This window comes from Acanthopleuribacter pedis (assembly GCF_017377855.1).
In the GTDB taxonomy this organism is placed as follows: domain Bacteria; phylum Acidobacteriota; class Holophagae; order Acanthopleuribacterales; family Acanthopleuribacteraceae; genus Acanthopleuribacter; species Acanthopleuribacter pedis.
Genome location: NZ_JAFREP010000021.1, coordinates 1 through 200194, shown reverse-complemented (window position 1 = coordinate 200194; position 200194 = coordinate 1). Strand labels below are relative to the sequence as shown.

Here is a 200194-nt window from a genome sequence, read left to right as displayed (position 1 = left end):
GGGCACTCGGAACGGCTTGGACGTGGGTTGGCCGGGTGACGGAAACGAAATGGGTGGGGGCTGACCGGGCAACCGGAACGGATTGGACGTGGGTTGGCCGGGTGACGGAAACGAAATGGGTGGGGGCTGACCGGGCAACCGGAACGGATTGGACGTGGGTTGGCCGGGTGACGGAAACGAAATGGGTGGGGGCTGACCGGGCAATCGGAACGGATTGGACGCGGGTTGACCGGGTGATGGAAACGAAATGGGTGGGGGCTGACCGGGCAACCGGAACGGATTGGACGTGGGTTGACCGGGTGACGGAAACGAAATGGGTGGGGGCTGACCGGGTGACCGAAACGGATTGGACGTGGATTGACCCGGCGAACCCCGACGTGGGTTCGCACACCGCCATGTGGGGACCACCACTAATTTTAAACGTGAGCCAGAGGCGAACATCGACTGGTTTGGCTGAAGGCCTTACGGATTTCAGCCCAGGGTAAATGGTTGTGAAACAACCGTTTACCCTGGGTCCCCGGGGGTTCCCGTAGTGTAGGCCGCTGAAGGCGCCGGCACAACACCAAAAAACCGAAACGACCGGCGGCACCAAAAAACCGAAACGACCGGCGGCACCAAAAAACCAAACGACCGGCGGCACAAAAAACCAAACGACCGGCGGCACAAAAAACCAAACGGCCGGCGGCACAAAAACCCGAAACGACCGGCGGCACAAAAAACCAAACGACCGGCGGCACAAAAAAACCAAACGGCCGGCGGAATCAAAAACCCGAAACGGCCGGCGGCACAAAAAAACCAAACGGCCGGCGGAATCAAAAACCCGAAACGGCCGGCGGCACAAAAAAACCAAACGACCGGCGGCACCAAAAACCGAAACGGCCGGCGGCATCGAAAAACCGATAAATCGAACCCGGATTGGCAATCCCCACGGGGGTTGTGGGTTGCCACGTTTCCGGCGTCAACGCCTTCAGCGTTTTCCCCTCCGTGAACTCCCAGCACCTAGGGTGCGTCCATTTCCAATGGACGCACCCTAGGCTAACCTATGGCACGCCTCCAGCGTGCGTCCAGGGAGGCGAGACGTTGTCTCGCGTTTAATCAAAGCATGGTCCCTAGATGGGGTGGTGCGGCCCGCTCCGGGGCGCGCCGGATCAACGCCTATCCCCGCGGGTCGCGTCGGGCGACCAGAAGCACGCCGGTGTGTTCGTGGTCGCTGCCGTCGTAGCTTACCTTTTTCTTTTGCTGCTCGCTACAGATCGCCGTCAGGGTCGGGGGTAGGTCGGCGACGACTTCACTTAATGGGGCGAAGAGGTCGGCGGGTACCTCGTCGATGGGTGGTTCCATGTCGGTGATGCCGACGTAAATCATCGTGCCGCCGGGGCTGAGCATGGCCGCGGCCTGTTGCAGCATCCGCGCGCGCTGCTCGGCGGGCAAGTGGATGTAGCCGAAAAAAACCAGGTCCACCGGTTGTTCCGGTTGGAAAGCGAGCAGGTCGCCCACGCAAATACGGAGATCCAGGCCGTTGGCCGCGGCGCGTTCACCGGCCGCGTTTAAGGCTTGGCTCGCATAATCGACGGCCGTTACCTGCCATCCCTGTTGTGCCAGCCAGAGGGCGTTGGCGCCGTCACCCGCGCCGAGATCAACCGCGCGGCCAGGGCTGAGGGGCGCGACCCATTCTATTAACAGGGGTTCGGGGTCGGCGATGGTGCCGTCGGCTTGTTGGTAATAGGATTCCCAAATGTCTTGGAGGTAAGGTTTTTGTTCGTTCATAATGTGCTCCTTTGTTTAATCGGGTGTATGGGTAAAAACGCCGCCGCTGAAGGTTTCCCAAGCTAAGCGCGGCACGTCGCGCGGGGCGACGGTGCCCCGTTGCAGGCATTCCCAGGCGACATAAATTACGCCGTCAAAGCTGTGGAAGACCCAGTCCACCGGCAAGTCGGGGCGGATGTCGCCGCGCGCTTGCAGGGTTTCGATCAGGGTGAGAATACGGCGGTTCATCTCGGCGAAAGGACAGGTGTCGCGGTCGTGGTCCTCGTGGCTGCCGGCGCCTTGCATTAATAAATGAAAGCCGTTTTGACGGCGCACGCAGGCTTCAATGATGTGGCGCAATTGGTCGCGGGGATCGGCGTCACCGGCGGCCGCCTCGGCCACGATGGCGAGGGTTTTGGTGACCAGGTGATGCTGGACCGCTTCCAACAGCAGCTCGCGCGTTTTGAAGTGGCGGTGCAAGGTCATGCGGCTGACGCCCGCGCTTTCGGCCAGTTCGGTTAGGGTTGCCTTTGGGTTGTGGGCCAAACAGGTGACAGCTGCTTGGACGATGCGATCTGCCGTGTTGGCCAGGGGACACCTCCCGCGTTCGATGCGTGAATGTACCATGTGTTACATCTGTGTAACAAGAGGTGAATTGCGTGTCGTGGCTGAATTCATTCCCCCGGCTCCGGCGTATGTAAGGTTTTCCCCGCGCTGTCCGATAGACGAAGGGATGATATTTAAAGCGTTAGCTCGCTTCTCAGCACGCGGGTTCTTGGGGTGGAATGAATGAATAACGCGCATCGACTGCAAGCCAAAACCAAGTGGGCGATCTAAGTGATGGCGAAGTCAGGCCGTTCGCCCGACCGCGCCAAACGCCGTCCGGCTTGGTTGGACCGCGCGCGTCTTCAACGGCTCGAGGCGACCTTTACGCTCGGCATGTTGTCCCATTGGCAACGGGTCGAGCGGCGGCGTATCCGGCAAACGGTGCGCGCTTTTCTCAATTGGGTGGTGGACAACGCCTTACCGCTCGACGACGGCGACGGTTGGTCGGTCGCCCGCGAGATGTGTCGTTTTTTGACGCGGGAACTGCGTCGCCGGCGGCAGTTGGTCCAGCAATACCATCAGGATTACCAAGCCTTTCAGAACCGAAACTCGCGGGCGGCGAGCCGGAGCGAGCGCCGCGACTATTTGCTGACCTTCGCCAGGCAACTGGGTGCGCGGGGTTGGCGCTTGATTGGGGACCGGCGCGCCTTGCGCCGTCATTTGGACGCGGACGCCTTGGCCGACCGGTACATGCTGCGGGTGCGCGAGCAGGAACGCGCCATGGTGTTTTGCCTGGAACGGTACGGCGTGCTGGCCGCGGCGGTTCTGGCCAAGGCGCCGGACAAGGCCGATGCACTGTGGGCGCAGCTTGAAATAGAAGGCTCCTGTCGCGAGTTGTGGGATTACGCGGGCAACCCGATGCTGCGCAAGGAGGCTTTTACGGCGCTCACCCGCTCGCTGGCGGTGTTGTCGCCGGCGCAAATTGACCGGGTGGTGAGTGACCAAACCGTGCACGCGGTGTACCGCGCCTCGATGGAGAAACGCGAGCAGGTGTGGTACCACCTGGAGGCGATTAAGTTGCTGGCCCGATTGGCGCCGGATTCGTTCGACAAGGTGTTGGTTCGTTGGTTTGACGAGAACGAGGCGGGCGATGCCATTTTCTTCCGCGCGCGCACCGCCAAATTATGGGGCGAGTTGTTGCCGGACCGGCCGGAACTGAGCGAACGGGCGATGGTGATCGCCGGTGACCGCAGTCCCCATGTGCGCCAAGCTTTTGCCGAGGCGGTGTGCGGGGGGGAACCCGAATTCGCGCGCATGTGGCTGGCGCAGTTGGCGTGTTGTGATCCAAGTGAGCCGGTGCGGGCGGCGGCGTTGCTGCAGATGGGCCGCAACGCGAACAAGCTTGGCTTGGCGTCGGTGTGTGATTTGGTTGAGGAAGCCTTGCTGAACAACGACGATCCCTTTGTGCTGCGCGTCGCCTGTCAGGTGGCGCGGATGTTGGCGACCGCGCATCGTGAGGCGGATCGGCCCGCGTTTTACCAACGTCTGTGCGGTTGGTTTGCCGGGTTGCGCACGCGTTTGGGCGATGCCTGCCCGGACCAGGTCGACCGCGAACTGTCGCAAACCCTGGAGCACGTGTGGTTACAGCAGGAGCAAGGATACCAAGCGGATGTGGCGCTGCTGCGCGCGCGCTTGCGGCTGACCCGGCCGGGACGCACCGCCGTCCTGCCGCCGGGGCTGCGGCGTTTGGAACCGGCGGTGCTCGGCCGCGTGCTGGCGGTGTTGGCCATGGAAGGGTTTGGGCTGGATGTGGAAGTCGGACGCCGCGTGCGCCGCGGCCCGGTGTTTGGGTTTCGCTGGTGGCGTTTTTTGCACGAACTCCGCCATCCCGATCCCGCCAAACGCACCACGACCTCGCATCTCGTCGGCCGGGTCACGCCGAGTTTGTTGCGCGCGCCCTCGCCCCTGCTGGGTGAGTTGGCGCCGGCGAATGTGCCGGGCGAACCCTTGGTCAATGGTCGCGAGGGTGGCTGGCGGCCTTTTTTGCCGTTGGTTGACGATGTGCTCTCGCTGTTGGATGGTCATCTGTTCCGCCGCGCGATGCGGTTTTACACCAGTGAAGGGGTGACGGTGGTGACGGCGCCGCGCGGTTTTTGGCGGCGGTTGCGCGCCTTCGCCACCTTGACGCGTCGGTTTCCCCATTACGCGGGCCTGCGCAACAGCGTGGGCGACGGCGGCACCTCGGAAGCGGCCTACGTGGTTTCGCTGCGCAAACTCGGCTTTGAGGTTTCCCTGGAAGCGACCGATCCGCAACGGCCGGTGCGGCCGGGCGTGGCCAAGTACTTCCAGCTCCCCGCGCCGGTCCTGGAACCCGGCTTGTTTCGCCGCTTGCAGGATTATTTGGTGAGCGTCTACGGCAACACCCTGCACGAACTGATCGTGTTTTTGGTGCTGGCGAGCGCGGCCTTCCTGACGCGGCACTGCTACAACAACGGTCGCATCCGTTGGGCGCGTCGGCGCCTGCCGCTGGTGATCGGTGGTTGGGGCACGCGCGGCAAGTCGGGTACGGAACGGCTCAAGGCGGCGCTGTTTTCGGCGATGGGTTTTAGCGTGTTTTCGAAAACCACGGGCTGTGAGGCGATGTTTGTCTACGGTGCGCCTTTTGAGAAACTGCTGGAAATGCCGCTCTTCCGGCCGTTCGACAAAGCTTCGATTTGGGAACAAGGCGACGTGGTGCGCCTGGCGGCAGGGTTTGGCTGCGAGGTCTTTTTGTGGGAATGCATGGCGCTGCGCGATACCTACGTGTCGATTTTACAGCGCCAGTGGATGCGCGACGACTTCGCCACCATCACCAACACCTACCCCGACCACGAGGACATCCAGGGACCGGCGGGCTACAACATTCCCCGGGTGATGACCGAGTTTATCCCCAAAAAAGCGACCCTGTTCACCTCGGAAGAGTCGATGCTGCCGATCCTTGAAGATGCGGCGGGCCGGCTCGGGACCGATCTGCACGCGGTGGGTTGGCTGGAGGCGGGCCTGTTGACGCCGGACGTGCTGGCGCGTTTTCCCTACGAGGAACACCCCTACAACATCGCGCTGGTGCTGGCCATGGCCGCGCATCTGGGCATCGAACGCGATTTCGCCCTGCGCGAAATGGCGGACCACGTGGTGCCGGACCTGGGCGTGCTCAAAACCTTTGCGCCCGCGCCGATTCAAGGGCGCCGCTTGGTGTTTGCCAACGGCATGTCGGCCAACGAGCGCCACGGCTGTCTGTCCAACTGGCGGCGCTTGGGCTGGCTGGAGGTTTCGCTTGACGACCACCCCGATACGCTGATCGGCGGGGTGGTAAACAACCGCGCCGACCGCATTTCGCGCTCGCAAATTTTTGCGGGGTTGATGGTCAAGGATTTGGCGGTCGACCGCCTCTTCCTGATCGGCTCCAACCTCGCGGGCCTGCAAGGGTATTTGGCCGATAGCTGGGCCGCTTTTGCCGAGGATTTGCGCCTCGTCGGCACCGCACGCACGCCGCGTGAACGCTTCGCCGGCGTGGCCCTGCGTTTGCGCATCCCCCACACCGAGCAGCAGGTCCGGGCGCGTTTGGCGTGCATGCTGGCGGCGGTGTTGCCGGAAAGCACCGACGATGCCCAACGGGCCGCGCTCGCCGCGCACTGGGCGCAACCGACGGCGCTGGCCGAGGCGTTGGCGGCGCTTGACGATGTCGCGGTGGATTGGGTTGATCGTTTCTACGCGCCGCTGCTCGACCAATACCAGCGTTACCAGAAACTCCTGGCGGCGGCCGAGGCGGGCGACGAAGCTTGGGAGAGCGCGGCCAAAAAGCAGTTGGAACAATGGTTTTTTGCCAAAATCGTGGTGATCGAGGATTTTTACGCGACCGGCGATCAAATCATCCAAACCATCATTGATCACACCCCACCCGGTATGACCCACCGCGTCATGGGCCTGCAGAACATCAAAGGCACCGGGCTCGATTTCGTGTACCGCTTTCAGGATTGGGCCAAAACCCACGATGCGGTGGTCCAACTCACCGACGGGGACGTCGACGCCTTCGGCGAAGGCCTGAAACACCTCCTGACCAAACGCGGTTACGGTTTGCTGGAAATCGAACAGGCCGCGGCGGGCATCGAGGCGGCCAAGCACCGTTCGATTGCCCAGAATGAACGGTTTCAAGCACAACTCGCGGTGATCGAAACCCGGTTCCGTCAAGCGCGCGCCGACCTGGCGCGGCGGTTACAGGTGACGGTGCAGCAAGAGGCGTTGCTGCCGCGGTTGGTTCACGCGATTGAAACCTTTGTTGATTTGGGCGATGCGGTACGGCGCCGCAAGCAAGCACACGCGCTCTACCGCGATTTGGTGAACGGGCGCATCTCGCGCGCGGCGGCGCTGAATGAACTCGCTGAACTGAATCGGCGCCAAAAAGGTGGTTGGTTATGGAAACGGTTGACGGCCTTGCGCAAAGGACGCGGCGGGGGCGGCGATGATGCGGTGTAAGCTTTGCGCCGAAGGAGGGGCTCGTGGCTGAGACGTTCGCCACCTCCCCAGAGCGCGATCTGGGCCGCGGGCTGGCGGTGATCGGCGCCGCGTTGCTGGTGTCCCTGCTCGCGGGTTGGTTCGGCATGACCGCCGGCCTCGACCGCTTTTTGTTCCACCTGCTGGCTACCTGGCGCCCGCAAGCGCCGCTCAGCGAGGCGCGCGTGGTCGGTCTCAGCGCGCAACCCGCTGATTTGGGCGATCCCGCCTTTTGGCAAACCCTGAACGCCGCCGGCCCGGCACGGGTGGTGCTGCTGTTTGTACCCGAGGACGACGCGGTGACGGCGCTCCTAGCGCAACAGGAAAACCTGCTGTTGGGTCGCGCCCTGTTGCCGCGCGAGGACGGTGTTTACCAGGTGCAATCCGTTCCGGCCGCGCTCGCAAACCTGCCGTGGGCGCTGAGCGCTTTTGGGGCGGGCGGCGTTCACTTCCAACAAACGAGTTACGCGGTGGACGGCACCTGGTTGCCGACCCTGGAATACAAACTGGCGCGACCGGATCAGCCGGTTGGCCAAGCGCGGCGTTTCCGCTTGCGCTACCCGGCGCGCGGCCGTTATCCGGCGGTGCTGGGCACGGCGCGGGCGCTGGCCGCCGGTGAATTTCCCGCCGCGACGCTCGCCGACAAAACGGTCCTGATCGCGCGGCGTCTCCCGCCGGAGGACGCGGAATTTGCGCGCTTACCCGCGAGCGGCGGTCAACTGGTCTCGCGCCTGGCTTACCACATGACGGGATTAACCACGCTGCAAAACAGGGCCGAACCCCTGGAGGCCGCCCCCTGGTTGGTTTGGCCGGCGCTGCTCATCGCCGCCTTGGCGCTCACCGCGCTCTACCAGCGTTTGCCCACCCGCGCCACCTTCCGCGCGGCGCTCCTCATTGCCTTGGGCCTGCCGCTCCTCGCCTGGCTGCTGCTCTTTGCCAACCTGTGGTTGTTCGTGGCCGACTTGATGCTGCTCAACCTCTGGGTCGTCTTCTTTTTGGTGCTCCAGGAAAACACCATTCTGGCCGCCACCCTCAACCGCCAGATTCTCGATACCTCCGGGTTCATGCAACGACGGTACACGCCCAAATCCTTTTACGCCACCGAGGAACACTGGTCGCAAGTGGCCAACATGATCAAACAAATGCTGCACATCCGCCGCACCATTTTTCTGGACCGGGTCGTTGGCGACCACCGCTGCCGCGAGGTGATCGCGGTCAACTGCTCCTTGGAGGACATTTACGAAATGCGGCGTGATTACGAACGCACGCCCTACACCCTGGCGCTCGACGCCAACGGCCCGATTCGCATGCAACGCACCTACCTCAAGGATCAACCCGAAAACGAGGCCCAGTATTTGATTCCCCTGGTGTTCGCCGGTGAGGTCAATGGTTTTTGGGCGCTGGGCATTGAGGAAGAGGACATCGGCGACGTGGCCCAATTCGAAGCGGCCCTGGGTGAAACGGCCGTGGAAATTGCCGAAATGTTGTACCACCGGCGGCGCTTCATGGAGGCCGAGTCCGAAAAAAGCTTGCTCCCCGAGCTGCTCGCGTTTAACCAGGATCGCGCGTTGGCGCAACTGCTGCGCGAATCCACCGCGCTCATGGAACGCCACGTGTTGCGGTTCGAAAGTATTTTCCACGGGCAACATACCGGCGTGCTGATTTACGACATGTTCGGCCAAGTGCTGATGATCAACGACGGCATGGCCGAGGCGCTGAGCGGGGTGGATTTCGCGCCCTACGACAATTCGCTCGCCGATCTTTTGCAATTACTCGGCGGTTACGACGACGTGCAGGCCAAACGGCTGGTGCTCGACATTTTGCGGCGCGACCAACAGTTTAGTTTCCCACTCAACCTCTCCAACCAGCGCAGCGTGCTGCTGGTGCTGCGCCCCCTGCGGTCCCTGAGCGAGGAGGTCGAGGCCTCGCCGTTCAGCAAGCTGGGCGTGCTCTGTGAAATGGTCGACATCACCGATTTGGCCAGGCTCAGTCAGGTCAAGGAGAAGATGATTCGGCAGACCACCATGGTGCTGCGCAACGACATCATGGGGCTGTCCATGGCCCACGAGTTGATCACCCAGCCCGACGTGCCGGAGGCCGACAAACAACAGATGATGGCGATTGCCAACGAGAAAATGGCCTCGCTGAAACAGTTGCTGGAAGAGGGCAGTGGTTACCTGAAAACCTCGTCTTTTGATACGAGCAGTCCGTTTTTCCCCATCGAATTCGCCGGTTTGTTGCAGCAGGTCGTGGGTGAGGCCGAGAAGCTGTTGGCCCAGCGTGACCTGACGCTGGATCTGGAGAAACCGGAACTGATGAACTTCGTGTTGGCGTCGCCGAACCAACTCAAAGATCTGCTTCTGGCGGTTTTTCGTTTGATGGCTGAAGATGCTGAGAAAAAGAGTGTTCTGTCACTGCGCATCGGCGAAAAAGATGGTTTGTTATCCCTGCGTTTTGTGAACCAGGGTTACGGTATTCCCGAACGGCAATTGGCCAAAATTCGCGGTACAGACCGGGACCTCGACCACAAAACCGGCCGTGACCTCCAGCGGAACTTGCGTTATTTAGCCGATTGGCAGGGCGATTACCAGCTTTCTTCGGAGATTGGGAAAGGAACCTCATGTACGATCAGATTGAAGGTGTTCGGATGAGCGAGAAGCCGGAGCAGGGGGCGCAAACCCCACGTGCGTCGCGCATTTTATTGGTGGACGACGACGATACCATCCGCCACATGTTGGCCTACGGCTTAAAAGCCGCGGGTTTCGAGGTTCGTGCTTGCGCCAATGGGTTGCAGGGCATGAGCGCCTTGGCTACCTTTACCCCCGATGTCATCGTGCTTGATTTGTACATGCCGGAAATGGACGGTTTGGCTTTTTTGCAACACTACGCCGGGGCGGCGCCGATTATAGTTTGTTCCGGTTCTGACGAAGAGCATGATATCCAGCGTACGCTCGAGAAAGGTGCCGCGCGGTTCCTGCAGAAACCGGTGGCGCTTAGCGTGCTACGGGAGGCGATTGACGACGCCTTAAGATAGCCCGCATTTCTCACGAGGAATTCTGCTATGAAGCCGAAAACCATGCGATTACGAGGGGGCGGCCTTCCGCGGGGCGGCCTTCCGCGGGGCGGCCATCCGCTTTACTCGGTCGAGCCGCCTTCGCCTCAGCTGCTACGCCGAATGGTCGGACCCGCGAAAGGTCGGACCCCTGTGCAGTCTCTCGGTCGTAACCTTCGTACTCACAAGGCTTTCAGCTTCTCGCGACGAATCCTTGTGAGAAATGCGGGCTAGGTGAAACGGTGGGGTGAGGTTTGGATTTTGTGCTCAATCTTTTTCCGCCGGGTAGCCTCTCCCAGTCGGTCATCACCACCGTTTGGCTGGGCATTTGGGTGATTGTGTTTTTTAACCTGCGGCTGGGCTGGTCCTTGTCCGGGTTGATTATTCCCGGTTACCTGGTACCCCTGATGGTGCTTAAGCCGGTCTCCGCCACGGTGATTTTGCTCGAGGGCGTCGTCACCTATGTTCTTGGTGCCTTTTTGTTTAAGGTTCTGCCGCGTTGGGGGATCGGTTGGTCCGTCTTCGGCCGCGACCGCTTTTTTATGTTGGTGTTGCTGAGTGTGATCGTGCGGGTGCTCGGTGACGGTTTTGTGTTGCCCTGGGTGTTAACCGAGTTGGATCGCTGGTACAGCATTCCGTTTGAGGTACGCGGTCAACTGCACAGTTTTGGGTTAATCATCGTCGCTTTGATCGCTAACTACTTTTGGGGCCAGGGGGTTCGCCGCGGCTTCGTCCCCTTTGGCGTCGTGTTGACCGTGACCTACTTGCTGGTGCGTTTTGTGTTGTTGCCCTACACCAACTTTTCGATTTCCAACGTGGAATACCTGTACGAGGATGTGGCCGGCGATATTTTGGCCGCGCCCAAGGCCTACATTATCTTAATCACCGCCGCCTTCATCGCCTCGCGCATGAACCTGTTGTATGGCTGGGAGTTCAACGGGATTTTGGTGCCCTCGCTGATGGCGCTGTTGTGGTACCAACCCGCCAAGCTGGTGATTTCCCTGTTGGAAGCGGCGCTGGTTTTGGGCATGGGTACCTTGCTTTTGCGCAGCCGTTTGTTTGCCGGGGTAACCGTTGAGGGCGCGCGCAAGCTGCTGTTGTTTTTTAACATCGGGTTCCTTTACAAAATGGGGTTGGGCTTTTTGCTCGCCGCCGTCGCGCCCGATCTCAAAACCACGGATTTTTTCGGGATCGGTTATTTAATTACCACCTTGCTCGCCGTCAAGATGCACGACAAGGATTTGTTGTTGCCGATGACGCGCGCCACGCTTCAGGTTTCTTTTACCGCCGCCTTAATCGCCAACGGCATCGGATTTCTGCTGACCTATGTGCCCCACGCGCTTGCGGTGGAAGCGCCGGAGCAGGAACGCGGTTTGCCCGAACCCGCGGGGCGTTTTACCGACTTGAACCGGCACATGCCGTTGATGCTTTACCGCGGCAACGCCGTCACCCAAAGCCGCCGTCCCGACGGTTGGGAACTGGTGCGCTTTGGCGAGGCGCTCACCCTGCTGTTGGATGCGCCCGCCGACAGCGCCGATGCGACCGTGGCAAAGGCGCGCGAACGCCTGCGCGGCCTCGGCTACGGTTTAAGCATTTTGGAGGATCGCTGGTTTTACCTGCACGAAACCGAACCCGTGCGGGGTTGGGGCCTGTACCTGATTGATAGCCGGCCGCAACGGGACCTGTTGTTGCAGGTGAACGCGCCGCTGGAAGAATCGCTGACCTTGCCCGCGGGGCTCAACCTTTTCCGTCGTTTGGGTGCACGGGTTCTGGCCGTGAATGGGACCTCGACCCAAACCGCGCAAGCCGTGGCCGTCGACCCGCTAGGCAGCCCTTTTTCCTTTTATTCCGTGTGCCGTCGCCTGACCGGCGCGGGCCGGACCCTGCAATTGCGCGAGCAAACCTTGGCCAATCGCCGGATTTTGGCCGCGAATGTGGCCGACTACGACCGCCGCCGACCCGAGGCCTTGTTGTTCGTGAAACGCGCCGTGCCGGAACCCTTGCCGTTGCAGGTGTTGGCAACGGTGGTCGGGGAGTTTCAGACCTATTTCAGCCACGGTCCCTTCGACAATTACCAGCGGGATCAGGTGGATCGTGGTTTTGTTGAGCTCTTTCTCGACCGTTCCGGCTTGCGTCGCCTCTTGGCGGCACCGGTCTCGGAACAACCCGAGGCCGTTGTTTCCGAACAGCTCGGCGAACCCCTCGAGCTATGGGCGGCGAGGCAACAAGATGGGTTTGCCGCCGCCGGTGGCGAGGCCTATCAGGCGCCGGATCGACCCGCGTTGCTCCTGATGAACGACATGCTATTGAACCCGCTCCATACCTTGGTTTTTGACTACGAAACCCTTGCGCCGGAACAATTTGAGGAGGATTTGCGTTTTATCGCCGGGCGTGCCGCGGCCTTGGGTTGGTCGCTCCAACGGGCCGAAACCGCCGACGGCGCCCCTTGTTTGCTGTTGCACGAGGGCGCGGATCGGCCGCGCCGCCACCAGGGTTTTTACGTGTTTCGTTTGGGTGCTTCAGCGCCCTACAGTCTGACCGTTGCGCGGCCGGTGTTCGAACGGCACACGCTTGACCTGGGGTTGTCCTTGTTTGCCGCGCTGCGGGCGCGCGCCTTGCTGGTGCACGGCGCCCATTTCGCCGCCAGGCGTGACGGGGCCGCCGATGCGCTCGCCCCGGATAACCGTTTCACCGTGCTCAACCAGGTCTACCAAAGTTTGCACAAAGCGGCTTTTGACGAAGCCTTCCTGGCGGTGCAGGTGCGCGGCTGGGCGCCCGATCCGGCGCTGCACGGGGACACCACCGTGGTGGCTGCTTTTGACCGCGGTGTCGCGGCGATGACCGCGGCCGACGGCCTGGCGCGTCAGTTGGTTGATCGGCTCCGTGCCGACGGCGAACGGGTGGCGCTGGTGGACGGCGGCGCGGCCACGGCGGGTTACGGTTTGGGCGGCAGTCCTCAGCGCCGTTACCTGGCCCACCTGCCCAACCACCACATGGCCGCGCTGCGGTTTTCCGACACCCGGCGCAACCGCTTTCGCGATTTGAGTGACACGGCGCTGACCGGCGCCTTGGCGGCCCTGGCGATTCCGACCCTGCCGCTCGAACAACTGCCGCTTTTTGGGAACGCGGGTGGCGCCTTGCCCGCCGAGCAGGTGGCCACCTTGCGGCGGTTCACCGCATACGGCGACGTTACCGCGCTGGCCGCCCTCCAGGCGGATTCGCGCCTCAACCTGTTTCACGGTTTTGCCGAAAAAACCGGCGCGCGTTTTCTGCTGGTGACCGGTGCCGACGGCCGTCCCAAGGCGCTGGCCAACTTGGCCGTGCGCGAGCCGGACACCCCGATCCAATTGGATGCCGGTCGCGATCCATCCGCACAAATTACCCGCTTCATCCAACGGCGTGAGGGTTTGCTCCTGTTTGGGGCGACACCATGAGGCGTCTGTGGCTCGCGGCCGTCGCCGCGTTGGTTTCGGCCGCGTTGTTGTGGGTCGGCCACGGGTTGTGGCAGCGTCTTTCGGTGCCCTTGCTGCGCCTGGAGGCGCCCGCCGATTTTGCCGATCACGAGGTCGGCTTGGGTTATGTTGTTGCCGAGGATACCCAGCCCGGCTTTCGCCTGCCGCCCGGTGCCGACCGCTTGCGCGTCCTCGTCAATGGTGCCTGGAACGGGCCGCAACCGGTTCCCGAGACCCGTTTTTCGCTGATCGGTACCTACCGCGACGAATCGGGGCTTGTGCTCGGCCGGGAGTCTGTTTTTTTCCGCGCCGGTCGTACCTTGTACCCGCGGGACGCGGCGCCACCGCTTGCCGCCGTCTCCTTCGAGGAACCCGACCGCGTCGCCCTGGATCTGCGCATCGCGCTGCTTTACCCGCCGTCCGGTACCGCCTCCGTGCAGTTTGAGCCAGGAGAAGGACCGCCCGGCCTGGTGGATGTGGTGCTGCGCCTTTATGGGCCGAACACCTTAACGCCGGGAACGGAGCAGGTGGCTTGGCAACGCTTGCGCCGCGTCGAAAAACAACGTATCGCCGGGGCCACCATTGAGGATTACCGTTTTTTGCCGGCACGGGAAATCGCCGCGCTGGTGCGTACGATTTGGCGGCCCATCGGCCCCGTCGGCATTAAAGACCGCGATTACCGCATGCGGCGGGTGTTCATCCCTCGGCATGTGCCGCCTGCCGCGCCCGAGGTGCTTATCGCCCAACCCGAGGTGCCCGTGCTCGGCCCCGGCCGGGCCGTTACCGTGCCCCTTCCCGAAAGCGGCGGCTGCCTGTCCATGACCCTCACACCGCTGAGCGTGCCTCTGCCCGCGACCATCACCCCCACCGCCGCGCCCCGTTTGTTTTGGACCCTGCACCGGCGCGGCGACACCCCGCTGACGCGGGTTGTCCCGCTGCAAATCGGCGTGGAAAATGGGGTTCAACTGGATGTGCAGCCCGGCGACCGCATGATCGAACTGCGCTCCGAAGAGCCCGCCTTGTTGCGGGTGACGCTGAATCGCCCACCGCCCGCGTCGCCGGGTGAGGATCGCGAGCGCGCCGCCGAATGGGACATTACGCCGCCCTTAACCCGCATCGAAACCTGGCGGGCGCGGCCGCAAACGCCGTTGCAATTTGGCTTCCACGGATCACCCAACGAGGCGACCGCGTTGCGGCTGAACCTGATCGCTTTGCCCGCCGATTTTGCCGCCGTCGACCAGGCCGGCCCCGTGCTGCCGACCCAGAGCCGCGCCGAGGTGCGCTTCAAAAATGCCGACGGCCGCATTTTGGACCAACAAACCCTGGTGTGGCGCCCGGCGCCCGATCCTTACACCAGCCTCGCGCCGCTCGCGCTTGGCGTGCCGCTCGGCATCCCCCTGGTGCGGGTGTTCACCTGTCCGCCCGGCACACGGCTGGTGGAAGTGGACACCGCCGCGCTGGTCCAGGTCGCGCTGCGTCCCGCCGATCTCCCTTTGGTCCGCGCGGTGCCCGGCGATTATGCCGACTACCAGGGCGAAAGCCGGCCGATTCCGCTGTGGTTCAGCTTGGCGCCGCGGCAAGCGGCAGCCCTGCGCCGCGCGGATCACGCCTTTTGGCTCGTGCGGCAGCAGCGGCCGCCGGAGCTCGCGCCTGAACTGCTGACCGGTACCGCTTGGAACGAGGCGTTGGATCTGGAACCGGCCGGGGCGGGTCGTGTCCTGTGGCTGCCGCGCGCCCGCGATGGATTTTTTGAAACGCGCGCCGCCGCCGCAACCTACCTGGCCTTGCCTGTCGGCCAAGCCGTTTCCGTGGACTTTATCGCGGACGGCCGCGCCGCGTTGGCGCCCGCGCTCTTGTTTGTGCGTCCGCCTGAACCGGGTTCACTCAAAATTTTTCTGGAAGGAAAACACCAACAAAGCCTGACCACTTCCGCGCCTTTTGGCGTGCTTTCCCTGCCGCCGGTTAGCGCCGGTACCCATGTGTTGCGGGTTGAGGCGGATCCCGCGACCCGTTTGTTCCTCAACCACCGTTTGCCCGAAGACAACTACCTGTTGCGGGTTTTCGCCAGGACCTTGGACCAACCGCTGTGGGTGGATGTGGAGAAGGAGGCGGACAGCGCTGTTTCGCTGGTCGTTACCTTGTTCACGCCGCGGCCCGCCACGGAAAACACCCTGGTGGTGACGCGCCTGGAGGGCGTCGATCCGCGTCGGGGCGGTACCGCCTTCACCCCACGCGAGGGTCGCTTCACCGTACAACCCGCCGAGGACGACGCCCTTGGGCAGGGTGAGCCGCGCTACGACGCGGGGCAACGGTTTTTTGTGCCGCTCGGTGACGACTTACCCGCCGGCACCTATCGCCTGTGGTTGGAGAAGGTCGAAGGTCCCGCGCGTTTGGTGCGGGTGACGCGACAGCAATCGCTGACGCGGCGTCCCACAAGCCTTCGCCCCGCCCCCGCCGCGCCGACCCCAAAATTTTTTCAGGAATAATCCCCGGATTGGTCACTAGTTCCACCTTTTGCAAAACCAAAACCCAACGCTTTTTGCCTTCATTGCCGCGATGAACAACGGCGGTGCCTGTACCTAATTTTTGTAAAAAAGGACCTGTTTCGCGTACTTAACCCGCCTTTCTCACAAGGCCTCCTGCTTCTCGCGACGAATCCTTGTGAGAAATCGGGTTAACCCTGCTAGAATAGGCCCGTTTTGATAACCACCCCGCCGCCATGTCGGCGGGACTTTTGGTTGCTTATTCATATCAAATCACCCGTTTGTCCAGCGGGTTTTCAGCCGATCCAATGCTGCTTCTCCCTTGTCGTCTCGCGCCTCATTGATCCGTTGCGGTTCCCGAATCGCGATGCGGATTGATGCGAACCTTTTTTTGGAGAACCGTATCATGCTGAAAAATATTTGGTTTGGCGTGGCCTGCCTCGTTATAGCCACGCTGCAAGCGCAAGTGCCTTTGTTTGAGGAGATCGCCTCTTTTTCTCGGCAACACTATAGCGGCTGGACCACCAATGATCACCTACTCGTCGGCGAGCTGCCCTGTGAGGGTTTGGTGTTTTACGACACCACCGATGTGACGACCCTTGACGTGGTGGGGGAATTCCCAATTAATGAACGCTCCGTGGTAACCCTTTTCTGGGGCGACGCGATGGTGTTTCTGAGCGAAAGCCACCTGTCCGTGATTGATGCGAGCACACCGGCCCAACCTCGGCTCGCCCGCAAACAAGCCTTACCGGAAGGCTTTGTGCCCTACCAAATGCGTCTGGCCGGGAACCAGGTGATCGTTGGCGGAGTCCATCGCGACAACCTCGTCCCACCCGCGCTGCTGGTTCTGTTCCGTTTGGACTTGTCTGATGGTCGCGCCCAATTTGAACCGCTTCATCTGCCCGAACCTTTTCCGCGATTCACCGACCACTGGTTGTTCAACGAACAGGCTTTGTACGTGGTTGTCAGTGGCGAAATGTGGCGCTACGATCTCGATCCAGCGGGGATGCCTGAGAATCGGCGCACCCATCTGATGGAAGGCATGTACGACCCCCATGCACCCGTCTTCTACAACGGTGGGGTGCTGGTGAATTCGCAGGACGGTCTCTATTTCGTGGATGGCACCGACCTTTCGGCATCCCGGCGATTGACCTTCTTCAGTTATCCCACCCATTCGCTCACCGTCCATGGGGATCGGGCGATTCTCTTGGATCAATGGCAGATTCACCTGATCGATTTAAGTAATTTCAACAATGTCACCTTTGAACCCCAGTATGGTTATGTCGCCCAGAGTATCCATGCCCACTATGATGGCAACCGCGATCTTTTGCTGACGGCGAATCAGGATCGCGTGAACCTGGTGAGCCCGCTACTGGAAGGCACCCTCGCCCATCGTGAAGTCGTGTTGCGCGATTTCATCAGTAACTTTGAAGGTTTCGCGCGGCGCGATGATTTGATTGCCGCCACCGCCTCGCGTCGGCTGGTGCTGGCGCGGCCGGAAGGAAAGGGCGCTTTGTCCGTTCTCGCCGAGATTGCCATTCCCTTCTACGACGCGCACCTCGAATTGGTGGGTGACATCCTTTACGTGCAAAATGCAAGCGGATTTTCAGATCGGCTGCGTTTGTACCGGGTGACCGATCCGACCGATCCGGTTTTTCTCGGGGAGTTTAGCAACCATGATTTCGCCGTGGACGGCAATCGTTTGGTCTTTTTGAATGACGGTCCTTCCCCAACCATTACCGTGCAAGATGCTTCCGATCCGGCCAACCTCCAAACCATCGGCGTGATCCGTTTACCCAAATACGAAACCTATGAGCGGCGGTACTACCGAGGCCTGCTTTTGCAAGAGGACCTGGTTGTTGTTGGGAATGCCTCCTGGATTCTGGTGTACCAGTTTCAGGAGGGGGCGTACCGGTTTGTCTCGGAATTTGAAGTGAGTGCATTTGCTTCGGTTGAACAACTTGAAAAGCAAAACGATCACCTGATTGTGGGTTTGTATTCGTCCTTGGCCCTTTACGATATCAGTGATCCTGGTACGCCGCGGCCGCTGGATAGGGTTGACCCGCAACAGGTGACGACCTCGCGAAGGCCCCTGGCCGGTGTTGCCGATTCCTTTGTGTATTACCATCAGTTGAATGAAATGTTGGTTTATCGGATCAGCGACCAAAACCGTTTTGAAGCCGTTCCTTTGGTGGGGAGCAAAGGTTACTCGGGATTTCGGCTGGTGGACGGCCGGCTCTTGGCCGGCCTAAATTGCCCCAACCGTTTGGCGGTGCTGGAAGCATCCTTGTGTCAACCGCCGCAACTCACGGCGGTACCAACCGGCCCGCGTTTCTTGTGTGATCGGATGATCACGGATTTAATCGTCGAGGCCGAGGGCCAAAACCTGAATTACCAGTGGTATGCGGACGGTGAACCGGTGAGCAACGGTGCCTTCGCGCGCTTAACCGTGGAAGTCACGGAACAGGACGTGATGTACCATTGCGAGGTGCGCGGTGATTGCGGGGTTCAGGTAACCGAACCCGTGATGGTGGCGCCGACCGTTTGCGATTTGGTGCAAGGTTACGCGTTGTGGCAAAGCGACGGTCGGTTTTGCGATACCCGAAACCCCAGTGTGCTGCGTTTCGTCGCCGCGATGAACAACGGCGGCGACTGCCAACTTTAGCCATGGGCCGGCCCGCATTTCTCACAAGGCCTTCTGCTTCTCGCGACGAATCCTTGTGAGAATCGCGGGCTAACCGGGTTCCGTGGAGGCGGAATCCGGTCGGTTCTTTTTAGCCCATGGTTCAGGGAGTGCTGAGTGCTTCGAGGAACTTTTGGCGGCGGGCCGGGTCCGTGGTTAGGATTTTGCGGGTTTCGCTGGACAGTTCGATGTGGAGGAAGGGGCGACCGCGCTTGAGCGCCGATTGGGCTTGGAGGTTGGTGGTGCCGCCGAGTTCGAAGACGCCGTCGCCGAACACCATGACGCCGTCGAAGCCGGCTTTTTGCAGGGCTTGGGCGCCGTCGCGGACAAAAGCCAAGGGAAATTGGGCGCCGCTGCTGAGGATGATGTGGGCTTTTCTGCCCGCGGCGCTTTTGCGCTTGCCGCGCGCGTAGCCGTGGATTTGTATGATGCGGCCCGCGTCGCGGTTCAACCAGGCCTCGTGGAATGCTTGGAAAAAGGCGCCGGGGAAGCGGGCCAGGTCCGCTTTGGTGGTGGTTCCATGGGCGTGGACCTTGCGCGAGCTGGTGTTCCAAGCTGCCGCGCGGAAGGGGCCGGCGCGGAACAGTTCCAGCCCAATGACGCCCGTGTGACGGTCGAAAAACCGATGGGGGATTTGCATGCAGAGGTGGCCTTGTTTTCGGAACAGGTACAACCCGCCGCCGCGCTTACGCGTGTCGCGCACGGCCCAAATTTGGCCCGCTACCGCTTCCTCCATGGCGAAACCCAGGGCCGACCAGGCTTGCGGCAAGTCGCCCGCCGCGGGATTGCTTAGGCTTTGCGCGAACAGGGTCACCGCCTGTTGGTATTCCGTTCTGTCGGGCGTGATGAAGGCCGTGTCGCGCGGCTGATCGAGCAATTGGTCCAGGCGGTCGGCGGGGGAGAGGGACATGAGCAGGCATCCTAGCAGCAGGTTCATCATAAGGGCAGTACCTCGAAGGTCAGGACGATGGGGGTGGTGCCGTTGTTGCGCACCCGTTCGTAGCGGCCGAAGCGGTCCGGCATGGCGCCGGCGCGGCGCCATTCGATAAAGGCCAAGTCGTCGATTTCCAGGCGGGCCTGGGCTGTTTGTGCCGGGCCGAGCACCGCGTAGAAGTTGAGTGCGTTGGCGCGGACCGATTCGCTGGTGACGTCGGCGGCGCTGAGCGCGACCGTCTGGGCGTGCCAGGCGCCGTCCGCGGGAAGCGACAGCGCGCGTTCAATCGTGCGGAGCAGGGTCGATTCCGGTTCGGCAGTGGGGTCGGTATCGATAAATTCATACAGATCAAAACGGGTCCAGACGACGGCCTCGCCCGTGCGGCGCGCAAAAAAGCGCAGGCTGTAGGCGGCGGGAGGATCCAGCGGCCAGGCCACCCCGTTCTCGCCTTCCCGGTAAAGTCGATGTTCGGGGAGCGGGACCCTGGCCAAGGGTCGGATCAGGCGCGCTTCGCTCTCGTTGGACTGGGTTTGGATGCGCAGGAAGCCGTTGCCGGAACGCGCGTCGCCGTTGATCACCGCGCTGTTAACGCCGTCCAGATTCCAGTGGGTATCGCCGCGCGCGGCACCGTCGGCGATGTCGTCCTCAAAGCGGCCCCAGCCGTAGAGATCGCGCCCGATTTCCACCCCCGTATCTTCGGCGCCGAGGCCGAGCCGCGCGTGGACCAGGACGTTGTCGGGGAGCGCCGCGTTTTCGCCCGGCCCAAGCGTGATTTGCCGGGTTTGCGGGGCGACCGAGCGGGTCACGATCCCTGCTTGGTTGCCGATGCGGATCAGGTCGGCCGCGACGGTTTCGTCGTCGGGTTCGATGGCGACGGGACGCACCGTGCCGCCGGCGTCGCGCAGGGATTGGGCGTTGTTGCGGTTCATTTCCCACAGGTTGAGTAAGGTACGTGTTGCGGCGGGTCCGGCCACGCCCGCGGGTTGGTAGCGCTGGATTTCAAAGGGAACCAGGCGCGCTTCCAGGAGTTGGTTGCCTTCCCAGACCGTGCGCAGGAAGGCGGATGGGAAGGTGACCAAAAAGTCCTGATCAAACACGAAGTTACCCAGGCTGTAGGCGATGAGTTTGCCGCGGTACCATTCCACGCTTTGCAGCACGTGGGGATGGTGGCAGATGACGATGTCGGCGCCCGCGTCGATGGCGCGTCGTGCGTTGCGGCGCAGGCTCTCGGAGGGGACTTCTTGGTACTGGAAACCGGCGTGGAGTTGGATTATTACCAGGTCGGTGCGGGCGGCCAGCGTTTCAATCGCCGTGCGTACGTCGGCGGTGCGCCAAAAGGCCGCGCCGCCGTGACCGCGACGGGCGACCCAATCTTGGAGTTCGGGGTAAACCCTTTCCAGCGAGGCCCAGGCCGCGTCGCGTTCGGCCTGCTCGAGATCGGATTCGGCTTCGCTGAAGAGGCGCCAGGCCACGCCGATGCGTCGTTGTGCCGCCGGCACCTGCCAGCCGGGCGCGTCGAATTGCCAGGAGCGCGCCTCGTATTGCCAAGCCTCCGTGGGGGGCAGGTCGTCGGGGATCGGGTCGTCGGCGCCGGGGTAGTTGTCGTTGACGAAACTGCCCGTGACCGTGGTGTAGGAGAGGGTGCCGATGCGGGTGCCGGCCACGGTTTGGATGGTCGGGGTGGTGGCGGTTGTTTCGTCCATGCCCGCGCCTTGGGTGGTGAGGCCGGCGCGGTCGAGTGCTTGAAGGGTGGCGGCCACACCGGTATCGCCATAGTCGCGCACGTGGTTGTTGGCGAGGATGACGAGGTCGGTCCCCAAGGCGATCAGTGCCGCCATCGTTTGGGTTGGGGCGTTGAGAATAAAGCGTTTGCCAGGATATGCGAAGGTTTCGTCGAGGTCGCTGACACTGGTTTCCAGGTTGACCGTGCGGAAGTCCGCCGCCACAAAAAGCGGTTGTAACGCTTGGATCACCGCCGCCGCATCGGCCGCTTGTTGGTCCTCGCGAATGAGGGGTTCGCCAAAGGCCGGGTTTAGGTAACGGCGCCCGAACATGGCGTCGCCGCCCGCGTGCATGCTCCAGCGGGTGCCGCCGGCGCGGCGCCACAGACGACGGGTCTGTTGTGTTTCCGCCCAAGTCGGGTCGGCCACCATGGGTTCGTCGAGGATGTCGGGCGCGGTGACCACCAGCGCCGTGGGGCCGTTGAGGTTGTCAACCGTGACCCGACCGGAGGCGTCGCCGCGATAGGAGCGGGTGCCGTCGAAAGCCACCGCGTTGGCAACCGGATCGCCGTTTTCGTCTTGGAACAGGAAATGCACCGAATAACCCGCCTGGTTGGTCGGTGGCGGTGGCTCGGTGACAACCGGCGTTTCGCCGTCGTAGGAACCGGAACAACCCAAGATTGTGGAGGCAATTAGGATCGCGGTGATCAGGGGGATTAGGCCCGTGATCTTCATGGGCACCTCGTGCTGAGAGCGGTGTGGGGGATCGTGTCCTTATTGTAGCTGGAAACGGGCGAAATCGTGCGGAGAACCCGCGAGTCGTCCGGGTGAGCAGTATTCGGCCGTTTTTTCCAAGCCGTGTATTTCAAGTTTTTTGCCCGTTTTCCGATGGTGTGGGTGTTGTGTCGGTGCCAGGCGTCGACGGACCCGCCGGCCTCCTCAGCGCGGGCGACGCGAATGGGTTGATGCGGGGAAAGGATAGGTGGGCATGCGGGATGCTTGGAAAAGATGGCGACGGCTGAAGCGGCCGGAAGGGTTGCTCGCCGTTGCGTGCCTGCCGCGCCGGCTGCTCGGCCTGGTGCTGGTTCTCGGGTGTTGGGCGGGGTTGTTCGGATTGGCTTCCGAGCATCAGCCACCGCCCCAACGCGAGCGCCTCGAATCCTTGCCACTGCTGTCGGTGACCGAGCATGGCGCGTTGCGTGTCCGGGACGCGCGCCGCCCGTTTTCCGCCGATGAATCCCTATATATAAGGTATGAAGGCGAGGCGGATTGGCTGACGTTGGTGGGCGCTGCCGAGACCTTGGCCAACCTGCGACTATCTTTTTCCCAGGACGGTCGGCTGTTTCGTGCGCTGACGGCGCGTGCGGATGCCGACGGCACGCGGTCCTATGTGTGGGTCGATGGACCGGGTTTGCTGCGGTTGCGTGGTTTCCTGTCCGAGGGCGATGTGGCGCCGCCCCGTGTCTTCCGCCGTGTCCCTTTTCCGGCGGCACCCTTGTGGCCGCCGCGTGATTTGGGCCACGCCGGTCGACGGGTTGCCGTGGTTTTTGATGATGCACACCACCGGCGTGATTTCCTTCATTTAGCGGCCGGTGTGCCGGTTCGCGTTGATGGGCCGGGTGGGGACGGCACCTTTTGGCTGCAATGTCGGGCGTTGTTCGACGCCGAGGACGGTCGGCCCCGTCGCCACGTTGCGGTTCAGGTTCAGCAAGGCGCTTTTCAACGTGGGTTCTCCTTTTCGAGCGGGCCGGCCAACGCAACCGCAACCTTTGACAACCGAACCGCCTTGATCGGGTTTGCCCGCGATGTTGTTGCCGAACTGCCCGAGCCCGGTGATGCTTGGTTGCTGACCGCCGATGCGCCCTTGTTGGTGCGGCTTTCCGCGCCGCGGTTGGGTTACGGGTGGGCGCGGCCTGATCCGGTTCAGCCGGACCCACGCTTCACCCGGCTGGGCGATTTCGAGGCGCCGCGTCGCCCGCTATTCTTGCCCGCGCCTTACGATGCGTACCCGGATGGACCGCATCCCGTTCCCGAGCGGCACGACACCTGGTTGCTGGGTCCCCGTGAGGAAGGGCTTGTCTGGCGCGAGCACCTGGCCAACCGTCGTGACGCCCACGGCCGCCCGCTTTTGACACCGCGCCTCGTGGATCGGGTCGCCGACGGCATGGCCGCGTTTTCGCCGGTCGCGCTTGCCGGCGCGCGGCCGCTAGCATGGCGCCTGTTGCATTTTTTCGAGAACCGTTTGCCGGATCCCGATGCGAACGGGCCTCGTTTCACCACCACCCAATTTCTGGCCCAGGAACAACCGGCCCTGCAACAGGCCTCGTTTGCGCGGTTAACCGAAGATCATCCGATGGCGGTGTCCTTGGCCGAGGTTCCGGGCAGGCCGCGTTTGCGGTTGCGGGTGTCCCCGACACAGCCGGATGCAGCCTTCCGCCTTCAATTGAACAAAACGTTAGGGGAGGCGATGGTGTTCAGCGGCGCCGCGGAGGGATCGACCTTTGCTCACGAAGACGGCTTCCCGGCGACATGGGCTTATGAACCTGACTTGGGCCGTTTCCTGCCGCGCGGCTTGCCGCCCCTCGCCGAGGTGGGCACCATCGAATTTGAGGTGCCCGCGGGTACCCGTCGTTTGACCCTGACAGTGGACGGCGGCCCGGTTTGGGTCGCGCTTGACCAGCTTCGCGGCGTGCCACGGCGGTTGGAAGCCAATCGATTGCAATCGATTGCGGCAGCCTTTCCCAAGACCGCGTTGCAGACTTTTCACGAATTCCTGCAAAAACGGTTCGAGGGAAAGGCTGCGCCGGAAACCGACCCGGCGCGCGCCGCTTGGCTGTTGCATTACGAACCCTTGGCCAGACTGCTGTTGGCGCGCGCCCACGCCTACGGCGGGGATCCCGATTGTTACCCGATTTCGCCGGTGGAACCCGCGCCCTTGTCGGGTGAGCAGGTTCATACTTACCTGGCCGAGGCCGAACGGCTGCTCGCCGAGGATGTCCCGTTGGCGGCGCTGACCCGGTTGGGTGCCCTGGTCACGCGCAACGGATTGGACGAAGCACGGTTGGCGCGGGGCGTCCTGTTGTGGGAATTGGGGGAAGCTTATTTGGGTGAGCAAGACTTGCGTGCCCTCTTTTTCGAAACGCGCGATCCCGTTATTCGCCGCGACGCTTACCATCTTTTGCGGGATTGGTACCAGGCGGCCAACGAACCCAACAACCTTGCCGGGCTTACCGCGAGCATGTTTCTGTTCGACGGTGATCCGGTTTACCTGGAAGCCGCGGCGCGGGATTTGGAACAGCGTGGTTTGTGGCGTGACGCCTTGGATTCTTGGCGGCTGTGCCCGCGTGCGGATATCGGTCACACGGCGATTCTGGCGGTGCGTGCGGAATCTGACCCGGCGGCGATCCCGACCGCGATCCCGTCGCGGGAGGATTTGTTACAGCAAGGCCTGCGTGCCGCGCTGCGCCACGATCCCGCCGCTGCCGCCGCGGCCTGGCGCGCTGCCGGCGAGGAAGGCGCCGCGCTGCTTCGCCACGCGGACCGGGGTTGGCAAATCCGCCGCGCGCTGGTTGACCCGGACCCACAAGCACGTTGGGACGCCTACCTTGCCTTGGAGGATTGGTGGCAAGCCGCGTCCGGGCCGTGGGGTTTTGAGCCCGCCTGGTTCGGCCTTACCGCCGCGGCGGAACGGGTGCGTGTACACCGGCAGGCCTTGGATCGCGAAAACTTATTTGTGCGGACAACCACCGCCGAACCCGCCGCCTGGACCCTTTGCGGCCCGGCCACCGTCCGCTTTTCCGTGCGACCGCTGCACCGGCGCGAGGATCGCGGCGCACTCGTTGACGGCGTGGTGACCCTCTCCCAAAACGGCTTGCCTTTCCGCGAGCGTTACCGCGACAACCCGATCTCCGCCAACTTCTTCATCGTGGGTGAGGAAGAAACCCGGGTGGGCGGGCTCATCCAGCGCACTTTCCAACTCGGGCCCGGCCTGCATCAGTTCGCGGTGCAAGGGGATCGGGATTTGCTCGTCCGCGCCGAAATCCTCCGCCCCGCGCTGGTGGTACCCGAACTGCCGCCGCCCTCTGCCGAATTGCTAGAGGCCGTGCTCGCCGGTCCAGAAACGCCCCAACCCTTTCCCGCGCGCCAATGGGTGTTGGTGGACAAGGAGAACGCGCAACGCCGGTTTTCATGCGATTGGTTTCCGGGTGCGCGTAGGGTCGCTCCCGAAAACCAGGGTCAACGTGCGCGAATCACAGCCTGGCTGCAACCGAGGGCCGACGAGGAAGCACCCGACGGCTGGTGCGCCTTGCCGGTGGTCAAAAGGCGCGCTTGGCAACCCGATGCGTCGGAACAAACGCGAATCGCCTTGCGTTTGAACCAACCCGCACCGCCCTCCGCTTTGGAATTGCCGCTCCCACCCGCCGAACGAGACACCTTGCTGCAACAATTCGCGGCCCGTGAGCCGACGAAATACGGCGCACAACGGGCGGCCCAATCACCGTCCGCGCAAAGAGCTTGGCTGCTTGCCCAACAGCGTGGGTGGGAAGCGGCGATGGTCCCGGTTGCCGATGAAACCGAGGCGGTGCGCGCGCTGACCGCGCTGGGCGATCTGATCGGCGAAACGCGGCCCTTGCCTGAACACCATCGCCGCGCCTACCGTTTGGCCGCGCGCTTTCCGGCGAGTGGCTGGGTACGTCGGTTGGCCGCGCCCATCCTCCGTGGGTTCACCTGGGAAAACGTCCAGCATTTTGACCGCGGACAACAGGTCCAACCGGTGGAAGCCGAAGCTGTCAGTCCCGCTGCCGCGGTTCGCGCCGCCTTGGTCGCGCCCGACCCGCAATCCATCCTCCTCATCGGCCGCCAACGGCAAATGGTGGTCTTCGAACACGAACAACCGCGGACCTTGCGGGTGCGGGCCTCGGTGGAGCGCCCGCAACGCCTGCGACCCGTCGCCATCGAGCTCCAATGGCAGTGGGACGACGAAAGCCCACAAAGCCGGCGCCTGTCGGCCGACACGGCATGGCACGAATGGGTGCTGACCCCGCCGCCGCAAGCCAAACGGCTGACCATCGGCATGGTGAACCCGCCGGCCAACCAACTACTGCGCCTCCAGATCAGCGAGTTACAAGGTGACCGATTCACGGCACCCGAGGGCCCGCCGCCGACGCGGTATTATCGGGTCGTAGACCAGGCCGAGCCCTTGGAACTCGTGCTGTACGAACCGAGCCTGCTGCGCCTGGAACAGGTCCTGCGCGACGGCGTGCGGTTCACCGAACTGGATGTAGAAGCAACCCCGTTTCGCTTCCGGCTTGAAGCCGGCGATGAACCCGCGCTCTATCGCCTCGCCAAGTTGGTGCCGCGTTTTCATCCCATTCCCGAGCCCCCGGTCACCGCCGCAAAACCTTGGTTAGGCGGGCCTTACCCCACGACCCCGACGGCGGGGCGGCGAACACCGCCACCGCCGCCGACCCATCTACAGCCGGCCGCGGGAGGCCCCTGGTCGGGGTTTCTCGAGGCAAGCCTGGTCCAACGCGAATTGTCCGACGACGAGAGCGCGGAAAACGCGGGCCGTGACCGTTATTTCCAGGTGGGTTACAGCTTGAGAAGGCATTGGCAGGCTCATGATTTATTCAGCCGAAGCCGCGCCGCTTTGCGTTTGCGCGAGGCGGTCGGTCATTCGTTGAACCTGTCCCAGACGTTTCTGCTGCGCCGACCTCGCTACGATCTGTCCCTCACGCTTGGCGGCACGGTTCAGTTCTTGGAAAGCGTACGCTTGGACGGCGCGGTTCCGGTTCGGCGCAATTTCGACGATCCCTACGCGACGCGGATGTTCTTGGGCTGGAATTCGCGTCGGCACCACCAAAATCGGTGGTCCTACCAAACCGAGGTGACCGCCTTTTACCACTACCTGGGTTTTGACGTCTTGCCGCCGGGGTCGCTGGATTGGGATGTGGTCACCGCTTACCGCGTCGACCACCAGCACGGTTTAAGGGTCGGCCAAAACCTGCGCTACCAACCGGTTCTCGACGGCCGCCTCGATCTGGACGCGTTGCTGGTGACCAACGAAACCCTTGCCGCGTCCCCGGTTGATTTTTACCGAATCGGCGCGGCCTGGTCACAACACCTCGGCCGCTGGGAAGCCGCGCTCGGCGCCCGCTTCCGTTACCTAACCGCGGACGGCGACCGCGGCGAAGCCCGCCGCCAATGGCAGCCCAGCCTCCAAATCGGCTGGTGGCACGGCGACACCGACGGACGCCACCACTTCACCGGCCTACGCCTCTCCTTCGACCCCGACGACCAAGCCACCAACCTAAACCTATCCTGGCGCACCAACCATAGGGGACGCGGCGGCGTCGCAAGTTACCTACCGCGCGAATTGCGCTTTCCCCGACTGCTTGAGCGTTGGTAGCATCGCGCCAACTCGATGCAATTGGTTCGGGTGCGCCAAACCATCGGGCCGGTGGCGTGCCTGAATGATTTCCGACGCCGGCAAGGAACCCTGTTCCGAGGATTGCGCCGCGGGTCGCCTGCTTGTTAGATTGGGGGCACTTTTGGTGGAGGGTATCTGTTTGGCGCCAAGTGTTTGTGACTATGCCGGTATTTGTGGGGGATGTCCCTGGATTCTTGAACCCTACCCGTGGCAAATCAATGAGAAAACCGATCGGTTCCGCGCGCTATGGCGGGGGCAAGGTCTTGGCGAGCAACCACCGGGGTTCCGGTTCCATACGATCCAGCCGTTTGGGTTGCGAGATCGCTGCGACATGACCTTGCATCGCGAACAAGGGATCACCCGTTTGGGGTTGTGGGATCGGGATCGGTCCGAAATATTGGATTTGGCGCGCTGTCCGCAGATGAGCGAGCCGCTGGCGGCTTGGTTTGCGGCCTTTCGTTCCATCATTCCGCCCATCCAGTTCGGCAACGTCCGGCTGCGGGTCGCCCCGGATGGGACGCGCGGGATTTGGCTCGATTTCCCCAATAAAACCATCGATGCGCTGATCAAGGAGGCGCAATGGCTAAGTGCCTTGGCCGAGACGGCCGTGGTTGAGGTCGGGCAACGGCGGTTACCCCTTGAAGTTGAAGGCGGATCGGTTCGGCTCGGTGAAAAACCGAAACCGCGTCCCTGGTTTGAGACCTATATCGGCGAGCGGGCCGTGCCGCTCTACTGTACCGTCGGTTCCTTTACCCAGCCGGGCTACCGAGCCAATCACGTGCTGGTCGATCTTGTGCGCGATTGGGTTGAACCGCTGCCCGCGGCACGCTGGCTCGAGCTGGGCGCCGGCATCGGCAATTTCAGCCTGCCGCTCGCGGCCGCGGGCAAACAAGTTACGGCGCTTGAAATGGATCCACTCGCCCTGGCCATGCTCGCTCGCTCGGCTTCCGAATGCGGCCTTGCCGCACAGATCACGGCCTGGCGGGGGAACATGCACACCCAAGCCGCGGTGCCCGCCGCGCTGATTTCCGACCACGATGCCGTGTTCGCCGATCCGCCCCGTTCCGGCTTACGTGGATTTCCCCAGTTCCTGGGCGCCACGCCCCGCGCGGAGCGGCCCCGCTATTTCCTTTACCTTTCCTGCTTCGCGGAGAGCCTGACGGTTGATGTCGCCGCCTTGGGGAAGCTGGGCTATCGGCCGCAACGGGTGGTGGGCATCGATCAGTTTCCCCAAAGCAAACATGCGGAATGGCTGGTTTTACTCCAGCGCGATTGAGCACCGGCGCGATTTGGGCTAGAAGGACACGCGAAAATCGATGATCAGGGGGAAATGATCGGAGCCGATATCGGGGCCGACCCTTTTGGCGCCGATGATGATGGTTTTCGAATGGAAGCAGTGGTCGAGGGGAATGTACAGCGGCGCAAAACCCGTCGGCCAGGTTGGCTGCCATCCATTTCCTCGGATGGTGCCGGTGAGACCGGATGCGTCCTGGAAGGCACGGTAGCGTGGCGACCAGGGCGTTGTGTTCAGGTCGCCTACCAACAGCACGGGTTGGTGCCATTCTCGCAAGTGCCCGGCGAGCGCCTGCATGTGACGGTTACGCAGCTTCGCCATCGCTTCCCCAATCGGCGGAACCGGGTGCATCGAAAACAGGGTGAAGGGAACCTGTCCTTCGCCCGCGAAGCGCGCTTCGATCATGGGCAAATCAATGCCGTCCCCATAAACGACGTCCGCGGTGCGCCATGGTTTTTTGCTGAGGAGCGCGATCCCGAAATTGTCGTCTCGCGGTTCGGCCAGAACATGGGGATACCTCGATGCCAAGGGTTTGAGCCCCGTCATCCAGGCCTCGGTTACTTCCTGTAGCACAATGAAGTCCGGGTCTTCTTTGTGAACCAATTCAAGCAGGCGATCTTTTTGCTGATTGGCCGAAAGGACGTTGGCAAAAAGGACCCGGTTCCATTCCCCATCGTCCGGTGTGGCGCCGGTGGGGAAAAAGATCGGTGCAACGGTACTGAGGTTCAGGAGCAATGCAACGCCCACCACGGTGCCCAGACGGAACTGTTTCGCGATCAGAAGGAGCGGCAAACAGGCGATGAGGCCGACGACATACTGGACGCGAAAATGACTGAACAGTTCAAAGAACCACCACACATCGCCCGCGAAGGAGAAGAGGGTTGCGGCGATGAGTACCAAGCCGACGCGGTGGAGGATGGTGCACAGCAAGACCAACGGCCAATGTTGCCGGTGCCGCCTGTCGCCGTCTGCGCCGTTCGGGCGATGTTCCGTGTTGTTGGTTGTTGGGTTCTCCGTGGTTGGTTGACGAGAATCATGTTCCATACAGGGTCTGCGCTCCTCCGGGGTGACCCATCTTGCCAAAAAAGCTGAGGCGACGCCATGGTGAAGCTTGAATCTCGTTTTCAGCGTTTTGGATCGGACGGGTTCCCTCCTCGGGCGTTTGGCCGGAAAGCGGAGATGGGTATACGGGCCGCTTTGAAGGGCGCCAATCCTGGGGTGAGGCCTGAGCGACGTGGTCGTTGCCGTTTTGGCGGACCCGGTTCACGCTCTGGCTTTAAGGAGGTAGGTTGGCGGTCTTACAGTTGATGGGCAACTTTGTGATATATCTTTCGTACCCATTTTGAGAAAGGTTCCCAATGGCACATTTCCTTTCCGGCCACTTGTAAAGCCGGTACCGGCATGGGATCTTGATGTGACTGACGCGTTTTTTTGGCAAATGGCAAGAGCGAGGGAATTCACGAAGATTACGTATCCCAATCTTGCTGTCTTGGATGTCGCTTTATTCACAGTTGGCTGTTTAAACGGAGATAATTCCGGTTTGGGTAATCAGAGTTATTGCGTAAAAACGAAAAATGTGAAACTTTGAAAGGGAAATGGTGTGCGACCGAAACCCTTTTCCGGCTTTTTGGCCGACACCCTTGTTGTTTCTTTTGCGCCTTTTTTTCGCTCACCCGGCGTACTTCAGAAACTAGGCCCCTCGGGCGACCGATCAATTTTTGAGATGAAACAGGATAACGACAATGTTGGAAATGATGGTTGTGGTACCGGTCGATGCTCAGGAAAGCGCCGAAACGTCGACCCGTCGTTTTAATAAGTTGCACTGTGAATTGCAATGTCCCCAATGCTGGATGATTTCCGAGGCGGCGGTTGCCCTGCCGTTCGGGCGCCCCAACGGTGATGGCTACCGACTGGGCGAAACCCTTGCCTGGCGCGAAGGTGTTCCTTTCGAAATGGGTGGCCGGCCCGCGGACGGTCATTGTGTCAGCGAAGGTGCGGCCCAATGTGGCGGTTGTAAAACCATCCTGGCGGTTTCGGTTCACGTTTGGCAAGATCGCCTCACCAAAGCGATTGCCGTCGGTGAATACCGCAAAACCACCTGTTTTTCAGCGTGATTCGAACTGATCGACCACGGCCTGTCGCTGTTTCGCGGCCTCCGCGTGGTGGTTGCCGGCCGCGGTAAATGCTTCAATGATGACGGGATAACGCCGACGTACCGCTGTTAATGGATCGGCCGCCGCCGAAGCGGCACCCCCTTCGATCATGGCCGTCACCGCGTCACCGCCCGGTGCTTCGTCTTCTAGTTTGAGATCCGCGGGGAGTTGGGTATCGATCCCCAAGCGATCGGCGATTTGTTGCACGTGCAAATGGTGCCCGGCCAGGTTGACCGCGATCAGCCGGTTCTCCCGTTCGAAACGAATCGGGTCGGGGAGGGGATTGGCCGCCTCCCGTTCTGCCAAATCCACCATTTCATCCGCCGCCCGTAGGCAGGCCCGCGCGGCCTCCAAACCCAGCTCGGCGTATTGGCGGTTTTGATGGTGCTCGGCGATGGCGATGTGGTGGTCGCGCAACACCGTCGCCGCGGCGATTTGATCGATGTGGTCGATCTTGGCGCGGCATAGCAAAACCAGTGCTTCCAGTTCGGCACGCGCGCCCGATAGGTCCCTTTTTTCCTGCACGGATGCAATACGGGCGCGAACGTCCGCCAAGCGCTGTTCGATTTGCCCGGAATCAGCCTCGGCCGACGCGGGTTCCGGCGGGGTCGCCGAACCCCCAAACAGCCCTTTGAAACGGGACAAAAAGGTTGGTTGCGGCTTCTCGGTCGCGGCGGGTCGTGCCGCCTCAGCCAAGGCCGCGTCGCGTTTTTGGCGTAGCGCCCTTTCCTCCGCCTCCAAACGGGCGCGTTCCACCTCGATCTCCGCATAAGGCGCCAGTTCGGTTTCCAATGCTTCAAGCTTGAGGACAAGTTCCTCGCGGTCCAAGTGGTCGAACCGGCTGATGCGTTCTTTCACGAGGTGTTTCCTGTTTTGGCAGTATTTAGTCGGAGCGACGCGATGATGCCGGCGGCCCTTTTGGATTTGGCGGCATGGTACCCGGGGATTGGGCGGCCTGTTCCCAATAATCTGAGAGCAGGCCGCTTCGCTTGGGTTTAGGGGCTTAGGGTCGCCGCGGTCGCGTTGCCGATGGCAGGCTCCTGGGCGCCGTTAAAGACAAAGACCACGCCGGTGAGGTCGCGCCCGTCAGCGGCCTCGGCGATGACGGTCAGGTCGCCGTCCACGGCGCCGACGAGCGATTCCAAAACGCGGGCGACGGGTTCCTTGCTCGCGGCCCCGTTGATGACGGCGCCCTGTTGGACCGGGTTACCGGCGGCGTCGAAAAAGCTGAGGTTGATGGCGACGGCGTCGTTGCCGGTGTTGACAAACACCGGGGCGGAGATAAAGCCGCCGGTGTTGGGCAGGAACCCGTAAAGGATTTGGCGGCCTTTGCGGCTGTTGGCGGTCAATAGGTCGACGGCGACGCCTTGGCTGGGCGATTTGCCGCGCGCGGTGTTAAAGGTGACCCACAGGCCGTTTAGCAAGCTGGTGTTCGCGGTGAGTTCCACGGTGTAGCCGCTGCCGGAGCCCAGCGCGTCAAAAAGGGTGCCCGCGTCTTCCCGCAGGAACCCATTGGCGGGGATGGTGCGCTGCACCGTTTGGCTTTCGCCGCCCTCGCGCCGCGCGGTGAGCGAGACGGTGGCGGGCGCCGCACCGTAGTTGGCGGCCACGACCAGGCTTTCGAATTGGCCGACGTTGTTGGAGACCCAGGGGTAGATTAGGTTTTTGGCGCCGCTGTCGGTGCGGTTGAGGCGGGTGACGTTGCCCATGGCCGATTCGCGCGCCTCGTTAAACACGAAGTTCACCCCGGTGAGCGACCCGTTTGCGGCGGTGGCGATCATGTACGCGTCCGCGACGGTGTCGAGCAAATCGCTCGCGACTCGGGCGACGGGCACGTTGGGCGCGACATTGGTCACCAGCGTGTTGCCGATGCGGTTGCCGCTTTGGTCGTAAAAGTTAAGGGTGATGTCGGTGGCGGTGTCGCCCACGTTCACCACAACCGGGGCCGAAATGAAGCCGTCGGTGGAGGGTAGGAACCCGAAGACCACTTCTTGACCAACGGTGTCGTTGGTCGTGGTGTTGTTGAGGTCCACGGCCACGGCTTGGGAGGGGCTTTGCCCGGTGCCGCTTGTGCTTTGCAGGTTGTTGGTGACCCAACGCCCGCGCAGGCCGGCTTGGTCGCCGCTAAGGCGCACGGTGTAACCGGAGCCGAGGTTGGGGAACAGTTGCGCCGCGGATTCGCGCAAAAAGCCGCGCGCCGGGATGGTGCGGGTCGCACTTGCCGTTTCGCCGTTGCCGCGGGTGGCGTTTAGCGTGACATTGGCGGCGCTCGCGCCGGGATTGTTGACGATCAAAATACTTTCGAACAGGTCGTTGTTGGAGATCCAAGAATAGAGCAGGTCGCTGGGGGCGTTGCCGCCGTCACCGCCATCGCCGCCGTCACCGCCGTCGCCGCCATCGCCGCCGTCACCGCCGTCGCCGCCATCGCCGCCGTCACCGCCGTCGCCGCCGTCGCCGCCGTCACTACCGCCGGTTGCGCTGTTGCTGATGCACCAGTCGTCGATGGTGGTGATGGTGCCGCCGCCGACCGCGACGGTGGTGGGGTAGGCTTCGCCGAATTGTTCGATGAATTCGCGGAAATTGAGGGTGCCGATGGAAGTGACATCGCTATCAAAATCAAGTGGCGGCGCGAAGCTGACGGTACGCAAGGTGTAATTGCCGCTGGGCATGCCGCCGATTTGGAATTGGCCGCCGAGGGAGAAGCCGACCGCGGCCAAGCCGTTGTCGCTGTTGTAGGCCGCGACCAGGTTGTTTTGCACGATGCAATCGCAGTTCGCATCTTTAATGGTTCCGGAAATGATGCCGCCCGGTCCGACCGCGACATTGATGCCGGTTAAGGACGCGCCGGCGGGAAGATTCAGCACGTTGGCGCCGGCTTGGGTCGACGCGTTGGGGTGGAAGCTCGTGGCGAGGTTGGTACAGCCGGACAAACCGGTGTTAAAGACCAACCCGGTAACCGCTTCAAATTGCTCCGATGCGCCGATTTCGGGGTTGACGGCCACGACATAATTACCACCTGGCAGGCCGTTGACGGTGTAGGTACCCAGAACCGAGCTGAAGGTTCCTTCAAAGCGTTCGCCGCTGTTGCTGTCAATCGCGTTGACGGCAACCAGAGTGCCGGCAATGGTGCCGTTCTCACCGACCAGGCTGCCGCTGATGCTGCCGCCGGCGGTGGGGTTGATGTCGACGCCGTCGGCGGTTTGCCCGCCGCTTAGGGAAACGCGGGTTGCATTGGCGGCGCTGCCGACATCGCCGTGGTAGGTGCGCGCAAAGCTGGGCAGGGGCGCGCCGCCGAAACTGCTACCGGGGACGACCCGGACGACAAAAGTACCGTCGGGCAAACCGCTTACCTCGTAGGGGACGGGCGCGCCGGGTATGGGTGAGAAGAAGGTTTGGGCGATGTTGGTCCCAGTGGTCGCGTCGCGAACCTGGACCTCCGCGCTGGTGGAAAAGATGTTGGCGGGGAGGGTAATGTTGCCGCGAATGCGGTTGCCTTCGACGGGATTAAGCGTTTCGTTAGTGGTGGCGCCCGCGGTGACATTCACCGATCCGGTGTTGACGGTTTCGCGATAGGTATTTCCGAAGGAGGCACCGACGCGGTATTCCCCCGGCGGCAGCAGCAGACGGGTGGGGCCGGTCTCGCTTGCACTTTGGGAAAAGACGCGGCCGTCGCGTTCAACCACGGAAACAAAGGGATCGGTGCCGCCGAGGCTGCCGTTGATTTGAACTTCAAGCGTGCCGAGCCGACTGAGATCAACATTGATGTCGAGCCCCGAACGGGCGTCGCCGGCGGCGACTTCCACGCGCGTCGCGTCGGCGGGATTCGCGGCATTGGGATAATAGATCACCGGATAGGTGTCGCCGGTCCCTGCTAAATCGTAGCCGACCCCAACCAGGTAACAGCCAGGATTGACTTGGTTTAAGCTGAATGAGCCGTCTGAGGAGATTGCGTTGCTTGCATCCTCGGCGGAGAGGCTGAATACAGGTACCAAGGTGACGGGATCGACCAGTTGGAGGGAGGCGCGGTCCAAGCTGCCGCCGGTAACGGTGACACGACCACTGAGGCTTGCGCCGGAGCGGGCGCTGAAGCTGAAGGTGGAAGAACCGCTCACCGCCACGCGTTGGGCGTCGGCCAAATCGCGGCCGGCGGCGTTGCCCGCGTAACGGGTGAGAACATTTTGACCGGAGTAAAGCACGTAGTATTCGCCGTCGGGAACATCGTTAACCGTGTAGGCGCCGCTGCTGTTGGTGAGGCCGAAACCGGCCGCGCAAACCAGTTCAACATCGTAGAGGATGACGCTGACGTCGCGGGCGGGGCTGCCGTTACCGTCGCTGACGATGCCGGTGAGACTGCCCGCCCAAAGCGGTGCGAAAAAACAGAGAAGGAACGAGGACCAACGAAGCATGCAAAAACTCCTGAGCCGGGTTGCGGCTGTGTCAAAGTAACCAAAAATTTGCGAGTGGGGTAGGGGATTTTTCCACATTGTAACTTTTCGTATAAACCAGCCGCCACACTTTAATTTTTTGGAGGCGTTTGGTAGTAATTTACCGATTTCCTTATATTTATCAAAAAGTTAGCAAAGGTGATCCCCATCTCCCGGTCACGTCGCCGGCTCAGGAAATTTTTTGCAGGGTTGTGGTTTTGTTGTTTGCGGCGGGGTTCACCGTGCCGGAACCCCGGCCGCGGATGATCGGTTGTAAAGGGACGCAAGGGGCGGGGCCGCCATGATGACGACCCCTTTTCCTCATTTGTCGGTTTGCAAGGCGAGGGGACCGCGGTCGATGACGACTTCTTGGATTTCACCGATGAAATCCAAATCGGGAAAATCGCCGTAGCGGCCAAGGGTAACGGCCGTGTCGGTGTCCACGCTTCCAAAACCCGGTGCAAGGTCCTCGACCCTTCGGACGAGAGACACCCCGTCCTGGCTAAACAGCTCGATCCATATCTGATGGGTGAAGCGGTTCAGGCCAGCTTCAACGCGGTAGGTTGTGCCCCGCGCCATGGATACCCCGGCAAAGACAGTGGTTGTGGTGTTGCCGTCGCGCACTTGGAAAAACGGCTGCAGGCCGAATTGCGAGATACCGACCAACCAGCCGCGCACCCCGGGGGTGCTGGACCAAGGTGTTCCGCGACCGACCACGCCCAAGTCTTGGTCGGGTTCCCCCGTTCCCAGTTGAATGGCCAAGGTGGTGTTGGTGCGGAAGGCGTCTTCGCCGAATGCGAGGCTTGCGCTTTGTTCGAGTTCAACGGCGGTGGCGCCTTCGAATTGCGTTACCGAACCATTTGTGCAATTTGTGGGCTGGGGCACATGGCCGCGGACCAGGCCGTGGTTGGCGTAACCCGAAAGGTCCTCCACCCGTTCTTCTGTTCCCGGCCGCCAGCGACCGACCCGGCCGTAGAGCCGCTGAACGTCGTCGTCGGTGAGGGCTGTTTTGCGCACCTCGATTTGGTCGAGGGCGCCGATGAATGGGGTGAGCGCGTTGCTGAACATGGCGGCGCCGACGGCGCCCGGTTCGGCGTTGTCGAAATCGACGGTTCCCGCGGGAATGGGTTGTTGGTCGACCCGTTCGCCGTTGAGGTACAGCCGGAATTCCGCCGACGTCCGATCAACCACCGCCACGGCATGATGCCAGTCATCGTTTCCAACGATTTGGTCGTGGTTCAATTGGGTCTGAATGCCGCCCGAGCGTGCGAGGAACACCAGAAAATTGTTGGCCACGCCCAGGCTCCAGCCGTTTTGGGTATCGTTTTCGGGGTGGTAACCTGAACGGATGATGCCCCTAGAATCACTGTTTGGCGAGGTTTTGAAGAAACCGGAAACCGAAAAGGATCCCGACGCGAATTGAAGGTGGGTGCTGTCGATTTCCGCAAAGGTCGCGCCGTCGAACGCCCCTGCTTGACCGCTCACGCCCGCCACCGGGGTGACGGCGCCCTGAACGGTAGTCGGGACGGCGTGGCCGGAGGTGTCAGTGAGCGTCGCACCTTCAAAATCCCAGCGGGCGGCCAGGGCGAAGTCATTGGCGATTTGATCCGCGGAAAGCGCTTTGCGAATGATGCGAATGTCATCAAGCACACCGATGAATTCGCGTTCCGTTTGACCGGGCCAATCACCAATGACCAGGGGTTGGTCGGATTGGTCGAAACGGGGCGTCAGTTCCGCCGCGGGAATCGGGGCGGTGACTTCGTTAGCGCCGTCCAGATAGAGCCGCACTTCTCCAGCTTGGCGGTCAATAACCGCGGTCAACTGGTGCCAAGCGCCGTCGTTCGCGATCTCGGGGACGGTAAGCCCTACCGTGGTTGGGCCGCTCTTGAGGCGAAGCGTGGGCTGCCCGTCGCCGTCGAGGGCGAGCACCCAACCGGCGAGGTCCGGCTCCGAATGGTTGGGGAATCCGCGACCGATGATGCCGGGGGCACGGGTCTGGGTGGTTTTGATCCAACTGGAGACAGTGTATGAATCGCGGCCAAAAAACAGGCTGGGGTCGGCGAAATCACCCGCTTCCTTGTTCACATACATATCCGAGGTTGCGTGGAATTGCACACCGCCGGTGAATTTTCCTATGGCGGGATGGATTCTTGACGCTGTTGCATGGTTTTCGTATGCCGAAAGGTCCAGGCTTTCGTTCACACTTGACCATTCCATCCCCAGATTCAAAACGGTTTCCGTGTCAAAGGTGTTCGGTTCCTTTACCTCAAGCGCGAGGAAGTTGTGGGCGGGAACCTCAACCATGAGGCTCTTTTGGCCCGGGCCGGAACCGGGATCAAGGGGTACGTAATGGGTTGCACCGGTCCAGGTTGAGCACACCATTTCACCAACGGGATCACCACCTGGTTCAGGCGGTCCGGCAAGTGGGTCCCAGGCGGAAACCGAAACGGAGATGTCGCGATAAAGGTCCAGGGCTTGATCAACCCCATCGGACAAACCGAGTTCCGCGAGATCCAGGTTGAGGCAGACTTCTTCAGCCGTTTCTTCGTTGTTCATGATCACCAGCAACGCCTTACCCGGTCGCCGGTAGACGGACCAAATCAAGGGTGTTTCCGCGTTGGGATCGGCGAGTGTGACGGGCAGATCAGCGCCCCAGGGAAGGTGTTCGGTGAAGCGATCATGGCCGAAGCGGACCATGATCTGACCGGCCCTGGCCAAGGGCATGCGGTGGATGTGGTCATCCCAGAGCCGGATGTCGTGAACCAGGCTCATGCCGACGATGTGCTCGGCGGGACCGATACCGGGGTCGCCGAAGACTTTCTGGTTGGTTTGAGCTGCGTTTAGACCCCCGTGCGCGGCGAGGCGCGAGATCTCGGGAATAAATACCGGGGCACCGCCCTGGGAAGCGATATACATGGCCGTCATGGGACCGTGGTCGAACCAAGGGAGGTTTTGGTAATGAAAGTCGGTCTCGAGTTGGGCCTTGAAATCCCCGATGGATTCGCCGTCCAGAAAGAAATCAGCAAAGCCGGCGAGCGGCGGCTCAGGGAAACCGGTGTTGTGGTATTTGACCACCATGTGCGGGTAGTGTTCCGCCAACATGAGTGTTAAGCGTTCTCGGAATTCGCGGTTGGCAAATACCGAATATTCGCCGGAAAGGAACCCGTCACGGGCCGGCTGGGCAATACCGATTTCGCGGTTAAGGGTGAAACCGGAATCGGCGGTGTCGAGGTAGAGGCCGCCGACGGCCTCCGCAAGCCGAGGATGATTGTCAAAAAGCGATTTAATCTGCCACAGCAGGTAGTTTTGGTAAGACGTTGAAGCAAGGGTTGTTGAGATGCGGGTATTGGCCGGAGCATCGTGCCGATACCCGCCCGTGAAGGAGGCACCCGAGATCCATTCGGCGGCATAACCTTCTAAATCCTGGGTACCCGGCCACAGGTAGTGCAGGTTCATGTACATCAGGGGACGATCCTGATGCCGCTCAAACCAATCCTCCCAGCCCGATTCCAACGGATTCAGCCGGTTGAAGTAGTTGTTGATATGCCAGTTAGAATTGTTGTGATGCAATGGTGACAAGGTTTCCCGGCTAAGCGGATCGCGTGGTTTGACCGGGGTGGCCTGAATGCCGAATGCCAGTTCAAGCGGTTCGCTCAGATCAAAGTTTTGGTTGGCGAGGGTGATTTCCAGATAGACGTCACCCCCGACGCCGCGTGCGTCCAGGTACACCAGGCCGTCGTTGCTGCTTACCGGCCAATCCCGGACCGTTTCGGCAAACCAGTACAGACCGACCTTTTGGTTTCCGATCCAGATCGAGGGTTTTTGGGCGGCATCCAAGTGGATGAGCTGATCAACAATGGGGCCGATCATGTCGGGGGCTCTGCCTTCCATCAAGGAATAACCGACCTCGGCAATCTCGCGGCGAATGGGAATGCGCAGAAGCAGGTTGTCGAAGCTCTGATTCCCGTTGCCGGAGACGGTTAACCGACAATAGGCCAGGCCGTCGTAGGCGATTTCCCAGGATTGGGTGAGCTGGACATTGCCGGGGAAGGTGCCGTCCAGGGTCAGGGTTGCTGCTTTTGGCGAGGTTTGGGTCCAGTTGGATGAAGTTACCGTCGCCGGCTGGTTGTCGAGCAACAGCGTCATGGAGCCGGCGAGTAGGTCGGTGCCTAATGCGGTGATTTGGCTGGGCTGTAGGTTGTCGCCAAACTGGTACTGACGTCCCCAAACGGAAGCTTGGTTAAGGGGATTGTTCGAGAAAGTCACGCCGGTCCAGGGTTGAGGAACCTCGCCGGTGCGGCCGAGGTTATTGCCCGACCACGCCGGTACGGGTTTCTTTTTGATGGAAAAGGTTTGGGAAGCAACCGTTGTACCGCCCCTTACCAAATCGATTCTAAGATCGTAGGTCGTATCAACAACCAACTCGGTGACGGGTTCCCTAACCCTGAAGGTGTTCCCTTGCGCGGCGCTGTAGGTGATGCATTTGACGGGCGTTTCTTCAGTGGGATCGGTGAAGCTGAGTTCCAGGGAAAAGCCGCTGTTATCGTCGGTAGGCACAAAAGGTAGAAAACCTTCGAGGTGGACAAAATCTTCGCTCGGATGGTGGTAAAGCTGGGTCACTTCCAGTTGATCAGAGGTGTAATCGGCCGTTAGTTGGGTTAAGTCGGGTGTGGCATTCAGAAGGGCGATTTCGTCACTGCTCAGCGCGCGATCAAAAATATAGACTTCGTCCATGAGCGTGTCCCCGGCGATCGAAGGATTCCAAGGGTTCCCGAACACCAGGGTGTCGGATAAAACAGGGAGAAGGTCGTCGGTAGGGAGCTGGGTTCGGCCGGCGAGTGTGCCGTTTAGGTAAAGGCTGACCAGGCCCCCGTTCCAGGTCATGGCGACGTGGTTCCATTGGCCAATCTGCCAATCCTGGACCAAGGTGTCGACGAAAAAGATTTGATCCTCGTTGAAGGTGTTTTGCGCGGTGATCCGCACGGGTGTCAGGGGGTCGAGTCCGGCACTTTTGTTGAGGACAATAACGCCTTGAGCCAGGTTATTTCCGAACTGAAAAAAGCGTCGGTAGTCGGTGTCGATGAGAAAGACATCTTCCGGGTCCTCGTCGTTGACGGCCCATGCATCGTCCTTCAGCCAGAAACTGATGGTGCCCGCCTCGATTTCGATCAGGTTCCCCGGCGAGTAGGCGGGGAAGGGCCCGGTATAGAGTTTCAGGGCGTTGCCCTTGATGCCGCCGCAGTCGGTAAATTCAAAGTCGTTGGTCGATCCGTATTTAATAGACGGGACAGGGCCCGGGGGTTGAAACCCCAAGCCGTCGGTGGTGTCATCTTCAAACGGAATATACAACAGGCGCGCGTCCGTGATGGTGCTTGGTGAGAACAGCGTGGGATCGGGAACGGGATCGGGATTGACACCGGGATTGGCCGATGCAATCGGCGGCAGGCATACCGACATCGCCGCCAGGACGAGTCGGAGGAAAAGGGTGTTACATTTCATAATAAAAACCTCTCGCAACTTTGTATGCACGGCGTCTTTGCTAAAGACGGTCGGCGCATGGCGTTGCCTGTTTCGGACCCATGTTGGGAGGCCATGGGGTTGGATGAATGGGTAACCGCAAGCGATGTTCGAATCCGGTAGGGGTCCAATAGAGGTAGGGAATGCGGCCGAAAAAAGATAAATTGAGATCGTACCGTTCCGGTGAGACGCGAGAATCGAATGCTATGGGTTCGTGAAGAAGGCGCCCGCCTGCCTTCTCCAGTTCACGTCCTCTTTTTGCAAAAAACCGGTCACTTCTTTTATTTAGTTGCGGCGATGGTTTGCCTGGTTCGCTTGTTAGGGGCGTCGGCATGGGTTGCGAGCCGTTGAATTTGCCTCCAGGAGGGGGGCGACCCGCCTGGAAGCGCGTTGGGTTTGGTTCGAATTGGCGCGGTGGTGGAAAGCAACCGCGGTGCGTTTCACGCGGTTTCCACGAAAACCGAGTGAAACGCTACCGTTGGTTGGGTCAGGAGCTAAGGACGGCTCGGTCGGCTTAGGGTACCGGGTCCGCCGTGCTTGCATTGGCGATGGCCGGCTCGCCCGCCTCGTTAAACACGAAAACGACCCCGGTCAGCAGGCGTCCGTCCGCGGCTTCAACCACCAGGCTCACATCGCCTTGACCGGCGCCGACCAGCTCGGTGAGGGTTCGTGCCGTCGGTTCCCAGGGGTGCGTGCCACGCAGCACCGTACCGGGCGCTACCTCATTTCCGGCCGCGTCGAAGAATCGCAAGGTGAGATCCACCGCCGTTTCACCGGTGTGGAGGAAAACCGGGGCCGCGATGAAGCCGTTGCTGTTGGGCAGGAAGCCGTAAAGCAACCGCCCGCTCGCGCGCCCGCCGGCGCGGGCCGGATCCACCGCCACACCTTGGCTGGGCGATTGGCCGACCGCCGTGTTGGCGGTGACCCAGGAACCGATCAGGCCGCCGGTGGGTGCTTCCAGCGTGACGCTGTAGCCGGGACCGGAACCCAGTTCGGTAAACAAGGAACCCGCCGCCTCGCGCAGGAACCCGCCGGCCGGGATGGTTCGCGTCACCGCTTGGGAAACGCCGCCCTCGCGGCGTGCGGTCAGGACGACCCTGACCGCGGTGGTGCCCGTGTTGGCCGCCACGATGACGCTTTCGAATGCGCCGACATTATGGGAGACCCAGGGGTAAAGCAAGGTTTGCGGCCCGGTGCGGCCGCGGTCCACGCGGGTCACGTTGGCCATGGCCGATTCACGGGCCTCGTTAAACACAAAGTTCACGCCGGTTAAGCGTCCGTTGTGCGCCGTGGCGATCATGACCGCGTCTTGCGGGACTGTTAACAAGTCGCTCGCAATCTGTGCAATGGGGACGTAGGGTTGCACGGCGTGAAGCACCCTGCTGCCGATGGCGTTGCCGGCGGTGTCGAACAGGGTGAGGGTAACGTCGCTGGGATCGAGGCCCACATTCACCAAAACCGGGGCCGAGAGAAAACCCTCGCTAGAGGGCAGGAAGCCGAAGGCCACCTCTTGACCCAGCGCCGCGTTGTCGGTCGCGTTCAGGTCGATGGCGTTGGCGAGGGACGGGCTTTGGCCGGAACCGCTGCCGCTTTGCCGGTTATAAGTTACCCAGCTCCCGCGCAGATGGCGTTGTTCGCTACGCAGCACCACGCTGTAGCCCGAGGCCAAATCGGGAAACAGATCGGCGGCTGAAGCGCGCATAAAACCCCGTGCCGGGATGGTGCGGGTGGCGGTTGCGGTTTCCCCTTCGCCGCGGGTGGCGGTCAGGGTGACGACCGCCTCGGTTTGGCCGGGGTTGTTGGCAAGCAACAGGCTTTCGAAGGACGCGTTGTTGGAGATCCACGCGTAAAGCAGCTTGGACGTTGCCGCATCGGTTTCGATGCGGTTACCTTGCAGGGTGCGATTGAGGCACCACGCGCCGATGGATTGGCCCGCGCCCGCTTCAACCGTTACTTGCTCGGGATAGGTGTCCCCGTAGCGCTCGAGCATGGTCAGGAAGTGGGCGTTCGCCAAGCTGTTGGGGTCGGTTTCGAAATCGACCAAGGTGGTGTAATTAAGGGATTTGAGGGTGTAGCTTCCGCTCGGCAAGCCGCCGATAAAGAAGGTACCGCCCAACGCAAAAACCACCTTGAGGAGCCGCTCCCCGTCGAAAACGGCAACGACCTCGTTTTGCGTTGCAGCGCTGCAATCCGCCGATTTGAGGTCGCCGGAAAGCCAACCGCCGGCCCTTGGGTGCAGGTCGATGTCGGTTCGTAACGCGCCCGCGGCAAGTGCGACCGGTGTTGCGGCGGCTGGGGTTTCCGCGTCGGCATAGTAGGTGACGCCCGCGTTAAGGCAGCCGAAATTGAGGGTCCAGAACAAGAGTTCGCCAAGCCCAACCGTGGCGGGAATTTCGGGGTCAATCGCAATATCAAAAAGACCCTCGTGCAAGCCGTCAATGCGATAGGTACCGTCACTTGAATCGAGGCTGCCGAAGAATTGTTCGCCGTTGTCGCGGTTGATCGCGGCAATTTTGTTGATGCGCGGAATGGTCCCGTTTTCTAAACGCACGCTCCCGCGGATTTCACCGCCTGGCGCGAGCAAGAGGTCCACGCCCTCGCGGGTTTGGTTCCCTTGCAACGAAAGAACCGTGGCCGTGCCGGCGGAGGTGCCGCCAAAGTAGGTGGCGGCGTAACCGTCGTTGGTCGGCGGCATCGGCAAAGCCTCGAGAACGTATTGACCATCGCGCAAACCCTTAATTTCATAGGGGGCCGGTTCTTCAAAAGTCACCTCGATCAAATCGGTACCGACCCATGCGCGCGTCTCGGCGTCGCGGGCCACCATGATCAATTCCCCCTCAAACACCCCTGGCGGCAGCGTGACCAATCCGCGTAACTTATTTCCTGGATGTATGTTAAGGGTGACGGGGGTGTTGGTGCCGGGAAAGACCCAGATGGGTTCCGGGTGGACCAGGTTGTGGAAGGCGCCCGTGGAGAAGGAGCCCAGGCGGTATTCACCTTTTGGCAGATAGTGGGTCGTCTGTGAGGTTTGGGGCCGAAATTGGAAGGTGCGACCACCGCGTTCGATCAGGGTTACCGTGCCAAGCACACCCGCGCCCGTCGGCAGGGGTTCGGCATCGTCGTTGTAGGTCAAGGTCAGGGTTCCCAAGATCTTGGCGTTGAAAAAGATGTCGAAACCGGATACGTTGGCGCCCTCGGTGATCCTGATCCGATCCGCGTTGGCGGGATCCGTGGTGCCCGGATAAAAATATACCGGCGCACCGTGGTTAAACGGCGAGGATTTATAGGAAAGGCCGATCAGGTAATCACCCGGATCAACGCCGCTTAGGGTGGCCTCCCCGTTGGTGAGGCGGGCAGCCAGGCTGTTGCTGCTTGATGCCGGGCGGACCGCCTGAAGGGTCACCGGATCGACCAATCGGACGAGGACGTCGTTTTCCGAGGTATCGGTGAGGTAAACGCGCGTGGTGAGGGTCCCGCCGCGTTTTGGGGTGATGTTGAGCACCCTGTCGCCCGCGATGGTGATCAGGCGCGCATCGGCAAGGGTAAAACCGTTTTGGTTGCCGACGAAGCGGGTGAGCACGGTGTCGCCGTCGTAGGCCACGTAGTAATCCCCGTCGGGTAAATCAGGAACATGATAGGTTCCGGTGATATCCGGGGCCACGTAGGCCATGGTGCACAGCCCGACCGGGTCAAAGACCTTCACGTAAACCCGTTCGATGGGGTTGCCCGCGGCGTCGGTGACCGTGCCGGATAAACTGCCGGCCCAAAGCGGGAAAGAGGCGAAAAAAAAGAGAGCGGCAACACGAAACATAAACAAGCTCCTAGCTGGGGTTCAGTGAATAGGCGGGTATGAATTAAAGGTGGCGAACCGGTTTTGGCAAAATGGGGCTGGGTCCCAAGGTGGATTTCACCATGTAGAGAAAAGGCCTTCTGTTCACAAAAAAGTGCTGAGCCGGCGACGGGCCCGCCGCGCGTTGGTGAACCTGCTTCCGCCAAAAACCAGCGACAGCGGTTTTTTTTCAAGTAGCTGCCGCCGTGAGGTTTGTGTGAATCGCGGTGGATTTCCCGACCGGAATGCACGCGCACCGTCATTTTTTTATGTCCGTTTGTGGCAAAAAACCGCCAAGCTTATCGCCCGTTTTGCCTTGAATCAATGTTATAAATGGCCCCAATCAGGTCTGGTTTACCCCGCGTCGACGAGCGGGGGAGCCTACCGCGGCGCTTGCAGCTTTGACCTGAAGGGTTGGGGCGTGACGCGTGGGTGCGACCCTTTCGACCAGGTTCGGAACGGTGGTTCCCCAAAAACCCGAGTGACGTCCGCCAAACGAATCGTTCAGGCCGCCGAAGAAGCTTTTGCCGATTGCCGCAACAAGGTTTCACTATTCAATCGTTTGAAGGACATACCATGATGATACCGACCGATCCTATTTGGGATATGATGGGCCAATTGTTTCAGCAACACCCTTGGCACGGCGTGACCATCGGGCCTGAGTCGCCCGAGATGATCACCTGCTACGTGGAGATGGTTTCCAACGACACCATCAAGTACGAATTGGACAAGGTGACCGGTCACTTAAAAGTTGATCGTCCGCAGAAGTACTCCAACATTTGCCCCACGCTGTACGGGTTGGTACCGCAAACTTACTGCGCCGAGAAGGTTGCCGACCGTTGTAACGAGGCGCTGGGCCGCAACGACATCGTGGGTGACCACGATCCGCTGGACATCTGCGTCTTGACGGAAAAGAACATCAACCATGGCAACTTCTTCTTGCAGGCGATTCCCATCGGCGGCTTGCGCATGCTGGACGGCAACGAGGCCGACGAAAAGATCGTGGCCGTGATGAAGGACGACCGTTTGTACGGGCACATGCGCGACATCGACGATTTGCCTAAGCCGTTGCTCGACCGCTTGCGTCACTACTTCCTGACGTACAAAGAAGCGCCGGACTACCTGACCGACCAGAGCAACAACCGCATCGTTGAGATCCCCGAGATCTACAGCCGCGAGGAGGCCTTTGAGGTCATCAAACGCAGCCAAGAAGATTACACGGAGTACTTTAGCCACATCAAAGGCATGTTGACCAAGATGCTGCGTGGCCCCTGGTTCGACATGTCCAGCAAAGACGTCGTCGACAAACCGTCCGTTTAATCCCGACCGCTCATTTAAATTGATACGGCCGTCATCCCTAGTGGGGCGACGGCCGTTTGTTCTTTTACTCGGTTTCTACCAGGCTGTTAGAGGAAGATGAAGCGGTAGGGCAAAGATTCCGGTGGGTAATCCTCGTTATGGATCATTTGTTCAAAGATTTGACGGCGGTGGCCGGCTCGAATACCTTCCGCGTCGTTCAGACCCAAGGTTTTGATGGTTTCCCGGGCTCGTTGCTGGTCAGGTAACGAGGCGCTGGGGTTGATCTCAATTTTGCCCGTTCGTGGGTCAAATAAAAAATATGTGTGGAACTGATAACCCTGGACATCGGGTTTGAGTAACCGCTCAGAGTAATCGGTGCCTTTCGCCTCTTGGCATTGGTCGCAACAGAGGAAGAGGTTTTCCCAGGAAAAAGCCTCCTCGGGATAGTGTTCCTTACTTTGAAATGATCAAGGGTGCGTCGCGAGGTAGCGGCAAGTGGGTGGCCGTCGCAATAGTTACAGTGATTGTGGGTAAGTGCGACAAGGTGCGCTGAATTCGCTTTGTTGATGGGTTCCTTGCGAACTTTCGGCCATTGGAATTTGGGCTTTTGTTTCTTTTTTTGTTCTGCCTTGGGTAAAGCGGCGTAATCGTTTAACCGTTTGAGATACGCATCGCGATAGGTTTCGGCTTTAGCCAAAACCTCGGGGGCGGCGTCTCGTTTCATGGGCATCATAGGGTGATGTCCTGCTGAAGGATGCGAGACAACTGATTGATTTCAAAAGCGACGATCTGTTTGATTTCCGGCCCGGTTTCCACTAGGGATGCAGCCAAAGCGGTTAACGCATCCAGTTTCCCGTGATCACCTTGCAGTATGTCATCCCTGAGCTTGGAAAATTGGTCAAGCTGATCCTCAACGGTTTTTCCGAACCGCGCATCAATATCGAAGGTATATCGCAAGACACGGTCGACACTAACGCCTTCACTGGTCGTTGTTGAATCGACCAGGATGGAAAGCCCGTTTTGGATGCGAAATTGGTGGACGGTTGCATTGTCAACGGAGTTCACAACAAATGGGGAATGGGTAGAGCAAAAAATTTGGGCGTTAGGGAAGAGTTGTTGCACAACCCGCAACACTTTGCGTTGCCAAGATGGATGCATGTGGATGGCAATTTCATCAAGAAAAAGAATAAAATTTTGCGAAAGAATATCGCCTGGTTTTTCCCATTTAACGCGGTCCAAACGACTGACGAGGTCGCCCAGCCAGCCTAAAAAGGATTTGATGCCGTCGGGTAGAATGCCGACCTCCAGACTTCGACCATTTACCAAAAGCGCCACAATAAATGGTGATGTTTGGAGTTTAATTTTTACATCCTCTTCCAGCATGATCTCCAGAGCGCGTTCTAATTGCCTAATCGGTTTTCTGAAGCGCTCGGCTTGTTGGAAATTCCCGTTGCTTTGTTCAATAGCCGCTTTAGAGGCGGTGAGTGCGATCCACTTTAGCAATTCTTCCGGTTTCTGTTGAAAGTCCAAAGCGCCTTGAAGTGGGCCGATTTCGAGCTCTTCCAGGCCTTGAATATAAGGCTCGGGTAAGGTGGCATAGCGGCCGGCATAAGAAAAAGCGGCCCAATCTGTGTCTGGTTCGGGGTTACTATTACGTCGTCTTTGGTGCTTAAAAAGTTGGGAGAAACGATCAATTACAGGGATTCGGAAAAGGTTTGTTTCATTTCGGCGCTGAAACTTCATTATATCTTCTGAAGTAACCGTTTTTCTCATCGCCTCATCGGGAATCCCTAAGTAGACTTGGTTGGTACCTTGGGAAGCGCTTTCATCTGATGATTTGGGATGATCCAAAATCGCGCGTAGGTGTGGATGTGTACCATTCAGCCAAAATCTCCGTTCGAGTTCGTAGTCAAAATCAAAAGCGGCGGCCAAGGCATACAAAAGGGTTGTTTTGCCGCATCCATTGGGGCCTGTGAAGATATGAACTTCGGCGTGTTCTTTATCGCCACATTTTGGAAAGGTTAAATCCAGTCCTTGAAAAGGGCCGACTTCAGAAAGTTGGAGTTTCTGGATCCTCATAAATGCCTCATGGTGTGAAGACTTACCGGATTCTAGCCCCATGCACGCATTGTGGGCAAGCGTTCCCATTCATCATTAGATGATTGGGCCACATTTCATCGTGACCACTTGCAGGGGAAGCCGGCGCGAAGAGATCGGAGGAATCAGGTGCCCGTTTAACTGGTTTTGAAGCCGTGCTTGCTGAGGAGGCGGTGGAGGTAGCTGCGTTGCATGTCGGCCTCGCGTGCCGCGGCTGAGACGTTTTGTGCGTTTTCTTCCATGAGAATGGCCAAAAATTGTTTTTCGACCTCGTCTGCCGCGCGTTGGCGCGCTTCCTCGCGCACCCGTTTTAGGACCTCGTTGTTGAGGGTTTCGAAATGGATCGCCTGCTTCTCCGCCGCTTCCTCGATGGTGGTTGTTTCAACACCGCTGAGGCTTTTGCCGTAGGCGACCAATACCGCAGGCGGTAGGAGGTTGGGACCGATGACCGCGCTTTCGCTGAGCAGGCAGCAGCGCTCGATGATGTGGCTCAACTCGCGAACATTGCCAGGGAAATCATAGGATTCCAGAATTTTAAGCGTGTCGGAGGCGAGGCGGCCTTCGCCGCGGCGTTTCCAGTGCTTTTTCAAAAAGTATTCGGCCAAAATCGGGATGTCGCTTTTGCGCTCGCGCAGCGGGGGCAGGTTGATTTCCACCACGTTGAGCCGGTAGTAGAGGTCGCGGCGGAAGGTGCCGGCTTCAATCATTTGCGGGATGTTTTGGTGGGTGGCCGAAATAACGCGTACGTCGACGGATTCGACGCGGTCGGAACCGACCCGTTGGAATTCACCAAACTGCAGGAAACGCAGGAGCTTGGCTTGGACCACCATGGGGATTTCGGCGACCTCGTCAATAAAAAGCGTGCCGCCGTCGGCCTGGGCGATGCGGCCGAGCCGGTCGCTGGTCGCCCCCGTGAAGGCGCCGCGTTTATGGCCAAACAGTTCCGATTCGAACAGCGTTTCGGGTAACGCGGAACAGTGCAATACAACATAAGGCTTGCTGCAACGTGAGCTGTGTTCGTACAACGCGCGGCCTACGAGTTCTTTGCCGGTCCCGGTTTCGCCAAGCACGAGCACGGGTGAATCGGCGTCGGCGACCTTGTTCACCATTTCCATGGCGTGCAGCAGCTTGGGGTGTTGGCCGACGATGTAGCCGATGCCGCGATCCGGCTGCATGCCGGCGCGGTAGGCTTCGAGCGCGGAACTGACGGCTTCGCGCAATTCATTGCGGTCAAAGGGTTTCATCATGAACCGGAAGACCTGCTCCTGGTTAATGGCCTGGACGACCACCTCAAAATCGGTGTAACCGGTCAGGATAATGCGTTTGGCTTGGGGCACGATGTGTTTGGCCTCGCGCAGGAAATCGAGGCCGGACATACGCGGCATGCGTTGGTCGGTAATGATGAGATGGACGCGCTGGGGTTCGGGCAATTCTTTGAGTAGGTCGAGCGCGGCACGGCCGTCGTGGGCGGTGAGGACCTGGTGTTCTTTTTGGAGTAACTGCTCCAAAATCATGACGTTGGACGGTTCGTCGTCAACCACCAGGATGGTGTGGTTTTTGGGTTTGGCGTCGGCGGTTTTTGAGGCTTTAAGCGCCTTTTTATTGAATACGCTCATGGCATCACGTCCTTTATCAAAACAAAATGGTCCGGGTATCGCGGGGAAAAGCTGCTCGAGGCAACGGCAAAACGGACGGGGACCGGACTATCCGGGCGGGCGGTCGGCTTGAGATCGGGCATGTTCGGTGACGTGGGAAACGGGGGAGGTAGGACGGGTTTCCCTGAATTGTCGAACCCAAACGGCGTCAAAAGCTGGGGACCTGCTCGATTCATTAAAAGTACGGGGGCCTGAATCAAGATGGGAATGCAGGTTTGCTCCCTCTTTATCATTGGTGCCATTTTAGCCGAGCCAGATTCATGAAGCGAGCGATGGTGCTCAAAAAACGCATTATTTTGCGAAGAAACGGGCTTGGTTGAAAAAGTTCCACTTGGGTTTTTAATTGGGTGGAGGGATGTGGCGTTCTGAGAACCGAAAATTCTGGGTGAGAGGGGAGTGTCCCGGGTGAGGTGTATCCGGGCGAGTTATCAGGTGAAACTTCACCGGTGACATCGGCGGCGGCTACGGGGCCCGGCGTGGCGACATGTTGCGGACCGTTAAAACGACTTTTAGCGAGGCAACTTGTTTTATAGGAGTGGTTTAGGTTTTTATTTTTTACTTGCTTTTAAAAAGTGGCATTGCCGTTGCTAATGGGGATAGTAACCGCAACGATGCGGTACACGCCTTACCCAAGGCTCCTTAGCCTTAAATAATTAAGGCACTTTCGTAAAGCGTGTTCGTCACGAGAATCGGCAGGACTTTTAATTCCTGTCGTCGACTAAGAACATGATCAAAGTCAAACACTTAGCTTAACCAAGCCGCTTCAGGCGGTATGGGCGTCGTCTGGCCGAAATTGGGTGGCAACCGAGGAATTATGCACGCTGCTTATATAAGAAAACATAGTGTGTTCACGCTGTTGGTAACAGTGTTGCTGATCGGTTTCCTTACTATTCCAGCGAATGCATCTGATCGTCGGGAGGGTGAACAGCCTGCCGCGAAATCGGTGGAAACCACCAGCCCGCCCGCCGCGGCGGCACAACCTGAGCCTGCTCGAGAAAACGCGGCTCAGGCTGAACCCCAATCCACACCATCTGATCAAGGTTCCGCGGCCGCCCCATCCCAAACCACGGCCGCCGAGGCCAACCAAGAACCAAAACAAGAACCAAAACAAGAACCGAAACAAGCATCCAAACCAGAAACGCGATCCGAAACAGCGTCCGAGCCGGAGCCGGTTAAAACCGATGAGCCGGTGGAAGCCGTCCAACCGGAACCGCCGCAAACCACCTTATCCGAGGCCCACACCCCTTTCTTCGAACCCGATGTGCTCCTTGGCCGCGTCATCACCCACAACCACGACCTGGTCGGTTACCTGCGCACCTTGGCCCGCGAACAGAAATTGAACCTGGTGGTCGACGGAAGCATCGATATCCAGCTCGACCTCGACATTACCGATCCACGGACAGGCATGAACCAGTTGCTGAACATGCTGGTCCACCTGTACCCGATTAGTTGCGAACGGATCGGTTCCTTTGTCTACGTGCGACCGAATCCCAAACCCAAACAGGTCAACGACCTGCGCTACGATCCCGCGGGCGATACGCTGGCGGTCGCTCTCGACGGCATGACCCCGCGCGATTTCGCCGATCAACTGATCGCGGTCACGGGAAAAAACGTGTTCCTCGATGATTCGGTTAGCGCACTCACCGACAAACGCGTCCACGGCACCTTGGCCGCCCTGCCTTTTGCGGAGGCTTTAACCGAGCTGATGCGCGCCAACCAGTTCGGCGTCAAACAGCAAAACAACATCTTTTTCATCGGCCGGGTTCCCGGTGTTCGGGTGAACCGAGGGTTGATTGATATCTGGTTTGAACACAAACCTTTGGCCGAGGTGTTGCACGCCTTGGCCGCGGAAGGCGCGTTCCCGATCATGATCTCCGACGGTCTGGAAGGTTCGGTGAGTGTCGATCTCAAGGGTGTCACCCTGGAAACCTTGCTGCCGCTGCTCGTGGCCGACACGCCCTACCGCTACCACCGTCGCGACGGGGTTCATGTGATCGGCGGCGAAGATTCGGTCGTCCTCAACGAAACCCGCATCGTGCGCTTCGAGAAGATCCACGTGGGGCTGATCCCCTCCATGATCCCGGAGAGCCTGCTGAGCAAGGTCGAAATGGTGGCGGTCAAGGAAACCAACAGCCTCTTGATAACCGGGCACCCGACCCAGGTCGCCACGGTCGCCGAGGTGGTCGCCCAACTGGACCAAACGGTGCCGCAAGTGCTGTTGGAAGTGGTGGTGGTCGAGTTCAAAGACGAAGAAAAGCTGAACGTGGGCTTGGACCTCAGCAACGGCGAAAACCAAATCTTTCCCAATGCGAATGTGGAAATCAACGGTTTCCGCGAGGCGGGTGGCAACTTCCGCATCATGCGCTTGCCCTCCGATTTCAAACTGAAATTGAAGTTGATGGAAAACGACAAATTGGTCCGGGTGGTGACCCAACCGAAAATCGCGGCGCTCAGCGGCCACGAGGCCACGATGGAGCTCGGTGCGACCTTGCACTACCGCATTAAAACGGAGGAGATGGTCGGCGACGAGAACCCCCGCGTTCGCACCACGGAAAAAGTCGAAGCGGTTAACGCCGTGACCCTGCTCCAGATCCGGCCTTGGGTGATGGGCAAAGACACGGCCACCATTGAAATCTACACCGAGTTCAACTCCTTCGACGGCTCGGTGACGGACAATGTGCCGCCGCCGATTGATGTCAACACCATGCGCTCCTCGGTCCGCTTGCGCAACGGCGAAACCATTGTACTCGGCGGCTTGACGGTAAACACCCGCGACCGCGACGAAAAGAGCCTGCCGGGCATTAGCAAGTTGCCGCTGCTGGGCAAGCTGTTTCGGGACCGCACCTGGGCCACGACCTTGGACGAAATGGTTATTTACATCACCCCGCACATCTACTACGGCGGTGAGCAAAGCCCTGAATACGTTGACGATCCGCGTGTGATGGACCCCCGTATCAGCGAGGTTCGCAAGATGAACCGCGAGGAACGGCGCGCGGCGCGACGGGCCAAACGCGAGGCCAAAAAAGCGGCCAAGTTGGCGAAACTGCGCGCCCTCGCACCCAAACCGGAACCGCGCACAACGATTCCCGAACCCTTACCGGAACAGACGCCCTAACCTGCATTTCCCAACCACGAGGTAACCCATGAAAAACCCATTTTTTACCCCGGCGCGACGCCGTCTTCTCTTGCCGCAACTGGTCGGCGCGGGCATGCTCCTGGTGAGCTGCGGGAGCGGCGCGCCGGTGCTCGATTCGGAAGCGTCCCTGTCGCTTTCGGCGGTGCCCAACACCCTCAAAAACAACGGTGATACGACCCGTGTGTTGGTTCGTGCCATGGTCGACGGCCAACCGGCCTACGACGGCACCACGATTTGGTTGGGCGCGGACCGCGGCAGCCTGCCGGAGAAAGTCACCCTCACGGACGGCACGGCCGAGGTCTACTTCCGCAGCGACGAACGCATCGGCTCGGTCACCCTCACGGCGGGGCGGACACCCGGAGGCTCGGATGCGAGCGAAACGGTTTCGGTGATCGACAGCGTGGTGCCCCTCGGCGAACCTTATATCAGTTACAGCCCCACCAACCTCACGGCGGCCGGCGGCACGGTCGACATCCGCGTGCGGGTCATCGGCGAAAACAACCTACCCCTTCCCGGGGAAACCGTCATCATGTCAGTATCTTACGGAAGCCTGGCCCCGGGGCGGAGCGCACAGAAGACGGATTTGGACGGCTGGGTTAACCAGACGTTGACGGTGCCCGCGCAACAGCAACATCCCGAAGAAATCGGTTTGACCTTCCGCGTTCGCGACCTGGTGATCGACGACAAGCTGATCACGATCACCCCCAACCAAAACCCCAAACCCGAGATCCATGTTTCGCACGCAACGGCGGAGATCGGCCAAACGGTGGTGTTTAACGGCGCGGCTTCGTCCGATCCAGACGACAGCCGTCCCCTCGATCCGGGGCAAATGGAATGGCGCTTTGGCGACAACTCTGCCGCGGCCAAAGGGCTGAGCGTCGAACACACTTACACCCGGCCGGGAACCTATGCGGCCACCCTGACCATGACCGACGCGCTGGGCGCGGCGGTGACGGCCACCAAAACGGTTACGGTCGAACCACCTGAACCCAACGTCGCACCCACCGCGGTCATCACGGTCTCTCCGACGGATCCTCGCGACGGCGAGGAGGTTATTTTTAACGGGGAACGCAGCGGCGATAGCGACGGCGAGATTGTGGCCTACCGCTGGCTTTTCGGCGACGGTTTCCAGGAAGAAGGCGTGCAGGTCAGCCGGGTGTACCCCGGCGCGGGAGAATACACGGCCACGCTCACGGTTGAGGACGACCTGGGCGCGCGCACCTCCACCACGGCCAAGGTGACGGTTGCGGGCAACAAAGCACCGGTTGCGGCGCTGAAGGCGGCCGGTGAGGTCTTCCGTCCCGGCGAGCCGGTTTCCTTCGATGCATCCGAATCCAGCGACCCCGACGGCGATGCGCTGACCACCTATTCCTTCGACTTTGGCGACGGCAGCAGCCGCCGTACGCAAAACACGCCAACCCTGAGCCATAGCTACACGGAACAAGGGGTTTACCTCGCCCGAGTGATGGTTCGCGACAGTCGCGGGGCGGTTGATTATGCGACCACGACCCTGGCTGTTACCCATCGGCAACCACCCCGCGCGAGTTTCGGTTTTGAACCGGAAATTGAGGTGAAAGCTGGAACCACCCTTCGCTTCAGCGCCCGTGCTTCGACCTCCGAGGAATCGCGCATCGAAACCTACGAATGGAACTTCGGCGACGGTCAGCCAGGCGTTGGCGTTGAAACAACCCACACCTATTTCGAGGCCGGCGAATACTCGGTTCGTCTCACCATCATCGATGAATACGGGGTCCGCGACACCTCGGCCCAAGTCGTCCGCATCATCGAATAACCCACAACTTATTCAACCCACCCCAAGGAGAATGCTATGAGCAATACCCAACACAAATTGGACAATTTACGCGCACCGCGTGTCCACATTACCTACGACGTCGAGGTCGGTGACAACACGGAATCCAAGGAACTGCCCTTCGTGGCGGGTGTCCTGGCCGACCTTTCCGGCGACGGCAACAAGGAACTGCCCTCCCTCAAGCAACGCAAGTTCACCGAAATCGACGGTGAAAATTTTAACAAGGTCATGCGTTCCGCTGAGCCGAGCCTGAACTTTCGTGTCGCCAACAAGCTTACGGGCGACGGCCGCTTCGAGGTCAAGCTCCAGTTCAAAGAACTCGAGGACTTCAACCCGACCCGCGTGGTGAACCAAATCGAACCCTTGCGCGAGTTGTTGGAAACCCGCACCAAACTCAAAGATTTGATCTCGAAGCTAGACGGCAACGAGGAACTGGACGGCCTGCTGCAAGAGGTCATCAACAACACGACCAGTGTTGGCAAATTGAAAGATGAATTGGGAGGCAACCATGAGTGAGATCGCCGAAATGGACCAACAGCAAGGTAGCGAAGAACAAGTCGGCGCGGCGGTCGCGGAGCGCGGCCTGCTCGATCAAATCATCGAAGAAGGCCACATGGCCCGCAACGAGGTGCAACAAAAACGTGCCAAGGAATTGATCGAAAGTTTTGTGCAAGAAGTGGCCGACAACAGCAAGATCAATGTCAGCCACGACACCATCGCCATGCTCAACGAACGCATCGCGCAAATCGACAGCTTGATCAGCGATCAGCTCAACGAGGTGTTGCACGACGAGAAGTTCCAACAATTGGAAAGCACCTGGCGGGGTTTGGACTTCCTGGTCAGCAAAAGCAACACGGGTGCCGACCTCAAAATTAAGGTGCTCAACGCGAGCCGCGACGAGCTGCAAAACGATTTGGAAAAAGCGTCCGAGTTCGACCAAAGTACCTTGTTCAAAAAGGTCTACAGCCAAGAGTTCGGTACCTACGGCGGTCATCCGTTTTCGATGCTGCTGGGCGATTACCAATTTGGCCGCGGCCCGCGCGACGTGGCCTTGGCGCGCATGATCAGCCAGGTGGCCGCTTCCGCCCACGCGCCCTTCATTTCCTCGGCCGCGCCGCAAATGTTCGACATGGACAGCTTCACCGATCTGGACAATCCCCGCGATATGGCCAAGCTGATGGAAAGCACGGAACTGGCCAAGTGGCGTTCCTTCCGCGAAACCGACGATTCCCGCTTCTTCGTTTTGGCGCTGCCGCACATTTTGATGCGTTTGCCCTATGGGCCGGACACGGTTCCGGTTGAAGATTTTCATTTCGTGGAGAACGTAACCGGCAAAGAGCATAACAAATACCTGTGGGGCAACGCGGCTTGGGCCTTGGGCCAACGCATGACCGAATCGTTCACCAAATACAAATGGTGCGCGGCGATCCGCGGCGTAGAAGGCGGCGGCGCGGTGCACGACTTGCCGGCCCACAGTTTTAAGACCGACGAGGGCGATGTCGAACTGAAGTGCCCCACCGAGGTGGCGATTACCGACCGGCGCGAAAAAGAATTGGCCGATCTGGGTTTTATACCGCTGGTTCACTGCAAAGGCACCGATTACGCGGCCTTTTTCTCGGCGCAAACTACCAACAAACCCAAGGTTTACAGCAACGACGCGGCCACGTCCAACGCGCGCATCTCCTCGATGTTGCCCTACATCATGGCTTCCAGCCGTTTCGCCCATTACCTGAAATCGATGATGCGCGACAAAATCGGGACCTTCGTCAACCGCGAACAGGTTGAGTCTTACCTGAACAACTGGATCAGCCAATACGTGCTGTTGGACGACACCGCGGGTTTGGAAGTCAAAGCCAAATTTCCGTTGCGTGAGGGTCGCATTGATGTCTCCGACGACCCCGCCCGTCCCGGTTGCTTCCGCGCGGTCGCCTTTTTGCGGCCCCACTTCCAATTAGACGAGTTGAGCGTTTCGTTGCGGCTCGTCGCCGAATTACCACCCCCCGCGGGTGGTTAAAAACCCGGCCTAACCGCCGGTCGGGTGGTGCTCCCTGCTTGGATTTTGGGTAGGGGCCGTTGCCCGCGCCGCCTGGTTCGTCACAACCCGACGGCGACCGTTCCTCATTCACGTTTCGTCACAAACCGTCAACGGGAACCGGGATTTACTTAGACCTTGTCCGTAGGCCCGCTACCCAAAACCAAGACACAGGAGATTATTATGTTCAATATTTTCATGAAAATCGATGATATTCCCGGGGATGTTCGTACCGAGGGCTTCACGAACCAAATTGGTATCCATTCGATGAACCACGGCGTCAGCATGAACGCCTTCTGTCAGCCTGGTAAAGAAGGTCGTACCCAGGGCTACGCCCACCACAACGACGTTACCCTGAGCAAGGTGATGGACGGCAGCTCCTACCTGTTCAAGCGCTACTGCATGGAAGCCAAGCCCATTAAAAAAGCGACCATCAGCATTTGCCGCGAGAAAGACTCGGTGTTGCTGCCGATCATCGTGTTCACCATTGAAGATGTTCTGGTTAGCTCTTACAACTTCTCCGCCGGCGGCGGTGCCAACCCCTCCGAAACCCTGACGTTGAACTACCGCACGATTAGCTGGACCTACCGCGATCAGAAGCAAGACGCGAAACACGCGGGCCAAAAAGCCGGCGGTTGGGACATCCGAGCCAACAAAGAGTACATGGTCAAGTAAGCAATGGGGCCGTGCCTTGGCACGGCCCCCAACAGGGCGATGCGGATCGCGGGTTCCGCATCGCACCAACCCTGCTGTGTGGGAGGTTGTTATGAATGAACTACGACCCAAGCCGGGTGCGCCGGTGCCTTTGTTGGCCAGACTCATCGATCTGGACCGGGAGCAGCTTCGCGAGGCGCAGCCGCTGCGAACCTTGGATCGCGACGGGTTGCTGGCGTCCCTCAAGGAAGAGATCGACGGGTTGTTGGCCACGCGGGTACCGATGGGTGCGCGCGCTTGGCTGGCGCAGCCCAAAACGGTTCACAACTTCGGTTTGCCCGATTTCTCCGATCTCAGTCCCCAAAATCCCAATCACCGCGATCTGGTCAAGATGGTGATTGCCGACGCGGTCCACCACTTCGAGCCGCGTCTGCGCGATCCCGAGGTGACGGTGCAACCTCGCAAGGGCCCACCCGGCCGTTTTCAAGTGATGCTGACGGGGCAGATGTTACTCGCGGATTTGGTCGAACCGATTTCCTTCCCCTGCATTCTGTCTTAGTCCTTATTTCCAAAAGCTTTCTGTGAGTTAGACGAACGCATAACGGAGGTTTCCATGGCTTTTCAAGTTGCCGCCGCGGCGGTTACCCAATGCACCTTTGGGGCCGCGCCCTCGGTGCTGAATGTGCTGCCCGTTTCACGAACCTTGGTCGAGGGTAAACCGGCCGCCAACATTATGGATCACAAACCCCTGATGAACGTCATGCCGTTCGGCATGTGCTCTTCACTCGCCAATCCCACCGTGGCCGCCGCCACCGCCGCCGCGCTGGGTGTGCTCACGCCGATGCCCTGCATGCCGATGACGGTTGCGCCTTGGGTGCCGGGTTCGCCCACGGTTCACGTCGGCAACATGCCCGCGCTGAACAACAGCTCCAAATGCATGTGCATGTGGGCCGGTGTCATCAGCATTAACGTTCCGGGTGCCTTCACCTGCATGGAACCTTAACCAAACCAACCCCTTTCATGCGAGGCCGATCATGAGCGAAGCTTTGTCAACCTACTTATCCGAACTGGCGTACCTGCGCCGCATGGGTGCCGCCTTTGCGCGCCGTCACCCCAAGGTGGCCGCGCGGCTCCAGCTGGAAGCCAACGAATGCGCCGATCCCCATGTGGAGCGCTTACTCGAGGGTTTTGCCATGTTAACGGGCCGCTTGCATGATCGCATTGATTCCGGTCACGGCCGTATTGCCGAAACCCTGCTCGATATTTTGTATCCCCAATTAACCACTACCGTTCCATCGATGGCGATTGCTCGGTTCGGCCTCTCCGACAAAGCCTCGCAAATGACCACCGCTTATAACGTGCCGCGCCACACGCGGTTGGTGACGGGCGACGGCGACCACGCCTGCCGCTTTTTAACCGGCGCCCCCCTGGAACTCTGGCCGCTTGACGTAGCCCAACTTGCACTGGTCTCGCCCAACCGCTTTCTGTGTTTGGACGGGACGCCGGATGTCGGCGGCGTGTTGCACCTGACCTTGGCGGTCGAGGGCGATAGCTTGCCCGAGTTGGAACTGGACCGGCTGCGGTTTTTTATCAACGGCGACCGCGCCGCGGTGCCGACCTTGGTGGACCTGTTGTTTCGCGGATTACGCGGGGTGGTGCTGTTGCCGGACGGCGACGAACAGCGTGCGGTTTGGTTGGCGCCCGAGGCACTGACCCATGTGGGTTTCGACCAGGACGAGGCGCTGCTGCCGTACCCCGACACGGCCCACGCCGGTTACCGTTTGCTGCAGGAATACTTTCATTTCCCGCAAAAATTCCAATTCTTTGAGGTGTCCGGGCTGGCGCGGCGCGGTCGTTGTCAACAGTTGGAAATTCTGTTCCTGTTTGACCGCAACCCCGGCAACCTCTACGTCGACCGCAATACCCTGTGTTTGGGATCTGTACCGGTCATTAATTTGTTCGAGCAAACAAGTGACCCGATTCGCATCGACCATACCGACGTGGCGTATTCGCTGGAGCCCGACTCGGTGCGGCGCCGCACCACGGAAATTCACAGTGTGTCGCGTGTATCGCGTTCGCCACTGCCCGACCAACGCGATACCGACATTCCGCCTTATTTTGGTTACCGCCACTACGGCGACCAGGGTCACGCGTCGCTGTTTTACACCCTCAAACGACGCGCCTGTTTTCAAGAGGATATGCCGGGAACGGAAATGATGTTGAGCCTGGTGGATCTGGGTGGCGCCGCGTTGGCGGCCCCCTCTGAATCGGGTCGCGATATGATCGTCTACGCCCACACCTTGTGCACCAACCGCGAATTGGCGGCGGAACTGGCGGGTGGTACCCCGCTGGTGATTGATCGACCCTCGCCACTCGCCGCGGGTGAATTGCTCACCAAACCAACGCTGCCAGGCCGTCCCCAAACCGGCAAAGAAGGCGTCTGGCGGCTGATTTCGCAGTTGTCGTTAAACTATCTCTCGCTACAGGGCGAGACCGGTTTGGCCGCCTTGAAGGAAATGTTGGCCTTGTATGCGCCCGCCGATTCGGCCCATGCCGAACGTCAGATCCGCGGCCTGCGCGGGTTCGCATCGCGCCCCGCGACGGCCCATCTCGGCGACGCGGCCTGGCGAGGTTTTTGTCGCGGCTTGCGGCTTGAGTTGGCCTTTGACGAGTCCTTTTACACCGGTACCGGGTTTTACCTGTTCGGCGCGGTACTCAACCACTTCTTTGGTTTGTACGCCTCGGTCAATGCCTTTACCCAGCTCGCGGCGCACCGTGTGAACCGTGAACATGCGTGGCATGTGTGGCGGCCCCGTGCCGGCGCCGCCGCGCTGATTTAGGCGGGGTGGCTGTGATGACGACCTCGATGCCCGCGGTGGCACTGGAACAGTGCGCGTTTCTTCAACTGATCCGCTTGCTGGAGAACGCCGAACGCGACCGACCGGCGGTTGGCGACACACCCGAACCCAATCGGGAAGTAGTGCGCTTTCGCGGTCGGGTCGATTTTGGTTTTCCCGGCGCCCAAGTGGACCAACTGGAAGCGACCGGCGCGGCCGTGGGTGAAGGGCCGGCTTATGTGTTGACCAGTCGGGTGCTGACCCTGCTCGGCCGCTTCGGTCCAATGCCCTCGGTTTACAGCGAACGGATCATGCGGCGATTGAGTGAAGGCGACGAGGCCGGTCGTGAATTTCTGGATGTGTTTCACCACCGCTTGGTGACCTTGTGGATCAAGATCTGCAAAGCCATTCAGCCCGAACTCAATGCCGTGCCCGCCGCGGAGAGCGACTACCTGCGTCAGTTATTCGCCTTTGCCGGTCTGGGCCTCGACAGCTTCAAAGACCCGTTCGGTCCGGTCGACACGGCCTTGCTCGGCGGCGTGGGTCTGCCCACGCGGGTTCGCATCCCCGCCGAGGATTTGGCGCGGCTGGTTCGCTTTCATTTCGGGGTGACCTGTCGCGTGAAACCCTTTGTCGGCGGCCCGCTGACCGTCAGCCGCGAGGATCGCGCCGTTTTGTCCGCCCGGCACGGCGCCCGTTTGGGCTGCTCGGGCGCGCTTGGCAAACGGGCCTGGGATTGCAACAGCCGTTTTGCGGTTTGCCTTGAAAACCTTTCCCTGGCGCGACTCGCTGATTTTTGTCCCGGTGGTGCCGATTACGCGGCGCTGGTTCGCTTGCTGCGTTTTCACAGCGGCGCGGACCTGGATTTTAGGCTTGAACTACAGATCGCCCCGTTGCAACCGCGCGGCGCCCTGTTGACCGCAAGCGAGGGCACCGGCGGCGCGGCCTTGGGCTGGAATACCTTGCTCGCTGCAAGCGCGCCGCTCACCCCGGCGGTGGTCACGCTTTACCCGGACCGTATCGCGCCGACGGACGGGGTTTTTGATACCGAGGAGGATGTATGTCTGTAGATTTCGACAACCCGGGTTTTTCCCTGACCACGCCTTTTGGCGATGAACTTCGCCCGCTCCGTTTTGAAGGGCGTGAGCTGATGTCGGGCCTGTATCAGTTCCAGGTCACCATGCTTTCGGCCAACCACCAACTCGATTTTAAGCGGATTGTCGGCCGCCACCTGAGTTTGTCGGTGGGGGTTGCCCGCAACCAAGAGCGGGTGATCGACGGGTTGGTGACCGAATTTCGCCATGCCGGTTTGGCGGAGGACGGGGTGCGCTACATCGCGGTGGTACGGCCTTGGCTGTGGCAGTGCTCGCTGACCAACGATTGCCGCATTTTCCAAAACAAAACCGTTCCCGAGATGGTGAAAACCCTGTTTCGCGATTACGGCTTTGGTGATTTTGAGTTCCGATTGCGTCGCAAATACGCCAAACGCGAATACTGCGTGATGTACATGGAGAACGCGCTCAACTTTGTCAAGCGGCTGTTAGAGGAGGAAGGCATCTTTTTCTTCTTCCGCTTTGAGGTCGGCAAACACACGATGATCCTGGCCGACGAGGCCGACGCCTATCTCGATTGTGTCGGCTCCAAGCAACTGGAATACCGACCCTTCCCCAACGATGTCGAGAAGGGGAGCAGCATGGAGAAGTGCGAGTTTAGCGGCGGCATGACGGTCGGCGGCGTGGTGTTGGACGATTATGATTTCGAGGCGCCCTCGGCCGCCTTGCTGGCACGTGCCGGCGATCAGGGCCGCGCCGGCGTGGTGTACCGCTATCCCGGCGGGTTCCGCGAGCAAGGCGCCGGTGAGGCACGAGCCAAGTTGTTGCGTGAGGCCTACGCTTTTTCGGGTGAACGGCTCAGCGCCAACAGTGTTGCGGGCGGCCTTACCGCGGGCGGTAAGTTTACGATGTTGGAGCACCCGCGCGAGGCGCTGAACGGTGATTACATCGTTCACGATGTGCATCACCAGGGCGACAAAAAAGGGTACCGCAACCGGTTTAGCGCGTTTCCTGTCGACCACGTTTTCCGGCCGCTTCCGAACACGCCGCGTCCGCGGATTTTCGGCGCGCAAACCGCGGTGGTGGTCGGCAAAAAAGGCGAGGAGATTTGGACCGACCGCTACGGCCGCGTCAAGGTTCAGTTCCATTGGGACCGCGAGGGCCGGCGCGATGAGAATTCATCTTGCTGGGTGCGCGTTTCTCAAGGTTGGGCCGGCAAACAGTACGGCAGTTTTTTCTTGCCGCGCATCGGCCAGGAAGTGGTGGTTACCTTTTTGGATGGGAACCCCGACCGGCCGCTGATTACCGGGGCCGTCTACAACGCCCAACAAACCGTGCCCCTGCAATTGCCGGGTCAGCAGACGCGGAGCACCGTCAAAACCAACACCAGCAAAGGCGGTGCGGGATTTAACCAAATCAGTTTTGAAGACAAAAAAGATCACGAGCAGTTGACCCTGCATGCGCAGAAAGACATGCAGGTGACCGTGCGCAACGACGCCTCGGAGAAGGTCGGCAACCATCGCAAGGCGTTGGTAGAAAAAGGGCACGACACCTTGGAAGTGGCCAAGGGCGACGCCAACCTAAAGGTCCCCAAGGGGGTCCGACGGGAAACGGTGAAGGAGCGTGTGATCGAGGTGACGCGCGACGAGGCGCACCGCAACAATGCCGATTACCGCCACGAGGTGCGGGGTGACTATACCTTGCGCATCAACGGCGATCTGACCATCGAAGCGATGGGCAACATCACCATCAAAGCAGGCCGCAACCTGACGCTGCAGAGCGGGCAAAGCCTGAGCCTGAAAGCGGGGACCGACATCAAACAAAATGCCGGGACCAGTTTGACGCAAAAAGCGGGGATCAGCCTCAAAGCCCAGGCGGGCGCGGATTTGGAACTCAAGTCCGGTGCCACCGCCAAGCTCAAGGCCGGTGCCATGGCGCAGGTTCAGGGAGGCGGCATGCTGATGTTGAAAGGCGGGTTGGTGAAAATCAACTAGCCGGAACGTGCCGCCTCGGCGGCTTGACCAAGGAGCGTCCCATGGACCAAGAAATCGTTCGGGAATACTACCCCGACGGAACCCTATCACTGGAGAAAACCATGCACGACGGTTTGTTGCACGGCCCTCTCCGCGAATTCGACCGACAAGGCAACCCGGTCTCCATCGCCCACTTCAAAGAAGGCCGTTTGCACGGCATGTCGATGCAGTTCGGCGATGAAGGCCAGGTGATTCAAGACGCCAATTATCAAGACGGTGACTTACACGGTTCGTTCCGCGTTTTTGACGCGGGCGGTTGCCTCGAACACGAAGTGCCCTACCGTCGCGGCCTGGCCCACGGCGAGGCTAAGTACTATGCAGAGGGTGCTTTACGTTATTTGATCGAGTATCGTGACGGTGAAATTCACGGCATGTTTGTGCAGCATAACGACGCCGGTCGGGTGATGGCCCGGCTGCGTTTTCGCGGCGGCAAACAGGACGGCCTCTCTTCCTGGTTTAACGAGGAAGGCGGGTTGATCCGCACCAGTGAATACCGCGACGGTCTGCTCGACGGGGAAACCGTTGATTACGAATCCGATGGGTCCGTGCGCGAGCGCGCCCCCTACCAACAAAACCTGCTCCACGGCGAGGTGATTCGCTTCGACCGTGACGGCAACGAAACCGAACGGGTTGCTTACCGCGAGGGCGTCAAGCTCGAAAGGACAACCCAAGACGCTGTATAAAACGCGTCGCCCCACCTCATCTTGGAGGATTCCGTGATTGTCAAGTTACCCGGTACCCAACCCCTTGTGCTGTTGATGCTGTCGCTGCTCGCGGCCTGTGCGCCCAAGAGCCCGACCCGCATCGCGGTGACCCTGGCCGACGACCTGAACGATGACCGTGCTTTACCGGTTCAAATCGCCGTGTTCCACGCGCGGGATGTGCCCAACAGCTTGGGTCCGCGTGAGGCGCGACGTTGGTTTGCGCGTCAGGGCCGTGCCTTGCTCGCCAAGGACGCCGGTTTCCTGCACGCTTGGGAATGGGTGCCCGGTCAAGAACTGCCCCATGGTGTGTCGCTTCACGGTGTTCGCCGACCCGTTTATTTAATTTTTGCCGATTACCGCCGCGAGGGAACTCAGGCGGTTGTGCTGCGCGATATGCGCCATTTTCGGCTGAGCTTTGAGAAACGCCGCTTTCTGGTGCGTGCCGTCGCTGACGGTTCATCTCTCTCCAAAGCTTTACCGCCTTTACCGGCTGTTGCCGAAAAGGTTCCGGGTCGTTTTCCCCAAAACCATCTCCTGCCGGAGAACCGTTCTACCACCCCCACCCCTGCTGTTATTTCATCCCAACGTTCGCCGCTGCGTCGGCGTTAGAGCGAGGTTCCCATGTACGAAACATCGGTTGTACCGCCGGCGATCTCCTGGCACGAGGGCATGTTGTTGTCGCCGCAACATTTCCAGGAACAGGACCGCCGCATTGAAGGTCTGTTCCGCTTTCACGCCCAAAACCTGGAGCCCTACTACTGGGGTGTCAACCACCTGCGCATCGACGAGGCGGCCCTGACCGAGGGCGAGTTGCGTTTGACCGCCGTCGATTGTGTGTTGCCCGACGGCTTGGTGGTCGCCTACCGACGCGGTGCCGACCCGTCCGCCGCCGAACCCGTGCTGCGTTTGGGCGATCACCGCGACAGCCTGCGCGCCGCGCCGCAAAAAGTCTTCCTCGGGGTCATTCACGAGGCCGACACCGACGGCGCGAGCGTTTCCTTGCGGCGTTTCGACAGCGTGGCCGGGGTGCCCGTCGTCGACATGCTGGCCGGCGGGCGGGTTCGCATCCCCCGCTTGGCGCCCCGTTTGGCGCTGTTCCTGGGGCGGCCGAGCGACATGTACAGCGCCCTGCCGCTGTTGGAACTCACCGTCAAAGGCGAGGTTCCCGAGGTCACCGATTTTGTGCATCCCGTGTTGGCCGCCGACCGCAATCCTGAAATGATGCGCATGTGTCGCGATTTATCCGCCGGGCTGCGCCGCAAGGCCGGCAACCTTTCGGCCATGCTCGCGGATGAGAACCACGGGGACGACGGTTTTCGCCGCGATACCCGCGAAACCTTGGCCTGTTTGGTTGCCGGTTTGCCTTTGTTTGAAACCCTGTTGAACGCCGGCCGTCAGCACCCGTTTCGCCTGTACCAGGCCTTGGTTCAGTTGATGAGCGCCTTGGTGCCCTTGAGCCGCTCCAAGGTGCCGCCGCTCCTGGGTGTCTACAACCACGATCAGCCGATTAACGCCTTTCGCGAGGTGCGTGATTACATCGCGTCCATTATCGACGCCCGCATTCACGAGGCCTTTTCGGTGGAACCCTTCCAGCGCGAGGGCGAGACCTACGTGGTCGCCTTCCGCCCCGAGTGGGAAGGGTGCGAGCTGGTGCTCGGGCTTGGCAAAGACGCCGACACCAGTCAGCGCGATGTGTTGGCATGGATGAACGGCGCCCTGATCGGCAACCGCCGCGCCATTCCCACCTTGCGGCGCAACCGTGTACTGGGTTTCAAACGCACCTTTGTGGAGAAGCTGCCAGGATTGGCGCCCGGGCGCGACACCGTGCTGTTCCCGCTTTCCTTCGACGAACAAGAATTGGCGCCGGGCGAGGATTTGGTGATCTCGCCGTCCGTGGCTTTTTCCGGTGATATGAAACCACCCCGACTCATCCTGTTCGTCCGCAACAAAAACGATTTAAAGCAATAAGGAGCACGCGCCATGAATGATCCAACCCGTTCCTTTTTGTACCGTCAGTTTTTGCAGTTTTACCGCGAAACCGCCGCCCTGGTGCATCGCATTCAAATCCAAGCCGATCCCGAGCGCCGCGACGAAATACCCGGTGATTACGAATCGCTGAATCGCAAAACCGTTAGCGACAAGCTGATGCTGGTGCTGGATCGGCAGGCCGCTTTGGTTGCCGGTAACCGCGGGGCCGTCGAGCCCCGGCTTTATGATGAAACCCGTTACGTGATGGTGGCCGTCGCCGATGAACTTTTTCTCGATTTGCAGTGGGCGCACCGCGATGCCTGGGGCGATCATCTCTTGGAAGAGCAGATGTTTGGGTCCCAGGCCGCCGGTGATTTGTTTTTCTCGCGGCTCGACGCTTTACTCGCTTTGAACGGTCCCGTTTACGAGGATTTGGCCAAAGTGTATTTAACCGCGCTGGCCTTGGGGTTCCGCGGCCGTTACCGTGTCGGGGATCCCAACGGCGAGGTCGCCGTGTACCAGCATCGGCTGTATCACTTCATCTTTAAACATGACCCGCACGGCGCGCCGCGACCGCTGTTCCCGCAAAACCAAGAGGTGGGTTGTGGCGACGAACCGCCGCAACACCTGCCCACCATCCAGCGTTGGCTCCAAGCCGGCGCCGCGGTGGCCGCGCTGTGGCTGCTGGGTACCAGCCTGGCCTGGTGGTCCTTGTCGGCGCCGGTGCGCGCCTTGATCGCCCAAGTTATTCAGTTTCGTTAACCCGCTGATCCCGTACGTGAAGGAGGTCCCATGACCGAAATGATTTATAACCTTTTGATGGTCGTCGACATGAATACGGCGATTGCCTTTGTCGCGATTGCGGGTTTCCTTGGTTCTTTGCTCACCTGGCTGAACAAACGGCGGCTCGCCCAAGGTGGTGAAACCGGCGGATTTTTCCTTAAACGCAAGAAAAGCGAACCCAAGCCGGACGCCGCCGACACACCCGAAAAAACCTCATGGTGGCGTCGCAACCGCACGCGGCGACGGGGACGCGGCCACGTGAAGCACGCCTTTCAGCAAGGGGTTTCCTTGCTGAAAGGAACCTTTCCCGGTGGTCGTTCGCTTTACCGCCTGCCTTGGTTTTTGCTGTTGGGCGAAAGCGGCGCCGGCAAAACCAGTTTGATGCAGCACAGCGGACTCAAGTTACCGCTGGGGCCGCCCAAACAGGACCGCGATGGGGCCGAAGCACCTCTGTCCTGGTGGTTTTACGACCAAGCCGTGGTCCTTGATATCAAAGGCGCCCTGCAACAACGCGATGCCGAAGCGCAAAAGTTGTGGGGCCGTTTTTCCAAGATGCTGGTACGTGCGCGCCGTGAGCGCGCGCTGGACGGCGTGATCCTGGCTTTGCCCGTGACCCGCTTACTTCACGGCGACGCCGCCGACACGGCCGCGCTCAAAGCCGAGGTCGCCCATCGCTACGAACAACTGGTTGCCCTGCAGCAAGAGACCGGCATGGTATTTCCCGTGTATGTCGTGGTGACCCAATGCGATGCACTCGACGGTTTTGCCGAATTGTGTAGCCAAATTGAGCCCGAACAACGCGATCATATCTTCGGCTGGTCCGTGCCTTACGATCCCCACCACCAGTACAGCGCGACCTGGGTCGGCCAGGCCTTTGCATCGCTGAGCCACCGATTGGGACAGATTCAATTGGAAACCGCTTTTCGCGGCTTCCGGCGCGATCAAGATACCGCCGCTTTTTTCCTGTTCCCCGAGACCTTGCAAACACTCAAGCCCGCTTTACAAATCTTTCTCGATGGGATTTTTACCCCAACCAGCTACCACGATCCGATTGTGCTGCGTGGGATCTACTTCACCGGTGACGCGCGCGGCGCTCTGCCGCAAGCCGTGGGTTCCGAGCAGCAACCGCGGGTACCCCGCTTTGTGCGTGACCTGCTGGCGGCGCGAATTTTTCCCGAAAAATCCCAGGCCCGACCGACCCGGCACAAGCTCAAAAGTTTGAACCGTCAGGTGCTTTGGTTGCGCGGTGCGACCCTGGGTGCCGCCCTGCTCTGTTTGTTGGGCTCCTTGTGGGCCTTTCATCACATGCTGCAAACCCGGCATGAATTATCCGGTTCGTTGCGCGGCATGCATCGCGTGTTGGAGGAGAAACAAAACGGTCGTTTTGACCACCTTTGGTTTACGGGTAAAAACAACCCTTTGTTCTTGGCCATGAAACGTTTTCAAGAGCCGCACTTCTTGTCTTCGTTCGTGCCTGCCTCCTGGGTTTCCGACATCAATGGTGACGTGGATCGGGCAACCACGGTCGCCTTTGAGAAAATTTTGCTGGACGGCTTGGGGCAACAGCTTCAAAAACGTGCCGAGGCGCTTACCGCGGTTCGTGAACGGTCTGGGCCGCCGCCCGACGCCACCAGTCCCTTGCCGCAAACGCTGACCGATTTGGCCGCTTTTCGTGATTTGGCCGATTACAGCCGCGACTTGGCCGAGCTTGAAAAGCACATTAAGGATTACAACAACCTGCGCAAAACCCTTGATTTGGACGTGCTGCGCGATCTGATCCGCTATTGTTTCGATTTCGAAATGCCCGATGCCGGTTTGCGCCGGTTGGCCGCGATGGACATCGATTTCCGTCGTTTCGGGACCGTTACCTTCGACCGTCGTTACGAGGCCGGGGCACGCGCCCGCGCTTTGTTTGCGATTTTTCTCGACGATCTGTTTTATCCCGCCGACCAATTGGTGCGCGATCAGGAAGCCTTGCAACAGGTTTTGCAACAACAACATGACTGGGGCGAGGACCGCTCAGACTTTTTGGCCGCTTTGCGCGCCGTGACCTTGCGGTTGAAAAACACCGAACGGTTGCTGGGCAAGGAACCTTTTGGTTTACTCGGCGAAGCCGAACCCGTGCTCGGGGCCGCGTGGCCGTCGCTGCTCAAGCGTTTCAAACAGAACAACTTGCTGGAAGAGAACTTGGACGAGGTTTTGGCGGGCCGTTTCCGGGAACGTTTGTTCGCGGGTCGGGACCGGCTCGATCTGAACTTGCTCCAAGAGGCCGTTGCCCGCCGGGAACCGATGCGTGCCTTTTTCGGGTTGTCTTTTATTCAGGGCGGGGATGTCGCGGATGCCGTGGTGTACCGCGAATCCTTCGACGATTGGCGCAAAGCAGACGTATACCAAGCTTTACGCCACCATCAGGTTTACCAAAACTACCGGCGCCGTTGGCTCGGTGCCGGTGGGCGGGGTCAATGGGCCGCTCTGTTGGACAAACTCGCGCTGGAATGTTTGGAAGAAGCCGTTAACCAACTGATTGCACGGGCGCCGATCTTGCCGATGGGCACCGTGCAACCCTTTTCCGAGAAGGATTTGACCCATAGCGTTCGCGGCTTCCACGCCGCCGCCCGTGATCTCGCCACCTTGGCGCAATTTTTTGATGAGCGCGGTTTGACCGAATCGCGTGAGGCCGTCAACGCCTACCTTACCGAAACCGCGCTCGGCCTGCTGTTTCGCGCCGACGCCTTTTTGCCCCGCGACCTTTATTTGGACCTGGACATCAGTGGCTGGGACGGACTGGGTCCCATCGCGCCCAAGGGTTTTGGGTTTGACGATCACAAGGCCCTGCAAGCCTGGCTTGACGCGACACGCAATCATCTGTGGCACCTTGGTTTAAACGGGGTGGCACCGCTGTTGGCCGTATTGGAACAAAGCAACAGCGATCCCGCCGTGGCCGGCGGGGCTTTGGTGGTTCGTTGGCGCGGCATTCTGGAGGAGATTGAAGCCTATCAGGCGCGCAAACCTTACCCCGCCGTGCGGCGTTTGGAAGTGTTTTTCCGGCGCGATAGCAACCGCATCCATCTGGACAATTACCAACGTTTATTGGCGGACATTCGTCCTTCCAGTAATTACTTCTTGGAACGCATCAACCACGTGAAACGTTTGCTTCTAGAGCACCTGACGACCTTGGACCAGAACCGGCACCAGGTGCGTTTTCCCCGGCGCCGCCGCGCATTTTCCGAGGGTGTAATCGAACCTTTTAATACCTGGCTGGCGGGTTCGTTCCCCTTCGCCGCGGCCGATACCCCAGGTGAGATCGACGGCACCGTGATGGCGCAAATCGCCGCCGCGAATGAACGTCTCGCCCCTGATTTGGCCGCCTCGGTTGATTTTGACGGTGACCCGGACGCCGCGGCGCCGGCCGCGCTGGATTTTAGTCGGCGCTTCCAGGCGGCGTACCGCCTGCTGCACCAGCTCGAGGGTCGACAAGGTCAAAAGCCGCGTCGGTTGCGTCTGCGTTTCCGCGAGCGGGTTGAACACGAGGCCGAAGCCTTGGGCAACCACATTGTCTCGTGGCACTTGCGGATCGGCCCAAGCGCGCTTCCCTTTCGCGAGGAGGCCGCCGTGGCCGACTGGCAGGTCGACACGCCGATTGAGCTGCGTTTGCGCTGGGCCAAAAACGCGCCCCATCAACCGGACCCGTCGCTGCGCACGCCTTGGTATCGGGTGGAAGGCCGCGAGGTGGTTTTTTCTTTTAGCGGACGTTACGGGTTGTTGCGGTTGCTGCAACGCCATGGTGTGGCCGAGCATGCCTTGCAACGGGGTGACACGCACCTGCTGCGTTTCGAGATCCCGCTTCAGGCCGGCGGCGAAACCACCCACGCGATTGTGTTTTCACGACTGCGCATTGAAGAAGCGGGTGAGGCGACCCTAACCGAACTGCCCGATTTCCCCCACCGCGCCCCGTCGGTCTCGCTCCGTCGCGGAGGGGAACGGTTGCACAGCGAACCCGTGCATCTCGGTCGTTACGGCCGCGAGCGAAACGATTAAAAACCCATTTATTCACAGCCAAGGGAGGCCGAGATGACCGCTGTTGACAGCACGGCGTGGTCCTATGACCACTTACTCAAACCGATTTCCGAACAAGAACCGGCCGGGATCAACCTGCGCTACGAACCAATTTATGACGACATTCGCGAGGCGCAGCGCGAGGACGACCTCCATTTGCCGCGCGGCGATTGGGAAACCGAACTCAAGCGGGCCGATTGGCGCGAGGTGTGTGAGCTGTGCGAGCAAGCGCTGGGTGCCCAATCCAAAGATTTGCGGGTCGCCGCCTGGTTGGTTGAGGCCTTGCTCAAGAACAGGGGGCCCGCGGCGGCGGCTTGTGGCGTGCACATGCTGCGTGAAATAAGCCTAACCTTTTGGAAAGAAGCATTCCCGCAAGACGAGGACGAAGACTACGAGGCCCGTCTCGATCTGTGTGAATGGTTGGATCGGCGTTTGCACTTGGGCGTGTTGCACTATCCTTTGTTCGCGTTGGAGGCGATGCAGCCCGTTTCCTTGAGCGATTGGGAACGCGTCGTTAAGACCCGCAACGCCGATCACAAGGACGGGTTACCCGAGGGTGAAATCGATCCCGCCGCCTTTGACAAAGCTTTAAAAGCGACCGCCACCGCGGACTTACGCGCTTTGCAGGCTGGGTTTGCCGCCTTGGGCGAAGCCGTGGATCATTTGGAAACATCCTTGGATGAATTGATGGGTCGCGCCGCACCCAGTTTCAAAACCGTGCGTGACATGCTTGAATTGCTGCAACGCCGTTTGGCCGAACCGCTCGCCACCCGCCACGATGGGCTTGAAAGCGATCCCGAACCAGAGGAAGCATCCACGGAAGCCGGCGGGGAATCAGGGGTTTTGTCCATGCGGGGGGCGATTCAAAGTCGCGATCAGGCCTACCAACTGATTACCAAAATTGCCGATTTCCTCGAGGCGACCGAACCCCACAGCCCGACGCCTTACCTGTTGCGTCGCGTCGCGGATTGGGGCAATAAGTCGTTGGTCGAACTGATGCAAGAGACGATCACCTCGCAGGACGAACGTTCCCGTTACATGACCCATTTTTTCCTGCCGATCCCCGAGGAACCCAAGCAGGATTCCGGTTGGTAGCGTGAAGCCGCGGGTTGTGTTGTAATGGGTTTATTCCAAACGATTAGGTCACCTTTTCTACGGGGTGTTTTTTGTTGAATGCCCCGTAAGCAATGGGAAACAGGAGTGATGATGGAACTGACCTTTCGCGCCGCAACCCGTGACGACGTCCCCGTGATTGTGGCCATGTTGGCCGACGACGCCCTCGGTCATCAACGCGAGGCCTACGCCGATCCCTTGCCCGAGTTCTATTACACCGCTTTTGCGGCCATTCAAGCCGACGCCCATAATGAATTGATGGTCGCGGAAGGGGAGGGGCGCATTGTCGGCACGCTTCAACTGACCTTCATTCCTTATTTAACCTTTAAAGGTGGGACGCGTGCCCAAGTTGAAGCCGTGCGGGTTCACCGCGATTTTCGCGGTCGCGGCTTGGGGCGACGTTTTTTCGAATGGGCGATTGAGCGCGCGAAGGGACGCGATTGTCATGTGGTTCAGCTCACCACCAACAAACAACGGGATCGCGCCCGCGATTTCTACGACGCCCTCGGTTTCGAAGCGACCCACGACGGCATGAAGCTTTACCTCAAGCCCTGGTAAAACGTGCCCCGTTGCCGTTGATCCGGTGATTGTTGCAGTTCACCGGGTCCGGTAAGGACGACCACCGGTGCGCGGCGTAAACCTCCTGTGAACCACGCGGCGGCTTGCCGCAAAAGAACCGAGGAGGCTTTGTCATGAAATACGTGTTGACTGGTGTGTTGTGTTTGCTTTGGAGTGTGACCGCGGCTTGGGCGGGTTCGCCCGGCGCGGGGGAGGTCCCGGAATTTAAAAAACTGAAAAACCTCATTGGTGAATGGCGTATCGATATGGAATTGCGGCAACCCGACGGTACCTGGAAGGCCGCGAACCATCCCACCTTTGCTAGTTTGGTGCTGCACAAAAACGGCTACATTCGCTCCCACCATAAAACGCCGGGCGCCAAAGTCAATTGGGGTATGGAAATTACCTACAGCTACAACAAGTACGGCAAATTCTACCAATTGGTGACCTTGGACGAAATCTCCGGCTTAATTGACATGTTTCGCGGTCATGCCGACGGGGACGCGATTGTGTTCGATAACCTCCTCGCCGATACCACCACGCCCAATCAGAAAGGGGAGTCCCTCCACTGGCGAGTACGCTTAAGTGGATTGGATGAGGGGAAACCGCGTAGCCTGATTTCCGTTTCCACCGACGCCGGGAAAACATGGCGTCCCGCCATGCGCGGTGTTTACCAGCGCGTTGAAACCCATTGAGGTATTTTGCCGCGCGGGAATGCCGGCTTATGCCGCGCGGCAATTCACGCGATACGAGAGAAAAACCACCCCGCTGATTAGGTGACGCCCATGCACGTGCTCATTGTGGAAGACGAACCACCGATTGCCAAATACTTGGCGCGACTATGCCGTACGTTGCTCGCTGACCAACTGGCCCATATCGAATTGTGTTACACCTTGGATGCCGCGGCCGCTTATTTGGCCGAGTATTCCATTGATCTGTGTTTCCTCGATCTCAACCTCAATGGCCGGAGCGGGTTCCAGCTCTTCTCCAGCGCGCTTGCCGGGCCGTTTCACACCATCATCGTGTCTGCCCATACCGACCAAGCGATTCATGCGTTTCAATACGGGGTCCTCGATTTTATCCCCAAACCCTTTGACCAAAACCGTTTGGATCTCGCGCTGCAACGGTTTTCCGGTCGTGTTGCGCCCGCCGTCCGCGAGATGAAATGGCTTTCCGTTCGCAAAGCCGGCGGCTATCAAACCCTCGCTTTAGAAGATGTTGTTTTTTTTCGGGCGGCCGACGCCTATGTCGAGGCCGTTCTCGCCGACGGCCGCTGCGAACTTTTGGATAAAACCTTGGATCGGCTGGAGCAACTTCTTCCAGACGGTTTTTTGCGCATCCATCGCTCTGCCATCGTTGCCCTTGCTCGGGTGGCCGAGTACCGGCACTGTGGTGGCGGTCGCTATCAGGTGACCACCCAATCCGGTCAGGTGCTTCCCCTCAGCCGCACCAAATACAAACAGCTCCATGCGCTCCTGTGCGGCGAGGAGTCCTAATTGCGGCGCCTCGCTTGGTTTTGGTTGCTCCCGATGACCCTGTGTCTGGTGCTCGCGGATGAGGGGCCGGCGCCCCACCGCCACGACCTGGCCCCGGTCTGGAAAGGGAGCCTGGTCCAGTCCTGGCGGTATCTGGCGTCGGATGATCCGGCTTTTGCCGATCCGATGTTTTCCGACGGCGACCTACCGGTTGTGGTGGCCGACGGTACGGCCGTCGCCGCGCCCGAGGGCGTCGTCTGGTTTCGTCGCGACGTCCTCTTGGAAGGAACTTTGGGCGAAACCCAATTTCTCGGACTTTATCTTGAAGAACAACCGGTCGCCTACGAACTCTATTGGAACGGCCGTCTGTTGGATCAAAACGGTCGGGTTGCCGCGAGCCGCGAAGAAGAGCGGCCGGGCACCCTGCTCGGCTATCACGCGATACCGCGTGAGGCGAGTTCGCCGGGACGGCATCTGCTGGCCGTGCGGCTCTCCTGTCACGCGTTGCCGGATTTATACCGTTTACCCGCCGTCGAAATAGGCACGCTTAACCATTTTCGCGGGCGCCAAACCGACGCCTACTACCTCAAGCTCATCAATCTCGGTATTTGGTTTTTGGCCTTTGCCCTGTGTGTCGCCTTGTTTTTGGGCGGCCGCCGGCACGCTGCCATTCTGTGGTTTACCCTGTTTTGCATGGCGGTTATGGGTGAAATAATCGGCTATCTTTGGCTTTCGTTTTTTCCCCATCCGATTACCCATCTTCCTTGGAAAAATGCCTTTTATACGTGGTTACCCGGTATCAATGCGTTCCTGCTCCACGTGTTTTTCCTAAGCAATTTCAATATAGGTGAACGGCGACGTCACCTGGCGATCATGGTCGCGGTGGTTGGCGTGTCGACTGGACTGGGATTGCCGTTGTCACCCTTCTGGTATCCGCTGGGTTTGGTGATTTGGCAAGGCACCCAACGGGTTCCCGGAGCGTGGCCCGCCGCCCTGGGCTTGGCCGGCATTACCCTCTACTTTCAAGGTTTTGGGCAAGTGCTTTCGCCCAGTTACAGTCTTGTCCTGATTCTTTTTTTGTTCTGTATGACGCTTTCGATGAGTCTGCAAATCCAGGCGCGGGAGCGCGCCCACCGGCAGGCTGAGATGCGTTCGGCCCGATTGGAAACCCAGCTCCTTAAAAAAAATATCCAGCCCCATTTCCTGATGAACACCCTGCTGTCGATTATCTCTTGGATTGAGGACCAACCCAGCCGGGCCATTGCCATGGTGCGCGCCTTAGCCGACGAGTTCCGCATTATTGACCGCATTTCCGCCGAACCCTTGGTCCCGCTGGCCGAGGAACTCGAACTCTGTCGCGCCCATTTGGCAATTATGGGGGGCCGGAAAGATGCGGATTACCAACTGGATGTGGTGTGCGTCGGCGAGGAACCCGCCGTGCCGCCGCTGCTTCTGCACACCTTAATCGAAAATGCCTTGACCCATGCGTTTGCGCCCGGTGAGAGCGGCACTTTTTCCCTTCATATCACGGAGGAGGCGCGCCGGTGTCTGGTTGTGTTGGCCAACGGCGGATCCTTGCTGCAACAGAGCGACGATGTGTTGGGCGAGGAAGGGGTCGGCCTTCGTTACGTAAGGGCGCGCCTCGAGGAATCGTTTCCCGGCGGGTGGTCGCTGGTGTACGGCATGGAGGCGGCGCGTTGGGTGGTTCGGCTTTCGTTTCCGGCTGGGGTGCGGGTGCCACGCTCTGATTAAAAGTCGTCGCGGTACACCGTCTCGCCATGGGGGGATTTGAGTTCGACCCAGTCGACCGAGCCGGTTCCCAAAAACCGAAATTGCAGGCCTTTGATGGGGCCCGCATCCAGCGCCAGTTGGTGTTGGTAAACCGGGTCGCCGTCGATGTGGATGGTAACCCTACCCGCCTCGGCCGTTAGGGAGAGTTCGCGCCATTCGGATAAATCGCGACCGAATGCACTGAAATCGTGTTTTCGGCCCGAAAGCGATTCGCCGGGAAACCACAGCGACAGGTTGCTCACACAACCCGCGAATGCCATGGGAATCAGGTAAACACCGTTTTCACAGAAGACGAATAGCTCGCTCTGTTGACAGGTTAAGCCGCCGTCTTCCAGGCGGTTGCGCAGGCGTGCCGCTAACTGAAAATCATTGCCGGTAAGTTCGCCGAAGTCGCGCACGTTGTAATAGCTGACCCAATAGCGGTTCCGCGAGCGGTCCAGTTGAACCCCGTCCAGGGTTTCCGGTTGGACGCCCATGATGCCGTTTGCCTTGAAGGCCTCAAGGGGAAGGTAAAAAGGCCGCGTGTCGCGTCTTTTGTAGCGTGCCAGCGGCAACCAACCCTCGGTTTGGATGTGCACGCGGCGGTCGGCCACGATGCGCCCGTCGACCATCAGGCGTGCGCGGTGGAAACCGGGATAGTAATAAACCGCGGCATGGTGGCGCTGGTCCGGGGTGAGTGGCACCCGTTCCGCTTCATTCCAGGACTGCTGGAAGGTGGCTTCTTTGGTTTCCAGCGGGGCCAGATCGAAGTCGAAAATGACCGTATTGGGCAGGGCGCGGGTAACCGTGGTGCGGTGGTCAAAGGCGACCTCGGGTAGCGGCGCCGCTTCAAAGGATTCGGCCGGGTGGTTGGCGAACATCGAGAACAAAACCAGCACCACGGCCCCGACCAAAAGGGCCGAGCCGATCCAGGGCGCAAATCGGGAGGCGTCCGAGACCGGCCCCTGGTTGCTTGGCGCCGACATCGCGCTGCTTGGCGGCGGCGGTGGGTTCGGGGTTGGCTCGGGTTCGGATTGCGCGGTCGGCGGCGCTGCTTCTTGGCGCTGATGCAACTGTTGTTGGCAGGCATGCCAGCTCTCAAAACCCGCGAATTGGGCCAAGGCTTCTAGGGTGGAGGGGTGGGGGGTGGCCGCGTATTCCGGTTTCCACAGGCGCCGTAATGTTGACAGGCTGATCGAGATCTCCGTCTCTTTCAAAATCAGCCCACTCAAACGTTCGTAGTCCCTTTGCTTCCAGCCGGCGGATTCGCCCCAATCGAGTTGCGCCTCGATTTGGTTTTTGCAGAAATGGAGGGTTTCGTGGAGGGGAATCGGCATTTTCTTCACCTGAACGGCATTTGAATGAAACTTGAACGGCATTTGAACGACTTTGGTTCCAGTCGCTTACGTAAGCTTCATGCAAACGAGATCACAAGTCTCTCGCCTGTAGGCATCATACCACCCGGCGGCGGCATCCTCGGGAATTGTTGGTTGTTTTGGTGGATCACCACGGGTCTTGGGACTTGGGAATCATTCAAAGAAGGAGCGTTGAACGATGAAACGATGGTTGTGTGTGGGTTTGATTTCTCTGTTGATGATGGGTTCGCTGAGTGCCGGCGAGGTGCCCTTCGACGAAGAACACTGGGAGAATGTCGATGCGATTGCCGGGGACTTTTTGGGGCGCTCCGCCATCTCCGGCGCCGTGCGACTCAAGGACGTTGCCATGCGGAACGGAACCATTGAGGTGGATTTGGCCGTGACCGGCATGCGTGGTTTCCCCGGGATTCGGTTTCGCATGGTCGACGACGGCGATTTTGAATCCGTTTACGTGCGGCCACACAAAAATAACTTACCCGACGCCGTCCAATATGCGCCCTCCAACAAAGGCATGGTGGAATGGCAGCTTTACAGCGGCCCCGGCTACACCGGACGCGCGCACCTGCCTCCTTTGAAATGGATGCGTCTGAAGCTGGACATCCACGGCGACTGGGCCGAACTGACCATTGACGGCCAGAAGATCATGAAGATGCCTTTGAAACACGAGGGCGACGGCGGGGGGATTTTGTTGAATGCCGCGCCAAAAGGCCATGCTTGGTATACCAATTTTAAATACACGCCGCGGGAAGCGGCGGGCGGGGAGCCGGCGGAAACGGTCGCCATTGCCGAGGGAACCGTTCGCCAATGGCAGCTTTCGCCCGTGCTCAAAACCGAGGATCTGGATACCGAGGTATATCCTGGCAAAGTGGCCGGCGATAAGTGGCAAACCGTGAGCGTCGACGGCCCCGGCTGGGCGAATATTTCCAAAGTCCACGCCAAAGAACGCGGCTGGGCCACCGTATTGGCGCGGGCCGAGGTCAATGCCGACCAGGCCAAGCGGGTTCGGCTCAAGATTGGTTACAGTGATCGCGTGGATTTGTTTGTAAATGGCGAAAAGGTGTTCCGGGGGATTGGTGAATTCCGCTCCCACGACCAAACCTACCTCGGCATTGTCGGTTTGAACGACGTGGTTTATGTCGATCTGAAGAAGGGCAAAAACGAAATCATGGCCATGGTTCACGAGCGCTTCGGCGGTTGGGCCGTCTGGGCTCAGATCGAGGATCTCAACCGGGAAAACGTTCACTAGATTAAGGTGTTTCTTGCTCTCCAGGGCATTGAGAAGGCGTGGCCGTCGGGGACTGGCAAGCCGACTTACCGTCGGATGAACCCGGTCACGCCTTTTTTTTCGGGAGGCAGCAGCGCTTGTATTTGCGGCGGCTGCCGCAAGGGCACGGGTCGTTGCGGCCCAGTGGTTTGCGACGCAGGAAGCGGTATTCCTCGGTGAGCAAGGTGGCCGGGTCTTGGCCGTACAATGTGCTGAGCTTGGCGTAAACGCGCGGGTGTTCGCGGGCCAATCGCTCGGGGTTCTCGAAAAAGTATTCCGTGGTGACCGCCAGGAACTCTTGTTCGTTGGTATGGGCGTAGGGGTCGATCGCACCGCGGCCCTTTTGGTCTTCCGCCATTTTCTCGCGCATCAGGTTGCGCCAGGGCGCGATCAGGTCGCGGGGCAGGGCCGCGGCGACGCCGTCGATGCTGCCGTCGCGTTTGTCGACCATGTGGGCGAACTCGTGAATCCCCACATTGCGACGGTCGTGGGGATTGGCGAACCCGGAGATCAGCGCCGGGGCGGAAAGGATCACCACGCCGTTGCTGAGTGAGCCGTGGACCAGACCGAGGATACGGTTGTCCTCGCCGTCACCGCTTTCGTAATCCGCGTTGAAATGGGCGGGGTAAAGCAGCACCTCGCTGAGGTAGGCGTATTCCCAATGGGGCAGGCCCATGATGGGGATCACCGCGGACGCCGCGACCAGGATGCGGTGGAGAGGCGTCACTTCGACATCAATGCCGGTGATCGGTGTTTCTGCCAAAAAGACCTGCACCAACTGCTGGAAGCGTTTTTGATCGGCCGGTTCGAGGCAGTTGTAATAGGCAACCTGTTCTTCGAGCAAGCCGATATCTTCAGTGGGAAGCGGTTGTTGGAGCAAGGCAAAACGACGGCGCGTTCTGGCCGTGAAGCGCCGAAAGGCGACCACGCCGAGGACGACCGCGATGATGGCTAGCGTGGCGGCGACGCCGGGTTGTTGTGTGAAAAAAGCGGCGAGGAAGAGCAGTGGCAGGGCGAGAGCCCCCGCAATTTTGAGTGATTGGGTTCGGTTCTTGGCAAGAACATGGGCATCAACAAGCACGGCCTAACTCCTTTCCGGCGCGGCTATGGTGACACAGAGTGCACCGGAAAGGCAAAGCACAGGAAAGCTGCCTGAATCACTTTTCTGGATAGGTTTTGCCCCATTCATTGGTTGTAAAGCCGGTGAAGGTTTTTGATATGGGATCAAACCAAACATTAAAATAACATGCACCTCCATCGACGGTATCGACAAGCTGTGTTTGCTCATTAATTGGTGCAATATTAATTCTTGGATCTTTGTTTAACTCGATGATTGATTTGTTTGGTGATTCACAATAGGCGTTGATGAAAATCACAGGTTCGTTCTCAAATGAAGTCGCTCCGACAACTTGGATCGTGTAGTCATTCCAGTTTTTTAAGATAGTGTGGTTCGGGTTGACATTTTCTTTGACGAAGGTCCTTAAATTTTTTTTGATAAGATTAAAGTCACTTCTTTCTACTTTCCAGTAATTTGACGAGGGACTTTGCTGATCTGGGGACAAATGGATGAAAAGTGGCGTGTTGGAGGACAACCAGCAGCAAGTCAGAAGGAAAAAATATGTAGTCATGCTTGAACCTCAATGAGCTTTTCTGTCAAGAAGACCGTTTTCTTTACGGATTTCATTTTCAGTGATGTCGCCCTCTTTATTATGGTTTTTGATGCCTATTGTGGCTAGCTCTTCGATCCTTGTGAGGATATCGTATGGTTTCTTAATGCTTTGAAGGTTTACTGTGTTTGTTGTTGTTTTTTCGGGTGGGTAAAACACGCCACGATTGTCGCGATCAGCGTGAATTAACTCATGTGCAAGAATTACAAACATCGGAGTGTACTCGGATAAAGCTGTTTTGCCGTCCGCTGTAGCATCTAGGGTTCCAGGTGTCTTGTTTGGGGCCCAGTAAAATATTTTCCGGTTTTCTACTTTCCCTTTTTTTACTTTTCCGGGTTTTGGGCGTTTGAGTTCGGTTTTGTTTGGGTCACGTAAAATGATTGTTTTATGTGGCGATTCAATCACACGTTCTGAGAGAAGTGTTCCTTGTGGCTTTGTTACATTCTGTGCGCACTTTTCAATTATGATTTGGTCATTTTTGAGTGCCAGCTTGTGATTGCTTATTTTCTGAAGCTCACTTAAGAAGAACGCGCGTTCCGCGGGTGGGACATTTTTATGAAAGAAAAGCGTTTCACCCGTGGGGTCCGTGTACTTTTGGGGATTGTTGGCCGCGTAGCTGTAGGGATTTACGAACTCGCGCGCGGGATCCGTTTGCACGAAGCGGCCCGCGGCGGGATGGTACCAACGGCCGCCCATGTAGGTCAAGCCGGTGCCGTGCTCGCGCTCCTGCCCCGTGAACTGGTGGGGCTCCTTGCCGTCTTCCGGGGTGTCGCTCGGGTACTCTTCCCGCAGGGTGTTGCCGTAGGGATCGGTATCACCCAAGCGCATCACCATAAGCTCGCGGATTTGGTTGTAGGCCGAGGGTTGGGCCACCGCTTCTTGGGTGCCGGCCATGGGGTCGTGCAAGATGAAGGCGTTGTTGTAGTGGGCGCGAATCTCTTCGAGGCCCAGCACGCGGTCGTGGATTTCAACCTGATCCAGCGAACCGTGCATGCGGTATCCATCGTAGGTCGGCCAGTCACCCAGCGCGATGTCTTGGGCGGGGTACAGCGCCGGCAAGGTCACCTCTTGGGGCTCGCCGACTTCTTCGCCGTTCTGATAGAAGCGAACCAAACGACCGTCGAAGGTCACCGCCAGTTGGGTCCAGGTCCGATGCGGTAGCAGCGGCCACTGGGACAAATATTGCCAGCCCTCGGCGCCGCCGCCCACGAGAAGGACGGGCTGTTTGGAGGAGGCGAGGTAGAAGTTGATCGTGTTGTAACGGATGCTGCGCTGGGTTCCGACGCAAATCATGGAGGCGTAGTCTTCCACGCCGTCGCGTTCGTCCGCATCGTAAACCCAAAGCACCAGGCTGAAGGCTTGGCTAAGCCGTTCCAGGCGCGTGTCGTTGGCGAGCGTGATGCGGTCGCCCTGTTCCAACCACAAGGCGCGACGGCCGTCACGGGACATATAGCGTTCGGTACCGACCGCGCTGCCGTCCGCCAGCAAACCCTCGTTGGTCAGGTTGCCTTCGAAGGCCATGGCGACCAGGGGTTGCGCCGCTTCTAACCCGGGTGTCGCCGTGGGGGGCGGGGTTTGGGTCAGGTCTGGGGCGGGAAGGTTGCGGTTGGCGGCCAGCACCATTTTGGTGCTGCCGAGGTGGTCTTTGACATACAGGCCCGTGTTGTATTTGCTTTTGTAGCCGAACCGTTCTTCGCCGTTAAAGAGGTAATAGCGTTTGGCGCGGCCCCAGGCGTCCAGTTCGACCGCGTTGTCGTTACCGGCCGGCACGAAGAAGGTGGTTTTTGCCGTTGCGCCCGCGCCGATTTGGCGGAACACACGGGCGCCGTTGTGGTCGTAGCGGAAGGTGCGGTTGTGCGCGTCCAATTCATCGGCCGCGGTTTCGTTCTGTTTGGACTGGTTGATTTGGGTGGGAAGTTGCGGGAATCGCTGATCGTTGTAGACCATGTCTTGTCTGAAGGTGTTTTGCAAACCGCCCGTGAAGTTGAAGTGCTCCAGGGTGGTGACGTTGCCGAGGTTGTCGTAACCAAAGGCCATTTGATCCCAGCCGTAACCGCCGTTGGTGGAGGAGAGGTAGGTCAGCTGGTTGTTGTTGCCGTTGATGCTGTGGTTGAGCGTGGTGGAGATCGGCGGGTTGCTATCAAAAGAGGGTTTGTTGTTTTGGATTTCACGAATGCGGTTGCCGTTGCGGTCGTATTGGTAGGTTTGGCTGTAGGGTTGCGGCCAGGAGTGGTGGGCGTGGGTGAGTTGGTAGATACCGTCGTAGCCGAACTCGTGGCGCAGGACCTGGGGCCTGATGATGCTGTCTGAACCGGAACCAAGCGCCTCGACTTCCGTTGTGTGGTGGTAGGTTTCGTTGAGGATGGCGATGGTGCCGTCGAACATGCGGCGCACGCCTTCGTTTAGCGGGTTCCCGTTTTGACCACAGTCGCCGGTGAAGCAATCGTTGAGCCCGAAGTAATCCAATTCGACTTGATAGGTTTGCAGATTCCCGACCCGGACGTCGTGGGTGTAGAGCCAGTCGCGCACGTCGTAGCGGTAGCGGTTGCCCACTTGAACGCCGGCGCCGTCGCCGTAGGTCACCTCGTCGATGTGGCCGGTGGGTGTGTAGGTCCAGGTGGTTAAGGTACGTTGGGTTTCGTCCATGCTGATGTTGGCCGTTTCATCAATCAGGGGTCCGAGCACCGCGTGGGCTGAGGCCACCGGTGTGGTGAATTCGGCGCCGACCTGGCGGTGGGTGACCGCGATCTGCATGCGATCCGAGAGCGGGGTCAGATCGAGGGTGTGGACGAGCCGGCCGAAGGCGTCGTACTGGAAGCCCAGGCCTTGGTGGTGGGTTTGGTTGTAGAAGGCCGTCACCAAATCGCGGTTGTCGTATTGCAACCAGGTGATTTGGGGTTCCAGCACGCCGCGAACCAGGTAGACGCGACAGACTGCACGGCCTTTGAAGTCGTAATAAACCCGTTCCGCGCTGTGGGCGCTGTTGGTTTCTACAATTTGCCCGATGGGGTCGGCAAAAAGGATCCCGTCTTCATCCCAGGGATAAGCGGCTTGGAGGTCGAAGAAGTTGGGCCAAAACGCGTTGTTGCTTGCGCTGGGTCCCGTTTCCGTGTGGCGTACAAAGGGTTGGCGACGGTTGAAGGTGTCGTAAACGTCGTAGAGGGTTTCGACGAAGCTGTCGTTGATGGGTTCACCGGTGTTCGCCAGCGGGCCGAAATCGGCCGGGGCGAGGGCGCCGGATTGATTGGGGTTCAAAGTGTTTTGCAGCGATGCGCGGGTGGCGCCGCCGGGGAACGCGGAGAGGTCGAGGGTTTGCAGCGCGACCACGCGCCCCTCGGGATCATAGATCGTTTCGCGCCAGAGGGTGCCGCCGGCGGTGTTGCCTTGTTGGTGGAGACGGACGCGGCCGTGGCGGTCGTAGACGAACCAGCTTGTACCCGCATCGGGCTCGTGGGTGGCGATCATGCGGTCGTGGGCGTCGTATTCGAAACGGGTCGTTAGATTGGCGCCCGAGGCGGTTGGCGCAATCGCCCAGGGCCCGCCGGCGGATTTGCGAAGGCTCAAGGCGCGGGGTGGCCAGGTTGCCACCATTCGGCCTTTGCGGTCGAACTGGTGGAAGGTGACCAGGTTGCGGTCGTTCGGCCAGTTCCCTGAGGCGGCCGCTTGGCCGGGGTTGGCGACCGTGCCAAGGCGATCCGCGTAGTCGGAAGGCAGGTAGATCACGTGGTTCTCAATGCGTGCCGGGTGTTCACCGACGCGAACGTCGAAACCCCAATCGGTTAACATCGAAACTTCCGGGTTGACGATGTCGAACAGCTTGCGATCTTCTTGGCCGACCAGGGTCATACTCATCAATCCATTGGGATCGATGGCGAGGGATCCTTTGAGGCCGGGCTGCGCCGTGGCGCCGCCTTCGTCGAGCGGGAGCAGGTTGTTGCCGGTCTCGAGGTTTTCGATGAGCAGGTCACGTTGCGTGGGCAGGGCCGAGCCGCTCTGTTGGGCACTGATGGTGAAAAAGTGGTAGCGCTCAAAGCGGAGCGGGTCGGTTTGACTCCGCGCTTGTTCGCCCATGGGAATGGTGCCGAGGACGCGGGCGCGGGTTGGGTCTTGTTCGTAAAGGGTCTCGACGACGGGGGCACTGTCCTTTTGGACGATGTAGGAAAGGTTGTCGGGGCCGCCGGGACGGGCGTTGCCGGTGTGCCAGAAGCGGGTGCCGGCGGCAAAGGTGTCGGTGCGGCTGCCGGCCGCGGCCAATTCCAGCGGCATGGTTGCGGCCGCGTTTTGCAGGCTGCCGTTGCCGATGTAGGGGTTTTGACCGATATCGGCCAAAAAGGTTTTCCCGGTTTTGGTTTGGCGGCCGAGGCTGTCAAATTCGGTGACCCCGGAGATCACCACCTTGTTGCGCATTTCCGCCGAAACCTTGGTCGCCATGGTGCGGGTTTCCTGGGCGCGACCGGTCAGGTCACTGAAAAGAACCGTCACGATCCGGTGGCTGGGATCCTCGCGATCCGGGTAAGTGATGGTGACGATGCGGTTGTGATCCGTGCTTTGGCCAAAATTCGAGGCATCGCTGTTGGGCATTTGGAGTTCGACGTTGTTCTGAAGGAAGGTGCGGTCGACCGGGGCGAGTGGGCTGCGAACCAACTCGTTTTCTGGGATAAACACCACGATTTGGAATTGGGCGGGGTTGAGGTTGTCGCCGGGTTGGTTGCGCCAAAAAACATTGTACTGCTGTTGCCAGGTAGTTTGCGCGGCATTCAGTGTGGTCGCCTGGCGGTTGGCGTAGGTGAAGGGCATGGCGCTCGCGGTAGCTTCCGGGTAGGGGACGAGGAACACCAGGTGGCGTTCATTTTGATTTTGATTCGGGGTGAAGGGGATCGTCAGGTAGGCGTAGCTTCCGAGGCTGTTGAGGTTGGGCGTGGTGGCCAGGTCGTTGATGGCAAGTGCTTCTTTGCCGAGGACCCAGGTGTGTTGCGCTTGGTCCTGCACATTCTCCGAGGCGAGGGTGAAGGGTTCCGGTGCGTAGGCCGCGGCAAGGGCTTGGCCGAGGTCGCTGCCGGGGGCGACGGATGCGAGGGTTTCGAGCGCGGAACCGTGGTTCACGCCGAGGCCGGAGGAGAGGTTTTGCGGCGCGTCGATGAGGGTGCTGTCGTTGCGATAGAGGGTGAACTGGGTGGTGTAGCGTTGGCGTTCGGCGGTGTTTTCGGGCGAGATGACGGTCCCATTCCGACCACGGTAGGACAGCGAAAGTGCGACCGGAATCGCGTTACCCTTGGCCCAAAAGGCCTCGCCTAGCGTGTTGATCGGGATGCGACCGTAGATGCGGATGAGCTTACCCGCGCTGTCGTAGGTAACGGTGCTTTGGGCCAGGGAGCCGTTGGCAGCGCCGATTTGCACGCCGGCCGTCTGCGCGCTGGGTACCCAGGCTTGGCCATCCCAAGCTTCGCCCTCGTTCTCCCATTTCCAGTAAAAATTCTCCCAGTTGACCATAGCGACGTTTAGGTCGCTATTGGGCGTTACTTCCTGGATGAAGGTTGCCGTTTCGTTTACGTCGTCACGAAAAAGAACCCGTTCTTTGTTCACCGACCGGAAGCTTAATTGGGAAATGCCCAGTGTCTCGGGTGGACTGCCGTAGCTGAGGGTGATGGGGAAGCCGTCACCACGGTAATTATCGGACGAGGTCAGGACTTCGTTGGAAGTGCTGTTGACGATGTAGAAGCGAAAGCGACGGGTGATCGTATCTTTCGTATTGGGGTTCAACATCTTTGCCGTGACAAAGGTATCGCGCCATTGGGTGGGGACTTCTTGTGTATTTCCGGGCTTCGGTTCGATGGCATTGAACTGAATACGAAGGCGACCGGTTGCAATATGGTTGAGGTTCACATCGAATGTTTCAAAGGATTGGCCGGTAGCTGCTAGGTACGCGTGCAGCGGGGTATTAACCAAAATTTGGGTTTCATCGGTGTTTAATTCAGGTTCGATGACCACTTGAAGTGTGAAATTAGCCGGGTTGGCTTGGTAGGTAGTGTGGTTGAGGATGGCCTCTGTTTCGATGACGAAATCGGCGACTTGGTCATCTGAGTAATACCAAGGTTCCTCTTTGGTTACCGGGATGATGGTGCTGCTAGGTAATGGATCATTGGTTTCGCACTCAAATAATCCATCGTAGGTAACGCTTAAGGTGTTGGCGACGTCAAAGGCGTGCTCACGACCGGTCCAAGTATCGGTTACCACAAAGTTCCACATCTCCACGGGGAAAGGAGCAAGGTCAGGTTCTGGTCTTGGCGTCTCGGTTTGAGATACGCGCATATAATCGCATTCACCGATCCAGTTATAGCTGGTGAATTGCCAACCGGTTTGGTTGTACCTTGTGAACGTTCTACCTGATTCGGGGAGATGGTTTCGAACGGTAAAGCGAAGGTCAAGGCCGGGGTAGGGAACCGTCTTTTCGATACCGTTTTCGTTGTAGATGTCCTGTTCTAGGTCGGTAACGGATATTTTGAAGCCTTCTGAATTTTCGCCCCCGAAAAGTTGGGTGGTGAAGTTGCTTGATTCGCGAAGCTTGACGCGCATGAACTTGCGTTCATCCGCGGAAACATTTCGAAGGGATAGCTGGAAGGTGGCGGTGATGTTACTGAGATCACGGACAAACCCAAAATCTTGAACCATCTGTTCGGTAAAGCCGTAGGCGTCACGAACGGAATAGATGACCCGGTAGGGGATTCCGGCGATATAGGTTTGATCGAACTGAAAGGTGTCCACATCAATGCGACGCTCAACCAGTGTCCAATCTTGGGAAGCAGCGTCCCAGCGAAAGATTTCCCAGGTTGGGTTGAAGCGTTCGGGATTGTCATTGCCATAAACGTCAGCGACCCGTGCTTTAAGGATATCGCCCTTACTGACCCATGCCGTTGCATTCAGGTTTTCCGGGAAGGAAAAAAGAACGGGATCGCTTTCCGGGTCGCGGGCGAGGTCGATGCCCTGGATATCAAGTTCGCCAAAAAGGCGATAATGAATGGGGATCCCAACCGAGCCGTCATAATTCAGCGCTTGGTCACGGGTCAGCAACGGAAGGTGGATGCCATTAATGGAAATGTTGATATCCCAATCGGGAGGAAGATCTTGGGGGTAAGCAGGCCAGCCCGAGGTGATCCCACTTGGGTCCAGATCATCATAAGCCACAATCGAAGCCGTTAAATAGTAGGGATTCTCTTTGTCCGTGATGTTAACGGTGTTTACGTCGCCCTCGTAAAGGAGTCGGGTAAGCGTGTCATGTACAAAGGACGATGTGAATTGATTGTTTGATTTCTTTAAAGAGATAAGGTTACTGCGTAACCATTTGGCGTAAGTCACGGTGTTGCCCGTTGTTTCTTTTTTGTAAATGGTGAAAACTAAGTGTTTGTTGTTTTTAAGTTCAACAGTGTGGTAGGTGTCATTCTCGTTTTCAATGCCAGCAATGGTGTTTTCAGGTATTGGCGGTTTATCTGACTTTCGAAGGAAAAGGCTAGTTTCTGAAGATTGGTGCTGAAACCCCCATTTTGTCGATGAAATATCTGCTGTCAGTGTTTTGTCGTAGGGTTGAATGGAAAAAGCGAGCGAACTAGTTGAAAACTGATTAATGGAAATTTCCGAAGAACGAAAAAAGACTTTTAGTTTTCTAGTTTTGAAGCCATCTATGAAGTTCGAACGAATGAACGATGGATCGTAGATAGCGGCAAAACCATTTTTGAATGGTCCAAAGTTGATATAGGGCCAAAAATTTGAGTTGCTGCTGCTCCAAGGGATTCTACTCCAGGGAGGGATATCATTAGCTGGTAGCCAGCGGTGCCCGTCCCAATATTCTTCGGTATCTATGTCTTGCCAAAGCCATTCGATAGTTTTATCACCTATTAAGAAAGGTGTATTGTCAAAAAGAAAATGTGCACTGTCTTCTTCAATTAAATAAGTCGGTCGTGCAATAATATAATTCTCATATGGTATGACAACTTGCTTATGGGTTTTAATGTCTTTGTAGGTGATCTCAAGTTCTGTAGGTGTGGTATGTGTAGCGTTTAAAAGGTCGTAGTTGTGAAACATCAAATTAGTGAAGTTGATATGAACTCGATAGTGAGTATTTGAGATTTTTTCAAGTTTCGATCCATGGAAAATTGAAAACTTTTTTATTTTATCGAGAGTCATTAGAGGGAAATCAGATGATTTATATGGACTCAAAAAACGAGTTCCGTTGAAGATCCTCTCTCTTCTCTGAGATGAGTTAGAGTTGTAAGGATCGCGTACTGACGTAGTGTAAGCTAGCTTTATAAATATTTCATTCTGATCTGGCTCTTGTGTTAGTCCGATTAAGTCAAAGGTGACTGTTGATGTAGGAGTAATTGTGCTTGGATCAGTATTGTACCTATCTGTGCCAATAACCTTATCATCAAGAAATCGGACCTGGCCCATGTGTTGCACCGGGGTTCGTCGATCCAAATATTCGTTTTGAAGGTAGACATCGTAAACCATGCCGTTTTTCATGGGGACGTACACCTGGGGTTCCGGCCTTTGGTGCCAAATTGGGTCGAGCCATTCACCCGTTTCATCTTTAAGGCCAACGTACCACTGGCCGCGGATCGGGGTATTTCCGGTCCGTTCGATTTGGAAGTGGGGTAATCGGTTTGTCAGGTGGTAGGTATCGATGGGCGCAATCTCTAGGTCCGTGTAGGCATCGATGTTGGGCAGCGCGGGTTTGCTCAACCGAAATTCTATAGCAGGGGCTTCGTTCGCAAACTTAAATTGCTCAATATCCTCGGGACGAACCCCGGTAGGGGCTTGGCTGGGTTCGTTTGGATCAGGATCCGCACTAATACGCGTATAAAAAATACTGTAGACAATCGCGCGATAGGTTGTTTCATAATCTAAATTGAGGATGCTAAGGTCCTGTTCTTCGGTTGTATACCAATGGATGGGATTGCGCCAATCTTCGTTAAGCCAAGTTCCATCCTCTAGTTTTTGAATGGCAACCGCAAAAGCTTGTTTCACGATCTCCGAGTTATAGTTCGGTGATCCATTCCAGGATATCTTCGGCGGATTACCCGGCTTAAATTCAAGATCGGGAACCGGTGCCGGCGGTACAATTTCAAAACGAAGCAGAACGGGTTCGGATTCAATGGGCGTGTTGGCGCCATCGTAACGCAGCGCCAAGTAGTAGCGCCATTCGGGCTGGTTCCAAAATGCTTGAATGAAATCGGTTTGGGTCATTTCCAGATTGGCCAAGTCATCATCCGAGTTAGCCTGTCTGGCCTGGAATAGATCGCCGTTACTTTGGTTGGCATCGGTTAACGGCCGCCATTCAGTTGTATTGCTCCATCCAGAGCGATTCCAGTACGCCGTTTCCGTGATCCTTTGGCGGTGTAATCGGTAAGATACTTTTTCAGGTTCCAGCAGGGCATCATAGGTTAATGATGCCTTGATCCTGAGTTGTGCGTCTCCACCCAAGGTGACGTTAAAGCCGGTCTGTTCTTTGTCGATTTCAAGTCGGGTTTGGTTCCTTCGGTTGAGCGTCACAATCGCGTCGCTGTAAAGATCGTTGCCGTTGAGGTTATGGCCCACGCGAACTTTGATTCTTTTTGACGGTTGTCCTTGCCAGAAGGCCTCGGTCAGGTCATTTTGAGCCAGGGTAATTCGGATTCTGTCATTCACCACCCTGTAGAAACCAAAAGAATTATTATTCCACGTATCATCACTAATGCGGTCAATGTCCATGAATCGCCAGAATGGATGGGGGCTTGCGTGAGAGCTGTTGAACCGTGTCGGTGTTGTCGTCCAATCAGAACCTGCCCAGTAGGTTCTTGGGTTGTCAGCATCTTCAAACATAACAAGGATTGGTGTGTTTACTTGTTCGTCATAGCGAAGCATGTGCGATTCGATGACAACAGGCGCGCTGATATTTGAATCGATGGAACGGTCCTCGGTAGAACCAAAATTGACCTCAAATGATTTATTTGCCCACAAAGGCAATGAGGTGAGAAGCGAGAAGATGAACATGATTCTTAACATGCTGATAACCCTTTTGAATATTCCTGGCTATGGTTTGTGAATCTCAAAATACTTATGGTAATTAGGGTGTAGTACCCAAGGGCGTATATTCCAGACGATGGTGCTCCTTACTCGGATTACCTTCCAGATCAATAACGCGTACCAGTTGGCCTTGTTTGTTGTATTGAAAACGAGCGGTGCGGCCTCTGGCGTCTGTCATGGCCGTAATCTGTCTCGTCGCCGAATGGTAATCGTAGTGGGCAACCGAGCTACGCGCTTTTCCAGTCGTTGCACCCGGGTAAATTGCGATATTGTCAATCGTGCAGTTGGTTGCACCCGTCGCGATGTTGAGATTGGCGAGTGAAGCAGTTGGGATTTTTATTTTGATCATGTACCAACCAAAATCCACGCGGGAAACAGAAAACGTGTCTTGCTCTGCTCTTGGTTGTGAATTGACCAAAGGAATGGTTAACCCGTTGATGACGAGATGGTGCTGTCCGTGGCCGGTCCCGGGCTTCGCATAGAGTCGCAACCAATAAGTTTGCGCTGTAGGTGGTGGCTGATCAGCCGGCCTTCCTTCACCCGGAATAAAGGATATGTTCAATGATCCCCTGGCTCCATAACGACCTGTATAAGAGCGTGACATTCTGTGGTTTAGGTTGCTCATGTCATCTTGTTCCGTGGTCCAGCCGGTAAGCGATAAACCGCTAGGTATCTGCGATTTGGGTGGATAGGTGTTCGTCGGATTGTCGGCCCAGTGTTCGAAGTCTTCGTAGTAAACTTCATCACGTCGTGCATGGGTGAAACTCGCCTTGAGGAAGGTTCCACTGCTGTCGTACACCGCGCTGTTGAAATTACCCAAGCGGTCTCGGTACTCCAGCACCTGGCCATGGCTGTTCCAAACCGTGTTTTGTCCGCTGATCTCCCATCGGCCGTCCGGCGCACCGCTGCCATCGTAAAGGTACTGGGTGTCTTTGATGAAACCGGCCTGTCGTTGGTCCGGGATGACGGCCCAACCGTTGCTGCTGTTGTCCGTGTTGGTGTGGAAAAACGAGAGGTTCGCGTCTTTAAACCATGCGGCGGCACGATTTGGGTAACCATTGTTTCGCCAATGGCCTACGTTGGCACCCAAAACCTGTACATCATTGCCCGCGAGACGGGTTGTCCAGCCCGCATCGAATTGGTCATGCAAACGAACACGGCTTTCGGCTGTCAACACATAACCTTTTTGATTCAGCATGTTTGTGCTTTTCATGCCGTCAAGGCTTCCATTGGTGTCCCAAACCTCGTGGGCCGGAATCATCCATTCGTAACGGTACATGGGACTGCCGTCGCCATTGACCGAGGTCGTCTCCACCAACATCGGATTCCCGCTACTGTAGTCGTAAGCCAGCATTTCCTTTCGGGCACGCACCACCTTGGTGCGATTACCCAGGGGTTCGTGGTGACGAACCGTGGTCCGGTACTGCACAAACTGGTTCCATACTTCATCTTGTGCGCGAATGCCCACATTGTAGAAGTAACCGTCGCCATCCGCACGCGCGATGACCAACGCTTGGCTTTTCTCGGTATGAACCCCTTGAGACAGGCGCTTGCTAAAGGGTTCGGTGAGCGGTTGGTATCCATTTAAGTTAGACGCATTGCTATCAAAGGCGGCTTGGGGTGTGGTGGCCGCCAAGCGACCGTCGCTTCCTCTTGTGAAGCGCGCAACCGTTGGACCGTTTCCGTCCAGCGTGAAGCTGGGCCGGAATTCGTACAAGGTCTCCTGAACGGGTCGCCCCTCGGCATCGAGGGTTGTTTGTTCCTGCAATTTTCCGATCAAGCTGCTGTTGTTGATCACCAGAGCATCGGCCGAATACCGCAACAGGAAACCCACGGGGGATTCATAGTTGTGGCCCGCGATTTCGAAGGGGTTGCTCACATCCAGGTTACCCTCGCTGTTGCGGCGTAACTTCCAGCGGAACATCGGATTCACAGCGTGTGACAGGGCGACGCCCGCGGTTACTTCCGTGTTTTCGTAGCGGGTTCGCTCGGTGATGCTGGGATCGCGCCACCAGAAGGTGGTGCCGATTTGGTGTTCATCAATCCGTTCTTGATAATTGCTGTAATGCCCGTTGGTCGGATCCGCGTGGTTAAAGGGTTTGATGACCTGCTGTTCTGAGGCGGTGATGAACCGATAGCGGGTGCTTCCGCCCAAGGGCTGACCGGCGTTGTTGTGGGTCGAGACCGTGACTTCACCGTACACGATTTCACTGCCGGGCATGTTGTAGTAGGGATGCGCATTTGAGACGATCAATCGCTGATCACCACCGATCCCATAGCGGAAGGCGCTGGGATCGCTGAAGATGGTACCCGAATCGAGACCGTCCGCGGCGGATGTGTAGCTGTAACGCAGCAGCCGAACTTGATCGGCAGGTGGTTCGGTCGCGTTGCCAGGCCAAGCGAGGGGTGCTGTTTTCATTTGGGAAACACGCAGACCGCCGCCGAACTCGCCCACGGACAGATCGGGATTTTGGCTTAAACCCGCTTGGTAGGGAATCGGTTGCCCGTTCTGTTCGGGAATCGCCCACACGGCCAAGCCCATGACCCGTCCGTCCGGGTGAGCCGTCTCGGTGACCAACCATCGCGCCAGCTCGTCCAAGCTGTTGTGTGCCGCGGCCATGGTGGGGCTTGCGGGCACATCCAGCGGCACCACAAAGCGGTGAATGTTGGGTGAAGGGTATTCGGCGGTAGGGGGACGGCAGGTACCTGATGCATCGATCCAGGTGCAGTCCTCGGGAATCGACATGCCGCGCGCAAAAACAATGACCTGGCCGGGGTAGGCGCCGGTGGCACGGCTCCAGTCAAGCGGAATGCCCGATAAGGCATCGCGTACCTCGCGAAAGGATTTAGGGTTGAGGCGCGTGCCGACCAATGTTTCGATGTCTGCCTGCCAGTGGATCATCCCGCCCGCGTTTTGCTGAAGCACGCCGACGGGGTCGCTTGGTGAAACACGGGCGTTTACCGCCAGGCGATCCTGGGCGCGGCTGTAGCGGTCACTTTCGTATTGCAGGGATATTTCAGTGCCAACCGGGGTTTGAATGCTTTTCAAACTGAAATTGGCTTGGATAGGGACCGTCACATCACCGTCCATAAAGGTTCGCGGCGAGACCAAGCTGCGGAAGCGACTGCTTTCGGGAGATGGAAAACCCCAAGGGTCTTTTTGGTAATAGGCACCCTGGTAACCGGTTGGATGGGTCGCGGCGGTTTTGTCGATATAATAGCCAAACTTGAAGGGGTTGCTCGTGCTGCCGACGCCACTGAATTGAACCTGGGTTAAGCTCAACCGCCCGCCATTGGCCGAGTTCGGAACCAAATGACCCAACTCATAGGTGTAGGTGAAATCGGTTTTTCGCAGATATTCTTCGCCGAGAACTGTTTCTTGGTACTGATTAAAGGTCTGTAGGTCAAGGGTTTGACCGTAAGCCGTGGTGAACAAGGCGTTGTTTTTGGTGGATCGACCGTAAATACGGATGCGATCCAGTTTCACCGAGCCATTGAGCTGTCCGGGTCGTGTCGCCGAGACGTCGGCGGTGATCGAATTGAAATTACATGGGTTTCCATCGAACACCGCGCAACTGTACACATAAAACAGGTCACCGTGGGTGTAGGGCAAAGTGCCCAGGTAAATCATGCCCGGTTGCCTGCCGTCTGAAAGCGTGACCGGCATGCTTTGGCCGGATTCGGTCAGGCCGATTAAGTGGGCGGTTCCGGGTCGGAAAAGGACCAGATGACCCTCGGAAAGGGTAACGCGTGACGAAGCCCAGTTCTCGATTTGGCTGATCAGGGGATGGGGATTGCCGGCCTCATCGCTGAGGCTGCTATCCAGCATTTGGTAATGCCCCGGCCGAAAACGGTAATAAGGTCGTTCAATCGCTTGCGGCGGTGTTGCGTTTTTGTCCCAGGTTGCACCGCGGTTATCCGTGCGGTTTGCACTGTAATCAAAGGCGGCCAGGTGGGTGCGCGTTTTTGCGAAAAGGGGTACGTAGAGGTCTTTTGATCCGCGACTCCTTTCAAACGAAAAATAACCCTCGGTGCGGTCACGTCCGTTGAAATTGAAGTCGGCTTCCCCGTCGCCGGGTTCACCGGTACTGGGAAAGGGGTTGAGCCAATTAAACGAGGGGTTGGCCAAGCCGTATTGGAAGGTAATGTAATCGCCGAAATCCTCGGGACCGTAGTGTCCGTGGGGGTGCCTGTCCACAAAATCGGGGCTGGTCACCGCGGCCAAATACCAAGCGTAGGCATAGGGTTGTGTCATTCGTTCGACGCTCTTGCGCTCAGGCCCGGCCGGATCGAGGCTTTCCGTGGTGCGTGAATGACGTTCTTCCTCGTAGTTGCGCGGGGCGGCGCCGGCCGTAACCAGGCCGTGGTTGTCGCGCATGACCCCGAAGACATAACGAATGCCGTCGTTTTTCACGACGGTGATGCGTTCGATGCGACCCTGATCGTCGAGGTGGTAACGAATCCGTTGCGATTGATGATGGCGGCGGTAGTGTCGCCACCGTTTGATCTGCTGGTCGCTCATGGTGCCGCGCAAGTTGTAGGGGTCATGATCCTCGGCCAAGGCGGGATCGTTCAAAAAGACCATGTTGTCCGGGCCTTTTCCGGCGAACGAGGTGGTCTCGAAATGGTGCCAATCGTCTTCATGAAAATAATCGCGAACGACCTCCGGCCAGTTGGCCAGACGGCCCTCTTCCAAGGCGACCATCAAGTTGCGGTAAGGGTGGAACTGGAAGAACCCGGTGTTGGGAAGGGAAGTGGTGCTGTTTTCGGGTGGTAACAACAGGCCGCGTTTTTGGTAAACCGGCTTGGCAACGCCGGACAAACCGGGCGCCGCAACGGAGTACAGGTCGAAACTACCGGTGAGGTAGTTGGCCTGCAGTGCGTTTGCTTGGTTGAGTGCGTCGCGGTCTTCGCCTTCCTGGTAGGGGGCAATGTAGGCGGCGTTAAAATCTTGGTAAAACGTATCGAGTGAAATGTTATTCCCGGTGGCATCGGTATAAGTTCGGTCCAAATCGGAATGGTTCAGTACTTTCTCCGCTTTAATTTCGGCGGGGATGCCCAGCACGCCGACTTCCGAGGCGATCACGGTGTTTTTGCCGGTCCCGTTTAAGCGTGGTGTGTGGGCGCCGGACACCTCGCGACCGACCCTGTCCATGTGAAGGTAGCCATAGGCGTGAGAGGCCGAGCGGCGGTAGGCACGTGATTTAAAAATGCCCAAATTCATGCCGAGCAACGAGGCCGAACCACCGCTCTGTTTGGTGATATATGGCGAATACTGGGTGTTGGGACGGTGGACGGTCACGCCTTGAATGCCCACGTTCCCGGATGAGCTAATACTGGTCCCGCTGTCCGCGTGGCTGAGCGACAAACCCGCGCCGTCACTGCCGACGGACGCGGAGAAACCCATCCCCGTCTCGCCGATGCTCCCCGAGTAACTTGCCGACCAGGAGCCGTAAGTGTTGCCTTTCCCGTCCCGGCCAAAACCCAATTGGGCGTTGACGCCCGATTGGCCGAGGCTGTAGCCGACCTGGCCGCCAAAGCCACCGTGGTTGTCCCAGTTCACGCCCACGTTGCCGCCCTTAAATCCAATCCCCACGGAATAGCTGTAGGTGGAGTTGGTGACTTCCGAGGTGAGGATCGGCGCCGCGCGGTAGTCATCGGGATAGGCCCGAACCGCGCGGGAAATGGAGCCAGGCTGCAGGTTCCAACCCAAACCGACCCAACTTGCTTCCTGCGCCAAACGAATACCCGCCTTGTAATTCAACGACAAGGGAAAGGATCCGCCGGGTGCGCCGGGCAGGTCGCCGACCGGTAAGGCATACTGAAAGTCTCCCGAGGAAAGATTCACCAGGTCGGTGATGTCAACCGGCTCGAACTGGGTCACTTCCGGTGCGGTGGCACCGGTCGTTTGCGCGTAAAGCGGAAGGAGGGCTAGGGCAATAAATGCCGGCCCGCGACAGAGGCGAGAAAACATAAAGGTTCTCCATAGGTTAGGTCACATAAAAAGACACACCCTTATCCGGCGACAGCGAACCGCGGTGGGCAATGTGGATTTCATATGCGAAAAATACGTTTACGGGGATATGCCGGGGTACCGGCTGGGCAAACGACGAAATACGCCGTATATGGCAAACACGACCAGGATCTTAAACGAAGATAAAAAATAAATCAATTCAGAAAGTTTGTGATTGGTTTCTCCACATAATTCGAATACGAGGGAAAACCGTGGATTTTCAGAAGTTTATTGATGTGATGATCTTTTTGTGAGCGCCGCATGGGATGATGCCTGCCAAACTGCGCGGCACCCCTCCGGTTCAGGGTGGAAGGAACCACGGCGGCTGTTTAATCGTTCACCCTGATGTGGGGACGCGGGGCGCGCCGGCCCGGGGCGAAAATCCCTTGCGCCGGGGGGCCGAATGATGAAACCTAAGAAGCGCGATAAGAGCGAGGGATTTTGGCTAAAGATCTGGAGCGAAATGGTTTGGGGAAAGCGGAAGCGCACCCATTGGGTGCGGTGAGCATTTTCACAGACCGTTGCAGCCCAGAGGTTTAGCCAAAATCGCCGCGAGTTATCGCGCTTCTTAGGTGAAAGCCCATGTGTGTCTAACCGAAGCGGAACTGAACCGAGAGGGGGAGCAAAAGATCTGGAGCGAAATGGTTTGGAGAAAGGGTACCGGGTCGCGCACGACCATACCCGTTGCGAGCTGTGAGCTTTTTACGGGCTATTGCCACCCACGGGTTTCGTCGTAATCTCCGCGCGTTAGCCCTGCTTAAGTCCAGGAAGGTGCCCCGTCTCACCGCCTGCCCACCAGATTGTTACTTGATACATCGCGTGCCCGTGCCGATAGCAATCCTGAAAGATCTTTGTATCGGAAGGCGGGCGGCTTTTGTTCCATTCACCCAAAACCCTGCTCCAGGTCGGCGAACATGACGGCGTTTCCCAGGATGATCTACAGTCCTTGTTGGAGCCTGGTTTTCATTTTGAATGCCCGCGGGATTGGGAAGTTGCAGGGCTGTTGTTGGTGTCGAGAAATTATTCCGCGGCCGTTTTTCTGTGGGGACGGGAAGACCAGCCCGTGATTGAAACCCTCCAACAAGTCCGCAACGAAAAGACCCGAGAGGATTTGCCTATTTTTGTTCTAGCGGCGGAACCCTTGCGCGCTCAGGGGGTAGCGGCTTTACAAGCGGGTGCCTCGGATATTTTCTTTTTCCCCTACGATTTCTCTTTTATCCGTGCCAAGTTGTGTTTAGCGATAGAGACCCGTACCCAGTTTGATAAAGTCCGCGACGATATGCAGCGTTATTTACTGGCGGCACGCGGTACCAACGACGGCTTGTTTGATTGGGATCTTGATTCCGGTGAAATTTATTTTAGCGAAGAATGGCGGCACCTTTTACAGCTTCCGCCCGATGTTTATTTGCGCAGTCAAGAAGACTGGTTTGAACGGGTTCACCCGGATGATCGCGACGCGCTTCGATCAAAACTTGCTTTGCATTTGGAAGGGGTTACCGAAAATCTGGAGTACCAATACCGAATCCGTGCCGCGAATGGTGAGTATATTTGGGTACTGTGTCGGGGATCGGCCAACGAACGCAAGGAAGGGGTTTCTCGGCGTTTGGCCGGCATGATTACCGATCTCACCAATCGCAGTATTCACGATACCCGTACCGGCTTACCTTTTCGCGGTTTTTTTATGGAACGTTTGAGCCAGGCCGTCACCCGAACCCAATTCAATCAGCAGGTTCGCTACAGCCTTTTATATATAGATATTGATCGTTTCAAGGTGCTGAGCGAGGGTTTTGGTTACAGTATTGTTGATACGGTGCTGGTTGCTTTTGCCAAACGATTAGAACATTGCTTGCGCGACGGTGATACCCTGGCTTTCCTGGGTGGCGACAGTTTTGTGGTACTGGTTGAGGACTTTCAGGACGCATCGCACGGGCTGGCCGTCGCCAACCAAATTCACCTTCAATTGATCGCCCCTTTTCATCTCGCTGAAACCGATGTTTTTACCAAGGCGAGTATCGGCATCGCCCAGGTCACCGGGGAAACCCACAATACGGAGGAGTTGCTGCGGCGGGCCCAAACCGCCATGAAATATGCTCGCCGGCTCGGATCCGGCCACTCTGAACTGTACAATCCCGATATGGACGGGGTTAGCCGCCAAATGCTTGAACTGGAGGTCAAGTTACGTTCCGCGCTTGATCGAAATGAGTTTCGGGTGTTTTATCAACCCCAGCTGTGTCTGGAAACCGGCAGTATTTCCGGGATGGAAGCGCTCATCCGATGGGAAAACGAGGGGCGAATGATCTCGCCCGGTGAGTTTATTCCGGTAGCCGAGGAAACCGACCTGATCTTGCCGATTGGCGAATGGGTTTTGCGCGAAGCCTGTTTGTTCACCCAAGACTTGATCCAAAAGGGCTTGGGACCTCTAAGGGTATCGGTAAACCTGTCCGAACGGCAATTTCGTGCCCGAAATCTGGTGAACACCGTGGAACACATTCTGGGCGAAACCGGGCTGCCCGCCGAATATTTGGAACTCGAGCTTACCGAAAGCATTTTTGTCGAGGATCCCGAACAAACGTCAAAAACGCTCCAGGCCTTCGGCCGATTGGGCTGCAAGGTTGCCCTCGACGACTTTGGCACAGGCTACTCTTCCTTAAGTTATTTGAAAAAGTTCCCCCTGGATACCTTAAAAATCGACCGTGCTTTTGTCATGGACCTTACCAGCGACAGCCGCGATGCCGCTTTGTGTTCCACCATCATCTCGTTGGCACATAAGTTCAACATGGAAGTGATCGCCGAGGGGGTCGAAACCCGCGAGCACCTCATTATCCTGCGCGCTTTCCAGTGCGATGAAATTCAGGGCTACCACTTCGCCAAACCCCTGCCCCCCGATCAGTTTGAAGCTTTTGTGCGTCGCCATTTGGCTCAGAACGAGACGACCCTTGACGGTCTCGGTTTCTCTTTTTAACCAGACTGATCGAAGGCTGCTTGTGGGTTAATCGACATAGCGTTCCGCCCATGCGGCGATCATCTTGCCGACGTATACTGCATCGTCTTTTTTGCTCAGTAGGTGGTCGGCCTGGTCCAAGCTTAGGAAGCTTTTGGGATGTTTGGCCGCGCCGAAGATTGCCGCCGCGTTTTCGATGCCGACCGTATTGTCCATCGGCGCGTGGCAAACCAACAATGCTTTGCCCAATCGCCCGATTCGTTCAATGGTGTCTTGTTGCGCCAGGTCATCCAGGAATTGACGTCGAATGGTGAAGGGGCGCCCACCAATATGGACCTCGGCTTCGCCCGCGTTTCGAATGGACTGTTCTTTCGATCCAACCAAGTGGGCGACGTGTTGTGGATCGGCCGGGGCGCCGATGGTGACCACGGCGCGAACGGATTCGAGTTTTTTGGCTACTCGAATGACGGCGGCGCCGCCCAAAGAATGACCGATCAGGATTTGGGGGGCACGATGGATATCGGCCATATGTCTGGCCGCTTCCGCCAAATCCAACAGGTTGGTGGAAAAGTTGGTCGCCGCAAAATCGCCCTCGCTGTCCCCGAGCCCGGTGAAGTCAAAGCGAAAAACGGCGATGCCCTGTGCGGTTAATGCACGCGCGATGTGTGAGACGGCCAATAAGTTTTTGGAACAGGTAAAACAGTGAGCGAACAGCGCGGAGGCGCGCACCGCACCCGAATCGGGCAGGTCGACTCGGGCCGCCAATTGGTGGCCTTGGGTATTGGGGAAGGTGATTTTCTCTGATTTCATTCAGTCCTCCTCGATGGTGTTGTAACCGATGTACCGCGATTGATCGCGCTTATTAGGTTCTAAGCCGGAATCCTCCGGTCTTGCCTGAGTCGACGGGTTGCGCGGCCCATGCCGCATCGCGATGTTCTCGCCAAAGCACTTGCAAAATTGGTGATGGGTGATAGATTGGGTGGAGTCTTTCTCCAAAAGCAACAGGGCCCACCACGCTCACCAATACGGTTCAAAGCCCTCCCCGCGATGTTTTCTTGTACGGTGCGAAGGGTCCCACGCCCTGATTTGCGAGACCCCATCGGCGTCGGGAAGCGTTTGCTGTTTGGTTCGGTATCTCGCCGCTGTCTTGTTTCCCACCAATGTACCTCGGTATTCCCCAATATTGTCTGAAAGAGGACGGATGACATGAATGAACAACCAAGTATCGTGAACAACCACTATGTCGACCTTCTACAGAACATCTTAATTGCTGTTCTTATTCTCGTCGTCGGCTGGGTTTTGAGTAAATGGGTCAACCGCATCGTGCTCATGGCGTTGCGAAACCGTAAGGTTGACGAAGCCCTAAGCCGCTTTTTGAGCGGTTTGTCTCAATATGCGACCCTGGCTCTTGCGATCATTTCCGCGCTAGGCACGGTCGGCATTGAAACCACCAGCTTGGTGGCCGTTTTGGCTTCCGCCGGTATCGCCATTGGTTTGGCGTTGCAAGGCAGTCTCTCCAACTTTGCCTCGGGTGTGATGATCCTGTTCTTCCGCCCCTTCGACCTCAAGGACTTCATTACAGCCGCCGGAGAATCCGGGGTTGTGGAAGACATCGGCATATTTACCACCGTTCTGCTTACGCCGCAAAAGCATCGAATTATCATTCCCAACGGCGCGGTTCTTGGCGGTCCGATTACCAACTACACCGCCGAGGGTATTCGACGCGGAACCATTGAAGTTGGGGTTGCCTATGGGGTTGAAATGGAAGCCGTGATCGAGGTTTTGGATAAAGCGGCTGATCGTTGCGATCTGGTTCTGGAAGATCCCAAACCCATTATTGCCTTCACAAACTTTGGCGCCAGCTCACTTGATTTTGCCATTCATGCCCATTCCAAAACGCCCGATTACCACGCCATGCTGCACCAGGTTCGGGTCGCTGTTTACGACGACCTCAACGCCGCCGGCATTGAGATTCCGTTTGCACAAATCGTGGTCCACCAAGCCGAAGCCGGCGAGGCCGCGGCATAACCCAATCGACCGATTGAGGGGGTTTCGGCCCCCTTTTTGTCCGCTTTTGTCGGCTTGAATCAACCCGAGATACGACTTCTTAACGGTCGATTAGCACGGGTATGCAAAACCTGTGTCATAAAATCTGCATGCTGGGTGTTATTGTAAGTGCATGAGAAGTAACGAGTTGTAAAAGGTTTACGCAGATTGGTTCTTGCATGCCGTGCAAAAATCGGGTTGAATGAAAGACATTTGTTAGGCATGGTTCCATTCTATCGTTCGCCTAAATAAAGTTTCGGGGGCAGCATGCTTGTGAGATTTTTCGCGATTGCTTTGTGTATGACCACCTTTTGTTTGGGGCAATTACCAGATCGCGACGCTTTAGTTAAAAAATTGGTTGAGGGCTCATCCTCCGATTCCGATTTTGCCACCCAGGAGTTAATCAAACACTTCCAGATGGGTGGTTTGCGTACCGTGGTGCGCAACTTAAACAGATTACCGGATGAGAAGAAAATTCAATATATGCATGTGCTCCGGCACATGGATCTTTTCCGCTTTCGCAACGACTTAAACGCCAATCTTATTGAAGCGCCCAATGATGTGGCGCGCATGGTGGCTTTGCGTTTGCTCGCAACCTTCGGGGAACGGCTCAACCCCGAAATTTTCGAGCCTTATGTCGCCAACGAAGAGAACCCTATTCAACTGCGTTTGGCCGCCATGAGTGGTTTGATCCAAGCGCAACGACCCGCTGCTTACGACCGCTTCGTCGAAATCGCCGAAAAAGCGACCTTCGATCCCATCACCGGTCAAGATGATTTTGCATTCGCAGAAATCTCCGCGGAAAACCGCGGTTTTTTCCTCTACACCAAATCCAAATTAGAAGACAAAAAGGCACCTCTTGGTGCCGTGATGGTGTCCATTTACCTGGCTGGTCCACGTAATGACGATATCTATACCAACTTGCTCGATCAACGTCGCCGCAAGTTAATTCCCCTTCTGATCGACCGCGCTATCCTCGCCGGCGCGCCCAACTTGCTCGAACTCATGGCTGATCACAAAACCTGTAGAAAGAAGGTTGACGACATTAAAAAAGCCATGCCTGCCGCGCGGGCCATTGCCGATCTCAAAAAACAGTTTTTCAAACACGAGATCCAACAGATGCCGATTGCGCCACGTTTGGACCTACGCCCCAAAGGCTCTGGAACCGAAACCGGTTTCCGTTCGGCCTACGGTGTTGTAAAGGTTAGCGATGCGGGTGAGATTAGTGTTGTGGAATCCTTTTCACCTTTTGGCGGTTCAGGCGACCTGGCCGGCAAAATCGGCAATAAAACCTTTCCCGCGTTTGTCGATTGGCAACCCGTTGAGTCCTACTTCCTGGTGGCCACCCCGTAAGGTCGGCGTATTAGCTCGCGCCGAACAAGGCTTCGGGTTTCACCATCAAATAGAAACGTCACTTTTCAATGACGGCGTACTTCTCTGGAACGTACGCCGTTTTCTTTTTTGCGTGATGCTCCCGTAAATAACGGGGACCGGCATGACGCACCAGGATTGGTTGCAAGGGGCTGAAATGGTTGTTAGCAAGACGGTTGCGACCGATGCGAAACGCGGGTCCGGCAGAGCTGGGGCGAGGTATAACCGACCGAGAAAGCAAAGTGGTTATAAGGAATTCTGCTACGAAGACGAATCCTTGGTGAGAAATGCGGGCTAAGTGCCCCATTTGTATGGTTCTAGGCAAAAAACGCGTTCGGCATCCTCGTTGAACCGTGTAAAATATGAGGATCAAATAGCCGGAAACAAACACAGGAAGGGGGCGGTATGCCGATTCCACATATTTTGTATTTGGACAACCATTTTGAGGATAAGAAGAAGCTGGTCATTCTTTTGTTCTCCAATGGTTATGAAGTGATGCCTGTCTCCAAACTGAAAGAGGGCTTGTCCGCACTGCGTGTGGCTGACTTTGACATGGTTTTATGTGATATGCATTTGCCCGACGGCGACGCCGATCATTTGATTCAAACTGTTAAAAGTTCTACCGACCTCTCGAATATTCCGGTCATGGTGATTACCAGTCAGGCCAGCGATAGTGACCGTAACAACGTGATGTCCTTAGGTGCGGCCGATTACCTTACCAAGGATCTTGACCCAACACAGCTCCTGAAACGGGTCAAAGAAACCGTGAACTTGCACCGCCGCGCCATCAAAAAAACGTCGGTGGGCATTTCCGGCCAATTGGCGCGCCTCAAGATTATCGATTTGATTATGCAGCTATCTGATGAGAAAAGCTCGGGATGCATCACCATTGACGGCCCGCTGCTTATGGAAATTCATATGCGTGACGGTCAAATAGTGCACGCACGCCATGGCATCACCTTGGGCAAAAAAGCCCTGTTCCGTTGTCTGCGCATTGCCGAGGCCGCCTTTCATTTCCAGGCGGACAGCCAAGTGATCGAATACTCGATTGAAGAGGAGCTCGACGACCTACTCGAGGAAGCCAGGGTTTCGAACGAAAAACTCATGGCCAATTGGCACAAATTGCCCAATGCCAATTACCGGGTGCGGATCGGTAATCCATCCGCGCTGCAATCCACCAACTTTAAACCGGCTGTCCGGGCCGCGTTGGAGATCATTAAAAAATACCCGCGCATTGGTACCTATGTGGACCGCCTCAACCTTCCCGATGTTGTTTGTTACGAATATTTACATACGTTCTTGGAACGCGAAATCATTGAGTTGGTTACCGAACACAAACCCGTCAAAGTGGTGACCGATGCGAGTTGTGATTTGCCCCAGGAAGAACTTTACGACTTAGGCGTTTCCTGTTTCTCCGTTTCCCTCAAGCTTGGTTCCGAGCAACTGCTGGCCACTGATCCCAAAACCGAGGATGTGGTTTACAGCAGCAAATCGAAAGTGCTCGAGCAGGTCACCATTTTGCCGCCTGACAACGAAACCATTCTCGATCGCTACGTGAATTTTCTGCCCAAGTACGACTGTGTCACCATCACCATGGGTGAAAAGGTCGGTCCCATGTTTGAGGCCGTGGATAAAAATGTCGCCAAGCTACAAGCGACCGGTTTGGATGGCAAGAGCTTGCTCGCCAATGAGACGACCACCATCAACAGCCATTCCTTTTCCTTAGGATTGGGGCTTTTGGTGCGTTATGCCGCTGATTTAGTGGGTCAATCGCTCCAGGCGGAACAGGTGGAAGAACGCCTAATTACGGCGATTTCTCAGCTCCATATGATTTTTGCGGTCAATGCCGACCGCAGCTTTTTGGCCAAAAAGGGCTTTTCCATTCTTTACTGGAACGGTGAAGACTTTGAACTGATTGAAAAACTCGACAAAAAAGAGAACCCAATCAACGCCTTGGCCCAGCATGTAGAACGCCGCCTCGATCATAAGTCCGGGCTTCACATGGCGATTGGCCACGTTCGTAACCGTCAGCAAGGAGAAGCTTTGCGGTTGGAGTTGGGGCGTCGGTTATCCACCACCCGCGCACCTTTGCGTCAAATGGGACCCATTGCCGGTTACCGCCTTGGCGAGGGTGCCCTGGGTGTGGCTTTTTTCCAAGAGTAAGCCACGCCGGTAGCCGTGATCCACACGCCTCGGGACACGCCCATTCGTGGGGCGTGACCCGGCCGGGTGTGCTTATTTCCAGTCGACGGCTAACTCGCCGACCGGACCCTTCATGACAATTTCCAGTTTGGGGCTGTTTGGGGAAAAGGATTCCGGTTCCCATGTTTTGTCGTTTTTAACGAAACCGTACTGGGTTAAATCGCGGGAAGTACCGCGAATAAGGACTTGGGTTCCACGCGGGAAGGTCAGCGCCGCTTTTCCGATGTCTAGGTCGAGTTTGATCTGGGTATCGATGAGGATTTTCGGACCGAAATCCACGCTAAGTTCGCCGACGCCGCCGTTGATTTTGATCTTGTCGGCTTTTAAGTTGGCCAGATTGTTAATTTCCAGGTCCCCGGCCAGCAGGCCGAAGGTTGCCCGACCTCTGACAATCGATTGATTCACCGTGGGGAAATTGATGTCCATGTCACCGTAAGAAGCACGGGCGCGAAAGCGGCTGATGTTGAGATCTGCAAAATTTAACGAACCATAGCCCACCGAATTAATCGACATGTTGAAATCGAGTTCGGCTCCGTTGGGGATTTCCGCGCGCATGTTGGGCGCGGTTTTTTGGATGTGGCCGGCCAATCGATTGAGTGTGTACGGAATACTTGTTTCCCATTTGAACACCTGCTTCTCTCGATCAAAGGCGCTGTAACCGCGTCCTTTTTGAAAATAGGTAACCGCTTCTCCTTGGCCTTGTTGGTTGGAAGCCTTCAGTTCGATGTTGCCGGCACGGCCGCGGAAGTGAACTTTAATGTTTCGGTCCTTACCGTAAGACAAACTGGTGCGTTGGCGGTTTTCGGCGGCGTCGCGTTCCGCTTGGGTTGTTTGAGCCGCGGCGGGCAGGCTAAAGAACAGAACCACCCAGAACAGGGCGCGGGGCGCAGAGGAAATCCATGTCATTGCGATCACTCCTAATAGCTAATCATCATATCGGGGAAGGTTTTCCCCCTTGGTGTTTTATATCTAAATTTAGGTTATCCACGACGGTCGGCCAAGGTGGCGGCAATCCAGTGGAGGAAGCGTTCTTCCGTGGGCGGAGGACCGGGTTGGTGCACCTTTCGCGTTTCGCCGCGCCATTGACTGACCAGCGTTCCTTCCTGGTCACGGTCCAGGTTGAAAAGTGCGATGCCGGGGCCTTTTTCGGGATCGATGTCCCGCTCTTCCGCCTTGGGGTCCGCCAGCAAAACCAGGGCGATCATGTAGGACTCGCCGACAAACAAGGGTTCGGGCATCTGGATTAAGATACATGGCCAGGGCCGGATGACCGTTGTTTTGATGGCGAGTGCCTCGGCATGCATGCGAAAGGGATCGCGATTTTTCTGGTTAATGTCGCGATTCACATCTAACAAATAATTGATGAACCGTTCTCGATCCATCTTGATGCCGCCGAAGAACGTCATGGGATCGCGCCAGGCCACTTGTGGGACCACAACCTGAGAAAAGGTGAAGTGGTGGGCCCGTGGTTCGCCCGCGATTTCGGCGGGGGTGGCCGGATCATCGGTGGCGGCTGGGTCGCTGGACCTCGATTTTTTAAGGAATTCAAACATCGCTTACTTTCTCCCTTGGAACCATACCGCGCATCTTAACCGATTCCAGCAGAATGACCCAGCCTTGTCCGCAAATTGGCTCGGCGTGGCGGCATCGGGCCAAAGGATCACGGCGCGCAAGACTTGATACGTTAGGTCGGCAATGGCATGATGGGGCTTTCCTCGGGACGGCCCTGGTTACGGCAAGGACCGGGAGACCGGATTAATCGGCTGTAACAGGCTAAGGAGGCAGGGGATGGGCATGATGCTGGGACTGTTTGCGGCAGTAATCCAAAGCGCTTGGATGGGGTCGGCTCCGGTTCAGGAACCGCGTTATTCCTGGAGGCAAGCCCCGCCGGCTTTGGAACGCCGGCTCAGCCAAGGGGTGCTTCAATGGCAGGTCGAGGACAAAACCCTGATTTTTACGGCCTTTGACAAGAGCCGCGCGGTGGAAAAGGCGCGCCTCGAAACGGATTTACCTGCCTGGCCGGTCGTGGACTGGATGCGTCACGGCCAAAACCTGTTCGTCGTCCAGCAAAACGCGGCTGCCCCGGGTGAGATTTCCCTGGCGCGGCTAAACCTCTCCAAGCCGGGATCCCTGTTCCAATGGCGCTTGAGCCATCCTGAGCCGGTTATGCGCGCCACCTTGAACCATCATCGCCGCCGTTTGCTGACCCTAGACGAGAAAGGCGCGGTGCGTTTGTGGCGGGTTGAGCTCGATCCCTACCAGGAGCGGCCGACGATGTCCCAAAAAGCAGTATTGCTCAAAGAACACCATTTCAATGTTCAGAAGGGGGCCGCGTTTGTGCCTTCTTGGTCTCCGCTCGGCAACTTCTATACCATGCCACGTCATGGCGGCGGGTTGCTCCTGTACGACGGTCAGGACGGTGTGGTTCTCGGCGATTTCGGCGGCGTTCCGCGTGATGCTGTTTATCGCGGCGACAACCCCCCTATTCAGGCATTGGCTTTTAGCCAACGGGAGGAGCGGATCGCGGTGTTGCGTTACTCGGCGCCGGGTGTTCAGTCGCCTGCCTCTGACTTGGTGGTCTGGGATAACTGGGGTCTCAATCAAGGCCGGCTGATGCGGGTGGATGCGGATCGCATTCGTGCCATGGATTTCGACCGAATGGAAGACCAATTGGTGCTGGCCTCGGGTGATCGCCTGATGGTGTGGGATGCAGTGGCCAACCAAGTCCGAAAAGAATGGCCCGCGGGAGTGGTTGATCTTCTCCGTTGCCATCCCCGGCGATCCTGGATTGCCGCCAAAAATCGCGCGGGTGAATTGACATTATACGAAATGAATACGGGTCAAACCCTGGCGACGTTTGCCGGGGCGGATGCGCACGGAACCAGGCTTGAATTCAGTTATGACGGACGATTGCTGCTTTTGTTGGGTCGGACCCAAAGCGAGCCGTTCATTCAAGCCTGGGTTGTTCCGCCAATACCCTGATGTGACGCCGTTTGCTCGATTGATCTGGTTGCCGATGTTCGCTATACTGCCCACATTCAGCATCCACGACGTGTAGCCCGCGGTTGGCGCTTGCCAACCTAGTACGGTTCTGGTTGGGCCGTTCGCGGAACTTCTGTGTTTGGTCGGTATGCCAAGGGGGAACGTTGGCATCGGTCGGCCGTCTCGTGCGGTTTAAACGCGGAAAACAGGTGGTGGTTGTTGCTCGGGTCCTCCGAAAATCTCTTTGTTGGGGAGTGGGTGCGTGCGTAATTTTCCCTTTTACAGCCAGAACTTGGTCTATGTTGAATCGATTTACGAAAGTTATTTGGAAGATCCCGAGCGTGTCTCGCCGGAATGGCGCCGTTACTTTGAAAGCGACGGCGAGGTACCTGCATCGCCGACTCCGACACCAGCGCGTCCCGCGGCGAGCCTCGGCGCCGCCCCCGTGCCGGCGCGACCGGCAAAAACAGATGACTTTGCGCCTGTTTCGCCAACCACGGCCGGCGCCCCGGCGCTGTCCCTGGGCGCACATGAGGAAGAGAAACGCGCCCAATTGGCACAAAGCGACACGGTTCTGGCCTACCTCAACCAGATCTCCCTATTTGAACTGGTGACGGCCGAGGATTTAAAAGCGATAGCCGCCATTACCGACCTCGTCGAGAAAAACGAAGGCGAGATCATCAGCCAAACCGGGCAAGCGGCCAACGATTTTTTCTATATCATCGAGGGTTTGGTTGCCATTATCAAAAAAGGCGTGGAGATTAACTTCCTCGGTGCCGGTGAAATGATCGGAGAATTGGCCGTATTTGATGATCGTCCCCGTTCCGCGACCATGGTGGCTAAAACCGCCTGTCGCCTGATCCATATTCAAAGGGATCGTCTTTACCAGGTGATGCAAGCGCGCAGCAGTCTTGATCTCGGATTGGTGCATGTGCTTGCCGCGCGTTTGCGCGACGCCGCCTTCCGCCAGGAACGTGCCGACCGTTTGGTAACTGCTTACCGCGAGCGGGGCCACGTCAAAGCGCACATTGATCCGCTGGGTATTTTGGATCAAATTGAGCACCCCGAATTAACCTTGGAACACTATGGTTTCCGTCAAGAAGATCTCGACCTTAAATTAACCGTCAAAATTGGCAAAGCCTCCGTAAGCCGAAGCCTGCGTGACATTATTAATCACCTGGAAGATACTTACTGCCGCTCTATTGGTGTGCAATATACCCACATTGATGATTTGGACATCCAAGAGTGGATTCGCCTGCGTATGGAAGACCCTTCTTTACGCATGCGCATGACGGCGGAAGAACAAAAACATATTCTGCGCAAGCTGGCTGATGCCGAGAATTTCGAGAGCTTTTTGCACCGCAAATTTGTCGGCGCCAAACGCTTCTCGCTGGAGGGCGCTGAAAGCCTGATTCCCTTGTTGGAAAACGCGATTGAGGAAGCCGGCGCCCATGACACTGACGAGGTCATTATCGGCATGGCCCACCGCGGTCGTTTAAACGTGTTGGTGAACATCATGGGTAAGCCGGCCAGCCAGGTGTTTCGCGAGTTTAAAGATACCTCGCCTGATACCCACGGTGGGCGCGGCGACGTGAAATACCACCTGGGGTACGGTAGCGATCACCGCACCGCTTCTGGTAAGAATTTGCACCTGAGTTTGTGTTTTAACCCCAGTCACCTTGAATTTGTCGGCCCGGTTTGCATGGGTCGGGCTCGCGCCAAGCAGGACCGTTTCGGCGATGTGGGCCGCGCGCGCGCGCTGGCGCTGGTGATCCACGGCGATGCCGCTTTTGCGGGGCAGGGCGTGGTTCAGGAGATGCTCAATCTCAGTGAACTCAACGGTTACTGTACGGGTGGTACCGTTCATATCATTCTCAACAACCAGGTCGGGTTCACCACGGATCCCAGCGATGCGCGATCAACCCAATACGCCACCGATGTCGCGCGCATGCTGCAAATTCCCATTTTCCACGTGAACGGGGAAGATCCCGAGGCCGTTGCGCGCTCGATCCGCATCGCCATGGATTTCCGCAAAAAGTTCCGCAAGGACATCGTGATCGATATGTACAGCTACCGGAAATACGGCCACAACGAGGGCGACGACCCTGGTTTCACGCAACCGACCCTGTACCAAAAAATCAAAAAACGGCCGACCGTCCGCGAGTTCTACGTCAAGAACCTGCTCAAATTGGGTGGAATCTCCCAGGAAGAAGCCGACCGTATTCAGGAGGAATCCAAGGCCCATTTGGAAGCTGAATACCAACATGCCGAGGATCCTGACGGCGCCTACATCGAGATTGAGATGGGTCAGGGTTTGTGGAAACCCTACCGCGGCGGTTTGGACAAAGAGGTTCCCGAGGTGGATACCAAGGTTCGCCTGGAGAAGTTGCGTAAATTGCTGATCAAGATTTCCGAGTACCCTGACACCTTTAAACCCCACACCAAAATTCAGCGTTTCCTCAAGCAACAAAAAGAAATGGCCGAAGGTGAGCGCTTATTGAGCTGGGGCAATGGTGAAGCTTTGGCTTTTGCGACTTTATTGGACGAGGGTTATCCGGTGCGGTTCACCGGTCAGGATGTCCAACGCGGCACTTTCAGTCACCGACATGCCGTGCTCCACGACAGCCGGAACAACGAACTCTTCACACCCTTGGCCCAGGTCGCCCAAAACGGGGCGTTCCTCGAGATTTACAACAGCCCGCTCAGTGAAGTGGCGGTTATGGGTTTTGAATACGGCTACAGTTTGGATTACCCCGAGGCGCTGACCATCTGGGAAGCCCAGTTCGGCGATTTCAGCAACGTGGCCCAGGTTATCATCGACCAGTTCATCAGCACGAGTGAAGAGAAATGGCGCCGCCTCAGCGGTTTGGCGTTGTTCCTCCCCCACGGATTCGAAGGCCAGGGGCCGGAACACTCCAGCGCCCGTTTGGAGCGGTTTTTGATGCTGGCCGCCGATGACAACATCCAGGTCGTCAACCTGACCACGCCCGCCCAGTTGTTCCACTGTCTGCGGCGACAAGTTCTGCGGCCATGGCGGAAACCGCTGATTGTGATGTCGCCCAAAAGTTTGTTGCGTCACCCGGAGGCGGTTTCGCCGCTTTCTGATTTGGCGGAGGGTGGCTTCCAACGGGTGATCGCTGATGATGAGGTGGATCCCGACAAGGTCTCACGCATCCTGTTGTGCAGCGGTAAAGTGTATTACGAACTGCTTGCGGCACGGCGTGAGAACGACATGCACCATGTGGCTATTTTGCGATTAGAGCAATATTATCCGTTCCCTTCTGATTTGCTGAAACGCGTGTTGTCGTCCTACAAATCGGACGTACCTGTTTACTGGGTTCAGGAAGAGCCTCACAACATGGGGGCCTGGCCTTTCCTGAAGCTGAAGCTGGGGAACTACATTGAGGGCGGCGGTTCGCACCACTTGTTCTGTGTGAGCCGTCCAGAGGCCGCCAGCCCCGCCACCGGTAGTGCCGCCAACCACCGGGTTAACCAGGAACGGTTGATCCACGAGGCACTGGGTTTGACCGTTTCCCAGCCTTCATCCACAACCTAATGGTTTCGCCAGGGGGAATCCTTGCCGGGGTTCTCCTTAGGGCGGCACGACGCTTTTTTGTCGCCCAACAGGTCAGGGCCACCTCCTGAAACAAGGCTGGACAAGGTCCGTACTCCTTTTGTATGGTTTTAATTCGCGGTGAGCCTGCTTTGCTCACAAGGATTCGTCGCGAGAAGCTGAAAGCCTTGTGAGCTATGCGGGTTCGGTATCATGCCGCTTTTTCCCCGGTTTTTTGAATGCGGTTGGTTCATTGGTTAAGAAGGCCGGTGCTTCCATGCTCTACCGGGTTTTCCAAATGATTTTTTGGTGGTGCACACTTTGCTTTTGCCCTTGCCTGTCGCGCGTTTTGTTCCTTTTCTGCTGTTAATTGGGTTTGGTTTCCTTAGTTGTGGTCCCAAGCAATCGCTGCAAACCCAGGGCTTGCCCGAGCCGACACCCAAGGTCGACACGACCGTTTCCGAGGAGCCCACGCCCTCCGAGCAAATGGAAACAGTCGAAGAAGCGACCCTTCCTCCGCAAGAAACCGCCCTCGCCGAGGTGGAGCCCGAGGTTTGGCAAGACCCCGATCCAAGCCCGTTACCTGAGCCGGTCGTGCCGGAACTGACCGCACGGGAACGTTTGGAAGGTGCCTTGAGTGCCTATGAACTGGCCCGGGAAGCATGGCTCCAGGGCGATTTAGAGACGGCCGTTGGTCACCTCGACGCGGCTTATGAAGGGGTAATGTCGGTTGATGAGAAAGAACATCCCGATATCCTTCAGGAAAAAGACGACTTACGTTACTTGATTTCCAAACGTGTGGTCGAGATTTACGCCAGCCGTACCACCTCCGTCGGTGATTTGCGCAAATCCATTCCCATCGAAATCAACGAACACGTTGAAGCCGAAATCCGCAGTTTCCAAAAACGTGAACGCCGCTTTTTTATTGAATCCTACAAACGCGCGGGCCGGTATCTACCCATGATCGAAAAGGTATTGGCTGAAAACGGCATGCCGGCGCAATTGGCGTGGTTGCCACTCATCGAAAGTGGGTTTAAAACCAACGCTTTGTCACGCGCACGGGCTTTGGGCATGTGGCAGTTTATTCCTTCTACCGGATACCGCTACGGCATGGAGCGCAACCGTTTTGTCGACGAACGAATGGATCCTGTCAAATCCACCAATTCAGCGATTGCTTATCTCCAGGATTTGCACGGTTTGTTCGGTGATTGGTTGACCGCGCTTGCCGCCTACAACTGTGGCGAGGGCCGTGTTCAGCGAACGATCAATCGCCAGCGTTTGAATTACCTCGACCATTTCTGGGACCTTTACAACAACTTACCTCGCGAAACAGCCCGTTATGTGCCGCGCTTCATCGCGACCTTGGCGATCCTCGAGGATCCTGCCAAATACGGATTTGACTTGCCCGAACAATACCCACCGCTCGATTTCGAAACCGTGAAAATCGAACAGTCCGTCTACCTTTCCGAGCTTGAAAAACGCCTGGGTTTGACCGCGAAGAGCCTTAAGATGTTGAACCCCGAATTGCGGTATGGCTTAACGCCCGGCGACGGCTACATGCTCAAAGTACCCAGTGGCCAAGTTGAGGCGACCACCGCGGCCGTGGCCAACATGGAGCCCGGTCAAATCCCCGTGGATACCTCGGGTGTACACCGCGTGCGCCGCGGTGATTCCCTTTCGGCGATTGCCAAACGCTACGGCACCTCGGTGACCCGTCTGGTTCAGGCCAATAAACTAAAAAGTCGCGACCAAATCTGGCCTGGCCAAAAGCTGGTCATTCCCGGACGACGGGGGCGTGTCATGCCGGCGCCGGGCGGGGGTTCCGGTGATTGGGTAACCCACAAGGTGCGTCGCGGTGACAACCTGTGGCGTTTGGCGGAACAATACGGAACCACGGTGCAGCGGATCAAACAATGGAACCAAATGTCGGGTTCCCGTTTGAGCTTGGGCCAGCAGCTCAAAATTAAGCAACAACCCGCCGGCAAAAAGACCTACCGCGTGCGCAGGGGCGATACCTTGGCCAAGATTGCGGCAAAACACGGGATCAGCCTGCGCAAACTGTTGGCCGCGAATCAACTGAGCAAACGAGACAAAATCTATCCCAATCAGGCGTTGCTGATTCCCTAATGAACCCGCTTGACAAAACGCTCGGCTCGGTCGATTCTATTTGGCTCGGCCGAGTCGCGTATTGATAGGTTCTTTTTACGTATCGGCCTAACCCGCATATCTCACAAGGAATTCTGCTACGAAGCCGAAAGCCATGCGATTACGAGGGGGCGGCCTTCCGCATTACTCGGTCGAGCCGCCTTCGCCGTAGCGCTGCTACGCCGATAGGTCGGACCCCTGTGCCGTCTCTCGGTCGTAATCTTCGTACTCACAAGGCTTTCAGCTCCTCGCGACGAATCCTTGTAAGAAATGCGGGCTAACGATTTTAGGTAAGTGTCGTGATTGGCCGATTTTTCAAAGGTTCGGGGGCGAAGTGAAGATCAACAGTCATCAGGTTGCGGAAGCTGATCTCGCGCGGCGGTTAGAATATGACCATTACACCAACGAACAGGGGTACATGGTTTTCACGGAGCGTTTCCACGTAAAACGAGGGATTTGTTGTGGCAATGGATGCCGCCATTGCCCGTTTACACCGCGCCACCAAAAAGGGGGGCGTGTGCTCAGCCAAGCGGTACAGAATCAGCTTAAAAAGACCCCTTAAAGAACGCCGGCAAAGGCGTTTTGGGTTGTTTATTCTGGGTGGTCTCGTGGCCGGGTAACCGTTTAATGATATTTAGAACAATAGTACTTATTCATGTGACCTAGCTGTCTTTGTTCGTTTTAATCAAAAGGTAAAGTTTGTGTAATTAGGTGTGATCAGTTACCGCGTCGTGATCAGACCTTGCAGTCGGCGGCCGGAAGAATGGGGCCACTCGGCGACCCATGCGTTGTATGCCGCGTGAACTTTTTGTTTTCGATGTGGGTTCGCGGGCAGGACCTGTTCCATGTTTTTTGATCGTGGCGGCGTTTGGTGCCGGTTCTGGTATCTGTGAATCGTGCATGGCGCGGAAGCGATGCCAATCTTTACTTCTGTATTGTAAAGTTCTTATCTTATGTAAGTAACTTAAATAAAGCGACTTAAAGTCGTTTTGTCTGTTTTTAGTTCTTGGGGATGGCTGCACACTGCTGTTTGGCGAGGTGGCGGAGGCGTGTCGATGCATTTGCTACGCCACCCTATTTCGCTCTAAGTGACTGGATCGGTCAGGTATCTGATTTGAGGAAGGCGGTATTTATTGATGTAAGAACAAATTCTGATAAGTGATCGTCGGCACGGCTGGTGATTTGGGGTTGTCCCGAATGTTAAGGTTGTGTCATCCTTGATTTACTTTTGTCCTGCTATTTGGATGATGAATGCCACCTTTCTTGATTAAGGTTTATCGATCACTATCTTGAAAAGAAGTACTGAGGAGATTTCCGCTCGTGAGCATATTACGTCGTTTGGCCATTTTGCGCCCGCTGTTGGTTTTTTGTATTCTGTGGTCCGTAGCAGCCCAGGATATCCAAAAGCCGCAAGCCTATGTCATCCCTAACCAAAAACTAACCAATCGCTTAGCTCAGAACCTGACCGGACCGCAAGAGGGCGACGCCCATGAAATCGCCATGCGGTACCTCAACGAAAACGCCGATGGCTTAGGTGTCACCGCAACTGATTTGGCGAACGCGGTGATCACCAGCGCCCACGTATCGCCTCAATCCGGTGTAACCCACATTTATATGGCGCAAGAGGTCGACGGGCTGCGGGTTTTGGGCAGTTCCATGAGCATCCATATCGCCCGCGACGGCAGTGTGATCAAAGCCGACGCTGCTTTTATTGAGCAGGGTGCCGAAAAAGTGGATAGCCGTTTTGAACTCAACGCGTTGGTTGCGACCCTAGCCGGTGCCCGGCAGATGGGTCTTGCGGCCGAGCCGACAGCGGTTCGTCAGATCCAAGGTGCCGTCGGTGAAGATTTTGAAACCCTATTTGAGGCCGATTTTGCGGCTGACTTGGTGAAGGCAAAACGCGCCTACTTACCCATTGGACCTGACCGTTTGCGGGCCATTTGGCTGGTCGACGTGCCCGAGTCGGATGACCGTGTCGAGTGGATGGTTGACGCCACCCTGGGGTACGTCATTGAACAACGCAATTACAAAATCGAAGATTCGTTTCATGTACCGGGCCACAGCCACGAGGTAACGCGAGATCAATCCCTGGCCCCTTCCTTGTTTATCGATAGCTTAGGCCTCGGTGGGCCGCAATACGAGGTGTTTCCACCGCCGATGGAGTATCCCGACGACGGCCCCCGCGTCATCGTCAGCAACCCCGCCAACCAAACCGCCTCGCCTTTCGGCTGGCACGATGAAAACGGTGCGGCCGACGGTGGTACCTTTACCACCACCCGCGGCAACAACACCCATACCTTTCTTGATCGAAACAATGATCGTGCACCCGACGAAGGGGTTAGCCTTGACGGCGGCGTGAATCTTGATTTCACTGGATCGTTGGTTCCGTTGAACCTTAACTTGGGTCCCGATGCCAACCAAGCCGCTGCCGCCGTTAACCTGTTTTTTTGGACAAACTACCTGCACGACATTCTCTACTTGTATGGTTTCAATGAAACGGCTGGTAACTACCAAAACACCAACAATGGCGGTGGACCCGGTGACGGTGACCCTGTTCTTGCGCGTGCCCAAGCCGAGGCGGATCGGCCGACACTCAATAACGCTACTTTTTTGATCACGACCGACGGTGTTCCTGCATTTATGAACATGTACGTTTGGAACTACACCACGCCCCGTCGTGATGGCAGTTTTTCAAACATGATTATCGCTCACGAATATGCGCATGGTTTGTCCACGCGTTTGACTGGTGGGCGCACCGAACCCAATTGTTTGCGAAATACGGAGCAAATGGGTGAGGGTTGGAGTGATTTCGTCGGCCTTGTGCTGACCGCTAAAGCTAGCGATACACGCACGACCTCCCGCGGTGTTGGTACCTATGTCCAGGGTGAGGATGCCAATGGGCAGGGTATTCGCCCAGCCCCCTATACCACCGACATGCAACTGAACGGGGCTACCTATGAGGATTTACCTGGGGCAACCATTCCTCACGGGGTTGGCTACATATGGGCGACTATGTTGTGGGAGCTTTATTGGGATTTGGTTGATGCCCACGGTTTTGAGGAAGACTTCACTGCGGGTTGGCAAAACGGCGGCAATAACTTGGCGCTGCAACTGGTAATTGACGGCATGAAATTGCAAAGCTGCCTGCCTGGTTTTGTTGAGGGCCGGAACGCTATTCTTCAAGCCGATCAAAACCTTACCGGCGGTGCGAATCAATGTTTGATTTGGGAAGCCTTTGCCCGTCGAGGTTTAGGTTTCTCCGCTAGCGAGGGTTTTTCCGGTTCAACCACTGACGGTTTTGCCAGTTACGACATGCCAGAAACCTGTTCCTTTGGCGCCTTTCGTGGCAATGACCGCGAGGTGTGTGCCGGGGCGGACAAAACCTTTGATTTTGGGATTGGCGGGCTTTGGTCTGGGACCGTGAGCGCTTCGCTGGTTGATGCTCCACAGGGGGCCGAATTCTCCTTGAACGAAACGACTTTTACGGAGTTCCCCGCGCTTGTGCGCTTGACAGTCGCGAACTCAAGCGGCCTCATCTCTGGTAATTACTCCGTGACATTGAGACTGGACGACGGCGAAACGCAACGGGATTTCCCCTTTAACTTCCAGGTGATCTCGGCAACACCTACACCGGTTACCCTCAAGCTACCCTCTTCAGAGGAGCGCAATGTCTCTTATCTGCCTTTGTTCAGTTGGGACGATAGTTCCGAGGGCGTTGAATACACGGTTGAGGTATCCTTGAATGAGCGTTTTAGCGACATTGTTCTCACGGGTCGTACAAACACTACGGTTTTCCAAACAGAAACCCCGTTGCGGGTTGGGATTCAGCACTACTGGCGTGTGATTAGCTCGAATTCTTGTGGTCAGGTCGTATCCGAGGGGCGGGGGTTTATTACCCAAGGTGCGCCCGACATTCCGGCCCAATTGTTTGAGGGTGAAGGAGTAAATGCTACGGAACTTCAAAACCGGGTGCTGATTTTTTCCCCAAATTCTAACTTCTCTGAATACGAATCGTGTATCGAGGAAGGAGATGGGGAATGGAACTACTCCACCGAAAATGCGACGGTTATTGAAGGGTTTGGCGATGAAGACGCAAGGTATATTCCACTTCCACAGCCATTTAACTTCTACGGTGTCAATTACAATGATTTTATCCTAATGTCTAACGGTTTCATTACTTTTGGCAGTAACGATCCCACAGGAAGCCCTTCGACAGAGGACATCGAGCGACATTTTACGGTACCTCGTATCGCCTTTTTTTGGGACGATCTTGATCCTGGCTCTCTTGCTTCCGATCCAGAGCCCGGTATCGTAAGCTATGAAATCTTAGATGATCGTGTTGTGGTGACTTTCCAAAATGTGACTGAGTGGGTACCCCTGCTTTTCCAACCGAAACCTGTCAATGTTCAGGTCGAGCTGTTTTTTGATGACGGCCGAATTCGGATGACCTACCTTGATATTGCGCCTGTTGATTGCTTGGTGGGCCTTTCTGATGGGCGCCCTATTCCAAACGGCGGCGCGTACAACCCGGCGCGGTTCGATCAATCCGAAACCTGCGACTTCGCCTGTCCCTATGATGCGACCCGTGATCCGAACACCGACAACGCGGTCGATCTCCAAGATTTGATTTACCTCAACTTGGTGTGGCACGATGACGCCTCCGTCGCCGACGGCGCGCGGGAAGCCAATGACTACAACGAGGATTCACGATTCAACGTGCTGGATTTAACCCAATGGATCAACCAGACCGGATCCTGTTTCATCCTGTCGTCCAGACTTTAATCACCTAGGATCGTTTCGGGTATCACCCGATTTTGTCCCGGCCGATCATAAAAAAGCGCCGCGAGGGTTGCATGCTCCTCGCGGCGCTTTTTCTTTTTTCTTTCGGACTAATCGTGGCGCAATGCCTGAATCGGATCCAACTGAGCCGCCTTCACCGCCGGGTAAATCCCAAAGATCAAACCGACCGCCGCGCAAACCGCGATTGCCGGCAAAACCACGCCCGGCGACCAGGCCACCGACCAGCCGGAATACAGTGAAATGCCCTCGGCAATGGCGAATCCGATCACTAACCCCAGAAAACCACCCAGGCCGGCGATCAAAAAGGCTTCGATCATAAACAGGCGACGAATATCGCCGCGTCGCGCGCCCAAAGCCCGGCGTAAACCGATTTCGCGGGTGCGCTCCAGCACGTTGGCCAACATGATGTTCATAATGCCAATCCCGCCGACCAAAAGCGAAATGCCCGCGATGGCCGCCATGACAATGTTAAAAATGTCCTGGGTGCGTCGATGCTGTTGCAGCAGTTGTTCCGGTACCACCAAATCGAAATCATCGGCCTCGCGGTGGCGCGTATGTAACAATCGCGCCAAGGCTCGTCCCGCCGCGGCGGTCGCGTAACCCCGTTCAATGGAGAAGTGGATTTCGTCCAGTTCGGCGTCCAAGGGTTGGGATTTGAAGTGGTTGAGCGCGGTGCTCAAAGGCACGTAAATACGGTTGCGCGGGTTCTCAATCGCCACTCCCTGGAACTCCTCTTTGTCCAAGATGCGGTCCTCAACCACACCCACCACGGTCAGCCACAGGTGATTGATCCTTAGCCGCTCGCCCAATGGGTCGCGGTTGCCGAACAGGTCGAATGCGGTCTGGCTGCCGATGACGCAAACCTTGGCGACGGTCACGTCGTCGTGAGGGAGGAGCGGGCGGCCCAGGCGCATGGCAAGCGTTTGACCCGCGCTGGTTTGCCCAACCACCATGGCGTCACTTTTCCCGGCCGCGCTGAAGATGGTCTGCGCTTGGACCTTTTTCACCGCGATGGTTTCTGAGACAAAAGAAAGCGTGGCCCGTGCCGCTTCCATATCATCGAGGTTCAAACCGCGCGATTGCTCGCGGATTTCGCGAAGTTGGTCGGGATCAAAAGGTCGGTTTTTGGCGATGACATTGCGGGTGCCCATCGCTTCAATTAAGCTAAGCGCCTCGCGTTCAGCACCTTCGCCGATGCTTTGCATGGCAATCACCGCGCCTACGCCGAACACCATCCCCAGCAGGGTTAAGAAGGTGCGGAGTTTCTGGGTCGCTAACTTTTCCAAAGCCTCTTCAAAATCGAGGCGCCATTCATTCAAGTTCGCCCTCCGTGGGTTGGGCCGTGGCGATATGGTCGCCCGCCGTCAAGCCTTCTAAAATGATCGTGCGGTTCGGTCCCCGTTGGCCCAGTTGAACGATCTGTTTTTCAAAGCGTCCTCCGACACGACGGTAAACCCAGGTTTCGCCCGCCTCGGAGAACAACGCTTGGTTGGGGACCGCCAGTGCCGCGGCGATGTCGGCCACGAGAAAACGAACCTTTACCTCGCCCATGGGTTTGATCCAAGCAACGTCCGGTTTCTCAAAGCCAACCCGCACGCGAAAATATTTGGTGGGGTCGTTCCGTGAACGCTGCTCGGCAAAGGGGTTGATCGACAAGACGGTTCCCGTCAACAGCAGGTCCGGTGAGGCCGCGGCGCTGATTTCCACCGCGGTGCCTTCTTCGATGCCGGAAGCCTCCGATTCCAACACATAAGCGTCGACCACCATCGAACTCAAATCAGGGATATTGGCCAGTTTCATGCCGGGGAATACCGTATCGCCGACACCAATGGTTCCCCGCCACTTCCGTTCATGGAAAAAGGTTCCCGAATGGGGCGCGTGTATCTCAAGGCTTGCCAGTTGTTTTTTGAGGCGTTCGGTGCGGGTGCGCGAAAAGGACAGGCGTGCCTCCTGGGCGGCCACCGAGGCCTGCAGCTTCTTATCATGGCGCGCCTTCTTGGTGCGGTTGTGCGCCAATTTATAGCGAAGCAGGGTTAAGTCGGCCTCGTCTGTTTCTCGATCCATGCGGCTGAATTGCTCGGGATCGCGGCGCGCAAAACGCTCGGTAAAATCCAGTTCGCGCTCGAGCATCGCGAGGGTGTGGTCCAGGTTGTCCTTTTCTTTTGAGGCTGTCAGGCGCATGGAGGCCACTTTCACCGCGCCTTCCTCAAGGGCAAATTCTTGCATGTTTAGCTCCGAGGTCATTTTGCTGCCGTCGAGGACAATCACCACCTCGTCTTGATCCACCATGCGACCTTCCGGGGTTAAGGACAGGATGGCGGTGCGACCCGCGTTTGGGTCGGCATTGAGCGGGGTACTTTTGGCGGCGGTAAAGGTGCCGTCGGCCCGGACCACGATGCGAAAGGGTTTTAATTCGACCGGAATCGTCATGGTGGTTGTTTGCGCGTCGGAACCGCAGCCAAGGGCCAAGATTGCCGTAAATAAGACGCCCAGCAAGCGTCGTGTCGGCGCCGTCATGGGGCTGCCTCCTCATCGTGATGTTGACGCAGGATGGTGACCCCGGCCTCAATGCCGGCCACGATTTCAAACCAATCATCACCGCGCCGTCCCAACTGAATCGGGGTTTCCGCAATACCGCGCCAGCCGTCGGGTTGCTGCACAAAGGCCTGTCCGTCGCGGAAGGCCACGCAGTCGCGGGGCACAAACAACACATCCGTGAGGTTCTCCACATGGAGCTTTATGGTGGTGGCCATGCCTGGTCGCATCAGCTCGGGATCGGTTTCGAGCAGCGAAACCACCGCATCGAAAACGATGCTGGGTTTGTTGTACGCCTTGGTTCGGAAAATTTGGCCCATACGGTCGACCTTGGCGCGAAAGCTTTGGTCGGGATAGGCGTCCAGACGAACGTCCACCTTCTGTTCCATCGCGACGCGACCCGCGTCTACCTCGTCCACCACGGCTTTGACTTCCATCGCGGTTAAATCGGGAATTTCCGCGATGGTGGCGCCGGGGTAGGCTTCGTCACCGACTTGCCAGCGTTTCCCGCGCCAATTCTTTTTGTGGACCACCATGCCGTCGCGCGTTGCGCGGACGTTTAACAGGGCCAGATGCTGTTCCATTTGGTTGATGGTTTCTTTGTTTTTGCTGATACCGCGCTCAAGGTTGGTGGTTCGCTTTTTGATTTCCGACGCGAGGTTGCGCTGTTCGGTTTCAATCCGTTGCAAAGCCAGGACCGCTTTTTGGGCGCGGATGCGGTCTTTTTCCAGTTCGGCCCGTTCCACCAAATGTTCCGGCACCATCAGCTTGTATTCGAGCTTTTTTGCTTGAGCCCGCTTTTCGGCGACCTGAAGTGCCAAGCTCTCGCGTCGCTCCTTGGCCCGCAGTTGGTAACTGGTCAGTTCCGTTTCTTTCCCTTGCAGGCCCATTCGCTCGTCTTGTAACCGGCGATTCAATTCCTGGCTGTTAAAGCGGATCACGGAATCACCTTCCTTGACCAATTGGCCCTCCGGGGCTAAGAAATCGATGCGGAAGTTCCACATACGCGGGATTTGGGGGACCACCAGGTAGGCCGAATTCTTGGAAACCAAGGTCCCGGTAGCCTGGATGGTGACCGCTTTGTCGGCGCGGACCAAAGTATAGGTTGATTCGTCTGAAGTCGAGGGCGCGCAAGCGGCGGTCCCGAAAAGCAGCAGGCAAAAACCGATGAAACGCGCCTGCGCCGCCTGCGTTTTAATGGGTTTCATGGGGTGCCCCCTCGCGTGATAGGCATTAAGGTCGTGCCTTCAGCCAGGTTTTGTTGGGCCTCAACGGCCATGTGGAACGCATCCCATCCGAGGGGATTGACCGTCATGGGTTCACCGCCCTCCGGTTGTACCTGATAGGCGCCTTGTTCCAACCGAATCGCTTGGAGGGGCACCAACAAAACATCTTGGTGGCGGTCGAGCAAAAGTTCGGTTTGGGCACTCATGCCGGGTTTCATGCGGTCGGTGTCCACGTGATCCAGTTCAATCAAGGTGTGAAAGTACACACCTCGGCTCCAGTTCTTTTTTTCTTTGCCTTGGGCTGAGATCGTTCTGATGCGACCGGTCAGCCGGTTTTCCGGGTAGGCGTCAAGGCGCGCCGCGACCTTCATGCCCTGGCGGACGCGCACCCACTCCTGCTCCGTAAGCCAGGTTTCTAACTCAAGTTCGTCCAATTTGGGGATGGTGACGATGGTGGCTCCGGGATACACCGTATCGCCGATGTTCAGTTTCCGCGATGAATCGGTGGTATCGGCATAAACAATGACGCCGCCGTTTTGCGTGGTAAGCGAGAGCTTGGCGATGGTTTCCCGCTGCTGCTTGATCTCTTCCTGCAGGCGTCGGATCTGGATACGTGACGATGCCAATTTGTTCCGCTCAACCCGCGTATCCAGTTCTATTTGTCGTTTTTTGAGGGCCAAGGTGCCTTCCGCCCTGAGCTTGTCCAACTGCTTCTTTTCGTATTCTTTGCGTTCCTGTAGTTCGGCGGGAATGCGGGCGTCGATTTCGGCAAGGGCCAGATCCAGTTGGCTGCTTTCCAAGTCTTTGGCGAACTGTTGCAGGCGATCCGTCAGCTCTTCTTCCTGAGTGCGCAAGTTGGCTTCCGCGTTGACAAGGTCTTGTTCCAGTTGGTTCAGGTTGAGCCGATCTTGTTTGTTGTCAAAACGAACCACCACGTCGCCGGGTGCCGCGATGTCGCCCTCGGGTAGCATCCAATCGATTTTGACCTGCCAGTTATCCGTGACCGGGGCGATGATTTTCTCGCCGCTCACCGCTTTGATGCGACCGGTGAGCACCAACTTGGTCTGCAGATCGCCGCGCATTACCTTTAGCGGTGTTGCCGCCGCGAGGGGACCGGCGCATATCAAAAACAAAATGACCCTGCTCATGGGGCGCCCCCGGTACGTTCGTCACTGAGAATCGCGCCGTCTTTCAGGCGTACCACGCGATGTGCGTATTCGGCGATATCTTCCTCGTGGGTGACCATCACAATCGTGTGGCCGCCTTGGTTCAACTCACAAAAAAGCGCCATGATTTCGGCCGAGGTTTTGCTGTCGAGGTTGCCGGTTGGCTCGTCCGCCAGCAGGATCGCGGGCTGGTTGATTAAGGCCCGAGCAATGGCGACCCGTTGCCGTTGTCCACCGGAAAGTTCCATGGGACGGTGGTGCATGCGCTCGCCCAGGCCGACTTTGCGCAACATGGTTTCGGCGAGTGACCAATCAATGCGTTCACCGCGACGGTACAACAGGGGCAGCGCCGCGTTGCGCAGGGCGGATTTGCGCGGGAGCAGGTTGAAATTCTGGAAAATGAACCCGATTTCGCGGTTGCGAATGGCGGCCAGTTCGTCGTCGTCGAAACGGCGCACCTCGGTGCCGTTGAGCTGGTAGCTACCCGTGTCAAAGGTATCGAGACAGCCAAGGATATTGAGCAAGGTTGATTTGCCGCTGCCTGATGAACCCATCACGGCCACGAACTCACCGCGCTCAATGTTCAGGTCGATATGGTTGAGGGCGGTTACCTGACTCTCGCCCATGACGTAGGTTTTGCGTAACCCTTCAATAAAAATCATAGAAGTTAGGCGCTCCGGTCGGTTTGATCAGAGGAGGACTGACGCGGTTATAAGCCGCATTGTAAGGGGGAAATCATACAACCCCTACCTTAGATAGCGCAATTTCTATGGGAATCCGTCTCAAAAAGTAAAAATTAATTGCCGCGTGGCTATGAACGAACCTTTTTTAATCGGCCTTGGGCAAGGCGTTGATCGGCATCCACAGTTCGCTTTGTTCGAACATGGCCGCCAAACGCAACAGCCTGGCCTCATCGCCGAAGCGCGCGGTGAACTGCACGCCGATCGGTAAGTCACCGTGATGGTGGAGTGGTAGCGAGACAGCCGGCACACCCGTCATGTTGGCCAGTTGCGTGAAGGGCATTTTATGCAAGTTTTTGAGGCTTTCTTCGCGAATACGTTTTTTTAACAGCCCCGTCAGGTTAAGGCGATTGATGAGGCCCAACAAACGTTTTTCGCCCGGCGACATCGCCAGCTCGCCGATTTTCATGGGCGGCGCGGCAAGGGTCGGGGTAAGCCATAAATCGTAATTTTGCATGAGGTTACCCAGGCTTCGCGCCGAGCGGTTCCAGGTTGCGCGACGGAAGGCATATTCCCCCGCGCTGAGCTTACGGCCCAGCAAACGCAGCGCCCAGGTGCCGACTTCGACGTCCGCTGGTTTGATGCGTCGTTCCAATAAATGTTCCAAATAGCGGATGGTGGCGTCGATTTGACCCTGGTACATAATAATATATGACTCGGCCAAATAAGCGCCGTCGTGGTCGGGTGCCGCTTCTTCAACGATGTGGCCCTGGTCTTCCAGAAAACGGGCCGTGCGTGTGACCGCCTCGACGCAGATCGGATCGACCGGGCCGCCCAGGGGTGATTGGGTACTGAAGGCGATTTTTTGCGGTTCTAACGAGGTTTGGATTTCCTCGCTGTAAGGGCGGACCGGTCGTGCGATGTCAAACGGCGCCCCGCAATCCGGGCCTTCCAGGATATCGAGCATGGCCGCGCAATCGCGGACCGTGCGGGTCAGAACATGGCCGACCACCGCGCCCTCCCAAATTTCGCCGTGATTGGGACCAACCGGAACTCGGCCGCGGCTCGGCTTGAGCCCGAGCAAACCGCAACAGGAAGCGGGGATGCGCAGGGAGCCGCCGCCGTCACCGCCGGAGGCCATCGGGACCATGCCCGCCGCGACCGCCGCCGCCGAGCCGCCGCTTGAGCCGCCCGGTGTGTGGTTCGGGTTAAACGGGTTGCGACAAGGTCCCCAGCGTTCCGGCTCGGTAATACCCATCAGGCCGAACTCGGGGCAATTGGTTTTACCGAGAAAGTTGAGGCCGGTGGCGCGCAGTCGGCGCGCCACCTCATTGTCGGCTGGAGGTCGGAAACCGTCGAGCGCGCGGCTGCCCATGCTCAGCGGCTCGCCCGCTACCGCGACTTCCAAATCCTTGAGGAGAAAGGGGACCCCGTGGAAGGGGCCGCGCGGTAATTCGGCAAGCGCGGCGCGGGCCTGATCGAACATGGTGTGGACCACCGCGTTAAGGGCTGGGTTGTGTTGTTCGATGCGTTCCACCGCCGCTTCGAGCAGTTCTTGCGGGCTAACTTCACCGTTTCGTACCAGCCCGGCCAGGCCGATACCGTCATAAGCATCGTATTCCTTCAAAGGGAGCTCCTGTGTAAATAGCGGCAAATGGTTGCGTTAGCTTGATTCTAGCCGAGTCGGCGCATTATCTGGAATGCTTTTTCGGTTTGTCCCGTGAGCAGCGGAGAAGCGGGCCGCGGTTTTCAGCTTGATCATTAAGAACCGAACCCTTGTTTGTGGCAACGAAGCGCGAAATGTGGAGACAACCTGCGTTTTCTGGTTCCGATTCCCATTGAATCTCCGAAAATTGAAAAGGTTGGGTCGGAAATGCACCCAATCATGCTTCGTAAAATCGGCTTGTAGCGGGTGTTTTCGTAGGGCGTGGGTCCCGGATGTGTTCCTTGTCACGGGGGAGAGGTCGAATTTCACATTGTCTCCCCATTTTTTCCTTACTCGCTGACTAACTTTAACAACAACCAAGGGCGGCACAGTGTTCGAGTCCTTCGCCAAAGAAGCCGCGTCCGCGCCCTCAGAAGAAGTGAGTAAAGCATGAACTTTTTTTCTCATCACCGCTAACCCGCTCCACCACCATCACCAAAGTTTCCATTCGCGCTCATGGCACGACTTGGAATTGCCCCGGATACCTGAAGGTCCGGGGCTTTTTTTATGACCGCGACATGGGATATGAGACGGTTCATTCGCGCCATACGACTTATGTTATGGTGTCTGTACACTGTTTCAGATCAGCGCATAGGAGAACACGCCTTCATGACCGAAAAAAGACGTGTCTTGGGTTATTTCTTTAATCGGCGGTCTCGTTTTGATTTATATTTTGCCGTGATCCTATTCGTGTTGGGCCTGGCCCTGTTTCTCTCTATTTATCCACCGCCTCGGGAGATGGTTTCCCTTGTTGCCGACTACCAGCGAGAGATGACATTGGAGATGTTCCAAACCGAGATTCAGACGAATCTGACTTTTTCTTCTGAAGAATCAGGCGCGCGAACGATTTCCTGCCGCATTCAAAACAATGTGTACCACGTTGATCCACAAACAACATCCCTGATGATCCGGGCTGAAGAACACGTTCTCTATTATGGTCGTTATGCCGACTATATGGACCTTTTGGTGCCGCCGGGAATTGATGGAACCCCGTTGACCCTGGCCCTGATTTTTCACACGGATGGTGCCTGCTTGATCTACGAATTTACCAACCTTCCAGCGCGTCCCTTTCGAATGGATCATCAGACTTTAAATATTACCTTCATGCCTTGGAGCTCCGCCGGCAATCGAATTGGTTTTTACTATCAAACAGATCAAACCTTGACGTGAGGCTTGCATGAAATACTACTTTGGAGAGTACCTTGTTGCCGGCACGGCTCTGTTTCTTTGTGTTTGGTATTTGGTTTCCATAATGTACGATCGCTTTGAGGAAGTTGTTGTTCCCGATCCTTATGGGACGCCGATTACACTTGAATCATCCGAAATGGTGCGGCGCTCCCGGGAGATGATCACCGGTCGGGAATGTGGTGTGATTCATGTTCAGTTTGATAACAACCCCTACGCTTTTGATAACCGAACTGAACTAATTTTTACCGCCGGTGAGGAAACGCTTTATCATGGACCTTTTCAAGAGCGTTTTGTGATGGGTATTCCCCATGGTGATGCAACGACGCTGCGTCTTGAGGTTTTGTTTCCAAAAAATGGCCGAACCTATCGTTCATATTTTCAACGGAAGCGATATTATCATTTTAGTGCGAATGAATATAACCTGCGGGTTGTTTTTATGCCGCTTAATCGAGGTTCAGCGGATATCGGTTTTTTTCTAGACGCACCACCCGAGTATTAGGTTCGGATTCTGATACCATTCGGTTTAGACCTAACAAACTGATTACCGGAGCTTTGTGATCAAGCGCTTTTGGGGTCCATGTCGCGGCACGCCCACCACACCCGGTAACCTGAAGTCAACTTGGTTTCAGGTGCTTGTCTTTCCAGGTGTGGCGGTTTTGGGTCGAGTTATGGTTGGTTTGGGGGGGAGACGCGAAAGTTCACGTTTGCCGATTTATCATTCCATGGGCCGGGCAGGTTTCGACTACCCAGGGTGTTAAAGCCGTTAAGACGGAAAATTTTGTGAATCATTTGTTCGTCTTTATTAACCGTGCCGTAGCTGTAGCTGGTATAGCCGGTGAATCCCCAAACACTGAGGCCGGGGATTTGTTGAGAAAGCTTCTCTGACATCGATGTATCAAAAGTCGCGTTCGTCGCTGCTGATTTGCATGAGTAGAACTGACATTCGCCCGTTTCAGAAAAAGCGCCGGGCGATAGTTGGCGAATCTCGGGGAAGCCCCAGCTGAAGTTACCTTTGTTTTTTTGTCCGTGGGCGCCTTCAAAACTACCTACATAACCATGGCCCATAAACACAAGGTTGGTGACGGGATCGGCCAACCTGCTCGGGCTTAGGTCTTTGTTGTCCACGTTTTTTGAATTAAGGTAGTTACTCAGTTCTTTGGCTGAACTTAAGAAGACGAGTTTGACGTCCAAACCTTTGGCCGTGTTTTTGATAGCGGCTTTGCCGTAAAGACTGTAGCCGGCATCCATTACAAGCCATGTGATGGGTTCGCCGCTTTTCTCTTTTTTGAATTCGTTGATTTGTTTGATCGCTGTTTCAATAAAATTATATTTATAACGGTCTTTATTGTGCTCTCCGCCGGAGACCACGACATCTTCCTTGCCGTCCGGGTCGACGGCGGTGGTGGGTTTGTTGGCAGTGTAGGTATAAGACGAAACATATTGACGTTTTGGATCGACTTGCAAAAATCGGGCATGTAGGGGGAGTGTGGCCGCTACCGTCAGCAGGGCCGGAAGGATGAAGCGAAACATAGGACCTCGTACATAAAATGAAACAAAGTTGAACCTAAAAGGCGCGATAGGCGCGAGGATTTGGCGCGGAATGGGTTGTACAGCCTAGGTATAAAGCAAGTCGGGGCCGCGTGCGATCAGCCCCGGCAGGTGCGGTAAAAAGTCTTACAGGCAATTTCACCTAAGAACCGCGATAACTCGCGGTGGTTATGGCTAAACGTCTGGGTTCCAACGGCTAGTGAAAATGCTCACTGCACCCAGTGGGTGCACGTCGTGCGCGACCCCGGCCCGCTTTTCCCAAGCCGTTTCGCTCCAGATCTTTAGCCAAACCCTTTCGCTTCAGCGCCTCTTAGGTTTCAACCCGGAGGTTTAGCTGAAAAAACCGCGGCATATTGCGCTTGAAAGGTTTAAGTGTCTCCGTTAGCCGAACGACACAGGTTATTTATTGTACGCGTGGAATTATTTTCAGTTCAAGTATTTTAGATCATGTGTTGGCTTTGTTCGGTTTACATAATTGTTCGCCTTTGTCATTCGTGTTGGTTAACTTGAACGTTACGGAAAAATAAAGTTGCGGAATGGAAACGGGCATGGGCGACCAAACCCATGCCCGGTTGTGGGCGTGGTTTCGACGCACGCCTCAAAAGGGGAGAGCGGGGTAGATGCCGCTCCCAATAATGTTGTTCTGACGTTTTCGTGGATTCGCGGGGAAACCGGCCGCGGACCTCGAACCTGCTAAGTCCAAACCGCGACCGGTCCAGCTGGTTCACGCGAGTACCTCGGTGACCATACCGGCCCCTACTGTTTTACTTCCTTCGCGGATCGCGAATCGGATACCAGGCTCTAACCCAACGGGTTTCATCAACGTGAAGCTGATGTCTTGCTGATCTCCCGGACTCACGAACACACCTGGATCACCAACATCAATCACACCGGTGACGTCGGTGGTACCGAAGAAAAACTGGGGCTGGTAACCACTGCCGAAGGGCGTGTGGCGACCACCTTCCTCCTTGCTCAGAACGTAAATGTGCGCCTTGGCGGTGGTGCGCGGTTGCAGCACGCCCGGTGCGGTCAACACCTGGCCGCGACAGACTTCTTCACGCTTGAGACCGCGAAGCAGCAAGCCGACGTTCATACCCGCTTCCGCCACCGCAACGTCTTGGTGGAAACTCTGGGCACCGGTGACCACCAAGGTGCGCTCACCGTCGCCTAAACCGACCAAGGCCACCTCGTCGCCGACCCGAACGCGACCGCGCTCAATGCGCCCGGTCACCACCGTGCCGCGACCGCCAATAGTCATCACGTCCTCAATCGGCATCATGAAGGGACCCTCGTAATCACGAACCGGATCGGGAATCGCGCGATCCAAGGTTTCCACCAAGGATTTGATCGCTTCCGTTTCCGGGGCGTCCCATTCGCCGCGTTGAATCGCCAGCAACGCCTGCAAGGCGCTGCCGAAGACAAAAGGCACGTCGTGGTAATCATGGGCGGCCAATTGCTCGCCAACCACCAGCTCGATCAATTCGGCCGTTTCTTCAAGTTCGTCCGCGTTGATGCAGTCCATCTTGTTGACGAACACCACCATGTGGGCGACACCCACTTGCTTGGCCAAAATGATGTGCTCTACCGTTTGCTTGGCAGGACCCTCGGTGGCGTCGACCAACAGAATGCCGCCGTCCATTTGCGAGGCGCCGGTAATCATGTTTTTGACGTAGTCGGCGTGGCCGGGGCAATCGATGTGGGCGTAACAGCGGGTCGCGGATTCGTAGCTGACGTGCGAGGCGTTGATGGTAATGCCGCGCTCGCGCTCTTCCTTGGCGCGATCAATCTGATCGAACTGCAGCGCTTTACCGCCGTATGTCTGGGCTTGCAATTGGGTGAGCACGGTGGTCAGCGTGGTTTTTCCATGGTCCACGTGACCAATAGTGCCCACGTTGACGTGCATTTTCATGGGACACTCCTGTTTAAATAATTAAAGAAGAACTTAGAAACATACTAACGCTTGTGTCTGGAGCAGCCGAAGGCCGCCGGCAACAAGGGTCGGTATTTTGTTGAAGGGTTCGGTATTTGTCTGGCGGCGGGTGATGCCGATCCAAGCAAAAGGCGAACCGCTCATGGGGTACAGATCCGCGGCGAAACGAGAAACGCTGATGTTGAGAGCGGGCTCTGTTGCTTGCGGTTTAACCCAACCAATAGGCACAGTTTGTCACCCGCATCCTGATCCTAACTTCAATAAAAGAAAGGATTAAGCGGAGGTACAGCAATGGCAGGAAATAAAAAAGGGGGGCGATGTGCCCCCCTCTTTCGGTAATTTGGTCGGTCGCGTTTTAGGCGATCATCAGCGGGGGCTGATCAGCTTGACGCCATGCATCATCCGACGAGAAGCCGAATGAACCAAACAGTGATGCTGAAGAAAAAGTTGAAAAACGCATGGCGTAACCCCATAAAAAATCTAAGACACTCATAAAGTAATCAAATAAAATGGCAAAGTCAAGTGGGAAAAAAGAAAAATGTTTTGGCGTCGGGTACAACCGATCATAATAGATAGGTACTTTGCAGACACAACACGTTTTCATTAACGGGCTCAAACCACTTTTCCGAACGGTGGGCGTGACGAAGGGCGGGCGAGGTTGCCGCATCGCGCCATGGACGTTATTCAGGCGTTTCTTCTTTGTCTTTGTCTTTGGCTTGAAACGGGGGTTGCCAATCGCCCGGGTGGTGAACGCCGCTGTATTGGCGGGCGTCCGAGGCGTCGCCGAAATCGGTGAGGTTTGGGTTCAATCCTTTTTGGAGACTGAACTCTTTGCGGCGGATCGCTTTTTGGAAGCTGTCGAATTTACCGGCATCGCGCAGGTGTTGGAACATGTGGTGGGCGTTAAACACCAAGCAAGGATAAGCGAAGCGGCGCGCGTAACGGGACGCGGCCGGGTGCATGCCCACCACAAAAAAGGCGCGTCCGAAGAAACTGTAGGAGAAATGAGGATCGTTGGGATCCTGGCTCACGCATTGATCCCACGGAATCAAATCTTCATCGTGCAAATGCTGCAACTGATGCCACATCATGTCCTCAAAATGCTGTTCGCTGGTGGGGTAGGGTTTGTCAAAACAGGCGATAAAGGTGTTGATGGAACCCAAACTCTCCTGGTCTTTGACGAACAGCGCGAGGTCTCGTGCCAAATCAGCGGTGGTTTCGGGCGTGCCCATTTCTTTATATAGGGTGAAGCGGTACATGTTGCTTTTAACCGCGGATTTGGCACCAACACAGGAAAACTGGGGTGAGAGCACCATGTGCCGGAACTGAGAATGGACGAATTGGGCGACTTCCTCAATGGGTTCGCCGGTAAGCTGGTTGACCAATTGGCCCTTGGCGTCGGGAACGCCGTAGCAGAGGCCCTCGATACAACGTGTGATGTCCATGATGTGCCCACCTTGCCCTGATCATCTGACGGCTGGAACCACCACACCGTTGGGCCTCACGAAACAGCTATCTGTTTAGGTAGAATAGGGTTGTGTGTTTTGTCCGGTGTGGTCGTTTTTACGTCTGCATTGAACTTACATGGTCGGCATGATCGCTGTCAAGTCGCGCATGGTTCGCAAACCAGAAGCTGGTTTGGTTTAGACAATTTCAAAGATACGAATGCCGTCGACCTCGGTTTTGTGGCTTCTCAGAATGTGCAAACCGGCTGTTTCTACCATGGCCGGAAACCAGCCTTTGCGGCGAAAGGTGCGAAATTGGCTGTAGTGGCCCGCGGTCCATTCGTCGATTTCCATGCGCCAGGTTGCGCGGCGGGTTTGTGGTTGGTCCAATTCCGCGACCACCAGGCGATCCGCAACTTGAAACATGCGCTGCAGCGATTCCACTGCCTGATCGTAGGCCATGCTGTGCAGGCACAGGGTTACCGCCGCGAAATCAAAGCGGGGCGTGAGGTGGGCGCGCATCTCGGCCGGATCCTGATGCACAAAATCCACATGGCGCAAGGCGCATGAGGCGCGGCGTCGGTGGGCCTCGCGGATCATGGCGGGATTGAGGTCCAAACCGAGACCGCGGTGAATCTTGGGCGCGGCGCGAAACAACAAATCACCGGAGCGGCAACCCGCTTCCAGGACGGTGGTACCCGGTTCAATCATCGCGGTCAAATGATGGCGGATTGGGGTCAGCAGATGATCGGTTATGCGGTTTTGTACCGAACCAAAGGATGTCGCTATCATAAGATTCACCTCACCCGCCGCGGGCTAAGGCCCTTGGCTGAGAACAATCATCGGTTTTTACCTAAGAGGCGCTGAAGCGAGGGATTTTGGCTAAAAATCTAGAGCGAAATGGCTTGGAAAAAGCGGGCCGGGGTCGCGCACGACGCACACCCGGTGGCCCTAAGCATTTTTACAGGCCGTTGCAGCCCAGAGGTTTAGCTAAAATCACCGCGTCAGCGCTTCTTAGGTTTTAGCAACCGATAGTGGTAGGTGTCTCCCTGGCGCGAGATCCTTCGTTTTTTCTGAAATACTTTTTCCCGACTGAAAATTAAAAAGGCGCCGCTGCCTAGCCCGCACTTCTCACAAGGATTCGTCGCGAGAAGCAGAAAGCCTTCTGAGTACCAAGATTACGACCGAGAGACGGCACAGGGGTCTGACCATTCGGCGTAGCAGCTGAGGCGAAGGCGGCTCGACCGAGTAACACGGAAGGCCGCCCCCTCGTAATCGCATGGCTTTCGGCTTCGTAGCAGAATTCCTTGTGAGAAGTGCGGGCTAGGTTGAAACGGCGCCTTTCCCTTTGTTTGATGCGTTAGAAACGTCGGGTAACCCCGAACGATGGGATCAGAGGCAACCAGTAGTCCTCGGTGATGTACAGATTGAACCCGGTCTCTTCCGAGTAGAAGAACTCATGGTCGATACAGCATAGGTTGTCCGCGCCCAGGATATTGTTGACCTCAATGAAGAAGTTCCAACTCCCGCGACGTCGCGGAATGGTGTGGCTCAAGCGCAGATCAACGCGCGAAAAGTCCCGCATGCGTTCGCTGTTGCGTTCGCCGAAGAAGGGGACCAGGTCGAGGGAGCCGTCGTCGTTGGTGCGCGGCAGCACGTACAGCGGTGTGATCGGCCAGCCCGTGTGGTAGGAGCCGGCCAAGTTGAGGTGCCAGCGCGGCGAAAATGCGAAATTGAGCCCAAGCTGGGCCGCGTGACGTTGGTCGCGGTTGCGCGCATACCAAACATCATCGATTTTTTCGCGGCTGCTTCCGTAGCTGTAGGAAAACCAGGTTGACACCGGATAGGCCGGGTTGGATTTAATAAACAGCTCGGCGCCGTAGGCCTTGGCCGATTCCGGGTCCACCAGCAGGCGGTCGTCCTCCGATTCGGGGAACAGGGCCACCGGGGTGTAGCGGTTTTCGTAACGCCAACGGGGATCGTCCACCAGCTTGTAGTAGACCTCGCCGCGCATCAACCAACCGTACCGCCATTTTTGTTCGACGGCCGCTACCCAGTGCTGTGCCTTTTGCACCGGCCCGAATTCCGTTTGGCCGTCACCGATGGCCAACTCCGGGGTACGCGGCGCTTGCTGGAACAAACCCCAGGCGAAGCGAAAGCTGGTGTGGTCATTAGGTCGGTAACTCAAATTAAGGCGTGGGCTGATCTGATGGGCGTCGTCTTCGATATAGGATTGCCAATCGTAGCGGAGGCCCACATCGGCCTGCCATTTTTCGCTTAGCTCGGTGCGCATGGCCGCGAAGGCGTAGGCTTGTTCACCGGAGGGTTTCAGGAACAGGGCGCGGTTCAAGTCAATCGGTTCATTTTGGTGGGCTACCAGCGATTCGTTGTTAAATCCTTCCGAGACGTAGAAATATTCGGTTGATTGGGTGCGAAACACCAGGCCGAAGCGCCAGTGTCTTCGGTCGCTTTGCTGCCACGCCAGGCGTTGCTGGACCTCGAAGAATTTGGTTTCGCGGGCGTCGTCCAAACGGAATTGGGATTCGAGTCGGCCCATGCGGTTGGTACGTTCCTGAAAGCCGGCGCGTTCGCGGTTGGCCTCGGAATAGGCCGCCAGGCTCGAGAGTTCGACTTTTTCGTTCAGTTGGTGTTCGGCACGGAACCATACGTAATGGTCGTTGGATTGGAAATTGGCGTCGGTAATGTTGCCCAGCAAGTTGGTACCGAACAGGCCGTTTTCCTCGTCGTAACGTACCAAGTCGTCAATGGACAGGACGTTGAGTGAGAAGTCCCATTTCGCGTTGGGGGCAAACGCAACTTTGGCTAAAATATCGCGGAACTTAAAGCGTTCACCTGTTTCGAGCTCTTGGTTGGGGCCCTCGTCGGTCAGGCTGAAGTTGAAGTCGGCAATTTTGTCGAGCGCGCGGGCTAGGTCGAGGTAGCCGTTGCGGAAGGAAACCAGCCAGCGACCGCGACCTTCCGCGAATCGATCCGAACTGCGTACGTGTGAGTTGAGGAAACTCAGGCCGATCTCGGTTTGCCATGGATCTTGTGGCTGTTTGGTTTTGAGGTCGATCACGCCGCTGAGCGCATTGCCGTAATCGGCGGGATAACCGCCCGCCAGAAAGGTGACCTCGTCAATTGCTTCTGAGTCAAACACGCTAAAAATGTTTTGCAGGTCTTTGAGGTGGAAGGGATCGTAGATTTCGATACCGTCCAGGAGCACCATCACCTCGTTTTCCTCGCCGCCGCGAATGGAGAATTTTGATGAAAAATCCCCGCCGGCGATGCCGGGGAGACGGCCGATGGCGCGGTACAGGTCGTCGGAAAGCCTCGGCAACAAATCGATTTCCGCTTTGGTGAAAACGACCTGACTTTCGGGACCTTCGCTAAGCAGGGTATAGGTGCTTGGGGTGACCACCAGTTGTTCGAGCATGACGGGAATCGGCGCCAATTCAATATTGAAATGTTTGAAGCGGTCCTGCACGGTGAGTCGGTACTGTAACGGCAAAAAACCCTCTTTTTCGAGGGTTAAGGTTTTCGGCGGTTCGGCGCGCCAGGGCAAAACAAAGCCGCCGCGTTTGTTACTGGTGACGGCGCGGCGTTGATCCTGGTCGGCGATGATGCGCACGCCCGCGACGGGTCGACCCGTGTCACGATGTAAAACCGTGCCGTTGGATTGCGGCGTAAAATCCAAAGCGGCACGGTCGTTTTTCTTGATGACAATTAAGGTTTTCGAGGGGCCGTCGCGCACGGCCAAACCGTGCTGGGCGAGAACCTCGTCCAAAAAGGCGCGTCGTTGCTGATCGGTCATGCTTTCCAGTGGACCAACCGCGCTTTGCGGTTGGGCGCGTACCTTCATACGGCGTTTCACCAGGGCACTGGAGTAAACAATGTTGAGGTCGTACTCACGCAGTTGTTTCAAAACCTTTCCCAGCTTGGTGCCTTTCCACTTTTTGACCTTAACGCGGTCTTTGGCGGCGAGGGCGGGAAGGGTGTTGGGGAGGATGAGGATAAGCGACAAAAAGATTGGTCGAATGAGGGCAGTCAAGCCATGGGCCATTACAGGTGTGCTCCAGATGCTTCCTTGATCAGGATTTTGCCGCCTTGGCGTTCGTGCTCAAGGCCGCATGCAGGTAGAACCACTTCGAGAAGCGTGTCGGGTGAGAAGCCGGCAAAGTCGCCGTTTATTTCGGTGAGTCGGTGGTTGGCGGCGACGGCCGTGTCTTCGAACACCATATCGAAGCCGCGTTCACGGGCGTACCAATCAATAAAGAACCCCAGATTTTTGCCTTCAAACGTTGGAATCGGGGCGATCCCGCTGACCCAGTCCCACGAAGCGTCGTGGGCATCAAGATTCATTATGCGTTTTACCACACCTGAGGCACCGAGGCGAAGTTCGGTTCTAGCATTTGCAAAAGCTTTTCCCGAACCATGACTTAACTCGATCTCACCTTCTCGCACACGAACGCTTAATCCCTCGCCGTCGAGGCGAACCTCGAATTGGGTGCCAATGTCACGCACATCACCCAGGCTGGTATGAACGGTAATGGATTCTCCGGTGGTGGTACCACCGGTGGCGGAGGAGAAATACACCGCGCCTTGTTCCAGCTTCAAATTGCGAGGGTCTTGGTAAACCAGACGTGAGGCTTGATCCAAGCGCAACGACATACCGTTGCTGAGTTTGGCGGCCAGGCGTTCACCCGCGCCGGAAACAATGGTGGCGCCCGGCGGAATTTCGTCGCCAACCGATAGGACGTGGCTGGTGGGTGTGGTGCCCAATTGCAGAAATACCTTGCCTTCGAGCCGGGTGACCATCGCGCCGCCCTCGGCCGGCACCACCACCGGCGCTTGCCACGGGGTAACCACCGCCAAAAAGTAAACCGCCGCAACCGCCGCAACCGCGCTGAGGCCGCCGAGGCCGTAGCGCAAACGCGTGCGCCGCTGCTGTTGGGCGACACGGTTTTGCCAATGCGCTTGAACCGAAGCTCGAACACGGGCGGTCTGAACCTCGTCGGGTTCCTTGGGCGCGCCTGCCGTCCGCAGCAATTGGCCAAGCGCGTCCATGTCTTTGGAATCAGATTGATTCATGTCAGTCCTCCGGTGTTGAGTTGGGTTACAAGCGTTTGGAATCCGTCTCGAAACGCTTGACGGGCTCGGGTGAGCAGGGATTCGGTGGCCTTGAGTTTGAGATCGAGTTCGTTCGCGATATCCTGAACCGGCCAATCCTGGATGTACTTCAACATCAACACCTTGCGGTGGTTTGGCTTCAAGTGATCAAGGGTGACGTGGACCAAGCGAACCACTTCCTTGCGTTCCATGATCTCCGTTTGATCCGCGTCCAGACTGGTCAGCGATTCGAGCACGGCGCGCAAATCGTCCTGATCCTCGGCCAGGGACGGCGACTCTTGGTAACGCTGGTTCTTGCGATACCACGCGCTAATTTCGTAGCGGCAAATGGTACACATCCAGGTGAAAATCGCCGCCTCACCTCGGAAGGTGTCCAAGCGATCCATGGCGGTACAAAGCGTGGCTTGCGCCACATCTTCGGCCGCCCTGGCGTCGTTTTTCAAACGTACCAAGGCGAATCGGTACAAACGGGGAAAGTATTCGTCAAAGAAACTGGTGAATGCCTGTTGGTCACCTTTTAGCATGCGTTTGATGAGTGCTTGCTCACCGGTCACACGTTTGAACAATGAAGCCTCCACAAGCCTTGCGCACAAGCTTGAGCAGTGTGGGATGGATGGTAGACCTTGTTTGGGAGCACGAATGAATGCAATGCATGAACCTGAACGATCAGGTCCATAGCCGCGTGGAAACGATTCACGCTTAGCTTATACAGATGAGTGTCGGGCGGGGGAATCAATCCTTCGAAAAAAAGTGAAAAAAGTTTCCCTGTTTTTACAAAAAATTGATCCGGTGTTTGGCAGACTCGTTGTTCCTTTGTCTAAATGGCTGTGCATTTTTGTTTTAGGAGGCTGTTCTGTTTTGCTATTGCAAGGTTTTTGAAAAGAAGGCTTGCGAATCCTCGCCACATTGGTTCAGGTCCGCGTTGTTGGTTACCCCGGCCACGGTTTGGTTCTCGGCCGATTGCCACAACCAATAGGACGTCCACTTGCCGGGAGGTTGCGGTTTGCTCACCTCGTACTGCGCCAGCCACAACGGATAACGCGTAAAGTCTTCATCGCTCAAGTGTTGGTTCCAAAATGAAGGACCGGTATAGATTGCGGGAACCCCGCCGAAATGGGTTTCGAGCACATCGAGAAACGTGCGCAAGTCCTCGGCCAGCAGGGGTTCCGAAATGTTCTGATTGGCTGTTTCGATGTCGACCACCGGTACCAAATCGCCTTTAACGAGCGGCGTATTTTTGATGAAATTTTGTGCTTGCTGATGGGGATCGTCACCAACGACATAAAAATGGTACGCCCCACGCACCAGGCCTGCCGCCTTGATACCGGGCAAGTTGGTGCCGAGTTCGGGATCGATCCAGTCCACACCCTCGGTCGCCTTGGTAAAGGCAAAGGCATACCCGTCACTTTTGACTTTGGTCCAGTCAACCGCGCCACTGTAATGAGACACATCAATGCCGCGGCAGGCCGTTGCCCCCGCCGTTTGGGTTGGGGTTTCGGACTGGGTCGGGGTTGGTGATTGCGAACCTTGGTTACAGTGAACGCCAAACAAGCACAACAAACCGAGCGGAACAAACAAGAGCTGACGCGATGACATGAATCCACCTTTGTCGACGAATTTTGTTAGAGGGGTTGTGTTGCCCCATTTTAGCCAATCCGTCGCCTTCGGCGCCAAAAAAGGTTCATGCCCCGGGGAGCTTGGGAATTGGCGGCGGTGGCGGCGGTGGTGGTTTGGGTAGCGGCGGCGGTCCCCCTTGCGAGGCGGAGGGCGGCGTTTGGTTCGGTCCATCGGGCTGTTGGTTCATCTTCTTTTCCACGTGGGCTGAAAGCAGGCCGAGTACGATCAAATAAATGCAGATTTCTAAAAACGAATTGGACAAGGTCTCTGGGACCAGGCGGTCGAAACGCAGCAAGCCCATGCTTTGCACACTGACCTCCAACCCTGTACCTCTGGTCTTTGAAATCAAGGGTAAGTGTTTGAAAAACGACCCGATAAATAGGGTTACCCAAATGGTGATTTGAAGCGTAACGTGGACCTGAATGAGGAAAAAGATCTTGCTGGTATTTTTGAAAAAGGTCCAGGCATACCAAACCGCAACGGAATAGGCCGCGTGAAAAAGGGCAAATTGAAGGAGGGCAAACGGAAACAACAGTCCTCGGAGGGGGGTAAAGCCTGTCGCGAAATAGGAATGGATGAACAACAAATCTTTTAGCGCCAGCAACAGGCCCAGAACAAAAGCGCTGAATAGCAAAGGGATGAAAACATGGGCCTTGTCGATTTGGTGACCCCGCCCGCGGGTTCGATGGGTATCGTAGGTCGCCCAGTAACCAAAGATCGCCTGGCCGCCTGCCAACATCGGCACCAAACCCGGCGCCAGAATTCTGAGCCACGTGATTTCGTCAAGGTGGGGGAGGAGGACCGGCAGGGCAAAATCCAAGAGGCCGTCCCAGGTTAGTGCGATCAAAACCGCGGCCCAGGTCCGTCGCACAAACGCTTTTATTTCCGCGCTGGGTGGTGGGTTGATGAGAAAGGCGCGCAAATCTTCAAAGAGGTGGAGGAGCGCGTGGCCGGCGTTGACGAAATACTCTTTCATGAACTGTCCTTCGAATTAGACCTAAGAACACCGCGAGTTTTCGCGCTGCTTAGGTTAGAGCCTGAAGTGGGAAGATGCGTCCCGTTCAAACAAGCGCGAGCGCTTCTCAGAACGGGCCGGCCGCTTGGCTGTTCTTGGGTTGGAATGACATCCGCAACGTCCTTGTTACCAAAATGATCCAGTTGGTTCGCGAAACCTTTGCCGTGGTTCGCTGTGCTAAGCTAGGCATCCGAACCAAAGGGCCCCACCTCGGCGCACACGATGCGTCGGCAACGGTTTTTTGTGGTGGCGGCCCCAGCCCAAGGAGTCGTAGCTTGAAACGATTGATGTTGATTTTAATCGTGTTGTGTTTGTTTGTCCCCGCGAATTTTGCGGCCAACCCCGAACCCGTGTTGGGCGAAAACGGGATGGTCGCCTCGCGCTCGATGATTGCTTCCCAAGTGGGTGCCGAAATCATGCGCCAAGGCGGCAACGCCGTGGACGCCGCGGTGGCCACCGGTTTTGCTTTGGCTGTTACCTATCCTTCCGCCGGTAACCTGGGCGGGGGTGGTTTTATGGTGATGCGTCTGGCCGACGGCAGCGTGAAAACCTTGGATTTCCGCGAAACCGCCCCGGCCGCCGCCAGTCGCGACATGTACCTCGACGAGAAGGGTGATCCCATCAAAGGTCAATCGACCAAATCGCGCAAGGCCTCCGGGGTTCCCGGCAGCGTCGACGGCCTGATTGAAGCACTTGAAAAACATGGGACCCTGCCGTTGGCCAAGGTGATTGCCCCGGCTGTCAAACTTGCCGAGGAAGGTTTTGAGCTCAGTCCCGATTTGGCCCGTCAATTCAAACGCCAATTGCGTTTCATGAAAGACTACCCCGCCTCCATGGCGCAGTTCAGCAAAGGCGGTGAACCTTTTGTGGCCGGTGATCGCTTCAAGCAAACCGATTTGGCCAAAACCCTCAAATTGATTGCCGAAAAAGGACGCGACGGTTTTTACAAAGGCAAAACCGCCGATCTGATCGTGGCCGAAATGAAACGCGGCAACGGATTGATCTCCGCGCGGGATTTGGCTGAGTACCGTTCGGTCTGGCGCGATCCCATCAAAGGCGATTACCGCGGTTACCAAATCTGGTCCATGCCGCCGCCTTCTTCCGGCGGAGTATTGTTGGTGCAAATGCTCAACATGCTGGAGCCTCACGATATTCGCGCCATGGGTTTCGGATCCGCCGCTGCTGTTCATTTAATGATTGAAGCCGAGCGCCGCGCTTATGCCGACCGCGCCGAGTACCTGGGTGACACCGATTTCGTAAAGGTTCCCCTCGCGAAGTTGACCGACAAAGCCTACGCGATCCAACGCATGGCCGACTACCAAGTCGACAAGGCGAGTGACAGCGAAGCCATTGGTGCCGGAAAAGTGGTCAAAGAAAGCCGCGAAACCACCCATTATTCCGTGATTGACGCCAAGGGTAATGCGGTAGCGGTCACCACCACTTTGAACTGGGGTTACGGAAACCGAATCGTTGTCGAAGGCGCCGGTTTCCTGCTCAACAATGAAATGGACGACTTTTCCGTCAAAGCGGACACACCCAATACCTACGGGTTGCTGGGCCGTGTCGCCAACGAGATCCAACCCAAAAAACGCATGTTGAGTTCGATGTCACCAACCATTGTGACCCAAGACGACGAGGTGGTTTTGGTGACCGGTTCGCCAGGCGGCTCCACCATTATCACCACCGTTTTTCAGGTGATTGTCAACACCATTGATCACGAGATGAAGGTGAATGATGCCGTGGGTTTACCGCGTTTTCACCATCAGTGGAAGCCGGATCGGATTATTTTCGAGCCTTGGTGTTTCTCGCCCGACACCCATAAGCTGCTCGAGGGTATGGGTCATAAGGATTTGGTCAAAGCCCGTTGGAAACTGGGCGACGCCAACACCATCCGTGTGGTTGACGGTGTGTTCCAAGGCATGGCCGATCCCCGTAACGACGGCGGCGCCGCCGGTTTCTAAAACAGGCGCCAAAAAAACAAGGCCCGGTTTGGTACCACCATTCCGGGCCTTTCTTTATGGCGCAACGGTTTTTGCATCTAACCCACATTCCTCACAAGGAATTCTGCTACGGGGCAAGCCATGCGATTACGAGGGGGCGGCCCTCCGCATTACTCAGTCGAGCAATACGCGACGTAGCGCTGCGACGCCGAAGGGTCGGCCCCGCTCCGTTTGCTCTCGGGCGTAATCTTCGTACTCACAAGGCTTTCAGCTTCTCGCGACGAATCCTCGTGAGGAATGTGGGCCCACAGTTGAACCAATACAAAGGGATCGTTCATTTACCTTCGCGAAGGTATTTGTTTTGAAACGGTGCCTTGGGAATGGGGGCCTAATCCCGTTCCGGCAAGAATCGGAGGAGTGTCGAATCTTGTGCGCTGTCTCATGCGGATAACGACATATTGACTTTATTTATTTCAAAAAAGATAAAAAAAAGACGGATTCAGGATGAATCCGTCTTTTTTGAAGTCGGCGATTCGCGTCGCTCAAATCCCGTGAGGACCTGGTGTTGTCAGGTTGCACGGCGGATTTGGTTGTCTTGAATCGCGTTTTGTCGGTGTTTGTCGCCGATGAGAACCGCGAATTTATTCAACCACCGTGACCGGGTTGGCGAACAAAACGGCCACATCGCTTCCCGGCCGGCTGCCGCGCAGGGCGGTAACCAGGACCTGGCCGTCGGCTTCGATCAGAACACTGCTGTTTTCGGCATCGGCAAAACGGTTCGACAGGTCGGCGACCGCTTTACCGTTTGGCGCCAGCTCGCGCACCAGCGTTTCCGTCAAACCTTCGTCGCTGACCAAGGTTGCCTGAATGGTGACCGGGCTGTCGCTGGTGTTGACAACCACCACCCCGTCAAACACCTGGTCGGGCTCACCCATGCGCAGGCTGAAACGGGTACCGACCGCGGCCGTGTCGGAAACGTGTGCGGACAGACCGTCGGCATCCGCCAAGCGGTAACGGGCCGTGACAATCGCGGCTGTTTCGCCGATGACCGCCAGGTGGCTTGGTTGTTGGTCCTCAAAGAACAGAACCAGGGGAATCAGGCGATCCGCCATCGCGGAGACTTCCAGCGTGTGGGTACCGATCAGGGTACCGTTGGCAAGGTAACCGCGGATGGTAACCGAGGTGTCGGTTGCGGTGGGATTGGCCATGTACACACTTGTTTCGAAGCCGCCACCCTCGCGGGTGATGTGGCTGATCCAGCGCGTGTCGTTGTTTTTGCCGGTAGTGGGCGCATCAAAGAAGAGATCTTGGGCAGAGCAAACGAAGGAAGGTGCAAAAAAGCCGAGCAAAAACACGAAACGGGTCGCGCGGTTGATAGAGAAGGTCATGTTCAATGGTGACTCCTTGTGGAACAAAACGAAATACGGCTGAACGAAGACCCAACTCGGAACCGCTCTTCCATTCGTCCACGGGCCCGTTCGCGGCCGTCCTCGGGAACGGCCCGACCTGAAAAACAATTTCAGGCCGTTGTACGGGCATAGGGCAGATTAGGCCGAAACCGGCCAAAGGAGCCCTAAAATAGCGCAATCTTTAAAATCTTTTTTCAATTGATTTGTGTAAAGAGGATCTGTGTGATGAAAGCTGATTTTTGGTGAAATCTATGTCACTTTTTGGTGTGAAACGACACACGGGCCTTGGTGCATGGGTGGGAAAAAGGAAAACCGCCCATCCTGCGTCGATCCAGGCATCCGTGGAAGAAACCGCAAACCAAGGCATACCGGCCGCGTATTCTTCACCCAAACAGCCTTCCCCTAATTGCCGCGATGGGTGGAGACCCCGGCATCGCGAACCGCGCGTGCCAGACGGTCGGCTTCAGCCAAATCCTTGTCACACCAGCCGTCGAGGTTGTAGGACGCCATGCATTCGTCCGCCAAAGCTTCGCATTCGGATAAGTATCCGTTGTTCATGCTCGAGAAAAAGGCTTCTAGACGGACGAACTCGTGGCTACCCAGGTAGTTGTGCTCGTAGAGTTCGTGGCGACCACCGAATTCGGAACCCGTCGCGTCCCAAATCAGCTTCATGATTTTCATGCGGGCTTCGGCATCGCCCTCGGAGCCGCGATAGTACCGGTCAAGGTAAGGACGCAAGGCTTCTTGATGAAAATCCGCCGCCGAGGAGTTCATGTAAATCAACCCACTGGCCAGGGTTTGCCGTGCCACCTCGCGGTAGCGCCCGTAGGCTTCCGTGGAGATGACGCGGTAGGATTGGGCGTAACGGCTGTTGGGCAAAACCGTGTCGCCGACCCAGGGATCCGGGTTGAGGGCCATCGCGTCGCACAAGGCGCCCAAGGTATTGCGCCAGGCGATGAGCTCACCCACTTGGGCGCGGACCCCGCGAAATTCGATGCTGCCCGTGGTTTTGAGTCCTTTGACCAGAATCCCGATCAGGAAATCCATTTTGACGCTAAGACGGGTGCAGGCCTGAAAACAGGTGTTGGGCACAAAGCCGGACTTGCCCATGTACTCTTTGGCTTTGGTTGTGTCGCGGAAAATAAACACGTCTTCCCAAGGAATGAAGACCTTGTCCAGCACCAGAACCGCGTCGTTTTCGTCGAACCGGCTGGAGAGGGGATAGTCAAAGGGGCTGCCGGTATGCATCGCCGCCACCGGGTAAGCAGGACGACAAATGAGTTTCACACCCTCACGATCCATGGGGACCATAAAGCTGAGTGCCATATCGGGATTGGTGACCGGGCTGGTTTGTCCCACAAAGTTGACGTGGGTTAGCGCGGAACCCGTGGCCACCGCCTTGGCGCCGCTGACGATGATGCCGCCGTCTGTTTCGCGATCGAGGCTGAGGAAGACGTCCTCGGTTTCGTCTGCCTTGAGGTGGCGGTCGACCGGGGGATTCACAATCGCATGGTTGAAATACAGCATGCGTTCTTGGCCGCGGCGGTACCAGCGGCGGGCGTTGTCGGCAAAGCGGCCGTAAAATTCAGCATTCACCCCGAGCGTCGAGAGCAGGCTGCCTTTGTATTCCAGCGAGCGGCCCATCCAGCCGTAGGACATGCGTGACCAGGCCCTCATGGCGCCTTGGATCGCTGTCAAATCCGCGGCACTTTTTGCCGGGCAAAAGAAACGGTGGGTGAAACCGCCGTTTTCCAGCGGCACGGTCAGCGTTTCCTGCTGGGCTGGGTCGTGCAGTGAATCGTACATGCGGGCGATCATGCGCGCGGACAGGGCGAAGGCCGGGTGGTCGCTCACGCGGGTGATACGCTCACCGTAAAGCCAAACCTCACGATCGTCGTTGAGGCTGTCCAGGTATTCGGCTCCGGTGAATGGCAAAATCATAAATTCCTCGTTTCCATGAATCTCACGGGGCGTCGATGTTTTAACAGGGTGCTTGGTGGGGTGCGGTTGCCGGGTGGTTTCGGCGTGCCAATGAAAATGGGCGTGTGTCCGTGGTTCCCGGCCGGGTCAAAAGGGCCATCGACGCAACAGGGGCGATTCTTACAAGCGCGCTCGCGGCTTTCAATGCTTTTTTAATATTTGCGCCACTTCGAGCAGGCCTTGTAACTGGGTGTCCTCGTGGTGGTTCCACTGGGACAACGCCGGGATTTTTTGCTGATTGAATCGTGGGGTTCTACCTAAGAGGCGCGATGAGAGCGAGGGATTCTGGCTAAAGATCTGGAGCGAAATGGCTTGGGAAAAGCGGAAGCGCACCCACTGGGTGCGGTGAGCATTTTCACAGGCCGTTGCAGCCCAGAGATTTAGCTAAAATCACCGTGAGTTATCGCGCTTCTTAGGTTTTAGCCTCAGAAAGGTTGCAACCTTGGTGCGCTCGGCGCTTGCGGAATCCCCTGATACTATCGGTTTTCGCCGGCGAAAACGCGGGGCATTTCGAGAAATGGTGCAACGATGCCCCTTTCAGCGTCACCTTATGTAAAAAAATGACGCATTTTAACCGGAAACTATTTAGCTTCGCCCGTGGAAACCGTTATGATCAATGTTCCGTGTCGTGCATTGAAGGAGATGACGTTATGTTATTAACCGAACCGATTGGCAAAGTTCGTCTGGCGCATTACCGGCCGGAAAAACATATTTTTGATCGTTGCGAGCTGCGTTACGGGTTACGGGTCATTCGCGGTGAAGAGCATTTTGTGCTTGAAGACGCCGTCTCTCGGCTCAGCGACCCTTGGCAGGTGCAAACCTTGGCGACCGCGCCAACCCATTCAACCGTTGTCAATTACTTCCTGAACGGCGCGCTGCAGCACATGCAACAACGCAAGCAGGCAGGTTTCGGGTTGATCGACGCCACCCGCCCTTTTTACCCCGTTTGGGATGAACTCCTGCGCAGTTTCCCCAAGGCTGAATTACCCGCCGATTTTCAAGAAATGGTTGAGGCCGAGCGCGCCCGACGCGAGCAGGCATTTATTGCCGCCGCCAACCAGCGCTTCATGGACGGTCAGGCCATGGGTTTGCCGCCGCACCTACAACCTCAGCGTCCCCCGGCTGGTTCGTCCCGCATGACCCCGCGAAATCGCAAATACCAAAAAATGGTCGAAGGCCTCGATCAAATGCGCTTGTTCGACGATTAATCTCGCCTGATAATTAGAAGAAAGCTCGCTTGGGGATGACCTTCCCCAAGCGAGCTTTTTTGTTTTGGCCTGCATTCTTTTTGGGAGCCAGGCGGCTAAAACGGCGTCTTCGGCGGTAACAGCACGTTCGCGAAGATCAGGCCCGCGACCAGGGCGATGCCCGCAAACGTCATGGCAAACCCCGTTTCAACCCCAATCAGGGTTTGTTTCTCCAGCAGCGACGAGATACTCCTGAAGCCGATACTTCCAGGAACCAACAACATAATGCCCGGTACCAACATAATCGTTGCCGGTCGCTTGGCCATTCGTGCGAATACGTTGCTCAACAAGCCGAGATAAAGCGCGGCCAGAAACCCGCCCAGTTGCGCGTCAATCAGGGTGCTCGCGTGCTTCGAGGCGAGGAACGAGGTAACCCCGGAAAGGAACACCCAGCCGACGTGACGCGGGTTGGCGCGAAACAAGACCGCAAACGAGAGCGCCACCGTGATGAGGGCCGGCCATTCCGTCCAGCCCGGCAGTGCTTGGGGGGCCGCGACTTGGACCGCAAAAGGCAACAGGCGCTCGATTTGACCGCCGAGCCCGATGCCAAAACCGAGCAGCAGAAAAAATACGGCCGAATTGGCCAAACGGGAGGTTCCCGAGACCAGGTGGCCCGTGGCCAATTCAACCATGCCCACGGTTAAACTCAGGCCTGGCAACAACACGATGAGCCCGGTCACCGTTGGGATGTAAATTGACATGGGACCCAATACCAAGGTTGCGCTTTTCGCCAGCGCGACCGCGCCAATGGCGGCAAGCGGGGCGATCAGGCGCCCGACCGCTTCCAGACGCGGTGCCAGCAGGACCAACACCCCCACCATGGTGCCGATCAAGCCGCTGACCAACACTTCGCGCCATCCACCGCCGAAAAGGCGGCCGGCTCCCGCGGAACCCAGCATAAAACACAGCAGGGTAAGCAGTGGCCCATACCGTTCGGGTTGAGCTTGGATCGCTTCCAGGCGCATGCGCGCCGCACCAACCGAAATGCTTTTGTTGCCCAATCCCTGGGCGACTTGGTCCACCGCATCCAGCTTTTCAAGATTGATGTCGGCCGCGACCCCGCGGATGAAATAGGTTCGGCGCGATTCGCCCTCGCCAAAGGTGGCGAAAATTGAAGTCGGCGCCACATAAAATTGGCCGGTTAAACCCAGTACCTGGTTGATATGGTCCATGGCGTCTTCGATACGGTGGGAAGGCAGGCCGTAACGCTGGAGTGCCATGGCTAGGTCAATCGACAGGTTGATGGGTGAATGTGCATCGGAAGCAGACGGGGTCGTCATAAAGTCACCTCGCGCCTATCTTATATGAAGCATCCGCCTGGACAATGTTTCAAAGTGATCACGCCCTGGTAAAACCCGTGCGAAAGTGTACTACCCGTGTGACAAAACGCACGCCGCCCGGGCTGAATGGCAAGATGACGGCGGTTGTGGGATCTCTTTGGCGATAAAGTCCAAAGGGTTTAAAAATTTCTAATCGGTAAAATCGCCGCTGTTGGGTAGATTTTCCAAACAGTTCGGACAGGGGGCCCTGAGCGGAAAAACGTTTGTCCAGAGAAAGAAATGCTTATTTGACGGGGCGCTCGTCTCGATTTTTCTGAAAAAAGCACGGCGCGTCTGTGCCGTCATCGTGGGTTGTAAAACGGGTGTTTGCGCGCCGTGGTGGCCGCAATCGCCGGCAAAGAAGTGAAAAAAACAGGTGGGCTAGAAATGTGTAACGTGCAGATAATAATCAGGATGGGTCGATTGTTTCACGAGTGAAAGCAAATTATTTTCCGGTAGTGGGGTGGGAGGCGCGGGGGTTCGCCGACGGATTGGTTTTCCACAAGAACAGTCTAACTTGTGGAAAATCAGGGTAAAGTGCTTGAAATCCTGTGTTTTTTTACTTGGCATCCTAAAAAATAATCGTTATAGTGCCTTTAACTGTTCTAAAGATCATTCATCTATCTTTTGTCTTCTTCTTGGAGGGAAAATGCGCTTCAAATTTTTCCCAGGCTCGGAGCTTAGTCCGCCCTTTTTGTTAGGGGGGATTGTCGATTTGGATCGTCCGCAACACCTGGTGGCTAACCTGTTTATTACTGACGAAAACGAAGTTCAACTCAAACCGATTGGCAACTTGGCGGAACAGCAACTCACCGAATTGGAAGCTTTTGCTAAAGACATTCCATTCCATGAATACTCGCGGGTGCCCATTGAAAGCATCATGCACTACACCTCGCGCCGTCGCGCCATGTGCTAACGGGTCCCCCCAAAACACCTGCCCAAGCCGAATAGAACACATTATCTTGTTGTGTGCGTTGGTTATGCATCAACATAGACCATATACAGTTAGAACTGTTGACGCGGGTTGTACCTTTTCTTGAGCCCTTGTTTTTCAACCGAAAGTGTGCGATTCGGGTGGATGCAATCGCTCCAGTATCGGCGGGTCCTGCGCCGATATTTGTGCAAGGGCGTCGCCAAGAATCGCTCAATTTAGGTTCAAGGGTGTGCGTTTCACGGCTTCGCGCGCGGTGGGCGCCTTGTTGCGCGCCGCCGCCGGTTTTCTGGGCCGGCTTGTCCGGGCTGGGCTTTGCATGGTTCTTTAAGCGCTCTCCCTGGGTTGGGCGTCACCATGGCGCGGCTCTCGATTCCTTGGTGAACTTGACGCGCCGCGATTAAGAATGTAAATGGTGCCTGATCGGTACGAGCCGGCACTTGCCCAGGCTGTTCGCCGGCATTTCTATGCAGCGGACTGGGTATTGTGGGAGAGGGGGTTCCTCGGCTCCGTTATGCGGAGAGGCCTCTGATCTCGAGTACCAGTTGTTTGACCGCTTGGTCGTAACAACTCGGACACACGCCGTGGCTGACACGGGGTAAAGGTTTCTCGCCTTCCTGGAGGGGCAACCAGGTGGTTTTGTTCACACGGGCGGCCTGACAGTACATGCAAATCGCATGAACCCTGTCGCGGTTAGGGGGCGTCGAAATCGGCGTGGGGATTGAGGAACAGGGCATGGTTTTGCTCCCAGAGACAGCTTATGGTGGATAGTTAAGCAAATGCTGTTCCACTTCTTTGAGCGGATACAGTTTGTACTTGGTGGGTTGGTTCACATTTCACTGAGTACCTTATTGGCCCGAGACGGATACATTGAATTGAACTTACGCTTCGATTTTTTTATGTGACTTTTTGCCGGATGATTTCAAGGTCGATCCCGGGCCTTGGGACCAACCTTGAAATCACCGTCACGGTCGAACGTCGGTTCGAATATCCTCTAGGATAGGTTTGGATACGACCCTTACTCCATAGGTGAGTTGCGGCGGGCGTGGGTTGCGGGCTCACGTGCATGTTCCTAAGAAAAGATGCACCGCATCTACCCTTAAATAGCGATAAACACCGGCAGAAGGTGACAGACAAAGTTAACGATTTTCAATTTTAGGAATTTTTTTACCTTGCACCTGTTGTTTTCGTGGGATTGGATGTCGAATTGAATTTTGTCTTGAGTTGTTAACTTCCTGTAAGTGAGCTGTTTCGCTGTGTTGTTTATGCTTTCCTAGAGAAAGCCCCGCGTTTCCCGCGCGTGCCCGCGTCCCCGCTGAGAGCGGCTACTTGGTGTCGATGGGTTCCCCGGGGGATTGGCAACGATGTTCCGGCTGGTTCCGTAGTAAAATGAGGGACTTGTTTCAAGATGTTGATGGATGTTGCGGCCGTGCTGCCGCCGTCGGTTCCAGTCACGGTTCCGTTGCGTTGTTGAAAAGAGTGACCATGTTTGGTGAACCATAAGGGAGGCGATCCATTGCGCGCATTACTTCATTATTGGCGAATTCATAGTGCCGTGTTTTTAGGCGTGGTGATCGCCGCTTCAATATTGATCGGTGCCCTCATGGTGGGCGATTCGGTTCGTTTGAGCCTCGCCCAAATGGCGCTGGCACGTTTGGGCCAAGTCGATGCCGCTTTAACCCCGGGGCGGTTTTTCCCGGTCGAATTAGCCGACCGCTTGCAAAAAAGTTCCGGTGACCAGGCGCGGGTTGTCGCCCCCGTCGTTTTGATTCCCGGTTTTGCACGAAGCGACAAGGCGCGTGTCTCCAACCTACAGATTATCGGCGTCGAGGAAGGCTACGAGAAACTGTTCGACAGCGACCCGTTGCCGGCCTTCCCCCCGCGACAGCCCGGCTTTCCGCCCGTGATGCTCAATCAGCCGCTTGCCGACGCCCTTCAGGTGAAGGTCGGCGACGATGTCTTGTTTCAGTTCGCCAACCCGAGCGAGGTGAACCGCGAGGCTGTTTTGGCCCATAAGGATGAGAGTCAGAGCCATGGGCGCTTGCGGCTTCGCGTCGCGATGATTGTTCCTGATCGCGGCGCCGGTGGTTTTTCACCCCGTGCCGCCCAGGCCGGCATTTACAATGCCTTTGTTCCGATTAAGCGGCTCCAGCGCCAACTCGAACGCCCTGATCAGGCCAACATGCTGCTCATTCGCGGGGCCGCGCCCGGTGGGGATCAGTTGGTCGAAGACCTCGCTTCGCAACTGAGTTTGGCCGACTACGGCATTACCACGCGTCAGGCCGAGGGCCAAGTCACCTTTGAAAGTAATGCTTTTTTTCTGCCTAATCCCGTGATTGATCGCTTGACGCGCGTTGCTGCCGGCGATAATCCGCATTTTCCTATTTTTGCCTACCTTGCCAACAGCATTCGCAAAGGCGAAAAGGTGGTGCCCTATACGACCGTGGCCGCGCTTGATCCGCGGGTAACCAAACCCTTGTTTACCTTTACCGCCGGTTCCGGCGCGCTCAGTGAAAACGGTATGTGGCTGAACCAATGGGCGGCCGACGACATGGGGGCCGCCGTCGGCGACACCGTCACCATGCGGTATTATGCCGTTCAGGGTGATGGACGCAGCGAGGAAGAAACCGCGACCTTTACTGTCGAAGGCGTGGTCGCCATGGACGGCCTGGCCGTGGACGACCATTTGGTGCCCGTATTCCCCGGTATTGAAGATGCCGAGAACATTGCCGACTGGAACCCACCCTTTGAAATGGATCTCGACGCCGTGCGCCCCGTGGATGAAACCTATTGGGACGACTATCGCGCCGCACCCAAGGCCTTCATTCACCCAAATCGCGCCCGCGTCATGTGGGAAAATCGCTTCGGCGACGCCACTGGGTTTCGTTTCGTTTCCGAATCGCCGGGGCAAACCCGTGACGCCGTCGCCAAGGAACTGTTGGCCGGTTTGCGCCCCATCGACGGGGGCTGGGTGCCGTTTATGCTGCGTGAGGCGGCGCGGGCCGGTTCGCGTGGATCGACCGACTTTACCGGGCTGTTCACCGCGCTTTCTTTTTTCCTGATTGCCGCCGCCTTGGGTTTGGTCGGCATGCTGATGCGTCTTGCCGTGGCCATGCGCTCCCGCGAAATCGGCCTGCGCCTGGCCACGGGGTTCACCGTCACCAAGGTTCGGCGTCAATTCCTCAAGGAAGGTTTGCTTCTAACCGCCGTCGCCGCGTTATTCGGCGTCGCCGGTGCCGCTTTGTACGGTCGCGTCATAATGTACGGTTTGCAGCATTGGTGGGCCCTCGGTGAGGTGCCGCTTGAGTGGGTGTTTTTGCCCCAAACCGCGCTCATCGGTTGGTTTGTCTCCGTTGTCATTTCCCTTTTAACCATTGGCTGGTCCGTACGCGCCCTGACCCAGACCGCACCGGTTCGTTTGCTGGCGATGCGTTTTTCCGCCTCCCACCAGGGGCGCGGTACCGTCGCGACCGTCATTCGCGCGCTAGCGGCCGTTGGGTTCGCCGCCGCCGCGGTGGGGATCGCGATGGAGCCACGCGCGGTTCCGGCCTACTTCGGCCTCGGTAGCGCGCTGTTGTTCGGCTACTTGGCCCATCTCTCGTTGCGCCTCTCCCGCGCGCGGGAAGGCGCCGCCTTCGATGGGTGGATGGCCTTGTCGCGCCGCAACATGATCCGGTTTTCCGGCCGTTTCCTGCTGGCCGTCTCCCTGGTTGCCTTTGCCTGTTTTACCCTGGTAATGACCGGTTTGAGCAAGTATCACGGTGATTACGATGTCAATAAACCGGAAGGTCCCGCCGGTGGTTTTGCGCTGATTGGACACAGCGATGTTCCGCTCTATCGCGAGGCCTCCGCGTGGCGCACCGGCTCCGAGGACGAGGTTGCCGCCGCCATGCGCGCCGTGGGCGAGGTTGTGCCGATGCGTTTTCTTCCCGGCGATGACAGCAGTTGCCTTAACCTGTTTGCGCCCCAGCGACCGCGGTTGCTGGCCTTGCCCGACACCGCATGGCCCGAGGGGCGATTCACCTTTACCGCAACCATTGAACCCACGGATCAGCCCTGGCGGTTGCTGGACAAAACTTTTGAAGACGGTGCCGTGCCCGTTATCGGCGACTTTAACTCGGTGCAGTGGATTCTTAAGTCCGGCTTGGGCAAAGACATTCTTTACCCCAAACCGGGTGGCGGTGAAGTCCGCCTGCGCATCGTGGGTTTGGTGAACAAAAGCATTTTCCAAAGTGAATTGATTATGGCTGAATCCGCGTTTTTAAAGGCGTTCCCAGACGAAAGCGGCTACCGATCTTTTTATATCGACCCCAAGGACGACCATGACACCCTTGCCTTGGCCAATCAATTGGAAGCTGCCTATGAGGACTACGGCCTGGACATGACCACAAGCAACGATCTGCTGCAGGCCTTTCACCGCATTGAAAATACCTATATTTCCATATTTCAGGCATTGGGTGGGCTGGGGCTTCTCCTCGGTACCTTGGGCCTGGCCGTGATTGTTTTGCGCAATGCGATGGAGCGCCGTGCCGAGTTTGCCTTGCTGCGTGCGGTTGGTTTCCCGCAACGGCGCATTATGTGGATGCAATTCGGTGAAGCAACCCTGATTCTGGTGCAAGGCATTGCGGTTGGTGCCGTGTCGGCCACGGTTGCGGCAATACCCCAGCTCTTAAAGGTGGGTTTGGGAGCGCAAACCTTCGAGGTCGCCGGAACGCTGGTGTTGGTATTTTGCGTGGGGTTGTTGGCGACCCTGGCTTCCGTATGGCAAACCGCCTCGGCGCCGATTGTGGCCGGGCTTAAAAGTCAGTAGACGAATGAGCGTCTCGCTTCAAACCTATTTGTTTCGCCCGCCGTGGCCAGCGGGCGGTTTAACGGCGGCTGACCGCGGCCAGGAGCAGTCGGTTTTTGGCAGATAGTTTGAGACGGGGGAGTGGGGTGTTGAGAAGGCGCTCAAAGTGATTGCTGCTGGGGTTCGCCTCGGCGCACCCGTAAAAAGGGTCGAGTGGATTTTCCTCGAAGAATTGTTCCGATTCGGCTTCCGCATCGCCTTGTAGCAGAACAAGCAGTTCGTCGACCATGTCCGCGTCATGCTGTTTTAGCGCGCGCAAGTAGTGGCTCTGCTGTTCGGCGTCCATCGCCAAGCAGAGGTGAAAATGATGTTCTAACTGCTGCCAGGAAACGTGTTCTTCCATATGCGTATCCTAAAAGGTCTGAATGAGGTCCGATTGTTTACCGCCCCTTACTTTCTATACGCGCAACTTAAGGCGATACCCGTTCTAGGTATTCGTAAATATGTGACAAAAGTTTGAAAAGAGAATGTGGATTTTCCGAAATATGCGAAATCCGCGTAATTAACAGGTGTTAGGAACGTGGTGTGAACCCATGGGGGACATGCTCGTTTTGGGGTCGGCGCGGATAAATCTTGGAAAAAGTGGGGGAACCGCTTGAAAGCCGTGAACAAGCGACCTATATATAATGAGCTCGTGGCGCAGGTCGGCGCGAGTTGGTCTGCCTTTTTCAAGTAGGCCGTGGGCAAGCGCCCGAACATTCGAAATTTTTTGAGACCTTTTTAAATGGATAACCGCTTGTGACTGTGTCGGTGGGGGCCGACACTGATGAAACGTGAGAACACGAACCTGCCGACCTGAGTCGAGACATCGGCGAGGGTTCGGTAAAAACCAAGGTGAACACCGCGTGTGGATTTTTACCGAAATCCACCGACGTCGTTTCAGGCCAGGTTCAGGCGCTATGGATAAGGTGGCAACTTTAAGTGATGACTGAGATTTGCCGGTCTTACGTCGATTTTTTGGCCCTGTTGATTTTGGGCCGGCGCCTGGAAGGGTGAATTGTGAAGCAGCACGCGGTGCACCTGCGCGAGTCGCGGAAAGGTAGGACGCTATGGTTAAAAAATTTAAAAAGCACACACACCTTGATTACCAGAAAACGTTTCAAGCCATCATACCTGCTTTCATGTTTTTAGAATGTGCCAACGACAGTCTGTTGGCCCAAGCAGCGGTGAGCACCCACGGTGAACCCACGCGCCACCGGTACGGACACAGAGTCGTCTGACCGTTATCCCGCGGTTACGCCGACCTCATCAAATGCGAAAAACAGAACAACGCATGGTTGAGACGTAACCGAACGCAAAATTCAGAAAAACAGCATCCGTTAAAGGAACGCCGCCACAACCCAAGCCGGTATTCCACCAAGCCGATGGCCAAAGCCGACTTTCTTCCGAGGGAGAGGGCCGGGGTCTTGTTGTTTGGGGGCTGGCTTCTTTCGCTCAATGGGCGGGGGGGGGCCGGTGTTGGGTCGGTTTTTTGTTTAAAAAAGACCGAAGACTCGCGGACGGTGTTTTTAGAAAAGCGGTAACGCCAAGCGTTTGAGCGTTTTGCGGGAGCGAACCTGGTCGTTTTCGACCCCAATAAATAAAGTGCAACGAATTTCCGCCGTTTCCAAACCATCGGTTGGGGTTTCGCTTGCCGGTAATTATTTTGAAATAAGAGGCTTGTCGTTAACGCGACTAGAATCGCGATTTTCATGAGTGGTCGTCACCCAGCTAAGATCATTCGATTCTAGAGCGGTTAACGTGCGCAATCATCCTTTTGCCCAACAAGGTAAATCCACCACGTTCATTTGGATGAACGTTTTTGCAGTGGTCCTGATCTAGATATTTTCAGTCTCATCAACATGGAAATCGTCCCGTGGCGGGAACCCCGGTTTGCTTGGCCGGTTGTTGCCGGAGGTGCGTCTTGATGAAGGGTGTGTTTTCGGACAACAGCACCCGGATTCGAGCGGTGCCTCACGCCTTCTCGCCGCGGATCCAACCCTCGGTGAGCCCCTGAGACTCGGAATCTTACAAAAAAAACCGAAAAAAGACATCTTTTTAGAGTCAAGATGACGTCTTTTTGGTATAATAACCGAGTCGACAATAGGTCGCTTTGGCGTCCGATCAGATCTAGATCTACCTCAAACACTCAGCCCATCTTACGTATTTGGTCCGTTACTCCCTTGTTTGGAGGTAGTTATGTTACGCAATGTTTTATTTCTTTTCGTTTTTGTACTGTTCACCCCTTTTGCTCTGTCTCAGGAAGCGCCACCCGAGTGGCCCGATAACCCTGGCGGCGGTGATGTAGGAAAAATGTACTCTCCCAATTTGGATCATGGTATCGACATCGAGTGGCCCAACAATCCAGGTGGTGGTGAAGGAACTCTCGTTAATCCTATTGTTTCTACCCAAACACCGCTTGACGGAAGTATTCAGGAATCCAGCGCTTTTGAAACGTTTCTGAATGAGTACACTCAGAATAACCCAGAAGCGGATATTTTTGCCATTAATCAGTTGAGCAACTGCAAAAACGAGAATATCATCCGATTAGTTCTATCCATTCAGCAACAAAAAAACAAAAATTAATTTAGGGGAGGCGCGAGCCTCCCTTTTTTACAGGTTATTGACTGGAACGGAAAGGTGACCCGGCTTTTATTGAGTTGAATATCTCTTCAATTTTGAGATACTGTTCCTCAATTAATTCTAGATTTGAATTTTGGTTTTCAAGAAGCTTGTCTAGAAAGGCGCATTCCCATGCATATGCTTCTTCATACTTACTCTCGTCCTTTAAAGACCTGGTAAGGATTGGAATCAAACGTTGAATAAAAATTAAGTAGTCGCCTTCTTGTTCAAGTAATAAATAAAGAAACCTTGGAAGTAAGTTTGGAATTTCAGAAGGGTTTGACTCTTGATAAAGCTCGGCAAGTTTCTCTAGGCTATTTATCGTCGTTCTCGCAATTGATCCGAAAGACTCTTCTTTTTCGGTTAACACTTCTTCATATATATGTATTGCCTCGTTTTTATATCCTAAGACATTTAGTAAGTATCCGAGGTTGGACAGAGAAAGTAAGACATTGTACTTGTATGAATCCTTATGTTTTCCTAGCAATGATAGTGTGTTGATGATGATGTTAATGCTTTTGATGTATTCTTTGTTTGCAATGTAAAAAGTATGGGAATTTAAATTGGTGACAAGAATTCGAGGGTGATCGTGTCCCCATAGTTTTATCATTTCTGATGAGATATCTTCATGTGCTATGATAGCCTCTTCTATTTTTCCTGTTCTGCCAAGAGCCCAAGGTAAATTAAGTATACATTCTGTAACCATGTGAGACGTCGTTAAATGTGAATTTTTTAGAATTGAAAAAGATTCTCCGAGTATGGGTATGGCTTTGTTGTAGTCGCCTTTATGGTAATAGATGCTTCCTAGATTTGCTTTGTAAAGCGCGTAAAATGAGTTTCCGTTGTCTATGGAATTCCATTTAATTCCACTTAAGGTGTTGAGTGTCTCTAGGGCTTTTTTGAATTCTCTTTTTTTTGTGAATGAGTAACTAAGCTCACAGGTCATTCTTATGATTTTTTCGTGGTGTTTTGGAAGGATAGAACTGTACTGTGTAAGGAGTTCTTGGATTTCTCTTGTGAAATCGGTTGAACTTCGTTGGAACTTTTTTATAGAAAGAAGTTCGTATTTTGAATCGAGAAGTAATTTTGTTTTGTTTTGTGTGTTGGTTTGGATTTTTAAACCTTCTGTTATGAAGGACTCGGCACTATTGTAGTTGCCTGTCTTTTTGTGAGTTTTGGCAAAAAAGTATAATATTCTTGCTTTTGTACTTGGTAAGATGTTGAGTTCATTGACCTCATCGGTTGTCTGTGTGAATCGGTCGATGATCCTGGTTGTTGGTCCAAGATAGACCTTATTTGAACCAATAGCACCTTGAAGAAACCTTAGCGTCTCTTGGGAAGAAGTTGCTTCTCTAATCGCCTGTGCTTCCCTTTCTTTGGCCTGGATGTAACCGTAAACCAAACCGTACATGCCGGCGATGATGCCGACCAATACGAAGGCTAGGCCGGCGACCAGGGCTTTGTTTCTTTGGGCGAAACGTTTGGTTTGGTATCGCCAGGTTGGGGGACCCGCGGTAATCGGTAAGCGACCCAGGAAGTTGTGGATGTCTTTGGCGAAGAGGTCGGCGCCTTGGTAACGGCGCTCGCGGTCCTTTTCCATCGCTTTAAGCACGATCCAATCCAAATCACCGCGATAGTATTTGCTGAGCCCCGAAACCGAACTTACGTCAATCAGGGTCGTGGTCTCCTCGATTGCGGTTTGTTTGACCGCTTTACTCGGTCTTTCCGGTTCGTGTTCGCGCACCAAGGCAAAGGCCTGGTCCCAGGTGCCGGATTGAATGCGTTTATCGTCCAGGGGGCGGTTTCCTACCAATAATTCGTAGAGCACCACACCCAAGCTGTAAATATCACAGCGTACGTCGATGGTGTCTTCGCCCAGGTGGGTTTGTTCCGGGCTCATGTAACCCACGGTGCCCACGGTCATGCCCGGTGCGGTGACCTCGGTGACCATGGTTGCCTGATCAAATTTGGGTTTTTCCTCGGCGGTGACCTTGGCGATGCCGAAATCAATGATTTTGGGCTCGGCTAATCCGTCTACCTCGCGAATGAGAATGTTGGCCGGCTTGAGGTCGCGGTGGATGATTCCCCGCTGGTGGGCGTAGTGGACCGCGTCGCAAATTTTGATGAACAGCTTGAGTCGGGCCGGGGCCTTGAGTCGTTTCTCCTCGCAGTAGGTGATCAGGTCGCTGCCCTCCACGTACTCCATCGCGAACCAGTTTTCACCGTCGTCGCGGGCGCCCGACACCAAAATGGTGGCGATGTTGGGATGGCTCAGCGAGGCCAAGGTCTGTAGTTCTAATTCGAAACGGCGGCGCATTAATTCCGAACGATGGTCGCGTCGCATGACCTTGAGGGCGACTTTCTTTTTGATCGCACCGGTTTGGTGCCCCTCGTAAACGCGACCCATGCCGCCTGATCCGATCAGACGCACGACGCGATACGGGCCAAGGCTTCGGCCGATGAGTGGGTCGGGCGAACCCTGTCCCTTAGGGCGAGGGGGGAGAGATGGCGACATGGAAACCTTCTGCTAGACAAATCCGGCTGGTTGTTGCCCCGTGGGATGCCTCGGGATTGCCAACCGGGGGGGTGCGTCCACACCCGCTTAATGAACGGAAACACAGATAAAGAAATGAAGAAGCACGGCTCATCGTGATCAAAGCCAAAGAATAAAATTGATTATACATCTTTTGCCTAAAACCTAAGAAGCGCAATAACTCGCGGCGATTTTGGCTAAACCTCTGGGCTGCAACGGCGTGTAAAAATGCTCAGGGCCACCGGGTGCGCGTCGTGCGTGACCCCGGCCCGCTTTTTCCAAACCATTTCGCTTCAGATCTTTAGCCAAAGTCCCTCACTCTTATCGCGCTTCTTAGGTAAAAACCAAAGGCGGGCACGCGGCCCGCCTTTGGTTTTTTGCTTGAGAAATCGAAGTTCCCCCGCTTACTTCTTGTCGTTATCTTTGGCGTTCAAGCGGCTGAACAAGAACGCCCTGGCGAAGCGCCAATCGCTGCGCACCGTTGAACTGGAGACATCCATGATTTCCGCGATTTCATCCTCGGTTAAGCCACCGAAATATTTGAGTTCAACCACCTTTGCCTTGCGCTCGTCCTGTTGTTGGAGCAGCTCAAGGGCTTGATCCAGCGCCAGCAAACGCTCCACGTCGAACTCGTTGCCTTCACCCTCGTTCAGGGACAAGGTGACACGCACCATATCGCCGCCGCGTTTCTCGGCGTTGCGTTCGCGCGCGTGGGTAATGAGGATCCGGCGCATCATGGTCGCCGCGACCCCAAAGAAATGCGAGCGGTTTTTCCAATCGGCGCGATCTTGTTTGGCCAAACGCAGGTAGGCCTCGTTGACCAAATCGGAGCTGGCAAAGGTGTGGCCCTTGCGTTCACGCGCCAAAAACCGTCGCGACAAACCGCGAAGTTCCTCGTACACAATCGGAACCAGCTCTTCAAACGCCTGCTGATCCCCTTTTTGCCAATCGTATAGCAACTGGGTAATTTCTTTCTGTGGACTCATAAGCTCCCAAACTCATTTAAGAATCTCTCATTGAGCGAACACCATTGCGCCCGTAAAGGCGAAATTAGGGCGAAATAGGGTCGCTTTTTTTGGATAAGAACATGTTGATTATATCGCGAGCCCGCGCGATGAACTTTAGCCTGGTTCGGGTTCGGACGAAGAACCCTTGGGAAGCCTGCCTCATGGCAGGGAAGGGGCTACGCGCTTTGTGAATTTGTGGTTAGCGCCGGCCGCCCTTGCCGCGTCGTTTTTTATTCCCGCCGTGATGGGGCTTGCCCTTGGCGGCGCCTCCATTGGGCGCGGATTGGAAATCGAATCGCCAATGGCAATCGTCAATGCCGTCCTCAAAGAAATCAACCAGGCGGCCGTGTTGTTTGAAACCCTTGGGTCCCAACAAAGCTTCGATGGCTTCCAAATCGCTGGGGAAACTGGCGAACAAGGTGCGTGCGTTCCATTCACGAGCCTTCGCGAGCACCTTTTCGATCATGGCGGCGTCGAAGTAGGTGCCGTCTTGCGTGTAGCGCCATTCCAGTCCGTAAGCGTCTTTGGTTTCGGGGATTTCCGAGATACCGGTGATCAAGGCGCCGGGAATCAGGGGTTCCTCATCTTCGCCCAGTTCTTTTTCTTCCGCTTGCTCGGCCTCGGAGACGGGCTCGGCCTCGGCAAGCCCCGGGAAGCGGTAGCCGTAGTAAATCATGGTTTCGCCGGGGGCGTAAAAATCCTTGTGGCGCAACTCTTCCACAAAACCGAGGGCAACGTAAAAGGCACGGGCGCTTTCGTAAATATCACCGTCCTCTTCGTCCTGGTAATCGCTGGTGGTCAAAAAGATTTTGCGGGCGGATCGGGCTTGCAGGATGTCGAACAACCCTTCCATCATCAAACGGCCGTAGCCTTTCCCCTGGTAATCATCGTCGAGATAGGTCCAGGAAAGCCAATAGGTTCGGTCGGTATCTTCGACCGCGTTAAAACCGGTGGTGCCGAGGATGTCGTCTTCGTGGACCAACACGAATTTATCGGTAAGGCCCGACTCGCGGTAGGTGTACTCGGCGGTCGCGGCATCGTCCTCGTCGTGATCGTAGATGATTTCCAAAACGCGGTCGATGTCTTCCGCGCGCATGGGCCGCAGGTTGGGTGTTTCGTGTTCATTTTGTTGCATTCAGAAGCTCCATCCAAGGGACACGGGGATCGTCATCAGGGACCGATTCGCGGTGAACCGAGGGGTCCCGAATATGTAGGGGAGCATAACCTAAAACGGTCGTTCGGCTTACCTTATTGTTGTGTTTTTGTGGATGAAACCTGGCGTTTGGGGGCGCCCCGTGAGCCCGGCATTGCCCTTGCCGGGACACCCAGGGCGGTGGCCCCGGCGGGCACATGGTTGATCACCAGTGAATTGGCGCCAATCATGGCTCCGTCGCCGATTTCCACGGGTCCGACAATTTTTGCGCCGGCCCCGATAAACACATCGTTGCCAATGACGGGTGCGCCTTCGCGGCCGGGTGAGAGGCCGAGGGTGACGTCGTGCATCATGCCGCAGCGAGCGCCGATCCGCGCTTCCGGGTGAATTTTTACGTTGCCGTGATGGATCAAGTGGAAGGCCGGCCCGATTTCCGCCTCGCGGTTGATGGCGATGCCGGTAATCAAATCAATCCAGAAAAAACACCAGCCGTACAGCAGCGAGGTGAGTTTGCGCCAGGGGGTGAAGCCGCGCCGCGCCGACCACACGCCGAAGCGGTAGTTGGCCACCGCCCAAAAAGCGGGGTTCATGAGGCGGCGTTCATGGAGTGCGTAGGCCTCGCGCAGTTCCCGCCACAAACCGGGTTGTGGCGACGGGGGCGCCGCGGTTTGGCGTTCCGTCGCGCGTTCGGCCTCTTGGCCGGCCGCTTCAGCCATGGATCAGGCCCGCCACGCGGTCGGCCATGCCGTTGATGGTGGTGAAGTTGGGATCAAACAAAACCTCGTCGGGTAGGCGGATCTGGAATTCATCTTCAAGGAAGGCGATGACCTCGACGGCGCCGGTACTGTCCACGTACCCCTCTTTCCACAGGTGGACGTCTCGGGTGAAAAAATCGTCGTCGTCGGCGACAAAAAATTGCGCGCGGATGTAGCTTTCTAACTTTTCGGCGACTTCGGTGTTGGCAGTCATCGGTTGGGTCCTTTTATTCAAAGATGGTTGGGTGAAGTTGGTCAGGGCGGGGCGGGTCAGGCTGATGGGTCGGCCCAAATTTGGTCGGGGCCGAGGGGTGAGCGATAAATGCCCGCGCGTAAAAAACTGTCGAGGAAGGCCGGCGCGCAATTGAGCTGGGCGGCGAACCGTTCTTTGAGGTGGTCGCCGTTGATGCCACGCGCCACCATCGCGGCCAGGGTGCCCCCTTGCTGTTGGTCGTTGCCGACTTGGGCGCGCACCTTGGGGCGCGCGTAAATCGCCGCTGGAATAAGGTCGCCCATCACTTGGCGGACCAACGCACTTTTGGCGTCGTCGTTGGCGAGCCACGCATCCGGTAGGGCGGTGTAGGCATCGGCGCAAAGCGCGTAGGGTTGGATGGCGGTCAGATCAAAATGATGGAACACGCCGACCTCGCGGTCGCCGCTGTCGAGGCCGCTGACCAGAAAACGTCTGAGCCGGCCCGGTTTCAAACGCGGTAAGGGGTAAAAGGTTTGGCCGGCGAAAGGGACGGGGCTGTAGTCGGCCACAAGTTCGTTCATGGTATCGCCGGTCAGCAAAACCGAACCCGGGGGCAAATCGCCGTGCGCGCCGATGCAGGCGTTCACCAAGGCACAGTGAACATTAAAATCGCGCCAGTCCTGGCCGTGGATGAGGGCGTTGTTGAGTTGCTCGGCCATGGTGTCGCCGTCGACATGGATTTCCCGGAGCGGGATGGACAGGTGGTCGGCGGCCAAACGCGCGTAGTGGAGATCCTCGCCGGCGGCGACATGGCGGCGGTCCAAATCAAGGGCAAAGGTGACGCCCTCAACCTTGCTAAAAAAGCGCCGTGCCATGGCGGCGATGCCGGTGCTGTCGAGCCCGCCTGAAAGGGTAACCCACACGGGAATGTCCCCGAGCGCGGCGGCCAGTTGCGCAAACACCCGGTCCAGTCGTGCGCGAATGCGGCCGGTGATGGTTGTGGCGGATTCGCCCGACCAGGCGCCGTAATCCCATTCCCGATAGCGTTGCAAGGACCAGCGTCGTTGGCTCGGGTTGAACCGGGCGCAACAGGCGGAAGGCAGCGACCAAATCGTGCGCGGCGGATAACCGGCCTCCCGCAACGCGTGCAGCAGCGGCGACCACGCGAAACCCCGTTCGGGATCAAACGCAAAAAAAAGTTTGTGGACACCCAGGGGATCGCGCAGCAGGTGATAGGTGCCGTCGTCGTCCACAAGCACGGTGGCAAAATGGCCGTCGATTTCGTTGATGAATTCCGGCTGTTGCCGCCAAGCCTCAAAAAAGGCCGCCGGTGGTTGCTTTTGGGTTTGGTGTAACAGGATGGGCGGCAGCGGTTTGCCGAGTGGGGTGACGGTTGTGAAACTCATGAACAACATCCCGCGAGAACTTGTTGGAAAATCGGCAAAGCGCGCTCAAGCATTTCATCGCTACAGGTAATCGAGACGCGGAAATGGCCGGGGTAGTGAAACAAGCTGGAGGGTGTGACCAAGACACCGTGTTGTGCCAATTCCCGTGCGAAATGGAAATCGTCGGCCTCGCCCGCCTTGGGGAACATGAAAAAGGTCGACTGGGGTTTGACGACCTGGTAGCCGGCGCCGGTTAAGGCGGCGTAAAGGGCGTCGCGGCGTTTTTGCAGACGGGTCATGTCGGGTCCCGCGTCCAAAAGTTCGCGAATGGCGATTTGCATCAGGGCGGTGGGTGTGCAAAAACCCATGATGCGACAAAGGCGTTCCAGAATGACCGCGTACTCGTCGGCCCGCTCCATGTCGGGGTTGACGGCGACGTAACCAATACGCTGACCCTGGATTTGCAGGCTTTTGCCAAAGGAATAGGCGACACAGGTATTGGGGTAATAAGTGACGGGCGAAACAAAAGGTGTATCGTCGAAAATAATGCCGCGGTGGCATTCGTCGGAAATCAGCAGCGGCGGATTGGGCGCGCGGTTGAGTACTTCGCCGAGGCCACGCAATTCTTCCTCATTGTAAATCAGGCCGGAGGGATTGGCCGGTTGCGAGAGGATGACGCCGTGGACCCGTTCGTCCAGCGCGGCCTCAATTGCGTTCAGGTCAAGCCTTTTGGTGACCGGATCGACCGGGACCATGACCGGTTCAATGCCGAGGTTGGTCAGGTAGAGCGGGTAGTCAAGCCAGCACGGGGTAATGATCAAACATTTGCTTTGGAACCATTTGCGAAACATCGAGCGAAACACCAGATTCAGCGCCGCCATGGAACCCGGCGTCAGCACCACGTTGCGCCAGGGAAAGCGTTTGCCATGGCTCTTGGAAAGGTGTTGGGCGATGAGACGACGGGTCATGGTGTTGCCGCCGTAGGGCGTGTATTGCAGGTTGAGCCGATGGGTTGTTTCCAGCGCGTTTTGCATGGCCTCAATCGCCTCGGGAACCGGCCCGTCGTAGGGGTTCGCATAGGCCAGGTCGCACAGATTCCGACCGTGCTGCTGGATGGTGGCCAGCCGCAGGGACTCAAATCGTTCCTGGGTGGCGAGGTAATGCAGCACATCGTCGGAGAGGAAACGTTTCATGAGGACACCTGTTTGCGGTCAATTTTTCCCGTTGCGGTGCGGGGTAGGGCTTGGTGGAGGACGATGTCGTGCGGAACCATGTAACGGGGCATGTGTTGGCGGCAATAAGCGGCCAAGGCGGCCTTTTGAAAGGTTGCGGCCTCCTTGGGGACCACGTGCAGGCGCAGGCGGCAGTGCTGTTGGGCGTCGTAAAAAGGCACAACAATCACTTCGGTTACCAGGTTGGAGGCATAAGCGACTTCCTCCACTTCCTCCGGGCTGAGGCGGAAGCCCTGAACCTTCAGCATTTGGTCGGCGCGCGCGACGAAGGTGAACCAACCCTCGCGGTCGCGGCGCACCACATCGCCGGAATAAACGGCGCGCGCGCCGGCGGTGTCGGCCATCGGGTCGGGCCGGAAGACGGCGGCGGTGGCGCGCGCGTTGTTCCAATAACCGAGCGCGACGGTGGGGCCTTGGTGAAGCAATTCACCCGGTGTGTCGGCGGGGCAGGGATCGCCGGCCGCGTCGACCACGCTCAGGCGGGTGTGGGGAATGGCGCGCCCCATGGAGCCGGGACGGGCCGCCAGCTCTTCCGGTGGCAAATAGCTGGAGCGGAATGCCTCGGTCAGGCCGTACATTAGCACGATGTGGCAATGGGGCAGGGTTTCTCGGTAGGCGGCCAACAGGTTTTGGGGAAAGGCGCCGCCGGAGTTGGTGATTAACCGTAAATCGGGCAAGGCGGTTTGTTTGAGCGGGGAGAAGCGGCTCATCAGTTGTAACCACAAGGGCGGTACCCCGGCGAAGACGGTGATGCGATGGTCCACCAATGCACGACAGATGTCGGCGGGCAAGGCGCCGTTGTGAAGCACGATGCGCGCGCCCGTGTAAAAGCCGCTCAACATTTGGTTGAGGCCGTAGTCGAAGTTAAAGGGCAAAACGCATAGAATGCGGTCCTCGGGTTGCAATCCGAGGTAACCGGCGACAATGCGGGCGCCGGCGAAGAGGTTGCGATGGCTGACCAAAATACCCTTGGGTTTGCCGGTTGAGCCGGAGGTGTAGAGGATCACGGCCGGATCGTCGGGATTAGCTTGGTCGGGGATCGCGGTCAACGCGGGAAGCGTTTCTTCCATGGGTTCGTCGATGCACAAAACCTGTCCCGCAAAGGCGGCGGTGTCTAGCTGCCGCAGCTTCCGTGAAGTGGTGACCAAGAGCCGTGCGCCGCTGTCGCAGAGGATATGATCGATTTGGTGTTGTTTGAGTTCGGTGTTGACGGGGACGACGATCCCGCCGGCGATCCAAGCCCCAAAGAAGGCTGCAACAGTGTCGCGTGATTTGTCCAACAGCAGGGCGACCCGATCTCCATAGCCCAGGTCATGGTGTTGGAGCATGCGCGCGTATTGACGGGCGGCCGCGGCGCAAGCGGCGTAGGTCCAGTGCGTATCGCCGTCAATCAGCGCGGTGCTGTCGGGCCGCATGGTGGCGCCTTCACGCAAAACGGTTTCGATGCGGTGCTCAAACAAACCCATGGTTCACTCCTGAGGGTGTCGGCATGGTCATCCGAATGGGTAAGGCTGTGGGGGAGGTGACTTGGGTCGCGGCGTTCATCACGAAAAACACCTTATATTTCAGTTATATGACCCATTTGGGTCACACTATAAGAACGGAATGAAATGGAGGCATAGCGCTTGGCTTTCATGTTCGAGGCGGCCGAAAAAAGGCTGGGTCCGCGGAGACAGGTAACGGTGGATTTTTTGAAAAGTTCGCAAGATGACATAAAAGCTTCAGAACCGGAAATAAATGAAGGCGTTAGCTCAGGGAAGGGGTGTCACCCGGGGTTGTTGGGCAACCATTTTGGACTGCTTGACCCTTACTTATCGCGGTTTGCGGTGGCTGGTCAAGGACAAAGGCGCGCCTGGCAAATGTGCGGTAGATCACCAAATAGCGCCCTCTATAGTACTTTAGCGTGATCTAGCGGTGAAAACGTTCAGGAAATGGAAAAAAAGTGGAAATTGTGCGCTGCATCCAATGGCGACGTCTCTTCTTGGAAAAAAAGATGGTTTTTTTCACCAAAGTTTCGGTGGTTTCTTGCAGATATAATGCGTGTGGTTGAAAACGCACGAAAATGCACGCTTGGCGGTTGCCTTGATTCCCGCCGCCCTGGCTCTTCCCGATTGCACCAACGCGGCGTTCCATCATTGCGAATGGTTGTTCTAAAGTCGGTTAACCCTTGTGGACCATCAACCAAAGCGGTAGGAAGGGCAGGATCGTGGCGATCATCCCGAATATGGTCCACCAGCGGGTGAGTCGTTGGTAACGGCCGTCTATATCGCCGTCCGGCGACATTTCGCGAAGCAGTTGGGTTTGACGCCACTGGATGGGAACCAGAAGACCCAACCAAATAACCGCCGAGGCGCCAAAGGCCGCCAAGCTCCAAAACAACCACGCTTGTTGGAGCAGGGCGTCCCACGACGGCACCAGCCAAAGTCCGGTCGCCACAATTAACGAGGCGCCGCCGGCGGTGAACACCATGTCGGTCAGGTTCACCAACTGTTGGCTAAACCGAATGATCGCTACATCACCGGTGCGGTCGGCCAGCGTTTTCCAAAAGGCGGTCACGATAATGTTGCCAAGGAAAAGAACCACGCCCAAAAGATGGAACATTTTTACCGTCGCGTAGGTCATTTTAAATCTCCTTATGTTGCCAGTGTCAACATGGCGTACAGGGAATATAATGACCGATGTTGTCGATGTCAACATATCGGGCGTTTTTTAGGGTCTCTTCGCTCCCCTAGCGCACCCGATTACTTGAGAAGGAGGTTCATCGTGGAAAAAAAGGCCTATCACCACGGCGATCTACGAGCCGCGTTGTTGGATGCCGCGGAAACCCTGCTCGCGGAGAAAGGGGCGGCCGGGTTGAGTTTGCGGGCCGCGGCCAAACGCGCCGGGGTCAGTCACACCGCGCCCTACCGCCACTTTCCCAACAAAGCCGCCTTGCTGACCGCGGTTGCGGCCCGTGGTTTTGTCGCTCTGGCGGAAGGGACGGCCGCGGCGGCGGCCGCCTTTGCCGACGATCCGGCGCGCCAACTCCGCGAGGCCGGGCGCTGTTACGTGGTGCAATCCCTGGCCAACCCGGCGCGGGCGATGCTGATGTTCGGTGGTAATGTGCCGCTCGACGGCGAGGACCCGCTTTTTCAGGAAGCGGGACAGCGGGCTTTTGACGGGCTACAGGCCATTATCGCCGCGGGCCAACGGGCGGGCGTTTTCCGTGATGATCCGATTCGCCCCTTGGCGCTAACGCTGTGGTCGAGTGTTCACGGTTTGGTGATGCTGTTGCTGGCCGACCAAATTCGCGATCTTCCCGCCGACGAGCCACAACGGGTCGAAGAAATGGTGGCTTGGGTTACCGAGGTTACGCTGAACGGGGTGCGGCGCCGGGAATAACGCCGCTTAAGGTCAACGGGGTTCCGGTTGTTTCGCCGGTTGCAGGGCGGCCTCATTCGCCACCCGTTCGTAGCGCCAGGTTGTGTCGAGCACCTCGATGCGTTGGGTTTTACCCGCGCTGATGAAAAAGGCCTGGCGTGCTTTGTGGCCGTTGAGTTCCACGCGCAGCCCGTCCGCGACCGCGGTGACCCCAATTTCAATCGTATAAACGCGCCCATCCAAGCTATCCAGCATTTGGGCTTGGTAGGGTTTTCCCGCTTCAAACGGAAACAACGGCAGCAAAGCGAACAAGCCGACCCGTGAGAAGGTTTGGCTGGACAGCGGTTGATTGATTTCGCGACGGTTGTCGCCCATTTGGACATGGCCGCTTAAAACGCCGTCCTTGGTGTTCAGGGCGACATCGACCGCGGCTTTTCCGAAATAGCCGTCGCCGGTGAGTTGGGTCAGGCCGCCGTCGGCGAGGGCGACCACGCTAACCAATTCTTCCGCCACTTTAAATACCGGAACCAGGGTTTTGTCGCGAATAGTGAGCTGCCCGTCGTTCACCTCGCGCGACAACACCATGGAACCCGAGGGTTCGCCTTTATAAAACTGCTGGAACACCGCGGTTTCTGCAAGCCTGAGGTGGTTGAGCACGTCTTTGGGAACGATGAGGGTTGCTTGGCCCGGCGCTTGGAAGGCGGTCGCGGGTAAAACAGAAACTATGAAGAAGAGAAGAAGGAGCCGTCGCATCGAGTGCCTCGCTGGTGGTAGCTTTGTTTCATGAGATGGAAAAGATTATCTTGGCCAAAATACCCAAATTCAGTCAAAAGTGACATCCGTTTGGTTTGTGGAAGGTGGTGATGGGCCGTCTATTTCAGCGATTGTTGCAGAAAAACATATCCATTTGGTAGTACTTAGCCGGGGCTGGTTCCCTGCTCTTGAGCGAAACCGCCTTAGGCGCTACAATTGCGCAAATCCATTCAAAAATCTAAAAGTCGTTTCTCCAATCCGACTTTTTGTATTTCGTGGACAGGAGTTCCGATGCATCCGGCCCGAACTTTGAAGTCGGCCACGTTCGACGCCCACCGTGACCTGGAACGCCATCCGCTCGTTAAAAAACTTGGCGAGGCCGCTTTGGATCGTTTCGAATACGGGCTTTGTTTACAAGGTTTTGAGCGGTTTCACATGGGGTGGGAATTGATGATCAGCCAACACGCGATGTTACGCGCCCCCGAACTGCCACCACCCATGGCGCATGCCGCCCTGATTCGCGCGGATCTCGACCAATTGAAGCCTACCCTCAACCGCGCGGCCCCCGTCCCGTTAGCATTTGACTGGTGCGCGACGCCCGGCGACATAGCCGGCGTTCTTTACGTGGTCGAGGGGTCCAACCTGGGGAACGCGGTTTTGGCCAAACGCCTGAAGCCTTTGGGTTACCCTCTTGCCTTTTTTACCGAGGCCGGCCGTGTTGCGGGAACCCGTTGGCCCCGTGTCCAGGCCTGGCTTAACGCGGAACTCACCCAAACCCAGACACTTCGGCGGGCCGTCTCGTCCGCGCGCAATACCTTTCACCTGATGATGGCACTGTTTGACCGAATGGCCCAACCGGAGCAGGAGATCCTTTGAAGAAAACGCTACAGATCCCCGAGGATTTTCAATACCTAAACCCCGGCACCGAGGTCACCCTGACCAACTGTGACCGGGAAGCCGTTCAATTCATTGACCGAATTCAAGAAGGGATTTGGGTTTTTGTTTTGGCCGGCACCGGTGTCGATGGGTTGAGCCTGCAACCTGCCGCGGTATCCGCCAACATCAACCAAATCGCCGGCATGTCGCCAAGCACCTTCATGGCGCGTCCGCTATCGGACGTCTTGGGCTGGCAACTGTTGCGGTTGGCGCGTGAAGTCTTTGAAAGCAACCAGGAAATTCCGTTGCAAAGATTCAGTCAATCCTTCCCCTGGAACCGAAAAGTTCGCTTTGATCTCGCCCTCCATCGCGCGGGAGAACATCTTGTTTTAGAGTGGTTTACGGAGGAATTCGAGGCGCCGCACCTGGTGGACTCTTTGCTGGAAATGGCGATTGGCATTGAACAGCCCGCCGAGCTTTACCATGAAGCATGCCGTGTTTTAAAACGGGCCCTTCACGTGGACCAAGCGATTCTCTACCGCTTTGACAATAACTACAACGGCGAAGCTTTGGCTGAGGCGCGCGAAGAACATTTGCAGGCGTACAAAGGGCTTTGGTTTCCCGATTCAGACATTCCCTTGCCCGCCCGCATTGTGATGGCCAAACGACCGGTGGGTTTGGTCCAGAACCACAGCAAGGAAGGGCAAGCCCTTGTCTTTCGAGAACCTTCCAAAATTCCGGTTGACCTTTCCCGCGCTGTCGGGCGCGCCCCCTCGGTGATGTGTTCCCGCTATTACTGCAATATGGGCGTTCATGGCGCCATGGTTGGTTCGCTGCTCCATCGGCAGCGTTTGTGGGGTTTCTTTTCGTTATGGAAATACAACAAGCCGCTGCGTTTGGGTTTGCGAACGCTTCGCGAACTGCGCATGTTCTGCCAGAACTTCATGGAACTGGCCCACGAACTGAACGAGCGCGTCAACCGCAATCACATTTTGATGCTAAAGCACCGCCACGAGGTTCTTTTGGAGCACATGCTCGATGCCGTCGATATCGATGGTGCCATGAACGAGGTGGCCCATCTTTCTGAAATGATCCCTTCCGACGGGGCGGTTTTGATTTCTCCCGAACGGTTGGTCACCTCGGGATTGTGTCCCCCGGAACCCGTCCTGCGTGCGCTAACCCTTTGGTTACAGGAACACCACGGTCACCTGCCGGTTTATTTCCACCGCAGACTCGCCGCGGTGTTTCCCCCGGCGCAAGAAGTGGTTGATCAGGCGGCGGGTGTGCTTGCCTTGCGGTTGGGGCGACGAAAAGCGGCTTACCTCATGTGGTTTCGCGGTGAAATCACCCAAAAGATTAAATGGGCCGGGAAGCCGGTAAAGGTAGCCGATCTCCAAGATCCCGACAAGCGGTTGATGCCGCGGGCGTCGTTCTCCCTTTGGGTCGAGCAGGTGAGAGGGTTCTCCGCACCCTGGCAAACCTATGAAATCGATCTCGCCCTGGCCTTGCGTGACGAAATGGTGATGGTGTTGCATGAACTGGGCAATCACGAATTGGTCGGGTTGCTGTCCCGTGCCAACGAGGCACGACGGGCCAAGGAACGCTTGCTGGGCAATGTGAGCCACGACTTGCGCACCCCGATCCACGGCATCCTCGCCAATGCTGAACTCTTGGAACAGGAGTTGGAGAACCCGGAACTCCTGGAGATGACGGCCGATATCGTGAGTTCATCCGTGTTGTTGACCCGTTTGCTCAACGATTTGCTTGACCAGGCGCGTTTGGATGCTGGGCATGTTTCCTTAAAACCCAGCTCCTTCCGTGTGCCGGACCTCGAGAAAAAGGTGCGCGCCGCCTTGCTCGGTTTGACCAAAAAAACCAAGGTGCCGCTTGCGTTCCGGTGGCTGGGTTCCTTCGATGAACCGGTTTGGATGGATGCCGACCGCGTTGTTCAAATCCTCAACAATCTCATTTCCAACGCCATGAAGCATTCACCTTCCGGGGAACATGTGGATGTGGCGATGCAACTGAACGGCACGGATCAAGCGTCGCGGCAGTTGGTGATGAACATTGCCGACGCCGGCAAGGGCATTGCCCCGGAGGAACGCGGCAAGGTTTTGGAAGCGTTTCACCAAAGTGGGGCGGCCCTCCACGAAAAAACCAACGGTGTAGGTTTGGGTTTGAGCATTGTAAGAGGGCTGTTGCAGATTATGAATGGGAGGCTCGAGATTGACGAAAGTGATCGCGGCGGCGCGCTTATGCGGGTGACCCTTCCGGTTCCACCCATGCCGCACAAGGGCGGCGCACCGCCAAAAGCCAAGGAAACGCGGCTAAAAGAAATCCCGTCTCTTGCCGGTTATCGCCTGCTCGTGGCCGAGGACAACAAGGTGAACCAACGGGTGATGTCTCGCCTTTTGTCCCGAACCGGTTGCGATTTTGATATTGTCACCGACGGGCGCGAAGCCGTCACCATGGCCTTGAAAAACAACTACGATCTGTACGTATTTGATATCCAAATGCCGAATTTACATGGTGATACGGCGATTAAGGAACTGCGTGTGATGGACGTGCCCGCGGCCAAAGTGCCGGCCCTCGCGGTCACGGCTTTTTCGGCCGATGAGGATCGCCGCTGGTTCTTGGACTGTGGTTTTGACGGTTTTTTGGCCAAACCCATTCGTCTCGCTTCATTTGTCGCCTTGGTCTTGGAAACCTTAAAGAAACCCTGATTGGCGCAGGTAGGAGCCGGTCGCGACCGCGCTGCCTCTCTGGGCCGGGGTTTTATCCGATGAGGCGATCACCCTGATCCCCGCGTTTCTTATGGTACCAGGCTGTGTTTTTCGGCCGTATCGGCTTAGCCGCGTCACCCGTTTCAAAACGGTAAAATCGTCGCCAAATCATCGCCGCCCAACAGCGCCAACACCAAACGGTCCAGGCCCAGCGCAATCCCCGCCGCCGGTGGCATTCCCGACGCCAACGCCGCCAGAAAGGCTTCGTCCATCGGATAAACCGCTTTACCCAAGGCGCGTCGTTCTTCCTGGTCCGCCGCGAAGCGAGCCCGTTGCACCCCATGATCGGTGACTTCGTAAAAGGCGTTGGCCAATTCAATCCCTTTTACATAGATTTCGAAGCGATAGCAGGCGGGCATTTCCCCGGCGACCACCGGCATTTTTTTGGCCAAAGCCGCTTGCGAGGCCGGATAAGCCGTGACCAGGGTCGGTTGCTCGAAACCCAGCCGCGGTTCGATAAAGTTGAGAAACAATTGAAAATACAACGTGTCCCAATCGTCTTCTTCCGACCAAGGTAAACCCTTGGCTTCCAGGCAGGCCCGCAGCGGATCGCGGTTGTGATGGTCCCGTAAGGGTAGGTCCAAATAACGTTCGAACAGGCCCGCGCAGGTTACCACCTCAATGGGCCGACGGAAGTAGGCCGGATCCGTTGCCTCCTCCGCAAGCTCGGCAAACAATCCCTGCACATCCTCCTGGAGCCGGTCCAGGTCGGCCCACAAGCGATACCATTCCAGCATGATAAATTCTTCGCGGTGCATGCGACCGATGTCGCCCGCGCGAAAACTGGCTGCAAATTGGAACACCTTTTCCAGCCCGCCCGCCAGCAGCCGTTTCATGTGGAGTTCCGGTGAGGTGCGCAGCCATTGGTCCCCGGCGGCGAAGGTGTCCAGGTAGGGTTCCATGCCGGGACAGGCCACTTTCACCGGTGTGTCGCATTCCAGAAAATCGGCGTTGAGAAAAAAGCGGCGAACCTTTTGGTGGATGCGGCCTCGGCGTTTCAGCATCGCTTGCTTGGCGAACAACGGACCCGTGGCCTCGTTGACTGCAATCGGCGCTTGATACACCAAATGCCACCCGTCGTGATCCAAGCGTATCGCCGCCCAGCTTGGCGAGGCCGACGGCAGTTGCACCGCGACCGCCGCCGGCAGCGGCAACGAGCCGGAGTCGTCTTGCAGCACCGCCGCCCCGGATGCGTCCCCGGTTTTTCGCCAGGTGACGCGACCCGCGACAAGGCCGTGCCCTGAACGTAAAAAAGCCGCAATCGAGATGCGGCTTTTAAAGGATCCGATGTGTTGCGGCAAGCTTAGCGACCCTCGGGTCTTTTGCAGCGTTCCACGTAACTGCCGTCGCGGGTGTCGATGCGAATCCACTCGTTTTGGTCGATGAACAGGGGAACGTTCAAGCGGTAACCACTGCTGACCACGGCCGGTTTCAGCGTGTTGGTGGCCGAGTTGCCTTTAATGCCGGGTTCGCAATCGGTAATTTCCATCTCGACAAAGTTGGGGACTTCTACGCTGATTGGCATGTCGTTGTAAAAGGAAACGTTGACTTCCATGTTCTCGTACAGGTAGTTCACCGCATCGGCCAGAACGTCTTCCATGATGGACACCTGATCGTAGGTTTCCATGTTCATGAAGGTGTAGCCGTCGCCGTCGTTGTAGAGGAACTGCATGTCGTAGTCGTTGACCGTCGCCGGTTTGGCGGTTTCGTTCGATTTAAAGGTCCGTTCGGTAGTAGAACCGGTCATCAAGTTCTTCAGCTTGGTGCGCACAAAACCCTGGCCTTTGCCGGGACGCACAAAGTCGACGTCCAACATGACGTATGGCTCGTTGTTAATTTCAATCTTTAAACGTTTTCTAAATTGGTCGGTCTTAATCATGCCGTGAGAACCCTTCTCTTAAAAAAATGGAACGCGGAAATAGCGAAGCGAAACGAACCTGCCGCGTCGAACCCGGCAAAAACCGGGCGGGTAGCCGCGTGGTGACCCAAGGCTCGTGATTGCGATGAACTACCCAATCTAGCAGCATAGCAAATGACCCTGTGGAACCCAAGAATCTATTTCTTTTTTAGATGGTGGGCTGTTGGGATTGGGTTTGTTTTATTCTGGGCCGCGCACGCGGTGATCCTGCACGCCCCAACGAGGGCCGCCCAACCCCAACCACGGGCTGTGCTTCGAATGAACGCCGGGCGCAGCCCGGCCACCCTGGAAGCTCCCTGGAGGGGCCGACACCCCAGGCGTTACGGATCCACAACCCCGCGTGGATGATCCCGGTCCAATCGATTGTTGGCGGGGCACATTCCGGTCGAATCGCCGCGCCGGATCGCCCGAGGAAACAATGTTTGGATGGGGCTGACCCGGCGAACCCCGGAAGGGTTCGCACGCCGAAATCCGTGGACCACAAAAAAATTTGAACCGTGCGCCGGAGGCGCGCGACAACCGGCTGCGCTGAAGGCGCAAAGGCGCCGAGGGCGCCGGTGATTTCAGCCCAGATCAAGCGGTTGTGGAACAACCGATTGCTCTGGGTCCATGGGGGTTCCCGTCGTGCAGACGCTGAAGGCGTCGGTCACAGAACCATCAACTGCAACGCCCGTTTGATCATCCCCGCCAATATCCAATGGCACCGGGATCATCCACGCCAACAATCCCAACGCCGGATCGCCCCCATCCAAGCATGGCACCCTCGGTTGATTCGGTACGATTCCTATTTGGTTGTGACCTCGACCCGGCGCGCCGCAAAAAACGGGGACGCATGAACGCCGGGCTGCGCCCGGCCACGCTGCACGCATCCTAGGGGCTCGGGGTTCACGGACGGAACAACCCTGAACCCTATCCCGAGGCCGAGCTTCCCCCGGAACCCAGCCGGGCCAAGGTGGTTAAAAAGGATTCACACTGGTTTTGGTCCATCGGTTCCCAGCGCCCGCGGCGGAAACGGCCGTGGGTCGCGTTTTCGCCGATCACGAAACTGGTCACGTGTTTGCCCGCCTGGGTGAACACGTGACACCGACCGCGCCTGCCGCGCAGGATCACCGTCTCCTCGCGTGTATCGAAGAAAAAATCTTCCATTCGCGCCGTTTCCACGTCCGCCATCGCCTTGTCAATCGGCCGCAACAACGCGCGCCGTTCCTCCGCATGTTTGGTGCGCCGCTGCCGCTGCCGGTATCCCTGCTGGAGCTGTTGCCGCAGTTGTTGCAAGATTTCGGGCACCTGGCGCAACAACTGGCGCGGTTTCACGCCGCTCCCTTTCTTTTTGAGCTGCGCCAACTGTTGCTCCAGCCCGGCCAGACGTTCTTCCGCCTGGCGCCGCGCCCGGCGGATCCAGCCGTATTGCTCCTCCAGTCGGGTTTCCAACTCGTCGCGGTCCTCGCCGTGCATGACCACATTCAAATGGAGCCGGATCAGACCCTGTGGCGTGCGCGACTCCACCGCCTGGAAGCTGATCGCCAGGCGCTCCCGCTCGCCGCCGTGACCCACCATGCTGAGATACCCCAAGATGACCTGACCGATTAAGGAAAACCGTTTGGAAGACTTGCCAAAGGGCGAGAGCTGGCGGTTTTTGAGATGGTGGCCCGCCAGTTGCCGGGCCACCACCTGACCGTTCTCGCGGTAAAGCTGGTCGACCCGCTCGTCCTTCAAGTCCAGAAGGAATTGCGCCATGTCGCACCAGCGCGGTTGGCCCACCGGATCGTAACCCGCGAATACCTCGCTCGGTGAACCCGGCACCCCATGGTCACAATCCGCCGCATCACACTGGAAGCAGTAAACCCGTCCCTGGGTGAAGCAGGACTGGCGGGCCTCGTGTTGTTCCAAAACATCGCCCAGTTGTTCTTCAAGCGGGGGATCAAAATCGAGCCGCCACGGATCGCCGGGGACCACCTGAAAGCTTAAATTGAGGTCGATGGGTATGTCGTTGGCCGCTTTCCCGAACATGGCTTGGTATTTGGCCCGCACCGTTTCAATCAGCAGGTTTTCCAGGGATTGAGGGGTGGCGGCCGGTGTCGCCTTTGGCTTGCGTCGCCGCCTGGGACGCCGTTTGGCCGCTTTGTTGGGCGGTGTTTGGGAGGGTTCCGTCCGTGGTGGTGGCGCTTGAGTGTCCGACGACGGGTCGCGCATAGGTCCCTCCCTTATTGGTTTGTCAAACGGTCCCGCCGCGCAAACAAGCGGTGTAAAAGGCACGGATGCAGTGCTTTACCCTGTTGGAAAAAACACCGCGCACAGCCGTGGGACCGTTCCCTTCATTTTAGCCGCCTCCGTCTTGGGCGAGTAGCCCAAAAAATGATTCTGACGCGCCGGGCTGTGCTCGGGTAAGATACGTCACCGTGTGTTTTGCGACACACCGACCCCGTTTTGTTCCGAGGAAAACCATGGCTAACCCGTCTTTTTCGTCCCTTCACGCCGTTGCCGATCGCCAAGCCGAATCGGCCGATGCGGCGGCGTCCACGACCCCGGCCGCCGAGGGTTTTGCGCCGCGTCCCGACATCAACCGTGTTCTGGACGTGCCCGCCGAGGTCACTGACCAGGTGCGCCGTGTGTTTCCCGTTCAATGGCCCCGTTACTACCTCGACCTCGCCGAACAGCAGGGTCCCGACTCCGCCGTGGCGCGCATGGGTCGGCCCCGCCTCACCGAGTTAGTGCAGGATCAGGGCGACATCGCCGACCCCATTGCCGACCGCCGACAACGGCCCGTTCCCTTCGTGGTCCAAAAACACGCCGACCGCGTCATCATCCTCGCCACCAAGAAATGCCATTTCTACTGCCGGTTTTGCTTCCGACGCGAGGAACCCGTCGCGCGGGCGATGGAGTTGAGCCGCGCCGATTGGCGGTGCATTTTCGATTTCCTGCGTGCCAATCCCGACATCAAAGAACCGATCCTCAGCGGCGGCGATCCGCTGACCCTAACGGACGAACACCTGGCTTGGGTTCGGTCCGAGCTGGAAACCATTCCTTCCGTCACCCACTGGCGCATCCACAGCCGCGCCCCGGTCCATTACCCCGCGCGGGTGACGACTGGTTTAACCGCGGCGTTGCAGGGCCGCCTGCCGCTGCGCCTCGTCTGCCACTTCAACCACCGCGACGAACAAACCCCGCAAAGCCTGGCCGCGGTTGCGCGGTTGCAAGCGGCGGGCGTCCAAGTTGAAAACCAGGCGGTTCTGCTACAGGGCGTCAACGACAGCCTCGCCGCGCAACAGGCCTTGTGGCAAGGCCTGGCCGCCGCCGGCGTGAAACCACGCTACCTGCACCACCCGGACCGCGTGGCGGGCAACGCCCCGTTCCGCGTCTCCATCGAACAAGGCCGCCGCTTGTACACCGCCATGACCCAAACCCTCGACCCCGAGCAAAACCCGCGTTACGTGATCGACCTCCCCGACGGCACCGGCAAAATCCCCGTCGCGGCCATGGAACGCCAAGCCGACGGCACCTACCGCTACCAACACCCGGACGGCCGTCTAAGCGTGTACCAGGACTGGTGCTGACATGACCCAAATCCCACCGCGGGGAATCGCCCCGCCCGACGACTTCCCTTATCCCAGTACCCAAGCTTACGGACGGGACGCCTATGGGATTTGGCAGACGATTGCGGTGAAGGATGTGGAACAAACCTTTCGCTGGTGCTCACCCGGTCGTTTCACCATGGGATCCCCTGCAACGGAACGGCATCGCGGTGAAGATGAGGTCCAACGAGAAATTACCCTGAGCCGTGGGTTTTGGCTCGCCGATACCGCCTGTCCCCAGGCCTTGTGGTCCGTGGTGATGGGAACCAACCCCACTGGATTTCGCGGGGATCAATTCCCCGTGGCATCCGTTTCTTATGACGATCTGACGGAATTTTTTGGGCGATGGCGGGTTTTGTGTCCCGATTTTCCATTGCGATTACCAACCGAGGCGGAGTGGGAGTACGCGTGTCGTGCAGGAACCACCACGCCGTTTTCCTTCGGTGAAACGATCAATACCGAACAAGTAAATTTTTATGGAGGCGCTCGCTATCTGCCCGACGAACCAGATCAAGAATACCGTGGTGAAACCGTTGCTGTGAAAGCGCTGCCGTGTAATCCATGGGGTTTGTACCAAAGGCACGGCAATGTGGATGAATGCTGTTCGGATTGGTATGGATCCAATGATGATCAGGAGCTAATCGACCCCTCGGGTCCTCCCGAGGGCGGCCTGCGCGTGGTACGCGGTGGCGGCTTCGACGGCAGTGCGGGGGGCTGCCGTTCCGCCTACCGGAGCGCGGGCGACCCAGGCGGGACTTGGCGGAGCCAGGGCTTCCGGCCCGCCGGAGGTTCTTAACCAAAGAATGCGATGTAACACGCCCCATCATGTTTGGTTCGCGTTTGGTTAACCATTAAGGGTTTGGTTTTATCGTTCTATTAATGGGTTCGTATGTCCTTTTTTTTGTGGGACTGCGCCTTGTAGTCAGGGACGGTTTACGGGTGAGAACCAAAGTTTTTTGGTTGGCCGCCGGCATTCGACCCGAATGGTAACGTTCTTTAATTGGAAAAGGGTCTTGGTTTAAAAAAGCGCATTCAGGGCGATTGGGTGGGTGCGTTGAAAGCGCTTTATTAGCGCGCACTTCCTTGGGTTGGGGGAGAAGTGAATGATAACCGTTGCCTCGTTGGCGGATTTCGAAAAAGTTTTTGAGAAATTGAAAATATTGATTTGGATCTTTGGTATGTTGTTCGGAATGAAACAGAGAAGAGGTTGGAACATGTTTCGGGTGATTTTTGTTTCTTGTTTGCTTTCATTATCAGCGCTTCAGGGTCAAGATTTCTTTGACGTAAGTCGCGCTATTGGCACTCAGCTTGCGACCTGTATTGATGAAAAAAAGAAAGTAGAAAAAATTTCGCTGCTGGATCTACAGAGTTCGGAAGGACCGACTGAGTTTGCGCAAATCGTTCCAGAGCTGATTTTAGAAGTTATTCAGCAAAAAACCGATATTGATACGGTAACGCGTACCCAGTTTGATTTGATTCTCAAGGAACATAAACTGAAATTGAGTGGTTTGATGGATCCTGAGAACCAAAAAAAGCTTGGTAAGTTTTCTTCAATTGATGCGTTGGTTGTGGGTAAATACCGTGAGTTCGGTGAATTTATCTTGGTTACGGTTCAAGTGATTCATGTTGAAACCGCGGAGAGCTTGTGTTCTGTGTCTCAGAAGTTGCCAAAAACGGAAGATATCAAAAGCATTTTGGTGCCAAAGGACATACCGGAAATTACCGATGATCGAGGGGAAACCTATGTCATTCCACAAGAGACCGTCACCGAAGGTACGCAAAACCAGGTTCATTTTCAGATCCAGAAGTGCCGTGTTCAGGGAAAAAATATTCGGTGTGATGTTTTGCTGACGAATATGTCCGAAGATAAGAACATAGGTTTTTACCGAAGCCATTCAGTGATGACAAACCAAGTTGGACATTCGTCTAAGAGTACCGATTTTGTTAATGGTGGTGGGGTCTGGAGGTCTGGTTGGTTTAACTTCAATTTGATAACAGGTGTACCCACCAGAGTTTCCGTTGTATTTGGGAACGGCGTTAAAGATTCCAAATTATTAAGAGTGCTAGAGCTTCGGTATAAATTAGAAAATGCAGATTACAAAATTCAATTTCGTAATATCAGGGTTGACCAGTAAGTAGGGGAAAGCAATGAAATGGAACCTTGCGAAAGACTTATTGACGCGCCCCTGGTGGGGTGGACTTGGGGTGCTACTCGGCACTTTGGTCGGCTTGCTCAGTTTAGGCGTAACCCTTTATATTTACATGAATCCTTATGAGGTACCACCGTCTGAAATAAAACCACCTGTTTCGCGTGATGGATCCTCGCAAAACCGGCCTTCACTTAGCGTAAAAGCCAAAAAGCCCTTGGGTCAGAAACCATGGCTGGAAACGACGGGTGATGCGGGTACCCCTTTACCCAACGAAGCTGGTTGTGAAGTCATTTCCTTGAACGCGGGTACCCCCAAAGTCTTTGAGGATCTGAGCGTAATCCTACACTTCAATCCTGAACGGAATAGCGGCGCTTTTACCTACCCTCTCGTTGCTGTCTGCCAAAAAACCGGCGTTTCGCGAACGGTTCCCTTACTCGGTGTAGGAGACGATGTGTCTATTGAATTAGGCAACATGCAGCTTAAAGGTTCTGTTTTTTCTTATGATCCCCAAGCGATTAAACTTTGTTTACTCAGGAAATAATTTGCAGAAGAGACAGACCGAAGAGAGAAGATCCACAAAACTGATGCGTTAACCAAATAAGTGGGTTTCACCCAATGCAGGCGTGGAATGGGGTGGGAATTACTGGTTCCGTGTCGGATTCGCGTTTTTGGTGCTGGTTTGGGTCGAATTGGCCTAAGATGAATCCCTATGACTGGGTTGGGTTTTTTATTGTGATGATGGCGCCTTTGATTGCCTTTTTGGTGGGTGGTGTGAGGATGGACCGGTTTTTGGTGGCCGTGGGTTTGTGGCGAATCCGTTACGCGTTTTGTCATGGCTGGCCGCGATCCGGCTTGCTCGGACGTTTTTGGAGGGTGTTTTGGTGACACGGGTTCGGCGGATAGCCCCGCCCGACGATTTTCCTTATCCCAGCACCGTTGCCTACGGTCGGGACGCCTACGGGATTTGGCAGACGGTTGCGGTGAAGGATGTGGCACAGACCTTTCGCTGGTGCCCGCCTGGTCGTTTCACCATGGGATCCCTGGAAACGGAACACCTTCGCGGTGAAGATGAGGTCCAACGAGAGATTACCCTGAGCCGTGGGTTTTGGCTGGCCGACACCGCCTGTCCGCAGGTCTTGTGGTCCGCGGTGATGGGAACCAATCCCAGTGAATTTCGCGAGGATCAATTTCCCGTGGCATTCGTTTCTTATGACGATGTGGCGGAATTCTTTGTGCGATGGGAGGTTTTGTGTCCCGATTTTCCTCTGCGATTACCAACCGAGGCGGAGTGGGAGTACGCGTGTCGTGCAGGAACCACCACGCCGTTTTCCTTTGGTGAAACGATCACTACCGAACAGGTTAATTTTAATGGAAATTTTCGTTATCTGCCCGACGAACCAGATCAAGAATACCCTGGTGAAACCGTTGCGGTGAAAGCGCTGCCGTGTAATCCCTGGGGTTTGTACCAAATGCACGGCAATGTGGATGAATGGTGTTTGGATTGGTATGGATCCTATGATGATCAGGAGCTAATCGACCCCTCGGGTCCTCCCGAAGGCGTCAAGCGCGTGGTGCGCGGTGGCGGTTTTTTCAACCCCGCGAGGTACTGCCGTTCCGCCTACCGGTACGTGTACGCGCCGGTCAGGGCTTGGCAGGACCAGGGCTTCCGGCCCGCCGGAGGTTCCTAACCAGAAAAAAGAAACGGAGCGATTGTGGATGGGACACGGACAGGCGACGCGGGCGGCGACGGTCAGGGTCCCAACCATGATCGCGGTGTGCGGCGGAACCGATACCCTTCATCACCAATCCACGGCCAAGCAGGGACAGCGTTACGTGTTTTTGCCCAAGCGGATCACGGCGTGGCGTAGTTTCGGGCATCGGAGGTAAACCCCATGTCTCGGTCCTAACCAGTCAATCCGGTGCCTTCCCTTCCTTCAGGCAGCACCAATCCCAACACACGAAAAAAGCCCCACGCGGTGAATACCGACATGGGGCTTGGTTTTTAAGGTGTTCGTTTTTTTTACAGATGCTCGTTGGTTACCTTCGTTTCACCGGCGGGATGCTAGCGCGGGTGGGGCGTCGGGGATGCGGTCGTGTTGATCACCGGTTGGGCCGCGCGATCACTGCACAGTACCACCATCAGGTTGCTGACCATCGCCGCTTGTTTCTCCGCGTCGAGCTGAACCATGCCGTCGTCTTTGAGGCGTTGCAGCGCGAGTTCAACCATGCCCACCGCGCCTTCGACGATCTCCGTCCGGGCCGCGACCACCGCCGAGGCTTGCTGCCGCTGCAACATCGCCGCCGCGATTTCCGGTGCGTAGGCCAGGTGGCTGATGCGGGCTTCGAGCACATCGACGCCCGCCTTGGCGAGACGCTCTTGGATTTCCGCTTTCAGTTGCTCCGAGATGGATTCCATGTTGCCGGTTAAGCTGTCCGTATCCTCCTCGTAAGCAACGTAGGGATAGCGGGTTGCCAGGCCACGCAGGGCCGCCTCCGACTGGACATGCACGTAGTTGCTGAAGTTCTCCACCTCGAACACCGCCTCCGCCGTGTCGACCACGCGCCACACGACGACCGCGCCGATTTCAATGGGGTTCCCCGTCTGGTCATTGACTTTCAGGTGGTTGGTGTCGAAGTTGTGAACGCGCAGGGACACATCTTGTTTGGCAAAGAAAATGTTGGCCCAGTGCAGGCCGGGCTCGCGGCAGGTGCCCTTGTATTTGCCAAACAGGGTGAGGACCTTGCCGCGGTTGGGGGCCACGTAAAAGAAGCCCGCGAACAGACTGATGTTGAGAAGGCCCAAAAATAAGGTGAGGACCACCATGGGTTTGGCGCCGCTGCCGATGGCGGTCACAAACAGGATGAACACGGCGATCAAGCTGGTGATCGTGATGGCAAGAAAGGGGATGCCGGGAAGGGTTTTGCGTTGTTTTTCCACAATCATGGGAAAGACCTCCTACAAAGATTTGCAAGGAGTGTCAATTTCTGGCGAAGCGGCCGGGTTTCGTTTCGGTAATTGGTTTCAAACGGCCTGTGAATGAAAAAGATCTGGTTCGCCAGTCCCTGACGGTTGCCCTTGTCACTAAGCCCGGCGAGGGAATCGGCTCAAGAGGGCCGCGGTGGGGCAAAAAAAATGGGGATGGGCCCGTCGCCGGGGCTGTTGTATCTCCTTTCACCGCGGATTTTTGCCCCTGCGACCAAGGATTTTTGCCCTGATGACAACCTTGGCGAAAAGGACCGGTTTGTGAAACCCGGCGGCTCTTGCACCGCCTATGCGGTGCCGTGCCCGGTGGGTTCCACCTCATGGAAGGAAGGGGTGCATTCGGCACCGCGGTTTTTCGAAATAACTTGGCGGTTTTTTCGGAAGAACAGGAATTCCTAGGTGACATGGATGCAGCGACTTTGTGCGAGGTAACGCTGTGTCTGAAATTACCTTTTGGAGTTGCTTTTGATGAGAGTCCTTTTATGGGTGTTTTTTGGTTGTTTTTTAACTGTATTGCCAAGCTATGCGCAAATTGACTTCAGAGACTACTATGCCGATACAACCGGGCGCGTCGATTGTACCCAGGCGTTAATCCAAGCCCTCATGGATGCCAAGAATGGGGAAATCATTGAGATGCCGGAGGGTACCTTCCTGATCCAAGACTTCGATCTTCGTGGGTCCGGTTCGAACATCCGTTCGGTAAAAATCAAAGGAGCGGGCAAGGGTCGGACCGTCATTTTGACCGACAAGTTTTATCCCCGTGATGTGGCGGACGTCTCTTTGGAATCTCTTGCTTTTAAAGGGATTAACAACACTGATGTGGACGGAGAGATTCAAGGGACCGCTTTGGTGGCCATTGCCAACAGTTCAAAATTTGTCATGAAGGGCTGTGAAATCAACGGCAGTGCCGAGGACCTGATTTCTGTATTTCATGTTCCCCAGGTGACCATGACCCACAATGGTTTTTTCAAGTCGGGTCTAGCCGGCCGCATGGAGTCGGACGGCATTCGGGTGCGTGGTTGGGCCGTGGCGCTTGGGGCGGTGACGGGTACCATCCAAACCAACCACATGCTGGAAATCGCGCGCGGTGGCATTTTCTTGGGCAGTGCGAGCAATGGTTTGCACATTGAAGACAACACCATCGACTTATACCTGGGTTCCGATACCCCGCGCGCCGACGGTTTAACCATTGGCAATAGCGGCATTTACATCGGTCAGGAAGCGAGTTCCATCAAAAACGTGGTTGTGCATGATAACCGCATTTACAACACCAACATCAACGGGTTGCGCATCAATGGTTTGAATGCGACCGTGACCGACAACATCTTCACCAACAACGGGACCACCGCGATCAAAGCCCACGTGCTGGAGGGTGCTACCATTGCCCGCAACACCATTCGCGAGGTTCGCGAAGGCATTCGTTTTGTGAGTCAGGGGCTCATTTCTGGGGTAACCGTAAACGACAACAAGCTGTACAACACCGAAACCGGCATTGGTGCCTCCGTCGATGGTAAGGGGGGTTCGTTCGACAGCATTCATATTCTCAACAACACCATCATGGGTTCAAAAGTTACCGGTGTGTTGTTATGGGGTGAAAGCGATTCGCCGACCCACGGGAACAGTGTTCAAGGCAACACCATCAGCAACGGCAATCCCAACAATCCCACCACCAATCCGCTCTACACAGCCAAACCTTTTATTTGGGGTGGGATCGTCCTCTTCCATACCAATGGTACCTACGTGGATAACAACTGGATTTTCGGTCAACTCATGGAAACGCCCACCACCACGTTGCACGGAAAACTTTTTTGGCGTCAGAACCATGTTTATGCAGGCGGCGGTAAGGATGGTCGGATCACGCGGACCTCTGTTTATTCCCCCACCTGCGTGGACAGCGATTTCGGCGGCGTGACCCTGCGCGATACCAGGGAATGGCATGTGGATCGCATGAACTTCACCAACATTACCACCCCGGTGACTCAGATCAACGGCGTCGACAACAGAATCTGCTCGGGCACCTTCACCCCGACCACCACGGACTGTTACGAATGATGACCGTCAGGCCGGCTTTGCGCCGGCCTTGACCGAAACGAGATAACCCCGACGGCGGCAGCACCGCTGTCGGGGTTGTTGTTTTTTTGTGATGTTTTTGCGCGAGCGGTTTGCGGTTTGCCGGGGTTGGGTCACCGCATGAAATAGGGCGTGTGAATTTATGATGAAGGTGCGGAAATAAGCTGCCTCGGCCGCCTTTTTTGCGTGCTAGAGATAGGGATCTCGCGCCCGCCGTCCGCCTCACGCGGACGTCTCATTTTATACCGTCCACCTTGTATGAATCATAAAGGAGCAACCGTGTTTCCAGGTATGCCGACCCACACCACCAAAGTCACCGGTGGTGGCCGTCCCGAAACCCTTCGCGCCCGAATGGCGAAGAAACTGACCTCCATGTTTAACCGAAATCCAGAGTCCACCACCGAAACCCGCTCCACCTTTGGCGCCACGCGGCCACGATTCGATGCCGGGCGTGCTTCCATGGGTGAGAAACTGAGTCAAATGCAAGCCAGGGGTTCGGTTTCGCTCGACGATCCCAACCCGGCCACTTATTTGTCCCGTGCCGTTGCCTCAAGCGGGAGCCTGCACGGCGAGCTGATTGAAGCCAAACTCAATGCATCGCCCGCGGTGAAAGACGCCCTGCAAACCAGTCACGGCCGCGAAAAGGTGCTGGGTTTGGTGTACGAAATGGCCGCCATGAGCCCCGAGGCCGTGCAAAAGCTGGACATCGAACAGATCCACGCCGTCTTGGCGCAGCCTTTTGTTTACGGCAGTGAAGCCGATCTCTACGCGTTGCGCCACGAGGCCAAGTTGGCCGAGGTCGCCGCCTACCACGAAGCCGCCGATTCCCTGCAACAACGCGCCGACGCCATGGGCGTCGAAACCTTTCGAACCGGGCGCTTGATGGAAGAGGTTCAGGTCCAAATGGATACCTGGGGCGAGGTCGTCGTCGAATTGGAAACCCTGCGTTATGAAATGGAAGCCATGGGCGACCACCAGGCCGCGGGTAAAAAACTCGACGCCGAGGACCTCAAACGCTTCACCGCTTTTCAGGAGCACCTCGACTTCCTCACCGATCAAATGGGTATGGACCCCGCCGATTTCGAATCCTTTCCCAACCAATACGAGGCCGTGGTGCGCGGTATTTACCGGGAAATCGAAGGTTTGGAAGCGCGCCACGGTACCTTGAGCCAATTGCTCGACAAGCAGGCCGCCGCCCAGGAGGACTTGGCGGCACGGGCCGAGAAACGGGAAAAGCAAGGTGATGCCGCCGCCCGCAAAAGCTCCGGGGACCGCAAATTCAGCATCAGCAGCCTTTCCTCGCTGGAGGCCGACGGCTATTTCAAAATCAGCGAAATCAAGGAACCCTTCGACGTCCTGAAACGCAACGGCGAATTCATGGCCCTGCGTCGCGAACTGCGCGGCGAACTCCTCGCCGAACTCACCAAGGCGGGTTGGGATCAACCTGGCACCCGCGGCGACCTGACCCTGGGGCTCAGCCTCGATACGGCGGCGCCTGGTTTGAAGCTGGCCGCCCGCTTTAAGCACGAGGCTTTTGTGAAGCCGGACGGCAGCATCAACCTTAAAAAAGGCTACACCTTCGAAATCGGTGTCACCACACCCGGCGCCGATACCAGTGGCACCGGTGCCCAGGCCACCCTGCCGATTACCCTGTTCACCAACAAAAAGTTCAGCAACGTCGGCGAACTGGCAACCTACCTAACCGACAAAATCATCAACAGTTCGGCCACGCATAACCTGATAAGCAGCAAGCTGTTAGGCGTTTCGGCCGACAGCAAGGACGTCCGCCGGGCCGCCGCCCTTGAGAAACCCAAGGCCTTGGCCGCCGCGACCGCCAAACTCAAAGACCAACTCGGCCTCAAGTTTTCGGGCACCAAGCAGCGCGAGGCCTTCGTGCCCAAAATCGAGGTCGGCGGCGAAGCCGGGGTGAAGGTCAAAGGCATGGCCAAGCTGGGCAAATTGGCCAAAGCCATGTTGTTGGGCACCGGTAAAGCAAGTGCCAAACGCGCTTGGAAACGGGCGCCGCTGGACAAGAAGTTGCCCGCCACCGCCCAGGACGCCCGCGACCACTTTGAGCTGGACGCCAACCGCACCTTCAAAATGCCCGGTTTCGAGGATCGCAAGGAAAAGGGCGACGTCGAATTGCAGAAATGGCACCGTGACATCGTGGACCTGGTGGCCGCCGGCGAGGATGCGCGCCCGGAACTGGAAGCGCAGCGCCACCAAATCCTCGAATTCTCCCGGGGATTAACCGAAATTTGGCACGAGTATTCGCAAACCGTGATTGCCGCCGACAGCCATCCCGATGCCGGCAAACGCGCCGAGGCCAAGCGCCGCAAAAAAGAGCTGGAAACGCAAATGGGCGTAAGTTTTAGTGTCACCGCGCGGGCCAACATGCGCAGCGACCGCGCCCGCATGCGTCGCGAGCTGTTTCACTCCATGATGGCGCTGACCCATCTCTACCAGGCCTCGTTGCCGCCCGACGTCGGCGCCGGCGAGAAGGCCGGGCTCAAGGTGATCACCGCGCGGCTCAACCACTTAAAATTCCCCGAATACGCGCTGGAGAAAAACAGCCCCTACACCTTAACCACCGCGGAAACCAACGGCGGCCGCTTCACCAGCGGTACCGTGCGCGGCGAGGTGCAGGTTCAGGCCACCGACCTGCTCAAGGTGAAGGTTGGTTTTGAACGCACCGATACCACCGTTTGGAAAGACAGCAACCCCGACAACGAGGGCCGTTTCCAGACCCACATCCTGCGCATCGGCGCGGGCGCCGACATCAACCAAACGCTCACCAAGTTTTTCGAGGGGAGCGGGCTGGACCTGACCGGTTTGCCGCCGCTCACCGCCGGCGGCGCGGTGACCATTCGCATCGACGCCCAGCAAACCGGCAAGATCCTGGCGCCTTACGAGGTGCGTTCGGTGCAGATGCAAGCGGGCCTTGACGCCGACTTCTCCGCCGGTCCCGTCACCGCCACCGCCACCGGCGCCAACGTGGTCGCCGAGTACTTGGGTACCAACACCACCAACTACGTCATGAATTTGTACCACTTCGACCTGCGCGCCAACCCCGACGCAACAGCCGCCAACGCCGCCTTCATGGCGCGTATGGACAAGCACCAGGGCGCCTTCACCGAGATGATGGGCAACATGGTCAAGGGTTTGGATCCGGTTGATCATTTCAGCGGTGCGCCCTACGAAATGCAGGAATTGATGGAGCTGGACCAAGGTCGGGTCGCGCGCAACGAGGCGGAAAACCACCCGACGCGCGAAATCCTGACCGCGATGCGCGACAAACTCGCCCAATACAAAAGCGCGCGCGGTGCCGCCAAGGAAGCGCGCTGGGGAGAACTCAAGGAGATCTTCGTGGATCTGGCCGCCCACCAAACCAAGGTGCAATACACCGGCAGTGTCTCTCACGCCAAAGCGTTCGAATAAAACCCAACCGATGGAACAGGAAACCGCCGCCGCGGCCCGTGGCAGTCGGCGGTGGGTAAAAGGAGATGAAGACATGGATTATGGTGCGCATTACCTCAATCTCGTGCAGGGTTTTATCCAAACCTACGACCTGCCCGACGAGGCCCTGACCAAGGATCGTTTTTTATGGATCAGTTACCAGGACCGGGTCCCGTTGTTAATGGGGATTTGGTCGGGAACCTCGTTGTTTGTGGAACTCACCGTGGGCGCCGTCGACGACCAACGCCAAGCCCACGTCCTGCGTGATCTGTTGAAGGCCAACTGGTTCGGCGCCGAAATGGACGGCGCCAAGTGGGCGATCAACCCCGACAACGAAAAGCTCACCCTCGTGGCCGTCCGCCCGGCCGAGGAAATCGACAACCCGGAACAACTCAAAACCTGGTTCGAAACCCTGGGCGAGCTCGCCCTCGCCAAACAGGAATTACTGAGCAAAGCCCCCCAAAAACCGGCGGCTCAGGTCGCGGCTGAGCCCGCGCGCGGCAGCGGCCGCGATTGGATGCGTTCCGCCGGCCCCCGCATCCTCGCCTAACCCGACCAACAATCCGGTAAAATCCCCGCGGGCCAAGGATCCGTGGGAATTTCGTCGCCACAACCCAACCCGATGAACGCCCCCAATATAAGGAAGGGGACGGTCGACGCCTGGGCTAACCCGCCTATCTCACAAGGAATTCTGCTACGGGGCAACCCATGCGATTGCGAGGGTTTGCCTTCCGCATTACTCGGTCGAGCCGCCTTCGCCTCAGCTGCTACGCCGAAAGGTCGGCCCCGCGAAAGGTCGGCCCCGCGAAAGGTCGGCCCCGCGAAAGGTCGGACCCCTGTGCCGTCTCTCGGTCGTAATCTTCGTACGCACAAGGCTTTCAGCTTCTCGCGACGATTCCTTGTGAGCTATGCGGGCTAAAAGGTCACGCCCGCTGTCTTGGGGTGACCCTCATTTTTCGAACAAGTGCCGGAGGCGGACCACCCCAAGCCAAAAAAAATCACCGTGAATGAGAGGAATCAAAAAGTCGCTTCGTTGAAGGGTCGATCCCACATCGGTCGCTTCTGGTTGCCCCGTGCAATCAGAGCCCCGTGGGGTTTTTCGAGTAAACCCGCCGTTCCTAAAGCGCCGGGCTCCCTCGTAACCATTTGTTCACGGAGTACTTTATGAGAAACCTATTCGTTCGTTCGATGGTCCTGACCCTCGCTAGCTTTCTGGTCCTAGCCGGCCTCACCGTCTCCGCGCAAGAACCGCGCGAAGGCGTCGTCTATTGGGACGAACCCCCTGCCGCAACCGGCCCTGCCGCCATCGGCCCCGCCGCCACCGGCCCTGCCGCCACCGGCCCCTCCGAATCCTTTATTCAAACCCGTGGTGTCAGCCAAAAATTGGCGACCTGTGGCGACGGCAACCAGGAGGACGGGGAACTTTGCTACAGCTCCTCGGTTGCGCTTGCGCCTCCGGGCAGTTCTATTTCCGGGATCGACGTCGGCCGCCTCAACGGCGGGTCAAACGTTGATTTCGTGGTGAGCCAATGGTTGCTCGACCGCATGATTTCCAGTTTGGGCACCGGCGCGGGCACCTTCTACAACACGCAAACCCGCTCGATGGGTGATGGTCCTACCGACATCAAAATGGGTGATTTCAACAACGACGGCATCACCGACATCATGGCCACCAATCTGCACAAAGATCGCGTACGCATCCGTTGGGGCCATAACAACTGGCAAACCTGGTCCTTCTACAAAACCGGCGATGGTCCGCGCGAATTGGTCGTCGGCGATCTGAACGGCGACGGCCGCGACGATTTCGTCACCGCCAATACCGGCGACGACACCATCACCGTTGGCGTTAAACGCTCCGGTTCCGGTTTCCGCCTCACCACCCTGTATGTCGGCGCCGGCAACAGTACCGTGGCCTTGGCCGACATGAACAACGACGGCGATCTGGACATCCTCCACGACGGTGCCGGCCGCCTGCGCCTGCGTTTGAACAATGGTTCCGGTTCTTTTGGCAGCCCTACCACCTTGGTTACTTCGCCCTCCGGCAACACCGCTTTCCCGTCGATTGCTACTGCCGATGTGGATGGCGACGGCTACCGCGACATCGTGGCCAATCACGGGTATAACCAAATGGTATTGGTGCGTCGGACCGGGTCGGGCGGGTACCGCAACCCCGTGTTCGCGGACCTCGACACCGGTGCGTTGTTCAAGGTTCAACTCCATGATATGGACGATGACGGCTTTGTGGATATCATCACCAACGAAGGCAACACCACCATGAACATTTACCTGGGCAACGGCAATGGTTCGTTTTCCTCGGGCAATGTGATCAATACGCTGAACGCTACCGATTTTGAAGTCGCCGATTTCAACAACGACGGCTTTTTGGACATCATTTACACCGGCACGGAAGCCCGTTTGCTGTTGGCCAACCCCTAACCCAACAACGTCGAATCGCGAAGGATGCGGTTTGAGGTAAACGGAAGAGGCGGGACCTTGTGTCCCGCCTTTTTTGGGTTTGCCCGGCGCAGCGGGCAAACCCGGCCGACTAACCCAAGTCGGCATCGCCCCAATCGGGGGAAGACAATCCGAACCGCGAGGGCGTCGCCGGCAGCAGCGGGGACTGTCCGAAGAAGCGCGATAACGCGTGGTGATTTTAGCGAAACCTCTGGCCTCGGAAGAACCGTATCCTTTCTCGAATGAACGCGGCAAGGACCGCCGCGCGACACCTTAACCGCGGTCTCTAGCAGGCCTCAAACCCAACAGCATTTTTTCTCCTCAAAAGCCTTTCACAAAAAGAAGGTTTTTGAGGAGAAAAAATGCCCTCGCTCAACACGGCCACCTCAGCGGCCGCTAGGCCGTAGTATGCCTGGCTCTAATAGCAACGGGGGAACCTGAGATTGCTCCTCGTAACCAAACCCACAACACACCACCTGGGCTGCAACAGCCCTTAAAAATTCGCAACGCACCCGGTGGGTGCGGTCCTGTGCGACATTGATTCAAGCCACTTCGGTCCAGATCTTTAGCGAAAACCCCTCGCTTCAGCGTTTCTTAGGTCTGAAGGAAGCAAGCGGAGGTGAACCTTATTCGGCCGGGTGTGCGTGAGCCTGTATCGTCGGCCCGGTTTTTGATCAAACCATCCGTGGTTCGCTTAGGTTCTTTGCTGCAAACACACCGGTGCGGCCTTTTTAATTTCCAGGGCTTCGCCGCCGGTTTGGGCGGGCTAGTCCAAGCGAGCGTGGAAGACCCGCGAGACCTGGGTGCCGTTCTCAAAATAAACCGTGACCCGCCAGGTCAAAGCCGTTCCCCGCGGCAGGGCCGCCAAGCGTTGCGGGGGGATGGTGATCCGTGGTTCGCTCAGGTTCTTGGCCGCAAACACCACCTCAAAAATATCGTCCGTGGAGACGCGCACCGCATAATGGGAAACCGGCGGCGCGGGGGTTTGGACCGACCATGCAAGCAAGCAGGCTTCGCGAGAAAGCGCCGCGCCCTGTTGCCGGCTGATCAGGTCTCCTGGCTGTTGTTCGCCGCGCATCACCCGCGTGGGTTCGGCCCGCTCCACGCGGTGTTGGACCAGCCAAAACCCGGCCGCCGTTAAAAGAACCGCCGCCGCCAAGGTTGTCCAGGCGCGGCTTTGCCCTATCGGCCGCGCCGGGTTCATGCCGTCTTGGCGTTGTTGGAACTGGACCAATCGCCAATCCTCGGCGCACCCGCTGCAGGTGCGCAGATGCGCGGCGATCCGCCGGGTTCTGCCGGGGCTCAGTTCGCCCAAGCGCGCACGCCAAAGATCCTCGGCGGTAGGACAGCTTTGGTCGGGCGCAACGGCCGCCGCCTGTTGAAAGTGATGCTGTAATTCTGAATCGTGAAAACCCAAAGTTAACCCCTTAACCGTGTCCTTTTCCTTTGAGGCATTGCCGCAAGTCCGCCATCCCGCGCGAAATCAGGTTCTCGGTTTTGCGAAGGGTCCAGCCCAAAATGGTTGCTGTTTCCCGGCCGCTTTCACCCTGCAGCTTGAGAAGAACCGCCAAGCGTCGCGGTGTGATCAGGTTGGCCAAACAATCGCGAATGTGGTCGCCGATTTGACGGGCCCACAGTTGCTGTTGCGGGTCGGCGTCGCGATGGGGGTGGGCCGGTTCTCCGCCGTCCTCGGGTTCAAACGCGGTTTCGCCGCGGGCACGCACCCGACGGATTTCATCGATCAGGGCACACAAGGCGGTGCGTTTGATGTAAGCGAGGTTGAAGTCTTGTTTTCCCTGGGTTTTCCGCAACCGTTCCACCAGCCGGAGCAGGCTGATTTGGATGAGGTCGTCGGCCTGGGCCGCCAACCGGGGCGGGCACATGCGTTGAATCGCCCGGCCCAATTCAAGGCGAAGTTCGGCCACGCGTTCCGGGGACAACCACGGCGGGTCGCTCCCCTCGTGCAGCTCATGGGGTCTTGGCGCGGTTTGGGGCGGATCCGCGAAGGTGAACCCGACTGGATTATCCATGTTCTCTCCCGCGAAGCCGACCCCAAAGGGCGGTGCCGATTGCCGCCAAAAGCGCGAACCACGGCCACCCTCGGCGCATCGCGGCGGCCGATCCGGCCGGCTGGTTGAACCCGCCGGGGAAAGGCGTCGCGTCGCCGTTGCCGAACACCGTCAGGCTGTGCCAGGCGTCCGGGTTGGCTTGGTGCGGGTACAGGGCGCGTACCGCCTCGGCCACGGGAAGGCCGCCCTGTAACAACCCGTAGAATCGGTCAAAGCGGACGACACCGCCTTCGTCCGAGACAGGCAAGAGGGTGGCGACCACCGTCGTCGCGCCGGCCCGGAGGAAGGCCCGCGCCAGACTCATCACCCCTTCGCCGCGAAAGGGCATGCCGTCCGCGCTGCTGCAGGTCGACAACACGATCAGGGTCCCTGAAAAGTCCAGGTGTTCGATTTCCGCGGCGGTTAACAAACCCGAATCGCCGTCGTGTCCGGCCGCCAGCAGGACCGCCGCCTGTTCGGGCCGATGGGCGTCGACCATCGCATGGGCGGCCAAATGGATGATCCCGTGGGCTGCCGGCTCGCGGTTGAGCAGCCGTTCCTTGCGTGCCTCGGCACCCAACCAAAGCTCCGTTTGGGAACCCAAACGCGCCGCGATGTTGCGTCCCTCCTCGCGGGCATGGGTCAGCGGGCGCGGTAGTTTGGCCAGGTTACGGCTTTGGCCTGGGCCGGCTAGGGGCGCGGGCAAGTCGGCCCGCGAAAAAGACGGATCGGCGAGCACCAAGGCATGGCTCGTTTGCGCACCAAGCGTTTTCGCTTTTACATGAAACCAAAAAGCCGCCGAAGGAACCACGGACAGGGTGAAACGCGCCCCGAGCGGCGGTGCTTCTTGGGCGGCGCGCAACATGGGGAAGGGCAGTCGCGACAGGGCGCCGTCGGGAATCAGCACCAACCGGGTAATCTTGGGTGGCAGCGCGGCGATGCCGTCGGCGAGCAGATGCTGGTACAGATCCACCGCCGCCCGCTTCAATAAGGACGGCGGCGAGGCCGCGGTAATCAAATCGCGGTAAACCGCCACCGCGTCTTCCAGCACCGCGCGGTTGCTGAGTGGCACCGTGGTTACCTGATCGTGGGTGATCACCCAAAGCTGGGAGCCGCCCGCAAAACGACCGTAGGGATCCTGTTGGTAGGCTAACTGAAAAGCGAGCATCGCCTGATTCGTCGCCAGCTCGCTTTGAACCTCGCTTAAAGCCAACAAGGGTTCGCCACGAAAGGGTTCGTCTGGATGCGCGCCGGGCTCTTCGTGCGTGCCGTCTGTAAATGGGTCGCGCCCTTCCTGGAAACTCTGGGCACGCAACCGTTCCATCACTGCAAAACTCTGTTCCAGCGAGGCGCGGTCGGGGTTTTGCCGGTACCGGTTCAGGAGCCGGCCCGACACGATGTAGTAGGGAAAGGCAAAATGCGACAAAAAGCCCGCGCGCCCCAAATCGGAGGATTGTTGCAAACGCACCCTTTCCAGTTGGCTCAAAAGATCGAGGCTCTTCGCCACGGCTTCATCCGTCGGCAAGGTTTCCCAATCGACATAAAGTTGATCGCACCAGCGCGCCAGGGTCGCCTGTAAATCGTCCGCGCTTGCGGTTGTGGCGAGGGCCGCTTCGAGGAGGCGCCGCGCTTCAGGCGGCGCCTTAACCGCTCGGGTAGCCATTGCCCGCTGGATCAGGCCGATCAAAACCGGATCGTCCGCGTCCCGCGCCAAGCGCAGGCCCGCCGCGAGGTGTTGGTCGGCGCGTGGGCCTTGGTGGAGCAGGCCCAACTCATAGTGGGCGCGCACCATCAAGCCGCGGTAATTTAACGCCTCGCCCGTCTGCAAAAGGGCGGCGGCCGTCTCGCGCGCCCAGGTCGGGGTCGTCTCCCGCCACGGGCCGTTGATCATGTGGGAAAGGAAATCTTGGTAGACCGCCGTTGCCCGCGCGTAGGCATCGCCCGCGTCCTCGGCCATTGTTGCCAGACGTCGGTAAAAGAAACGGGCTCGGTCGGGGTCGCCCAATTGATCGTGGACGTCGCCAAGTGAAAGCAACACATCCCGTTGTTCGTGGTAGGGCGTTTCGTCGGACCAGGTCGCGCTCAGATCCGTGAGGAGCCCTTGCGCCGCGACCAGTGAACCTTTGGCGATCAACAGCGCCGCCCGTTCTCGTGTGGCTGCCGCCGTCCACTTGGGTTTACCCGCGTTGACCGCGATGGCCGCCGCTTGTTGTAGGTCGGCTTCGGCGAGGTGCCATGCCCGCGCGGCGCGGTGCAATCGGTGCAGGTTGATCGCCGTATAAAATTGGCCCTGTTCATCCGCACCGTCGCGGAAGAGCGCCTGCGCGCGCCGATAGTGGCCGACCGCATCAGCCTGTCCCTGATCTTGGGCCAAGTTGCCCAAATAAAAGTGAACCCAGGGAAGTTCGGGCCGTGCCTTGGCCAGCGCGGCAAGGTGCAGGCGCGCCGCGTCGCTTTGGCCCGGTTCGCGACCCTTTTGGTAGATACACCTCGGGCCGCGATGGCCGAGCGGGTTTTGGGCAACCAGGTCGTCACACGCGGCAAAAAGATCCGGGGATCCCCACATCAATAGAATAAAAACGACCATGGCGGTTTAATCCTCGGGTCCGGCCGAGCCGGTGTTGTGAAGGCGCAAGTTTTTTGGAATGCCGTCGATGTCGGCCTGGAGCGGGTACTCATTAATCGTTGTGTAAAGCAGGGTTATCAGACCGCCCCAGTTGAGGGTGTCCACCCAGCCGCAGGCAGTCCGTCCCGGTGGGGTCTTTTCGGGGTGGTCGGCGCTTTGATGGGGGTCTTGGATCACCTCGTAATCAATCAGGTGTTCCGGTCCCAACATGGGCCCGCTCAGTTCGGATACCCCCGCGGGTGAACCCATAAAAGTGCGTCCGGCCCAAAGGTAATCGGGCGCGCAGGACGCGACAAAAACGCCAAAATAGCGGCCGTCCGCTTGTTGCTCCATATCGATCAGCCGGAAGCCTTGGCCGTGGAGATCGTGGTACGTTGCATGGAAATCGGGCCAGGAGGTCGGTGCAATCCAGAGTGTGGGCGCGCCAGCGGCTTGCCAGATCGCCGCGTAATGGAACGTAAGTGCCTCGGATGCCGCCGATTCCACATCGACCAGTTCCCACCCCATCGCCTGGCGGGCCGCGTTTAGGTTCATGAACTGGCTGTAACTCATGTTGTAGGAAACCAGGCGGGGTTCGTCCAGGTGGGTCCAAACGCCCGCGTACCGCATGCGGCCGTGAGGGTCGCGGGTCACCTCAAGATCGGTGAGGGTAAAGCCGCGTTGGGTTTGTTTGGTCAGGTGTTGGGCAAAGGCCGCCTGGGTCGCGCCGACGCGAATCTCTTGTTTGGCCGAACCCCAGCCGAACACCGCGCTAAAGTGTTCATTGTCGGGTGCAATTTCAAGATCGACGACTTGGTAACCCTGGTCCCACCGCGTGTGCAAGAGGTGCTGAAAGGCCGGCCAATCCAGTTGTAGCGCCGGCTGGACCGCGGCGGGTTGGTCGGTTTCCAAGTAAACCCCGAGGTGGTAGGTCACCAGGGGGTCGTCCTCGGCGGTACCGGGTGGGGTTGACAGGACCCAGGTAAGCAACGCAACTAAAAAAGACATCATCCATCGGGGGAACATCATCAGGTACTCCTCGTTAGCCCATTTTCAGACCCTGATCCGGGCTTCATTTTTGGGGGCAACGAAACCAATCGCCTTTTCCTCTCACTTTTCCTCTCACTTTCTTCAAAAAGGTGCGACAGCAGGGGGGAGGAGGCCGCCGGGCGTTGGATGCCATTGCGGGTTAGGTGAGGTCGCGCGGGAGTGCGTTGCGTTTTTTGAAGGGTCCCGTGGCGCCTTGTAACCGTTGTCACGGCGCTTCAATGCGGGGTGCACGATTTTCGGTTGGGCATTGCACCCGCAATCTTCCCCCGCTATCTCCTCTCGCAAACCGCCAAGAACCAAGGGGACGCAAGCGCGCAAACCGTTGGCAAGGTGAAGCCTTGCCGGATTTCAGCCCATGGTTGGGCACCGGAGCGAAGCAGCCGGTGGCCAACCATGGGTAAGGGACAAAAGAAGGGAAGTGCGCTGAAGGCGCACCGGTACAAGTCAAAGGTAGTCAACATCTTACGCATGCCTGTCCCCGCAATGCCCTCTCGCAAACCGCCAAGAACCAAGGGGACGCAAGCGCGCAAACCGTTGGCAAGGTGAAGCCTTGCCGGATTTAAGCCCATGGTTGGGCACCGGAGCGAAGCAGCCGGTGGCCAACCATGGGGAAGGGGCAAAAGAAGGGAAGTGCGCTGAAGGCGCACCGGTGCAAGCCAAAGGGAATCAAACGCTTACACATGCCTGTCCCCGCATCACCTCTGTCCCTACATCACCTCAAGCAGAAAAATACCGTCTTTCAAAACATAAGCCTCGGGGTTGGTGACCAGAGGGCGGAATTGCGCCCAGGCTTCTTGGTCCGTCTGATATTCCTCGATCTCAAACCCTTCAAACGCGCATGAGTTGATCTCGACCCGAAAACCATAACGAAAATCCCTTTCACCCGCGTAGAAACGCGCGATGCGACCTTTCCAGCTCAGGCCGAAACGGTCGACTTCGTGACGGGGCCCAAACTGGATGTGCATGTCGCCCACCGCGTCATGGCCCAACAGGTAAATGTGAAAGGGCGGCTCATCCGATGGGGACACACGGTCAAAAGGGCCGACCCGATAACGCTGTTCCGACAGGGTATTGATGTCAAAAGGGCGCTCGCGGGTGCCAACCAAAAAACCCTCGTGTCCCCCACTCCGTGGAGGAAAGGGTGCAGGAATGGGTGTTGTACCAACCGGCTCGCCCTTCCCAATCAGAGAGTTTTTCTTCCTCTTCATCGTTAAAGGGGGTGTTCCCGGCAACATCCTGAGCGTCGTAGTCTTCGGTGGCGAGGTGGAGGTCGAACCAAAGGGCCGGTTTCCGAGTCGAGTCGTCCCGACCACGCGAAATCAATGATGGCGTGGCCGCCCGGCCAAGGGTTGCCAAAGAAAAAGATGCGATCCGTCACGGGCGTTCCTTCGTTGTGTCTTTGGGATTGATTGAAGCAAATCTCGGTCGGTTTGTGTCGGCAAAACCCAATAAAAAAGACGACACCCAGCGCGGGTGCCGCCCTTTTCGTTTTTCCTTTTCAGGGTTTATTGACAGGGCAGGTTCAGCAGGCTGACCAGGAACAAAATGTCACCGCCGTCCCAATCGGAGGCATGGGTGCGGAAGTCGGCGTCGTTGAGACAGGCGTTGCCGATGGTGCCGCCCGCTTGCGCGGCAAAGTCGTCAAAATACACCGAACCGGTGATGGTCTCGGTTGCCGGGGTGGAGGCGGGCATGACGCCGATGCGCATGAAGTCGACGTTGGCACCCGTGTTGGTCAAGCTACCGACCGTCACCGTTTGGCTGTTAACGCGCAAACTTACCGATCCGTTTGAATCACCGGGAATGAGGGCGACCTCGACGCCGTGCCAGGGACCGCTGAGCGTGATCGGATCCGACATGCGCATCAGCGCGCTGTCTTCGCGGGCGAGGAGTTGGAGGTTGGTGCCCTGTCCGTCCCGATAAAGCTCGACCGCCAGCCAGGGAACCCTGCCGCTCTCAAGCGAACCCGCCGCGAGAATGCGCAGACGGTTGTTAATGGGCAGGTCGAGATCGTTGGTGCTGAACTGGACGCGACAGCGGAAATCCGTGGCTGAATCGCCGCCGGTGCTCTCCACGAAGGCCGTGCCCGCGTTACCCGCGACCTGCATGCCGAAAGCGCCCTTGAAACGCGCGCCGCGAAGGACCGCAAGCAGTTCGCCTTGTTTCTCGAGCTCGAAGTCGGCGAAGGGTGTGCTGGACGACCAGACCGAGGTATCTCCTGACTCGAAGCCGTCTGAGAAAATCGGCGTGGCGCTTTCCTGTTCAAACAGGGAGACTTGGCCCGAGAACGCTGCCCCTTTGCTGGAGCGGCTCGGTGCCCCACCCGCGAGGTAAAAGGGTTCGCCGATTTGGAGCCATTTGATCGTGTCGCCAAAAAAGGCCTCCGCCGCCGGATCCCCTTGGGTAAATGATTGGACAAAGGTCCAGGTGCCGCCCTCCAAGCCAAATTCGAGGATCGACCCCGCGTTGTTGTTTTGGTTGAGCACCGTGGATGGATCGCCGATGAACAAACGGTTGTCGTGGGAGGACGTCAGACCCACGCCGAAGAAGCCGTTGTCAACTGGATTGGTTGGGTTGATCGCCTGGGTTTCCGTGACATCGCCCTGGGCCCCCTCCGCGTTAAACACGTACACCCTTCCCGGCACGATGTTGTTGGCGGGTGTTCTCGGCGCGGCGATGACCAGGGTTCCGTTGGGCAAAAGCGTAAAATTTTCGCCAAAGGCGGCGAAGGGAAGGGTATCGGCGTCGGATGCTTGAAATTTGGCCTGTTCTTGGAAGAGGTTTTTGGTTTGCGCGGATCGGGTGTAGAGGTAACAACTACCGGATTGGGTCATGGCGACCGAGTCATTTGATGCGCCGACAAACAACTGTGAATCTTGAAGTTCCACGGGTAGGCCGAACTCCCCACCCGCCGTGACGTTGTCCGGTTGGATCAGTTGACCGCGCATCCAGGTGGTGGCGTCGGTTGACGTGTAAATCGCGACCGCCCCGCTCTGGAGTTGCGAGTTCGGGTTGGTAAAACGCGTGGCGCCGACCGCCAGCTCAAAACCGCCCGGTACCAGGTCGAGGTCGAGCGCATTACCGAAACCCATGTCGCTTTGGTTGAATTCGCGCAGATCCAAGCGGGAGAGCAGCGTAAAGGTGTCCTCCATGTCCGCGGCCGAATCAAAATAGATCAAAACCTCGCCGGACTGGACCGTGCCGCCGCGACCTTGCGAGGCCGGTACATTGTTAAAGGCCGCGCCAATGGCGAGGAACAGACCGGCCTCGGTGCTGACCGCGTCCAGGGCGAACCCAAAGTTGCGGCCTTGGCCGTCGGGGTTGTCCAAGGTTTGTAAAAACTGGGGTTGTCCGCCGGTAACGCGGTAGATATGAACGGAGCCGGTGAAGTTGTTGCTGCCCAATTCGGTCACGAACAGCCGGTCGGCGATGGATGCGGTGCGGTTGCCGAACAGGCCGTTGTTCGTGGGTGTAGGTGGGTTGATGACGATTTCTTGGGCGACGAGGGGTGCAACAAGGCAAAAGAGCAGGGAAAGGCCGAAACGCATGGGGATACCTCCCTGGGATGTTCGGATCACGGTTTTGGGTGGTGGGCAAGGTGCGCGGTCACACTGTGACAAGGTGCCGGATCGACGGGTTTAAAGGGGGCGCGGCTCGCGGAGAAGCGGGTAAAAACGCCGAGGCTGTCAATTTGCCAAGAGGGATAAGTTCATTTCACCAAAAACAGGCAGGCGCGTAAAGCGTCGCTGTTGCTTTTCGCACAATTTTCACCTGCACTTTGGTCGGTTCCACCCTCGTCGGGAGAGGGGAGCGGATGGTTCACGCGATGTGAGGAGTCGCTGGGGACAGCAAAGGAGAAACGCCCGGGGATCAAAAGCTCAGACAACAAGAAGTCACGATGCATTCCGCTTTAAAGTCAGGCAATTTGGGGTGTCTGTCCCCAGGTTTGGCACCAGGTTTGCGTGCCCGTCACCCTGCTTCATTGTGAAACATCAGGATTCCAGGAGGCCGAACCGCGTCAATCTAGCGCAAGTGGAGGGGAAAAATTGGAGGGGCCCGACCGAGCTTGCTCGGTTGGGAGGTGCCGATTTTTTCACGGAGCGGTCCTTGACGCAGGTGGTGGCGCGCTAAAATCAATGCCGGCCGGCGGTGAAA

The 200194-nt window shown here is 57.4% G+C and carries 120 protein-coding genes and 1 pseudogene; 61 read left to right on the top strand and 60 right to left on the bottom strand.

The window, feature by feature from the left end; translation table 11 throughout:
- A partial coding sequence (locus J3U88_RS21710) for a hypothetical protein (protein WP_207861080.1) occupies window positions 1–485 on the top strand: 485 nt, incomplete at its 5' end.
- Between the two features lie 670 nt (window positions 486–1155).
- Here J3U88_RS21710 and J3U88_RS21705 read toward each other — a convergent pair.
- Both J3U88_RS21705 and J3U88_RS21700 read right to left on the bottom strand, forming a co-directional pair.
- The gene (locus J3U88_RS21705; protein ID WP_207861079.1) at window positions 1156–1767 is read right to left on the bottom strand and encodes a class I SAM-dependent methyltransferase; all 612 of its coding nucleotides are present in this window, start codon (window positions 1765–1767) and stop codon (window positions 1156–1158) included.
- A gap of 15 nt (window positions 1768–1782) precedes the next feature.
- Complete coding sequence (locus J3U88_RS21700; protein WP_207861078.1) at window positions 1783–2373, bottom strand: TetR/AcrR family transcriptional regulator; 591 nt, start codon at window positions 2371–2373, stop codon at window positions 1783–1785.
- A gap of 210 nt (window positions 2374–2583) precedes the next feature.
- Here J3U88_RS21700 and J3U88_RS21695 point away from each other — a divergent pair, with 210 nt between their 5' ends.
- The 6 genes from J3U88_RS21695 to J3U88_RS21670 all read left to right on the top strand — a co-directional run bounded on the left by J3U88_RS21695 (window position 2584) and on the right by J3U88_RS21670 (window position 18474).
- Window positions 2584–6804, top strand: a complete 4221-nt coding sequence (locus J3U88_RS21695) for a hypothetical protein (RefSeq protein WP_207861077.1) — start codon at window positions 2584–2586, stop codon at window positions 6802–6804.
- A 23-nt stretch (window positions 6805–6827) separates the two neighbouring features.
- Complete coding sequence (locus J3U88_RS21690; protein ID WP_207861076.1) at window positions 6828–9473, top strand: hypothetical protein; 2646 nt, start codon at window positions 6828–6830, stop codon at window positions 9471–9473.
- Complete coding sequence (locus tag J3U88_RS21685; RefSeq protein WP_207861075.1) at window positions 9470–9856, top strand: response regulator transcription factor; 387 nt, start codon at window positions 9470–9472, stop codon at window positions 9854–9856. Before J3U88_RS21690 ends, J3U88_RS21685 begins: the two co-directional genes overlap by 4 nt.
- Before the next feature lie 281 nt (window positions 9857–10137).
- Complete coding sequence (locus J3U88_RS21680) at window positions 10138–13308, top strand: poly-gamma-glutamate biosynthesis protein PgsC/CapC (protein ID WP_207861074.1); 3171 nt, start codon at window positions 10138–10140, stop codon at window positions 13306–13308.
- Window positions 13305–15812, top strand: coding sequence for a hypothetical protein (locus J3U88_RS21675; protein ID WP_207861073.1), 2508 nt, complete (start codon window positions 13305–13307; stop codon window positions 15810–15812). The genes J3U88_RS21680 and J3U88_RS21675 overlap by 4 nt, the downstream gene beginning before the upstream one ends.
- 403 nt (window positions 15813–16215) lie before the next feature.
- Window positions 16216–18474, top strand: a complete 2259-nt coding sequence (locus tag J3U88_RS21670) for an LVIVD repeat-containing protein (protein WP_207861072.1) — start codon at window positions 16216–16218, stop codon at window positions 18472–18474.
- Between the two features lie 121 nt (window positions 18475–18595).
- On the opposite strand, the gene J3U88_RS21665 is transcribed toward J3U88_RS21670, so the two are convergent.
- Window positions 18596–19402, bottom strand: a complete 807-nt coding sequence (locus J3U88_RS21665; protein ID WP_207861071.1) for a hypothetical protein — start codon at window positions 19400–19402, stop codon at window positions 18596–18598.
- A gap of 26 nt (window positions 19403–19428) precedes the next feature.
- On the bottom strand, window positions 19429–21882 hold the full coding sequence (locus J3U88_RS21660) for a CapA family protein (RefSeq protein WP_207861070.1): 2454 nt from the start codon (window positions 21880–21882) through the stop codon (window positions 19429–19431).
- 253 nt (window positions 21883–22135) lie between these two features.
- On the opposite strand from J3U88_RS21660, the gene J3U88_RS21655 reads away from it, so the two are divergent.
- Both J3U88_RS21655 and J3U88_RS21650 read left to right on the top strand, forming a co-directional pair.
- Window positions 22136–27556, top strand: coding sequence for a hypothetical protein (locus J3U88_RS21655; protein ID WP_207861069.1), 5421 nt, complete (start codon window positions 22136–22138; stop codon window positions 27554–27556).
- A 352-nt stretch (window positions 27557–27908) separates the two neighbouring features.
- Entirely contained in the window at window positions 27909–28853 is a 945-nt protein-coding gene (locus J3U88_RS21650) for a class I SAM-dependent RNA methyltransferase (protein WP_207861068.1), read from the top strand.
- Between the two features lie 18 nt (window positions 28854–28871).
- On the opposite strand, the gene J3U88_RS21645 is transcribed toward J3U88_RS21650, so the two are convergent.
- On the bottom strand, window positions 28872–29915 hold the full coding sequence (locus J3U88_RS21645; RefSeq protein WP_207861067.1) for an endonuclease/exonuclease/phosphatase family protein: 1044 nt from the start codon (window positions 29913–29915) through the stop codon (window positions 28872–28874).
- Between the two features lie 698 nt (window positions 29916–30613).
- Between J3U88_RS21645 and J3U88_RS21640 the strand changes: the two genes are divergently transcribed.
- Window positions 30614–30985 (top strand): hypothetical protein, encoded by a 372-nt coding sequence (locus J3U88_RS21640; RefSeq protein ID WP_207861066.1) that lies wholly within the window; start codon window positions 30614–30616, stop codon window positions 30983–30985.
- Here the strand turns inward: J3U88_RS21640 and J3U88_RS21635 are convergent.
- The 4 genes from J3U88_RS21635 to J3U88_RS21620 form a co-directional block, all read right to left on the bottom strand.
- A complete protein-coding gene (locus J3U88_RS21635; RefSeq protein ID WP_207861065.1) occupies window positions 30977–31882 on the bottom strand; it encodes a hypothetical protein in 906 nt (301 codons plus the stop codon). The two genes, J3U88_RS21640 and J3U88_RS21635, sit on opposite strands and share 9 nt — an antisense overlap.
- Window positions 31883–32019: 137 nt before the next feature.
- Complete coding sequence (locus J3U88_RS21630) at window positions 32020–35430, bottom strand: hypothetical protein (RefSeq protein WP_207861064.1); 3411 nt, start codon at window positions 35428–35430, stop codon at window positions 32020–32022.
- Window positions 35431–35769: 339 nt separating this feature from the next.
- Entirely contained in the window at window positions 35770–40947 is a 5178-nt protein-coding gene (locus J3U88_RS21625) for a LamG-like jellyroll fold domain-containing protein (RefSeq protein WP_207861063.1), read from the bottom strand.
- A gap of 532 nt (window positions 40948–41479) precedes the next feature.
- Complete coding sequence (locus J3U88_RS21620; RefSeq protein WP_207861062.1) at window positions 41480–44776, bottom strand: carboxypeptidase-like regulatory domain-containing protein; 3297 nt, start codon at window positions 44774–44776, stop codon at window positions 41480–41482.
- Between the two features lie 594 nt (window positions 44777–45370).
- On the opposite strand from J3U88_RS21620, the gene J3U88_RS21615 reads away from it, so the two are divergent.
- Window positions 45371–46114: an inorganic pyrophosphatase gene (locus J3U88_RS21615; protein ID WP_207861061.1), complete on the top strand. Its 744-nt coding sequence runs from the start codon at window positions 45371–45373 to the stop codon at window positions 46112–46114.
- Window positions 46115–46310: 196 nt separating this feature from the next.
- Here J3U88_RS21615 and J3U88_RS21610 read toward each other — a convergent pair whose 3' ends face one another.
- From J3U88_RS21610 to J3U88_RS21600, 3 genes are all read right to left on the bottom strand, one after another.
- Entirely contained in the window at window positions 46311–46826 is a 516-nt protein-coding gene (locus J3U88_RS21610; protein WP_207861060.1) for a hypothetical protein, read from the bottom strand.
- Window positions 46823–48172, bottom strand: coding sequence for an AAA family ATPase (locus J3U88_RS21605; protein WP_207861059.1), 1350 nt, complete (start codon window positions 48170–48172; stop codon window positions 46823–46825). Before J3U88_RS21605 ends, J3U88_RS21610 begins: the two co-directional genes overlap by 4 nt.
- A 155-nt stretch (window positions 48173–48327) precedes the next feature.
- A complete protein-coding gene (locus J3U88_RS21600; RefSeq protein ID WP_207861058.1) occupies window positions 48328–49806 on the bottom strand; it encodes a sigma-54-dependent transcriptional regulator in 1479 nt (492 codons plus the stop codon).
- A gap of 883 nt (window positions 49807–50689) precedes the next feature.
- On the opposite strand from J3U88_RS21600, the gene J3U88_RS21595 reads away from it, so the two are divergent.
- From J3U88_RS21595 to J3U88_RS21500, 20 genes are all read left to right on the top strand, one after another.
- Window positions 50690–52960 (top strand): secretin N-terminal domain-containing protein, encoded by a 2271-nt coding sequence (locus J3U88_RS21595; protein WP_207861057.1) that lies wholly within the window; start codon window positions 50690–50692, stop codon window positions 52958–52960.
- Window positions 52961–52988: 28 nt separating this feature from the next.
- Entirely contained in the window at window positions 52989–54773 is a 1785-nt protein-coding gene (locus tag J3U88_RS21590; RefSeq protein ID WP_207861056.1) for a PKD domain-containing protein, read from the top strand.
- A 36-nt stretch (window positions 54774–54809) separates the two neighbouring features.
- Window positions 54810–55307 (top strand): type VI secretion system contractile sheath small subunit, encoded by a 498-nt coding sequence (gene tssB, locus J3U88_RS21585; RefSeq protein ID WP_207861055.1) that lies wholly within the window; start codon window positions 54810–54812, stop codon window positions 55305–55307.
- A 10-nt stretch (window positions 55308–55317) separates the two neighbouring features.
- Window positions 55318–56805 carry a type VI secretion system contractile sheath large subunit gene (gene tssC, locus J3U88_RS21580; protein ID WP_207861083.1) on the top strand — a complete coding sequence of 496 codons (1488 nt, stop codon included), beginning with the start codon at window positions 55318–55320 and terminating at the stop codon, window positions 56803–56805.
- Window positions 56806–57006: 201 nt separating this feature from the next.
- Complete coding sequence (locus J3U88_RS21575) at window positions 57007–57498, top strand: Hcp family type VI secretion system effector (RefSeq protein ID WP_207861054.1); 492 nt, start codon at window positions 57007–57009, stop codon at window positions 57496–57498.
- 91 nt (window positions 57499–57589) lie between these two features.
- A complete protein-coding gene (tssE, locus tag J3U88_RS21570; protein WP_207861053.1) occupies window positions 57590–58036 on the top strand; it encodes a type VI secretion system baseplate subunit TssE in 447 nt (148 codons plus the stop codon).
- Window positions 58037–58090: 54 nt separating this feature from the next.
- A complete protein-coding gene (locus J3U88_RS21565; RefSeq protein WP_207861052.1) occupies window positions 58091–58480 on the top strand; it encodes a DUF4280 domain-containing protein in 390 nt (129 codons plus the stop codon).
- 31 nt (window positions 58481–58511) lie between these two features.
- Window positions 58512–60317, top strand: coding sequence for a type VI secretion system baseplate subunit TssF (gene tssF, locus J3U88_RS21560; RefSeq protein ID WP_207861051.1), 1806 nt, complete (start codon window positions 58512–58514; stop codon window positions 60315–60317).
- Window positions 60318–60331: 14 nt separating this feature from the next.
- A complete protein-coding gene (gene tssG, locus J3U88_RS21555) occupies window positions 60332–61384 on the top strand; it encodes a type VI secretion system baseplate subunit TssG (RefSeq protein WP_207861050.1) in 1053 nt (350 codons plus the stop codon).
- Entirely contained in the window at window positions 61375–63360 is a 1986-nt protein-coding gene (locus J3U88_RS21550; protein WP_207861049.1) for a type VI secretion system Vgr family protein, read from the top strand. Before tssG ends, J3U88_RS21550 begins: the two co-directional genes overlap by 10 nt.
- Before the next feature lie 41 nt (window positions 63361–63401).
- Window positions 63402–64082 (top strand): toxin-antitoxin system YwqK family antitoxin, encoded by a 681-nt coding sequence (locus tag J3U88_RS21545; RefSeq protein WP_207861048.1) that lies wholly within the window; start codon window positions 63402–63404, stop codon window positions 64080–64082.
- A gap of 33 nt (window positions 64083–64115) precedes the next feature.
- Complete coding sequence (locus tag J3U88_RS21540) at window positions 64116–64712, top strand: hypothetical protein (protein WP_207861047.1); 597 nt, start codon at window positions 64116–64118, stop codon at window positions 64710–64712.
- Window positions 64713–64724: 12 nt separating this feature from the next.
- Window positions 64725–66071 (top strand): type VI secretion system baseplate subunit TssK, encoded by a 1347-nt coding sequence (tssK, locus tag J3U88_RS21535; protein WP_207861046.1) that lies wholly within the window; start codon window positions 64725–64727, stop codon window positions 66069–66071.
- Between the two features lie 12 nt (window positions 66072–66083).
- Window positions 66084–66833 carry a DotU family type IV/VI secretion system protein gene (locus J3U88_RS21530; RefSeq protein ID WP_207861045.1) on the top strand — a complete coding sequence of 250 codons (750 nt, stop codon included), beginning with the start codon at window positions 66084–66086 and terminating at the stop codon, window positions 66831–66833.
- A 30-nt stretch (window positions 66834–66863) separates the two neighbouring features.
- Window positions 66864–70892 carry a type VI secretion protein IcmF/TssM N-terminal domain-containing protein gene (locus J3U88_RS21525; RefSeq protein WP_207861044.1) on the top strand — a complete coding sequence of 1343 codons (4029 nt, stop codon included), beginning with the start codon at window positions 66864–66866 and terminating at the stop codon, window positions 70890–70892.
- A gap of 33 nt (window positions 70893–70925) precedes the next feature.
- A complete protein-coding gene (tssA, locus tag J3U88_RS21520) occupies window positions 70926–72005 on the top strand; it encodes a type VI secretion system protein TssA (protein ID WP_207861043.1) in 1080 nt (359 codons plus the stop codon).
- 111 nt (window positions 72006–72116) lie between these two features.
- Window positions 72117–72581, top strand: a complete 465-nt coding sequence (locus J3U88_RS21515) for a GNAT family N-acetyltransferase (RefSeq protein ID WP_207861042.1) — start codon at window positions 72117–72119, stop codon at window positions 72579–72581.
- 134 nt (window positions 72582–72715) lie between these two features.
- The gene (locus J3U88_RS21510; protein WP_207861041.1) at window positions 72716–73276 is read left to right on the top strand and encodes a DUF1579 family protein; all 561 of its coding nucleotides are present in this window, start codon (window positions 72716–72718) and stop codon (window positions 73274–73276) included.
- 90 nt (window positions 73277–73366) lie between these two features.
- Entirely contained in the window at window positions 73367–74077 is a 711-nt protein-coding gene (locus J3U88_RS21505; RefSeq protein ID WP_207861040.1) for a LytR/AlgR family response regulator transcription factor, read from the top strand.
- Window positions 74078–75808, top strand: coding sequence for a sensor histidine kinase (locus J3U88_RS21500; RefSeq protein WP_207861039.1), 1731 nt, complete (start codon window positions 74078–74080; stop codon window positions 75806–75808). It abuts the gene before it with no gap.
- Here the strand turns inward: J3U88_RS21500 and J3U88_RS21495 are convergent.
- Window positions 75805–77163 carry a hypothetical protein gene (locus J3U88_RS21495; protein ID WP_207861038.1) on the bottom strand — a complete coding sequence of 453 codons (1359 nt, stop codon included), beginning with the start codon at window positions 77161–77163 and terminating at the stop codon, window positions 75805–75807. The two genes, J3U88_RS21500 and J3U88_RS21495, sit on opposite strands and share 4 nt — an antisense overlap.
- A gap of 217 nt (window positions 77164–77380) precedes the next feature.
- On the opposite strand from J3U88_RS21495, the gene J3U88_RS21490 reads away from it, so the two are divergent.
- Window positions 77381–78448: a hypothetical protein gene (locus tag J3U88_RS21490; protein ID WP_207861037.1), complete on the top strand. Its 1068-nt coding sequence runs from the start codon at window positions 77381–77383 to the stop codon at window positions 78446–78448.
- An 85-nt stretch (window positions 78449–78533) separates the two neighbouring features.
- Here J3U88_RS21490 and J3U88_RS21485 read toward each other — a convergent pair whose 3' ends face one another.
- The 4 genes from J3U88_RS21485 to J3U88_RS21470 all read right to left on the bottom strand — a co-directional run bounded on the left by J3U88_RS21485 (window position 78534) and on the right by J3U88_RS21470 (window position 96163).
- The gene (locus tag J3U88_RS21485) at window positions 78534–79547 is read right to left on the bottom strand and encodes a zinc-dependent peptidase (RefSeq protein ID WP_207861082.1); all 1014 of its coding nucleotides are present in this window, start codon (window positions 79545–79547) and stop codon (window positions 78534–78536) included.
- Window positions 79548–79623: 76 nt separating this feature from the next.
- Window positions 79624–80094 carry a hypothetical protein gene (locus J3U88_RS21480; protein ID WP_207861036.1) on the bottom strand — a complete coding sequence of 157 codons (471 nt, stop codon included), beginning with the start codon at window positions 80092–80094 and terminating at the stop codon, window positions 79624–79626.
- Window positions 80095–80103: 9 nt separating this feature from the next.
- Window positions 80104–87486 carry an RHS repeat-associated core domain-containing protein gene (locus tag J3U88_RS21475; protein ID WP_207861035.1) on the bottom strand — a complete coding sequence of 2461 codons (7383 nt, stop codon included), beginning with the start codon at window positions 87484–87486 and terminating at the stop codon, window positions 80104–80106.
- Between the two features lie 2743 nt (window positions 87487–90229).
- Window positions 90230–96163: a hypothetical protein gene (locus J3U88_RS21470; RefSeq protein ID WP_207861034.1), complete on the bottom strand. Its 5934-nt coding sequence runs from the start codon at window positions 96161–96163 to the stop codon at window positions 90230–90232.
- A gap of 913 nt (window positions 96164–97076) precedes the next feature.
- Between J3U88_RS21470 and J3U88_RS21465 the strand changes: the two genes are divergently transcribed.
- Window positions 97077–99164, top strand: coding sequence for a putative bifunctional diguanylate cyclase/phosphodiesterase (locus tag J3U88_RS21465; RefSeq protein ID WP_207861033.1), 2088 nt, complete (start codon window positions 97077–97079; stop codon window positions 99162–99164).
- 27 nt (window positions 99165–99191) lie between these two features.
- Here J3U88_RS21465 and J3U88_RS21460 read toward each other — a convergent pair whose 3' ends face one another.
- Window positions 99192–99953, bottom strand: coding sequence for an alpha/beta hydrolase family protein (locus J3U88_RS21460; protein ID WP_207861032.1), 762 nt, complete (start codon window positions 99951–99953; stop codon window positions 99192–99194).
- Between the two features lie 396 nt (window positions 99954–100349).
- On the opposite strand from J3U88_RS21460, the gene J3U88_RS21455 reads away from it, so the two are divergent.
- The 3 genes from J3U88_RS21455 to J3U88_RS21445 all read left to right on the top strand — a co-directional run bounded on the left by J3U88_RS21455 (window position 100350) and on the right by J3U88_RS21445 (window position 104723).
- Window positions 100350–101171, top strand: a complete 822-nt coding sequence (locus tag J3U88_RS21455) for a mechanosensitive ion channel family protein (protein WP_207861031.1) — start codon at window positions 100350–100352, stop codon at window positions 101169–101171.
- Window positions 101172–101456: 285 nt separating this feature from the next.
- On the top strand, window positions 101457–102542 hold the full coding sequence (locus J3U88_RS21450; protein ID WP_207861030.1) for a hypothetical protein: 1086 nt from the start codon (window positions 101457–101459) through the stop codon (window positions 102540–102542).
- 423 nt (window positions 102543–102965) lie between these two features.
- Window positions 102966–104723 (top strand): DegV family protein, encoded by a 1758-nt coding sequence (locus tag J3U88_RS21445; RefSeq protein ID WP_207861029.1) that lies wholly within the window; start codon window positions 102966–102968, stop codon window positions 104721–104723.
- Between the two features lie 72 nt (window positions 104724–104795).
- Here J3U88_RS21445 and J3U88_RS21440 read toward each other — a convergent pair whose 3' ends face one another.
- Both J3U88_RS21440 and J3U88_RS21435 read right to left on the bottom strand, forming a co-directional pair.
- Window positions 104796–105668, bottom strand: a complete 873-nt coding sequence (locus J3U88_RS21440) for a hypothetical protein (protein ID WP_207861028.1) — start codon at window positions 105666–105668, stop codon at window positions 104796–104798.
- A gap of 74 nt (window positions 105669–105742) precedes the next feature.
- Window positions 105743–106315: a hypothetical protein gene (locus tag J3U88_RS21435; protein ID WP_207861027.1), complete on the bottom strand. Its 573-nt coding sequence runs from the start codon at window positions 106313–106315 to the stop codon at window positions 105743–105745.
- A 235-nt stretch (window positions 106316–106550) separates the two neighbouring features.
- Here J3U88_RS21435 and J3U88_RS21430 point away from each other — a divergent pair, with 235 nt between their 5' ends.
- The 6 genes and pseudogenes from J3U88_RS21430 to J3U88_RS21410 all read left to right on the top strand — a co-directional run bounded on the left by J3U88_RS21430 (window position 106551) and on the right by J3U88_RS21410 (window position 118224).
- The gene (locus J3U88_RS21430; RefSeq protein WP_207861026.1) at window positions 106551–107744 is read left to right on the top strand and encodes a WD40 repeat domain-containing protein; all 1194 of its coding nucleotides are present in this window, start codon (window positions 106551–106553) and stop codon (window positions 107742–107744) included.
- A gap of 262 nt (window positions 107745–108006) precedes the next feature.
- Window positions 108007–111300: a 2-oxoglutarate dehydrogenase E1 component gene (locus J3U88_RS21425; RefSeq protein ID WP_207861025.1), complete on the top strand. Its 3294-nt coding sequence runs from the start codon at window positions 108007–108009 to the stop codon at window positions 111298–111300.
- 318 nt (window positions 111301–111618) lie between these two features.
- On the top strand, window positions 111619–113424 hold the full coding sequence (locus J3U88_RS21420) for a LysM peptidoglycan-binding domain-containing protein (protein ID WP_207861024.1): 1806 nt from the start codon (window positions 111619–111621) through the stop codon (window positions 113422–113424).
- Between the two features lie 352 nt (window positions 113425–113776).
- A complete protein-coding gene (locus tag J3U88_RS35395) occupies window positions 113777–114004 on the top strand; it encodes a C1orf53 family protein (RefSeq protein WP_207861023.1) in 228 nt (75 codons plus the stop codon).
- A gap of 938 nt (window positions 114005–114942) precedes the next feature.
- Window positions 114943–115128: pseudogene (locus J3U88_RS35390) on the top strand (hypothetical protein); the annotation flags it as partial.
- A complete protein-coding gene (locus tag J3U88_RS21410; RefSeq protein ID WP_341535192.1) occupies window positions 115129–118224 on the top strand; it encodes a M36 family metallopeptidase in 3096 nt (1031 codons plus the stop codon).
- 107 nt (window positions 118225–118331) lie between these two features.
- On the opposite strand, the gene J3U88_RS21405 is transcribed toward J3U88_RS21410, so the two are convergent.
- The 6 genes from J3U88_RS21405 to J3U88_RS21380 form a co-directional block, all read right to left on the bottom strand.
- Window positions 118332–119561 carry an ABC transporter permease gene (locus J3U88_RS21405; protein WP_207861021.1) on the bottom strand — a complete coding sequence of 410 codons (1230 nt, stop codon included), beginning with the start codon at window positions 119559–119561 and terminating at the stop codon, window positions 118332–118334.
- Entirely contained in the window at window positions 119554–120759 is a 1206-nt protein-coding gene (locus J3U88_RS21400) for an efflux RND transporter periplasmic adaptor subunit (RefSeq protein WP_207861020.1), read from the bottom strand. The genes J3U88_RS21405 and J3U88_RS21400 overlap by 8 nt, the downstream gene beginning before the upstream one ends.
- Complete coding sequence (locus J3U88_RS21395; protein WP_207861019.1) at window positions 120756–121985, bottom strand: efflux RND transporter periplasmic adaptor subunit; 1230 nt, start codon at window positions 121983–121985, stop codon at window positions 120756–120758. Before J3U88_RS21395 ends, J3U88_RS21400 begins: the two co-directional genes overlap by 4 nt.
- Window positions 121982–123151 (bottom strand): HlyD family secretion protein, encoded by a 1170-nt coding sequence (locus J3U88_RS21390; RefSeq protein ID WP_207861018.1) that lies wholly within the window; start codon window positions 123149–123151, stop codon window positions 121982–121984. Before J3U88_RS21390 ends, J3U88_RS21395 begins: the two co-directional genes overlap by 4 nt.
- Window positions 123148–123831 (bottom strand): ABC transporter ATP-binding protein, encoded by a 684-nt coding sequence (locus J3U88_RS21385; RefSeq protein WP_207861017.1) that lies wholly within the window; start codon window positions 123829–123831, stop codon window positions 123148–123150. The genes J3U88_RS21390 and J3U88_RS21385 overlap by 4 nt, the downstream gene beginning before the upstream one ends.
- A 166-nt stretch (window positions 123832–123997) precedes the next feature.
- Window positions 123998–125476, bottom strand: coding sequence for an amidase (locus J3U88_RS21380; RefSeq protein WP_207861016.1), 1479 nt, complete (start codon window positions 125474–125476; stop codon window positions 123998–124000).
- Between the two features lie 687 nt (window positions 125477–126163).
- On the opposite strand from J3U88_RS21380, the gene J3U88_RS21375 reads away from it, so the two are divergent.
- Both J3U88_RS21375 and J3U88_RS21370 read left to right on the top strand, forming a co-directional pair.
- A complete protein-coding gene (locus J3U88_RS21375; protein WP_207861015.1) occupies window positions 126164–126724 on the top strand; it encodes a hypothetical protein in 561 nt (186 codons plus the stop codon).
- A 7-nt stretch (window positions 126725–126731) separates the two neighbouring features.
- Window positions 126732–127241 carry a hypothetical protein gene (locus J3U88_RS21370; RefSeq protein ID WP_207861014.1) on the top strand — a complete coding sequence of 170 codons (510 nt, stop codon included), beginning with the start codon at window positions 126732–126734 and terminating at the stop codon, window positions 127239–127241.
- Between the two features lie 167 nt (window positions 127242–127408).
- Here the strand turns inward: J3U88_RS21370 and J3U88_RS21365 are convergent, their stop codons facing one another.
- From J3U88_RS21365 to J3U88_RS21325, 9 genes are all read right to left on the bottom strand, one after another.
- Entirely contained in the window at window positions 127409–128272 is an 864-nt protein-coding gene (locus J3U88_RS21365; protein WP_207861013.1) for a hypothetical protein, read from the bottom strand.
- 742 nt (window positions 128273–129014) lie between these two features.
- Entirely contained in the window at window positions 129015–130199 is a 1185-nt protein-coding gene (locus J3U88_RS21360; protein WP_207861012.1) for an elongation factor Tu, read from the bottom strand.
- 701 nt (window positions 130200–130900) lie between these two features.
- Window positions 130901–131665 carry a guanitoxin biosynthesis heme-dependent pre-guanitoxin N-hydroxylase GntA gene (gene gntA / locus J3U88_RS21355; protein WP_207861011.1) on the bottom strand — a complete coding sequence of 255 codons (765 nt, stop codon included), beginning with the start codon at window positions 131663–131665 and terminating at the stop codon, window positions 130901–130903.
- 198 nt (window positions 131666–131863) lie between these two features.
- Entirely contained in the window at window positions 131864–132457 is a 594-nt protein-coding gene (locus J3U88_RS21350) for a class I SAM-dependent methyltransferase (protein WP_207861010.1), read from the bottom strand.
- A 568-nt stretch (window positions 132458–133025) separates the two neighbouring features.
- Window positions 133026–135689: a TonB-dependent receptor gene (locus tag J3U88_RS21345; protein ID WP_207861009.1), complete on the bottom strand. Its 2664-nt coding sequence runs from the start codon at window positions 135687–135689 to the stop codon at window positions 133026–133028.
- 38 nt (window positions 135690–135727) lie between these two features.
- Window positions 135728–136756, bottom strand: coding sequence for a FecR family protein (locus tag J3U88_RS21340; protein ID WP_207861008.1), 1029 nt, complete (start codon window positions 136754–136756; stop codon window positions 135728–135730).
- Complete coding sequence (locus tag J3U88_RS21335) at window positions 136753–137361, bottom strand: RNA polymerase sigma factor (protein WP_207861007.1); 609 nt, start codon at window positions 137359–137361, stop codon at window positions 136753–136755. The genes J3U88_RS21340 and J3U88_RS21335 overlap by 4 nt, the downstream gene beginning before the upstream one ends.
- A gap of 295 nt (window positions 137362–137656) precedes the next feature.
- Entirely contained in the window at window positions 137657–138391 is a 735-nt protein-coding gene (locus tag J3U88_RS21330; protein ID WP_207861006.1) for a glycoside hydrolase family 25 protein, read from the bottom strand.
- Between the two features lie 85 nt (window positions 138392–138476).
- On the bottom strand, window positions 138477–139388 hold the full coding sequence (locus J3U88_RS21325; RefSeq protein WP_207861005.1) for a hypothetical protein: 912 nt from the start codon (window positions 139386–139388) through the stop codon (window positions 138477–138479).
- Window positions 139389–139702: 314 nt separating this feature from the next.
- Here J3U88_RS21325 and ggt point away from each other — a divergent pair, with 314 nt between their 5' ends.
- Window positions 139703–141388 (top strand): gamma-glutamyltransferase, encoded by a 1686-nt coding sequence (gene ggt, locus J3U88_RS21320; RefSeq protein WP_207861004.1) that lies wholly within the window; start codon window positions 139703–139705, stop codon window positions 141386–141388.
- Between the two features lie 620 nt (window positions 141389–142008).
- Here the strand turns inward: ggt and J3U88_RS21315 are convergent.
- Both J3U88_RS21315 and J3U88_RS21310 read right to left on the bottom strand, forming a co-directional pair.
- A complete protein-coding gene (locus J3U88_RS21315; RefSeq protein WP_207861003.1) occupies window positions 142009–142755 on the bottom strand; it encodes a hypothetical protein in 747 nt (248 codons plus the stop codon).
- Window positions 142756–143178: 423 nt separating this feature from the next.
- Window positions 143179–144717: a 4-hydroxyphenylacetate 3-hydroxylase N-terminal domain-containing protein gene (locus J3U88_RS21310; protein ID WP_207861002.1), complete on the bottom strand. Its 1539-nt coding sequence runs from the start codon at window positions 144715–144717 to the stop codon at window positions 143179–143181.
- 689 nt (window positions 144718–145406) lie between these two features.
- On the opposite strand from J3U88_RS21310, the gene J3U88_RS21305 reads away from it, so the two are divergent.
- On the top strand, window positions 145407–145964 hold the full coding sequence (locus J3U88_RS21305) for a hypothetical protein (RefSeq protein ID WP_207861001.1): 558 nt from the start codon (window positions 145407–145409) through the stop codon (window positions 145962–145964).
- A gap of 95 nt (window positions 145965–146059) precedes the next feature.
- Here J3U88_RS21305 and J3U88_RS21300 read toward each other — a convergent pair whose 3' ends face one another.
- On the bottom strand, window positions 146060–147283 hold the full coding sequence (locus J3U88_RS21300) for a threonine/serine exporter family protein (RefSeq protein WP_207861000.1): 1224 nt from the start codon (window positions 147281–147283) through the stop codon (window positions 146060–146062).
- Window positions 147284–147971: 688 nt separating this feature from the next.
- Here J3U88_RS21300 and J3U88_RS21295 point away from each other — a divergent pair.
- Window positions 147972–148238, top strand: a complete 267-nt coding sequence (locus tag J3U88_RS21295; protein WP_207860999.1) for a hypothetical protein — start codon at window positions 147972–147974, stop codon at window positions 148236–148238.
- A gap of 527 nt (window positions 148239–148765) precedes the next feature.
- On the opposite strand, the gene J3U88_RS21290 is transcribed toward J3U88_RS21295, so the two are convergent.
- A complete protein-coding gene (locus J3U88_RS21290) occupies window positions 148766–148990 on the bottom strand; it encodes a hypothetical protein (RefSeq protein ID WP_207860998.1) in 225 nt (74 codons plus the stop codon).
- 779 nt (window positions 148991–149769) lie between these two features.
- Between J3U88_RS21290 and J3U88_RS21285 the strand changes: the two genes are divergently transcribed.
- Window positions 149770–153063, top strand: coding sequence for an ABC transporter permease (locus J3U88_RS21285; protein WP_207860997.1), 3294 nt, complete (start codon window positions 149770–149772; stop codon window positions 153061–153063).
- Between the two features lie 58 nt (window positions 153064–153121).
- Here J3U88_RS21285 and J3U88_RS21280 read toward each other — a convergent pair whose 3' ends face one another.
- Complete coding sequence (locus tag J3U88_RS21280; protein ID WP_207860996.1) at window positions 153122–153445, bottom strand: hypothetical protein; 324 nt, start codon at window positions 153443–153445, stop codon at window positions 153122–153124.
- A 1835-nt stretch (window positions 153446–155280) separates the two neighbouring features.
- Between J3U88_RS21280 and J3U88_RS21275 the strand changes: the two genes are divergently transcribed.
- A complete protein-coding gene (locus J3U88_RS21275; RefSeq protein ID WP_207860995.1) occupies window positions 155281–155667 on the top strand; it encodes a hypothetical protein in 387 nt (128 codons plus the stop codon).
- Between the two features lie 34 nt (window positions 155668–155701).
- Here J3U88_RS21275 and J3U88_RS21270 read toward each other — a convergent pair whose 3' ends face one another.
- From J3U88_RS21270 to J3U88_RS21230, 9 genes are all read right to left on the bottom strand, one after another.
- A complete protein-coding gene (locus tag J3U88_RS21270) occupies window positions 155702–158218 on the bottom strand; it encodes a serine/threonine protein kinase (RefSeq protein ID WP_207860994.1) in 2517 nt (838 codons plus the stop codon).
- Window positions 158219–158640: 422 nt separating this feature from the next.
- A complete protein-coding gene (locus J3U88_RS21265) occupies window positions 158641–159222 on the bottom strand; it encodes a sigma-70 family RNA polymerase sigma factor (protein ID WP_207860993.1) in 582 nt (193 codons plus the stop codon).
- Window positions 159223–159442: 220 nt separating this feature from the next.
- Window positions 159443–160378, bottom strand: a complete 936-nt coding sequence (locus J3U88_RS21260; RefSeq protein ID WP_207860992.1) for a GNAT family N-acetyltransferase — start codon at window positions 160376–160378, stop codon at window positions 159443–159445.
- Between the two features lie 113 nt (window positions 160379–160491).
- A complete protein-coding gene (locus tag J3U88_RS35385) occupies window positions 160492–161112 on the bottom strand; it encodes a serine O-acetyltransferase (RefSeq protein WP_423842075.1) in 621 nt (206 codons plus the stop codon).
- Complete coding sequence (locus J3U88_RS21250; protein ID WP_207860991.1) at window positions 161105–161365, bottom strand: acyl carrier protein; 261 nt, start codon at window positions 161363–161365, stop codon at window positions 161105–161107. Before J3U88_RS21250 ends, J3U88_RS35385 begins: the two co-directional genes overlap by 8 nt.
- A 56-nt stretch (window positions 161366–161421) precedes the next feature.
- The gene (locus J3U88_RS21245) at window positions 161422–162750 is read right to left on the bottom strand and encodes an asparagine synthase-related protein (RefSeq protein WP_207860990.1); all 1329 of its coding nucleotides are present in this window, start codon (window positions 162748–162750) and stop codon (window positions 161422–161424) included.
- A complete protein-coding gene (locus J3U88_RS21240; RefSeq protein ID WP_207860989.1) occupies window positions 162747–163922 on the bottom strand; it encodes an aminotransferase class I/II-fold pyridoxal phosphate-dependent enzyme in 1176 nt (391 codons plus the stop codon). The genes J3U88_RS21245 and J3U88_RS21240 overlap by 4 nt, the downstream gene beginning before the upstream one ends.
- The gene (locus J3U88_RS21235; RefSeq protein ID WP_207860988.1) at window positions 163919–165427 is read right to left on the bottom strand and encodes an AMP-binding protein; all 1509 of its coding nucleotides are present in this window, start codon (window positions 165425–165427) and stop codon (window positions 163919–163921) included. Before J3U88_RS21235 ends, J3U88_RS21240 begins: the two co-directional genes overlap by 4 nt.
- 694 nt (window positions 165428–166121) lie before the next feature.
- A complete protein-coding gene (locus J3U88_RS21230) occupies window positions 166122–166583 on the bottom strand; it encodes a DUF2269 family protein (protein WP_207860987.1) in 462 nt (153 codons plus the stop codon).
- Between the two features lie 141 nt (window positions 166584–166724).
- Between J3U88_RS21230 and J3U88_RS21225 the strand changes: the two genes are divergently transcribed.
- Entirely contained in the window at window positions 166725–167342 is a 618-nt protein-coding gene (locus J3U88_RS21225) for a WHG domain-containing protein (protein ID WP_207860986.1), read from the top strand.
- Between the two features lie 12 nt (window positions 167343–167354).
- On the opposite strand, the gene J3U88_RS21220 is transcribed toward J3U88_RS21225, so the two are convergent.
- On the bottom strand, window positions 167355–168074 hold the full coding sequence (locus J3U88_RS21220; RefSeq protein WP_207860985.1) for a hypothetical protein: 720 nt from the start codon (window positions 168072–168074) through the stop codon (window positions 167355–167357).
- Between the two features lie 291 nt (window positions 168075–168365).
- Here J3U88_RS21220 and J3U88_RS21215 point away from each other — a divergent pair, with 291 nt between their 5' ends.
- Together J3U88_RS21215 and J3U88_RS21210 are read left to right on the top strand one after the other, a co-directional pair.
- Window positions 168366–168950 (top strand): biliverdin-producing heme oxygenase, encoded by a 585-nt coding sequence (locus J3U88_RS21215; protein WP_207860984.1) that lies wholly within the window; start codon window positions 168366–168368, stop codon window positions 168948–168950.
- The gene (locus J3U88_RS21210; RefSeq protein WP_207860983.1) at window positions 168947–171673 is read left to right on the top strand and encodes a hybrid sensor histidine kinase/response regulator; all 2727 of its coding nucleotides are present in this window, start codon (window positions 168947–168949) and stop codon (window positions 171671–171673) included. Before J3U88_RS21215 ends, J3U88_RS21210 begins: the two co-directional genes overlap by 4 nt.
- A 143-nt stretch (window positions 171674–171816) precedes the next feature.
- Here J3U88_RS21210 and epmA read toward each other — a convergent pair whose 3' ends face one another.
- The 3 genes from epmA to J3U88_RS21195 form a co-directional block, all read right to left on the bottom strand.
- The gene (gene epmA, locus J3U88_RS21205; protein ID WP_207860982.1) at window positions 171817–173034 is read right to left on the bottom strand and encodes an EF-P lysine aminoacylase EpmA; all 1218 of its coding nucleotides are present in this window, start codon (window positions 173032–173034) and stop codon (window positions 171817–171819) included.
- Window positions 173035–173036: 2 nt separating this feature from the next.
- Window positions 173037–173612 carry an elongation factor P gene (gene efp, locus J3U88_RS21200; protein WP_207860981.1) on the bottom strand — a complete coding sequence of 192 codons (576 nt, stop codon included), beginning with the start codon at window positions 173610–173612 and terminating at the stop codon, window positions 173037–173039.
- A gap of 948 nt (window positions 173613–174560) precedes the next feature.
- Complete coding sequence (locus J3U88_RS21195; RefSeq protein WP_207860980.1) at window positions 174561–175844, bottom strand: hypothetical protein; 1284 nt, start codon at window positions 175842–175844, stop codon at window positions 174561–174563.
- Window positions 175845–176095: 251 nt separating this feature from the next.
- Here J3U88_RS21195 and J3U88_RS21190 point away from each other — a divergent pair, with 251 nt between their 5' ends.
- The 5 genes from J3U88_RS21190 (at window position 176096) to J3U88_RS21170 (ending at window position 181061) form a co-directional block, all read left to right on the top strand.
- Window positions 176096–177205 (top strand): KamA family radical SAM protein, encoded by a 1110-nt coding sequence (locus tag J3U88_RS21190; protein WP_207860979.1) that lies wholly within the window; start codon window positions 176096–176098, stop codon window positions 177203–177205.
- A 1-nt stretch (window position 177206) separates the two neighbouring features.
- A complete protein-coding gene (locus J3U88_RS21185; protein ID WP_207860978.1) occupies window positions 177207–178019 on the top strand; it encodes a formylglycine-generating enzyme family protein in 813 nt (270 codons plus the stop codon).
- A 307-nt stretch (window positions 178020–178326) separates the two neighbouring features.
- Window positions 178327–179358: a hypothetical protein gene (locus J3U88_RS21180; protein WP_207860977.1), complete on the top strand. Its 1032-nt coding sequence runs from the start codon at window positions 178327–178329 to the stop codon at window positions 179356–179358.
- Between the two features lie 13 nt (window positions 179359–179371).
- Window positions 179372–179914 carry a hypothetical protein gene (locus J3U88_RS21175; protein ID WP_207860976.1) on the top strand — a complete coding sequence of 181 codons (543 nt, stop codon included), beginning with the start codon at window positions 179372–179374 and terminating at the stop codon, window positions 179912–179914.
- Window positions 179915–180254: 340 nt separating this feature from the next.
- Window positions 180255–181061, top strand: a complete 807-nt coding sequence (locus tag J3U88_RS21170) for a formylglycine-generating enzyme family protein (protein ID WP_341535193.1) — start codon at window positions 180255–180257, stop codon at window positions 181059–181061.
- Window positions 181062–181435: 374 nt separating this feature from the next.
- Here the strand turns inward: J3U88_RS21170 and J3U88_RS21165 are convergent, their stop codons facing one another.
- Entirely contained in the window at window positions 181436–182314 is an 879-nt protein-coding gene (locus J3U88_RS21165) for an SPFH domain-containing protein (protein WP_423842077.1), read from the bottom strand.
- Window positions 182315–182824: 510 nt separating this feature from the next.
- Between J3U88_RS21165 and J3U88_RS21160 the strand changes: the two genes are divergently transcribed.
- The 4 genes from J3U88_RS21160 to J3U88_RS21145 all read left to right on the top strand — a co-directional run bounded on the left by J3U88_RS21160 (window position 182825) and on the right by J3U88_RS21145 (window position 190318).
- On the top strand, window positions 182825–184408 hold the full coding sequence (locus J3U88_RS21160) for a right-handed parallel beta-helix repeat-containing protein (protein WP_207860973.1): 1584 nt from the start codon (window positions 182825–182827) through the stop codon (window positions 184406–184408).
- 297 nt (window positions 184409–184705) lie between these two features.
- Window positions 184706–187864 carry a hypothetical protein gene (locus J3U88_RS21155; RefSeq protein WP_207860972.1) on the top strand — a complete coding sequence of 1053 codons (3159 nt, stop codon included), beginning with the start codon at window positions 184706–184708 and terminating at the stop codon, window positions 187862–187864.
- A gap of 73 nt (window positions 187865–187937) precedes the next feature.
- Window positions 187938–188432 carry a CesT family type III secretion system chaperone gene (locus tag J3U88_RS21150; RefSeq protein WP_207860971.1) on the top strand — a complete coding sequence of 165 codons (495 nt, stop codon included), beginning with the start codon at window positions 187938–187940 and terminating at the stop codon, window positions 188430–188432.
- 614 nt (window positions 188433–189046) lie between these two features.
- Window positions 189047–190318 carry an FG-GAP repeat domain-containing protein gene (locus tag J3U88_RS21145; RefSeq protein WP_207860970.1) on the top strand — a complete coding sequence of 424 codons (1272 nt, stop codon included), beginning with the start codon at window positions 189047–189049 and terminating at the stop codon, window positions 190316–190318.
- A 784-nt stretch (window positions 190319–191102) separates the two neighbouring features.
- Here J3U88_RS21145 and J3U88_RS21140 read toward each other — a convergent pair.
- From J3U88_RS21140 to J3U88_RS21115, 6 genes are all read right to left on the bottom strand, one after another.
- Window positions 191103–191753: a zf-HC2 domain-containing protein gene (locus J3U88_RS21140; protein WP_207860969.1), complete on the bottom strand. Its 651-nt coding sequence runs from the start codon at window positions 191751–191753 to the stop codon at window positions 191103–191105.
- Between the two features lie 10 nt (window positions 191754–191763).
- Complete coding sequence (locus J3U88_RS21135) at window positions 191764–192366, bottom strand: RNA polymerase sigma factor (RefSeq protein ID WP_207860968.1); 603 nt, start codon at window positions 192364–192366, stop codon at window positions 191764–191766.
- Complete coding sequence (locus J3U88_RS21130; RefSeq protein WP_207860967.1) at window positions 192359–194971, bottom strand: CHAT domain-containing protein; 2613 nt, start codon at window positions 194969–194971, stop codon at window positions 192359–192361. Before J3U88_RS21130 ends, J3U88_RS21135 begins: the two co-directional genes overlap by 8 nt.
- A gap of 6 nt (window positions 194972–194977) precedes the next feature.
- Window positions 194978–196018 carry a hypothetical protein gene (locus J3U88_RS21125; RefSeq protein ID WP_207860966.1) on the bottom strand — a complete coding sequence of 347 codons (1041 nt, stop codon included), beginning with the start codon at window positions 196016–196018 and terminating at the stop codon, window positions 194978–194980.
- A 728-nt stretch (window positions 196019–196746) separates the two neighbouring features.
- Complete coding sequence (locus tag J3U88_RS21120; protein WP_207860965.1) at window positions 196747–197145, bottom strand: hypothetical protein; 399 nt, start codon at window positions 197143–197145, stop codon at window positions 196747–196749.
- A 399-nt stretch (window positions 197146–197544) separates the two neighbouring features.
- Window positions 197545–199587 carry a hypothetical protein gene (locus tag J3U88_RS21115; RefSeq protein ID WP_207860964.1) on the bottom strand — a complete coding sequence of 681 codons (2043 nt, stop codon included), beginning with the start codon at window positions 199585–199587 and terminating at the stop codon, window positions 197545–197547.
- Between the last annotated feature and the right edge of the window lie 607 nt (window positions 199588–200194).

What these genes read in the sequence shown, in the direction of transcription:
- J3U88_RS21125 (WP_207860966.1), bottom strand. Translation starts at nt 196,018, where the DNA reads ATGATGTTCCCCCGATGGATGATGTCTTTTTTAGTTGCGTTGCTTACC.
- tssA (WP_207861043.1), top strand. Translation starts at nt 70,926, where the DNA reads ATGACCGCTGTTGACAGCACGGCGTGGTCCTATGACCACTTACTCAAA.
- J3U88_RS21615 (WP_207861061.1), top strand. Translation starts at nt 45,371, where the DNA reads ATGATGATACCGACCGATCCTATTTGGGATATGATGGGCCAATTGTTT.
- J3U88_RS21460 (WP_207861032.1), bottom strand. Translation starts at nt 99,953, where the DNA reads ATGAAATCAGAGAAAATCACCTTCCCCAATACCCAAGGCCACCAATTG.
- J3U88_RS21360 (WP_207861012.1), bottom strand. Translation starts at nt 130,199, where the DNA reads ATGAAAATGCACGTCAACGTGGGCACTATTGGTCACGTGGACCATGGA.
- J3U88_RS21640 (WP_207861066.1), top strand. Translation starts at nt 30,614, where the DNA reads ATGTTGGAAATGATGGTTGTGGTACCGGTCGATGCTCAGGAAAGCGCC.
- J3U88_RS21280 (WP_207860996.1), bottom strand. Translation starts at nt 153,445, where the DNA reads ATGGAAGAACACGTTTCCTGGCAGCAGTTAGAACATCATTTTCACCTC.
- J3U88_RS21645 (WP_207861067.1), bottom strand. Translation starts at nt 29,915, where the DNA reads ATGGAACATGATTCTCGTCAACCAACCACGGAGAACCCAACAACCAAC.
- J3U88_RS21195 (WP_207860980.1), bottom strand. Translation starts at nt 175,844, where the DNA reads ATGCGCGACCCGTCGTCGGACACTCAAGCGCCACCACCACGGACGGAA.
- J3U88_RS21245 (WP_207860990.1), bottom strand. Translation starts at nt 162,750, where the DNA reads ATGAGTTTCACAACCGTCACCCCACTCGGCAAACCGCTGCCGCCCATC.
- J3U88_RS21590 (WP_207861056.1), top strand. Translation starts at nt 52,989, where the DNA reads ATGAAAAACCCATTTTTTACCCCGGCGCGACGCCGTCTTCTCTTGCCG.
- J3U88_RS21160 (WP_207860973.1), top strand. Translation starts at nt 182,825, where the DNA reads ATGAGAGTCCTTTTATGGGTGTTTTTTGGTTGTTTTTTAACTGTATTG.
- efp (WP_207860981.1), bottom strand. Translation starts at nt 173,612, where the DNA reads ATGATTAAGACCGACCAATTTAGAAAACGTTTAAAGATTGAAATTAAC.
- J3U88_RS21430 (WP_207861026.1), top strand. Translation starts at nt 106,551, where the DNA reads ATGGGCATGATGCTGGGACTGTTTGCGGCAGTAATCCAAAGCGCTTGG.
- J3U88_RS21390 (WP_207861018.1), bottom strand. Translation starts at nt 123,151, where the DNA reads ATGAGCAGGGTCATTTTGTTTTTGATATGCGCCGGTCCCCTCGCGGCG.
- J3U88_RS21565 (WP_207861052.1), top strand. Translation starts at nt 58,091, where the DNA reads ATGGCTTTTCAAGTTGCCGCCGCGGCGGTTACCCAATGCACCTTTGGG.
- J3U88_RS21660 (WP_207861070.1), bottom strand. Translation starts at nt 21,882, where the DNA reads ATGAAGATCACGGGCCTAATCCCCCTGATCACCGCGATCCTAATTGCC.
- J3U88_RS21135 (WP_207860968.1), bottom strand. Translation starts at nt 192,366, where the DNA reads ATGGATAATCCAGTCGGGTTCACCTTCGCGGATCCGCCCCAAACCGCG.
- J3U88_RS21130 (WP_207860967.1), bottom strand. Translation starts at nt 194,971, where the DNA reads ATGGTCGTTTTTATTCTATTGATGTGGGGATCCCCGGATCTTTTTGCC.
- J3U88_RS21545 (WP_207861048.1), top strand. Translation starts at nt 63,402, where the DNA reads ATGGACCAAGAAATCGTTCGGGAATACTACCCCGACGGAACCCTATCA.
- J3U88_RS21215 (WP_207860984.1), top strand. Translation starts at nt 168,366, where the DNA reads ATGCATCCGGCCCGAACTTTGAAGTCGGCCACGTTCGACGCCCACCGT.
- tssK (WP_207861046.1), top strand. Translation starts at nt 64,725, where the DNA reads ATGTACGAAACATCGGTTGTACCGCCGGCGATCTCCTGGCACGAGGGC.
- J3U88_RS21495 (WP_207861038.1), bottom strand. Translation starts at nt 77,163, where the DNA reads ATGCCGATTCCCCTCCACGAAACCCTCCATTTCTGCAAAAACCAAATC.
- J3U88_RS21300 (WP_207861000.1), bottom strand. Translation starts at nt 147,283, where the DNA reads ATGACGACCCCGTCTGCTTCCGATGCACATTCACCCATCAACCTGTCG.
- J3U88_RS21325 (WP_207861005.1), bottom strand. Translation starts at nt 139,388, where the DNA reads ATGAAAGAGTATTTCGTCAACGCCGGCCACGCGCTCCTCCACCTCTTT.
- tssE (WP_207861053.1), top strand. Translation starts at nt 57,590, where the DNA reads ATGAATGAACTACGACCCAAGCCGGGTGCGCCGGTGCCTTTGTTGGCC.
- tssF (WP_207861051.1), top strand. Translation starts at nt 58,512, where the DNA reads ATGAGCGAAGCTTTGTCAACCTACTTATCCGAACTGGCGTACCTGCGC.
- J3U88_RS21665 (WP_207861071.1), bottom strand. Translation starts at nt 19,402, where the DNA reads ATGTCCCTCTCCCCCGCCGACCGCCTGGACCAATTGCTCGATCAGCCG.
- J3U88_RS21530 (WP_207861045.1), top strand. Translation starts at nt 66,084, where the DNA reads ATGAATGATCCAACCCGTTCCTTTTTGTACCGTCAGTTTTTGCAGTTT.
- J3U88_RS21515 (WP_207861042.1), top strand. Translation starts at nt 72,117, where the DNA reads ATGGAACTGACCTTTCGCGCCGCAACCCGTGACGACGTCCCCGTGATT.
- J3U88_RS21370 (WP_207861014.1), top strand. Translation starts at nt 126,732, where the DNA reads ATGAAATACTACTTTGGAGAGTACCTTGTTGCCGGCACGGCTCTGTTT.
- J3U88_RS21150 (WP_207860971.1), top strand. Translation starts at nt 187,938, where the DNA reads ATGGATTATGGTGCGCATTACCTCAATCTCGTGCAGGGTTTTATCCAA.
- J3U88_RS21315 (WP_207861003.1), bottom strand. Translation starts at nt 142,755, where the DNA reads ATGACCTTCTCTATCAACCGCGCGACCCGTTTCGTGTTTTTGCTCGGC.
- J3U88_RS21340 (WP_207861008.1), bottom strand. Translation starts at nt 136,756, where the DNA reads ATGAATCAATCTGATTCCAAAGACATGGACGCGCTTGGCCAATTGCTG.
- J3U88_RS21260 (WP_207860992.1), bottom strand. Translation starts at nt 160,378, where the DNA reads ATGCAACAAAATGAACACGAAACACCCAACCTGCGGCCCATGCGCGCG.
- J3U88_RS21525 (WP_207861044.1), top strand. Translation starts at nt 66,864, where the DNA reads ATGACCGAAATGATTTATAACCTTTTGATGGTCGTCGACATGAATACG.
- J3U88_RS21230 (WP_207860987.1), bottom strand. Translation starts at nt 166,583, where the DNA reads ATGACCTACGCGACGGTAAAAATGTTCCATCTTTTGGGCGTGGTTCTT.
- J3U88_RS21305 (WP_207861001.1), top strand. Translation starts at nt 145,407, where the DNA reads ATGTTATTAACCGAACCGATTGGCAAAGTTCGTCTGGCGCATTACCGG.
- tssG (WP_207861050.1), top strand. Translation starts at nt 60,332, where the DNA reads ATGACGACCTCGATGCCCGCGGTGGCACTGGAACAGTGCGCGTTTCTT.
- tssC (WP_207861083.1), top strand. Translation starts at nt 55,318, where the DNA reads ATGGACCAACAGCAAGGTAGCGAAGAACAAGTCGGCGCGGCGGTCGCG.
- J3U88_RS21235 (WP_207860988.1), bottom strand. Translation starts at nt 165,427, where the DNA reads ATGGGTTTGTTTGAGCACCGCATCGAAACCGTTTTGCGTGAAGGCGCC.
- J3U88_RS21600 (WP_207861058.1), bottom strand. Translation starts at nt 49,806, where the DNA reads ATGAGCGTATTCAATAAAAAGGCGCTTAAAGCCTCAAAAACCGCCGAC.
- J3U88_RS21310 (WP_207861002.1), bottom strand. Translation starts at nt 144,717, where the DNA reads ATGATTTTGCCATTCACCGGAGCCGAATACCTGGACAGCCTCAACGAC.
- J3U88_RS21455 (WP_207861031.1), top strand. Translation starts at nt 100,350, where the DNA reads ATGAATGAACAACCAAGTATCGTGAACAACCACTATGTCGACCTTCTA.
- tssB (WP_207861055.1), top strand. Translation starts at nt 54,810, where the DNA reads ATGAGCAATACCCAACACAAATTGGACAATTTACGCGCACCGCGTGTC.
- J3U88_RS21510 (WP_207861041.1), top strand. Translation starts at nt 72,716, where the DNA reads ATGAAATACGTGTTGACTGGTGTGTTGTGTTTGCTTTGGAGTGTGACC.
- J3U88_RS21115 (WP_207860964.1), bottom strand. Translation starts at nt 199,587, where the DNA reads ATGCGTTTCGGCCTTTCCCTGCTCTTTTGCCTTGTTGCACCCCTCGTC.
- J3U88_RS21145 (WP_207860970.1), top strand. Translation starts at nt 189,047, where the DNA reads ATGAGAAACCTATTCGTTCGTTCGATGGTCCTGACCCTCGCTAGCTTT.
- J3U88_RS21575 (WP_207861054.1), top strand. Translation starts at nt 57,007, where the DNA reads ATGTTCAATATTTTCATGAAAATCGATGATATTCCCGGGGATGTTCGT.
- J3U88_RS21445 (WP_207861029.1), top strand. Translation starts at nt 102,966, where the DNA reads ATGCCGATTCCACATATTTTGTATTTGGACAACCATTTTGAGGATAAG.
- J3U88_RS21675 (WP_207861073.1), top strand. Translation starts at nt 13,305, where the DNA reads ATGAGGCGTCTGTGGCTCGCGGCCGTCGCCGCGTTGGTTTCGGCCGCG.
- J3U88_RS21650 (WP_207861068.1), top strand. Translation starts at nt 27,909, where the DNA reads ATGACCTTGCATCGCGAACAAGGGATCACCCGTTTGGGGTTGTGGGAT.
- J3U88_RS21610 (WP_207861060.1), bottom strand. Translation starts at nt 46,826, where the DNA reads ATGATGCCCATGAAACGAGACGCCGCCCCCGAGGTTTTGGCTAAAGCC.
- J3U88_RS21180 (WP_207860977.1), top strand. Translation starts at nt 178,327, where the DNA reads ATGATAACCGTTGCCTCGTTGGCGGATTTCGAAAAAGTTTTTGAGAAA.
- J3U88_RS35385 (WP_423842075.1), bottom strand. Translation starts at nt 161,112, where the DNA reads ATGGCTGAAGCGGCCGGCCAAGAGGCCGAACGCGCGACGGAACGCCAA.
- J3U88_RS21685 (WP_207861075.1), top strand. Translation starts at nt 9,470, where the DNA reads ATGAGCGAGAAGCCGGAGCAGGGGGCGCAAACCCCACGTGCGTCGCGC.
- J3U88_RS21620 (WP_207861062.1), bottom strand. Translation starts at nt 44,776, where the DNA reads ATGTTTCGTGTTGCCGCTCTCTTTTTTTTCGCCTCTTTCCCGCTTTGG.
- J3U88_RS21395 (WP_207861019.1), bottom strand. Translation starts at nt 121,985, where the DNA reads ATGAAACCCATTAAAACGCAGGCGGCGCAGGCGCGTTTCATCGGTTTT.
- J3U88_RS21490 (WP_207861037.1), top strand. Translation starts at nt 77,381, where the DNA reads ATGAAACGATGGTTGTGTGTGGGTTTGATTTCTCTGTTGATGATGGGT.
- J3U88_RS21400 (WP_207861020.1), bottom strand. Translation starts at nt 120,759, where the DNA reads ATGACGGCGCCGACACGACGCTTGCTGGGCGTCTTATTTACGGCAATC.
- J3U88_RS21185 (WP_207860978.1), top strand. Translation starts at nt 177,207, where the DNA reads ATGACCCAAATCCCACCGCGGGGAATCGCCCCGCCCGACGACTTCCCT.
- J3U88_RS21250 (WP_207860991.1), bottom strand. Translation starts at nt 161,365, where the DNA reads ATGACTGCCAACACCGAAGTCGCCGAAAAGTTAGAAAGCTACATCCGC.
- J3U88_RS21375 (WP_207861015.1), top strand. Translation starts at nt 126,164, where the DNA reads ATGACCGAAAAAAGACGTGTCTTGGGTTATTTCTTTAATCGGCGGTCT.
- J3U88_RS21295 (WP_207860999.1), top strand. Translation starts at nt 147,972, where the DNA reads ATGCGCTTCAAATTTTTCCCAGGCTCGGAGCTTAGTCCGCCCTTTTTG.
- J3U88_RS21625 (WP_207861063.1), bottom strand. Translation starts at nt 40,947, where the DNA reads ATGAAATGTAACACCCTTTTCCTCCGACTCGTCCTGGCGGCGATGTCG.
- J3U88_RS21470 (WP_207861034.1), bottom strand. Translation starts at nt 96,163, where the DNA reads ATGTTTTCTCGCCTCTGTCGCGGGCCGGCATTTATTGCCCTAGCCCTC.
- J3U88_RS21275 (WP_207860995.1), top strand. Translation starts at nt 155,281, where the DNA reads ATGTTACGCAATGTTTTATTTCTTTTCGTTTTTGTACTGTTCACCCCT.
- J3U88_RS21435 (WP_207861027.1), bottom strand. Translation starts at nt 106,315, where the DNA reads ATGTTTGAATTCCTTAAAAAATCGAGGTCCAGCGACCCAGCCGCCACC.
- J3U88_RS21270 (WP_207860994.1), bottom strand. Translation starts at nt 158,218, where the DNA reads ATGTCGCCATCTCTCCCCCCTCGCCCTAAGGGACAGGGTTCGCCCGAC.
- J3U88_RS21365 (WP_207861013.1), bottom strand. Translation starts at nt 128,272, where the DNA reads ATGTTTCGCTTCATCCTTCCGGCCCTGCTGACGGTAGCGGCCACACTC.
- J3U88_RS21505 (WP_207861040.1), top strand. Translation starts at nt 73,367, where the DNA reads ATGCACGTGCTCATTGTGGAAGACGAACCACCGATTGCCAAATACTTG.
- J3U88_RS21440 (WP_207861028.1), bottom strand. Translation starts at nt 105,668, where the DNA reads ATGACATGGATTTCCTCTGCGCCCCGCGCCCTGTTCTGGGTGGTTCTG.
- J3U88_RS21175 (WP_207860976.1), top strand. Translation starts at nt 179,372, where the DNA reads ATGAAATGGAACCTTGCGAAAGACTTATTGACGCGCCCCTGGTGGGGT.
- J3U88_RS21705 (WP_207861079.1), bottom strand. Translation starts at nt 1,767, where the DNA reads ATGAACGAACAAAAACCTTACCTCCAAGACATTTGGGAATCCTATTAC.
- J3U88_RS21655 (WP_207861069.1), top strand. Translation starts at nt 22,136, where the DNA reads ATGCGGGATGCTTGGAAAAGATGGCGACGGCTGAAGCGGCCGGAAGGG.
- J3U88_RS21480 (WP_207861036.1), bottom strand. Translation starts at nt 80,094, where the DNA reads ATGACTACATATTTTTTCCTTCTGACTTGCTGCTGGTTGTCCTCCAAC.
- J3U88_RS21450 (WP_207861030.1), top strand. Translation starts at nt 101,457, where the DNA reads ATGCTTGTGAGATTTTTCGCGATTGCTTTGTGTATGACCACCTTTTGT.
- J3U88_RS21605 (WP_207861059.1), bottom strand. Translation starts at nt 48,172, where the DNA reads ATGAGGATCCAGAAACTCCAACTTTCTGAAGTCGGCCCTTTTCAAGGA.
- J3U88_RS21670 (WP_207861072.1), top strand. Translation starts at nt 16,216, where the DNA reads ATGCTGAAAAATATTTGGTTTGGCGTGGCCTGCCTCGTTATAGCCACG.
- J3U88_RS21190 (WP_207860979.1), top strand. Translation starts at nt 176,096, where the DNA reads ATGGCTAACCCGTCTTTTTCGTCCCTTCACGCCGTTGCCGATCGCCAA.
- J3U88_RS21240 (WP_207860989.1), bottom strand. Translation starts at nt 163,922, where the DNA reads ATGAAACGTTTCCTCTCCGACGATGTGCTGCATTACCTCGCCACCCAG.
- J3U88_RS21630 (WP_207861064.1), bottom strand. Translation starts at nt 35,430, where the DNA reads ATGCTTCGTTGGTCCTCGTTCCTTCTCTGTTTTTTCGCACCGCTTTGG.
- J3U88_RS21700 (WP_207861078.1), bottom strand. Translation starts at nt 2,373, where the DNA reads ATGGTACATTCACGCATCGAACGCGGGAGGTGTCCCCTGGCCAACACG.
- J3U88_RS21330 (WP_207861006.1), bottom strand. Translation starts at nt 138,391, where the DNA reads ATGTCATCGCGTCAGCTCTTGTTTGTTCCGCTCGGTTTGTTGTGCTTG.
- J3U88_RS21350 (WP_207861010.1), bottom strand. Translation starts at nt 132,457, where the DNA reads ATGATAGCGACATCCTTTGGTTCGGTACAAAACCGCATAACCGATCAT.
- J3U88_RS21290 (WP_207860998.1), bottom strand. Translation starts at nt 148,990, where the DNA reads ATGCCCTGTTCCTCAATCCCCACGCCGATTTCGACGCCCCCTAACCGC.
- J3U88_RS21550 (WP_207861049.1), top strand. Translation starts at nt 61,375, where the DNA reads ATGTCTGTAGATTTCGACAACCCGGGTTTTTCCCTGACCACGCCTTTT.
- J3U88_RS21265 (WP_207860993.1), bottom strand. Translation starts at nt 159,222, where the DNA reads ATGAGTCCACAGAAAGAAATTACCCAGTTGCTATACGATTGGCAAAAA.
- gntA (WP_207861011.1), bottom strand. Translation starts at nt 131,665, where the DNA reads ATGGACATCACACGTTGTATCGAGGGCCTCTGCTACGGCGTTCCCGAC.
- J3U88_RS21220 (WP_207860985.1), bottom strand. Translation starts at nt 168,074, where the DNA reads ATGCGACGGCTCCTTCTTCTCTTCTTCATAGTTTCTGTTTTACCCGCG.
- J3U88_RS21385 (WP_207861017.1), bottom strand. Translation starts at nt 123,831, where the DNA reads ATGATTTTTATTGAAGGGTTACGCAAAACCTACGTCATGGGCGAGAGT.